Source organism: Rhodanobacter sp. GW835-FHT13D09 (genome assembly GCF_058793995.1).
In genome coordinates this window covers 207,966-437,079 of the sequence record NZ_JBXAGL010000002.1, presented here as the reverse complement: position 1 = coordinate 437,079, position 229,114 = coordinate 207,966, and the positions used below count along the sequence as shown (strand labels likewise).

Below are 229,114 nucleotides of genomic sequence, written 5' to 3'. Positions count from 1 at the left end.
CTGCCTGCGCTCACCGCCGAGGAGAACGTGATGCTGCCACTGGAACTGGAAGGCAGCAGCGCGGCGCGCACGCGCGCACGCGAAGCGCTCGAAGCGGTGGGGCTGGGCGCGCGCCGGCGGCACTACCCCGCCCAGCTCTCCGGCGGCGAGCAGCAGCGCGTGGCAATCGCCCGCGCGTTCGTGCACGGCCCGCGTGTGCTGTTCGCCGACGAACCCACCGGCAACCTCGACCAGCGTACCGGCCACCACATCTGCGACCTGCTGTTCGCGCTGAACCGCGACCACCGCACCACCCTGGTGCTGGTCACCCACGACGCGACCCTGGCCGCGCGCTGCGATCGCCGGATCGAGCTGGAAGAGGGCCGCGTGGTGGCCGCGTCCGGGGATCCCGCATGAGCATCCCTGCGTCACGCGCCGCCCTTGCTCCCTCCCATGCCTACCTTGCTCCCTCCCCTGCTTGCCCCAAAGGGACTTCCTTCGGTCGCAGGGGAGGGCTGGGGTGGGGTGCTCTTGATCTGCCCGCCACCCTGAGCCACCCCCTCCCAGCCTCCCCCTGCTGCGCAGGGGGAGGAGCAAAGCCATGAACCTTCTACGCCTGTCCCTGCGCAGCCTGCGCCGCGAATGGCACCTGCCGGAATTGCGCACGCTGGCCGCCTCGCTGGTGCTTGCCGTGGTGGCGCTGGGCGTGGTCGCCACGCTGGCGACGCGGATCGAACGCGGCATGCTGGCCAGCGCCGCCGAACTGATCGGCGGCGACATCGGCGTGTCGTCGCCGCAGGCGGTGCCGGAGACGTTCGCCGACCGCGCCCGCCGCGACGGTCTGCAGCTCAGCCGCACCGCCGGCTTCCCCAGCGTGGCGTTCGCCCACGAGGAGGCCCAACTGCTCGACGTGCAGGCCGTCGATGCGCACTATCCGCTACGCGGCAAGCTGGAGCTGCGCGACGCCGCCGGGCGCACGCGCAACAGCCACGCCCCGGCCGCGGGCGAGGTCTATCTCGACCATCGTGCGCTGGTGGCGCTGGGCCTCAAGGTCGGCCAGCCGCTGCAACTGGGCGGGCGCGAGCTGACCATCGCCGCCGAACTGCTGCGCCAGCCCGATGGCGGCGAACTGCTGGCGCTGGCGCCGCGTGCGCTGATGAGCCTGGCCGATGCCGAACAGGCCGGCCTGCTCGGCACCGGCAGCCGCGCCCGCCACCGCCTGCTGCTGGCCGGCACACCGGCTGCGGTGCAGGCCTGGCGCGACTGGGCGCAGGCGACCGTGCTGCCGCAGGGCGCCGAGCTGATCACGCCGGAGCAGACCCAGGAGCGCATGCGCACGGCATTCGACCGCGCCGGCGCGTTCCTGCGCCTCACCGCCCTGCTCTCGGCGTTGCTGGCCGGCATCGCGATCGCGCTGTCCGCGCAGCGCTACGCACGACGCAAGACTGCCGAAGTGGCGTTGCTGCGTGCGCTGGGTACGTCGCGACGGCGCGTGCTGGGCCTGTTGCTGGGCACGCTGGCCGCGCTCGCCGTGCCGGCCGCCGCACTCGGCGTGCTGATCGCGCTGGGGCTGGCGCAACTGGCCTGGCTGCTGGCCAGCCAGCTGTTCGGCAGCATGCCGACCGCGCTGCCGCTGGCGCCGTCGTTCGCCGCGGCCGCGATGGGCATTGCGGTGCTGGTCGGCTTTGCGCTGCCGCCAGTGGCGCGGCTGGCCGAAGTCGCTCCCGTTGCCGTATTCCGCCAGAGCATGCAGCGGCGGGTGCGCCGCTTCGATGCGCTGTACCTGATCCCGGCGCTGGTGGCGCTCGGCCTGATCTGGAGCCAGAGCCGCTCGCTCACCCTGGCCGGCATCCTCGCCGCCAGCCTGCTCGGCGTGGCGCTGATTGCGGCGCTCTTGGCCGGAGCGCTGCTGTGGCTGGCCCGGCGCATCGCACCGGGCGCGCATCCGGCGCTGCGGCTGGGCCTGGCCGCGCTGGCGCGGCGACCGGCGCTGAGCGTGATCCAGGCCACCGCGCTCAGCCTGGGCCTGTGCGCGCTGCTGTTGCTGGCGGTGGTGGCACCGGCGTTGCTGCAGGGTTGGCGCCAGGAGCTGCCGGCAAACACGCCAAACTGGTTCGCGCTGAACCTGCAGGATGACCAGCGTGCCGGCTTCACCCAGGCGCTGGACCATATCGGCGGCGACCAGCTCAACATGCTGCCACTGGCGGTGGGCAAGCTCACCGCGATCAACGGCCAGCCGATCGACCGGCTGCACTTCGCGGACGAGCGCGCCAAGGACTGGGCCGACCGCCAGTTGCGGCTGTCCTGGTCCGCCGCCCTGCCGCCCGCCAACGAGGTGATCGCAGGTCGCTGGCACGGTGCGCAGCCGGCCCGCGCCGAGGTGTCGACCGACACCATGTGGCGCGACATGTTCGCGCTGAAGGTCGGCGACACGCTGCGCTTCGACGTCGGTGAAAGCAGCATCGAGGCGAAGGTCGGCAGCGTGCGCAGGGTGGACTGGAGTTCGTTCCGGGTCAACTTCTTCCTGCTGCTCGACCCGGCCCACGCCGGCGGATTGCCGCATACCTGGCTGGCCAGCTTCCACCTGCCGCGCGGACACGCCGCGGAGCTGGCGCAGCTGTCGCGCGACTACCCCAACCTCAGCCTGGTCGATGTCGACGCGCTGCTCGACCGCGTGCGCGAGATCGTCGACCGGGTCGGCAGCGCGGTGCGCTGGATCCTCGGCTTCAGCCTGCTCGCCGGCGCGCTGGTGCTGGCCGCCGCGCTCGCCGCCAGCGCCGCCGAGCGTCGCCACGAAGCCGCGCTGCTGCGCACGCTGGGCGCGCGCCGCGCACAACTGCGCGTGGCCGCCGCCTGCGAATTCGCCCTGCTCGGGCTGGTCGCCGGCCTCACCGCCGCGCTCGGCGCCGCCGGTGCCGGGCTGTGGCTGGGACAGGCGGTGTTCCATATCGAGAACTTCGTGCCGCCGATGTGGCCGCTGCTCGGCGGTGCCGCCGGCGCGGCGCTGGTGGTGATGCTGCTGGGCCTGGCCGGCACCCGCAAGGTCAGCCGCACGCCGCCTATGCGCTTGTTGCGCGAGGGCTGAGCTGTTGCCGGAGATCCCGCTGATAAAGTACGCGGGCACCCCCTCCGCCGGATGTCCCGATGACAGCGAACCGCCTGCGACAGCGCCTCAGGGAGGAGTGGCTGCTGTGGCTGTTCGCGGCGCTGGCGATCGCGCTGGCGGTGTTCGATCCGCAGCCTCTGGCCAGTTATCGCCGATGGCTGCAGCTGCCCACGCTGGCCGGCCTGACGGGTCTGCTGATCGCGATCCAGGGTATCAGCGACAGCGGACTGGTGCAGCACGCGGCGGCGGCCGTGGTGGCGCGTGCGCGTTCGCTGCGCAGCCTGGGCCTGCTGCTGGTGGCGGCGACGGCGCTGCTGTCGATGGTGCTGACCAACGACGTGAGCCTGTTCCTGATCGTGCCGCTGACCCTGGCGATCGGCGGCGTGTCGAACCTGCCGGTGCTGCGCATGGTGGTGCTGGAGGCGCTGGCGGTAAACGCGGGCTCCACCCTGAGTCCGATCGGCAACCCGCAGAACCTGCTGCTGTGGCAGCACTCGCAACTGGCCTTCCTGCATTTCACCGCGGCGATGCTGCCGGCCGCGGCGGTGATGTTCGTGCTGCTGGCGGCGTTCACCCTGCTGTGGCTGCCGCGCGACCGGGTGGCCCTGGTGCCCGAGCGGATCGACGGCCAGGTAGTGTCCGCACGGCTCGGCGCGTGGTCGATGATCGCCCTGGTCGGCATGGTGCTGCTGATGGAATATGGCCACGCACCGCTGGGCGCCGCGCTGCTGCTGGTACTGTTCGCCCTGCTGGCGCGATCGAGCCTGGCACGGATCGACTGGCTGTTGCTGCTCACCTTCGCCGCGATCTTCCTGAGCCTGGGCCATTTCGCCGAGCTGCCGCTGGTGCAGCGGATGCTGGACCGGTTCGACTTCAGCCAGCCGCTGACCCTGTACGCCGGTGGCATCGTCGCCTCGCAGCTGATCAGCAACGTGCCGGCGACGGTGCTTCTGCTCGAACGCGCGCCCGATCCGATCGCACTCGCGGTGGCGGTGAACGTGGGCGGCTTCGGCAGCGCGATCGGTTCGCTGGCGAACCTGATCGCGCTGCGCCTGGCGAAGCAGCCGCATGGCCTGCGGCTGCTGCACCTGGCGTCGATCCCGTTCCTGCTGGCATGCGCACCGCTGGCGTACCTGGCCTGGCGTTGGATCCACGCGTAGGAGCCCGCTCGCGGGCGATGCTGTTGCTTTAAATCTTTTCAACCATCGGAGCAACAGCTTTGTAGGGCGGGCACTGCCCGCCGCTCTTGATTGTGTGCATCGCCGAAAAGCACGGCGGGCAGTGCCCGCCCCACAAGGTCGCCGGCCGGGGTCGCGATCAATCGTCGTCGTGCGGCACGCTGACCTTGCCCTTCACGCCGGAGTGGCCGACATCGCCACTGCCCTTGGCGCCGAGGCTGAAATCACCGGCCACGTCGTGCACGTTCAGATCGCCCGAGCCCAGCGTATCGGCACGCACGCTGCCGCCGACGCTGCGCAGGGTGACGTCGCCCGAGCCGATGCTGCCGATCCGGGCGTCGCCCCTGACGCCCGTGGCCTTGAAGTCGCCGGAGCCCACCGAGCCCAGCTCCAGGCTGCCGACATTGGCCGCATCGACATCGCCCGAGCCCACGCTGGTAGCGAACTTGCCGGACACCTGGCGCACGTGCAGGGCGCCCGAGCCGACTGAGGTCTGCAGCTGCTGCACGCCGCTGACGTCGGCGTCGCCGGAACCCACGCGCACGGTGACCGGCAGGTTCGCCGGCAGTTGCACGGTGACGTCGAGACTGGTGTAGGAACTGCCGCCGAACAGGCTGAAACCGAAGCCGCCGCTGCCACCGATATCGATCAGCAGCTGGTCGCCTTCGCGCCGCTGGGTGACCTGCAGCTGGTCCAGCGCCGCCTGCCCGGAAGCACAGGCGCGGCCGTGCAGGGTGAGGCCCCTGGCATTGCCGCTGCCGGTCAGGTGAAGATCATGGCTGTTCACCTCGATCTGCACGCCGTGCACGCCGGCCAGGTCGAGTTGCAGGTTGCGCGGTGCTTCGTACTTGCACGGCGTGGCGGCTAAGGCGGCGATCGGCGCGAGCAGCAGCGCGGCGGTGAGAAGGCGGCGCATGGGAATTCTCCTTGGATGGTCGACCCGCCTGGGATGCAGCCGAGGGGAGAAAGGTTGCAGGCATGAAGCATGGGTGCCGCACTCAACGCAGCCGGGCCGGTCACGTTTCCCTGGTCTTCCTGAGAGGAGACCCGTCATGGCTGGCCGTGCTGATCACCGGATCGGCCTCGTTCGTGATGGCTCAGAATACGCCTCCCCCTGCAGCGGCGGGCAAGGGCTCCCGCGGGATTCGCTGCTATCGCGACCATGACACGCGCATGCACGGCATCGACCACCAGGGCAGCGGCGTGATCGGCGACCTGGCGCCATCGCGCCGGCTCTAGGACAGGTGTTCCGTCTGCTTGGCGCGCAGCCAGAGCTGTTCCTGTTCGGCCAGCGTGCGCTCGCCGAACGCGGCGCCCTCGACCGCGGCCAGCCGTTCCATCCGGCGGAAACGCCGCTCGAACTTGGCATTGGCGTGACGCAGCGCCTGCGAGAAATCCACGCCGGCGTGGCGCGCCAGGTTCACCGCCACGAACAGCACGTCGCCGACCTCGTCCTGCAGCCGCGCCGGATCGGCGCCGTTGGCGAATTCGGCGCGCACCTCGTCCACTTCCTCGGCCAGCTTGTCCAGCACCGGTTCGGGGCCGGGCCAGGCGAAACCGGTGGCGGCCGCGCGCTGCTGCAGCTTCTGCGCGCGCTTCCACTCCGGCAGGCCGCCGGAGATGCCGGCCAGCGCACTGTCGTCCGCCGGCGCGCCCTTGTCCGCGCGCTCGGCCGTCTTGATCGCTTCCCACGCCTGCATCTGCTCGTCGAGGTCGGCGTAGCGCGTGTCGCCGAATACATGCGGGTGGCGCCGCAGCATCTTGGCGCTGATCGCGTGGGCGACATCGGCGAAATCGAACAGACCCCGTTCGGCCGCCATCTGCGCATGGAACACCACCTGCAGCAGCAGGTCGCCCAGCTCGTCGCGCAGATCGTGCCAGTCGCGGCGGTCGATCGCGTCGGCCACTTCGTACGCTTCCTCGATCGTGTACGCCGCGATCGAGGCGAAATCCTGCCGTACGTCCCACGGGCAGCCGCGCTCGGGGTCGCGCAGGCGCGCCATGATCGCGAGCAGGTCGTCGAGGCTGTGCCGGGTCGGGTCGCTCATGGCGCCTGCAGCCGTGCCGCCCAGTCGATCGTGCCGTCGCCCACCGCGACGAATTCAGGGTTCAGCAGCGACTCGCCGCGGTTGTAGCGGAATGGCCGGCCGGCCAGATCGAGCACCGCTCCGCCGGCCTCCTCCAGCACGCACTGCGCGGCGGCGGTATCCCACTCGCTGGTGAGGCCGAGGCGCAGGTAGAGGTCCGCCGCGCCGCGCGCGATCAGGCAGAACTTCAGCGACGAGCCCAGCGGCACCAGCCGGTAGTCGCTGCCGACCAGCGACTGCAGCCGTTCGCCCTGCACGCCGCCGTGCGAACGGCTGCCGGCCACCAGCGGCGGGTGCGCCAGGGTGCGCGTGCGGATGCGTTGCCAGGGGCCACCGGCCTCGGCCTGCAGCCACGCCCCCTGGCCGCGTTCGGCGACGTAAAGCTCGCCAGTCACCGGCGCCAGCACCACGCCGAGCGCGCTGCAGCGATCGTCGATCAGCGCGATGTTGACGGTGAACTCGCCGTTGCGCTTGATGAACTCGCGGGTGCCGTCGAGCGGATCGACCAGCCAATAACGCGACCAGTGCCGGCGCTCGGACCATGGCAAGGCCTTCGCCTCCTCCGACAGCACCGGCAGCACCGGGTCGAGTGCGGCCAAACCGGCCGTGATGACCCGCTGGGCGGCCAGGTCGGCAGCGGTCAGCGGCGAGGCGTCGTCCTTGGTCTGCACCGCGAAGTCGCCGTGGTAGACCTCGAGGATGGCGGCTCCGGCGGCGCGGGCGATCTCGCCGACCTGGCGGGCAAAAAGGGGCGCCGTGCTCATGTGCGCGGGAAGCGCCCGGCGAGGTACTCGCGGGCCATGAACAGCGCGGCGATCGAGCGCCCTTCGGTCACGTCGCCGCGACCCAGCAGCGTGTGCAGCTCGGACAGCTTCCACGGCACCACCTCGAGTTCCTCCGGTTCGTCGCCGGCCAGCTTCTCGGGGTAAAGATCCTGCGCCAGCACCACATGCGCCATGTGCGTCATGTACGAGGGCGACAGCGACAGGTTGTGCAGGATCTTCAGCCGGCGCGCGCCGTAGCCGACCTCCTCCTTCAGTTCCCGCTCGGCGCCCTGCTCGGCGGTCTCGTCCTGGTCCAGCCGCCCTTTCGGCAGGCCCAGCTCGTAGCGGCCGAGTCCGCCGGCGTACTCGCGCACCAGCAACACCGTGTCGTCGTCCAGCATCGGTACGATGATCACCGCGCCCAGGCCGCTGCCCTTCAGTCGCTCGTAGGTGCGCCGTTCGCCGTTGGAGAACTCCAGGTCGAGCTGCTCGACGTGCAGGAAATGGCTGTCGCTGACATCGCGCGTGGCATGGATGATCGGTAGTTTGCGCATCGGGGCATTCTAGCTCGCGTGGTTCAACACCGCAGGCGCTGCAGGGCCTGCGCGTGGATCGCCGGCGTACCGGCCAGCACGCTGCGCGTGTCCAGCGTGAGCGGTACGCCGTCGAGGTCGGTGAACACGCCGCCGGCCTCGCGCACGATCACCGCCAGCGCGGCGATGTCGAGGATGTTCACGTCCGACTCGATCACCAGGTCCAGGCTGCCGCGTGCCAGCAGGTGGTAGTGGCAGAAATCGCCGTAGCCGCGGATCCGGTTGCTCTCGCGGATCAGCGCGCCCAGCGCCTCCCAGCGCGCGTCGCCGGTGAGCGTCCTGACGTTGCCGGTGGAAAGCGAGGCCTGCGCCATCTCCGCCGTATCCGCCGTCCGCACGCACTCGCCGTCGAGCCACGCGCCCTGGCCTGCAACCGCCCACATCGTCTCGCCGTAGACCGGCGCGCTGGATACGCCCAGCACCAGTTCGCTGCGCTCCATCAGTGCGATCTGGGTGGAGAAGAACGGCGTGCGGCGCACGAAGCTCTTGGTGCCGTCGAGCGGATCGACCAGCCACAGCAGGCCGCCGCGCTCGCCGTCCAGGCCGAACTCCTCGCCGTAGATCGACGCCTGCGGCAGCGCGGCCTGCAGGATCCGGCGGATCGCCTGCTCGGCCTCGCGGTCGGCGACCGTCACCGGGGTCGCGTCGGACTTCAGCTCCACTTCGACGCCGCGCCGCCAGTAGTGCCGGATTACCTCGGCCGCGGCCGTCGCCGCTTCGCGTGCGGCCGCCAGTGCGATGGCGGCAGTATCGGAATTCATATTCGTCTCGCGTCCTCAGTGGGTGGATGATGCGGGCGTGCTGCCGGCCAGGCCGCTGCTGCGCCGGACATGCACGCTGCCGTCGGCCGCCACCGGTCCCAGCGTGGCCAGCCAGCGGCGCATGGTCGGGTCAGTGTGTCGGGCGCGCAGCGTCGCGTCCAGTCGCCAGCCCAGCGGGCTCAGTTGCAGCTCGCCGGCGACCTGCAGCGGACCGTGGCCATCGTCCCGCCACTGCGCATGGATCACGCCGCTGGTCGCCTGCGCCTGGCCCTGCAGCGTGCCCAGCGCCAGGTTGCCTTCGCGGGTACGCACGACCGCCTCCGGCCACAATGCATGTGCCTGCAACTTTACGGGCCAGCCCCCCTGCAGCAGCGCGTGCGCGATGGCGAGTCGCAGTTCGCCGCGCGGCTGGCCCAGCGGCAACCTCGTGTAGGCATCCAGCGCGGCCAGTTGCACGCGCGCGTCGACATCGTCGACAGCGACGCGTGCATCGGCGAGGCGCCGCAGCTTGCCGGAAAACGACAACGGCGCGCCCGCGAACCGCAACTGCAATGGTGAATGCCCGAGCAGGCTGCGCCGCGACAGTTGCCATTGCAGCTGCCCCAGCACGCGCCCGTCGGCGGCCACGACGGCGCCGGCGCGGCCCTCCCACAGGCTGCCCTGCACCTGCTGCAGTTGCAGCCCGTGCAGTCGCGGCGCGAGCCACGGCAACGCCCAGCGCGCCGGCAGGAACCACAGCAGCAGGGCCGCGGCCAGCACCAGCACGCCGAGACCGACCAGGCATGTTCGCAGGGGCTTCAAGGATCACTTCCCGGGAATATCCATGCGCGGGCTTGAGCGCCCGTCGCGCAAGGCCGATCATAGCCGGATGAACAACCCCGCAAGCGGCAACGCCGCCCTCGCCGCGCGCGACCTGCGACACATCTGGCACCCCTGCACGCAGATGCACGATCACGAGAGCGTGCCGATGCTGCCGATCGTGCGCGGCGAAGGCGCCTGGCTGCTCGATGCCGACGGCCATCGCTACCTGGACGGCATCAGTTCGTGGTGGACCAACCTGTTCGGCCACGCCAACCCGCGCATCGCTGCCGCCCTCGCCGACCAGGCGCAGCGGCTGGAGCACGTGATCTTCGCCGGTTTCACGCATGAGCCGGCGATCGAACTGGCCGAGGAGCTGGTGCGGATCACCCCACCCGGGCTCGACCGGGTGTTCTACGCCGACAACGGTTCGGCGGCGATCGAGGTGGCGCTGAAGATGAGCTTCCACTACTGGCTCAACCAGGGCCATGGCGAGAAGACCCGCTTCATCGCGCTGACCGGCAGCTACCACGGCGAGACACTGGGCGCGCTGTCGGTCAGCGACGTGGCGCTGTACCGCAAGACCTATGCGCCGCTGCTGCTGACGCCGTTCCTGGCGCCGTCGCCGGATGCGTACGAAGGCGAGCCGGGCGAGTCCGCCGAACAGACCGCCATGCGCCGCCTCGGCGAACTGCGCGCACTGCTGGAACGCCACGCCCACGAGACCTGCGCGGTGATCGTCGAGCCGCTGGTGCAGTGCGCCGGCGGCATGCGCATGTATCACCCGGCCTATCTCGCCGGCCTGCGCCGGTTATGCGACGAGTTCGCGGTGCATTTCATCGCCGACGAGATCGCGGTCGGCTTCGGCCGCACCGGCACCCTGTTCGCCTGCGAGCAGGCGTCGGTATCGCCGGATTTCATGTGCCTGTCGAAGGGACTCACCGGCGGCTTCCTGCCGTTGTCGGCCGTGCTGACCCGCGACGCGGTCTATCAGGCGTTCTACGCCGAATACGGCGCCGGCAAGGCGTTCCTGCACTCGCACAGCTATACCGGCAACCCGCTGGCCTGCCGGGTGGCGCTGGAGACCCTGGCGATCTTCCGCGACGAGCCGGTGCTCGCGCGCAACCGCGCACTGGCCGCGCACATGGCGCGGCGGCTGGAGCCGCTGCGCGGGCACCTCCACGTTGCCGACGTGCGCCAGACCGGCATGATCGCCGCCGTCGAGCTGGTCGCCGACAAGGCCAGCCGCCGGCCTTATCCCGCGGCGGAACGGCGCGGTCTGCGCGTCTACCTGCACGGCCTGCAGCACGGCGCGCTGCTGCGCCCGCTCGGCGACGTGGTGTATTTCATGCCGCCGTTCGTGATCACCGAACCGGAGATCGACCGGCTGGTGGAGATCGCCGCGGCAGGCATCGCCAGGGCCGTGGCCGGTCCGTAAGCGGCCTGCCGGTCAGTGGCTGACGCTGATGCTCGGATCGAGCATCTGCAGGGAGCGCGCCGTGTCGTTGACGCCGGTACGGCGCAGCTCGTCGCCGCTGTAGCTGCGCCCCGCCACCGGCAGGCATTGACCTTGCTTGGCCGGAATCAGGCTGCCGGTGCTGCGCAGGCAGTTGCGGTCGCCGGGTTTGAGCGGCGACCTGCCAGCCGTGGCGGCGGCCGCGGGGCGGCCGGCCTGGCTGGCAGGTGCCGGGCTGGCCGGCGACGCGTCCTGGGCGAATGCCGCCGCGCCGACGGTCATGCCGGCGCACAGGATGAACGAAACGAGAGTCTGTCTGAACATGGCGGGGACCTCCGATGGCCACCGGGAGAGGCATCTCCATGCTGCGCCGATCCCGTGCCGCGGGCAACCGCATCCACGGCGGAAATCCCGCTGCACATCGCCGGCGCCACGCCGCCGCCGGCGGGCTCGGCTATGCTGGGATTTTGCCGCCCATCGTTCCATGCGAAACATCCGCATCCACGTCGACCTGCCGCTTGCCGCCGGCGCCGAACGCATCTTGCCGGCACAGGCCGGCGAACATGTCGCACGCGTGCTGCGCATGGCCCCCGGCGACCCGCTGACGCTGTTCAACGGCGACGGCAACGACTACCCCGCCACGATCCTCGCCGTCGGCAAGCGCGAAGTCGTCGTGCGGGTGGACGGCTGCCACGCGCTGACCAACGAGTCGCCGCTGCGGCTGACCCTGGCCCAGGGCGTCGCCCGCGGCGAAAAGATGGACCTGATCGTGCAGAAGGCCACCGAGCTTGGCGTGATCCGCATCGTGCCGCTGCTGACCGAGCGCGCCGAGGTGAAGCTGGATGCGGCGCGCGCGGAGAAGCGGCTCGCGCACTGGCGCGCGGTGGCGGCCAGCGCCTGCGAGCAGAGCGGTCGTGCGCGCCTCCCGGAAATAGTCCAGGCGCTACCCTTGCCGGCGTGGCTGGAGGGCCTGGCCGCGGAGGGCGCGCTGCGCCTGGCGCTGCTGCCGGAAGCCGGCCGCTCGTCCCGGGAACTGCGCTTCGGCGCGGCCGGCGGCCTGCTGGTGGTCGGCCCGGAAGGCGGCCTGGGCGAACGCGATGTCGGTGCGCTGACGGCCGCCGGTTTCGAAGGCCTGCGGCTGGGTCCGCGCATCCTGCGCACGGAAACGGCCGGACTGGCTGCGCTGGCTGCGCTGCAGGCCCTGCACGGCGACAGCTAGGCTGCCGTCACCGCCGTCCGGCTCAGTCTTCCGTGGCGGACGATGCCGCAGCGTGCACTGGCTCGGCGTCGCCGAACAGATCGAGCAGGGTGGCTTCGATCCACTCCAGGTCCGGGATCATCGCCACGTCGTCGCGCACCAGCACGTGGGCGCGCACGCCCGGCGGCAGCTGCCTGCCGTCGTGGGTGGGGATGATCAGCTCGGCATTGAGCGTGGTCAGGCGCGGGAAGCCCTGGGTCTGCACCGCGATGAACGGCATCGCCGGGTTGCCGCCGAGCGCCTTCAGTACAGCCACGCGTACGACCAGCTCGGCGTCGCCCTCTTCGGTGCCGGCCAGTCCGGTGAACGACACCAGCGGCACGCGCCAGCCGCGCCAGGCGATCCGGCCGAGCAGCCAGGCAGGGCCGCCGGGCACCGGCTCGGGCCGGCTCTGGGTGATCACTTCGGCGATGGTGGCATTGGGCAGCAGCAGGCGCAGGTTGCCTACCGGCACCAGGACACAGCGGATTTCACGCGGCAGCGGATCACTCATGGGGATACCTCGATCAGGCGCGCCGCCAGTTCGGGCGGCGTACCGGAGAAACTGACCAGCCGTTCGGCGACGATTCCGCTGACCATGTCGGCAAAATGCTCACCGGACGACGACTCTACCCAGACCTGGCCACCGCGGTCATGGATCGCCTGCGCACCGGCCACGGCGTCGTTGCCGCGCCCGGCGAACACGATCGCCAGCGCATCGCAGCCGAACGCGATGGCGGCCATGGTGAGGCTGGCGTCGATCGACGGCTCCTGCGCGATGTCAGCCTGAAGGTCGACACTGCCGTCGCGGCGCAGGCGCACCTGCTGACCGGCAGGTACGACCAGCACCTCGCCGCAGCCGACCCGGCGACCCCGGCTGGCCAGCCGCACCGGCAGCGCGCAATGCGCAGCCAATTTCTCCACCAGGCCCGCGTCCGGTCGCCCACCCAGATGCTGGGTATGCAGGAAGGTGAGCCGGGTGGTCGCCGGCAACGCCGACAGGAAATCACACACGGAGTCGACGCCGTCGGTCGCGGCGCCCAGCAACACGATCCGGTTCAGCGCACCGTCGAGCCCGTCGAGCGCCATCGCCTGATCGTGCTCGTAGACCTGCATCTGTGGCGCGATCGCCTCCTCCATCGACACCAGCTCGAGGCTCATGGTCGGCTCGAGGTCGGGCGCGACCACCTCGACGTCGGGCGCGAGGAAATCGGCGGCGCTCAGTTTCTCGACGCCAAACGCCGCGGCGTGGGGCTTCTCGGCGGCAGGCGCAGCCACCGGAGGATCGTCGTCCAGCAGCGCCCAACTGTCCGGCGCACGCACCGCCGGACCGGCGGCGGCAAGCGCCGGAGCCACCGGCGCGGCAGCTTCCGTGGCGTCCGCCGGATCGGCCAGCGGCGACAGCTGCAGGTGGTCGAGCTGGAACGCCGGCGGCCGCGCGCCTGTCGTGGGCTTCGCGGTCGCGACGGGCGTCGGCTCGGCAGCCAGCCCCGCCGCGGGCGGTGGCGCGCCGAAATGGCCGTCATGCAGCGGCGGCAGCTCGTCGTCGTCACGGTAACGCAGGCCGGGACCGGCCTCGTCGACGGCGTCATCCGGCAGCTCGCCGGAGGCCAGCAGGGCCTCCAGTTCCGCCGCCAGGTTCTCCGATTCGGCCGCGGCGACCTGCTCGTGCCGGCCATCGGGATCGTGGTGGAGCGGAAGGTCGGTCCCGGGCTCCGTGGCGGGAGCGGCAATGGCCGACTCCGCCGCCGCTCCGGTGGCCACGGCGGCGGCCGGCGGCGCAACCGGCGCCTCGACGCCACGGGCGTCCCCCGGACGCGGCGGATCGATGTCGCCCATCGCCATCACCTTGACCGCGAGATGGCGCGCCCAGCGCGCACGATCCCAGCCGGTCAGCTCGCGACTGGCCTGGGCGTCATTGAAGACCACCCGCGGCCGGTCATCGTCGATCACCTCGTACAGGCGATCGAGCGCGTCGTCGGCGCTGTCGTCCAGGTTGACCACCAGCACGTCCGCACCGACCCGCTGCAGCAATTCGCGGCTGAGGCTGGAGACCTCGCCTTCGTGGACGATCCGGGCGCCGCGCTCGTGCAACGCCTCGCGCAACTGGCCGCCCAGGTCGGTGTCGTCGAAAAGCAGGGCCACCGCCGGAACGGTATCAGTCATGTATCGGCTCCACCGCACGTTGCTCCAGCACCTCGGCGATCTGCGCCAGCAACTCGGCCTCCTGGTACGGCTTGCCGAGATAGCGATCCACGCCGATGTCGAACGCCCGCTGGCGATGCTTGTCGCCGCTGCGCGAGGTGATCATGATGATCGGCACGTCGCGCAGCCGCGGATCCGCCTTCATGTGGGTGGCCAGCTCGTAGCCGTCCATGCGCGGCATCTCGATGTCCAGCAGCATCAGGTCGGGCACGCGCTCGTGCAGCTTCTCCAGCGCGTCGATGCCGTCCTTCGCGGTGCTGACCTCGTACTCGTGACGCTCCAGCACGCGGCCGGTGACCTTGCGCATGGTGATCGAGTCGTCCACCACCATCACCAGCGGCCGCACCTGCGCCTCCTCGACCACCGGCGCCCGCACGGCGCTGAGGCCTTCGGCCAGGCGTTGCTCGCGACGGATGATGCCATGGCGAACCAGCGGCGCCAGATCCAGAATGATCAGTACCGAGCCGTCGCCCATGATGGTCGCGCCGAGCAGGCCTGGCACCGAGCTGATCTGCGGGCCGACCGACTTGACCACGATCTCGCGCGACCCGAGCACCGCGTCGATGCGGATCGCCGCGCGCAGGTCGCCGGCACGGGTCAGCAACAGCGGTTGCTGCTCATCCTCGGCCGGCAGCCCCGGCGGCAGACCCAGCAGCTCGGCCAGGTCGTGAATGCCGTACGCCTCGCCGCCGTAGCGGAACGACGGCTCGTCCTCGGCCATCAGCGCGGCCAGGTCGGCCGGGTTGACCCGCGCCACGCCCTGTACCGAGGTCATCGGGATCGCGAACGTCGCCTCGCCGATGCGCACCAGGATCGCCTGGGTCACCGCGAGGGTGAACGGCAGGCGCAGCACGAAGGTGGCGCCCTTGCCCTCTTCCGACTCGATCGACAGCGAACCGCCGAGCTGCTTGATTTCGTTCGCCACCACGTCCATGCCGACGCCGCGGCCGGCCAGCTGGGTGACCTGGCTGGCGGTGGAGAAGCCCGGCTGGGCGATCAGTGAGAGCAGCTGGTTGTCGGTCGGCCGGGTCTCCGGGCGCAGCAGGCCGCGCTCGACGCCGCGCTTGCGGATCGCCTCGCGGTTCAGGCCGCGGCCGTCGTCGCTGACGCGTACCACCACCTCGGTGGCCTCGCGCGCCACCGTGATGTGCACCGCGCCCTCGGCCGGCTTGCCGAGCTTGCGGCGTTCGGCAGGAGCTTCGATGCCGTGCGCGATCGCGTTGCGCAACATGTGCTCGAACGGCGCCTTGATGCGGTCGAGCAGGTTGCGGTCCATTTCGCCGTGGGCACCGTCCACGTAGAGCTGGGCATGCTTGCCTTCCTCCTGCGCGGCCTGGCGCAACGTGCGGCGCAGGTTCGGCACCATGGTGTCGAACGGCAGCATGCGCGTGCGCAGCAAGCCGTCCTGCAGCTCGGTACTGACCCGCGACTGCTGGATCAGCAGCGTCTCGGCCTGGCGGGTCAGCTCGTCCAGCATGTTCTGGATCGACACCAGGTCGGATACCGACTCGGCCAGCGCACGCGAGTACTGCTGCAACTGCGAATAGCGGTCGAGCTCGAGTGGATCGAATGCCGCCATGCCCGCTTCGCGATGCTCGCGCTGGAAGCGCGCGATGATCTGCGCCTCGGTCTCGATCTCCAGCATGCGCAGCTGGCTGCGCAGGCGCGAGACGGTCTGTTCCAGCTCGACCAGATTGAAGCGGTAACCGGCAACCTGCTGCTCCAGTCGCGACCGGTAGATCGCCACTTCGCCGGCATGGTTGACCAGGTTGTCGAGCAGATCGGCGCGGACGCGGATCTGCTCCTGCGAGGAACGCACCTCCTCTTCCGCCTCCGGCATCAGCTCGGGCAGCTGATCGATGCCATCCATCGCGGCAGCCGCCGGCGATGGTACCGCCGGCGCCGGTGTCGCGACCGTCGTTGCGGCCACGTGTGGCTCCACGTCGTCGGCCAGCGTCGTTTCGCCCGCCAGCGTCAGCAGGCGGTTGATCATGGCCTGCGGGTAATCGGGCGTGCGACCCTGCGACACCTGCTGCACCAGGGCATGCAGCTGATCGAAGCTCGCCTCCAGTGCGGCGATCAGCGGACCGGTTCCCGACGGGTCGCGGACCGACTTTTCGAGCAGGGTCTCGATCGCATGACTGAGGTCGCCCACCGACACCAGGCCGGCGATGCGCGCACCACCCTTAAGCGTGTGCAGGTCGCGCTGCAACTCGGGCACGTGCACCAGGTTGCCCGGTTCGGCATGCCATTGCGCCAGCACGCTATCCGCGTGGTCGAGGATCTCGCGCGCCTCGTCGATGAATACTTCCATTAAATCGGCGTCGATCTGGCCGGACCCCGCCAGGGCGTAAACCGGATCCTGCGCGACGGTTTCGGCGTGCGCTGTCTTGTCCGCAGCGGCGGCCCGTGCGGCTTCCGCACGCTCGGCCGCCTGCTGCTCGGCGGCGATCCGCTCGGCTTCCGCGCGTTCGGCGGCCAGTTTTCCGGCCACGGCCTGCTCGGGGTCGAAGGCGCCCAGGGCCGCCATCAACTCCGCCGTCACCTCGTCGTGGTAGGCCTGGTCCGGATGGACATCGGACGCCTGTACGACGGCGGGCGCCGGCGACGCGACAGGCGTCTCGCCCGCCGTCATGTCAGTGGCTTCAAGCATGTCGGCCTCGAGTGAGGCGGTCATGACCGTTTCATCAACGCCGGCATGATCCGTAGCGCCGACGGGCTCCTCGGGCTCCATCTCGTCGGCCCGCGGCTCGTACACGACGTGCGCGACCTTGGATTCGGGATAGCGGTCGCGCAGGTTGACGATCCGCGCGGTCAGCAGGTCGGCGTCGGGCAGCTGCGGCTCGGCGGCGTCGAACTGGCCCATGACGCGGTCAACCACATCGACCGCCTGTTCGAGCAGGTGCACGCCCTCGGAGGTCAGCGGCAGATTGGCCGCGCGCAGGCGCTTGAACAGGCCTTCCAGCGGTGACAGCAGTTGCGTGAGCGACGGGATGTCGACCATCGCGATCGCACCATGCAGCGTGTGCACGGCACGCAGCAGTTCCTCGCCGATCGGCAACTCGATGTCGCTGCGCTGGACCGTAGCGCGGATGGTCTGCAGGTATTGCGCCACTTCGCTGCGCAGAATCTCCAGCAGCACCGGATCCACCGGCGGCATCACCGGCTCCGCCATGACAGGCTCGGCCGGGGCCTGCGCGGCGGCGGTTTCCGGATCGGTCACGCCTGCCGCCGGCACGGCTCCCGCGGCCGCCTCGAAGCGCGGCACGCGCCGGCGCACGATCCGACGAACCGTTTCAGTGGCCCGCGGTGCATGATCCTCCACGCGCGCCGGCTTGCCGGCGGCCAGTTGCCCGGCAGCATGCATGATCGCGCTGAGCGGCACCACCGGCACGCCCTCGCCCCTGAGCGCAGCAAGCAGTTGCGGCAACGCGTCGATCGCGTGCTGCACCAGCGCCTGCACGTCCGCGTTCGGCTCGATGGTGTCGTCGAGCACGCGGTTGAGCATGTCCTCCACCTTCCACGCGAACTCGCCCAGCACGCCGGCGCCCACCAGCCGGCCCGAGCCCTTCAGCGTGTGGAACGAACGGCGGATGCCGATCAGGGACGCGGTCTGGGCCGGATCGGCCAGCCACGCCTGCTCGGCGGTGCGCAGGTTGTCGATCTCCTCCTGCATTTCCTCCAGGAAGATCTCGCGGATGTCGTCGTCGATGCCTTCGGCGTCGACGTTGAAGTGGGTACTCGCGGCCAGCGCGTCGCGCACCGGCACCTGCTCGACGACCTCCTCCTCGACCTCGACCCAGTCGTCCTGGTCGGCTGCGGCATGGCCCTCCCACCCGGCTGCCGCGGTCGCCTCGGTCGGTGCCAGGCGCAAGCCGTCCAGATCATGGACGGGGACGGCAGGCGACGCGCTGTCGCCGACGAACAGGTGCCCAAGATTCTGACCCGGCAGCAGGCTGACGGATTCGGACAGCTCCGGGTGCTCTTCGTCATCGATCCGCTGGCTGGCCGGCATGACCGCTTCGGCTTCGGCTTCGGCTTCGGCGGCGGCGGGCGCAACGCGCGCCGACGGCACCGGCCAATAGCCGAGCAGGCCTAGGCTGTGTTCCGCCACGTCGAGGATGTGCTCCAGGCCGCCGCGGTGCTCGCGCGCAGCCTCGAGGTAGTACTCCAGCGCCGCCAGCGCATCGGCCAGCTGATCCATCTGGGCGCCGCTCGGCACGCGCCGGTCGTCCAGCAACTCATGGCTGATGAACCGGCCGATGCCCCGCGCCAACTCGGCCGGACGCGGCGACGACAGCATATTCATGGCGCCGGCGACTTCGTCCATCAACGCCGGTGCACCGGCAAGGCGATCGTGCTCCCAGCCGGATTCGACGAACGCCACGATCGCGTCCTTGACCCTGCCAGTATTGCCGATCGCTTCCTGCATCAGGGTGGTGACCACCCCCAGCGCCTCGCTGCGCGGCAGCCCCTGCATGGCTTCGGGACCGACCGACTCGTCCTCGGAACCGAGGCTCTCGATGTGGTCGTCCAGCGAAGCTTCGACATACAGCAACGCGCCGGCGACATCGAGCAGGGCTTCCTCGTCGGCCGGACGCATGCGGTTGGCGATCTCGTCGAGCACCCGGCGCTGTTCGGTGACCACCCGGCGCGGCACCGCCAGTGCCAGCATGCCGAGCGTGTCGCCTACGCGTTCGAGCACTTCGCCCTGCGCGGCGAGTTGTGCCGGATCACCGTTCTGCTGGCGCAGGAACAGATCCAGCGCCTCCTTGACCCGCAGCAGGTCGTCCTTCAGCGCGCGCGACACGGAATCGAGCAGCGCGCGGTTGTGCCCGGCCATCGAACCGCGGGCATGTTCCAGCTCGCCGGCGTCGGGCAGCAGGCTGTCCAGCGCATAAGTGCTGCGCAGCAGTTCCATCTGCGGACTGTGCTGCTTGGCCTGGGCCACGATGTAGAGCAGCTTGCAGGCCACCTCGTCGGCTTCGCCGCCACGCAGGCTGTCCTCGCCGTGCTCGATCAGCTGACGGATGTTGCGGTCGACCTTGCCGACCAGCTGGCGTATCTCGCCGGCAAAGCCCTTGAGCTGACCCTGCTCCAGGCCTTCCAGCACGCCGGAGGCGATCCACCACAGGCGCCGCCCGTGCGCGTAATGGCAGCGGGCGGTGATCGCCAGCAGGGTCTTGCGCATGTTGGCCAGCTGCAGCGCCGGGTTCTGCCCGCGGAACCAGCCCAGCAACTGCTGCTGGAAGCGCAGGCGCAGGTCCACCAGCTCGCCGCGATGCGCCTCGGCGTAGGCCTCGCTCATCGCCGCGGGCGCCTGCTCCGGCAGGAACGCGTCGAGGTCGGGGTGGAACATCGCCGATTCGGGCAGCGGCTCCAGCCCGCGGCTGGTGCGCAGGTCGTTCAGCAGCGGCAGCAGCACCACCGGCACGTCGCGGTGGCCGCCGGACAGGCGTTCGAGATAGTCGGGCAGTTGCATCAGGCCGCGCATCAGCGCGGCATAGGCTTCCTCGCGCTGGGCGACGCGGTCCCCCAGAAGCGCGAGCGCCAGTTCCTCCATCTCCGCGGCCACCATCGCCGCGCCGTACAGCTCGACCATCTGCAAGGTGCCGCGCACCTGGTGCAGGTGATCGGCGCAGGTGCGCATGTAGTCGCGCTTGCCCGGGTTGTCGACGTAGGACTCCAGCGCCTCGCGGGCGATCGACAGGGTGTCGTCGAGCTCCGGCTTGACCCACTGCAGCGTGGTGAAATCGATGTGGTCTTGAAGTCTCATGCGCCTCTCTCAGCGGTTGCGCCATGCATGCATCACGCAACCAACGAGACTACTCCCCGTCAAAATGCCCATACCAGCCAGGCCCGTTGTCAGCCCGGCAGCTTGAAGTGCGCCACCGAGCGCCGCAGGTCGCTCGCCAGTTGCGCCAGCGTGCCGATCGAGTCGGCCGTCTGGCTCGCGCCCTGCGAGGTCTGCGAGGTGATTTCCTGGATCGCGTTCATCGAATGCGAAATGTCGGTCGCCGCCGCGGACTGCTCGCGCGCCGCGGTGGAGATGTTCTGAATCAGCGAGGACAGATCGTGCGAGACGCGCTCGATGTCGCCCAGCGCGCTGCCGGCGTCCTCCGCCTTGCGCGCGCCGGCCACCACCTCGGCGGTGGTCTGTTCCATCGAGTTCACCGCCTCGTTGGTATCGGACTGAATGGTCTGCACCAGCGCCTCGATGCGCTTGGTGGCGCTGGTGGAGCGTTCCGCCAGCCGCTGCACTTCGTCCGCGACCACGGCGAAACCGCGGCCCGCCTCGCCGGCCGAGGCCGCCTGGATCGCCGCGTTCAACGCCAGGATGTTGGTTTGCTCGGCGATGTCGTTGATCAGTTCCACGATCGAGCCGATCTCCTGCGAGGATTCGCCCAGCCGCTTGATGCGCTTGGAGGTCTCCTGGATCTGGTCGCGGATCGAATCCATGCCGGAGATCGTCTCGCGCACCACCTCGGCGCCGTGCGAGGCGATCTTCACCGAGCGTTCCGCCACGTCGGCCGACTCGGCGGAGTTCTTCGACACGTCGTCCATCGAGCTGGCGATCTGGTTGATCGCCGAGGTCGCGGTGCTGATCTGCTGCGCCTGCTGCTCGGCTGCGTTGGCCAGGTGGCGGGCGGTGGTCTGGGTTTCCTGCGCCGAGGACGACACCTGCTCGGAGGTCTCGTTGATGGTGGTCACCAGGGATCGCAACTCGTCGATGGCGTAGTTCACCGAGTCGGCGATGGCGCCGGTGATGTCCTCCGACACCGTGGTCTTCACCGTCAGGTCGCCTTCGGCGAGCGAACCCATCTCGTCCAGCAGGCGCATGATCGCCTCCTGGTTGCGCTGGTTCAGCTCGGTACTCTGCGCGAACCGGCGGCGCTGATCGCGCACCAGGGCGATGACCAGCAACAGGGCGAACGCCACCGCAGCGATCGCGCCGAGCAGGCCCCACCACACGTTGGGGAACAGTCGGCGCAGCGGCAGCTTGCCGATCTGCTCGGACAGATCGTTCGCGCGCAACAGCACGGTCTGCGAATCCAGCGAGGCCTGGTTGCCCGCGCGCTTCACGTCGGCGATGTTGCTGGCGGCGGTGATCAGCCTGGCCACCGGGTCGGCCAACTGGGCCCAACCGGCATCCATTTCGGTGAGGATCTTGTGCGCGTTCGCGTCGTTGATCGGCCGCACGCCGCTGTCGGGGTTGCCCTCGAGCAGCCCCTTCAGCACGCTGCCGTACAGCTGCGCGTCGCGGGACAGGCCGTCAGCCGCCGACTGGGCATTGTCACCACCCTGCAGCACTTCCTGCACGCGGCGGATGATACGGTCGGCGGACAGCATCTGGCGGGACGTGCCCAGCATCTGTTCGGCGCTGCCGTTGCGCTGCTGCAGGATGTTGACGACCTGCTCCATGCTCGAGTTGAGCAGCGGCATCTGCTGCGACAGCGTGGCGGCGCGCTGTCCGGAATCGAGCACGACGGCCTTGTTGGAGAGGATCTTGCCAATGTCGGCGTCGAGCTGCCTCCACGAGGCGTCGAGCGCGCTCACGGCGCGGCCGGCCGGCGTGGCGTTGTTGTCCGCATAGGGCTTCATGCTGCCACCGGGATCGCCCTTGCCCAGCTTCTGCACCGCCGAATCGATCGAGTTGCGGGTGGATTCGAGTTCCCTGAACGAGTCGGTGTTGCCGTCTGCCGACTCCAGTGCGAACTTCGCCGTCTGCTGCGACAGCACCTGGATCTGCGTGGTCAGCGCAATCGCCTGGCGGTCCTCGCCGTTCTTCTGGTTGAGCATGAAGAAATCCAGCGCGGCAAAACCCATCGCGATCAGCAGCAGGACAATGAGTACGGTGTAACCGCGCTCCCGGCTGACGCCCCCTGTAGTGCTCATGTTCACCTCGTCCGTCTAACTGATTACGTCACCGGCTCCGCAGAGCACGCACCGCCAGGGAATGCCCGTCCCGAGATTGCCGGCCCTGCAGGCGCCAGCCCTTCATGCCACTGCGGCAAGCCGCGGCTTCAGGCCGCGGCTTGCCGGAAATCCGGTGCGCGCACCAGCCGGTTCATGCTGAACATCGCCAGCTGCTGCTCGCCCACGCGGCTGTCGACGAAACGGGCGAGCCGCGGATCATCCTCGGCTCCGGCCTCACGCCGCTGTTCCTCGTCCACGGTGCGCTGGCCGAACACCTCGTCCACCAGCAGCGCCACGCTGCCGCCGCCCTGGCGCACCACCAGCAGGCGGGTGCGGTCGGTGTACTGCGTGCGTTCGCCGAACAGGAAGCGGCCGAAATCGACCACCGGCACCAGGTTGCCGCGCACGTTGGCCACGCCGAGCAGCCACGGTTGCGTGCCCGGCACCGGGGTGAGCGCCGGCACCGCGAGCAATTCGTTGATCTCGTCGATGCCGCTGACCAGCAGGCGCGAGCCGACGCGGAAGCCGATCCCACGCCACAGGCCGGGCGCCTCGAACTTCTCCTGCGTATCCGATGCGTGCGCCAGCGACAGCCGCTCGTACCGCGCCAGGATCTCGAACGGAGTGCGGTTGACGGGCTCGTTCACGTCGCGCTCGGCAGCAATTCGTTGATGCAGGCGAGCAGTTCCTTTTCGTTCACCGGCTTGGTGATGAACGCACGGGCGCCCTGGCGCAGGCCCCATACGCGATCGGTTTCCATCGACTTGGTGGTGATCATCACGATCGGCACCGCCGAGGTGACTGGATCGCGGGTCAGCGTGCGAGTGGCCTGGAAGCCATTCATGCCGGGCATGATGACGTCCATGATGACCAGCGACGGAAGATCGGCGCGCACGCGCTCGATGCCTTCCTCGGCGGTGCTGACGGCGACGACTTGGTGCCCGGCCCGTTCAAGCAGCGTGGTGAACACCCGCACGTCGGTCGGCGAGTCGTCGATGATGAGAATATTGGCCACAAGCCCCCCTCAGAATCTGCAGTCAGTGGCTCGAGACCGTGCCGACATGGCGGTGGATGGCACCCAGCAGCTCGTCACGCGTGAACGGCTTGGTCAGGTATTGTTGGGCGCCCACGATGCGGCCGCGCGCCTTGTCGAACAGGCCGTCCTTCGAACTCAGCATGATCACCGGCGTGGCGCGGAACTGCGGATTGTTCTTGATCAGCGCGCAGGTCTGGTAGCCGTCCAGTCGCGGCATCATGATGTCGACGAAGATGATCGCGGGTTTCTGGTCGGAGATCTTGGCCAATGCCTCGAAGCCGTCGACGGCGGTCAGTACCTCACAACCCTCTTTCTTGAGCAGGGTCTCCGCGGTGCGGCGGATGGTCTTGGAGTCATCGATCACCATGACCTTGAGACCAGCCAAGTCATTAGCACTCATGTTCAAATTCACCTACTCCCCCCCTGCGGCTCATTCGAGCTCAGGATAGGCACCATGGCAAGCAATGGCCATGCCGGACGGTGCGCAGCAAAAAAGTCGAAACGAACCATCGATAAGACCGCGCTGTAGCGGGATATCCAAGGCTTTGCTGTTTACTGCCTGCCCGCTGAGACTGTCAAGCAATAATCATCCCTGCTGCCTGCCACCCCCACAACGTGACCCATATTGGCACCATCCGGCCGCCGGCAACAGCGACGTGGCACGGGATTTCCCGCATCCGCCTTAGTATAGCGGCCTGACGATCCCGACCCGCCTCACGGGTCACCACCCACGGAGAATCATGATGACCCTTTCGGTCGGCGTGCTGATGGATCCCATCAGCGCGATCAAGATAGCCAAGGACACCAGCTTCGCGATGCTGTTGGAGGCCTGTCGCCGCGGCCATTCGCTGCATTACTTCGAGCAGGGCGACCTGGCCCTGCGCGACGGCGAGCCCTGGGCGCGGACTGCCCCGCTCGAGGTGCGCGAGGACCCGCAGCACTGGTTCACGCTGGGCCCGGCGCAGTGGCGCGACCTGCGCGAGCTCGACGTGGTGCTGATGCGCAAGGATCCGCCGGTCGACGCCCAGTTCATCTACGACACGATGGTGCTGGAAGCAGCCCAGCGCGGCGGCGTGGCGGTGATCAACGACCCGCGCTCGCTGCGCGACTGCAACGAGAAACTGTTCTCGCTGGAATTCCCGCAGTGCATCGCGCCGACCCTGGTCTCGCGCGATCCGGGCGAGCTGCGCCGGTTCGCCGCCGAACACGGCGAGGTGGTGCTGAAGCCGCTGGACGGCATGGGCGGGCGCGGCATCTTCCGGGCCAGGACCGGCGACGGCAACCTCAATTCGATGCTGGAGACCCTGCTCGGCGGCGACGCCCACGGCGAAGGGCGGCAATTCACGATCGCGCAGAAATTCATTCCCGCAATCAGCGCCGGTGACAAGCGCATCCTGGTGATCGACGGCGAGCCGGTGCCCTACGCGCTGGCGCGCATTCCGCAAGGCGACGAATTCCGCGGCAACCTCGCCGCCGGCGGCCGCGGCGTCGGCGTGCCACTGTCCGGGCGCGACCGCTGGATCGTGGACCAGGTGGCGCCGGAGCTGCACCGGCGCGGCCTGCTGTTCGTCGGACTGGACGTGATCGGCGACTACCTGACCGAGATCAACGTCACATCCCCGACCTGCGTGCGTGAACTGGACGCGCAGTTCGGGCTTAACATTGCCGGCCAGCTGTTCGATGTCATCGACCGGCACGTCACCGGAAACCGCAACGCGTGAGCGCCACCGCAACCGTCAACCCGTCGCCCGATCCGATCGGCGCCACCCTGCTGTTCTCGCTGTTGCTGCACGGCGTGCTGCTGCTGGGCATCACCTTCCACTTCGTGAAGCCCGCGCCCAGCCTGCCCACGCTGGACGTGACCCTGGTCAACGTGGCCAACCAGCAGGCGCCGGACAAGGCGGACTTCCTGGCCCAGGCCAACAACACCGGCGGCGGCCGCAGCGACCGCGCCGCGCGGCCGTCGGAGCTGTTCTCGGGCGCCATCCCCAAACCCGACCCCGGCATCGCGGCACAACCGGTCGAAGCCACCACGCCGCAGCCGCGCGAAGCCACCCCGACGCGCATGGTCACCACCAGCGGCGCCACCGATTTCCGCGTGACCAGCGATACCGCGCAGACCGAGGTCGATCCGCACGAACCGACCCCCAGCGCCGACGAACTGAAGCGTCAGCAGGCGATCGCCCAGCTGGCCGCCGAGCTGAGCAGGAAGAAGGCGGACTACGCCAAGCGGCCGAAGGTGAAGTACCTCACCGCCAGCACTCGCGAATACGCCTATGCCGCCTACATGCGCGGCTGGTCCGACCGGGTCGAGCGGGTCGGCAATCTCAACTACCCGGAAGAAGCCCGCAGCCGCGGCCTCCACGGCGACGTGCTGCTCACCGTGGTGCTCGACCTCGACGGCAGCATCAAGAACATCGAGGTGATCCAGAGCTCAGGCCAGAAGGTGCTGGACGCGGCCGCCGAGCGCATCGTGCGGCTGGCCGCGCCGTTCCCGCCCGCGCCACGGAGCAACGAGCGCATCGACGAGCTCAATATCACCCGCACCTGGCGCTTCCAACCCAACAACGTGCTGCAGACTCGCTGAACGGCCCTCCCGGCCTGCAGCGCACGCCGCGCCGTGCGCTTACAATGTGCGCATGACCGCCGTGCAGTCCTCGACCCTCACCGGGCACTTCCTGATCGCCATGCCGGGCCTGGCCGATCCGCCGTTCTCGCACGGCGTGGCGCTGCTGTGCCAGCACGACGAAGACGGCGCGGTGGGCCTGCTGGTGAACCAGCTGTCCGAATACCGTTTCGGCGACGTGCTGGCGCAGATGAAACTCGAATGCGCGGACAGCGAACTGGCCGACGCGCCAGTGCTGATCGGCGGCCCGGTGCAGCAGGAGCGCGGCTTCGTGCTGCACCGCGAGCCCGGCGACTGGGATTCCAGCTACCGCATCAACACCGAATGGTCGGTCACCACCTCGCGCGACATCCTTGTCGCGATGGCCGCCGGCGAAGGCCCGCGTCAGGCCATCATGGTGCTCGGCTACGCCGGCTGGGACGCCGGCCAGCTGGAACAGGAACTGATGGCGAACGCCTGGCTCACCGCCGAGGCGTGCGGCCGCGTGGTGTTCGACACCCCGCTGGAGGAACGCTGGAGCGCCGCCGCCGGACTGGTCGGGGTCGACCCGCGCCAGCTGTCCGGCTATGCAGGCCACGCATGAGCTGCCTGTTCGGCTTCGACGTGGGCAGCCGGCTCACCGGCGTGGCCATCGGCAATACCTTCACGGCCAGCGCGCGGGCGCTGGCCGTGCTGGCGGTGCACGACGACGAACCGGACTGGAACCGGCTCGACGCGCTCCATCGGGAATGGCGGCCCGACACCCTGGTGGTCGGCCTGCCGTTGACCCTGGACGGCGCCGAGCAGGCCGCCAGCCGCCGCGCCCGCCGGTTCGCCGCCACCCTGCAGCAGCGCTACGGCCTGCCGGTGGTGCTCGTCGACGAGCGGCACAGCTCGCAGGAAGCCGCGCGGCGCTTCGCCGCCTCCCGCGCGGCGGGCCTCAGGCGCCGCCGCGATGCCGCCACCATCGACGCCGAGGCGGCGGCGGTCATCCTCGAACGCTGGCTCGCCGGTGCCGAGGCGCCGGTGGCCGGGAACCGCGGCCACTGAACGGACTTCCCCCTTTCCACCTCCAGACCCTGCCGCCATGAGCCCTCGCCTGCGTCACCTGACCACCCTGGAAAATCTCCCGCGCGAGACGATCGAGCGCCTGCTCGACCGCGCCGAGTCCCTGCGCGACGCCTGCGCGCACGGCACCCGCAAGCTCGACGTGCTGGCCGGGCGCACCGTGCTGAACCTGTTCTTCGAACCGTCCACGCGCACGCGCACCTCGTTCGAGCTAGCGGCACGGCGGCTCGGCGCCGACGTGGTCAACTTCGACATCGGGCTGTCCTCCACCAGCAAGGGCGAGGAACTGTTCGACACCCTGCACACACTGGAAGCGATGCACCTCGACGCGATCGTGGTGCGCCACAAGCGCTCGGGCACCCCGGAAGAGCTGGTGCGCCACGCCATGAGCGGGGTGTCGGTGATCAACGCCGGCGACGGCAACCGCGCGCATCCCACCCAGGGCCTGCTGGACGCGCTGACGATCCGCCAGCACCGGCCGGACTTCGGCAACCTCACCGTGGTCATCTGCGGCGACATCCGGCATTCGCGGGTGGCCCGCTCGGACATCCATGCCTTCACCGCCCTCGGCGTGAAGGAGGTCCGCCTGTGCGGCCCGGCCGAACTGATGCCGGCGGCGGACGACATGCCGCAGGGCCGCCGTTACGATGACTTCGACCAGGCCATCGACGGCGCCGACGCGGTGATCATGCTGCGCCTGCAGAAGGAGCGCATGGCCGGCATCGAACTGCCGGACGAGGTCGCCTATTTCGCCCGTTACGGACTCGACCGGCGGCGCCTGGCGCTGGCCGCCCCGGGCTGCCTGGTGATGCATCCGGGGCCGATCAACCGCGGCATCGAGATCGCCTCGGAGGTGGCCGACGGCGCGCAGTCGCGCATCCTCGAACAGGTCGGCAACGGCGTGTTCGTGCGCATGGCGGTGCTGAACGAGGTGCTGGCCCGCTGAACCGCCTCCGCCCGACGCAAGCGGGCATAATGGCGAATGCAGTACCCACCACCTCTCTGGGGATCAACATGCGATCGATGACGCGATGCATCGCGCTGGGCCTGGCCGGCGCCATGCTGGCCGCCTGCGGGCACAAGGACAAGGATGCGCCGCTGGCTTTCGTGCCGGCGGACACGCCGTACGTGGTGGCCAATCTGGAGGTGCTCGACGACGGTACCCGCACCGCCCTGCTCGCCCAGGCGGACGCGCAACTGCCATCCCAGCTGGCCCAGCTGGAGGCGACCGCCGACCGGGTGGCGGTGAAGGATCCCGATGGCGCCCAGCTGCTGCGCGCGCTGCGCGCCGAGTTCGACGGCAAGACGGTCGAGAGCTTCGCCCAGGGCGCAGGCCTGAACCTCAAGGGCCACTCCGCGCTGTACGGCCTGGGCCTGGCGCCGGTGCTGCGCTTCGAGCTGAGCGACCCGGCCGCCTTCGACGGCTTCGTCGGCCGGCTGGAAACCGCCTACGGCAAGAAGCTCGACGTCGCCAAGATAGGCCAGCAGGGCTACCGCAAATACTCGTTCCCGGCCTCGGGCACCGAAATGATCCTCGCCACGGTCGGCAAGCAGGCGGTGGCCGCGCTGCTGCCCGCCGACGCCGCGCCGCCCTTGCTGCGCCAGGCGCTGGGCCTGGACCGGCCGCAGAAAAACCTGCAGGACGACGGCCGCCTGGCCACGCTGGCCAAGGCCAGGGGCTACCAGAAGTGGCTGGTCGGCGAACTGGACCTGACCCGCGCGTTGCCGCTGGCGATCAGCGGCAAGGATGCGCTGATCGGCGCGATCCAGAAGGCCCATGCCGAAGCCATCGCGGCCAAGACCGGCGAGCCCGTGGCCACCCAGTTGCAGACTTCGCCCAGTTGCACCACCGATGCCGCCCGGATCGCCGCCCGCGTCCCGGCGATGAGCTTCGGCTACACCCGGCTCGACGCCAAGCACCAGGACGTACGCTTCGACGTGGCGCTGGCTGACGACATCGGCAAGGCATTCGCCGGCCTCAAGGTTGAGCTGCCCGGCCTGGGCCACGCCGGCACTGCGCCGTTCGACCTGAGCCTGGCCCTGCCGGTCGCCAGCCTGCGCACGTTCTGGCTGGCCCAGGCCGAGGCGGTGGCCGCCAAGCCGTTCAGCTGCCCCTCGCTGACCGACCTCAACGACAGCTTCGCCAAGCTCGGCCCGGTCATGCAGAAGGCGGCGATCCCGCCGTTCGGCGACATGCTCGGCCTGCGCGTCGCGCTGGACTCGCTGGTGCCGCCGGCCGCGAACGCCGCCATGCCCACGTTCAGCGGACGCCTCGTGCTGGGCACCAACAACCCCGACGGCCTGTTCGCGATGGGCCAGATGATGGTGCCTGCACTGGCCCAGCTGAAGCCGGGCCACGACGGCAAGCCGCTGCCGTTGCCGAAGGACATGGTCGGTATACTGGGCCAGTCCGCCTGGATCGCGATGAGCGACAAGGCGCTCGCACTCGGCGTCGGCGCCGGCGAGGATGCGCGCCTCGGCGACACCCTGAAGGATCCGCCCGGCGATGCCGGGCAGCTCGGCCGCATGCACATCAGCGGCGCGATGTACCTGAGTTGGCTGCAGCTGATGGAAGACAAGATCGACAACCTGGCCGCGGTCACCGCCACGCTCGGTAAGAACGACCAGCCCTCGGTCGACGAGACCGAGGATGCCGCCAGCGCGGCCTTGGAGCTGAAGCGCTCCAAGGCGCAGTTCGCCGCGATGAAATTCCAGGCCGAACGCGTCGACCGCATCGACGCGGAAATGCACGTGGAGAACGGCAGCATGGTGATCACCAGCCAGACCACGCTGAAGTAGGTGACCGGCACACGTGTCCAGACTCGCGCTCAGCCAAACAAGCTGTTGAAGCTCGACAGCTAGGCTCCGACGGTATCTGCACGTCTGGCATCCGACGGAAGGGTCTTACCTAAAAAAACGCCGCCGAAACGTCCGGCGGCGAATCTCTGGGAGACAGGCTCCGCCCCCACATGCGGAGCGGAGCCGATTTCTCTACGAGTGAGGCGTCGTCAGAAGTCGTAACGCACGGTGAAGCGTACCGTCCTCGGATCGGTGTAGTTCAACACGCGACCGTAGAGCGGGTTCACCGTGCTGCGATTGCTCGCGTAGCGCATGTTGTAGTACTGCGGCGTCTGGCGGTTCAGCACGTTGAGCACATCGACCTGCAGCGTCAGCTTGCTGTCCGCCCACGCCGGCGCGTACGCCGCGTTGAGGTCCAGCCTGTAGGTCCAGGGTGTGGTCCCGCTGGTGCCGCGCGGGGCATACACGACCTGCGAACCAGGGATGGCCAGGCCGCAGTAGTGGTAGCTCGAGGAGTTGTAGATACCCTTGGTGGTCGCATCCGGCCAGAAGCTGAGGCAGCTCTTGGGGCGGCCGGATGCCACCTGCACGGTGGAGCCGACGCGCCACTCCTTGCTGAACTGGTAGTAGCCGAACGCGCGGATCTGGTGCTTGCGGTTGTTCGGCAGCGAACCGTTGGAGCCCACCATCAGCTGCGGCTTGTCCCAGTCCTGGGTTACCGACACGTCGGCCTGGCCACCGGCACCGGTATCAAGGTCGGACAGCAGCTGGCCTTCGGTATTGCCGTAGTTGTGCGAGAAGGTGTAGCCGATCTTGCCGTACCAGTTGTCGGCGAACGGATGCTCCACGAACAGGTCGAGCGCGGCGTACTTGCGCTTCAGCTTGGGGAAACCGAGCTGGGCATTGGTGTAGTGCACCTCGGTGAAGCTGCCGTCGGGCTGCTCCAGCAGGAAGGTGTTGGCCTGGCCGGGGTTGAACAGGAAGCAGCGGCCACCCAGCGTCTGGGTGCAGGTGTCGTCGATCGCGCTGCGCAGTTTGCGCATGGTGACCTTGGCGCCCGTCACGAAGGTCGGGCTGACCTGGTATTCCGCACCGAGGATGTACTCGTCCTGGAAGTGCGACTTCATGCCCTTGGCTGCCACGGTGCGCGGGTCGGGCGCCTGGCCGCATTCGAGATTGGTCGAGATCAGGTTGGTGTTGCCGCAGGTGGCGCCCTTGCTCCGGTCCACGCTGATCGGGCTGAGGCCGGTCGGCGCACCGGTGCGCGGATCGACGCCGGTGTAGGTGAAGTACTCGCTGGTGATCAGCGAGCCGGAGGCGCCACGCACCGCCACGTTGTTCGGCATCGCCAGGTGGTAGCGGCCGGCGTTGGCGAACACCTTGAGGCTGGAGTCACCGAACACGTCCCACGACACGCCCAGCCGCGGCGCCAGCTGATGGCGCTGGCGCGCGTAGGGCTGGTTGTTGCTGTTGTAGTTGGTGAACTGCTCGTTGCGCAGGCCGAGCGACAGCAGCAGATTGCTGTTCACCTGCCAGCGGTCCTCGATGTACTGGGCTTCCTGCTCGGTCTTCACGCGGGCCAGCTGGGTGTTGTAATAGCGATAGACGTAGTAACCCTGCGTGCCGAGACCGCCAGCCGCGGACGGTGAGCCCACGCCGTTGCCGGCGTCGATTGCAGCCGTCGGACTCTTCTGCCAACCGTACATCCAGCCGTAGCCGCCGGGATAACTCCTGCCAGTCAGCGAATCGGCGATCTGCTTGTCGAAGCCCACGCGGATGTCGTGGTCGCCGATGCGGTATTCGATGTCCAGCCGGCCGCCACGGGTCTTGTCGTTGGCACCGGGCACCAGAATGTAAGGGGTGGCCTTCTGGCAGGTGTTGTAGGTCAGGCCAGGGACGGCAGTCTGGGCATTCACCGAAACGTACGGACAGGCCGGATCGTAGTTCAAGGGCGTGCTGACGTGATCGATCTTCTGCGTGCCGTACAGCGCCGATACGGTCAGGTTGTCGGTGATGTAGCTGGTGTACTTGCCGACGTAGAGCTCACCGCCGTCCTTGGTGTACACGCCGCCGGTCTGCGTGCTGCCGTGGCTGTCGGTGGCATAGCTGTACGGCGAATACTTGGCGTCGTACTGGGTCTTGTCGGAGATGCCGGTCAGTTCGACGATGTTGCTGTCGTTGATGTTCCAGTCGATCTTCGCCGTCCAGCGCGGCTTCTTGTAGGCGTAATCGTTCCAGCCTTGCTTGAGGTTCAACGCAGAGGAGTTGGTGTAGTAGCGGACGCTGTCGCCTTCCTGCCGGCTCACCTCGGCATTCGCGTAGAAAAACAGCTTGTCCTGGATCAGCGGGCCGCCGACGTAGGCGCCCACGGTGGATGTCCAGTACTGCGCGCGATTGCGGTTCAGGTACAGCGTGCCGTCGGTCGGCGTCCGGCTGCCCGAGCCGTAGAACCCGGTGTTGGCGAAGTAGATGTTGCGCGGGTCGGAACGCAGCGTCTGCGGTGCCCATATGCTGTAGACGCCGGCCTTCCATTCGTTGCTGCCGCGCTTGGTCACGATGTTGATCACGCCGCCGGTGGAACGGCCGAATTCGGCACCGTAGCCGCCGGTCAGCACCTGTTCCTGGTCGATGGCATCGAACGGCAAGGTCGAAAGGCCGATCGAGGTCAGCGGGTTGGTGACCGCGTAGCCGTTGATGTAGTAGGCGTTCTCGGAAGCCGCCGAACCGCCGAAGCTCGGGGCGTTGTAGCTCGAACCCTGGATGACGCCGGGGGCCAGCAGGGCCGCCGCCAGCACGTCACGCGACAGCGGCAGCTTCTGCAGCTGCTCGGCCGTCAGCACGGTGCGGGTGTCCACCGACGACACGTCGATGGACGGCAGCGAGGAGGCCGTGACTGAAACCGCTCCCAACTCGGTGGTCTGTTCCGGCGAGGCGAACGATACTTCCGAACCGCCCGAGATCACCACGGTGATGTTGTCACGACTACTGACCGTGGTTCCGTGGTTCTGCAGCGTGACCTTGTAGTTGCCAACCGGCAGGGACGAAAAGCGGTAGCGGCCGCTGGCGTCCACCGTGGTCGAGCGGGTAAAGCCGGTATCCGCGTTCTGGATCAGCACCGTATCGCCCTGCTTCGCGCCGACCTGGCCGAAGATCGAGCCGGTGATGTTGGACTGCGCCAGCGCGGTGCCGGCCAGGGACATGCCCAGCGCTACCGACAGCGCGGAAAGACGCAGCAGGGGCCGCGCGTTACTCGGAAACTTGTTCATCGTTTTCCCCATGAAGAATTGCGAATGGCGATCGATAACACGCAAAATTTTGCGGATCACGAACAACGAAGGCCCTGCCGGACGCGGCGAACTTACGGACAAAGCCCGGGAAACGGTCCGCCACACTCCCCAATCAGCTGGACCGGCAAAGAAAATCCTCCCAAGAATCAATTTCTTGACCCTTGGATTTGATAACAAGAAAATACGAAAGTGTCAACAATTTCGTAACAAAATGCGCAACCATATCCCTCGAAGGACGAGGGACTCCGACGCACCACCTTTCCATCGCCCTTTCAGCCACGCCCAAACAAAAAGGCGCCCGCAGGCGCCTCTTCTGGTGCCGCGGTTGCGGCGTTCAGCGGTTCAGGAAATTGCTGCTGAAGTTCTGCGAGTCGCGGGTTTCCTCCAGCTCCACGCCGTCCAGGCCCTGCGACAGGGTATGCGCGTCGCCGCCCTGCGCCAGCTTGATGCGCAGGCGCACCTCGTTGGAGCTGTCGGCGTAACGCAGCGCGTCCTCGTAGCTGATCTCGCCGGCGTGGTACAGCTCGACCAGGCTCTGGTCGAAGGTCTTCATGCCGAGCAGGGTGGATTCCTTCATCACTTCCTTCAGCTTGTGGATCTCGCCCTGGCGGATGTAGTCCTGCACCAGTGGCGTGCCCAGCAGGATCTCCACCGCCACCCGGCGCGCCTTGCCGTCCGGGGTGGGGATCAGCATCTGCGCCACGATGCCCTTCAGGTTCAGCGACAGGTCCATCAGCAACTGCTGGCGACGGTCTTCCGGGAAGAAATGCAGGATGCGGTCCATCGCCTGGTTCGCGTTGTTCGCGTGCAGCGTGCACAGCACCAGATGGCCGGTTTCGGCGAACGCGATCGCGTGGTCCATGCCTTCGCGCGTGCGCACCTCGCCGATCATGATCACGTCCGGCGCCTGGCGCAGGGTGTTCTTCAGCGCGTTGTCCCAGCTGTCGGTGTCGATGCCGACCTCGCGCTGGGTGATGATGCAGCCTTCGTGCTTGTGCACGTACTCGATCGGATCCTCGATCGTGATGATGTGACCGGTGGAATTGGCGTTGCGGTAGCCGATCATCGCGGCCAGCGAGGTCGACTTGCCCGAACCGGTGGCACCGACGAAAACGATGATGCCGCGCTTGGTCATCGCCAGCTGCTTGAGCACTGGCGGCAGCGTCAGCTCCTCGATCGTGGGGATCTTCGACTCGATCCGGCGCAGCACCATGCCGACGCAATTGCGCTGGTAGAAGCACGACACGCGGAAGCGGCCCACGCCTTGCGCGGAGATGGCGAACTGGCACTCGTGGGTCTTCTCGAACTCCTCGCGCTGGCCTGGCGTCATCACGTTGAGCACCATGTCGCGCGCCTGCTGGATGCTGAGCGGGCTCTGCGTGATCGGCACGATCCGGCCCTGCACCTTCATCGACGGCGCCACGCCGGCGGTAATGAACAGGTCGGACGCCTTCTTGTGCACCATCAGTTTCAGGAAAGAGGTGAAATCGAAGTCGCTCATGGCTTTAGCCCCCGGGAATTGGGAATGGGGAACAGGGAGTGGGAAGCAAGGCACGCCGCGAACCGGCGGCAGGATCCGGGAAATTCATGCAGGAGCGCTGCTGCGCGCTTTTCAACGATTCCCGATTCCCGATTCCCCGCTTCACTTGAAGCTATCCTTGTTCTTGGCGTAGCTGGAAGCCTCCTGCCGGGTTACCAGGCCACGCTTGACCAGGTCCTGCAGGCACTGGTCAAGCGTCTGCATGCCGAACTGCTGCCCGGTCTGGATCGACGAATACATCTGCGCCACCTTGTCCTCGCGGATCAGGTTGCGGATGGCCGGGATGCCGACCATGATCTCGTGCGCCGCAACGCGCCCGCCGCCCACCTTCTTCAGCAGCGACTGCGAGATCACCGCGCGCAGCGACTCGGACAGCATCGAGCGCACCATCGGCTTCTCGCCGGCGGGGAACACGTCGATGATGCGGTCGATGGTCTTCGCCGCCGAGCTGGTGTGCACGGTGGCGAAGACCAGGTGGCCGGTTTCCGCGGCGGTCAGCGCCAGGCGGATGGTCTCCAGGTCGCGCAACTCGCCGACCAGGATGAAGTCCGGGTCCTCGCGCAACGCCGAGCGCAGCGCCTCGTTGAAGCCGTGCGTGTCGCGGTGCACCTCGCGCTGGTTGACCAGGCACTTCTGCGAGGTGTGCACGAACTCGATCGGGTCCTCGATCGTGAGCATGTGGCCGTATTCGCTCTTGTTGATGTGGTCGACCATCGCCGCCAGCGTGGTCGACTTGCCCGAGCCGGTCGGCCCGGTCACCAGGATCAGGCCCTGCGGCTGCTCGATCAGTTCCTTGAACACGCGCGGCGCGCCGAGGTCCTCCAGGGTCAGCACCTCGGAGGGAATGGTGCGGAACACCGCGCCGGCGCCACGGTTCTGGGTGAATGCGTTGACGCGGAAACGTGCCAGGCCGGGGATCTCGAACGAGAAGTCGGTCTCGAGGAACTCCTCGTAGTCGCGCCGCTGCTTGTCCGACATGATGTCGTAGACCAGCGAGTGCACCTGCTTGTGCTCGAGCGCGGGAATGTTGATGCGGCGCACGTCGCCGTCAACACGGATCATCGGGGGCAGACCGGCAGAGAGGTGCAGGTCCGAGGCCTTGTTCTTCACCGAGAAAGCAAGCAGTTCGGCAATATCCATCTATCGTTTCCCTCAATCCGATCGTCTGGATGGCGTGAATTCGCGCACCACACCGGGGTTTCGATGGCATCCGCGGGCCTGGTATGCCGCAGCGCATGGCGCAGGCGCCAGCGAACCACCTGGACGAACGGCCCGAATCCCCCCGTAGCCGCGCCGATACTACTCGCGCGAGCGGTCGTGCGACCAGTCTTGACCGGGGCGATGACGGAAACTGTCGACCCGGTTTGCAGAGCGGGTCGTGAAAACATCATCCGGCGACCTGCCGAAGCGCACCCACTGGCAAAAACCCTCACCGAGACGCCGGCTCCGGTAAGGTAAGCGGCCTGGACGGACGAGGAGCCCCTGCATGACACGACTAGCCTTCATCGGCGGCGGCAACATGGCGCGCAGCCTGATCGGTGGCCTGCTGAAAACCGGTGTGGCGCCGGCCACCCTCAGCGTGGCCGAGCCGCTGGCCGAGGCACGCCAGGCGCTGGGCCGCGAATTCGGCATCGCCTGCTACGCCGAAAACCGGCTGGCCGTGGCAGAGGCCGAGGTCATCCTGCTGGCGGTGAAGCCGCAGGTGATGCCGGCGATCCACGCCGACCTGCGCGACATCCTGCAGCGCAATCGGCCGCTGCTGATCTCGATCGCCGCCGGCGTGCGCCTGAACCAGCTGGAGCGCTGGTTCGGCAGCGGTCTGCCGATCGTGCGCTGCATGCCGAACACGCCCGCGCTGATCGGCGCCGGCGCCACCGGCCTGTGCGCGAACAGCCGGGTCAGCCCCGCGCAGAAGGCGCAGGCGCAGCACATTCTCGATGCCGCCGGGATCACCCGCTGGATCGACGACGAGACACTGATGGATACGGTCACCGCGCTGTCCGGCTCCGGCCCGGCCTACTTCTTCGCCCTGGTCGAAGCTCTTGAAGCCGCCGCGGTGGCGCAGGGTCTGCCGCGCGACACCGCCCGCGCACTTGCCGCGCAGACCTGTTTCGGCGCAGGCCGCATGCTGGTCGAAGGCGGCGAGGATCCGGCGGTGTTGCGCCGGCGCGTCACCTCGCCCAACGGCACCACCCAGGCCGCGCTGGAGAGCTTCGGCGCCGACAGCCTGCCGCACATCGTCGCCCGCGCCGTCGCCGCCGCCACCCGACGTGGCGCGGAACTCGCCGCCGAACTGGACAAACTGCCGTGAGCTACCTGCTGAATGCGCTGTCCATGCTGATCGACCTGGCGTTCGACACGGTGGTCACCCTGCTGCTGCTGCGCGTGGCTGCCGAGGCCTGCCGCGCCGATTTCCACAACCCGCTGAGCCAGTTCGTCTACCGCACCACCAACCCGGTGCTGGCGCCGATCCGCCGTGTGCTGCCGAACTGGCGCCGGATCAACCTGGCCGCCCTGCTGCTGGCATGGCTGGCGATGCTGCTCAAGCGCCTGCTGCTGTTCGCCCTGCTCGGCGCGATGCCGCACCCGCTCGGCCTGATCGTGCTGGCGCTGGCCGAGCTGCTCGACTTCGTGCTGCTGTTCTACCTGGTGCTGATCTTCGGCTGGTCGCTGCTGAGCATGTTCGCGGTGGACCGCCGCCACCCGCTGCTGCAGCTCGCCGGCAGCATCGTCGCCCCACTGCTGCGCCCGCTGCACGGCAGGCTGATCGTCGGCCAGATGGACTTCGCGCCGATGGCGGTGATGATCGCGCTGCTGCTTGCCCGCTTGCTGGTGGCGGCGCCGTTGCTGGATCTGGGGGCGCGGTTGGCGCTCGGCGTCTGAGTTATCTCGTGTAGAGAACGCTTGATTCATCCGCGAGGCGAGGTCTTTGGAGCAAAAGCTTTCGTCCTCCTTCGGAGGGCGAGTCACTTTTCTCTGGGTGGCCAGAGAAAAGTAACCAAAAGAGAGGCCACCCCGATGGCGCGCCCTGCGGGCATCCTGCCCTCCGGGTGCGCGGGTGGGCTGCGGGGTTTGTCGACAGGGCATCCTGCCCTGACGACAAACTGGCCGGCATCCGTGCCGGCCACCCTGCGGGCTTTCCTTCGCCCACCCGCCGCGCCATAGGGGCCCCGGGTAGAGCAGCGCGCATCCTGCGCGCACTCCTCAGAAGAGCCAGATCAAGAACAGGAGCAGGAGCAGGAGCAGGAGCGAAGCCACGGCAAAGCGATGCTTTGCCGCGGCTTCTGCTCTTCAGCTTCATCACCGAGTGCGGGCCAGGATGGCCCGCTGCTTTACCCGGGGCCCCTGTGCGGCGGTGAGACGGGGTCGACAGGCCGCGCAGCGGGCATCGACAGGGATGTCGATGCCTTTTCGCACGGGCAGGATGCCCGTTCGAAAAGCCCGGCCCCGGCTCACGGACTTGCCGCCCATGGATGGGCGGCAAGCGCCAAGCGGGGTGGCCTTTCTCTTTGGTTACTTTCTCTTTGGCCACTCAAAGAGAAAGTAACTCGGGCGCCGCAGGCGCACGAAAGCTCTTGCCTCTGAATTCCCAGCAGAGCAAAAGCATCGCGACAGAAATCGTTCCCACGACAGCTGAAAAAGCTCAGCGCAGCGCCCACTCCACGATGATCCGATGGATCTCGTCCAGCCCGTCGAACAACGCCGCCGGCCCCGGCTGCAGGATGATCGGTGACTTGATCTCGTGCAGCTCACCATCGCGCACTGCCGGAATCGCGGCCCAGCCGGGCCGGGCCGCCACCTTCTCCGGGCAGAACCGCTTGCCGCACCAGGAGCCGAGGATGATGTCCGGCGCGCGCCGCACCACTTCATCGCCGTTGGGCAGGATGCGCTGCTTCGCCAGCGGCTCGCGCGCGAGTTCGGGGAAGCAGTCGTCGCCGCCTGCGATGCCTATGATCTCGGCGACCCAGCGGATGCCGGTGATGATCGGCTCGTCCCATTCCTCGAAGTACACCTTGGGCCGCCGCGGCAACTGCGCGGCGGCGGCACGCACCGCCGCGAGGTGCTGCTCCGCGCGCTGCGCATACGCCTCGGCCTGCTCGTGCGCGCCGACCATCGCGCCGAGCCGGCGGACGTAGGCGAGGATGCCGTCGACGCTGCGGTGGTTGCTGATCCACACCTCGACGCCGGCCTTGACCAGCTCGCGCGCGATGTCGGCCTGGATGTCGGAGAAGCCGATCGCCAGGTCCGGTTCCAGCTTCAGGATTTCGCCGATCTTCGCGCTGGTAAAAGCGGAGACCTTCGGCTTCTCCCTGCGCGCGCGCGGCGGCCGCACGGTGAAGCCGGAGATGCCGACGATGCGCCGCTCCTCGCCGAGCGCGTACAGCACTTCGGTCGGCTCCTCGGTGAGGCAGACGATGCGTTGCGGGAAATGGTCAGGCCGGGCGGAGGACGGCCGGTCGCGATCGGTCACCCGTTCAACTCCCCAGCACGGTCACCACCACCTTGCGCTGATGCGCGTCGAGGCGGTGTTCCCACAGATAGATGCCCTGCCAGGCGCCCAGCATCGGCTTGCCCCCATGCACCGGCACGGTGAGGCTGACCCCGGTGAGGATCGAACGGACGTGCGCCGGCATGTCGTCCGGGCCTTCCGCGTCGTGCTGGAAGATCGCGTCGCCGTCCGGCACGGCACGGGCGAACCAGCGTTCGAGATCGTTGCGCACGGCGGGGTCCGCATTCTCGCTGATCAGCAGCGAGCAACTGGTGTGCGCGGTGAACACCTGCGCGATACCGGTCTGCACGTGGCTGGCCGCCACCGCGTCGCCGACCTGCGTGGTGATCTCGCTGAAACCGCGCCCGCGCGTGTGCACGGTGAAGCCGCCCTGCGCCACATGCTCCGCGGGCAGCGCCCTGGTCACGGGTAGAGCAACCGGCTGGTCCAGGTCTGGCCGTGCCGGTCCCAGCGCACGCGCTCGTGCAGGCGATACTCGGCGCCATACCAGAATTCGACCATGTCCGGCTCGACCACGTAGCCACCCCAATGCGGCGGCCGGGCCACCTCGCGGCCCTCGAACTGCTGCTCGTAGCGCGCCACGCGCTGCTCGAAGGTGGTGCGGTCCGGCAGGGTCTGCGACTGCAGCGAGGCCCAGGCGCCGATCTGGCTCGGGCGCGGGCGGCTGGCGAAGTAGGCATCCGACTCTTCCACCAGCAGCTTGCGCGCCACGCCCTCGGCGCGCACCTGCACGCCCTCGCGCAGCTGCTTCCAGTGGAAGCACAACGCCACCTGCGGATGCGCCTCGAGCTGGCCGCCCTTGTCGCTCTCGTAATTGGTGTAGAAGCGGAAACCACGCTCATCGGCTTCCTTCAGCAGCACGATGCGCGAGGCGACCCGGCCGGAACCGTCCACCGTGGCCAGGTTCATCGCCGTTGGCTCGCGGTCACCGCTGGCCCTGGCCTCGTCCAGCAGCTTGAGGAAAGTATCGAGGATCTCGGATTTGAGCATGGTGTCTGAAACTTTCCTTTTGCATCGCGGCTGACACGCGCGATCATGGTGCGGATGAATCTGCCCAATGATAGTGCAATGCACCACCGATCCAGTACCGCCAAGGCGCGGACGACGACGCCATCTTCCACCATCACGCGTGAAGGCGGCCGTGACGCCCCGGTTTGCGGGATACTCCCCCGCCACGGTCTGCCGATGGCCGACGCCCCTTCCGGAACCATGGTGTCTTGCGGATGACGTCCCATGCCGACATGCAGAACGAGGCCCTCGCCGGCCACCTGCTCGACCAGTACGCCGGGCGCATCGCCCGTTCGCGCCGCCCCTACATCCTCGGCCTGTCCGGCCTGCAGGGCAGCGGCAAGAGCACCCTGGCGCGAGTGATGAAGGCCGCGGCCGAGACCCGCGGCTGGCCCACCGAAGTGCTTTCGCTGGACGACTTCTACTACGCCCGCAGCGACCGCGAGGCGCTGGCCCGCGACGTGCATCCGCTGCTGCGCAGCCGCGGCGTGCCCGGCACCCACGAGATCGAGCTGCTGATGTCGGTGCTGGCCGCGTTGCCGCAGGCTTCCGACAAGCTGCCGGTGTCGCATCCGCGCTTCGACAAGGGCCGCGACACCCGCCTCCCGCCGTCGCGCTGGCCACGCACCACGCGGCCGCCAAAGCTGGTGATCGTGGAGGGCTGGGCGCTGGGCATCCGCCCGCAGCTGCAATCCGCGCTGACGCGGCCGATCAACGAGCTGGAGCGCGCCGAGGACCCCGACGGCAGCTGGCGACACTGGGTCAACAAGCAGTTGCGCGGTTACCAGCCGCTGTGGCGCAAATTCGATGCGCTGATCGTGCTGCAGGCGCCGGGCTGGGAGATCGTGCGCCGCTGGCGTGGCGAGCAGGAACAGGAGCTGCAGGCCCGGCACGCGCCACTGGTGATGGACGAAGCCGCGCTGCAGCGCTTCCTGGCGCACTTCGAGCGGCTCAGCCGGCATGCGCTGGCCACCCTGCCGGCGCTGGCCGATACCGTGGTGGAATACGACGAAGAACGCCACGTGACCGGGCTCAGCCACGGTTGAACCGGGAGCCGGGAAGCATCGCGCTGCCCCAACCCGGATCCCGACACGGGCCGCTCAATCGACCACGAAGTTGACCTTCATGTTGACGCGCCACTCGGCGACCGTGCCGTCGTCCTTCGTCAGCACCTTGATCTCGTTGACCCAGGCGCCCTTGATGTTCTTCACCGACTCGGCCGCCTTCTTCAGGCCGTGCTTCACGGCATCCTCCATGCCCTTGCTGGACGAGGCGTTGATTTCGATGACCTTGGCTACCGACATGGCGTCAATCTCCCGTGGAATCGTGCGTGCGGCACGCTGCGCTCCCCCGCCTGAAGCCCAAGTCTGGTCCGTGGCAGCCGCCCCGGACAAGCCGCACTGCAAAATCACCTCACGTTGACGTTTCCACCTGCACCGCCGTGCCATAGGCCAGCACTTCGGTAACGCCCTGGGCCACCTCGTTCGCGTCGTAGCGCATCGCCACCACGCCATTCGCGCCCATCGCGGCGGCATGCTGCAGCATCAGCTCGAACGCCTCCTCGCGCGCCTTCTCGCACAGCTCGGTGTAGATCGAGATGTTGCCGCCGACGATGGTCTGCAGCGCCGCGCCGAGATTGCCGACCACGCTGCGCGAACGCACCGTGATGCCGCGCACGATGCCGAACGAGCGCACGATGCGACAGCCGGGGATGTCGTTGCCGGTGCTCACCTGGTGATGCGGAATGGTGCGGGCCATGGCGGTTCTCCGTGAGGGGCGATTCAGTTGTCGAGCAGGGCGGCGTAGCTCTCGCGCGCATCGGGCCACTGCGGTGCCCAGCCGCTGGCGCGCAAGCGGGCATTGCTGAGCCGCTTGCTGCCCACGCCGGCTGGCGCGGCGCCTTCCGCCGGCAGCGGCGCGTCGACCAGTCCGGCGAGAAAATCGTACAACTCGTCGAGCGGCATCGGCGTGTCGTCGACGCCGAGGTACAGCGGCTGCGGCGACTTCAGCCCCAGCAGGTGCACGACCGCCGCGGCGGCGTCGTCGACGTGGATACGGTTGGCCCAGTGCGGCGCCTCGCGGGGCACCCGCAGCTGCCCCGCGCGCAGGCGCTCGACCAGCTGCAGCCGCCCCGGTCCGTACAGCCCGGCCAGCCGCAGCACGGTCGACGGCAACGGTTGCTGCGCCAGCCACTGCTCGGCCTCGAGCAGCACGGCGCCATTGAAGCCCGGCGGATCGGCAGGAGTGTCCTCATCGACCCAGTCGCCATCGTGCTCGCCGTATACGGCACTGGAGGAGACGAACAGCAGCCGCGCCAGCGTGCGGGTATCCAGCGCGTCGAGCAGGTGGCGCAGGCCATCGACGAAGATCGCGCGGTACGCCGCCTTGTCGCGCGTCGCCGGCGCCGGCAGGTAAGCCAGCCGGGTGATGCCCGCCGGCAGCGCGTGCAGGCTGGCCGGATCGGTCAGGTCGCCGCGCAGCCAGTGGATGCCATGGCTGCCGCGCGCCGGTGGCTGGCGCCGCAGTGCCCACACCTCGTCGCCGCGCGCGCGCAGGCGCTGCGCCACGCGTTCGCCCAGGTCGCCGCATCCGGCCAGCAGGATACGTTCGCTCACGACTGCCCTCCCGTTGCTCTGCCCGGGCCGATCCGCCCTGATAGCATTTGCCCATGAACCCATCGCCCAACCTGTTCCTCATCGGCCCCACCGGCGCCGGCAAGACCTCGATCGGGCGGCGACTTGCCGCACATTATGGCTTGAGCTTCGTCGATCTCGACCAGGAGATCGAACACCATTGCGGGGTGGATGTGAACACGGTGTTCGCGATCGAGGGCGAGGCCGGTTTCCGTCAGCGCGAAAGCGCGCTGCTGGAGGAATGCAGTCGTCGTCCCGGCGTACTGCTGGCCACCGGCGCCGGGGCGGTGCTGGCCGAGCCCAACCGCCGGCACCTGGCCGGCCGCGGCTACGTGGTGTGGCTGCAGACTACCATCGAGCAGCAACTGGAACGACTGGAGCGCGACCACCAACGTCCGCTGCTGGCGGGAGCCGACCGCCATGAGCGACTGCAGGCGATGGCGCAGGTACGGGAACCGCTCTACCGCGAACTCGCCGACCTCGCGGTGCCCAGCGAACACGGCAGCGTCGTCGCCGCCAGCGAGCGGTGCATCGCGCTGATCGACCATCATTGGCAGCGCCCCGACGCATGACCCAGGCAGACCGCATGAACGACCCCGCATTCCAGACGATCACCATTGCCCTCGGCCCACGCAGCTATCCGGTCTGGATCGGCGCCGGCCTGCTCGGCGAGCAGGCACGCTGGCGCGCCATGCTGCGCGGCCGCCACGCGCTGGTGGTCAGCAACACCACGGTGGCACCGCTGTACCTGCCGCGCATCGAGGCGGGCCTGGACGGGCTGCACTGGTCGACGTTCCTGCTCGACGATGGCGAGGCGCACAAGAGCTTCGCCAACGTGGGCCGCGCGCTGGAAGCGCTGGGCGAACTCGGCGCCACCCGCGACGCCTGCGTGATCGCGCTGGGCGGCGGCGTGGTCGGCGACCTGGCCGGCTTCAGCGCGGCGTGCTGGATGCGCGGCATCGACTTCATCCAGATGCCGACCACCCTGCTGGCGATGGTCGACTCCTCGGTCGGCGGCAAGACCGGCGTCAACCTGCCGGTCGGCAAGAACCTCGCCGGCGCGTTCCACCAGCCGCGCGCGGTGGTTGCCGACATCGACACCCTGGCCACCCTGCCCGGGCGCGAATTCCGCGCCGGCCTGGCCGAGGTGGTCAAGGGCGCCGCGATCGGCGACGAACCGTTCTTCGCCTGGCTGGAGCGGCACGCCGACGCGCTGGCCGCACGCGAGCCCGCCACGGTGCAGCAGGCGATCGCGCGCAAGGTGGCCTACAAGGCGGGCGTGGTCGCCCGCGACGAGACCGAACAGGGCGAACGCGCCCTGCTCAACCTCGGCCACACCTTCGGCCACGCGCTGGAAACCGCCGGCCACTACACCACCCTGCTGCATGGCGAGGGCGTGGCGATCGGCATGCTGCTGGCCGCCCGGCTGTCCGAGCGGCTGGGCATGGGCGATGCGGCCGCCACCACCCGCCTGCAGCGCCTGCTGGAAACCCTCGGCCTGCCGGTGGCGATCCCCTCCGGGATGGACCCGCAGCAGTTGCTGGCGCTGATGCGGCTGGACAAGAAGAACACCGCCGGCACGCTGCGGCTGATCCTGTGGCGCGGCATCGGCCGCGCGGAAATAGTCGCCGGCGTGAACGAGGCCGACGTGCTGGCCGTGCTGACCGAAGCCACCTCGGCGCCGTAGGGCGGGCACCGCCCGCCGCACTTGCCGGAACATGGCGGCGAATCGAAACCCGGCGGACAGTGTCCGCCCTACAAAAGCTGTTCATAGCGCGCACCGCCGTGGCGTGTGACGACGTGCCCAGCCCGTGCAACGGGTGCAACCGCGCAAATCCTATAAACTGTGGCGTCCGGCTACGCGCCTGTTCGTGCGGCACCCCTGGAACCCATGCGCCTCTACCTGCAAACCGTGCCCGGCGCCGCCGAAGCACCCCGCTACGTCCAGATCACGCTGGAGCAGGACCTGCTCGGCGGCTGGACGCTGTACCGCGAATCCGGCATCCAGGGCAGCCGCGCCACCATGAAGCGCGAACAGTTCCTGGAGCGCGACGAGGCGGTCGCCGCCTTCGAGAAAGCCCGCGATGCCCAGCTCAAGCGCGGCTTCCGCCTGATGTTTGCCCAGGGGCTGGAAGGCCCGTACGGACGCTGATCGAAATGACCGATGTGTTGAAGAACGACCGCTTCCTCCGTGCACTGCGTCGCGAACCCACCGACACCACGCCGATCTGGGTGATGCGCCAGGCCGGCCGCTATCTGCCGGAGTACCGCGCCACCCGCGAGCGCGCCGGCAGCTTCATGGGCCTGGCGCAGAACCCCGAGTTCGCCTGCGAGGTGACCCTGCAGCCGCTGCGGCGATTCGATCTCGACGCGGCGATCCTGTTCTCCGACATCCTCACCATCCCCGACGCCATGGGCCTGGGCCTGTCGTTCGCCAACGGCGAGGGCCCGCAGTTCGCCCGCCCGGTGCGCAGCGCCGCCGACATTGCCAGGCTCGCCGTGCCCGACATGGACAGCGAACTGCGCTACGTGATGGACGCGGTGCGCCTGATCCGCCGCGAACTGCATGGCCGCGTGCCGCTGATCGGCTTCTCCGGCAGCCCGTGGACGCTGGCCTGCTACATGGTCGAGGGCGCCGGCTCACGCGACTTCGCCACGCTGAAGGCGATGTGCTGGAACGAGCCGAAGCTCGCCCACCAGCTGCTCGACACGCTGGCCCGCGCCGTCGCCGCCTACCTGGTCGCCCAGGCCGAAGCCGGCGCGCAGGCGCTGATGGTCTTCGACACCTGGGGCGGCCTGCTCGGCCCCGCGCCGTTCCGCGAGTTCTCGCTGCGCTACATGACGCAAATCGTGGCCGCACTGAAGGCCGATGCCCATGCGCGCGAACTGCCGGTGATCCTGTTCTCCAAGGGCGCCGGCATGCACCTGGCCGAGATGGCCGACGGCGGCTGCGCCGCGCTCGGCGTCGACTGGACCATCGACCTCGCCGACGCCCGCCGCGCCGTCGCCGGCAAGGTCGCCCTGCAGGGCAACCTCGACCCCGCCGTGATGCGCGCCAGCCCGGAAGTGATCCGCCGCGAAGCCCGCGCCGTGCTGGACAGCTACGGCAACCACCCCGGCCACGTGTTCAACCTCGGCCACGGCATCACGCCGGAAGTGGATCCGGAGCATGTGAAGGTGCTGGTCGACGAGGTGCATGCGTACGGTCGTACCCTGCGCAAAGGCTGACCGCTTCGCTCCATATCCTGCTTGCCCCTCAAGGGCCTTCCTCCAGTAGCAGAGAATGGCGGGGGCGGGGTTGTTCCTGACCTCTCCCGCCGGCACAAGTACGCCTCTCCAACTTCTCCCCGCATCGCAGGGGAGGAGGCGTACGCCCGGCTGCCTCCGGCACTTTTTGGCAGCCCAGCCCGCGCCCCGTACAATTGCTGCCTTCCCCACGACCAAGACGCACGCTCCGCGCGCGCCACCGAGCCCATCCATGGAAAAGAGTTTCGAACCCGCCCAGATCGAGTCGACGTGGTACGCGCGCTGGGAGGCCAGCGGCGCGTTCAGGCCGTCGGGCAAGGGCGAGCCGTATTGCATCCTGCTGCCGCCGCCGAACGTCACCGGCACGCTGCACATGGGGCATGCGTTCCAGCAGACGGTGATGGACATGCTGGTGCGCTACCACCGCATGCGCGGCTTCAACACGCTGTGGCAGGTCGGCACCGACCATGCCGGCATCGCCACCCAGAAGATCGTCGAGAACCAGCTGGCGGTCGAGGAGAAGACCCGGCACGACCTGGGCCGCGATGCCTTCGTCGAACGCGTGTGGAAGTGGAAGGAGGAATCCGGCTCCACCATCACCCACCAGATGCGCCGCATCGGCGCCGCGGCGGACTGGTCGCGCGAGCGCTTTACCATGGACGAAGGCCTGTCGGCCGCGGTGCGCAAGGTGTTCATCGACTGGTACCGCGCGGGCCTGATCTATCGCGGCAACCGGCTGGTGAACTGGGATCCGTTGCTGGGCACCGCCGTCTCCGATCTCGAGGTGAACAACGTCGAGCGCGACGGCCATATGTGGTCGATCCGCTACTACACCGTCGACGGCAAGGACAGCGTGGTGGTGGCTACCACGCGTCCGGAAACCATGCTGGGCGATGCAGCTGTGGCGGTTCATCCAGAGGACGATCGGTACAAGCATCTCCATGGCAAACATTTGCGCTTGCCAATTACCGGTCGAGAAATCCCTGTCATTCTCGATGAATATGTCGACCGTGAATTCGGCACGGGTGCGGTAAAGATCACCCCCGCGCACGACTTCAACGACTACGCTATCGGGCAACGCCACAGCCTGCCGCAATTCAATGTCTTCACGTTGGATGCGAAGGTTGTAAGTGATTCCACATGGGCTGGCCCGGCGAGCAAGGCTGGTGGCGCGGGCAAGGTGCGCACCAACTACGTCGACATTGCCAGCGACATTCGCATTCCCGCCAAATACCAAGGACTGGACCGCTACGAAGCACGCAAGGCCGTGCTCGCGGACCTGGAAGCCGAAGACCTGCTGGTGGAAACCAAGCCGCACAAGCTGCAAGTGCCAGTGAGCCAGCGTTCGGACGCGGTGATCGAGCCGATGCTGACCGACCAGTGGTTCGTCGACCTGACTTCCGACGTGCAGACGGATGGCCGGCCCGGCGGCCGCAAGGCAATCACCGAGCCGGCGCTGGACGCGGTGCGCAACGGCGAAATCAGGTTCGTGCCGGAGAACTGGAGCACCACCTACACGCAATGGCTGGACAATATCCAGGACTGGTGCATCAGCCGCCAGCTGTGGTGGGGCCACCGCATCCCGGCCTGGTATGACGAGGCCGGCAACATCTTCGTGGGCGAAGACGAGGCCGATGCGCGCGCCAGCGCCAGCGTCGCCCCGGTCGGCACGCTGCGCCAGGACGACGATGTGCTGGACACCTGGTTCAGTTCGGCGCTGTGGCCGTTCTCCACGCTGGGCTGGCCGGCCGATGGCCCGGTGAAGAACGAGCGCGGCGAGGTCGTGGCGAACTGGGAGCAGGACAAGGTCTTCCTGCCCAGCGCGGTGCTGGTCACCGGCTTCGACATCATCTTTTTCTGGGTCGCGCGGATGGTGATGGCGACCAGATACTTCACCGGCCGGATTCCGTTCCGCGAGGTCTACATCAACGCCATCGTGCGCGATGCGGAAGGCCAGAAGATGTCCAAGTCCAAGGGCAACACGCTGGACCCGCTGGACCTGATCGACGGCATCGCGCTGGAACCGCTGGTGGAGAAATCCACCCGCTCGCTGCTGATCCCGCAGGTGCGCGCCAAGGTCGAGAAGCGCATCCGCAAGGATTACCCCGACGGCATCCCCGCGATCGGCACCGACGCATTGCGCTTCACCTTCGCCGCGCTGGCCAGCTACAGCCGCACCATCAACTTCGACATCAAGCGCGCCGAGGGCTACAAGGCGTTCTGCAACAAGCTGTGGAATGCGGCGCGGTTCGTGCTGATGAACGTCGAACCCCCTCTCCCTCCGGGAGAGGGCCGGGGTGAGGGTACGGACGGAGCGCCATCTTCCGGCTCGCCCGAACCCTCATCCGTCGCTTCGCGCCACCTTCTCCCGATGGGAGAAGGAAAACAGCCGGTTACCGAGGCGGAAAGGTGGATTCTCACCCGCCTGAAGCAGACGCTGTGCGAAGTCGAGCAGCACTTCGTCTCGTACCGCTTCGACCTGCTGGCGCAGGCGCTGTACGAGTTCGTGTGGAACGAATACTGCGACTGGTTCCTGGAGCTGGCCAAGCCGGCCCTGAACGGCGACGACGCCGTCGCTGCCGCCTCGACCCGTCACACCTTGCTGGTCGTGCTGGAAAGCGTGCTGCGCGCGTTACACCCGGTGATTCCGTTCATCACCGAGGAAATCTGGCAAGGGGTGGCACCGAAGCTCGGCATGACCGAAAACAGCCTGATGCAGCGACCGTGGCCGCGCGCCGACCAGATCAGCGCCGATGAGGCGGCGACGGCCGAAATCGAGTGGTTCAAGAACGTGCTCTCCGGCATCCGCCGGATCCGCTCGGAAATGAACATCTCCCCCGGCAAGACGATTCCGCTGCTGCTCGCCGACGGCGACAGCGGCGACCGCACGCGGGTGGCGAAGTTCGCCACGCAGATCGCCTTCCTCGCCCGCACGGAAGCGCCGCAGTGGATCGACGCCGGCAGCGCGGAACCCGCCGCGGCCGCCGCCGTGGTCGGCACGCTGCGCGTGCTGATCCCGCTGGCCGGGTTGATCGACCTCGCCGCCGAGAAGGCGCGCCTGGCCAAGGAAATCGGCCGCATCGAAGTCGAGATCAAAAAGTGCGAAGGCAAGCTCGGCAACGCCAGCTTCGTCGCCAACGCACCGGCCGAGGTGGTGGCGCAGGAACGTCAGCGCATCGCCGACTGGAACACCACGCTGAGCGCGCTGCGCGAGCAGGCGCAGAAGCTGGGCTGAGCAGGCAGCGGCCCCGTTGCTACCGCTCGCTGACGCGCGGGCGGCTGCGACGGATTGTTTCCAGCCGCCCGTCCGGACCTCAAGTGTCGTGGCCGACCTGCCCCGGCGAGAAGTCGCGCGTCTTGCGCACGGCCAGCTGGTTGCTGATGCCCAGCAATTCGTAATAGCCGTCGAGCGTGGCCAGCAACCCGTCCACGCCGAGCTTGGGCGTCTCGGTCTTCACGCTTTCGATCTGCTTCTTCAGTCCCTCGGCCCGCCACTGGCGACCCGACCAGCGCAGCCACTTGCGCGCCAACCAGCCTGGACGCGGTGGCGGCCCCAGCTTCGGCGGCACCCACAGGTAATCGTCGAAGATCATCACGCCACCAAGCTTCAGCAGCGGCCACGCCATGACGCCGTCAGCCAGTGCGCCGAAGGCAGAATGCCAGCCGTCGATGTAGACGATGTCGTAGGGCCCTTCGACTCGCCGCAGTGAATCGAAGCTCGATCCCGGAAACTCCCGGATCCGCTCGCGCCAGGCCGCCGTGTTGGCACGAAAGCGCGCGTGGTAGTCGCTATAGACCGGATCAACCTGGAAGAAATCCACGCAATCGATCGAGCTGTCCGCGGCAGTCAGAATGTTCTCGCACAGCCAGACGGTCGAACGCCCCTCGAAGCTGCCGATCTCCAGGGCACGCAAACCGGACCTGCCGCGCAGCGAAGCGAGCCATTGCTCCCAATGCGGAATGTTGTGGTGAAACCAATCGGTCGAAAACTGCCCTTGCACTGGCCGGAACCCTTCGCTTGAACGAAGGCGGCATGCTAACACCCGTCGAAAGCCCCATCCGCGCGAACGGCGTGACAGCATCCGACCCATACCCGGGTCAGCTGGCTGGCGGCTCCAGTGCCATGACGATCGCATCCTCGCGACCATGGCGCGCGGGGTAATACCGCGGCCGGCGGCCGATCTCGTGGAAACCCACCGACTCGTACAGCGCTTTCGCCAACGGGTTCGACGGGCGCACCTCGAGGAAGATCCGCTCGGCGCCGTTCCAGCGCGCGATATCCAGCAGCCGGCCCAGCAGATGCCGACCGAGGCCGCGACCGCGCCAATCCGGCCCGACGCAGAGGTTCAGCACGTGCGCCTCGCCGGCGCCCATCGAGAGGATGCCGTAGCCGGCAACCGCCCCGTCCACGCACAGCACCCAGCATGGATGCCCGGCCTTCACGCAATCGCCGAAGATGCCCGGCGACCATGGAAATTCGTAGGAGGCTTTCTCCAGCGCGCTGACCGTATCCAGGTCTTCCGAGCGCATGGCGCGCACCTGGATCACCGGCTTGATCACCGCCACCACGGCTCAGTTCCCCGCTGCGGCCAACGCGCGACGCAGGCTGCGCAGCGCGTTCCACAACCGCCGCTTGGCCTCGGCGCGGGCCAGCACCAGGGCCGGTTCGTCGGCCAGCACGATCTGCGCGTCGCGCATCACCTCCGCCGGCAATGCTCGCCCCAGCGCATGCGCCTGCGTTTCGCCGAACACCAGGTAGGCACGCGCCATCGGCACCTCGCCCGCGAGTTGGCCGCCGCTCACCGTGATCCGCGCGGCGCGCGCCAGGACGGCGCCGCATGCACCGAGGGCACGACCGACCAGATCGAGTTCGCGCGTGCTGCAGCCCTGCGGCAACACCACCACGCAGGCTACGACTCCCGCCGCCGCGACCGGCTCGTCATGTCCGGAGGCCACCGCCGGCGGTGGCGCACGCCGCACCCATGGCATCACGCCCAGCGCGCGCAGCACGCGGGCACGGTGGCCGGTGCCGGCATGCCGGGGCGCCGGCGTGCTCATGTCGCGCTGCGCCGCGCCCGGCGCCGGTGCGTGGCCAGGCGCCAGATCGTCCATACCGGGCCGGACAGCAGGTAGATCGTGAACCCGGCGAACAAGACCCGCGGCGTGTCCAGGATCAGCAGCGCCAGCAGCAGCACCGCGGCCACCATCCACACGAAGGGCACGCGCTGGCGGTCGCCCAGCGGCAGCGACTTGAAGCTGAAATAGCGGAAGCGGCTGACCATCAGCAGGCCGACCACGATGGCGAGCGCCGGCGTGATGAAACAGAAGTCGGCGCCGGTCAAGCCGAACTTCTCCACGCTCCATACGAACGACATGCACACCGCTGCCGCCGCAGGGCTGGCCAGGCCCTGGAAATAGCGCTTGTCGGCCACGCCGACCTGGGTGTTGAAGCGCGCCAGCCGCAAGGCGGCGCAGGCGGTGTAGATGAAGGCCGCCGCCCAGCCCAGCTTGCCCCACAGCGGGCCGAAGTCGCGCAGCGTCGACAGCGACCAGGTGTACATCACCAGCGACGGCGCCAACCCGAAGCTGACCAGGTCCGACAGGGAGTCGTACTGCACGCCGAACTCGCTCTGGGTCCCGGTCATCCGCGCCACCCGCCCGTCCATGCCGTCCAGCACCGCGGCAATGAACACCGCCACCGCTGCCTCGGCGTAGCGCCCGCCGATGCTGGCGATGATCGCGAAGAAGCCGGCGAACATCGCCCCGGTGGTGAACAGGTTCGGCAACAGGTAGATACCCCGGTGCCGGGGCGGCCGAACGGGCATGGTTTCGCTCATGAATCAGGACCGTGACAGGATGCGCGCAGTGTAAACCATCGGCCGCTTGAGTCCGGGTCGGCGGAGTGTTAACAAGGTAGCCAGAATTTTCCCGCGAAATGGAGAATGCCATGCACCGCTCGCTGATCGTCCTGGCACTGTTGCTGCTGGCACCGCTGGCCACCGCCCAGGTCTTCAAATGGACCGACGCCAGCGGCACCGTGCACTACTCGGAAACCCCGCCGGCGCAGGGCACGAAGTTTTCCAGGGTGACCACCACCGGCACCGTGGAGCCGCTGGCGCCTGCCGCAACCGGCCAGCCCGCGGATCACCCTGAAACCCAGGCCGGCCCGGCCAAGTCGGTGGCCGACACGCCGGAAAACCGCGGCAAACTGTGCGCGTCGCTGAAAACCAACCTCGCCGCGCTGCAGGGCGGCGGCCCGGTGATGATGCAGCAGGACGGCAAATCCGTGGCCCTGGACGGCGATGAGCGCAAGCAGAAGACCGTTTCGACCCAGGCGCAATACGACCAGTACTGCAGGAACTGATCGCCCCCACGCCATGGCGCGGCGGCGGCCTGGCCGGTGCCGGCGACGCCCGTCCGGCGACGGCTGGCCGCTACAATAGGCGTCTTTAATCCGCCGGAACCGCCCGCATGCGCCTCAGCCAATTCCATCTGGCCACCGTCAAGGAAGTCCCCGCCGACGCCGAAATCGCCAGCCACCGGCTGATGCTGCGCGCCGGCATGATCCGCAAGCTCGCCTCCGGCCTGTACACCTGGAGCCCGCTGGGCCTGCGCGTGCTGCGCAAGGTGGAAAACATCGTGCGCGAGGAAATGGATCGCGCCGGCGCCGTCGAGATGCTGATGCCCACGATCCAGCCGCGGGAGCTCTGGGAGGAAACCGGCCGCTGGCAGAAATTCGGCCCGCAGCTGCTGAAGATCAAGGATCGCAAGGAGCAGGAATTCTGCTATGCGCCCACCGCCGAGGAAGTGGTTACCGACTACGCCCGCAACGAGCTGAAAAGCTACAAGCAGCTGCCGGTCAACTTCTACCAGATCCAGACCAAGTTCCGCGACGAGATCCGCCCGCGTTTCGGCGTGATGCGCGCGCGCGAATTCCTGATGAAGGATGCTTATTCGTTTCACCTGGGCCAGGAGTCGCTGGCCGAAACCTACGCCGCGATGTACCAGGCTTATGTGCGCATTTTCACCCGCCTGGGGTTGACCTTCCGCGCGGTGCAGGCCGATACCGGCGCGATCGGCGGCAATGCCAGCCACGAATTCCAGGTGCTGGCCGATTCCGGCGAGGATGCCATCGCGTTTTCCGACGGCTCCGATTACGCCGCGAATCTCGAAAAGGCCGAGGCGCTGGCGCCGACCGCCAAACGCCCCGCCCCCGCTGCGGCCCTGCAACGGGTCGACACGCCCACCCAGAAAACCATCGGCGACATCGCCGGTTTCCTCAAAGTCGGCCCGCAGCAATGCGTGAAGACCCTGCTGGTACGCGGCCACGAAGGCCTGGTCGCGCTGTGCCTGCGCGGCGACCACGAGGTCAACGAGGTCAAGGCCGGCAAGCTGGCCGAACTGCCGGGCGAGTCGGTACTCGCCAGCGAGGAGGAGATCCTCGCCGCCACCGGCACGCGCCCCGGTTTCATCGGCCCGGTCGGCCTGCCGGCGTCGATCCCGGTGATCGTCGACCGCGACGCTGCCGTGCTCGCCGACTTCGTCTGCGGCGGCAATGCCGACCGCACGCACTGCACCGGCGCGAACTGGGAGCGCGACGCGCGCATCACCCGCGTCGCCGACCTGCGCAACGTGGTCGAGGGCGACCTCTCGCCCGACGGCAGCGGGGTGCTGCGCATCGCCCGCGGCATCGAGGTCGGCCACGTGTTCCAGCTGGGCACCAAGTACGCCGAGGCGCTCGGCGCCACCGTGGTGGACGAAACCGGCACGCCGCAGGTAATGACCATGGGCTGCTACGGCATCGGCGTCAGCCGCATCGTCGCCGCCGCGATCGAGCAGCGCCACGACGAGGCCGGCATCGTCTGGCCGGAAGCGATGGCACCCTGGCGCGTGGCGGTGTGCGTGATCAACCCGAAGAACTCGCCTGCCGTCAGTGCAGCCGCCGAAGCGCTCTACCAGACGCTGCTGCAGCGCGGCGTCGCGGCCGTGCTGGACGACCGTGGCCTGCGCGCGGGCAGCATGTTCGCCGACATGGAGCTGATCGGCATACCGCATCGCGTGGTGGTCAGCGAGCGCGGCCTGGCCGCCGGCACGCTGGAATATCGCGCCCGCGAGGAAAGCGAAAACCGCCCGCTCAGCCAGGACGAGCTGTTCGCCCTGCTCGGCTGAATCGGCGCCGTGGGTGATCAACGAAAGCGGCTGCCTGGTGCGGCCGTTTTCCCATTCGATACGGCCCGGCCGGCCGCCAGCCAATTCAAAAGCACGTCACATTATTAATCACCTTAATGTGAAACGTTTTTCACATGATGCGTCACGCTTTACAAATATTCGGCAAATCGGCGAGAATCCCCGGCACTGCGATTTTCTGCTCGCCTGGCATTGGCCCACATAATGGCCGGATTTAATGCCGATACTTACCGGGAGTCCATCATGGCCGTCGATATCAAGAACCTCAATCACAACCAGCTCAATGACCTGATCAGCAAAGCCCAGGTCCGCCAGAATGAATTGCGCAAGGAAAAAGTCGCCAAGCTGCGCGAGAAGGTGCATGCCCTGATCAAGGCCGAGGGTTATGCCTTCGAGGACATCTTCGGCAGCGCGCGCGGTAAGGCCAAACGCAGCACCGGGACGGTTGCGCCAAAGTACCGCAATCCGGCCAATCCCGCACAGACCTGGTCCGGCCGCGGCAAGCGCCCGCACTGGTTCAATGACGCGCTGAAGGCCGGTAAGAAGGAAAAGGACCTGGCGATCTGATCGCCTGCCGTCCGAACAAAAAGCGCCGGCCTCGCGCCGGCGTTTTTATTGGTTTGAGGCAATGCCACATCCGTTTGATGCAGGCCGGCACATACTCGGTCCCTCCCCCTGCAAAGCAGGGGGAGGCCAGGAGGGGGTAGCTTTTGATCTTGGCCTTGGCCAGGAGCAACCCCTCCCCAACCCTCCCCTGCTTTGCAGGGGAGGGGGCGAACGTGCCGTGCAGTTTCATCGTCTTGACGGATAGAGCTTAACGAATGGGGACGCGTCTTCGGCCGCTTTTGTTTATTATAAAGAGCGGCGCGGCGAAACCAGCAGATCGCCAAACATCAGCCCGGCCACCAGCGACACCAGCAGGGTGATCAGCAGTAGGCCGGTGTCCATGCTAAGGGTGGTATCCCGCTCGAGCAGGAACGACACGCTGCGGAAACCGACGCTGCCCGGCACCAGCAGCAGGATGCCCGGTTCGCGGACCACCGCGCTCGGCCGGTGCACGAAGCGCGCGAAGACGTTCGCCAGCGCAGCCAGCAGCAGGCCGCCCAGAAAGACGCCCACCGGCGCGGCGGGCAACGCACCGGCGATCGCGCCGCCCCAGCGGGTGGCGAGGTAGCCGACCACGACCGCCACGATCACCACCGGCCAGTCGCGACGGGCCGCGCGGAACAGGATCGCGAACGCGATCGCGGCGACCAGCAGCGCCGGATAATCCATCCAGGCCGGCAGCGCCGGCAGCGCGAAGTCGCGCGCGGTGATGCCCATCGCCGCGCACAGCTGGGTTGCGGCGATCGTGCCGAAGGTGAGCTTGAGCAGGGTCGACATCGCCCCGGCCATGCGCGCCATGCCGGAGACCAGGTGCTGGCTGGAAATCTCGCGTACCGCGGTGGTCAGCGACATGCCGGGCACCAGGATGATCAGGCTGGCCAGCACCACCGACCTGATCGCCAGCGGCACCACGAACGCGCTGACCACGATCGCCACCGTGGTGGCGACCAGCGCGCTGATCGCGTCGCTGGCCGCCGCCAGTTGCGGCCGACTGGCCGCCAGCAGGGTAATGCCGCCGATGACCATGCCGATGACGCCTGCCACCAGCAGGTCCACCCACGAGCTATGCAGGAACAACGCCGCGATACTGGCCGCGGAAAGGCCGTAACTGGCGATCGAGCCGAGCTTGTCGCGACGCGTGTCGGGCCGGCCCAGTTCGCGCAGCAGGTGGAACCCCTCGCGCAGGCCCAGTTCGCCGGCGATCGCGCGATCGGCGATGTCGTCGGCCTGGCACAACCGCCCCAGGTTCACCTCGCCCGGCGCCAGCCGCATCACCTGGGTGGTCTGCGCCACGCCCTCCTCGCCCTGGGCCATGTCGGCGAAGGAGATGATGATTGCGGTGGGGCTGGACCACACGTCGGCGGTCAGCCCCAGCCGCTGCGCCACGCCGGCAATCGCCATCTCCAGCCGCGGCGCGGACGTGCCGTACTGGTGCAGCCGTCGCGCCAGTTCCAGCACGAACGCGATGCGCGTGGTCAGCGCCGTGGTGGCGAACTGCTGCTGGCTGATGGCGTTGCCGGCGCTCATGCCGCGGCGCGCACCTGCAGCGTGGTGCCTTCCACCGCGACCACCTCCACCGTGGTGCCCAGCGGCAGGTCCGGCCCGCTGACCAGCCACTGGCCATCGCCCACGCGGGCCTTGCCGCGACCGTTGACGATCGGTTCGATCAGCTCATAGCGCTGCCCGATCAACTGCTCGGCGCGGCGGTTCAACCGCTCGCCGCCTGGCACGCGCCGCTCCAGCCGCGGCCGCAGCCAGCGCGCATAGCCCACGCAAGAAGCGAACGCGAGCAGGCCGAACAGGATCGCCTGCGCCAGCAGGCCCAGCGCCGGATCGGCCCACAGCACCGCGCCCATCGCCGCGGCGGCCAGGCCGATCCACAGCAGGAAGTAACCAGGCAGCAACAGCTCGCCGGCGATCAGCAGCAACGCCAGGATCCACCACAGGTAATGCATCGCAAGCTCGCCCATGGCCGTGCCTCAGCGCAGCGACGGCGGGACGGCCGCGGCCTTCTGCTGCTGGCCGAGCGACTCCTTCGCCAGCTCGCCGATGCCGGCCAGCGCGCCGATCACGCCAGTGGCCTCGATCGGCAGCAGCAGCATCTTCTGGTTCGGCGAGGTGGCCATCACCTTCAGCGCCTCGACGTAGTTGTTGGCGACGAAGTAGTTCAGCGCGTTGACGTTGCCGCCGGCGATCGCGTCGGACACCATCGTGGTCGCCTTTGCCTCGGCCTCGGCCGAACGCTCGCGCGCCTCGGCGGCGCGGAACGCGGCTTCCTTCTCGCCTTCGGCGGCCAGGATCACCGACCGCTTCTCGCCCTCCGCCTTGAGGATCGCCGCCTGGCGGAAGCCCTCGGCGTCGAGGATGTTGGCGCGCTTCTCGCACTCGGCCTTCATCTGCCGCGCCATCGCATCGACCAGGTCGCGCGGCGGCGCGATGTCCTTGATCTCGATGCGGTTGACCTTGACGCCCCACGGGTGGGTCGCCTCGTCCACCACCTTGAGCAGCTTCGCGTTGATCGCATCACGCTGGCTCAGCGACTCGTCCAGGTCCATCGAGCCGAGCACGGTGCGGATATTGGTCATGATCAGCGCCAGCGACGCCTGTTCCAGGTTGGACACCTCGTAGGCCGCCTTGGAGGCGTCGAGCACCTGGTAGAACACCACGCCGTCGACGCGCACGACGGCATTGTCCTTAGTGATCACGTCCTGCGACGGCACGTCGAGCACCTGTTCCATCATGTTGATCTTGCGCCCGACCGCCTGGTAGATCGGAATCAGGAAATGCAGGCCGGGGCTGAGCGTGCGGGTGTACTTGCCGAAGGTCTCCACCGTCCACTCGAAACCCTGCGGCACGATGCGCACCAGCTTGGCCAGACCGACCACGACGACGAACACGATTACCAACGCGAGAAGCTGTCCCATTGCCTACCCCCATTCCTTGAAGAGGGCTTGAGTATAGGCGAGTCGATGGTTATCTCGGTGCCGACTGCGGCAAGCGCAGACTCACCCGCAAACCGCCGCCTTCGCGGTTGGCCAGCAGCACGCGGCCGCCATGCGCCTCGGTGATCTCGCGCGCCAGCGCCAGGCCCAGGCCGGTGCCGGAGCGCTTGGTCGAATAAAACGGCAGCAACGCCTGCGCCAGCACCGTCTCGCTCATGCCGGGGCCGCGATCGGCCACCTCGATGCGCAGCTCGTTGCCGACGTCCTGGATCGACAGCGTGACCTCGTCGTCCGGGCCGCCCGATTCGTGCGCGTTCTTGATCAGGTTGATCAGCACCTGCTCGATCTGCACTGCGTCGAAATGTCCCGGCCGCTCCGGCACCGGCGTCGCCAGCCGGTACTGGCAGTGCAGCGCCAGCCCGTCGAGGAATGGCTTCCACGCGATGTCCGCCGGCTGCGGCGTGGGCAGCTTGGCGAAGCTGGCGTAGCCGGCAATGAAACGATGCAGGTGCAGCGCGCGCTCGCCGATGGTGGCGAACACGCCGGGCAACCGATCCAGCTGCCCGCGCCGGGCCAGTTCGGCGCCGGAGTGCGCCAGCGAGGTGATCGGCGCCAGCGAGTTGTTGAGCTCGTGGCTGATCACCCGGATCACCCGCTTCCAGGTCGCCACCTCCTGCCGCGACAGCTCGCGCGTCATGCGCCGGAACAGGTGCAGCCGGTGCGGCCGGCCCTGCAGCCGGAACGCGCGCTGCGACAGGTGGAAGGTTTCCTCGCTGCCGTCCATCTCCACGCTGAGCAAGGCGTCCTCGCCGCTCTCCACCGCCTTGCGCAGCGCTTCGGGCGCTTCGGCCAGCCGTTCGGCGAAGTCCAGCCCGACCAGGCTGCGACCTTCATTGAACAGGTGCCGCGAGGCGATGTTCGCGTAGGCCACCTTGCCGATCGCATCGGTCAGCACCAGCGCCACCGGGGTGTTCTGCACCACCGTGTCGAGCAGCAGCTCGCGCTGCACCAGGTGCTGGCGCTGCTCGCGCAGGGTCTGGCCCAGCGCGTTGTGCATGCGGATCAGCTCGCCGAGCTCGTCGCCCCGGTTCACCGCGATCGAGAAGCTGAAATCGCCGTCGCGGTAACTGGCCACCGCGCCTTCCAGCGCACGCAGCAGCCGGCTCACCGGCGCCATCACCCGGCCGGCCAGCCAGAACGACAGCGGCAGCAGCACGACCACGCTGGCCAGCAGGCCGCCGTAGATGCCCAGCTGCATCGGTGCGCGTATCGACAGCGCCAGGTCCTGGCGCAACCAGAGCAGCAACTGCGGCAGCGGCCACTGGGTGACGCCGGCATAGACCAGTGCGCCGGCCACACCGGCCACAGCCAGCAGAAGGGTCAGGCGTCCCTGCAGCGAATTCAGGCGACGCCACATCGGCCGCTCTCCTCGAAGGGGGAAAGCCGGCTCAACGACACTCGTCCAGCGAAGCCACCGCGCGGTCCGGCAGCAGCCAACCGCCCGGCCAGGCCGAAACGGGCATGATCCGGCGATATCGCACGACGCCTCTCCTGCTGGATGCGGACAGCCATCTTTCTACGCCTTGCGGTCAGGGGCAAGCATCGCGGCCACCGGTCACTCAAGCCGGGGTCGCCAGGCCGTAGCGCTCCATCCGCCGGTACAGTGCCTGGCGCGACAGGCCCAGGCTTTGCGCGGCGCGGCTGACCACGCCATCGGCCTTGTGCAATGCGTTCTCCACCGCCTCGCGGCTGGGCTCGTCCAGGTTGCGTGCCGCCGGTGCGGTCGCCGCGTGCTGCGGCAGGTTCAGCAGCTCGGGCGTGATCGGGTGACCGCCGGCAAGCAGCGCGGCGCGCTCGATCGCGTTCTTCAGCTCGCGCACGTTGCCCGGCCACGGATAAGCCAGCAAGGCCTCGCGCGCGGCGTCACCGAGTTCGGCGCGGCCGTCCAGGAAGAATTCGGCCAGCGGCAGGATGTCGTCGTTGCGCTCGGCCAGCGGCGGCAGGTTCACTTCGATCACGTTGAGCCGGTAATACAGATCCTCGCGGAACGTGCCGGCCTGGATCATCGCCTTGAGGTCGGCATTCGTCGCGCTCAATACGCGCACCTTGGCCTGCCGCGTCTTGCCGGAGCCGAGCCGCTCGAACTGGCCGGTCTCCAGCACCCGCAGCAGCTTCATCTGGCCCGGCAGCGGCAGGTTGCCGATCTCGTCCAGGAACAGCGTGCCGCCGTCGGCCAGCTCGAAACGCCCTTCGCGCGCCTTGTTCGCGCCGGTGTACGCGCCGGCCTCGGCGCCGAACAGCTCGGCCTCGATCAGCTCGCCCGGCAGCGCGCCGCAGTTCACCGCCACGAACGGGCCGCGCTTCACCGCCGAGTTCGCGTGCACGATCGCCGCGATGCGCTCCTTGCCGGTGCCGTTCGGGCCGGTGATCAGCACCGGCACGTCGGAGCGGGCGATCTGGCAGGCCAGGTCCAAGGTGCGCGCCATCGCCTCGGAGGCGAACACCAGGCCATCCAGTTCGTACTTGCGCTGTAGTTGTTCGCGCCGCTGACGGCGTTCGCGGCGGCTGCGGTTCACTTCGCGGGTGGACTCGGACAGCTCCAGCAGGTTCTCCACCGTGGCCAGCAGCTTGTTGTCGTCCCACGGCTTCGCCAGGTAGTCGGCCGCGCCGGCCTTGACCAGCTCCACCGCGGTTTCCAGGTGCGTCCACGCGGTCAGCAGGATGAGCGGCAAGTCCGGGTGGCGCTCGCGGATCGCCCGGAACAATGCCACGCCTTCCTCGCCCGAGGTGGTGTCGGCGGTGAAGTTCATGTCCTGGATCACCACGTCGACCGCCTCGCGCTGCAGCAGCGCCAGGCCCTCGTCCGGGGTCAGCGCGACCAGCGCGCGGATCTCGTGCAGCGAAAGCGCCAGCGACAGCGCCTCGCCCACGGCCGGGTTGTCGTCGATGATCAGGACGGTACGGGTCATCTTCTTTCTGCACATGCGGCAATGGATGCCGCTCCGACCGGAAAGGTTGCCATGACTATGGTCATGCGTATACCCGCAGAGCCGTCTTTCATACCGACCTCGTCGCCACCACCGGCGGCATGTTGGACGCCCGCCTGGCCGGCACGAACACGGATGCCTGCCCCATGGCCAGCATCACCAGCACGCCGGTCATCACATGGGTGAACGGGAGGCGCGGCACCTCATAGTGCGCCATCAGCCACAGGTTGAGTCCGACTGCGAGCAGACTGCCCAGCAGCACGCCGAGACCGGCGATGAACAGGTTTTCGACCTGGAAATAGCGCACGATGTCGATCTTGCGTGCGCCCAGCGCGCGACGCACGCCGATCTGCTTGCGCCGCTGGCCGACCCAGAAGCTGGTCAGGCCGACGATGCCGGCAGCGGTGACGCAAAGCAGGATCAGGCAGACCGCCGCCATCACCAGCACCATGCCGCGATCGGCGCGATAGATCTTGCCGCGGATCTGGGACAGCGACTGGATGCCCCAGGTATCCGGCATCACCCGCATCGGGTTGAGCGCGAGCAATGCCTTGCGTGCCTCGCGCATCACGGCCTGCTCGCGCCCCGGCCGTGCCCGCACCGCGTAGCTGGCGGATGGCCCCACCAGCCGTACCGGCTCAAGCACTGAGTTGTAGTCCCAGCTGCTCCCCCATTTGGCGGTGGTCGGCGTCTGCAGGCGCTCGACGATGCCGACGACGGTCGCCGGCTTGCCATCCTGGTACACCGTCTTGCCCAATGCATCGCCACGCGGGAACAGCCGATCGGCCACCGGCCTGCTGACGATGATCACCGGCGACACCACGGAACTGCGCATGCCGTGGTGCAGGATCTCGTCGGCCTTGAAATCGCGGCCGGCGATCAGCTGCAGCCCGAGGGTCGAGCGCAGATGCTCGTCGCCGTAATAGTAGGCGGCCGTGACGGCCACGCCGCCCTGCTCCGGCGTGCGCGTGAGCGTGCCACTCCAGATGCTACCCTGCAGCGGCATGCTTTCCGAAGCCGCCACCTCCTGCACATCCGGCAAGCTGCGCAATGTGTCCAGATCGGCTCGCTGCATGGCGTCGAGTTGCTCGATCGATGCGGCATCGTCGCCCTTGGGCGCCCGGTACCACGCCTGCGAAACGCGGATCAAGCCCGGTTCGACCGCACCGGTCGGGCGATTGACCCGTTCGATGCGCTGGCCGATGAGGAAGACCGCATTGCAGACGATCGCCAGCGTCAGCGCGACCTGCAACACGATAAGCAACACACCGGCCTTGTGCCGCCGCAACGCCGCAAGAACGGGATGCATGGTCATAAGAAGTTTCCTTTCACTGCCTATGAAACCGGCTTTTATTGAGGAGTGCGGCCATGGATGGCCGCTTTCTTGCGCAGGGACAGCGCGCTAATTGGACTTCAACTGCCACGCAGGTTGCACCTGCGCGGCACGAAAGGCGGGATACAGGCCGGCCAGCACGGTGGCGATCGCCGCCACCAGCAAGGCGAGCAGCAGCAGTGTCGGATCGATCCGCGCCAGGTCGGCAAGCCGCGGCGGCAGCATCCGGTTGACGCCAAGCACGCCCACCCCGGTAAGCAGCAGGCCGAGCAGGCCGCCGCCCACGCCGATCACGCCAGCTTCGACAAGGAACTGGGCATGGATCGCCCGGCGCGACGCCCCCAGCGCGCGCCGCACGCCGATCTCGCCGCTGCGGCGCAGGAATTTGGCTAGCAGCAAACCCACGGTATTGATCAGGCACACGACCAGCAGGCTCAACGCGATCAGCAGCGACATCCGGGTGTCGTTCGGCACCACGTGCTGATAGTCGAGGAACGCCCGCATGTCGCGCAGACGGTTGTTCGGCGCCCAGCTGAAACGGCCGATCGCCTGCTGCTCGCGGGCATAATCGTCGAGATACTGCCGATAGCGCTGCACGGCGGCCGCATCGTCCAGCTCGGCCATATAGGCCAGCCAGGCGCAGTTCGAATGCCGCAGGCCGGTCAAGCCGGGTTCGCCCGGCTGCACGCCTTTCGGGCAATTGACCACGCCGGTGTTCTCCATGCCGTCGGCGATCGCCTGCTGCAACGGCAGGAACAAGTCGGGGCCATGGCCGCCGAAACCACCGGTATCCACCACATCGAAGAAGATCGGTTGCGGGTTCCATTCGCCAAGCACGCCGATCACGCGGTAGTCCTTGCCGTCGATATCGACGGTCTTGCCGACGCCGTTTCCGCCGCCGAACAACTGCCGGTTGAGCTGGTCGCCGATCACGACCACCGGGTTGCCACCGGCGTCATCGCCAGCGCCCCAGGCGCTGCCGTAGCGAAACGGCACATCCAGCATCGGGAAGAACTCGCGATAGACGGCAAAGCCGGAGACGGGAATCACGCCGCGCCCGGCGCCCGTCGGCAGCACGCTCGGCGCCACCTGGTAGATGGCGGATTGCCGGGTGGCACGATGGTCGCGCACCAGGGCCATGGCATCGGCGTAATCCAGCGCATCCGGCGGTTCGCTGCTGCCGCCGTGCGCGCCAGGCCCCGCCGTGCCGGCGGGTCCCCACACGTCGATCTGCGGCACGAACAGGCGCGAGGACTTCCACGGGATCGGGTCACCCGACACGCCGCGGAAAACCGCATACGTCGTCATCGAGGCCGCCACGCCGAAGCCGATGGACAGCACCATCAACACGGTCAGTCCGGGACTTCGCCGCAAGCTGCGTACCGCCAGCTCCAGGTAATAACGAAACATTCCACCCCCTGCAAACCCGCTTCCTGCAGAAACCCGCCGTTGGGCTCCTGCACACTCCGCCCATCACACCGATCTCGTCGCCACCACCGGCGGCACCGCCGCCGCGCGCAGCGCCGGACCGAGCACCGCCAGCTGCCCCAGCCCCCACAGCAGCAGCGCGCCGATCGGCAGGTAATACAGCGGCAATCGCGGCAACTCGTAGTGCTGCATCAGCACCAGGTTCAGCGCGAAGGCGAGCAGCATGCCCAGCACGATGCCGCCCGTGACGATCAGGAAGTTCTCGGTCTGGAAGTAGCGCAGGATGTCGCCGCGGGTGGCGCCCAGCGCGCGGCGCACGCCGATCTGCCGGCGGCGCTGCTGCACCCAGAAGCTGGCCAGGCCGACGATGCCCAGCGCGGTGACCAGTAGCATCGCGGCGATCACTCCGACAAGGATGTGGACCATGGTGCGGTCCTGCTGAAAGAAGCTCTCGCGCAGGCTGACCATGCTCTGGCTGGCGGTGGTATCCAGCACCGCGTCGGGTGCGATTTGGGCGATAGCCGCGCGCGCGTCGCGAAGCGCGCGCGGTAGTTGCTCGGGTGACGCGCGTAAAAGGTAAGTGCCGGCGAAATGTGCACCGGGCTGGGACGGCACGAAAACCGACCATTCGATGGTGGAAGGACCGCCCTCACCCGGAGATGGTCGTGCCAGATTCGCCACCACTCCAGCCACCCTGAAGTGAGGTCTGCCCACCCAGAACTCTTTGCCGATTGGATCGATACCCGGCCACGCGTGTTCAGCCAGCGACTGCGTGACCCACACCAGCGCATCGTCGGGCACGAAGTGGACGACGGGCTGATAGTCGTCATCGTGCGGCGCGCGTCCTGCAATCAACCGCAGTCCCAGCGCCTTGAAGCTACCCGGTCCGCCCGTGTAGAAATTCACTACGCCAGCGAACTGTTTGCCCGCCGCATCCGTGGTGATGCCCGCATTGTTCGGAGAGCCGCCAAACGGCACGGCGTTGATCACGCTTACCGACCGCATGCCGGGAATCGTGACCAGGCCGCCGAGCACGCGGGCGTTAAGGTCCAGACCGTTCTTTTCATCGAAACCGGTGAGCTTGATGGCGGCCAGCGCGCGCTCATCGACGCCGCTGTGAATCTGGATCTGCTGCACGCGGTTGGCTATCAGGAAACAGGCATTGCACAGCACTGCACAGGCCAGCGCGATTTCCATCGCGATCAGCAAGGTTGCGACGCGATGTTTACGCAGCGCGGAGAGAATGGGGCGGATCTGCATGTCGTCGTCCTCAAGCCGTCTTCAGTTGCAGGCCCGGCACCATCCGGCTGGCGCGTATCGCCGGCAGCAGGCCCGCCAGCAGGCTGGCGGCAATGGCTAATGCAAACGTAACCAGGAACATTGCCGTATCCAGATGCACCAGATCGGCATAGGCCACCGGCTGGCGACGCACCAGCCACAGTCCCAACAAGGTCAGCAGCAGACCACCGATGCCGCCCAGCAAACCGATCAATCCGGCCTCGAACAAACACTGCGCCATGATCGCCGCACGACTGGCACCCAGCGCACGCCGTACCCCGATCTCGCTGCTGCGGCGCAGAAACTTCGCCAGCAGCAGACCCACGGTATTGAACAGGCAGATCAACAGAAACGCGAAAGCCACCCACATCTGCAGGCGCACGTCACTCGGCACCACGCGATTGAAGTCCAGCCACTCCATCAGGCTACGTAGCTGAGTGTTGTCGGCGTGCACGAAACGCCCGGCAGCCTTCTGCTGAGCAGCATAGTCGGCCACGAATTGTCGATAGCTGCGGACCTTGGCCGCGCTGTTCAATTGTACCCACAGCGTCATCCACACGCAGGGTGATGTCTGCAAGGTCGCGTCGCTTTTGGGCATGCTCCAGCAGGTGAAAAAATCGAAACCAACAGGATTGATGTCCGACGAACTGCTGAGCGGCAGGAAAACATCCTCCGGACGACTGTAGAAATCGCCGGTCTGGCCACCATCGAAGCGCCCGCCCGCCACGTCATAGAATTGCGGCGAGGGGCGCCACGCACCCAGCACGCCGACGATGCGTACGTCGGAGTTTTTCAGCCGAAGCGTACGCCCCACGCTGTCGGCACCGTTGAACAGCTTGTTGTTCAGATCCGAGGAGATCACCGCGACCCGCGCGCGGGTCGCATCATCCTGTGCCGACCAACCGTGGCCATAGCGGAAGGGTACGTCGAACATCGGAAAGAAATCGCTGGTGGTCGACAGCACCTGCGCCATCAGCGGCGGCAGGTTCACCTGCGGAGCGATCAGCTTCAGCTTGCCGTGTGCTATCAGCGCCTGACGATCGGCGCGATGCGCACTCCACAGATCCATCGCCGAACGGTAATCCATCATGTCATAGGGCAGCGACGGCCCATCTGAATAGGGGTTCGGATCGACCTGCGGAAAGAACAACATACCGCTGCGCGTGGGCACCGGATCGCCCGACAACAGGTGCATCACCGTCAGCGTGGTCATGCTGGCGCCGATGCCGACAGCAATCGCGATCACCATCAGCGCGGTGAGCACCTTGTTGCGCTTGAGGCTGCGCAGCGCGAGGTCGAGGTAATAGCCGAACATTGCGTCACTCCATCTCAGGCCATGTCTGCTCCCCCTGCTCGCCCCAAGGGACTTCCTTCGGTCGCAGGGGGATGGAGCAAAAAGCGTCACACCGATCGTGTCGCCACCACCGGCGGCACCGCCGCCGCGCGCAGCGCCGGACCGAGCACCGCCGCCTGCCCGACCAGCCACAGCACAATCGCGCCCACCGGAAAATAGACGGCCGGCAATCGCGGCAATTCGTAATGCAGCATCAGGAACAGGTTGATGCCGTAGGCCAGCGCCATGCCAAGCACGATGCCGATCGTGGCGAGCAGGAAGTTCTCGGCCTGGAAGTAGTTGAGGATGTTGCGGCGCGTGGCACCCAGCGCGCGGCGCACGCCGATGGTGCGGCGGCGCTGCGCCACCCAGAAACTGGCCAGGCCCGCGATGCCCAGCGCGGTGACGATGAGCAGCGCCACGATCACGCCCACCAGGATGCCGGCCATCGCCCGGTCGTTGGCGAAAAACTTCTCGCGCAGCTCGTCATAGGTGCGCTGCTGGGTCACCACCCGTTCCGGATCGGCCTTCTTCAGCGCGGCCACGGCGGCCTTGAGAACGGCTTCGCGATCCTGCGGCCGGGTGCGGATGACATAGCTCTGGTTCCTGCCCACGCCCATGAACAGCGGCAGGACGACCGAGTAATGCGCGGTGGCGTCGTTGTAGGCGTTGGCACGCGCCAGGTCGGCCAGCACGCCGACCACCCGCACGCCCACCTGGTCGGTAAGGTAGATCGTCTTGCCCAGCGGGTTCTGCCCCGGCCAAAGGCGGCCGGCCAGCGCCTGGGTGATCACCGTGACCGCGGCAGGCAGGCCCTTGGTGTTGCCGCTGGCCAGTGCCTTGACCACCACATCCGCATTGACGATCTCGTCCGGCTGCAGGTTGCGCCCGGCCACCAGCCGCGCGCCCATGGTCTGCGGCAGGTCCTCGCCGAAGTAGGTGCCGGCGCTGAGCGAGGGCTCGCGCTGCGCCGGATCCAGCTTGAGGCTGGCGTTCGACGAGGAGCCCTCCATCGGCAACTGGTTGGTCAGCGCCGCCGCCTGCACGCCAGGCACCTGTCGCAACACGGCAAGGTCTTCCCTCGCCCGGACGAAGATGTCGGGCGTGGGTGCGATCTGGGCCAGCTGGATCTGTACCAGCGCATGCTCGTCGATGCCGCTGGACATGTGCATGTGCTGCAGGCGGTGGCCGATCATGAACACCGCGTTGCACACGATCGCGCAGGTCAGCGCGATCTCCAGGATCAGCAACCACGAGGTGATCTTGTGCCGTCGCAGCGTGGAAAGTATCGGTCGCAGTTCCATCATGCTGCCCTCAATTGCTCTTGAGTTGGAGCGCGGGCGCCACCTGGCAGGCGCGCCAGGCCGGCAGCAGGCCGGCCAGCAGGCTCGCGCCCAGCGCCAGCAGGAAGGTGGTCAGCAGCATGGCGGGATCGAGGTGCGCCAGTGCGGCGTAGTCGGAAGGCCGCTGCCGCACCACCCACAGGCCGAGCAGGGCCAGCAGCAGGCCGCCCATGCCGCCCGTCAGCCCCACCACGCCCGACTCGATCAGCAGCTGCGCGAACAGCGCGCGCCGCGAGGCGCCCAGCGCGCGCCGCACACTGAGTTCGTTGGCGCGACGCAGGAACTTCGCCAGCATCAGGCCCACCGTGTTGACCAGGCACACCAGCAGGAAGCCGAACGCCATCCCGGCCTGCAGGCGTACGTCGTCGGGCACCACTTGTTGGTAGGCCAGCCACTGCATCAGATTGCGCAGGCGCACGTTCGGCGCCTTCACGAAACGTCCCAGCGCCTTCTGCTGCCCGGAGTAATGGACCAGGAACTCCTTGTAGTCGGCCGCCCTGGCCGGCGTGTCCAGCTGCACCCAGAACTGCATCCACACGCAGCTCGGCGCGGGATAGATGGTCCCCACGCCGCCGGTACCGTTGCCCCAGCAGTCGGTGGAGCCGTTGTGATCCAGGTGCATGTCCAGCATCGTCTGCAGCGGGATGAACACCTGTTCGGCGTAACCGAAGGAGCCGGTGTTGAGGTCGTAGAAGTGCGGGCTGGGCGTCCAGTGGTCGAGCACGCCCACGATGCGCAACAGGCTGCCGGCCACGAGCAAGGTGCGGCCCACACTGCTGGTGCCGCCGAACAGGCGCTCGTTCAACTCGCTGCTGATCACCACCTCGCGCGCCTTGGCCTCGTCGTCGGCCGCGCTCCAGCCGCGGCCGTAGCGGAACGGCGCCCCGAACATCGCGAAGAAATCCGCCGTGGTGTAGCGCGCCTCCACGTAGAACGGATCGATCGCGGCGGAATCCGGCTGGATCGGCACCGCACCGCCCGTCATCAAGGCCTGGCGATCCGCCCGCCTCGCATGCAGCAGGTTGAAGCCGTCGATCTCCGTGAGCTGCATGGGCGGCTCCTTGCCCGGCATGATGCCGCTGTTGTCGCGCGGATCGACCTGCGGGTAGTACAGCGCGCCGCTGCGCCCCGGCAGCGGATCGCCCGACAGCACGTGCAGCACGGTGAGCGTGGTCATCGACGCGCCGATGCCCAGCGCGATCGCCAGCACCATCAGCGCGGTGAGCGCCCTGTTGCGCTTCAGGCTGCGCAGGGCAAGGTCGAGGTAGTAACCGAACATTCCACATCTCCTTGGAGCATCTCCTCCCCCTGCTTGCCCCAAGGGACTTCCTTTGGTCGCAGGGGGAGGTCGTGAGGGGGTGCTCTTGCCTCAAAGATCAAAGGCACCCCTCCCCAACCCTCCCCTGCGCTGCAGGGGAGGGAGTAAAAGCGTCACGCCGCCCGCGTCGCTTCCACCGGCGGCACGTTGGACGCGCGCCGCGCCGGTACGAACACCGCGGCCTGCCCGATCGCCAGCATCGCCAGCACGCCGGCCAGCACGTACAGCACGGGGATGCGCGCCATCTCGTAATGGCTCATCAGCCACAGGTTCAGACCCACCGCCAGCAGCACGCCGATCACCACGCCGGCGCCAGCGATCAGCAGGTTCTCGATCTGGAAGTAATGCAGGATGTCCATCTTGCGCGCGCCGAGCGCACGGCGCACGCCGATCTGCCGATGCCGCTGGCCGACCCAGAAGCTGGTCAGGCCGACGATGCCGGCAGCGGTGACGCAAAGCAGGATCAGTGCGACCACGCCCATCAGGATCGCCATGCCACGGTCGGCGCGGTAGGCCTTGGCGCGGATCTCGGCGAACGGTTTGACGCTGTCGTCGTCGAGCACGCGCAGCGGGTTCACCTTGTACAGCAGCGGCGCCACCGCGCGCATCGCCGCGTCCAGCCGGCCCGGCTTGGTGCGCACCACGTAGCGCGCGAAGTTCCCGTCCAGCCGGGTCGGCACCAGCGTCGAATGCCACACGAACTCGTTGCCCCAGCTGCCGCTGGCGGGGATCTGCAGCCGCGCCACCACCCCGACGATGGTGGTGGGCGAGCTGCTGCCATCGGTGTACATCACCTTGCCGACCGCACTGCCCTGCGGGAACAGCTTGTCCGCCAGTTGCTGGGTGATGATGGCGACCGGGCGATCGCGCTGGTCGCGGAAACCCTGGTGCTGCACGTCGCCGGCATTGAACGCGCGGCCGGCCACCAGGCGCAGCCCCAGCGTGGAGAGCGCCTGTTCGTCGGTGAAGTAGTACGCGGTGCGGGTATTGCCCTTGCCGCCCAGCTTGGCGTCCGGCTTGAGCGACACCGAACCGGTCCAGGAGGAGTTGAGCAGCGGTATCGAGTTGATCGGCGCCACCGAAACCACGTCCGGCAGCTGGCGCAGCGCGGCGAGATCCTCGCGCTGCATCGCGTCCAGTTTCTCCACGCCTTCGGGCGTATCGGCGCTGGGCGCGCCCACCCACTGCTGGCTGATCAGGAACAGGTTGCCCTCGTCCAGCCCGGTGGACCGGTTCACCCGTTCGATCCGCTGGCCGATGATGAACACGGCGTTGCAGACGATCGCCAGGGTCAGCGCGATCTGCAACGCGATCAGTACGGTACCGGCCTTGTGCTTGCGCAGGGCGGCGAGAATGGGGTGCAGTTTCATGAGCCTTGTTCCTTGCGTAGATCTGACGATTGAGCCGGCTTTGTCTGAGGAGTGCGGCCACGGATGGCCGCTTTCACGCGCAGGGACAGCGCACTAATTGCTCTTCAATTGCCAGGCGGGCTGCACGCGCGAAGCGCGGAAGGTGGGATACAGGCCGGCCAGCATCGTGGCGATCACGGCCACCAGCAGGGTCAGCAGCAACAGCGACACGTCCAGCCGCGCCAGCGCGGCGATGTCCCTGGGCAGCACCCAGCCCACGCTGGCCACGCCCGCGCCGGTGAGCAGCAGGCCCAGCACGCCGCCGGCCAGGCCGACGATGCCGGCCTCGGTGAGGAATTGCGCGTAGATCGCGGCGCGCGGCGCACCCAGGGCGCGGCGCACGCCGATCTCGCTGCTGCGGCGCAGGAACTTCGCCAGCAGCAGGCCCACCGTGTTCACCAGGCACACCAGCAGCAGGCCCAGCGCCACCAGCAGCGAGACCCTGGTGTCGCTGGGCACCACGTGCTGGTTGTCCAGCCACGCCGGCAGGTCGCGCAAGCGGCCGTTCGGCGGCCAGGCGAAGCGCCCGGCGCGCTGCTGGTCGCGCGCGTAGCCGTCGAGATAATCGCGGTAGGCGGCCACCGCCCCGGCGTCCAGCTCGGCCATGTAGGCGATCCACACGCACTCGGAACGCTGCAGGCCGACGAAGCCCGACTCCTTGGGCACCGCGTTGCAATTGGTGTTGCCGTCGTTCGGCATGGCCGCCTGGATGGCGGTGAGGAACGGCAGGAACACGTCGTCGCCGTTGACCGAGAAGCCGCCGCTGTTGACCACGTCGTAGAAGCGCGGCTGCGGGTTCCAGTCGCCGAGCACGCCGACCACCCGGTAGTCCCTGCCCTCAATGTTGACGGAGCGGCCCACGCTGCTGGCCCCGCCGAACAGCTTCTGGTTGAGCTTGCTGCTGATCACCACTACCTGCGCGTGGCTCTCGTCGTCGCCCGCGCTCCAGCCGCCGCCGTACCTGAACGGCACGTCCAGCATCGGGAAGAACTCACCGTAGACGGCATGGCCACTGACGTTCAGCGGATGCTTGTCGACCTCCGCCGGCACCACCGACGGCGAGATCTGGTACATCGCCGACTGCCGCTTGGCGCGATGGTCGCGCATCAAGGCCAGCGCGTCCGCATAGTCCATCGCGTTCGGTGGCTCGCCGTCGCTGCTGCGGCCGTTCGGCCCCCAGTTGTCGATCTGCGGCACGAACAGCTGCGCGGACTTCCATGGGATCGGATCGCCCGACACGGCGCGGAACACCGACCAGGTGGTCATCGACGCGGCCACGCCGAAGCCGATCGCCAGCACCATCAGCAAGGTGAGGCCGGGGCTTCGCTTCAGGCTGCGCAAGGCCAGTTCGAGGTAGTAGGAAAACATTCCGGTCACTCCGTTGTTGGTCTCCTCCCCCTGCCTTGGCAGGGGGAGGTCGGGAGGGGGTGAAGCTTTTGATGTCAGGATCAAGAGCACCCCACCCCAGCCCTCCCCTGCTACGTCCCGAAGAGGGATTCCCTTCGGTCACAGGGGAGGGAGTAAAGAGCGTCACACCGAGCGCGTCGCCTCCACCGGCGACACGCGCGAGGCGCGCAACGCCGGCGCGAATGTCGCGCCTTGTCCAAGCAGCAACAGCACGAGCACGCCGATGCCTACGTAGGCCATCGACATGCGGTCCATCTCGAAACGGGTCACCGTCCACAGGTTGAAGGCAATCGCCAGCACGGCGCCCAGCACCACGCCCGTCGCACTGATCAGGAAGTTCTCGGTGAGGAAATACGTGAGGATGTCGCGCTGCCTGGCACCCAGCGCGCGGCGCACGCCGATCTGCTTGCGGCGCTGGCCCACCCAGAAGCTGGTGAGGCCCACAATGCCCGCGGCGGTGATCGCCAGCAGCACCACGCTGATGATGCCCATCAAAATCGCCAGGCCGCGGTCGCGGTCATACACCTTGTGACGGATGGTGGCGTAATCCTGGACGCCGTCCTTCGAATCGATAATGCGCAGGCGGCTTTGCGCATACAGCGCCTTGGGCGCCTCGCGCATGGCGTCGGCAAGCTGGCCGGGCCTGGCGCGCACGATGTAGTGGATGCCGCGCGAATCATCCGCCCGCAGCGGCCAGATCAGCGCCTGCCCGGCATAGCCGTTGCTCCATCGATCCACGCCCTGCCGATGCAGCGGATCGACGATGCCGACGATGGTGCTTGGCGTGGTGCCCATCGCGTAGAAGCTCCTGCCCAGCGCATGGCCATCCGGGAACAAACGATCGGCCAGCGCCTTGCTCACGATTACCGTCGATGGAGTGATCGCCTGCTGGGTGCCCATCACCATCACCTCGTCAGGACGGAAATTTCGCCCCGCAACGAGCCTCAGGCCCAGCGTGCCGATGAAATGCTCGTCGCCGGTGTACACCGCTGCGTCCGTGGTCGGTTTCGTCTGGTCAGGCGTCATGGTGACGAAGTTGTCCCAGCCGCCGCCCCTCAGCGGATAACCGCTGGCTGGCGTAGCATCGAGCACCGCAGGCAGTTGCCGCAGCGCAAGCAGATCGGCGCGGACCTGCGCATCGATCTGTGCCGTCGATTGACCGACATCGCCCCACATGTTGGCGATGACGAACACATGGGCCTCGTCCACGCCGCTGGTTGCGGACAGGTTGGCCAGTCGCTGGTGGATGATGAACAGCGCGTTGCACACGATGGCCAGCGTCAACGCGATCTGCAGCGCGATCAGCAAGGTGCCTGCCTTGTGCCGGCGCAGCGCGGTGAGGATGGGCCTGATCTGGATATTCATGGCGCTCTCCTCAGCTCGACTTCAACTGCCAGGCGGGTTGCACATGCGCCGCGCGCCACGCCGGGTAGAACGCCGCCAGCACGGTGGCGACGATCGCAACGATAAAAGTCAGGCCCACCAGCGAGAAATCGAGCTGCGCCAGCTTGGCGATCTCCGGCTGGAACAGGATGCCCACGCCGGACACGCCCGTCGCGGTGAGCAGCAGGCCCAGCGCCCCGCCCGCAAGCCCCACCGTGCCAGCCTCGATCAGGTACTGCGTGTAGATCTCGCCCCGCGTTGCACCCAGGGCACGACGCACGCCGATCTCGCCGGCACGACGCATGAATTTCGCCAGCAGCAGGCCGATGGTGTTGACCAGGCAGATCAGGAAAAAACCCAGCGCCACCGCCAACGAGATGCGGCTTTCCGGCGGCACCACGTGCTCGTAATCGAGCCACTGCATCACGTCACGCAGGCGCACGTTGGCGGCCCAGTCGAAGCGGCCCGCGCGCTGCTGATCCGCGGCGTAATGGGTGAGGAAGCTGCGGTAGCTGGCGACTTCGGCGGGGCTGTCCAGTTCCACCCAGGGCGTGATCCATACGCAGTTGCTTTGCAGATAGCCTTGCCAGGTAGTGTAGGCGAGCGAACCGCGGCAACTGTTGCGGCCGCCCGTGCGCATCTGCAAATCCAGCGCACGGTTGAACACCATGTAGATGTCCGGCTCGTCGGCAAAGCCGCTGGTGGTGAACAAATCGTAGAAACGTGGACGCGGGTTCCAGTGGCTGGCGACGCCCACGACGCGGTAATCATGGCCGCCGAGATTGAGCGCGCGCCCCACGCTGTTGGCGCCACCGAACAGCTTCTGATTGAGCTCGCTGCTGATGACCACATCGCTGGCTCGCGTGTCATCGTCCTGCGCAGCCCAGCCGCTGCCGTAGCGGAATGGCACCTCGAACATGGTGAAGAAATCGGCGGTGACGGCGTAGCCGTTGGCGTTCAAGGGAAGATCGCGATTGCCGCTCGGCATCACCGAGAATTGCACCGGATACAACAAGGTCTGGCGCTTCGCCTCGTGCGCACGGATCAGCGCCATCGCATCGATGTAACCCAGCGCTTCCGCCGGCTCGCCCTTCAGGTTCTGCTGCGGCCCCCAGCCATCGATCTGCGGAGTGAAAAGCTGCGTCGACTTGCCGGGAATCGGGTTGCCCGACACCGCGCGGAACACGGAGTACGTGGTCATCGACGCGGCCACACCGAAGCCGATCGCCATCACCATCAGTGCGGTGAGGGCGGGGTTGCGGCGCAGGCTGCGCAGACCGAGTTGGAAGTAGTAGGCGAGCATCACTATCCGGAGTCAGGGATGGCAAGCGGCCCGCGCCAGCTGCCGATGCAGGCGGCAGTGGCGGGACTGCAGGGACGAGGCGCGCGTCAGCCGTGCGCCTCACCAGCGGCGGCCGCGTGCACGGCGTGGAAACGCGGGTCCTCCGACAGATCCACCACCTGGCCGTCGATGATGTGCACGTTGCGCTGGGCGCGCGCGGCCAGTTCCGGGTCGTGCGTGACCATCACGATGGTGGCGCCCTCGCGGTGGATGTCCTCCAGCAGTTCCAGCACGCCGCGCGCCATCTGGGTGTCAAGGTTGCCGGTCGGCTCGTCCGCCAGCAGCAGCCGCGGCGAGCCGGCCAGTGCGCGGGCGATCGCCACGCGCTGCTGCTGGCCGCCGGAGAGTTCGGCCGGGTAGTGCTTGGCCCGCGAGGCCAGGCCGACGCGCTCCAGCGAATCCATGATGCGCTGCTTGCGTTCCGCCGCCTTCATGCCGCGGTAGCGCAACGGCACCTCGATGTTGTCGAACACGTTGAGGTCGGGGATCAGGTTGAACGCCTGGAAGATGAAGCCGATCTTCTCGTTGCGGATCTTCGAGCGGGCGTTGTCGTTGAGGTTGCTCACCTCGATGCCGTCCAGGTGGTACTCGCCGCCGGAGAACGTCTCCAGCAGACCGGCGATGGTCAGGAAGGTGGTCTTGCCGGAGCCGGACGGGCCGGTGACGGCGACGAACTCGCCCTCCTTCACGTCGATGTTGAAGTCGCGCAGCGCATAGGTCTCCACCACTTCGGTGCGGTAGACCTTGGACAGGTGGGTCATCTTCAGCATGGTTGTTCCTCGGTGGTGGTGATGTTTTGCCCCTCCCCCTGCTTCGCAGGGGGAGGTCGGGAGGGGGTGATGCTTTTAATCTTGCGTGACGAAGAGCTACCCCACCCCTGCCCTCCCCTGCAGGCAGGGGAGGGAGTGAATCTGCGTCAGTTGCTGATCGCGACCGTGGTCGCGCCCTTGAAGCTGTCGGTGCCGGAGATCACGATGCGGTCGCCGGCCTTGAGGCCGTCGAGGATCTCCACCTTGTCGATGCTGGAGGCGCCGACGCGGATCGGGGTCTTCTTGGCCAGGCCGTCGCGCACCAGGTAGGCGTAGCTGCCGCCGGATTCGTCGACGAACGAGCCGCGCTGCACGGTCAGCACGTCGTCGCGCTTGTCCAGCAGCACGCGCACCGACAGGCGCTGGTTCTGCCGCAGCTGCTTCGGCGTGTCGCCGTCGAAGCGCAGCCGCGCGGCGACCTGGCCGTTGACCACTTCCGGCGAGATCGCGCTGACCAGGCCCTTCCAGGTATGGCCGTTGCCGCTGATCTCGCCAGCCATGCCGATGCCGAGATCGCGCGCGAAGCTTTCCGGGACCTGCATCTCCACCTGCAGCGCGGACAGGTCGATCACGCTGAGCAGCTGCGCGTCCTTGGCCACGGTGGCGCGTTCGGCGATGAACAGCTGGCCGACCTGGCCGTCGACCGGCGATTTCACGTTGAGGTCGTCGACCTGGCGCTGCAGATCCTTCACCAGCAGCAGTTGCCGCTCGTGCGCGAGCTTCTTCGCCTGGATGTCGAAGCTGAGGCTGGCGTTGTCCATGCCCAGGTCGGCCTTGGTGTGCTGCAGCGCGATCCTGGTCTTCTGCAGCTCGTCCCTGGCGCGGTCCACCGCCATGCTGGACACCGCGCCCTTGTCGAACGCCTTCTGATTGCGCTCGAGGTCGCGTTCGGCGGCGGTCGCATCGATCTGCGCGTTGTCGTAGGCCTTCTGCAGTTCGCCGCGCTTCTTGCGCGCATCGATCTGCGCACGCTGGTATTCCACTTCCATCGCGTCGGCGTTGCTCTGCTCCTGCGCCAGCTTGTTGGTCAGCTCGGGACTCACGATGGTGGCCAGCACCTGGTCCTTCTTCACCGTGTCGCCGGCATGCACCTTCAGCGTCACCGCGCCGCCGGAAGTGGCGTACAGGGTGGGGCTGACCGCGGCGACCACCTTGCCCTCGGCGGCGATGTCGCGCATGAACGGGCCACGCTCCACGGTGGCGAAGGCCAGCCGCGAACTGCTGACCGATTCGGAAGCGGAGAACAGCCGGCCGGCACGTGGCGCCAGCCACGCCAGCAGGGCCAGCACGAACACGCCGGCGCCAACCAGGATCAGCCGGCGCCTGGGATTGGGTTTCACCTCGACCAGGCGGTCTTGTGCGGAAGTGTCGCGAATCATCGGTGCCGTTCCTGACCGCGGACAGCGCGGTTGCACGGAGATGTCTGCAATCCGCATGCCATGCAGAAATGGCAAGATAAAAATTATGATTTCAATGACTTGCGCTGCGCGCATATTGTTAGTGCAGTGTCCGCGGACACTGCACGGACAACCGGACGAACGCGGTCCGGCCAGCCGCCGCAGCGGTCCCGGAAACGCGAAAGGCCCCGGTTTGCACCGGGGCCTTTCTTTCACGCGGACCAGCCTCGCCCGCCTAGAAGTCCTGCTTGAAACGGATACCGAACGTGCGCGGCTGGCTGAAGCCGGTGTAGACCTGCCCGTTCGGGTACTGCGCGACGACGTTGTGGGCGCCGCATATCGTCACGCCGCACTCGGTGAACTTGTACAGCGCGGCCCGCTTGTCGAACGCATTGTCGACATACGCGTTCAGCGACCAGCTGCCCTTCTGGATGCCGGCGGAGAAATCGACCGAGTTGTACGCCGGCAGGTTGCCGAGCAGGCTCCGCTCGAGCAGGCGCAGGTCGGTCGTCCGCCGCCCCACGTGCACGAACGCGGCCTGGACGAACGCATCGTTCTCGCCCAGGCTGAAGGTGTAGCGCGCCACCAGGTTGGCCTTGAAGCGGGGCGTGATCGGCAGCTGCGTACCCTTCGGGGCCAGCGGCCCGGCCACCACCGCGCCGGTGGACGGGTTGATCGTGCCGGCAGGGCAATGGGTGACCGTGTTGCCGTTGGCGTCGGTGAAGCCGCAGTAGTTCGCGGTCAGCTTGGCGTCGTACAGCGCGATGCCCGTGCTGAGATTCAGGTTGTAGGTGGCCTGCCAGACCAGTTGCGACTCCAGTCCGTCGATGCGGGCCGAGTTGGCGTTCTTGATCTGGGTGAGGCCGTTGGCGCCGAGGATGTTGAACTGGAAGTCGTTCCACTTCTCGCGGAACACCGCACCGTTGAACGACAGCCGGTTGTCGAACCAGGAGGTTTTCCAGCCCAGCTCCAGGTTGGTCAGGAAGTCCGCCTGGTAGGGCGGCAGCTGGCCGGCACGGTTGACGCCGCCCGGGCGGAAGCCCTCGGAGCGGGTGGCGTAGATCATCTTGGTGGGCGAGATGTTCCAGGTGACATTGACCTTGCTGAGCGAGCCGCTTTCCTTCACGTGCTTGTTGAAGTCCAGGCACGGCGCATTAATGAACGGCTGCGGCGAGATGCAGCCGGCCTCGCCGTAGCTCGAATTCGGCGAGAAGCCCTTGCTGAAGCCGTAGAAGCCGTACAGGTCGTTGCTGGTGCGGAAATAGCGCTCGCCCACCGTGGCGGTGAGCACCTCGGGAATGAGGTCGTAGGACAGCTCGCCGAACAGCGCCTTGTCGTAGTCGTAGCGCATCTGCCGGGTCAGCCAGATCGTGTTGGGCCAGCCGGCGACCGACAGCGAGGTGGCCAGGTTGCTGATCTGGTAGTCCTGCATGATGTCGTGCTTCTGCTTCTGCCAGAACGCGCCGGCGGTGAGCCGCAGCCGGTCCTCGCTCGGCGAGACGATGCGCAGTTCGTGGCTGCTGTTGGTGTAGTGGTCCCGGTCGCTGATGAACTCGGACGGATTGATCAGCGCGCCGCTGTTGTCGTGGATGTAGGCACCGTAGGAAAGCAGGGTGTCGTACCAGAACGAGTAGTCGTTGTAGTCGGTCTGCTCCTCCTGGTCGCGCTTGAGGTGCGCATAGGCATAGGTCAGGTCGAAGTTGCCGATCTTGCCCTGCACGGTCAACGCGCCCTGCCACCAGCGGTCGTTGACGCGCTCGGGGTAGAAGTGGGTGACCGCCAGCTTGCCGATGGCGGGATCGCTGGCGAAGGTGCCGTGCGAGATCGTCTGCTGCCCCATCAGGGTCGGGCTGACCGACCAGTTGTCGTTGAGGTCGACTTTCAGCGCGGCGCGGGCACCGTTGGTGTTGGCGTCGTTGTAGTGCTTGCGGGCATGCCCGAAGCACTCCAGCATCGGGCCCGGCTTGCAGTTGTCGGCGTTGCTGACGGTGATGCCGGAAACCGGGAACGTGCGCGAGCCGGCCTGGTTGTCGATGTAGCCGGCGTCGTGCTCGCGCCAGCCGACGATGCGCACCGCCGCACTCTTGCTGATCGGGATGTTGAGCATCCCCTCGGCGGTGAAGCCGACGCCGCCATGCCCCACCTTGTCGACGCCGAGGGAGTAGTTCGCCGCGAAGCCGCGGGTATCGGGCTTGTTGGTGATGATGCGCAGCGCGCCTGCCTCGGCACTGGCGCCGTACAGCGTGCCCTGCGGCCCTGCCAGCACCTCGATGCGGGCGATGTCGTACATGTGGATGTCGAGCGGGCCCTGGATCGTGGTGACCGGCTGGTCATCGAGGTACACGCCGACGCTCGGCTGCGATCCGGAGTGGTTGGTGTTGCCGCCGCTGGCCACGCCGCGCATGTAGATGCTGGCGAAGCCGGGGCCGGTGGCGATGCCGCCGCCGCCCTGCTGGAAGGTGACGCTGGGCAGGTACTTCACGTAGTCGTTGAAGTTCTGCACGTGCAGCGCCTCGAGCTGGTCGGTCTCCAGCACGTTGATGCTGATCGGCACCTTCTGCAGGTTCTCGACGCGCTTCTGCGCGGTCACGTTGACCACGCTCAGCGTCGTCGTCTTCGGTTTCGCCGCCGGCGTCGCCGTCGGCGCCTGGGCCTGCCCCGCGTCCTGCGCGAAAGCCGGCGCGGCCATGGCAAGACAGATCGCCGCCGCCAGCGGCAGCCGGGTCAGGCCGACCCGTCGCATCCCCGTGATCTGTTTCGATCTTATCGCGTACATACACTCTCCCCTCGCATGTCAAGGACTAATCCGTCGAATCCAGCCATTACTCCAATACCGGTACGTCGGGGTAATTCTCCAGCACCGGCCCCAACGCCGATGCCAGCGGCCCCAACCATGGTGCGTAGTGGCGCCAGTGATCCACCCCCTCGCGATAGATCGGCTGGCGCACCTGTTCCGAACTGGCCGTGCGCACCGGCCGCGGGTTCTGGAAGAACCGCAGGCACGACGCCTCGAACGGCAGGCCGCAATAATCGAGCAGACGACGCACCTCTCCCTCGGTGTCCTCGACCATGCGCTCGTACAGGACGCGATGGATGCGCCCGGGCAGCACGGCGTCGAAATGCGCCATCAGCGCCACGTAGTCGCGATAGTAGCGCCCCACGTCCTCAAGGTCGTAGCTGAAGTTCTGTCCGCGCGCGAAGTGCTGCTTGAAGGCCGAGAAGCAGCACGCCAGCGGGTGCCTGCGCGCGTCGATGACCTTCGCGTTCGGCAGCATCAGGTGGATCAGCCCGATGTGCATGAAGTTGTTCGGCATCTTGTCGATGAACAGCGGTGCCGCGGTCTTGCGCTGGATCCGGGTATGCGCGAGGTAGCGCTCGCCGAGCGCACGCAGGGCATCGGCATCGAGCGTCGCCAGCGCGCCGTGGTACGGCATCGCACTGTCGGCATCGCCCTGCAGACGCAGCAGTCGCGTGATCGAGGTGACTTCGGGCAGCTCCATCGTGCCCTCCACCTGGCTGTGGCTGGACAGGATCTGCTCGATCAGGGTGGAGCCGGCACGCGGCAGGCCGACGACGAAGATCGGATCGTGCGCCGCGCTGCCGGCGCCGGCGCGCGCGGCGAAGAAGTCGCGCGTGTAGTGCTCGCGGATGTAGCGCACCCGCGCGCTGGTGTCGTCGGCGCTGTAGTGCAGCTGCGTGCGGCGGATCGCATTGCCCTGCGCGTAATGCCGGAACGACGGTTCGTATTCGCCGGCATCCTCCAGCGCCTTGCCCACGGCAAACTCCAGGTGCAGGCGGTCGTCCCCGGCGAGATCCGTGCGCGCCAGCTGCCGGCGCATCGCGGCCAGCTCGTCGGCGCCGAAGCGGAAGGTCTTCAGGTTGGCCAGGCTCCACCAGACCTCGCCGAACGACGGCTCGAGTTCCAGGCTGCGGCGGTACGCGGCGATGGCGCGTTCGAAATGCCCGGCGGTCTTCAGCGCATGGCCGTAGCTCACCCATATCTTCGCGTTGCCGGGGTAATGCTCCAGCAGGTCGGCATAGATGCGGATGGCCGGTTCGTAGTCGCCGATCCGGCACAGCACCACCGCCTTCAGGTTGCGGCAGCCGAGATGGCCCGGATCGGCCGCCAGCAGGTGTTCGATCTGGACCAGCGCCTGCTCCGGCTGGTTGCTGCGATGCAGGACCAGCGCATAGTTCCGGCGTGCTTCCTGGAAGCTGGGAGCCAGCTCAAGGCAGCGCTCGAGCAGGTGCAGGGCGTCCTCGTTGCGGCCCAGCCGGGCGGCGACTTCGGCGAACATGCGGATCGCCGCCACGTCGGTCGGCGCCTGCTTCAGGTGCTCGCGCAGCAGGGCCTCGGCCTCGGGAATGCGGTTTTCGACCAGCGCGACGGCGGCGGCCAGCAGGCGCGGGTCGCGGGTGGAATAACGCACGTGGCTGGCATACGCCACGTCCGCCTGCGCCTGTTCGCCGGCCGCCATCAGGCAGTCGCCGAGCGAGCGCCAGGCTTGCGGCAGGTCGGGCTTCAGCGCCACCGTCCGACGCAGCGCGTCGATCGCCTCCTGCCCGCGCCCGCAGCGATCCAGGGCCAGCCCCAGTTCAAGATGGATCACCGCCCAGTTCGGCTGGGATCGTGCCAGGGGCATGAGGATGGCGAGCGCGCCCTGCTCATCCCCCTGCAACGAGCGCGCCGCCGCCAGCAGCTGCAGCGCAGCCGGGTGACCCGGGGCGACCTGGAGGATTTCGTCGAGCTGCTCGACTGCCATGGCTGGATCGCGATCCAGCAGGCGGCCGGCATGGGCCAGCGCCTGTTCCAGCGTCCCGGCGGCGGCCGCCCCCGTCACGACGGCTCCCGCCGCGACAATGCGCCTCGCCCGTGCGGGTCGAATCGCGGACGGCACAGCCAAGGCACAGCGCGTTGCATGGACGGCAGCAGCTCCCCGATGGGTATCGTCGCAATCTACAACCGAATCCGGCCGGTAGATAGTAGTTGCGGGCAAATGCGCCATGCGTTGGCGTCCGGCCCCGCCGGCAGGAGCCTGTTGCCCGCGCTCCGGCGGAGGCGCTAGGCTGGATCGCAGACACTGCTGCGGGCGCAGGACGGTGCGCGGGACATGGAAGCTCCGGAAGACGGCTGCCCGTCGCGCCCATCCACCCGGGGACCGAACCTGCTCATGCCTGACGACACCTTGGTCGAGGAACTCAACCGCGCGCACGCCCTGCCCGCCCGCTACTACGCCGGCGACGCGATGCTGGCGATGGAACAGCGTGCGGTGTTCGCGCGCAGCTGGCAGCTGGTGGCCCACCAGGGGCAACTGGCCGAGCCGGGCGACCATGCCGTCGAGCAGATCGCCGGGGTGCCCATCCTGCTGGTGCGCGGAGCGGACCGCATGCTGCGCGCCTTCCCCAACGTGTGCCGCCACCGCGCCGGGCCGCTGGCGCTGTGCGACGGCAAGGGCGCGCGCGCCCTGCACTGCAAGTACCACGGCTGGACCTACACGCTGGAAGGCCAGCTGCGCAGCGCGCCGGAGATGCAGGACGCCTGCGATTTCAGGGTCGAGGACATCCGCCTGCCGCCGCTGCGCGTGCACGAATGGCAGGGCCTGGTGTTCGTGGCGCTCGATCCGGAGGTGCCGGCATTCGACGAGGTCTACGGCGGCATCGCCGAGCGCATCGCGCCGATCGACCTGTCGGCGATGCGTTACCTGCGCCGCGACGTCTACGACATCGACTGCAACTGGAAGGTCTACATCGACAATTTCCTCGAGGGCTACCACCTGCCGCACGTGCACCCGGGCCTGTCGCGGGTGCTCGACTACCGCGCCTACGACACCGAGCTGTTCCCGTGGCATTCGCTGCAATCCTCGCCGCTGCGCAACAGCAGCGAGCTCTATGGCGACGGCCAGGCGTTCTACTACTTCATCTACCCCAACGTGATGCTCAACATCATGCCGGGGCGGCTGCAGACCAACCGCATCCTGCCGCTGGGGCCGGACCGCTGCCGCATCGTGTTCGACTACTACTACGCGCAGGACGCCGGCGCCCAGGCCCGCATCGCCGCCGACCAGGCGTTCAGCGACGAAGTGCAGCAGGAGGACATCGCGATCTGCGAAGCGGTGCAGCGGGGACTGGCCTCCGGCCACTACGTCCCGGGTCGGCTGTGCCCCAAGCGCGAGGGCGGCGTCTGGCATTTCCAGAACCTGCTGCGCGCGGCATACGCCGGCCCCGCCGGGGAGTCCGCGTGAGCGAGCCCCGATCTGGCCGCTCCCCCAGCGAACCGAAACCCGCGGAAGCCGGCATGCACGAGGGCAACACGATCGGCTTCTGGACCTGCACCGCGCTGGTGGTGGGCAACGTCATCGGCATGGGCATCTTCGTGCTGCCGGCGTCGCTGGCGCCGTTCGGATTCAACGCATTGATCGGCTGGGTCATCGTGCTGGCCGGCTGCCTGGTGCTGGCCCGCGTGTTCTCGCACCTGGCCCGCGCCCTGCCCGACGCCGAAGGCCCCTACGGCTACATTCGCCGCACCCTGGGCGAGTTGCCGGCGTACCTGGCGCTGTGGGCGTACTGGGTGTCGCTGTGGCTCACCAATGCCGCTCTCGCCACCGGCGTGGTCGGCTACATGGCGGTGGTGTTCCCGCCGCTGGGCGCGATCCAGCCGGCGCTGTTCGCGCTATGCCTGCTATGGGCCGTGGTGGCGATCAATCTGTTCGGCGTGCGCACCGGCGGCGGCGTGCAGATCGTCACCACCGCGCTGAAGCTGCTGCCGATGCTGGCGATCGCTCTGCTCGGCGGCTGGTTGCTGCTGACCTCGCCGGCGAGCTACACCGCGCACCCGCCGACCACGCCGGTCACCCTTGGCGGCGTGATGGCGGCCTCGACCATCGCCCTGTTCGCGATGCTCGGCATCGAGTCGGCCAGCGTGCCGGCGGCGCGGGTGGACGACCCGGGGCGCACGATCCCGCGCTCGACCATGACCGGCACCGTGCTGGCCGCGGTCATCTACATCATCGTCTCCAGCGTGCCGCTGCTGCTGCTCCGGCAGCACGAACTGGCCGCGGCGAACGCCCCGTTCGCGCTGCTCATGGACCGCTTTGCCGCCGCCGGCTCCGGGCGCTGGCTGGCGCTGTTCGTGGTGATCAGCGGGCTGGGCGCGCTCAACGGCTGGACCCTGCTGGGTGGCGAACTCACCCGCACGATGGCCGGCAGCGGCGTGCTGCCGGCGGTGCTCGCGCGCAACAACCGCCACGGCGCACCGGCGGTGGCGCTGCTGGTGACCGGCGCGCTCGCCTCGGTGATGATCGGGATGAGCTACAGCAAGTCGCTGGTGTCGGCGTTCACCTTCCTCACCCGCGTGGTGACCGCCGCCAACCTGCCGCTCTATCTGTGCTGCGCGCTCGCGCTGATCGTGCTGTGGCGGCGGCGCAGCATGACCTGCGCCTCGCCGCGGGTGTTGCTTACCGCCGTCACCTGCGTGGCGTTCGTGGTCTTCGCCTTCGTCGGCATCGGCCACGAGCCGTTCCTGTACGCGTTGGGACTGATCGCGGCGGGCCTGCCGCTGTATGCGTTCATGCGCCTGCGGCGCAGGGCCGCGCCGTCCACCGGGGCCATTGCGGAATGAGAGACCCGCGCTATGACATCCTGTTCACCCCGCTGAAGATCGGCCCGGTCACGGCGAAGAACCGCTTCTTCCAGGTGCCACACTGCAACGGCATGGGCCATGCGATGCCGCTGGCGCACGCGGCGATGCGCGAGACCAAGGCCGAGGGCGGCTGGGCGGTGGTCTCCACCGAGGAATGCGAGATCCACCCCAGCGGCGACCTCACGCCCTACGTCGAGGCGCGGCTGTGGGACGACCGCGACATCCCCGCGCTGGCGCTGATGTGCGACAAGGTGCACGCGCACGGCGCGCTGGCCGCACTGGAACTCACACACAACGGTCCCACCGCGTCGAACCTGTACTCCCGCGAGGTGCTGATCGCGCCTTCGGCGCAGCCGACCAAGTACGGCTATCCGCACCAGGCGCGCGCGATGACCCTGCACGACATCCGCGAGTACCGGCGCTGGCACCGCGAGGCGGCGATCCGCGGCAAGCGCGCAGGGATGGACATCATCTACGTCTACGCGGCGCACGACCTGTCGCTGGCGATGCACTTCCTGCAGCGCCGGCGCAACCAGCGCAGCGACGCCTACGGCGGTTCGCTGGAGAACCGCGTGCGCCTGCTGCGGGAGGTGCTGGAGGACACGAGGGAGGCGGTCGGCGACCGCTGCGCGGTGGCGCTGCGCTTCGCCACCGAGGAACTGCTCGGCCCCGGCGGCGTGGAGCTGGCCGAGGCGCAGGAGATCGTGGGCATGCTGGCCGAGCTGCCCGACCTGTGGGACGTGAACCTCGCCGCCTGGTACAACGACTCGGTGCCCTCGCGCTTCGCTGCCGAGGGCGCGCAGGAGCCGTTCATCGACTTCGTGAAGAAGACCACCAGCAAGCCGGTGGTGGGCGTGGGCCGCTTCACCTCGCCGGACACCATGGTGTCGCAGCTCAAGCGGGGCGTGCTGGACATGATCGGCTGCGCGCGCCCCTCGATCGCCGACCCGTTCCTGCCGCGCAAGATCGAGGAAGGCCGCGTCGACGACATCCGTGAATGCATCGGCTGCAACATCTGCGTCTCCGGCGACATGACCATCTCGCCGATCCGCTGCACGCAGAACCCGACCATGGGCGAGGAATGGCGCAAGGGCTGGCACCCGGAACGCATCGCGCCGGCACGCTCGGCCAGCCGCGTGCTGGTGGTCGGCGCCGGACCGGCCGGGCTGGAAGCGGCGCGTGCGCTGGGCCAGCGCGGCTACGAGGTGAGCGTGGCCGAAGCACGCAAGGAGCTCGGCGGCCGCGTCACCCGCGAGGCGCGCCTGCCCGGCCTCGCCGAATGGGCGCGCGTGCGCGACTGGCGCATCGGGCAGATCAACAAGCTGTCCAATACAGCCGTCTATCTCGATTCGGCCTTGACCGCGCAGGACGTGCTCGACTTCGGCGCCGAACACGTGGTGCTGGCAACCGGCTGCCACTGGCGCCGCGACGGCTACGGCCGCAGCAACGGCTTCGCCATTCCCGGCCTCGTCGACAACCCGCGCGTATTCACCCCCGACGACCTGATGGACGGCCGTCTGCCGGAAGGCAAGGTGGTGGTGTACGACGACGACGGCTACTACCACGCCAGCGTCGCCGCCGAGCTGCTGCGCCGGCGCGGCTGCGAGGTGATCCACCTCACGCCCGAGGACAGCCTCGCGCCATGGACGCTGAACACGCTGGACTACCGGCATGTGCGCAAGCGCATGGCCGAACTCGGCATCGAGGCGCTGGTCTCGCACGATGTCGTCGGCTACGCCGGCAGCACGCTCACCGTCGAGGACGTGTGGACCCACCGCCGGCGCGAACTGGTCTGCGACGCCGTGCTCACTGTCACCGCGCGCCTGCCCGACGATGCGCTGTACCAGGAACTCTGCCGCCGCGAAGCAGAGTGGGCGGATGCCGGCATACGCAGCCTGCGCTGCATCGGCGACGCCGAGGCGCCGGGGCTGATCGCGCACGCGGTGTATGCCGGCCACCGCTACGCCCGCGAGCTGGAGGAACCGGTTTCCGGCGAGGTCGCGTTCAAGCGGCATTTCCACACCGCGCACGCCGACGACCTGCGCCGCCCGCGCGAGCAGCCGCCCGCCGGCCATTTCTAGGGAAGCCCTTATTTTGCTCGTCATTCCTGCGAGGCGCTTTTCAACAGCCGGAGGCTGGTCAAGCAGGAATCCAGCGCCTTTACGCTCAAAAGTTTGGAGGCACTGGATCCCAGCTTTCGCTGGGATGACGAGCAAGAAGTCGGTTGATCAGAACTTCCCTAGCGGAACTGCCGGTCGCCCTGCCCGGCGTGCGCGCGGGCGATCCGTGCGGCCAGCTGCCGGCCTAACGGAGACAGCCCGGTGACCGCCTCGCCGCGAAGCACGTCGAAGCCGCCCAGCTGGTGTCGACGAAAGCGCAGCGGACACGTTTCGAGTGCCTGCAGGTGCGGCACATGCGGCATCACTGGTGCCGGTTCGCCGCGGGCCAGCAGGCGGTCCCAGCCCAGGTAGTCGGTGTCCGGCAGCAGGTGCAGGCGCACGCACGGATGGCCGTCGCGGTCGATGCCGTCGATCCATTCGCGAGGCCCGTCCACCGCGACCTCGCTGACCGCCAGCAGCCAGTGCACCCGCAGCAGCAGCGCCAGCTGCGGCGTTTCCACCAGCATTTTGCACGGCCGCTGCGGCAAGCCAGATCCGCACGCCGCCAGCGGCATGTACAGCACGCTGCCGAGCATCGGCAACGACTCGACCAGGGTCGTCGTCGCCATCCGCAACCGGCGCCGGCAGACATCCGCGCCGGTTGCCCGCGGGCACCCCTCCAGCAATTGCCTCCACCACGGACTGAACATCGCCTGCCTCCAGCGACACGGATAAGGGCCATCGGCCCGACGAAGACGCATGGGCTGTTGCCCGCCGCGCCGGGACGACCGACGTCGCCGCTACTTGGTCAGGATCAGCTTGTCGTTGCGGGTCAGGCGCAGGTGGTACTCGCTGCCCTGATGCTGGATCACCAGTTCGCGTTCACCTTCCAGCAGCGCCTGGCTGGAGACGCGTCGGGCGATCGTCGCGACTGGAGCCGGCAATGCCGGCCGCGGGATCGGGCGGGACGATGGCGGTTGGCGCAGGGACAGGACAGGCATCGGGTTATCCAACGGAAGCGGCGGCATCTTTGATGATAATGATTCTCATTCGACTGTCAACCACCTTCCTCCATCACCCTGCCTCGGCGACCCGCCGGATCCGCTGCGCCATCGCCGCATCGAGCCGCGGCAGCAGTTCCAGCGCGCCCAGGTTCTGTTCCAGCTGCTCGCGCTTGCTGGCGCCCAGCACCACAGTGGAGACGTGCGGATTGAGCAGGCACCAGGCGATCGCCAGCTGCGCCAGGCTGGTGCCCAGCTCGGTGGCGATCGGCTGCAAGGCGCGCACCTTGCCGAGGCGCTCGTCGCCTTGGCCCAGCACGCTTTCGCGCAGCCATTCGTAGCCGGGCTGGGCCAGCCGCGAGTCGGCCGGCACGCCGTCGTTGTACTTGCCGCTCAGCAGTCCGGACGCCAGCGGCGACCAGATCGTGGTGCCCATGCCGTAGGCCTCGTACAGCGGCGCGTATTCCACTTCGACCCGCTCGCGGTGCAGCAGGTTGTACTGCGGCTGCTCCATCACCGGCGCGTAGAGATGGTTCTCGCGGGCGATCCGGTGCGCCTCGTGGATCGCTTCGGCCGGCCATTCGCTGGTGCCCCAGTACAGCACCTTGCCCTGGCGCACCAGAGTGTCCATCGCCGCCACGGTTTCCGCGATCGGCGTATCCGGGTCGGGGCGATGGCAGAAATACAGGTCGAGATAGTCCACGCGCAGGCGCTGCAAGGCCTGGTGGCAGGCTTCCATCACGTGCTTGCGCGACAGCCCGCGCTGGGTCGGCAGCGGCTTGTCATGCGCGCCGAAGAACACCTTGCTGGACACGCACCAGCTGTCGCGCGGGAAGCGCAGGTCGGCCAGCACGTCGCCCATCACCTGCTCGGCCACGCCGTTGTTGTAGGTCTCGGCATTGTCGAAGAAATTCACCCCGCGCTCGTGCGCCAGCGCCAGCAGCTCCCGCGCCTGCGTGCGCCCCACCTGCCGGCCGAAGGTGACCCAGGCGCCGAACGACAGCGCGGAAAGCTGCAGGCCGGAGGTACCGAGTCGACGGTAAAGCATGGGGATGCTCCTGTGGCGGGGAAGGCCGCCAGCATGTCCAATCCACGGGCGCGATACAACGGCGTAATCTTGTGGTCCCGCCACCACCGGAGTTTGTCATGTCCTCGATCACAGGCTGGGCCGCCAGCGCGGCCGGCCAACCGCTGAAGCTGGCCACGTTCGACGTGGGCGACCTGGGCGCCGAGGAAGTCGAGGTGGCGGTCGACTACTGCGGCATCTGCCATTCCGACCTCTCGATGATCGGCAATGAATGGCGCGGCTCGCGCTATCCGTTCATCCCCGGGCACGAGGTGATCGGCCGGGTCGTCACGCTGGGCACGCAGGCCAAGGGCTTGTCGGTCGGCCAGCGCGTCGGCATCGGCTGGACCGCCGGGAGCTGCATGCATTGCCGCCAGTGCCTGTCCGGCGACCAGCACCTGTGCGCGCAATCGGTGGCGACCATCGGCGGCCACCACGGCGGCTTCGCGGACAGGTTGCGCGCGCACTGGGCGTGGACGATTCCGTTGCCCGAAGGCATCGACCTGGCCAGCGCCGGCCCGCTGCTGTGCGGCGGCATCACCGTGCTGAAGCCGTTCCTCGCCTACGACATCAAGCCCACCGCGCGGGTCGGCGTGGTCGGCATCGGCGGCCTCGGCCACATGGCGGTGAAGTTCGCCGCGGCGTGGGGCTGCGAGGTCACCGCGTTCACCTCCACCATGGCCAAGGCCGATGAGGCGCGCGGCTTCGGCGCGCACCGCGTGGTCGCCAGCCGCGACAGCGCCGCGATCAAGGCGATCGCCGGCTCGCTCGACCTTCTACTGGTCACCGTCAACGTGCCGATGGACTGGAACGCACTGCTCGGCACGCTCGCCCCGAAGGGCCGCATGCACGTGGTCGGCGCGGTGCTGGAGCCGATCCCGGTACCGGCGTTCAGCCTGATCGGCAAGCAGCGCGAGGTCTCCGGCTCGCCCACCGGCTCGCCGGTCGACATCGCCCGCATGCTGGACTTCGCCGCCCGCCACGACATCCGCCCGCAGGTGGAAATGTTCCCGATGAGCAAGGTCAACGAAGCGCTGCAGCATCTCGCCGACGGCAAGGCGCGCTATCGCGTGGTGCTGGAAGCCCCAGCGACGTAGGGCGGGCACCGCCCGCCGCTTTCGCATCGGAGCGTGCGCGAAGACCAGGCAAACAGAAAGCCGGCGGGCGGTGCCCGCCCTACAACAGCGTGCGCAGCCCCAGCGCCAGCACGATGGCGGCGAACGCGCCGGCGACCACGTCGTCGATCATCACGCCCATGCCGCCTTTCACGCGCCGATCGAGCCAGCGGATCGGCCACGGCTTCCACACGTCGAACAGGCGAAACAGCACGAAGCCGCATGCGATCGCCCACCGCGGTGCGGGCAGCACCAGCAGCGGCAACAGCGCGATCCACTGGCCGATGAATTCGTCCCACACCAGGCTGCGGTGGTCGTCGACGCCAAGCGCACGGCCGGCCACGTTGCAGGCCCACACGCCCACGCCAAAACCGGCCAGCAGCACGACCAGATAGATCGACAACGGCAGCTCGCGCAGCAGCAGCCATGGCAGCAGTGCGGCCAGCGAGCCGAACGTGCCCTGCGCCACCGGCGCCAGGCCCGAGCCGAAGCCGCAGGCCAGCCAGCCGGCCGGGGTGGCCAGCAGGGCGCGCCGCTGCTCTGCGCTGAGGGTCTTCTTCGCGCTCACGCGAAGTGCTCCCAGCCCGGCCGGTCCGTGGCCAGCCATGAGCCGTCCGCGGCACGCACGCGCACGCCTTTGCCTTCAACGATGCGGCCGATCTTCGTGGCGCCGCAGCCGAGCCGGGCCAGGCCGGCCTGCAGTTCGGCGACGCGGGCGGCCGGCGCGGTGAAGCACAATTCGTAGTCGTCGCCGCCGCTCAGGGCGAAGTGCAGCGCGGTGGTTTCGTCGTACAGCTCCAGCAGCGCCGACGAGCGCGGCAGCCAGGCGGCCTCGATCTCCGCGCCGACGCCGCTCGCCGTGCAGATGTGGCCGAGGTCGGCGAGCAGTCCGTCGGAGATGTCGATGCACGCCGTGGCCTGCCCCCGCAGCGCGGCGCCAGCCGCCAGCCGCGGCGTCGGGCGGTTCAGCCGCTCGCTCAGGAACGCGCGCAGCCCGGCGCGGTTGTCCTCGTCGCGCGGTGGATGCTGCACGGCATGCAGGCCGGCGGCCGCGTCGCCCAGCGTGCCGGTGACCAGCACCGCGTCGCCGGCACGCGCGCCGGCGCGGGTGAGCGCCTGTCCCAGCGGCACGAAGCCGTGCACGGCCACGCTGATCGTCAACGGCCCGCGGGTGGTGTCGCCGCCGACCAGGGCCAAACGCTGCGGTTGCGCCAGCCGGGCGAAACCTTCGGCAAAACCCTCGACGAAGGCCGTGTCCGCGCTGGGCATGGTCAGCGCCAGCAACGCCCAGGCCGGGCTGGCGCCCATCGCGGCGAGGTCGGACAAATTCACCGCCAGCGCCTTCCAGCCGATGTCGGCCGGCGCGGTGCCGCGCGGAAAGTGCACGCCCTCGACCAGGGTGTCGATCGCCACCGCGAGCTCCTGCCCGGCCGGTACCGCCAGCACGGCGGCGTCGTCGCCGATGCCGACGCGCACGTCATCCCGCGCTTGGGCGGCGTGCCGGCGGATCAGTTCGATCAGGTCGAATTCCATCGGGGAAACCCCCATGCAAGGTCAGCGGCTGAACACGAGGGTGGGACTGTCGTGATAGGTCGACGGCTGCCACAGGCGGAAACCGGCTTTTTCCGCGACGCGGATCGACGCCTGGTTCTCCGGCGCGATGATGCATACCACGCGCCGTTCGGGAAACTGCCCGTCGGCCCAGGCCGCGATCGCCGCCACCGCCTCGCTCGCATAGCCCTTGCCGTGCGCGTGCGGCGCCAGCACCCAGCCGCACTCCAGCATGCCGCGCAACGAGGGTTGCAGTTCGCGCGCGAAGTCGGCGAAACCGACGTCGCCGACATGGCGGCCGCTGGCTTTCTCCTCGATGGCCCAGTAGCCGTAGCCGAGCAGGCTCCACAACCCGCGATACTGCAGCAACCGCTTCCACACTTCCTCGGCGGTGAACGGGCGCCCACCGATGTGGCGGGTGACCGCGGGATCCGACCAGATCGCCGTGCAGCTGGCGTGATCGCCGGCCTGGTGCGCGCGCAGGCGCAACCGCGCGGTCTCGATTTCCGGCACCTGCCCGCCCGGCGACCCCGCGGCGCCCGGCATCAGCCGCGCTTCTCCACCGCGCGCAATTCGCCGGCCAGCTTGTCCAGCACGCCGTTGACGTAGCTGTGGCCATGATCGGCGCCGAAGCGCTTGGTGACCTCGATCGCCTCGTTGATCACCACGCGATACGGCACGTCGGGGCGGAACTTCAGCTCGTAGGCGGCCAGCCGCAGTGCGGCGCGTTCGATCGGGTCGATCTGCGCCACCTCGCGATCGAGGTGCGGGCGCAGGCTGGCGTCCAGTGCGTCGACGTTTTTCTCCACGCCGTGCAGCAGGTCTTCGAAGTAGTCGAGGTCGGCCACTTCCATGTCCTGCTCGTGGCGGAACTGCTCGATCACCGCATTCATGTGGCTGCCGGACAGCTGCCACGCATACAACGCCTGCAAGGCGCGGCGACGGGCGCGCGAGCGCGCCTGCATGTCGATGCCTTCCGGACGTATGTGCATCACAGCTTTCCGTACAGGTTGGCCATTTCCAGCGCGGCGACCGCGGCATCGGCGCCCTTGTTGCCGGCCTTGGTACCCGCACGCTCGATCGCCTGCTCGATGCTGTCGGTGGTCAGCACGCCGAACGCCACCGGCACGCCGGAGCTGTAGGCGGCCTGGGCCAGGCCCTTGGCGCATTCGCCGGCGACGAAGTCGAAATGCGGGGTGGCGCCGCGGATCACCGCGCCCAGCGCGATCACTGCGGCGTACTTGCCGGAGTTCGCCAGCTTGTGCGCGGCCAGCGCGATCTCCCACGCGCCCGGCACGCGGACCAGCTCGATCGCGTCGTCCTTCACGCCGTGGCGCACCAGCGCATCGCGCGCGCCGGCCACCAGGGGTTCCACGACGAAGCCGTTGAAACGGCCGGCGACGATGGCGAAACGGCCTTTCGGGGTGGCGAAATCGCCTTCGATGGTCTTCATTGCGGATTTCCTTGGGTGGATGCGCGGCCCATGCAGAGCGGGCATTTTACGGGTTTGCCCGCCCGCCTGCTCGCGCAGGCTCCCTCCCCTGCCTGCAGGGGAGGGCTGGGGTGGGGTCGCTCTTGATCTTCAGGAAGAGCTTTACCCCCTCCCAACCTCCCCCTGCACGCAGGGGGAGGAGCGCGCTCAAACGCCGGGCGGCAAATGCGGATAGCCGCCGAAATCGAGTCGTGCTTTGCCGCCCGAAACGCGCAGCCGCGCCGGCGCACCGAACGGCAGGGTGCACTTGTCCGGCTCGTGGCCGACCGGCAGGCCGCCGAGCACCGGCAGGCCACTCGCCCGGCGGATCTGCGCGAAGCTGTCGGCCAGGTCGTAGCCGTTGTCGTAGCTGCTGGGCCGGCACTGGCTGAAATGGCCCAGCAGCAGCGCGCGCTGGCGCCCCAGCACACCGGACAGGTGCAGCTGGTACAACATCCGCTCGATCCGGAACGGCGGCTCGCCGACGTCCTCGACGAACAGGATGCCGCCGTCGATCCCGCGGCCATCGATGCCCGGGAAATACGGCGTGCCGACCAGGCTGCACAGCACGGCCAGATTGCCGCCCCACAGCGGCCCCTCGACGTCGAGTTCGGCGTCGGGCGCGGTGGTCCACTCGACCTGCGCCGAGGGGGAGCACACGGTATCCCAGAAGTGCCGCCAGGTGAATTCGCTGAGCGTTTCGGCGCCGAAGTCGGCGCCCAGCATCGGACCGCTGAACGTGCACAGGCCGCTCTTCGCATGCAGCGCCAGCTGCAGGGCGGTGAAATCGCTGTGGCCGACCAGCACGGCGTTGCCGCCGCCCAGCCGCTCGCGCAAGGCGTCGTAATGCAGTTGCGCCAGCAGACGCGTGGCGCCGTAGCCGCCGCGGATCGCCAGCGCGATGTCCGGCAGTTCGTCCAGCGTGGCCAGCGCATTGAGGTCGCCGGCCCGCTGCGCGTCGCTGCCGGCGTAGCGCTGCTCGCTGCGCTCGAGCACCTCCAGGCCGCTCAATGCGCAACCAGCCCCGCGCAACCGTGCCACGCCGCGCGCCATCGCGGCGCGGTCGTGCGGGTAACCGGACGGGGCGATCAGGCGGATGCGGGTTCCGGACATGAGTCGATCATACGGTGCCGAAGCGATGGCTGCAGGGCGGCGCCATGGTGAATCGGAGCCGCGGCGTAGGGCGGGCACCGCCCGCCGCTCTGTGTCATCAAGCACGTGACAAATGCAAAGGCTGGCGGGCAGTGCCCGCCCTACGCAGCGGGAGTGGTTTCACACGTATTCGACCACTTCCAGCCCGAAGCCACCCAGGCCGACCATCTTGCGCGGCGTGCCGAGTACGCGCAGGCGGCGCACGCCGAGGTCGGCCAGGATCTGCGCGCCGAGGCCGAGCTGGCGCCACTCCTGCTGCTGCGCCTCTTCCGGCGCCTGGGTACCGGGCTGGCGGTTGAGCCGGGCCAGCAGCGCCTCCGGAGTGTCCTCGCCGGACAGCACCAGCAGCACGCCGCGATCCTCGTCGGCGATGCGGCGCAAGGCCGAGGTGACGGTGAGGCCGAGATCGTCGCGCTTCAGGTGCAGCACGTCGGACAAGGTGTTGCGCACGTGCACGCGGGTCAGCACCGGCGTGCCGTCGTTGACCCTGCCGCGCACCAGCGCGTAGTGCAGGCCGCGGCGGATCGCGTCACGGTAAGCCACCAGCCGGAACGGGCCGAACTCGGTGTCCACGTCTTCCTCGTGCACGCGCTGTACGGTCTTCTCGGTTTCCAGGCGGTAGCGGATCAGGTCGGCGATGCTGCCGATCTTCAGGCCGTGCTTCTGCGCAAAGACCTCCAGTTCCGGCCGGCGCGCCATCGAGCCGTCCTCGTGCAGGATCTCGATCAGCACCGCCGACGGCTCCAGCCCGGCCAGCGCAGCCAGGTCGCAGCCCGCCTCGGTGTGCCCGGCGCGGGTCAGCACGCCGCCCGGCTGTGCGGTGAGCGGGAAGATGTGGCCGGGCTGCGACAGGTCCTGCGGCTTCGCATCGGACTTCACCGCCACCTGGATCGTGCGCGCGCGGTCGTGCGCCGAGATACCGGTGGTGACGCCCTCGGCCGCCTCGATCGAGACGGTGAAGTTGGTGTGGTAGACCGAGGTGTTGTCGCTGACCATCGGGCGCAGGCCGAGCTGCCGCGTGCGCTGCTCGGTGAGCGTGAGGCAGAGCAGGCCGCGCGCCTCGCGCACCATGAAGTTCACGTCCTCCGGCCGCACCATCTGCGCGGCCATGATCAGGTCGCCTTCGTTCTCGCGGTCCTCGTCGTCGAGGAACACGACCATGCGGCCGGCGCGGATGTCTTCGAGGATTTCGGGGATGGTGTTGAAGGCCATGGCGTGTATCCGTGTGATGGTTCCCTTCTCCCCTTGGGAGAAGGTGCCCCGAAGGGGCGGATGAGGGTACGGGCGAAGCGAGGTATCGTGGCTTCGCACGGACCCTCACCCCAACCCCTCTCCCGGCGGGAGAGGGGCTTCAGATCAGGCGAAGCCGTGCTGCTTGAGGAAGGCCTCGTCCAGCTTGGGCGTTCCGCCACCGGACAGCAGCCGTTCGATGTAGCGCGCCACCACGTCCACCTCGATGTTCACCGCGTCACCCACGCGGCGCGCGTGGAACGCGGTGTGCTCGACGGTGTGCGGAATCAGGTTGACGCCGAATCGCGACCCGGCGACCTCGTTGACGGTGAGGCTGGTGCCGTCGATGCAGACCGAGCCTTTCGCCGCGATGTAGCGCGACAGCGCCGCCGGCACTTCGAACGTCCAGCGCTGCGAGCGGCCATCGGGCGCGATCGAAACCACCTTGCCGAGGCCGTCGACGTGGCCGGAGACCATGTGCCCGCCAAGGCGATCGGCCAGGCGCAGCGCCTTTTCCAGATTCACCGGGTCGCCGGCCTTCAGCTGGCCCAGCGAAGTCAGCGACAAGGTCTCGTTGGAGACGTCCGCGCTGAAACCGCGCGGCTCCAGCGTGATCGCGGTGAGGCACACGCCGGAGACGGCGATCGAGTCGCCCAGCTGCACGTCGGCGAGGTCGAGGCCGGCCGTATCGACATGCAGCCGCACGTCGCCGCCGCGCGGTTCGAGCCGCGCCACGCGGCCCACGGACTGGATGATGCCGGTGAACATCAGCGCAGCTCCGGCGGGAGGGCGATGGACCGCATGGATGCGATGGCTTTCATGAAACGTATCCCGCATGTTGTGAGCGAGTACGCCTCAAGGCATGAGGCCGGGCACGCGCCGTGAGGCGCCCGCCTTGCCGTCTTCTCTTTATCCGGACTGTGAGGAAGCAGTCGCCCGCTGCCAACCGTCGGCTCCGGCATTGGACCGGATCTGCTGACCTCACGGCGGTTGCCGTGAGCGCTCGCGGGCTCGCCCCCAAACCGTAAAAACCGGGGCCTACCGCCGGTGGGGAATTTCGCCCCGCCCTGAAGACGCTATGTAATGTCTGCCGACATCGCCGGCTGGCGAAGTCTAGCACCGCCGCCACGCCGGCTCGCGTGCCGCCGTGGCGAATGCAGCGTTCGCCGGTGCGCACACCCGGACGGGTCACGCCGGGCGCAACTGCAGCCGCCAGTCGGCACCGAGCATGCGCTGGTCGACCACCCGCAACTGCCAGCGCCGCGCCATCTCGTCAAGTGTGGGCAGCTGCAGCAACGGGCGCGCGCCGTCGCCCAGCAGCAGCGGGGCGACGTAGAGCAGCAGCTCGTCGACCAGACCGGCGGCGAACAGCTCGCCGCACAGGGTCGGGCCGGCCTCCACCTGAACCTCGTTGCAGCCGCGCCCGGCCAGCAGGACCAGCGCTTCGCGCAGGTCGAGCGCGTCGCCCGGCGTGGCCAGCGCCACCCGCTTGACCCGCGCGAAGCGGTCGTCCTTGCAGGAAGCCGGCGCCCCGTGCAGCAGCAGGGTTGGCGCCGAACCGTCCAGCACATGGCTGCCGGCCGGCGTACGCAACCGGCGGTCCAGCACGACGCGCAGCGGCGGCATGAACTCCGCGTCGTCGGGCAAGCGCACGGTGAGCCGCGGATCGTCGGCCAGCACGGTGCCGCTGCCGGTGAGGATCGCCGAGCTGCGTGCGCGCCAGCGCTGCACGTCGGCACGCGCGGCCGCGCCGGTGATCCATTTCGATTCGCCGCTGGCCAGCGCGGTGCGCCCGTCCAGGCTCATCGCCAGCTTCACCCGCACGAACGGACGCCCACGCTCGATCCGGCTGAAGAAGCCGCAGTTCAGCTCGCGCGCGGCTTCGCGCATCAGGCACGGCTCGACCACGATGCCGGCGGCGCGCAGCTTGCCGATGCCGTGGCCGTTGACCTGCGGGAACGGGTCCTCGGCCGCAATCACCACCCGCCCGACGCCGGCAGCCACCAGCGCATCGGCGCACGGCGGCGTGCGGCCGTGGTGCGCGCACGGCTCCAGTGTCACGTAGGCGGTGGCGCCGCGCGCCCGTCCGCCAGCTTCGCGCAGTGCGTACACCTCGGCATGCGGCTCGCCGGCGCGTTGATGAAAGCCGGTGCCGACCACCTCGTCGCCGCGCGCGATCACGCAACCCACGCGCGGGTTGGGCTGGGTGGTGTACAGGCCGCGTTCGGCCAGGCGCAGGGCATGCGCCATGTGGGTGTGATCAGCCGCTGAAAAAGAGTCGGTCACGATGCCGCGCCTTGTTTGATGGGAGCGCACCCCGGTGCGCGAAAAGCTTGCGATACGGCGACATTTTTCGCGCACGACCGAAGGAAGTCCCTTGCGGACAGGGTGCGCTCCTGCAAGGAAGCCAAAGCCCCCTGCGGGTATCACGTCATTTGCCTTCCCGCTTGCCGCCGCCGAGCAGGGGCAGCTGCAGATCGGACAGCCCAGGCAGGTCGCGCTCGAGCTTCTCGATCTCCTCGCGGAACGCATGCACGTCTTCGAACTTGCGGTAGACCGAGGCGAAGCGCACGTAGGCGACCTGGTCGAGGTTCTTCAGCTCGCGCATCACCAGCTCGCCGACCTGGCGCGACGGCACCTCACGCTCGCTGCTGCGGCGCAGGTCGTTGATGATCGCCCGCACCGCGGCGTCCACCGCGTCGCTGGCCACCGGGCGCTTCTGCAGCGCCCGCTCGAAACTCACCCGCAGCTTGCGTTCGTCGAATGCCTCGCGCCGCTCGCCGCTCTTCACGATCGCCGGCAGCTTCAGCTCGGCCGTCTCGAACGTGTTGAAGCGCTCGCCGCACTGCTCGCACTCGCGCCGACGACGCACGCTGCTGCCGTCCTCGGTCAGCCGCGAGTCGATCACGCGGGTGTCTTCGTGCTGGCAGAAGGGGCAATGCATAGGTCAGAAGTGAGAGTAGAGAAGCGAGAGACGGGACGGCTTCCTCTCGCTCCTCTTCACCCGCCGTTCGCTCTCAACCGTACACCGGGAACTTCCGGCACTGTGCCGTCACCGCCTCGCGCACGCGGGCGATCACCGCCGCGTCGTTCGGCGCGTCCAGCACGTCGCAGATCCAGTTGGCCAGTTCGATGCAGTCGGCCTCCTTGTAGCCGCGGGTGGTGACGGCGGGGGTGCCCACGCGCAGGCCGGAGGTGACGAACGGCTTCTGCGGGTCGTTCGGCACGGCGTTCTTGTTCACCGTGATGTGCGCCTTGCCCAGCGCGGCCTCGGCGTCCTTGCCGGTGATCGGCTTGCCGATCATGTCGACCAGCATCAGGTGGTTTTCGGTGCCGCCGGAGACGATCTTGTAGCCGCGCGCGATGATGGTCTGCGCCATCGCCTTGGCGTTCTTCACCACCTGCGCCTGGTATTCCTTGAAGGCCGGCTCCAGCGCTTCCTTGAAGGCCACCGCCTTGGCCGCGATCACGTGCATCAGCGGGCCGCCCTGGATGCCGGGGAACACGATCGACTGCAGCTTCTTCTCGATCTCCTCGCCGGCCGGCCCCATTCCAGCATGACTCGCCACGATGATGCCGCCGCGCGGGCCGCGCAGGGTCTTGTGGGTGGTCGAGGTGACCACGTGCGCATGCGGCAGCGGGCTGGGGTACACGCCGGCGGCGACCAGGCCGGCGACGTGCGCCATGTCCACGAACAGGTACGCGCCCACCTTGTCGGCGATGGCGCGGAAGCGTGCCCAGTCCATCACCTGCGAGTAGGCGCTGAAGCCGGCCACGATCATCTTCGGCTGGTGTTCCACGGCGAGGCGCTCGACCTCGTCGTAATCGACCAGACCCTGATCGTTCACGCCGTACTGCACGGCATGGAGGATCTTGCCCGACAGGTTCACCTTGGCGCCGTGGGTGAGGTGGCCGCCGTGCGCCAGCGACATGCCGAGGATGGTGTCGCCGGGCGAAAGCAGCGCGAAATACACCGCCTGGTTCGCCTGCGAGCCCGAGTGCGGCTGCACGTTGGCGTAGTCGCAGTCGAACAGCTGCTTGAGCCGCTCGATCGCCAGCTTCTCGGCGATGTCCACGTACTCGCAGCCGCCGTAGTAGCGCTTGCCGGGGTAGCCCTCGGCGTACTTGTTGGTGAGCTTGGAACCCTGCGCTTCCATCACCCGCGGGCTGGCGTAGTTTTCCGAGGCGATCAGCTCGACGTGGTCTTCCTGGCGCCGGCCCTCGTCCGCGATGGCCTTGGCCAGTTCGTCGTCATAACCGGCGATCGTGCAGTTCTTCGGAAACATTCTGGCCTCGGCAGGTGGGGAGCGGGTTTAGCCGGAAAGTGTAGCGCTGCCGCACGGTTGCGACCACCGTCCGGCCGGGCCACCAGTCGGCCCCGGTAGCGGGCCGCAAACCGCTATAATGCACGGTTTGACGAATTCCCTTTGCCGTGGCCGCCTTGCCGGCAGCACGGTGCCCGCTTTCGGAGGTTGCATGAGTTCGCAGTACATCTACACCATGAACGGGGTCAGCAAGATCGTCCCGCCGAAGCGGCAGATCATCAAGGACATCTCGCTCAGCTTCTTCCCCGGCGCCAAGATCGGCCTGCTCGGCGTCAACGGCGCGGGCAAGTCCACCGTGCTGAAGATCATGGCCGGCGTGGATACCGACTTCCAGGGCGAGGCGCGCGCGCAGCCGGGCACCAAGATCGGCTACCTGGCGCAGGAGCCGGACCTGAATCCGGAGAAGACCGTGCGCGAGGTGGTGGAAGAAGGCGTGTCCGTGGTCCTCGATGCGCAGAAGCGGCTGGAAGAGGTCTATGCCGCCTACGCCGAGGACGGCGCGGATTTCGACAAGCTGGCCAAGGAACAGGAACAGCTGGAAAACCTGCTGGCCGCGAACGACGCGCACGCGCTGGAGCGCCAGCTGGAAGTGGCCGCCGACGCGCTGCGCCTGCCGGCGTGGGAGGCCAAGGTGGGCCCGTTGTCCGGCGGCGAGAAGCGCCGCGTGGCGCTGTGCCGCCTGCTGCTGTCCAAGCCGGACATGCTGCTGCTGGACGAACCGACCAACCACCTGGACGCCGAGTCGGTGGACTGGCTGGAGCAGTTCCTGCACGACTACCCCGGCACCGTGGTGGCGGTCACCCATGACCGCTACTTCCTCGACAACGCCGCCGAGTGGATCCTCGAGCTCGACCGCGGCCGCGGCATTCCGTGGAAGGGCAACTACACCGAGTGGCTGGAGCAGAAGGACGCCCGCCTGAAGCAGGAAGCGAACCAGGAGAAGTCGCGCCAGAAGGCGATCGCGAAGGAGCTGGAGTGGGTGCGTTCGGCCGCCAAGGGCCGCCAGTCCAAGGGCAAGGCCCGCCTGGCCCGCTTCGAGGAACTGAACTCGGTCGACTACCAGCGCCGCAACGAGACCAACGAGATCTTCATCCCGCCGGGCGAGCGCCTGGGCCAGGAAGTGATCGAATTCAAGAACGTCACCAAGTCGTTCGGCGACCGCGTGCTGATCGAGGACCTGTCGTTCAAGGTGCCGCCGGGCGCGATCATCGGCGTGATCGGCCCGAACGGCGCCGGCAAGTCCACCCTGATGAAGATGATCATGGGCAAGGAGACGCCGGACTCGGGCGAGGTGAAGCTGGGCCACACCACCAAGCTGGCCTATGTCGACCAGTCGCGCGACGCGCTCGACCCGAAGAACAACGTGTGGCAGGAAGTCTCCGGCGGCTCGGACATCCTCACCATCGGTACCTTCGAGATCCAGTCGCGCGCCTACATCGGCCGCTTCAACTTCAAGGGCACCGACCAGCAGAAGATCGTCGGCAGCCTCTCCGGCGGCGAGCGCGGCCGCCTGCACATGGCCAAGACCCTGCTGCAGGGCGGCAACGTGCTGCTGCTCGACGAGCCGTCCAACGACCTCGACGTGGAGACCCTGCGCGCGCTGGAAGACGCCCTGCTGGAATTCCCCGGCTGCGCGATGGTGATCTCGCATGACCGCTGGTTCCTCGACCGCATCGCCACCCACATCATCGCGTTCGAGGGCGACTCGCACGTGGAGTTCTTCCCCGGCAACTACAACGAGTACGAGGCCGACAAGAAGCGCCGCCTGGGCGATGAAGGTGCGCGGCCGCACCGGGTGAAGTACAAGAAGCTGGCGTGACGCCCTGCTCCCTCCCCTGCAGCGCAGGGGAGGGTTGGGGTGGGGTCGCTCTTCGTCACGCAAGATCAAAAGCTTCACCCCCTCCCGACCTCCCCCTGCGCGCAGGGGGAGGAGCAAAAGCACGGAGATTCCGATGCACTTCATGCAGTCCCTGCAGCAAGTTTGGAAAGACCACGACTCGCTGGTCTGCGTCGGCCTCGACCCGGAGCCGGCGAAGTTCCCCGCACATCTGCGTGATGCGCCGGACGCCGTGTTCGAGTTCTGCCGTGACATCGTCGACGCCACCGCCGACCTGGTCTGTGCGTTCAAGCCGCAGATCGCGCACTTCGCCGCGCTGCGCGCCGAGGACGCGCTGGAGCGGCTGATCGCGCACATCCATGCGAAACATCCCGGCGTGCCGGTGATCCTCGACGCCAAGCGCGGCGACATCGGCTCCACCGCGCAGCACTACGCCACCGAGGCATTCGAGCGCTACCGCGCCGATGCGGTGACGCTGAACCCCTACCTCGGCCGCGACTCGATCCAGCCGTTCCTCGACCGCGCCGACAAGGGCGTGATCCTGCTCTGCCGTACCTCCAACCCCGGCGGCGCGGATTTCCAGGCGCTCGATTGCGGCGGGCTGCCGCTGTACCTGCGCGTGGCCGAGACCGTGGCCCGCGACTGGAACGCCAACGACAACTGCGCCCTGGTCACCGGCGCCACCTGGCCGGAGGAACTGGGCAAGGTGCGCGCGGTGGTCGGCGAGATGCCGCTGCTGGTGCCCGGCATCGGCGCCCAGGGCGGCGACGTGGAGGCGGTGCTCCGGCACGGTTGCACGGCGGACGGCAACGGCCTGCTGATCAGTTCGTCCCGCGCGATCCTCTATGCCGGCCGCGGCGAGGATTTCGCGGCGGCCGCGCGTGCCGCCACCAGCGAACTGCGCGACACCATCAATCGCTGCCGGCGCGGCTGAGCGAGTCGCGCGCCGGCGCCACGATCAACCCGTCGCCATCTTCGCCACCTGCAACGCCTTCGTCTTCAGGTCCAGCGCATCGGCCGCATCCAGCAACGCACGCGCAAAGCTGCGCACCTCGGCCGGACGCAAGGCATACCAGTTGCCGCCCTTGCCGGCTTCGTCCAGCTTGCGGCCCGCACGGGACACGCAATGCGGCCGGAAGATCACCATGCCGGTGAGCGACTCCGAGCTGATGTCCGCCGCGACGATCTGCATGTGTGTTTCATCTTCTTTCTTCACCGAACTTCTCCCGGGCGGACATCCGCCCTTCCGCAGCTTACGCCACGAGGAGTTCGACGGTTGTCGGACTCGCGTCGCCGACTAGGCCCATGGCGATCGCCGCCATGCATCGTAACGCCCAAGCGCCGTGTCAGCGCACGCGCACCCAGTACACGCGAATGCCGTGGGCGCGGTTTCCGCACGATGCCCGTCGCGCCCGTCCATCACGATGCCCCAGGCCGAGCGCAACACGCCCGCCTGCACGCGGTCGATGCGGACCTGTTCGCCATTGGGGATGATGAAGGCCGTCTCGACCACCATCACCCCGTCGCGCTCGAACACCAGGCTTGCCAGCCTGCCCGCGCCGGCGCCCCAGCCGACGTGCAGCTCGCAGGCCACCGGCGTGAACACGCCGCGGTTGTCCAGGCTCCACCCTTCCGTCTTGGTGAGCAGCGATTGCAGGCTGGGGTCGGTCCAGTCGACGCTGTTGCCCACGGCGCCCCACGGGGACGGCTTGCCGCGGGTCATGTCCATGGCGATTCCTCGTCGCGCGCCTGCGGCCAGGGGCGGCCGGCGCGGACGCACACCGCGCCATGGCAGGCGCCGCGTCCGGACCCACCGGGATCGACATGAAGACGAACTTCGCGTGGCAGCATGGACAAGGTATCGGCAGCACCGGCCGGCGCTTGAGCCGGTATTCCGCGCCCGGCGGCCGACCGGACCGGCGCGCGCTTACTCGTCTGCCGGTTCCTGCCCCGGAAACAGCACCTCGGTGTAGCCGAACTTGCTGAAGTCGGTGATCCGCGAGGGGTACAGCCGGCCGATCAGGTGGTCGCACTCGTGCTGCACCACGCGGGCATGGAAGCCCTCGGCGGTGCGTTCGATGCGCGCGCCCCTGGGGTCGACGCCTTCGTAGCGGATCAGCGTCCAGCGGTTCACCGCGCCGCGCAGGCCGGGTACCGACAGGCAGCCTTCCCAGCCCTCCTCCATGTCCTGCGACAGCGGCGTGACCACCGGGTTGAGCAGGATCGTGCGCGGCACCGCCGGCGCCTCGGGGTAGCGCTCGCTGGTGTCGAAGCCGAAGATCACCAGCTGCAGGTCGGCGCCGATCTGCGGCGCGGCCAGGCCCACGCCGCCGGCGTCGTGCATGGTCTCGAACATGTCGGCGATCAGCGCGTCGAGCTCCACGCTGCCCAGCATCGCATCGGGCACCGGCGGCGCGATGCGCAGCAGGCGCGGGTCGCCCATCTTGAGGATTTCACGGATCATGAGGGCCTCGCCTTGAACACTGTTACCGGATGATCTGTGGTCGATGCGATGCCGGTACAAGCGGCGATGCCCATGCCTCAACAGCCAAAAGCCGGGCAAAGCCCCGTACCGATCTTGTTGAAGCCGCAAGCGGCTTCAACCGCCGAACACCTTCTTCAACAAGTCGGTGGTGCGCGCGCCCGGATTGTGGCGGATCGACTGTTCCTGCTCGCCGATGGTGGTGAACAGGCCGTCCAGAGTCTTCGCCGTCACATAGTCGTCCAGGTTCAGCGGGCTGCCGCCCCTGTTCGACTTGCCGCCGCCGAGCGCGCCCAGCGATCCCAGGGCGCCGCCGAGCGCGCCGCCGCTGCCGGAGGTGAATGCCTTGTACTTCTGGGTCACGCCGACGCTGTCGGTGGCCCTGGCCACGATCGGATGGATGCGCGCGGTCAGCGCGTCGCCGGCGACGCGGCGGAAGAAGTCGGTGGCCGCGTGGTCGCCGCCGGTAAGGATGCCGCGCGCGTCGTCCAGGGTCATCTTGCGGATCGCGTCGCCGAAGATCTCGGCCACCTGCGGCACCGCCTTCTCCGCCGCCCGGTTCATGCTCAGCTCGAACGCGTCGACCCTGGCCCCCTGGCCCAGCTCGCGCGCCAGCTTGCCGGCCTGTTCGAGTTTCCCCGGCAGCGGGATGCGCACCTTGCTGTTGTTCCAGAAACCGCCGTCGCGGCCGAGGCTGTTGATCGCATTGGTGGTGCCCTTGGCCAGCGCCTCCTTGAGGCCGGCGGCGATGTCGCTGGACGGCAGGTTGCCGCCGGGTTGCGACGGACTGGAGGCATGCGCCGACTGCTTGACCCTGTTCAGCAGGTCCTTGAACTGGCCGGAGCCGACCGCCGCGACCGGCAGGGTGGCGACAACGAGAGCGAGGCCCAACAGGCCGTGGCGAACCGGGATACGCATAACGGGTCCAGGATGGTCGGCGGGGCGGCCAGTGTAGCGCCGCGGCCTCACCGCGGCGTGACGGCGCGCAGGGGGGCTATTCGACCAAAGGCTAATACCGATCGGCCCTTTCCGGCATTGACCGCCGCCGCCGCCAGGACGACTCTTGCAGCCATCGCCGAGGAGAGCCACCCATGCAAGCTGCTGTCATACCCAAGCCCAGTCCGGCCAGCAAGATTCTCTGGGTCGCCATCGCCATCGTCGGTGCGTTCTGCCTGGGCGTGGTCGCCCTGCGCCGGGGCGAGCCGATCAATGCGATCTGGCTGGTCGCCGCTTCGATCGCGATCTTCGTGATCGGCTACCGCTTCTACGGCAAGTTCATCGAGCACTCGGTGCTGCAGCTCGACCCCACCCGCGCGCCACCTTCGGTGCTGCGCAACGACGGCCTTGACTACGTGCCCACCGACAAGTGGGTGGTATTCGGCCACCACTTCGCCGCGATCGCCGGCGCCGGCCCGCTGGTCGGCCCGGTGCTGGCCGCGCAGATGGGCTACCTGCCCGGCACGTTGTGGATCCTGTTCGGCGTGGTGTTCGCCGGCGCGGTGCAGGACTTCATGATCCTCGGGCTCTCGCTGCGCCGCGACGCCCGCTCGCTCGGCCACATGCTGCGCGAGGAGCTGGGGCCGTTCCCCGGCATCGTGGCGATGATCGGCGTGCTGGTGCTGATGATGATCGTGCTGGCGGTGCTGGCGCTGGTGGTGGTCAAGGCGCTCACGCACAGCCCGTGGGGCACCTTCACCGTGGCCGCCACGATTCCGATCGCGCTGCTGATGGGCGCCTACCTGCGCTGGTTCCGTCCGGGGCGGATCCTCGAGGTGTCGCTGATCGGGCTGGTGCTGCTGCTCGCCTCGATCTGGTTCGGCAAGATCGTGTACGACACGCCGGCGCTCGCCACGCTGTTCGACTTCGACGCGAAGACGCTGGCCTGGCTGTTGATCGCCTACGGCTTCTGCGCCTCGGTGCTGCCGGTGTGGCTGCTGCTGGCGCCGCGCGACTACCTCTCCACCTTCCTCAAGATCGGCACCATCGCGCTGCTGGCGCTGGCGATCTTCCTGGCCGCGCCGACGCTGCAGTTGCCGGCGGTGACCAAGTTCATCGACGGCACCGGCCCGGTGTTCGCCGGCAACCTGTTCCCGTTCCTGTTCATCACCATCGCCTGCGGTGCGGTCTCCGGCTGGCACTCGATCATCGCCTCCGGCACCACACCCAAGCTGCTCGCCAACGAAGGCCAGGCGCGCATGGTCGGCTACGGCGGTATGCTGATGGAGGCGTTCGTGGCGATCATGGCGCTGGTCGCCGCGGCCTCGCTGCACCCGGGCGTGTACTTCGCGATGAACTCGCCGGGGGCGATCGTCGGCACCACCGTGCAGGATGCCGCCACCGCGATCAGCCAATGGGGCTTCGTGGTGACGCCGGACGAGTTGCTGCAGACGGCCAGGGACATCGGCGAGAGCAGCATCCTCGGCCGTGCCGGCGGTGCGCCGACGCTGGCGGTGGGCATGGCCCAGCTGCTGCACAACATCATCCCCGGTGGCGGCATGATGGCGTTCTGGTACCACTACGCGATCCTGTTCGAGGCGCTGTTCATCCTCACCACGGTGGACGCCGGCACCCGCGTAGGCCGCTTCATGATCCAGGAGATCGCCGGCCTGATCCACAAGCCGCTGCAGGAAACCGAATCGTGGACCGGCAACCTGCTGGCCACCGCTATCTGCGTGGCGCTGTGGGGCTACTTCCTGTATCAGGGCGCGGTCGACCCACTCGGCGGCATCAACACCCTGTGGCCGCTGTTCGGCATCGCCAACCAGATGCTGGCCGCGATCGCGCTGATGCTGGCCACCGTGGTGGTGGTCAAGCTCAAGCGCGAGCGCTACGTGTGGGTGCCGGGCATCCCCGCGCTGTGGCTGATCATCTGCACGCTCACCGCCGGCTACGAAAAGCTGGTCGGCCCGATCAGCTTCACCGCCGCGGCGAACAAGTACGCGGCCGCCATGCAGCAGGGCAAGCTGCTGGCCCCGGCCAAGACCCAGGCCGCGATGCAGCAGATCGTCACCAACAACTACGTCGACATGCTGATGACCGGCCTGTTCATGCTGCTGGTCGTGGCGATGGTGCTGTTCTGCCTGAATGCGGTGGTCAAGGCCTGGAACATCAACCACCCGACCGCGCACGAAGAGCCCTACGTGGCGCTGAGCAGCGTGGCTGGCTGAGCGGGGGACGCCATGATGAACGCGACCTTCCAGTCCGTGCGCAAGTGGGCGGTGCAGACCGCCCGCCTGTGCTGCGGCGTGCCCGACTACGACGTGTATGTGAAGCACCTGCGCGAGCACCATCCCGAGCGCCAGGTGCCCAGCTACAGAGAGTTCTTCCGCGAGCGCCAGGAGGCCCGCTACAAGGGCACCGGCGGCCGCTGCTGCTGACCCCACCCCGCGTCGTGCAGAGGAGCCCCCCGCGGGCTCCTCTGCACGCGTGTCTTCGACAGCCCTGCCGATCCGCACTGGTCAATCGCGCGCAAGCGCGGACAATGGGCGCGGCTTACCCGTCCAGCTTCCCGCCATGCCAGAAACCAAGCCTGCCACGCTCCCGCCCACGGCTGTTCCGGCGCAGCAGCATGCCGGCCTGCGCGTCATCGCGGTCTACGAGATCATCAAGACCGCGTGCCTGGTGCTGGTGGCGATGGCGGCGTTCCATCTCGACCGCCAGCAGAACTTCGAGCAGCTGGTGCACTGGCTGGAACATCTCTCGCTGGCCGACAGCAACGGCCTGCGCTGGAAGCTGGTCGGCCTGCTGCAGGATTTCGGGCCCAGCCGCTTCGTCGCGGTCGGGGCGGTCGCGTTGGGCTACGCCGTGCTGTTCGGCGTCGAAGGCGTGGGCTTGTGGCTGGGCAAGTACTGGGCGGAATGGTTCACCGTGATCGCCACCGGCTCGCTGATCCCGCTGGAACTGTACGAAACGCTGCACCGCTTCGGCTGGCTGAAGCTGGCCACCCTGGTCGGCAACGTGGCGATCATCGTCTACCTGGTGCGCATCGCGTTGCAGCCGCGTCCGCGGCACTGACCGTCACACCTCGTGGTGCACCGCCTCGGCCGGCGGCTCGTTGCGCCGCGGCATCAGCTCGACCAGATACATCGCGGCCAGGATCAGGCCGCCGCCGAACAGCATGCGCCAGCTCACCACGTCGCTGCCGAGCAGCACCGCGAACGCGGCGGCGAACACCGGCTCGGTGGTCATCACGATCGCGGCGCGGGTGGCCGGCAGGTGCGACTGCGCCCAGGTCTGCACCAGCATCGCGCCGGCGCCGGCGATCAGCGCCATGTACAGCACGGCGAGCCAGGCGCTGCGGTCGGGCGGCAGCACCGGACCGTGCGGCGCGGTGGCAAGCAGGCAGACCGCCGCGATCGCCACCATCTGCACCGCCGACAGGCCGAACGCCTCGCCCTGCCGCGACCACTGGCCCAGCAGCACGATGTGCAGGGCGTACAACGCGGCCGATGCCAGCGTGAGCCACACGCCCAGGTCGACCGACACGCCGTTCAGCGACAGCAACGCCAGCCCCACGGTGGCGAGCGCCACCGCCAGCCACACCACGCCGGCCATGCGCTGGCCCAGCAGCAGCATCGCCAGGATCGGCGTGAACACCACATACATGCCGGTGGCGAAACCGCTGACGCTGGGCGCGATCAGCGACAGCCCCCAGGTCTGCAGCAACTGGCCGGCGCCGTAGATCGCGCCGAGCAGCAGACCACGCAGCAGGAGTCCGCGGCCGAGCCGCAGCACGGCCCGCGGGAACAGCAGCAGCATCGCCAGCGCGGCGACCACGAAGCGGACGGCCAGGAAATCCGCCACCGGCATGCGCCCGACCACGTCCTTGATCAGCACGAAGGTCGAACCCCACACGGCGGTCAGCGCCAGCAGGCCGAGCGTAGCGAGGGTGGTCGTGGCGCGCGGCGTGCTCAAGGGATCGATCGCGAGTGGAGAAGAACCATGGGGAGAGAGAGTCGCGGCTTTGCCGCCGGCAGGCAAGGGCGCGGCACCCGCTTCGCGCCCGGCCTTCCCTCCGCGCCCCCCGTCACCCGCTGCGCACCCTGCGCCACAACTGCCCGGGAATCTTCAGCAGGAAATGCGTCCAGATGCCCAGCCACACCACGGCGGCCACCAGCGGATTGCCTGCGGCCGGGTCGTGCTTGCGGAACCAGCGCCACATGCCGCGGTGCTTGTGGCGGCTGACGAACACCGGCCGGTGCCGGCTCGAGCTGCCCTTGCCGTGCTGCACGCGGACGTCGCCGGCCAGCAGCACCTGGTAGCCGAGGTTGCGCACGCGGCGGCACAGGTCCAGATCCTCGCAATGCAGGAAGTATTCCTCGTCGAAGCCGCCGAGGCGCTGGAATATCTCGCGCGGCAGCAGCATCGCCGCACCCGACACCGCCTCGGTCTCGATCACCTCGGCCGGAATGTCCCGCGCCATGTTGATCCGCTCGCCGGGGCGGCCGAGCAGGCTGTTGAGCGCGCGCCGCAGCAGCGGGTCGCGACGCCACGAGGCGGGATCGGGGCGACCGTCGGCATCGCAGACCACCGCACCGACCAGCCCCACCTTCGGCCGCTCCTCCAGCACGGTCAGCAGCCGCTGCAGTTCGTCATCGCGCACCAGGCAGTCGGGATTGAGGATCAGCAGCGCCCGCCCGTGCGCCTGCTTCGCGGCGAGGTTCACCGCCGGGCCGAACCCCAGGTTGCGGTAGTTGTAGATCGCCCTGAGGCGCGCGTCGTGCGCATGGGCGCGCTCGATCGCCTCAGGCACGCCGTCGCGCGAATCGTTGTCGACCAGGATCAGTTCCAGCGACAGCGTGCTGGCCAGCACGCCGCGCACGCACTCGCGCAGGGTCTGCCCGCTGTCGGCGGAGACCACGATCACGCTGAGCGCCACCGCGAATGGCGAACGATGTGGGGAAGCGGAGTTCACGATGCAAGTATGCGCGGAGATGCGCGACGGGAGAACCGTTTGCGGCGATGCCCGCAAAGAAAAGGCGGCTCACGCCGCGGCTTCACGCACCGTCCACATCGTCTTCGCCCAGCACCGCCGACAAGGCCAGCGGCATGTCGCCTTCGCGACGGGCCAGCCACGGCTGCCCGCGGTGCCAGCCGACGAGTTGCCAACCGCGCAGCCAGTGTTGCCGCTCGCGTCGGCGATCCCACAACAGCACGCCGCGGTCGCGACGCAGGCGCGCCACGAACCAGCGGCCGCACGGACTGAAGGCCGCCTGCGGGCCGACATCGTCGATGCGGGTGCCCGCCGCGAATCGATAGCAGTTCGCGCGATAAACCACGCGGCCGCCCAGCGGATCGAGCAGCTCGCCGGCTCCCGCCAGCCACCGCACCGGTTGCAGTTCGATGATTTCCGCGGGGGGGCCGATCGGCGCCATCGCCAGTTCGGGCCAGTCGGCGGAGGAAGCCGCCGCCGGCGCACGGCGCACGTCGCGATCGAGCCATGCCTCCAGCCCGGCCAGCAGGGTGTAGCCGGCCAGCGCACCCAGCAGGGCCGCACCCCAGGCGAACGCATCGCCGCCCAATGCACGCTGCAGCGCGAACAGCACGCCGGGCAGTCCCCAGCCCAGGCCGCGGCGGATCAGTGCGGCATGTGCGTCCGCCAGCCGGTACTGCAGCAATACGACGCTCGCCGCCAGCGCCAGCAGTCCCGGCAGGCCGAGCCACCACGGCATTGCGGCCAGCACGACCAGCCAGGCCGCCCGCGACAGCACGGCGCGCCATGGCGGTGCGCGGCGCCGGGCCATCGCTCAGCGCCCGGCGCCGCGATGGCCGGTCAGCCGCACCATACGCGGGCGTTGCGGAACATGCGCATCCACGGCGAATCCTCGCCCCACTGCTGCGGATGCCAGCTCAGCTGCACGCTGCGGAATACCCGCTCCGGATGCGGCATCAGGATCGTCACGCGGCCATCGGCGGCGGTGAAGCCGGCCAGGCCGCCCGGCGAGCCGTTGGGGTTGAGCGGAAAGTTCTCGGTCGGCTTGCCGCGGTTGTCGACGAAGCGCACCGCGCCGTTCGACTTCGACGGGCTGCACGCATGCGGGAAGCTGACCCGGCCCTCGCCATGCGCCACCGCCACCGGAATGCGCGAACCGGCCATGCCCTTGAAGAAGATGCTCGGCGATTCGAGCACCTCCAGCGTGGCCAGGCGCGACTCGTACTGCTCCGACGCGTTGCGCAGGAACTTCGGCCAGTGCTGCGCGCCGGGGATGATCTCCTTCAGCTGCGACATCATCTGGCAGCCGTTGCACACGCCCAGCGCGAACTTCGCCTCGTCGGCGAAGAACGCCGCGAACTGCTCGCGCAGCATGTCGTTGTAGAGGATCGAGGTGGCCCAGCCGCGGCCGGCGCCCAGCACGTCGCCGTAGGAGAAGCCGCCGCAGGCCGCGAAGCCGCGGAAGTCGGCCAGCTTCACGCGCCCGCTGGCCAGATCGGACATGTGCACGTCGACCGCCTCGAAGCCGGCGCGGGTGAACGCAGCCGACATCTCGACCTGGCCGTTGACGCCCTGCTCGCGCAGCACCGCGACGCGCGGCCGCGCACCCGTGCCGATGAACGGCGCGGCGACGTCCTGCGCCGGATCGAAGCTGAGCTTCGGGCTGATTCCCGGATCGGCGTCGTCCAGCCGCCACTCCAGTTCGGCGTCGGCGCTCTGCGGGTTGTCGCGCAGGCGCTGCATCGCGTGGCTGGTTTCGTTCCACGCCTTGAACAGCGTGCTCCAGTTCCACTTGAACAGGGTCTCGTCGCCAAGGAACAGCTTGATGCCCAGCTTCTCCTTGGGCCGGCCGATGCGGTGGCAGATGCCGGCCAGGCCGTGCTTGACCACCAGCGCCTCGAACGCCTCGCGGTTCGCTTCGGCCACCTGCACCACCGCACCGAGTTCCTCGTTGAACAGCGCGCGCAGGGTCGCTTCGGCCCAGCCGTCCAGATGGATCTCCAGGCCGCAGTGGCCGGCGAACGCCATCTCCAGCAGGGTGATCAGCACGCCGCCGTCGGAACGGTCGTGGTAGGCCAGCAGCAGGCCGTTCGCATTCGCCTCCTGGATCAGCTCGAACAGCGCGCGCAATCGCTTCGCGTCGTCCAGGTTCGGCGGCACGCCGCCCGAACGGCCGAACACCTGGGTCAGCGCGGAGCCGCCGAGGCGGCTGCGTCCGGCGCCCAGGTCGATCAGCCACAGCGCGGAGTCGCCGCGGTGGAGCCGCAGTTGCGGGGTGAGCGTGCGGCGCACGTCGTCGATGCGGGCGAAGCCGGTGATCACCAGCGACACCGGCGACACCGTGCGCTGCGCGCTGTCGCCGTCCTGCCACACGGTCTGCATCGACAGCGAGTCCTTGCCGACCGGAATCGAGATGTCCAGCGCGGGGCACAGCTCCATGCCGACCGCGTGCACCGCGTCGAACAGCGCGGCGTCCTCGCCGGGATGGTTGACCGCGGCCATCCAGTTCGCCGACAGGCGGACCTCGCCGAGACTGGCGATCGGCGCGGCGGCCAGGTTGGTGATCGCCTCGCCCACCGCGAGCCGCGCCGCGTCGGCGCTGGAGAGCAGGGCCACCGGTGCGCGCTCGGCCATCGCCATCGCCTCGCCGGCGTAGCCGTCGAAGTCGACCATGGTCACCGCGCAATCGGCCACCGGCACCTGCCACGGGCCGACCATCGGGTCGCGGTGGTTGAGGCCACCGACAGTGCGGTCGCCGATGGTGATCAGGAAGCTCTTGCTGCCCACCGTCGGCAGCCGCAGCACGCGCAGCAGCGCCTCGTCCATGCCGATGCCGGTGAGGTCGGGCAGCAGGTCCACGCGCGGCTTGTGCCGGCTGGCGTCGCGATGCATCCGCGGCGGCTTGCCGAACAGCACGTCCATCGGCAGGTCGATCACGGTCAGCTCGCGGCGCGGGTCGGTCACCAGCAGCCGGCGCTCGGCGGTGGCGTCTCCGACCACGGCATGCGGGCAGCGCTCGCGTCGGCACATCGCCTCGAACGCCGGCAGGTCCGCCGGCGCGATCGCCAGCACGTAGCGCTCCTGCGATTCGTTGCTCCACACCTGCATCGGCGACAGCGAGGGGTCGTCGCAGGGAACCTTCGACAGGTCGATCACGCCGCCGACGCCGGCGTCGTTGAGCAACTCGGGGATCGCGTTGGACAGGCCGCCGGCGCCGACGTCGTGGACACTGACGATCGGGTTGGCGTCGCCGCAACGCCAGCAGGCGTCGATCACTTCCTGGCAGCGCCGCTCCATCTCGGCGTTGTCGCGCTGCACCGAGGCGAAATCCAGCTCCTCGCTCGACGCACCGGACGCCACCGACGAGGCCGCGCCGCCGCCCAGCCCGATCAGCATCGCCGGGCCGCCCAGCACGATCACCTTGTTGCCCGGTTGCACCGCGCGCTTGAGCACGTGGCCCGGGCGCAGGTTGGCCAGCCCGCCGGCCAGCATGATCGGCTTGTCGTAGCCGCGGCGCAGGCCGGCTTCGCCGGTCTCGTGCTCGTAGCTGCGGAAATAACCGCCCAGGCAGGGCCGGCCGAATTCGTTGTTGAACGCGGCCGCGCCGAGCGGGCCGTCGCGCATGATTTCGAACGCGCTGGCCATCCGCGGCGGCAGCGGGCGGTCCACTTCCCACGGCCGCGGCAGGCCGGGGATGCGCAGGTCGGAGACCGAGAAGCCGGTGAGCCCGGCCTTCGGCTTGCCGCCGCGGCCGGTCGCGCCCTCGTCGCGGATCTCGCCGCCGGCGCCGGTGGCGGCGCCCGGCCACGGCGCGATCGCGGTGGGATGATTGTGCGTCTCCACCTTGATCGCGTAATCGATGCGCTCTTCGTGTTCGCGCCACACGCCATCGGCCGGGTCGGCGAAGAAGCGCCGGCCGGCGCTGCCCTCGATCACCGCCGCGTTGTCCGAATAGGCGGACAGCGTATGCGCGGGCGCCTGCTGGTGGGTGTGCTTGATCATGCCGAACAGGCTCTTATCCTGTTCCACGCCGTCCACCGTCCAGCTGGCGTTGAACACCTTGTGCCGGCAATGCTCGGAATTCGCCTGGGCGAACATGAACAGCTCGGCGTCGGTGGGGTCGCGGCCGAGTTCGGCGTAGCGGTCGGCCAGGTACTCGATCTCGTCGTCGGCCAGCGCCAGGCCCAGCCGCGCGTTCGCCGCCGCCAGCGCGGCCCGCGGGTCGGCGCCTAGCGCCACGTGCACCAGTTCGCCGGGCGAGCCGGCCAGGAACAGGCCTTGCGCGTCGTCGATGCGGATCAGCACCGACTGCGTCATCGCGTCGTGCAGCACCGCCATGACCGCCGCATGGTCCGGCGCATCGGCCGGCGGCAGGCCGACCACCAGCCAGGCCAGGCCACGCTCGACCCGGCGCACGTCGAAACCGGCGCCATGCAGGATGTCGGTGGCCTTGCTCGACCACGGCGAGATCGTGCCCAGCCGCGGCACCACCCACAGCGTGGCCGGCTCCGGCGCGACGACGTCCTTCGCCTCCAGCACGGCCAGCAGGCGCTGACGCAGCGCGCCCTCGGGCGCCGTCTCGGCATCGATGAAGTAGACGAACCACGAAGCCTGCACGCGAACGCCCCGATGCAGGGCATCGAGGCGGGCATTGAGGCGTTCGAGGCGGAACGGCGAGAGGGCGTTCTGCCCGTCGAGTACGATCATGCGGGGAACGAAACTGTGCGGAGGAAACGCCCATTCTACCCTATGCTGCAATACGGCATTGGCGATCCGGCGCGCACACCCCCGGACCGGGCGCAAGCGGGCCTCAGCCGCCCTGCTTCAGCGCCTGCAGCAGCTGCTCCGGAGTCACGTAGCCGCCCAGCATGCGGCCGTCCGGGCCGTAGATCGACGGGGTGCCGCTGACGCCCAGCTTCACGCCCAGCTCGAACTGGTCCTTGACCGGGTTGGCACAGGTCGCCGGCGCCGGCGCACGGCCCTCCTTCGCGGCGCTGAACGCGGCCTTGCGGTCCTTGGCGCACCACACCGAGACCATCTCGGTGTAGGTCGGCGTGGGCCGCCCGGCGGTGGTCACCACGCCTTCGCGCGGCCACGCCAGGTATTCCACCGCGATGCCGGCCTTGTTGAACGCGGCGACGTGCTCGTGCAGCGCGCGGCAGAAGCCGCAGTTGACGTCGGTGAACACGGTCACCGTGTACTTCGGGTTCGGCGGTGCGAACACGATGCGCTCGGACGCCGGCACCTTGGCCAGTTCGACCTTGCGGAAACGCGCCCAGGCGTCGTCGCTGACGTTCTGCTTGCGGCTGAGGTCGATCACGTCGCCGTGCATCGCGTACTTGCCGTCGGTGCTGACGTAGAGCAACTGGCCGGCGGCGATCACCTGGTAGAAGCCCGGCATCGGCGCCGGCTCGATCGAATCGACCTGCACGTTCGCCGCCAGGCTGTGGATCGCCTGGCGCACCATCCGCTGCGCCGCCGGCGTCACCGCCGGGGCGGCGACCGGCGCCGCATCGTTCTCGGCGGCGCATGCGCTCAGCGAAAGCCCGCCGATGCACAGCGCCAGCAACAGTTTTTTCAGCATCACCAACCTCGTTCGATCCGTGGCCGGCGCATTCACCGGCGGCAGACGCGCATTCTCGCACAGGCGGCTGAACGCCATTCGGCGCACGATGCCGCAGAAGCCGATGATCGCCGCCCGCTTCGACGGTAGATTTTCGCCACACAGCTGCCTGCAACGGCCCGGCGGAACCGCCCGGCCCCTCCCTACAGCCTGAACCGCCCGGCGGAATCCTCGCGATCATCTGCGCTCCCAACGTGCTGACCCCCGAAGAACTCGGCGTGATACGCGGCGAACTCCAGGGCGCCTCGTTCGTCGACGGCACCAGCACGGCCGGCTGGTCGGCGCGCGAGGTCAGGAAGAACCTGCAGGCCGCCATCAACACCGAAGGCCAGGCCCGGCTGCAGGACATCGTGCGCGGTGCCTTCCTGCGCAATGCGATGCTGCAGACCTCGATCCTGCCGGCCGCCACCACGCAGGTGCTGTTCAACCGCTACGACGTCGGCATGCAATACGGCCCGCACGTCGACGCCCCGGTGATGGGCGGCCTCGGCAGCGCGGTGCGCACCGACGTGGCGATCACGCTCTTCCTGTCCGACGCCAAAAAGCTACGCCGGCGGCGACCTGGTGGTGGAGAACAACCGCGTGGAATACGGCTTCAAGCTGGAAGCCGGCTCCGCCATCGCCTACCCGGCCAACTCCCTGCACCACGTCACCCCGGTCACCCAGGGCGCGCGTCATGCCGCGATCATCCGGGTGCAGAGCCAGGTACGCGACACCGCCAGGCGCGAGCTGCTATGGGACCTGGACAACGCCAAGCGACAGATCTTCGGCCGCGAAGGCAAAAGCGCCACGTTCGACGTCATCAGCAAGTCGCGTGCGAACCTGCTGCGGAAGTGGGCGGAGGTGTAAATCACCAGGTCGTTGCAAGCCGGGTTCGATGCCTGCAACCTGCCGGCTCGGTCAGCGGACGAACGGGGCCGCTTCGGAAACTCGCACCGGGACAACCGGCAACGGCAATTCATCCAGGCTGGCGGCCAGTTCGATGCTGCGGCGGGTGGCCGCCGCCACGGCATGGGCGGCGATGCGTGGCAGGTTGTCGGCGGTGAAGCTTTCCAACGCCGCCTGCGTGGTGCCATGGGGCGAAGTCACTCGCTGGCGCAACACGGCAGCCGCCTCATTGCTCCCTACCAGCATGCGGCCAGCGCCGAGACAGGTCTGCGCCGTCAGCGCTTCGGCGATATCGTGCGGCAGCCCCTGCGCCACCGCGGCATCCACCAAGGCTTCAACCAGCGCAAAAAAATAGGCCGGGCCGGAGCCGGACAATGCGGTAACCGTGTCCATCTTCGCCTCGTCCTCGATCCATCGGGTCATGCCTACCGCATCCAGAAGGCCCTGCGCCTGTAACCGCTGCGTGGCACTTACCTGGCGATTGGCGCACAGACCGGTGGCGCCGGCGTTGATCAGGGCTGGCGTGTTCGACATGCAACGCACGATCGGCAGGTCGCTCCCAAACCAGCGCTCCAGTTGGTCGATGCGCACACCGGCGGCTATCGAGATCAGCAATGGGCGGTTGCGCTGCAAGGTGTCGTGAAGCCCCGCATGAATGGACGGCATGATCTGTGGCTTCACGGCCAGCAGCAACACATCAGCGTGCTCGGCAGCCAACCGGTTTTCAGCGTAACTGGCTACGCCGAATTCGCGCTGCAGCTCCTGCCGCGCCTCTTCGCGTGGCTCGGCGACGCTGATGGCAGAGGCGTGCATGCCGGTGTGCAGCAGGCCGCCGATCAGGCTGCGTGCCATGTTGCCGCCGCCGATGAAGGCGATATGAGTCATGCCGATCTTCTCCTGCATGCTGAGCAAATGATGGTCGCCCGGGCTGGCTGCAGTGAACTCCCGAACGCCGCGAACAACGTGCACGCGCACCCTGCGCCCCCACCTCCGGGGGCAGCGCGGCGAAGGCGAATCAATGCACTGGCATGGTGCCGGATCCAGCGCGCTCGCCCGAAAACCATTGGGGTGCGAGCGGCCTGACCTGCGGATAGATCTCGTCCAGCGTGTTCGCATCGTACAGACGGCCATTCTTCATGACCTGCGCGATGGCAAGCGTGTTGCGGATGTCGTCGAGCGGGTTCTTGTCGAGGATCACCAGATCGGCATATTTGCCTGGCGCAAGGCTGCCAATCTCATCCTGCCGCCCGATCGTTTCGGCCGAGCCCATGGTGACCGCCTGCAGCACTTCGTGCGGCGTCATGCCGCCAGCGGCGTAAGCCTGCATTTCCCAGTGAATGCCGAAACCCGGCACTTCGCCATGCGACCCCACGCCCAGCAAGCCACCCGCGCGCTGCACCTTGGCCGCGCCCTGCGCGATCGCGCCAAAGAAATATTCATCCGGGGCGTACCAGTGCCGCCGCGAGAATTTCTTCTCGGCGAGCTGTGGCGGGGAGAAATGCGCCAGCTTCGGCACGTCCTGCGGCAAGTCGCGCTCGATGAAATAGTTCTGCGCTGGCGGGCCACCATGCGAAATCTGCAAGGTCAGCGTGTAGCTCACGCGCGTGCGCGCCAGCAGTTCGATGACGTCCTTGTACAACGGCGCCGCGGTCAGCGAGTGCTCGTTGCCGGCGAACCCATCCATGATCTGGGTCAGGTCCAGCTTCATGTCGAGCGCGCCTTCGGTGGTCGGCTGTATCCCCAGCTCATGCGCGGCCATGGCCACCCATTGCCGCGTGCGACGGTTGCCGGTGCGGTACTCCTTGAGGTTGCGCGTACGGAAGTGGTCGACGTAGCGCGACAGCACGTCCCTCACCTGCTGCAGGCTGGTGAACTCGTTGTAGGAAAAAATCGCCGGGCCGGTGGAATACACCCGCGGCCCGAGCGACAGGCCCGCATCGAGCAGATCCTGGTAGGCCAGCATGTCGATACTCAGCGGCGAGGGGTCGAGCCCCGCTGTCTTGCCGTAGGCAAGGTCGGTGAGGAAACTCCAGTTCTGCAGGTCGAGCACGCCACGACGCACCTCGGCCCAGTGATCGTGGGTATCGATGAAGCCGGGCACGATGAATTTGCCGTCCACCTCGCGAATGGTCGCGCCGGCGGGAATCTGCACCTGGCCACGCTGGCCGATCGCGGCAATGCGATTGCCGGCGACCACGATGTCGGCGTTGGCGATGACTTCGTCGCCGCGCATGGTGACGGCCGTCGCGCCACGCAATACCAGCGTGCCATGCGGTACATCGCGCGGCACTTCCACCCTGACGGGAAAGGCTTCGACGCCATCCTTGCCGGGCTGCGGCCGCGCGCCGCTGCCGACGGCACCGGCACGATCGAGTGCGACAGCCGCCAACGGCTGGCGATAGAAAGTCGAGCCGACCGCCCAGGTAATCGTCTTGCCGCCGTCGGCCCAGCCGAGGAAGTCGGCACCCACGCTGGTGAGCTTGCGATGCTCGACGGGTGGCGTGTCGACGTCGAGCGTCCGCGCGCCGCCTTCGGGCATGCGCAGCAGATAAAGCTGTTCGGCGATTTGCGCCAGCAGCCATTTCCCGTCGGGGCTGACACGCAGGTCATCGACCGGTACGCGACCTTCCTGAAAATAGAACCCCGGCCCGGTGACAGAGACCAGACGGTGCCGACCGGTGCCATCGAGCTTGACGGCATTCAGGCCATCGTCCATCAGCACGGCTACCGTCGAGCGATCGGGGGTGAAATGCGGCACGCCACCCATGCGGTCGCTGGCGAGCAGTTTCACCGGGTCACCCGCCAGCGGAAGCAGGATCAGGTCGGCCTGGCGCAGCGGCCCATATTCCATGTAGGTGTGCATGCGCTCGTAGTTGCTGGAGCGCTGCGCCACGATGGATTTTCCGTCCGGGGTGAACACCGGGTTGGTGTAATAGGCCGCCGCGTGCGTAAGCGCCCGGGGTGCGCCACCGTTGGCGTCGACCTGCCAGATCTGTCCGGCCTCCTGCGCGGTCCAGCTGATGTACACCACGGATTTCCCGTCCGGCGACCACGACGGCTGGAACGCCGCGACGCCCGCCGGAGAAAGCGCATGCGGCCGGGCCTGCGCCGTCAGCTCCATCGTGTACACGCGACCCAGCGCGGAGAACGCGATGCGCTTGCCGTCCGGCGCGGCTACTGGCGCCTGGATCAGGCGCGCCGACACGGGGCCGGTACCATCCCTGAACGAGTGCCGCAGCGACGGCCCGATGTCCAGGTCGACCTGCGCCTGGAACGGGATCACCGTGGCCTGGCCGCTGGCCAGGTCGATACGATGGATCTTCCCCAGGTAGGCCGCGATCAGCGCACGCCCGTCCGGCGTGAACGCATAACCGGGCACCGTGTCGCGCGTGGCCATGCCTTCCTGCACATCGTGCTGGATCGGATAAACCAGCAGGCGATCGCTGCCACTGGTCAGGTCACGCACACGCAGACCCGTCTTGCCGTCGTGGCGCGCGGCGTATACTAGCGTGTTGCCGTCCGGTGACAGGGCCGGCCGCATCGCGCTGCCCTGCGCGGTGACGATCGTGTCGTCCTGGCCGGTCTGGCGATCCAGCCGATGGATGCTCCACATCGGCAGGACCATGTCCTCGTCGAAGGTACCGTAGCGACCGGCAAAATAAAGCGAGCGGCCATCGCGCGAGGCGACCGCCCCGAGCGCACTGAAGCGCTGGTCCTTGGGCTGCGCCGCATAGGTCTTGGCGTGGGTGACCTGCTCGCCATGGCCATCGCCATCGACGGCGTAACGCCATAGCTGAAACGCGGTCAGGTCGGCGCGAAACTCGGATACATAGATCGAGCGGCCATCCGCCGACCAGGTCGGCGAGGTGAACACGGTGTTGTCGTCGCGCGCGGAAATCCGCCGCACGTGCGTACCGTCGGCATCGGCGATCCAGACGTTTTCGTTACCGGACCGGTCGCTCACGAACACGAGGTGCCTGCCGTCCGGCGCGAAGCGGGGCTGCGAATCAAACGGCAGCCCGTGCGTGATCGCCTGCGCCTTGCCACCACGGATGTCCATCCGGTACAGGTCGCCGAGCAACTCGAACACGATGCTGCGGCCGTCCGGCGACACGTCGAGCGATATCCAGGTGCCCTCGTCCGTACCGAAGCGGATGTGCCGGGCTGGCACCAGCGGCAAGCCAACCGTGCTGGCAGCCGCTTGCGCGGGGCCACTCGCAGGCGGGGCTGCCGCGACAGGACAGGCCACGACGGCAACCGCAGCCAGCAACAGGATCCCTTTCCAGTTCATGTGTCACCGCCTCGACAACCAGCACGCGTTCAGTGATAGGCCGGTGGCCATGGGTTCGACCAGGCCTTTGGCGCGTAGCGGTCGCGCAGCAGGGTCTGCCGCGTGACGAGCGACGCGGGTTCGCCCCTGACCAGGACCAGGCTGGGCGCGCTGGTCGGCTCGAGCGGGTCGCCATCCCAGATGACCAGGTCCGCGTCGAGTCCACGGGCCATGCTGCCGTAGTGATCGGCAATGCCGAAGACGCGCGCGGGATTGACCGTGAGCGCCTTCAGCGCGGCCTGCCAGGGCAGGCCGTTGGCTACCGCGATGCCGGCCGCCTCGCGCACGGCGACGCCCGCGTTGTGGCTGAGGTAGATCGTATTGCCCGACACGTTGAATGCGATCACCACGCCGGCGCGCTGCAGGATCGCCGCGCTGTCGGCACGCGAACCCAGTTCGTCGAAGGTCCACGGCAGATCGGCTTCCGGATCGATCACCACCGCCACCCGGTGTTTCGCCAGCAGGTCGGCGCAACGCCACGCCTCGGCGCCGCCGAGGACGACCAGCGGGATATCGTAGTCAACCGCCACGCTCACCGCCTGGCGGATATCCGACTCACGCGACACCTGCATCACCAGCGGCGTCCGCGCGGCGAGCATCGCATGCAACGCGGCGACATTCAGACGGCTCTGCAACCTGTCGCGCGGGTCGGCATCGCCCGACTTCGACGGGTACGCCTTCGCCTCGTCGAACGCAGTGCGCAGCAACTGCCACTGCGCGCTGCGCGAGCCACCCGCACGCTTGGAGACATCGCCGCCAATGCGGGCGTACATCGCCGCTTTCGCGCGATCGAGAATGTCGCCACCCGGCACGATGCGCAGCACCGCGCCCATGCCAATGAACACCGGGTCGCCCGCACTGCCGGGGCTGGTCACCGCCCGCGTCAGCCCATCAGCCACCACGTTGGGCAGCAGGGTGGATTCGGGATTCAAGCCGTATTGAACATCGAACGCCGCGCCCAGCGGGCCGTCGGCCACGCTGTAGTCACGGGTTTCCTGCAGCGAGGAGACTTCGGTCAGACCCAGGTGGGTGTTTGCATTCATCAGGCCGGGGGTAACGATTTTTCCGACCGCATCGATCACGCGCGCGCCCACCGGTGGCGCCGCGCCGGCCGTGACCGATTCGTAGCGACCGTCGCGGATCACGATGGTGGCGTGGTCGATGCGGCCCTGCGCGCCAGCGGCATCGGTCATCGGCCAGGCCTGTGCGTTCACGATCGCCAGGGTTTCGCCATGCACGGCGGCGGCGCCAAGCAGGCAAAACAGAGCGATCGCGCTGCGCGGGTGACGACATTGCATGCGCTTACGGGCCATCGGCACGCTCCACGGCGGGGCCGACCATGCTGGGCTGGCCAACCTCGAAATCGGTGGCTGGCCGACGTTCGGCATCCGCGCGGTCGTAGATCAGTGCACCATCGATGAAAACCTGCTCGGCACGGCTGTAGACGCTGAAGGGATCGCCCGACCAGATCACCACGTCGGCATTCTTGCCCGGCTCGAGCGAACCGACCTGTGTCTCCAGACCCAGTACCCGGGCGCTGTTGAGCGTCACCCACTGGATCGCATGCGCGGCCGTGAGCTGCAGCCCCGCACGCTGGCCCGCCGCCATGGCCTTGGCCGCCTCGAGATTCAGGCGCTGGCCCAGCCAGGGCGAATCCGAATGCAGCGCCACGCAGGCACCAGCCGCATCGACAAACGCCGCGTTCGCGCGAATGCCGTCCAGAGCCTCCATCTTGTAACCCCACCAGTCCGACCAGACCACGGCGCAGGTGCGGTTTTTCACGAACAGGGCGGGAATCTTGTATGCCTCGACGGCATGATGAAACGCCGTGATGTGGAAGCCGGCTTCCCGCGCGGTATCGAACAAGGTCGCCATGTCGTCGGCACGGTAGCAGTGCCAGTGCACGCGAATGCTGCCGTCCAGCACGCCGGCGAGCGTGTCGAGTTTCAGATCCTGATCGGGCTTTTTGGGCTGCTTGCCGGATTCGTAATCGAGCCACTTCTGACGATAGGCCGCCGCCTCGATCCAGGCCGCACGCGTTCCCGCCACGTTACCCATGCGGCTGGACGGGAAACTGCCCTTGCTGCCGAAACTGTATTTTGGATTCTCGCCGCAGGCCATTTTCAGCCCGTACGGCGCACCGGGAAATTTCATCGCCTGGACGGTCGTCGCCGGCACGTTTTTCAACACCACGGTACGGCCGCCGAACAGGCTGCTGGAACCGGGCAGGATCTGCAGGGTGGTGACGCCGGCGGCGAGCGCATGGGCGAACGAGGGGTCCTGCACCGCAATCGAATGCTCGGCCCATACATTCGCCACATTTGGTGAGGTCGACTCACTCACGTCCGATGCCTCGGCATCAAGGCTGGTATACGGCGCGGGGAAATCGCCGTCGTGCGAATGCACGTCGATGATGCCTGGCGTAACCCAGCGGCCGCTCGCGTCGATGGTGCGGGTGCCGGCCGGGGCGGTCGGCGTTGCCGTGTCGATCCCGACAACCTTGCCGCCACGCAGCAGCACGCTGGCCCTGTCGAAGCGGTGACCGGCACCGTCGAGGATGGTGGCGTTGACGATCAACGTGTCCTGCCGCGGCAGCGGCCGATAAGTACTCGGATACGAATCGAGTTTCCAGGGCAACGGTGCCCTGGTGCTGCCTGCTCCGCGGGCGGGCGATGCGCCGACCGCCATCGAGAATGTCAGCCCGAAACCGACCATGCCCGCACAGGCCAGTCCCGCGATGAACCGCCATGAGCCCAGGCGATTCATCGGGGCGACGCCGATCATGATGTTTCCCGCAGCGGAGTCGGTACGTTCAGAACCTGCGTGTAACCGATGCATTGATGGCACGGCGCAATCCATAGAAACACTGGGCATCGCTCGCGCATCGTGACAGGTACTCCTTGTCGAACATGTTGGAGAGGTTGAGCTGCATCACCCAGTTGCCCACGTTGTAGTGAACCGTGGCATCCCACAGTACGACCGAAGGTGCCTTGAACGCGTTTGCCGGATCACCATAGCTCGATCCCACATAACGTGCGCCCAGGCTCGCACCCAAACCCGCCAACGAGCCCGTCTGCTGGGTGAAGTCGACCAGCGCCGAGGCCATCTGCCGCGGTGTCTGCACCAGCTGCTTGCCCAGGTTCGCACCATTGCTGCGGGTGACTTCCGAATCCATGTAAGTGTAAGCGGCGTTGAAGCTCCAGCGGTCGTTGAAGCGCGCCACGCCCTCGAGCTCGAGTCCCTTCACCCGCACTTCGCCGGCCTGCACGCTGAAGAACGCATGGCTGGGGTCCGGATCCGCCGTCAGCACGTTCTTCTGGGTCAGATCGTAGGCGGCCAACGTCAACAGCACATTGGTGCCGGCCGGCAGCGAGCCCGGCTGGAACTTGACGCCGACTTCCGTCTGCTCGCCCCGGGTCGGCACGAATGCCTTGCCCGAAAAATCGGCGCCCGGCGTGGGTTGGAACGAAGTGGCGTAGGAAACGTACGGCGCAAATCCGCTGTCGAACAGGTAATTCAGGCCGGCGCGGTAGGTGAACTTGTTGTCGGTGGATCGCTTGCCAGCGTTGCTGGACTTGACGTTGTCCCGGCGGCCGCCGAGGGTGAGTACCCAGCGATCGAGCTTGATCTGATCCTGCGCGTACAGGCCCGTCTGCTTCTGCACCTCTTGCAGATAGGGAAACAGCGAGGTCGGCGTGGTGATCGGCATGCCATACACCGGTTTGAACAAATCGATCGGCGGCGCAAGACCGAAACCGAATTCAGCGTTGTCGGTGTAACGGCGGTAATCGACACCGACCAGAAGCTTCTGCTTCACCGCGCCACTGTCGAAGGCCCCCTCGACGCGCGAATCGACATTGAACGACTTGACCTTCTCGTTGAACGGAAAATTGTAGCGATTGACCGTGCGGTAATCATCCGGAACGCCATCGAAATCCGCATCGGCGAGGCCGGCGCCGTAAACCTGCAGGATCTTGACGTCGCTGGAGAAGTATTTGAGGTTCTGCGTGAAGCGCCAGGTGTCGTTGAACTTGTGGCTGAACTCGTAGCCGACACCGTACTGGTCGCGCTTGAAGTGGTTGTACTTGGTGTCGCCCAGATTGCGGCTGGTGGACACCTTGCCAAGCGGGTTGAAGCGCGCGACACCGTAGATCGGCAGGAAGCCGCCGCCGTCGCCGTAGACATCGTCGTGCTGGAAATAACTGAGCAAGGTGAGGTTGGTGTCCGGCGAGGCGACCCAGGTGAATGCCGGCGCCACATAATAGCGATTGGTGTCCACGCCGTCGGTCTGCGTGCCGCGATCGAAGTACAGCGCCGTCAGCCGCCCCAGGAAATGGCCATCCTTGTCGAGCGGCCCGGTGACGTCGACCGCCACTTGCGCGTTGGCGTAACTGCCGTACTGCAACTGCGCTTCGCCGCTGAATTGCGCTTCGGGGCGACGGCTGGTCAGGTTCACGATGCCGCCGGGAGGCGCCAGGCCATACAGCGTCGATGAGGGCCCCTTCAGCACCTCGACGCTCTGGAAGCCGTACAGGTCGACACCGACGTTGCTCACCGAGCCGACCGGGGCCTGCAGGCCGTCGATGTACTGGATGGGATAGAAGCCGCGCATGGTCAGCCAGTCATACCGCGGATCGGGGCCGTAGTTCTCGCCGATGACACCGGCCGTGTAGCGCACCACCTGGCTCAGGTTCTGCCAGTCGAGCAGGTCGATCTGGTCGCGCGGGATCACCGTGACCGCCTGCGGCGTCTCGATCAGCGGTATCGCCAGCTTGGCGGCGTCGTTGGTTTCGCGCGGCACGTAATTCGGGGCGGACACCACGATGTCCGGCAAGTTGACCGCGCTTTTCTTGCTGTTGTCCTGCTGGCTGTTGTCGGCCTGCCCCGTACCGGCTGCCGCCACCATACCGGCGTAGGCGAACAACGCACCCAGCACGCTGGCACACAGGAAGCGACGCTTGCCCAACTTGTTTGCGAGCCAAGATGCACTGGTAACCATGATTTCCCCTCCCCTGACAACAATCTGCACAGCATGTGCTGTCGGATCAACCACGTCCCGCTCCATCCACCGGACGCGACCTTGTCTCACTCGAGGCGATGCAATTCGCCCTCAGCTAGATCAATACGGATCCAGTGTGCCCAGCCTCCGGCTGTAATGCATTCGTCACGGGGTCTCAAATCATCGCATTAAGGCCACCGGCGGCCGCCATCCCATTTCCCCGCGGGCGCCGCTCAAACGGACGGCCGAAGACACGTGCGCAACCATGCCGCACTGTCGTCAAGGGCGCGCCCCGCCACCTTCGCGACGGCAACCGCCTCGATGAAACTGTGGGTCGCGCCAGCGTATTCACGCTCGACGGCGGCAACGCCCGCCTCACGCAAACGTGCGGCAAACGCCGCACCCTGCTCGGCCAACACATCGCATTGCGCGGTGACCTGGAACGTCGGCGGCAGGCCCTCGAGGCGCGCACGCAGCGGCGAAGCCAGCGGGTCGAGCACATCGGCAGGCTCGGCCAGATAGTTTCGCCAGAATTCGGCCATCTCGCTGGCGGAAAGCAGATTTCCCTCGGCGCCGTAGCCGCTTGTCGACCATGTCGACAACTCGCTGGTAAAGCAGCCGTAGATCAGCAGCATCCCTTGCAGCAGCTGTGCGGCACCCGAGTCCCGCAGCAGCAGGGAGGTACCCACCGCAAGGTTCGCGCCCGCCGAGTCGCCGCCAATGGCCAGCTTCCCCGGGTCCACGCCCAGGCCGGCGCCATTGACGTGGAGCCAGCGCACCACGCTCTCGACCTGGCGCAGGGCCAGCGGAAATTTCGCCTCCGGCGACAACGCATAATCGACCCCCGCCACCACGACGCCGGCACGCGCGGCCAACTCGCGCATCACTCGGTCGTGCGTGTCGATACTGAACAGCGTCCAGCCACCGCCATGCAGGTAAACCAGTGCGGGCTGCAACCCGCTCCGGACGGTAGGCCGATAAAGACGCACGCGCACCACATCGTGTGCGGTCGGCACCTGGATTTCCTCGGTCTCCGCCATTGATGGGCCGCCACTGCGCCAGGGCGCGCGCACCACCTCGGCGATACGTCGCGCTTCCTCGATGGAGAGCCCGTCCGCGGCGGGGAAACGCGCCTGCGCTTGCTTCAGCGCATTCACGAAATACTGGATCTGCGGATCAATTGCAGCAAGTTGCATCTGCGTGGCTGCGGCCGCGGCGGCAGCCCCCGGCGCAGGCTTCAACAAGCCACTGCTCTTCGCTTCATCCGTCATGCGGACCGAACTCCTGCGTGTGTCATCGACCGCTCCTTCCCCTGCTGATATCAATTCGTTGGTTGCCGGTGGCAATTGCACGACTTTCGGTTCTGTGCCTAGAATCGAGTCACTGTCATCGTGTCCGCGGGCGCGCATGCGCGCTGTCGTGAGGGGACCGTTCATCGTCTAGCGTGGGCCACATGGGTCGCAGCAAGAAAGGTATCGATTACCAACTCGTAGCTCGTCCGATCGCCGTATTGATAGACGACTACCCGCCGGGCTTCTTCGACCCCGCGCACAGCCACCTTCGCGCCCAATTGGTCTACGCGACCAGCGGCATCACCATCCTCAGCACTGCCGATGCGAGCTACGTGGCTCCGCCCCAACGTGCCATCTGGGTTCCGGCAGGCGTGAGGCATGAGGTGCGCTGCCGCGGGCGCGTGCAGATCCGCACCTTGTACATCGCCAGCGACGCAACGCCGGACCTGCCGACCACGTGCCAGGTGATCGAGATTTCCAACCTGCTGCGCGAACTGATCATCGAGGCAGGCAACCTGCCCATCGAGTACGAACTCGAAGGCCGCGACCAGCGCATCATGTTGCTGATCCTCGACGAGATACGCCGCGCCCCGCGCATTCCCCTCAGCGTGCCGATGCCGGCAAACGAACGATTGGCGCGCATCTGCAAGGCGATCCTCGCCGACTCCGCCCAACACGATGCACTGAATGACTGGGCCAACGCCGCGGCCATGGGCCGGCGCACGTTCACCCGCACCTTCCGACGCGAGACCGGCATGAGTTTCGCCACCTGGCGACAAAACGTGCGCCTGATGGATGCGCTCTCGCGCCTGGCAACGGGCAGGTCGGTCACCGCCACCGCACTCGACGTCGGCTACAGCAGCCCCAGTGCATTTACCGCCCTGTTCCGTCGCACCTTCGGCGTGCCCCCCACGCATTACCTGATGGATGCGCCGTCCATCCCGCCGGAAGGCGCAGGCGACGGTTCGGCGAGCCCGCCCTGATCCGCGCAGATTGGCCCGGCTACGACAGCGATAGACCCCTCGGCAAATGCTTGTCTCCACGTTAGGGGCGAGATTGGTCGACAGGTTCACGCGTCGTTTCGGTAGGAGTCCCTGCATGCGGTCGATGCTGCGCGCCATCCACAAATATCTCGGTCTGGCGTTCCTCCTGCTGTGGGTCCTGCAGGCAGCCAGCGGGGCGGTGCTGGTGTTCCATGGCGAACTCGACGACGCGCTACTGAGCGGTCCGTCACAGCCGCTCGTCGCATCGTCGTTCGGTACCGCGGTGACCAAGCTGTCTGCCGCGCGCCCGCAATCGAAACTGACTTACATCATGGCCAGCGAAGGATCGCGCCACCGCTTCGACCTGCTGTTCACCGACTCGGCCGAACGCACACAGACGGTACGCGTCGACGGCGCCGGCAGCGTGCTGCGCGAGCGCCCGCGCGATTACGACTACCCCGCACCCGGCCTGTTCCAGATGGCGCTGGATTTCCACGAAACCCTGTTCGCCGGCGATCGCGGCGCCTGGCTCCTGGGCCTGAGCGGAGCGTTGCTGCTTTCCAACCTGCTGGTTGGCGTGGTACTCGCCTGGCGCACGCGCGGCCAGACGTGGCGGCGTGTGCTGTTGCCTGGCATGGCCGGCAAGTTCGCCACCAAGATCTATCAATGGCATCGCGCACTCGGTTTGCTGCTGGTGCTGCCGGCGATGCTGCTGGTCGCGCTGGGCGTGCTGCAGGAATGGCCGACCGACCGCTGGCTGGGCGTCGACCCGCCAACGCCCACCTCGCAAAACAGGGTGCAAACGCAGCTTGCGCCGCTGGGCAAGGTGCTCGATGCCGCCCTCGCCCGCTACCCGGGCGCGGCCCTCTCGCTGGTCACCATGCCGGCCGCCGACCAGCCGTGGTATCGGATCCGCCTGCTCCAGTCCGGCGAACTCGCGCGCGTGTACGGCGCAACGACGGTGTTCGTCGATGCCCACGACGGCACCGTGCTGCTCGACCGTAACGCCTTCCAGCTGCCGTTGAACGAGAAAGTCTACAACGCGATCTATCCGCTTCACACCGGCGAGTTCGCCGGGCCGGTGGGTCGCACGGTCGTGCTCATCATCGGTCTCTGGCTCATCGTGATGGCCCCGCTCGGCGCAAGCTTGTGGTGGACACGGCGCGCCCGGTCACGACTCAACTTATCCCAAGCAAAACAAAAGGCAGCGTGATGACCATTTCGAAATTCGCGGCACGCGATGACACCCAGATCACCCGGTTGATCACCGACAACCAGCTCGCCTGGATCATCTCACGCGACAACCCGAACACCGCCACACCATTGCCGCTGCGACCGGAACGCGTCGAGAACGGCCGCCTGGTGAGCTTGATCGGTCACTACGCGCGATCCAACCCACAGGTTGCACAACTGCAAAACGAGCCGCACGCCACGCTGCTGTTCATGGGGCCGAATGGTTACGTGTCGCCATCGTGGTTTGCCGATCGTACCCAAGCGCCCACCTGGAACTACGCCTGCGCCAACTTCGATGCCCGCATTGAATTTCTCGACAACCATGACGACCTCGACCGCATCGTCCGCGACCTCGTCGACGCAATGGAAGCCAACCGCGAGAATCGCTGGCGCATCGAGGAAATGCACGCACGCTACGAGCAACTGCTGCTGCGGATCATCCCGTTCCGCGCCCATGTGCTCGACATCCACGCCAAATTCAAACTGGGCCAGGACGAACGCGACGACGTGTATCCCGAGATCATTCACGGTCTCTCAGCCAGCGGCAATAAAGCCCTCATCGAACTGATGAACGAAGCCAACCCGGGCCGCGCGACGCAGAACACGCCCGCATGAGCGCCTCGCGCATCTTCGCCCGCAAGTCCGCCGAGGCGGTACTTGCAGAGACGCAAAACAACGGTTTGCGAAAAGTACTGACGCCCATGAGCCTGGTGTTGCTTGGCATCGGCTGCATCGTCGGCGCCGGCATTTACGTGATGATCGGACCGGCCGCTGCGTTCTACGCCGGCCCGGGCGTCATGCTGTCGTTCCTGATCGCCGGCAGCGGCTGTGCGCTCACCGGATTGTGCTACGCGGAACTCGCCTCCGCGCTGCCCGCGGCCGGATCCTCCTACACCTATTGCTACACCGCGATGGGCGAAGTCTACGCGTGGGTCCTGGGCTGGCTGCTGATGCTCGAATACGGCCTGGCCGGCTCCGCGCTGGCGGTGGGGTTTTCCGGTTATCTCTCCAGCGTGCTCACCAGTTTCGGCCTGCACCTTTCCACCGCGATATCGACCTCGCTGCTGCAGGTCACGATTGTCGACGGACACGCCACCTTCGCCATCGGCGGCGGCCTCAACCTGATCGCCGCGCTGGCGCTGGCACCCGTCGCTGCCGTGCTGGTGGTCGGCGTATCCAAATCCTCCCTGGTCAACACGATTCTCGTCGCCATCAAACTGTCCGTCCTTGCGGCCTTTGTCGCGGTCGGCGCGGGCGCCGTAGACGTGACCAACTGGGTTCCACTGATCCCGCCGAACGAAGGCGGTTTCACCTACGGCTGGGAAGGCGTGATGCGGGCGTCTTCAATACTGTTCTTCGCCTACCTCGGTTTTGAAACCGTGTCCACCGCGGCTGGCGAAGCAAAGAATCCGCAGCGCGCGATGCCGATCGGAATCCTCGGCGCACTCGCCGCCAGCACGGCCATCTACATCCTCGTCGCCGCCGTGCTCACCGGCATCGTGCCATTCCGCGAACTCGGCTTACCCGATCCGCTGGCGATCGCCGTCGACCGGATGGGCAAGCCGGGCTTTGCACTGTTGATAAAAATCGGGGCACTGACCGGGCTGGCTTCGGTCTTGCTGGTGAACGGTTTCGGCCACTCGCGCATCTGCTTCGCGATGGCCAGCGATGGCCTGCTGCCCCCGGTCTTCGGTCGGCTGCATGCGCGCTACCGCACTCCCTGGATTGGCTGCATCCTGGTCTGCTCGATCTCGGCCCTGCTCGCCGCGGTCTTCCCTATCTCGGTGTTGGGCGACCTGGTGAGCATCGGCACGGCGCTCGCGTTCGTGGTCGTCTGCCTGAGCCTGATGTGGCTGCGTACGGCACGCCCCGACCTGCCGCGCCCGTTCCGCGTCCCGCTGGGCGGCTTCAGGATCGGCAAGGTGTGGATCGGCTACGTGCCGGTCGCAGCCATCATCATGTGCCTGACGATGGTGCTGCCGGTCGCGCTCGACATCATCAATCAGGCACGCCGCGGCGAGATCATCCCGGCCATCATCCTCGGCGGCTATGCCGTGCTTGGCGCGGCCATCTACATCGGCTACGGCCTGCGCCATTCCAACATCGGCAAGGGGCAGCCATGACGGCGGATCTTGCCGGTATCCGTGCGTCCGGCACGGTCTGGGAACGGTCGACCGCTGCCACCAGACACCGCAGCTTGCTCAATGCCAATGCAGGTTTCACAGCTCGAGAAAAATCGCCAGCCAAGCGGCTCCGGACAAGCTTGCACGCCCCTTCGGGCCCGTGCCGCTATCACCCCCGCGGATGATGCTGCGCATGCAGCCGCTTCAAGCCTTCCTTCGCCACCAGCGTGTAGATCTGGGTGGTGCTGAGCGAGCTGTGACCGAGCAGCATCTGCAGGGCGCGCAGGTCGGCGCCGTGGTTGAGCAGGTGGGTGGCGAACGAATGGCGCAGCACGTGCGGCGAGATGCGTTTCGGGTTGATGCCGACTTTCAGCGCGTAGCGTTTGACCAGGGTCCAGAACATCTGCCGGGTCATGCCTTCGCCGCGCTGGCTGAGGAACAGTGCCGCCGGCTGGCGGCCTTTCGCCAATGCCGGCCGCGCGTCGGCCAGGTAGGCGTTGATGCGCGCCAGCGCTTCCTCACCGACCGGCACCAGCCGGTCCTTGCCGCCCTTGCCGGTGACCCGCAGCACGCCCTGGCGCGGGTTCAACGCGGCCAGCGGCAATTCCACCAGTTCGGACACACGCAGGCCGGAGGCGTACATCAGCTCCAGCATGGCGCGATCGCGCAGGCCCAGCGTGGTGGTGGCATCGGGTGCGGTCAGCAGGCTCTCGATCTCGCGCTCGGCCAGCGCCTTGGGCAGGCTGCGCGGCAACTGCGGACGCTCGATCAGCAGGGTCGGGTCGGCGAAGCCCGGCTCGCTGCGGGCGAGGAACGCGTAGTAGCGGCGGAACGCCGACTGCCGCCGCGCGATCGAGCGCACCGCCGCCGGCTGCGTGCCGTGGTACGCGGAGATGTCCTCGCGCCGCGCGGTGTGCAGGGTGCGCCCGCGCGCCGCGAGCCAGCCGGCCAGCGCCTCCAGGTCGCGGCGATAGGCCTCCAGCGTGCGGTCGGCCAGGCCATCCTCCGACCAGATCCGCTCCACGAACGCGCTGATGCCCAGCCGGTCGGCTTCGGCGATACTGGCGCGGTTTTCTTCCTTCCTCATGCGCACGATGCTGGCCATTGCGCGCGCACTACGCAAGCAACCGAGCCACGATGCCCGCCAACCCCGCCACCACCGACATGCCCTGCCCGCCGTGGCGGCGCCTGCTGGCCCTGGTCTACGACCTGCTGATCGTGCTGGCGATCGTGATGGTGGTGGGCCTGCTGTGCCAGCTCGCCACCGGCGGCAACCTGATCCGCACCGGCGCGCGGGCGGTCGTGCCGCTCTGGTACCAGATGCTGCAGGGCGCAGTGGTGGCGGCGTACTTCATCAGCTCGTGGCGGCGCGGGGGGCAGACGCTGGGCATGCGGCCGTGGCGCATCCGGGTGACCCGCGACGACGGCGGCACGCCGACGCTGCAGCAGGCACTGATCCGCGTGCTGGTGGCGGCCGCACCGCTGGTGCTGTTGCTGCTCGCGCCGGTAGCCGGGCTGCGCGCGACGCTGTGGACGCTGCTGGCGGTGTGGGCCGGCTGGTTCGCCGTGGCCTTGTTCGACTCGCGCCGGCGCGCGCTGCACGACATCGCCGCCGGCACTGAAATTCGCCTGCTGGGCTGAGCTTCACACTCCGCTCAGCGCATCCACGCTTCAATTCGCCGATGCCCGCACCGCGCCCTGCCGAAAGCCGCAGCAACGCCGAACTGATCCGCGCCAACCGCGGCTTCTACGAATCGCTGTGGTCCGAGGCGCAACTGATCGGACCGGAGCGCTTCAACACCTGGCCGCTGCTGCGCGAGCTGGCCGACGCCGCGCCGCGCCGGCTGGAGGTGGCGCCGGGCCTGCGCCCACGGCTGCCGTTGCACGGCACCTGCTTCGTCGATCTGAGCCATGCCGCGCTGCGTCGCCTGCAGGCGAGCGGCGCCGATGCGGTACACGGCATGATCGGCGCCCTGCCATACGGCGACGACAGCTTCGACCTGGTCTGCGCGCTCGACATCCTCGAACACGTCGCCGACGACGATGGCGCCCTGGCCGAACTGGCGCGCGTGGCGGCACCGGGTGCCAACGTGCTGCTGTCGGTGCCGCTGCACCCGGCGGCATGGACCGCGTTCGACGATTTCGTCGGCCACTGCCGCCGCTACGAACCGGAGCGGATCGTGGCGTTGCTCGCGCGGCACGGTTTCACCATCGAACGCAGCGCGGTGTACGGCATGCAGCCGAAGTCCTCGCGGCTGCTCGACCTCGGCCAGTGGTATCTGACCCATCGGCGCGAGCGCGCGATGTGGTGGTACAATCGGGTGTTCATGCCGCTGGGCCTGCACTTCCAGAAACCCTTGCAGTGGCGCGCCGGGCTCGGCGATACCGCGGAGGTCGACGAGCTGCTGCTGCGCTGCAGCTACCAGCCGGTTTCAGCGGCAAGTCACTGATCAGGTTGGCAAGCCGCGATTGTGGCATCGCAACACACGGCGGGAAAACGGCGCTAAGATGCCTCCTTTCGCCTGCGGCCAGCCCACTCCGATGCTCTATCAGATCCACGAATGGCAACGTGCGTTCCTCGGCCCACTGAGCCATTTCGCGCAAGCCGGCGCGCGCATGCTCAACGACGCCAGCAGCCCGTTCGCGCAGATGCCCGGCGCCCAGCGGATGGCCGCCGGCTACGAGCTGGTCCATCGCCTCGGCAAGGACTACGAGAAACCCGCCTTCGGCATCCACACCGCCACCGCGCACGAGCACGAGATCGCGGTGATCGAGCGGGTCGCGCTGGACAAGCCGTTCTGCCAGCTGAAACGCTTCAAGCGCTTCAGCGACGACCCTGGCACCATCGAGAAGATGAAGAACGACCCGGTGGTGCTGGTGGTGGCGCCGCTGTCCGGCCATCACGCCACCTTGCTGCGCGACACCGTGCGCACGCTGCTGCGCGACCACAAGGTGTACATCACCGACTGGGTCGACGCGCGCATGGTGCCGGCCGCGGCCGGTCCGTTCGGGCTGGACGACTACATCGCCTGCGTCGAGGAATTCATCCGCCACATCGGCGCATCCACCCTGCACGTGATCTCGGTATGCCAGCCGACCGTGCCGGTGCTGGCGGCGGTGTCGCTGATGGCCGTGCGCGGCGAAGCCACCCCGCGCAGCATGACCATGATGGGCGGCCCGATCGACCCGCGCCGCAACCCCACCAGCGTCAACAACCTGGCCACCACCCAGCCGCTGTCCTGGTTCAGGGGCAACGTGATCCACACGGTGCCGCCGAACTATCCCGGCCGCGGCCGCGAGGTCTATCCGGGCTTCCTGCAGCATGCCGGCTTCATCGCGATGAACCCAGGGCGCCACCTCAACTCGCACTGGGATTTCTACCAGGATCTGGTGCGCGGCGACCTCGACGACGCCGAATCGCACCGCAAGTTCTACGACGAGTACAACGCCGTGCTCGACATGCCGGCCGAGTTCTACCTCGACACGATCGACAAGGTGTTCCAGCAGTTCCTGCTGCCGCGCGGCCTGTGGGACGTGGCCGGCGAACGGGTGAACCCCGCCGCCATCGAACGCACCGCCCTGCTCACCATCGAGGGCGAGCTGGACGACATCTCCGGCCTCGGCCAGACCGAAGCCGCGCATGAGCTGTGCAGCAGCATTCCGACCACGCGTCGCGCGCACAAGGTGATCGAAGGCGCCGGCCACTACGGTATCTTCAGCGGCCGCCGCTGGCGCGAAACCGTCTACCCGCAGGTGCGCGACTTCATCCGCAGATTCGACGAAAGCGCGAAGTAGTCGCGGCGTCTCGTAGCTTTAGAAGCGAAGAGCTTTCGTGCGCCTTCGGCGCCCGAGTCACTTTCTCTTTGCGTGCTCAAAGAGAAAGTAACCAAAGAGAAAGAGCACCCCGCTTGGCGCTTGCCGGGCATCCTGCCCGGCAAGTCCGTGAGTCGGGGCCGGGCTTTTCGAGCGGGCATCCTGCCCGCGCGAAAAGGCGTTGCCATCCTTGGCAACGCCCGCTGCGCGGCCTGTCGTCCCCGACTCACCGCCGCGCAAGGGGCCCCGGGTAAAGCAGCGGGCCCTCGTGGCCCGCACTCGGTGGTAAAGCTGGGAGCGAAAGCCAGAGCCAGGGCGAAGCCTCGCTCTGGCTGTTGATTTGGCTCTTCTGAAAAGTGCGCGCAGGATGCGCGCCGCTCTACCGGGGTCCCCTCTGCAGCGGCGGGCGGGCGAAGGAAAGCCCGCAGGGTGGCCGGCAGGGATGCCGGCCAGTTTTTCGCCAGCACAGGATGTGCTGTCGAAAAACCCCGTAGCCCGCCCGCGAACTTTCCGGGCAGGAGCCCGGAAAGCGCGTAAGCGGGGTGGCCTTTCTCTTTGGTTACTTTCTCTTTGGCCACGCAAAGAGAAAGTAACTCGGGCGCCGCAGGCGCACGAAAGCTCTTGCTCTTGAAGTGCCCACCAGCATCCGCCCCCAACTCACCCCCGCCCAAAAAATTCCGCAAACGCCGCAGCCGTGCGCTCGACACCGTCGTCGTCCACGTCCAGGTGCGTCACCAGGCGCAGCGTGGGCAGATAGCCGATGCTGATGCGGATACCGGCTTCGCGCAGATGGACGTCCAGTTCGCGCAGGCGGCCGGCGGGCACGTCGACGAACACCATGTTGGTGTACTGGCCGAGCAGGTCGATGCCGGCGATCTCGCGCAGGCGGCCGGCCAGGTAGGCGGCGCGGCGGTGGTCGTCGGCCAGCCGCGCCACGTGGTGATCCAGCGCGTACTGACCCGCCGCGGCCAGCATGCCGGCCTGGCGCCAGCCACCACCCGTAACCTTGCGCCAGCGACGCGCCTTGTCGATCAGCGCGTGCGAACCGAGCAGCACCGAACCGACCGGCGCGCCAAGCCCCTTGGACAGGCACACCGAGACGGTATCGAAGTGCCGCGCGATCGCGCGCGCCGGCACGCCGCCGGCAACCGCGGCGTTGAACAGGCGCGCGCCATCCAGGTGCAGGCCGAGCCCGTGCGCGCGGGCGACGTCGTGCGCCGCCTGCAGATAGTCCAGCGGCAGCGTGCGGCCGTGCCAGGTGTCCTCCAGCGCCAGCATGCGGGTGCGCGCGAAATGCGGATCGACCGGCTTGATCGCCGCCTCGATGCATTCCAGCGGCAGCGAGCCGTCGGCCGCCTGCATGATCGGCTGCGGCTGGATCGAACCCAGCACCGCGGCGCCGCCGCCCTCGAACTTGTAGGTATGCGCGTCCGCGCCGACCAGGTATTCGTCGCCCCGCTCGCAATGGCTCATCAGCGCCAGCAGGTTGGACTGGGTGCCGCTGGGCACGAACAGGCCGGCGTCGAAACCGAGCTCGTCGGCCAGCCGCTGCTGCAGTGCGTTGACCGTGGGGTCCTCGCCGTAGACGTCGTCGCCGACGTCGGCCGCCAGCATCGCCGTGCGCATCGCGGCGGTCGGACGCGTCACCGTATCGCTGCGCAGATCAACCCATTCCACGGCTCACCCCATGCTGTCGGCAAAGGAGGTCAGCTTGGCCGCATCGGGCGTTCCGGGCAAGGCCGGAAAGGCGCGGCGCGCGGAAAACCGTGTTACGACAACAGCCCGAAATGCACCATCAACCAGCCGGCTGAAGCGCTGATGTAGATACAAACTCCCAACCAGAATCCAAAGGAATCCTTGTGCCAGATCGGCTTGGTCATGCTTCCTCCGAGAAACGCGGGCAGTAGCCACACGGTACGCGCGGCTCACCTCCTAGGAGACAAGCCGGCCTCGCACCATGACAGGCCTTGGCAATGTTTGATCGGAACGGGGCGTCGTGTTGTGATCGTTCTCACACTAACGGCGTGGCTGCTCGCACCGTTGAGCTCGTTGCAGTCGCCGAAGAGGCCGGCGAAGGGTCAGCGCATGCGCGGATCGGCGCCTGGGGCGCGCGCCGCATTGACACAAATGGCCAATCTCGGCCCTGCCTGGTCAGACGCCCCGGCGGAAGTACAGCCATGCGGCGAGCGCCAGCACCATCGCCGGCAGCAGGTTCGCCAGCAGCGGCGGCATGCCGTACACGGTGCCGAAATTCACCATCGCCTGCTGCAGGAAATACCAGCCGAGCGCCAGCAGGATGCCGATGAACATGCGCTTGCCCAGGCCGCCCGAACGCAGCGCGCCGAATGCGAACGGCATCGCGCACAGCACCAGCACCAGCACGTTGAGCGGATACAGCGCACGCCGCCAGAACGCCACTGCGTAGCTGCTGGAACTCTGGCCGTTGCCTTCCAGGTAGTCCATGTTGCGGCGCAGGTCGCGCATCGAGAGGTATTGCGGCTGGATCACCGACTGCGCCAGCACCTGCGGATTGAGGCTGGACCGCCACGGCAGGCTGGCATCGGTGCTGGCATGCGTGCCCTGCGCATCGAGCGTGGTAGTGCGCGCGTCGTGCAATGCCCATTGCCGGCCGTCGTGCTCCGCGGTCCTGGCCTGGCGGAAGCGGCTGACCTGGCCGTCGGCGGTGAAGGTGAAGATGCGCACGTCGCTCAGCTGCACCGTGCCCACGCCGTCGCGCTGCTTCAGCGAGGTGCCGCGGGCGTTGATGATGTCGTCGCCGTCGCGCGCCCACAGCCCGCTGCTGGTGCCCATGCCGAGGCTGCCGGTCTTCGCGCGCAGTTGCATCACCTGCGCCTGCTGGTCGCCCCACGGCGCCAGCGTCTCGCCCATCACCACCACGGCGACGATCAGCACCGCGACCACGCCCACCGCGGAACCGGCGATGCGCAGCCGCGACATGCCGGCCGCACGCAGGGCGGTGAGCTCCCCGGTGCCGGCCAGCCCGCCCAGGCCGAGCAGGCCGCCGATCAGCGCCGAGTTGCCGAACATCTCGTAGGCGCGGCGCGGGAACGTCACCAGCACGTAGACCACCGCGTTGCTCAACGTGTAGCCATGCCTGCCGACGTTGCCGAGCTGGCGCAGCAGCTGGGTGACCGCGTCGAAGCCGGTCAGCACCAGCCACACCATCAGCAGCGAGCCGAGCACGCTCATCGCCACCAGCCGGTCGACCCGCTTGATGCTGAACACCGTCATGCCGGCATACCCGCCTGCGACCGCACGGACCGGCGCGGGGCGTACTGCTGCCACAGCATCCAGCCGGCCAGCGCCAGCACCAGCGCATGCAGCAGCCACAGCGGCGCCTCGCCGTGCCAGTGGCCCTTGCCGATCTGGGCGCGCCCCAGCGCCAGCAGGGTGTAGTAGAGATAGAACGCGACCACCGCCAGCAGCAGGCGGCCGTACTTCGGCTCGCGCGGGCTCTGCCGCGCCAGCGGCAGCGCCAGCAGCAGCAGCACCAGGGTCAGCGGCGGCGCGTTGGCGCGCCAGGCGAATTCGGCGCGGTCGCCCGGGTCGGCCGACTTGAACAGGGTCCAGCTGCCCTTCGAATGCGACGGATCGTCGTCCTCGTCGCCCTTCACGCTGGACAGCGAGGTGTCGTTGCGCTGGTAGCGCATCTGCCGCCAGTTGTTCGCACCGAGCGGGATGTCGTATTGCCAGCCGTCCTTGAACGCGATGAAGCGGTTGTCGCCGTTGCTTTCCTGGTACAGCTCGCCGTTGGCGGCGCTGACCACCTTCACATGCAGCGTGCCGTCCTTGCTGCTGCTCTGGGTGGCCACGAAGGTACGCCCCAGCCTGCTGCCGTCGCGGCTGAGGCTGTCGACGAAGATGATGCCGCCCTTGCCCGGCAGCTCGGTGAAGCGCCCCGCATCCAGGCCGGCGGCGATCACCGAGCGGTTCGCCTCGGTCACCAGCGCGTCGCTGGTGCGCACCGCCCACGGCCCCAGCCACAGCGAAACCAGCGCGGTGATCGCCACGAGCACCGCGCCGAGGATCAGCACCGGGCGCAGCAGCCCGCCCGGCCCCATGCCGGAAGACGACAGCACGTGCATCTCGCTCTCGCGGTACATCCGGCCCAGCCCCATCAGCACGCCGACGAAACTGGCCAGCGGCATCATGTTGGTCAGCCCGTCGAGCGTGCGCAGCCCCAGCACCTGGAACATCACGCTGGCCGGGAAGCTGCCGTTGGCGACCTGCTGCAGCACCTTGGCGAAGGCGCTGCCGGCGACGATCACCAGCAGCACGACCACGGTGGCGGCCACGGTCTGCGCCAGCTCGCGCAGGAAATAGCGGTCGAGGATGCTCAGCATGCGATAAACTTGTCTGCTTATCCGGCCCGGCGGCGATCGCCGGCAAGCCGCCAGTCTAGCCTGTCCGGCCACTGCCGGGCCCACGCAGGAAAGCCCGATGACCCTCCAGTTCAGCCTCGGCACCGCCGCCCCCGCCACCGTCGACAGCGCCTGCGTGCTGGTCGGGGTCTACGAGCAAGGCGTGCTGACCAGCGCCGCAGCCCAGTTGGACAGCGCCGCCGCCGGGGCGATCAAGCGCCAGGTGGAGAGCGGCGACATCAGCGGCAAGGCGGGCTCCACCACCGTGCTCTTCGCGCCGGCCGGCATTGCCGCCCAGCGCGTGCTGGTGGTCGGCCTGGGCGCGCAGAAGTCGTTCGACGCGGCGCGCTTCCAGAAGGTGAACATCGAGGCCACGCGGGCGCTGGCCCGGCTTCCGGTGGCGAACGCGGTGTCCTACCTCACCGAGGTGGACGTGCCCGGCCGCGACGGCGCCTGGCGCGTGCGCACCGCCGCGCTGGCCTGCGACCATGCCGCCTACCGCTATACCGCCACCTTCAAGCCGCGCGACAAGAACAGGCAGCCGGAACTGGCGGCGCTCACCTTCGCCGCGGGCACCGAGGCACAGGGCGGTCTCGACCAGGCCGTGGCGATCGCCGAGGGCGTGCGCTTCGCCCGCGAGCTGGCCAACCTGCCGCCGAACATCTGCAACCCGGCCTACATCGCGGCCCAGGCCCAGGCCTTCGCCGACGCGCAGGACAAGGTCGGCTGCAACGTGCTCGACCACGCCGAAATGGAGAAGCTCGGCTTCGGCTCGCTGCTGGCGGTGGCGCGCGGCTCGGTCAACAAGCCGCGCCTGATCGCGCTGGAATACAAGGGCGGCAACGACGGCGACAAGCCGTACGCGTTCGTCGGCAAGGGCGTCACCTTCGACTCCGGCGGCATCAGCCTGAAGCCTGGCGCCGGCATGGAAGAGATGAAGTTCGACATGGGCGGAGCCGCCGGCGTGCTCGGCGCGTTCGTGGCCGCGGTGAAGATGGGCCTGAAGCTCAACCTGGTGTGCGTGGTGCCGGCCGTTGAGAACATGCCCGACGGCGACAGCTACCGTCCCAGCGACGTGCTGACCAGCCTGTCCGGCCTCACCATCGAGGTGCTCAACACCGACGCGGAGGGCCGCCTGATCCTGTGCGATGCGCTTACCTATGCCGCGCAGACGTACCAGCCGCAGGCGCTGATCGACGCCGCTACCCTCACCGGCGCCTGCGTGATCGCGCTGGGCAAGCACGCCAGCGGCCTGATGAGCAAGCACGACGACCTCGCCGCCGAGCTGCTTGCCGCCGGCGAGGAAACGCTGGACCGCGCCTGGCGCCTGCCGCTGTGGGACGACTACCAGGTGCAGCTCGACTCCGGCTTCGCCGACGTCGCCAACATCGGCGGCAAGAGCGCCGGCGCGATCACCGCCGGCTGCTTCCTGTCGCGCTTCACCGACGGCCAGCGCTGGGCCCACCTGGACATCGCCGGCACCGCCTGGGAGGAAGGCCGCAAGGGCCTCGCCACCGGCCGCCCGGTCGCGCTGCTGGCGCAGTGGCTGCTGGACCGCGCCGGCTGAGTCCACCACGGAGCCGACCTGCCATGCCACGCGCCGACTTCTACCTGATCGACAAGCCGCGCTTCCGTGAGCAGCCGCTGCTGCTGGCGTGCGAGCTGGCGAAGAAGGCATTCGAGTCGCAGCAGCCGGCCCTGGTGCTGACCCGCGACTTCGCCCAGGCCGAGGCCCTCGACGAACTGCTGTGGGCGTTCGACGACGACGCGATGATCCCGCATCAGCTGGCCGGCGACGACGATGACGACGACACTGCCGTGCTGATCGTGCCGCCGGGCATCGACACCGCCGACCGCGCGCTGGTGATCAACCTGCGCGAGACCTGTCCCGCCGGCCGCTACCAGCGCGTGCTGGAGGTGGTCGCCGCCGACCCGGCCGAGCGCGACGGCTCGCGCACGCGCTGGCGCGAATACCAGCGGCTCGGTTTCGAGCTGCACAAGTTCGACATGTAGCAGAGCCTGTTCAACAGGCTCTCATGCCGGCATCGGCGCATCCACGCCGCCCAGCGCCCGCGCCAACGCATCGGCGAGGCGTTCGCCGCTGACCGGCTTGCGCAGGAAGCCGTCCATCCCCGCCGCCCGCGCCTTCGCCTCGTCCTCGCTGCCCGAGCGCGCCGTCACCGCCACGATCGGCAGGTGCCGCCCCGCGCGCTCGCGCTGGCGGATCAGCCGCGCCACCTGGAACCCGTCCACCCCCGGCAGGTCCAGGTCCAGCAGCACCGCATCGACGTCCGCATGCGCCAGCTCGGCCAGCGCCGCCAGCCCGTTCACCACGTGCACCACCGTGTGTCCCTCCCGCTCCAGCAGGCCGCGGATCACCGTGGCCACGATGGTGTCGTCCTCCACCAGCAGCAGATGGCAGGGACGGCCCGGCGCCCACGCCACCGGCGCGGACGACGCCGGCACCGCCAGCGGCAGCCGTACCCGGAACGTGCTGCCGTGCGCCAGCCGTGACTCCAGCTCGATGCTGCCGCCCATCATCTCCACCAGCTCGCGGCAGATCGCCAGGCCCAGCCCGCTGCCGACCCGCCGCTGCGGCCCCTCCGCCTGCTCGAAGCGCTGGAACAGCCGCGCCTGGCTCGCCTCCGGGATGCCCGGCCCGGTGTCGCTCACGCTCAGCAGCAGGCCCTCTTCCGTGCGCTGCGCCCGCAGCGTCACCTTGCCGTGCTCGGTGAACTTCAGCGCGTTGCTGGCCAGGTTCAGCAGGATCTGCTTGATCCGCAGCGCGTCGCCGAGCAGCTGGGCCGGCAGGTCCTCGGCCACTTCCAGCACGAAGCGGATGCCCTTGGCGTGCGCCAGCCCCTGCTCCAGCTGCACCACGTCCTCCAGCAACTGGCGCGGCTCGAACGGCGCCGGCTCCAGTTCCAGCCTGCCCGCCTCGATCCGCGCCAGGTCCAGCGCGTCGTTGAGCAGCTTCAGCAGCATCCCGCCGGAGCGCTGCATCGCCTTGGTGTAGTCGTGCTGCTGCGGGTCCAGCGGCGTGCTCAGCAGCAGCTCGGCCATCCCCATCACCCCGGTCATCGGCGTGCGGATCTCGTGGCTCAGCGTGGCCAGGAACTGCGTCTTCGCCGCGCTCGCCGCCTCCGCCAGCTGCCGCTGCTGCTCGACCAGCTGCACGTGGTGACGCTGCGCCAGGCGTCGCCGCCAGCTGCGCAGCACCAGGCCGACCAGCGCCGCCAGCAGCAGCACGTAGATCGCCCACGCCCACCAGCGCAGCCACGGCGGCGAGTCCACCTGGATCGACAGCGGCCGCGCCAGCTTCACCCACAGCCCGTCCGCGCCCGCCGCCATCACCTCCAGCGTGTAGCTGCCCGCGCCCAGGCCGGTGAAATCCCGCTCTCCCCGATGACCCGTGTCCACCCAGTCGCTGTCGAACCCGTTCAACCGGAAGCGGTAGCGGTTGGCCGACGGAGCGATATAGGAAAATACCCGCGCCTCGACCGCGAGCTGGCCGTCGCGCCAGCCGACCTGCAGCGGTTGCGTGCCGATCGGCAGCACGTGGGTGGCGCCGTGGCGGCGCACCTTGGCCTGGGTCAGCGCCATCTGCGGCACGCTGGTCTGCCGGTTGCTGCGGTTCGGATTGAACGCCACCACGCCGCCCAGCGTGGCGGCGTAGATGTAGCCGTTCGGCATCCGCGCATAGCCGCGGAAGAATTCGCCGTTGGTCAGGCCGTCCTGCAGGCCGAACGAGCGGAACGCCCCGCTGTGCGGATCGAAACGCCACAAGCCGTCGTGGCCGAACACCCAGACGCGGCCCGTGGCATCGACGTGCAGGTCGGTAACGTTGACCGACGGCCAGCCGTGCGCCGCGTCGACCCGGCGATCCGCCACGATGCCATCGCCGCGACGGCGGTAATGGGTCAGTCCGTCGGCGTTGGCCATCCACAGCCCGTCGCCGGTGAAGTCGAAGGCGTCGACGGTTTGTCCGGACGGGCCGCCCGGCACCATCACGAAGCGGTCGCGCGCCGTGTCCAGCCACATCATGCCGCCATCGCTGGCGTACCAGAAAATGCCGTCGCGCAGCGTCATCTGGCTGCCCCAACGCACCTTGTCGCTGACGCCGTCCATCGGCACCGGGTGTACCGCCAACGTCTCCGGGTCGATGCGGAACAGGCCCTGGCCGAAGGTGCGCGCGTACATCTGCCCGTCCGGTCCGGGCTCCACCTCCAGCGGGCGCTGCATCAGCTTGCCGTCCGCATCAACCCGGTCGAGCCGCCCCTCGGTGTTGCGATACAGCGCGCCCTGCACCACGACCCACAGGCGATGCTTGGCGTCCTCGGTCATGCCGATCACGTCGCCGCGCAGCCCCGACAGCACGTGTTCGACCTTGCCGGTCACCGGATCGAGCCGGTCGATCCGGCCGCCACGCTGGCCGACCCACACATGGCGGCCGTCCTTGCCGCGCGCCATCGTGGTCGCGATCGCGTCGCGCAGGCTGGACGGGTCGTCCGGCACGTGGGTGAAGCGGCTGAAGCGGTTCCAGCCCGGCGCCAGGTAGGCCACGCCGCCGTCGTACAGCACCGCCCACAGGCCGCCTTCGCGGTCCACCATCAGCTGCCACACCCAGGTGCCCGGCAGGTTGCCGTAGAGCACCGGCTGGTCGGTCACCGCGGTCACCGGATCGCCTGCGCGCTCCTGCAGGAACAGCCCTTTCTGCGTGCCGGTCCATAACCGGCCGGCGGTATCCCGCACGCTGGTCATCACGTTGGTGTCGGGAATCACGCCGGTGCCGTAGCGACGCGCCACCCCATCCTTGCCGATGATCCACAGGCCGTTCGCAGCGGCCACGCGCACCTCGTCGCCATCGCCTTCGATCCGCCAGGCGTCGATGGTCCGCTGCGGATCGGCCGACGGCACGCGGCGGATCGCGCCATCCTCCGCGCGCACGAACACGCCATGGTTGCTGCCGATCCACATCCGCCCCTGCGCATCCACGTACAGGGCGGCAACGATGCCGACCTCGGCCGGCGTCGCGCCGAGCACCGGATCGACCACGTGCTCGAACCCCCGCTCGTCCGGGCGCATCCTGTCGAGGCCGCCCGCGCTGCCCACCCACAGCGCGCCGTCGGGAGTCTGCGCCACTGCCCAGACCCGGTCGCTGGCCAGGCTGGCTGGATCGGCAGGGTCGTGCCCCCAGTGCCGGAAGGTGCCGCTGGCGTCGTCGTAGCGGTTCAACCCCGCATTCAGGCCGGCGGCCCACAGGCGCCCCTGCCGGTCGATCCGCAGCGTGGCGATGCCGTTGTTGTACAGCGAGCCCGGGTCGTTCTCGGCATGCCGGAACACCTCGAAGCCGACACCGTCGAAACGCGCCAGGCCGCCCTTGGTGCCGAACCACATCGCGCCGTCGCGGTCCTGCACCACGGCATACACATTCGTGCTGGGCAATCCGTCCGAGGTGTCGTAACGACGGAACTGCGGGGTCGGCAGCGGATCGGTCCGGGGTGCGTCGGACGGAGCCGCCGCAGGCGGCCCCACCACGGGAGCAGCCAGCCCGAGGACCATGGTCAGCAAGACTGCCGAAAACATCAGGTTGTCCCCTTCGGGCCTGCCCACCGACCCGCGCCATCCCGCACGCGAACCGGCTGTCCGCGAGCGAGGCGCCGTGGCGGCTGCCGTCCCGTGCCGACCATGATGCCAAAAGCCCCATGTCGGCGCGAGCCGACACGCCTGTCAGAGATCATGCCGGGGTGCAGGTCGCCGGCGTTGCCGCGGTACGCGCAGCGCATCGGCGAGGCGTTCGCCGCTGACCGGCTTGCGCAGGAAGCCGTCCATCCGCGCCGCCTGCGCCCTCGCCTCGTCCTCGCTGCCCGAGCGCGCCGTCACCGCCACGATCGGCAGGTGCTGCCCCGCGCGCGCGCTGGCGGATCAGCCGCGCGATCTGGAATCCGTCCGCGTCCGGCGACGCGTGCGCCGGATGCCACCGGCGCGGCGAGGGCGCCACCGGGCGCGGACACCAGCACGCCCAGGGCCCCGCCCAGCAGCCAAGCGGACAACCTCGATCCGTCCCCCGCGAAACGGTACCGCGGAATCCATGCCGGCTTCAGCCGCCGCCGTGCTTCCAGCGCACGATAGCGCCAAAACCATACCCGGGGCGCGAGCCGGGCCGGCCGCGCGAAGCTGGCTAGAATGCGCGGATGTCCCGACGCCTGCGATTGCTGTTCACCGCACTGGCCATGGCCGCATTGCTATGGCTGTTGTTCGCGGCCGCCGAACGCGCGCTGGCGCTGGCGCAGCGTTTCCTGGATCTGCCGACGTGGCTGCAATGGACGCTGGGCGGAATGCTGGCGATCTTTGCCGCCGCCGGCCTGAGCGTGCTGTGGTGGCTGCTGCGTCCGCGCCACAAACGCCGCCCGCTGCCGGCACCCGACCGCGGCAGCCTGGAGCAGCGTATCGCCCAGTTGCGCGAACGCGGCGCCGACACCGGCGCGCTGGCGGCTGAACTCGGCGAACTCGACCGCCGCCGCGCCAGCGCGCGCGTCTACGTGGCGCTGTTCGGCGAAATCTCCACCGGCAAGTCCAGCCTGATCCGCGCGCTGGCGCCGCACGCGCAGGTCGCCAGCGACGTGCGCGGCGGCACCACCCGCGCCGTCGGCCACTACGACGGCCAGCTGCCGGACGGCCGCACGCTGGTGCTGGCCGACGTGCCCGGCAGCCGCGAGGCCGGCGGCGAAGCGCACGAAACGCTGGCGCGCGAGGAGGCGCTGCGCGCGCACGCCGTGGTCTACCTCTGCGCCGGCGACCTCAACCGCAGCCAGGCCGATGAACTGCGCTGGCTCGCCGACTTCGGCAAGCCGCTGCTGCTGGTGCTGAACAAGGCCGACCAGTGGAGCGATGCCGAACGCGATCAATTGCTCGCACGCCTGCGCCGGCATGCACAAGGCGTCGCCAGCGCGGTGCTGGCGATCAGCGCCGGCGGCAGCGAACGCTACCGGCGCCAGCTCGCCGACGGCAGCACCGAGTCGGTCGAGCGCCAGCGCAAGCCCGCGATCGAACCGTTGCTGCAGGCGCTCGAACGGCTTGCCGCGCCCGGCGCCGAAGGCCTGGAGGATCTACGCGAGAACGCCGTGCTGGCCGGCCTGCATCGGCGCACCGGCACGCTGGAAGCGCAGACCCGCACCGAGGAAGCCGAGCGCATCGTGCGCAAGTACGCCCGCCGCGCCATCGTCGGCGCACTCGCCGCGGTGGCGCCGGGCAGCGACCTGGTGATCCAGGGCGTGCTGGCCACCGGCCTCACCCGCGCGCTGGCCGAGCTGTATGGCGTGAAAGTCAGCGAGGTGCAGATCGAGGATTTCGTGCAGCAGGCCCGGCTCACCCTGCGCACCGGCAGCTCGATCGTGCTGGCTGTCGCCGGCAATGCGATGAAAGCCTTTCCCGGCCTCGGCACGCTGGGTGGCGGCGTGCTGCACGCCTTCGCCTACGCGCTGATCTTCGACTCGATGGGCCGCGCCCTCGCCGCCTCGCTGGCCGAACGCCAAAGCCTCGACCAGCATGACGCCGGCGAACGCCTCAAGGAACTGCTCGCCGACGCCGGCGGCACGCGCTTGCGCCAGCTGGCCGCGCTGACCATGGAAGCGGTGCGCGAGCGCCCGGATTGAGGGGTGGCGGCTGGTGTGCGCGACAGTCGCCTTTCAGCATCCGGAGAAAAAGCCCAAGAGCTTTCGTCCTCCTGCGGAGGCCGAGGTACTTCTCTTTTGCTTGTCCAAAAGAGAAAGTAACTCGCGCGCCGAAGGCGCACGAAAGCTCTTGCTTCTGGAGCTTTCCGCTCTGAACGAAGCAAGAGCATCGCGCACGACCGCAGGAAGTCCCTCGCGGACAGAGTGCGCTTCTACATAGCACGCAAGAGAAAAGAAGTGACTCGACCACCGCTGGCAGATGAAGGCCCCTGCTCCCGAACCAACAGCGTCATCGCGACCAACAGGAACCTATGGCGTGCCCGCAAACGCCGCGCGCAGCCAGTCATGCATCAGCCGGTAGCTGCGGGTGGCGGCACGCTCGTCGTAGCGGCAGCCGGGCGAGTTCTCGCCGGTCTCGGTGAAGCAGTGCACGGCGTGGCCGAGCACCACGAACTGCCAGTCGGCGGGGCTCATGCGCATCTCATCCATGAACTTGTCCGCGTCCGGCATGGTGCCCTTGTCGTCGGCGCCGTTCATCGCCAGCACGCGCGCCCTGATGTTCTTCGCCAGCGCCGGGTTGTCGGTGTCGAGGCCTCCGTGGAACGACACCACCGCGGCGACGTTCGCGCCGCTGCGCGCCAGGTCGAGCACGGCCGAGCCGCCGAAACAGAAGCCCACTGCGGCGAGCTTCGACGCGTCAAGCGGCGCGTTCGCGGCCTGCGCCTTCAGCTGGTCCAGCGCCAGATTGATCCGCTTTCGCATCAGCGTGCGGTCGCCGTACAGCGGCTTCACCGCCGCCTGCGCCTGATCGGCGTTGCCCGGCCGCGGGCGCACGCTGGCGCCGTACATGTCGGCGAGCAGGATTACGTAATCCTTGCCGGCGATCGTCTCGGCCTTCTTTACGGCCACGTCGTTGATGCCGTACCAGTTCGGCACCATCACCAGGCCCGGCCGCTTCGCACTCGAAGCGTCGTCGTAGACCAGAACGCTGTGGAAGCGGGTGCCGTCCTGCGTCCATTCGACCGGGCGATGCACCATCTTCGCCTGGGCGGCAAGGCTTGAACCGGCGAACAACAGCAGACAGCAGAGTCGGGCGATGCGCATGATCGATCCTCCGGTGATGTGGACTCCCTCCCCTGCATGTCCCAAAGGGACTTCCTTCGGTCGCAGGGGAGGATTGGGTTGGGGCGGGGTCGCTCTTGATCGTCAAGCCAAAAGCTCCACCCCCTCCCGACCTCCCCCTGCGAGCAGGGGGAGGAGCAAGAGTCAAAGTCCGGCAGCGTGCTTGGACAGCCGCCGCTTCAGCGGCGCCAGCCGGTCCAGCAGGCGCACGCCGACGCCGCGTGCGGCGACCAGCGCCGGCGACTGCCACGCGTAGATGCGGGCCAGGGCGTCGAAGCCCAACGCATCCAGCGTGTCGGCGCTGCGTCGGCGACGCGCGTAGCGGCGCAGCACATGAGCGGCGCCGATGTCGCGGCCGGCCGCGCGGGCGTCGACCAGCGTATCGCGCAACTCGGCCACGTCGCGCAGGCCCAGGTTGACGCCCTGCCCCGCCAGCGGATGCACCGCGTGTGCGGCGTCACCCAGCAACACGAATCGGTCGGCCTGGTAGCGCTCGGCCAGTTGCAGCTTCAGCGGAAACGCCGCGCGCGGCGTGGTGGCGACGATCCGGCCCAGCCGGAAATCGCTGGCGACGCCGAGTTCGTCGAGGAAAGCCTTGCCATCCAGCGCGAGCACGCGCTGCGCCTCAGCCTCGGGCAGCGACCACACGATCGAGCTGCGCCCGTCGGCCAGCGGCAGCAGCGCCAGCGGGCCGCCCGGCAGGAAGCGTTGCCACGCGGTGTCTTCGTGTGGGCGCTCGGTGACGACGTGCGCCACCACCGCGCGCTGCGCGTAGTCGCGGCCGTGCGTGCCGATGCCGGCCAGCGCGCGCAGCGGCGAGCCGGCGCCGTCGGCCGCCACCAGCAGGCTCGCAGCCAGCGTCTCGCCGCCGGCCAGTTCCAGCCGGATGCAATCCTCGCGCGCATCAAACGCTTTCACCTCGGCGGGACAAAGCACGCGTACATTGGATGCTTGCAGCGCCTGCCACAGCGTCCATTGCACCAGGCTGTTCTCGACGATGTAGCCCAACCGGTCGCGGCCCTCGCTGGCCGCGTCGAAGTCGATCGCCGCGCCGCTTTCGGCGTCCCACACGTGCATGTGCGTGTAGGGGCCTGCCCGGGCCTCACGGATGGACGTCCAGACGTCCAGTTCGTCGAGCAGCGCCAGCGACGACGGCGCCAGCCCGACCACGCGCAGGTCAACCTCGGCGTGCGCGTCCCATGCCGGCGGTGCGCACGCCTCCAGCATGGCGGTGCTGAAGCCGGCCCGTGCCAGCGCCAGCGCGGCGGCGGCGCCGACCATGCCGCCGCCGACCACGGCCACGTCCAGCGCGGGCGGGCGACGACGCGAAGGCATCTCCTGTGCCGGTGCATTCATGGCAGCCGCTCCAGCACCGCCAGCGGCGGCTCGCCGCGGAAGCCCATGCCGCGCCGCGCCAGTGCGCGCTGCAGCGGCGGCAGCCGGTCGCAGGCGAGCAGGGCCAGCGAGCGCAGCGGCGCCAGCAACGGCTGCGGCAGGCAGGCCAGCCGCACCAGGCCGTGGCTCATCGCCATGGTGCCTTCGCGGTCCGGCGCGCGCCTTGTGCTGTAACGCGCCAGCAGGTCGGCGGCGCCTGGATCGGATGCTGCGGCGACCAGTTCGGCCAGGGTCAGCGCGTCGCGCAGGCCTAGGTTGAACCCCTGCGCACCGATCGGGTGCACGGTCTGCGCGGCATTACCCACCAGCACCGCGCGCGGCGCGGTCAGCTGCGTGGCGGCGACCCGCTGGATCGCGTAGGGATGACGCCGGCCCGGTCGGCTGAGCCGGCCCAGCCGCCAGCCGAAGCGGCGCTGCGCCAGCGCAATGAAGCCGGCGTCGTCCAGCGCAGCCACCGCCCCGGCTTCGGCAGCGGCCACCGTGAGCACCAGGCCGCAACGGCGCTCGGCCAGCGGCAACAACGCGACCGGGCCTTCGTCGGCGAAGCGTTCCCACGCGCGGTTCGCGTGGTCGCGTTCCGGGGTGACCGTGCAGACGAACAGCGTCTGCCGGTAGTCGTGCCGTTCGGCGTCGATGCCCAGTTGCGTGCGCACGAACGAATGCGTGCCGTCGGCACCGACCAGCAACGGCGTGTCGAGGCAGCGCGTACCGTCGGCGGTTTCGACCTGCGCGCGCCAGCCGTCGGCCAGCGGCTGCAGCGCAGACAGCGTGGCCGGCGCCAGGCGGGTCAGCCGGGTGCATTCATCCAGCCGGCGCAGCAGCGCGGCGCCGAGCTCGCGCGCCGGCAGGGTCCAGCCCAGCGCATCGACGCCCTGCTTGTCCGCGTCGATACGCGTGCTGCCGAACTCGCCGGCACGGCTGACGTGGATGTGCCGGATCGGCGTGGCACGGGCGGCGGCGTGCCGCCACACGCCGATCGCCGCCAGTCCGTTGACGGTGGCACGGGCCAGCGCCAGGTTGCGCTCGTCGTAGCTGGGCTGGGCGTCGACGCGCGGCGCGGCGGCTTCGACCAGGGTGGCGGCGACGCCGGCGGCATCCAGTGCGATCGCCAGGCTCGCGCCGACCAGGCCTCCGCCGACAACCAGCACGCCGCCCCCGACAGGGGTGGTGGAGGGATTCATGCCCGGATGATACGCGCGGGAGCGGCGCCTCCGCACCGGGCGGCGTGACATCGGCGCATCGGCCCGGCCGCGTTGGGCTAAACTTCGAACTTCGACATCTGTATCCAGCCGAGCAGCACGGAGTCCACATGGCAATCGCAACGACCCGACGCCTGGCCATCTTCCTGGGCCTGGCCCTGGTGATGGGCGTCACCCGCTTCCACCCCTCGTTGCTGCACCACGCGCTGTGGGATGCCTCGTGGGGCGTGTTCTTCCTCGCCGGCTTCTGGCTGCGCGGCCAGGGCCGCTGGGCCGGCTGGACGACATTTCCGCTGCTGATGGCCGAGGCGGTGCTGGTGGACTACCTCGTCATCACCGGCCAGGGCATCGACTTCTGGAGCCACTACTGCGTGTCGCCGGCCTACTGGTTCCTGCTGCCGTCCTACGCTGCGCTGTGGCTGGGCGGCAGCTGGCTGGCGAAACACCAGCAAGGCCTGAACCTGCGTACGCTGGGCCTCGCGGTGGCCACACTGCTGGTCGCCGAGGGCGTCTGCTACCTGGTCTCCAACGGCAGCTTCTACTGGATCAGCGCTAGCGTGCCGGCGCCGCGCAGCTTCGGCGCGTGGCTCGGCAACCTCGGCGACTGGTACCTGCCGTTCCTCGCCGGCACCTCGGTCTACGTGGCGCTGGGCGCCGTGCTGCACGTGCTGGCGACCCAGCTGGCGCACGCATCGCAGCGCAGCGGCCATATCCGGCACTGACTCCGGCATCGACATGGGCAACCGTCTCTCGAAGATCTACACCCGCACCGGCGACGACGGCAGCACCGGCCTCGGCGACGGCTCGCGGGTGGGCAAGGACTCGCTGCGGGTCAACGCCTACGGCACGGTGGACGAACTCAACAGCACGGTCGGCATGCTGCTGGCCGCCGACGGCGTGGGCGACGAAGTGCGCGAGGCGCTGATCCAGGTGCAGCACGACCTGTTCGACCTCGGCGGCGAGTTGTGCATCCCCGGCATGGCGATGGTCGAGGACGGCGACATCGAGCGGCTGGAGCGCATCCTCGACGAACTCAACGAACCGCTGCCACCGCTGAAGGAATTCATCCTGCCCGGCGGCGGCATGGCCGCCGCCTGCGGCCACCTGGCGCGCACCGTGTGCCGCCGCGCCGAGCGCGAGGTGATCGCGCTGTCGCGGGTGGAGCAGATTCGCAGCCAGCCGCAGCGCTATCTGAACCGGCTCTCCGACCTGCTGTTCGTGATCTCGCGCGTGCTGGCCCGCGCCAGCGGCCACGGTGAGGTGCTGTGGCAGCATGAGCGCCGCCGCAAGCCCAAGCCTGTCGGGTAAGCCGCTGCATGCTGCGGCTGTATACCCACCCCGCCTGCCTGCAACACGACCCCGGCCCGGGGCACGTCGAACGTCCGGCGCGGCTGCGCGCCGTGCTGCAGGCGCTGGACCACGACCGTTTCGCCGCGCTCGACCGCATCGAGGCGCCGCAGGCGACCCGCGAACAGCTCTGGCGCGTGCACGGCGCGGCCCACGTCGGGGAAATCCTGCTCGGTGCGCCGCCGGGCGACATGCTGGCGCTGGACCAAGACACCGTGATGGGACCCGGCTCGACCGAGGCGGCGCTGCATGCGGCCGGCGCCGTGGTGGCCGCAGTCGATGCAGTGCTCGGCGGCGAAGTGCGGCGTGCGTTCTGCGCGGTGCGCCCGCCCGGCCACCACGCCACGCGCGAGCGGGCGATGGGCTTCTGCCTGTTCAACAACATCGCGGTGGGCGCTGCCCATGCGCTGGCCGCGCACGGCCTGAAGCGGGTCGCCATCGCCGACTTCGACGTACACCACGGCAACGGCACCCAGGACATTTTCGAGCGCGAGCCGCGCGTGCTGTTCGTCTCCAGCCACCAGTCGCCGCTGTACCCGGACAGCGGCGGTGAGGACGAGCGCGGCGTGGGCAATATCGTCAACGGCACGCTGTCGCCCGGCGCCGGCTCGTACGAATTCCGCGAACTGTGGGACGGTGTGCTGCTGCCCCGGCTGCATGCCTTCAAGCCGCAGCTGGTGCTGGTCTCGGCCGGTTTCGACGCCCACCGCGACGACCCGCTGGCCGACCTCCGGCTGGGGCCGGAAGACTACGCCTGGATCACCGAGCGGCTGGTGGCGCTGGCCCATGCGCACGCCGGCGGCCGGCTGGTTTCCAGCCTGGAAGGCGGCTACAACCTCGCCGCGCTGGCCGCCAGCGCCGGCGCCCACGTCGCCGCCCTCCTGGAATGAAGTTCCCCGTCAGGCCCCTCCAGGCTGAATCCCGCCCCCGCCCGGGCCAACGTTTACCTGCCGCCGAGGGGGTCTTTCTGCTAGCTTAACGAGCCTTCGAAGCCGGCAGATTTCCCGCGATGCCCAAGCTACCCCCACGCCGCCTGCTCGCGGTTGCTGCCGCGCTTGCCCTGATCGGCGGCCAGGCCGACGCCAGCCCCGCCAAAACCGCGGCCCACAGCGGCACGGACCAGGGCGCCGACCAGGCTTGCCCGCTGGGCTCGTTCCATTGCGCACGGCGCCCACTCAATTACGCGATGTGCCGGCCCAACGCGCTGCTCGAGTTCTACGACCCCACCCTGAGCAAGGACAGCAGCCTGCGCGAGACCAGCCAGACCCAGGTGCAGGCGCAGCACGTGGACAGCGCGGACCAGTCGGTCTACCACCTGTCCGGCGAGGTACGGCTGCAGCGCGCCGACCAGCTGTTGCAGGCCGACCGCGTCGACTACAACGACAGCAGCACCGACTACGACGCCCGCGGCAACGTGCGCTACCAGGAAGCCAGCCAGCTGCTGGCGGCTTCGCACCTGCGCGGCAACACGGAGGCCAGCCGCGGCATCGCCGACGACGTGCGCTACCAGTTGCTCGAGGCGCGCGGCAACGGCTCGGCCAAGCAGGGCCACATGCTGGACGCGCTGCACACCCGTTACTCGATGGCCACGTATTCCACCTGCGACGTCGGCCACCACCTGTGGGAATTCCGCGCCAAGTCGATCACCATCAACAAGGACACCGGCGTCGGCGTGGCGCGCAACGCCACCATGCGGATCGGCAACGTGCCGTTCCTGTACCTGCCGTATTTCAGCTTTCCGGTCGACGACCGGCGCAAGAGCGGCTTCCTGTACCCGACCATCGGCCACAGCAGCCGCTCGGGCTACGAGATCAGCACGCCGTACTACCTGAACCTGGCGCCGAACTACGACGCCACGCTGGACCCACGCTACTACAGCGACCGCGGCGTGATGCTGGCCGGCGAGTTCCGCTACCTGCTGCCCGGCAGCAGCGGCCAGCTCAACGCGGAATACGTGCCCAGGGACCACGGCAAGAACGATGGCCTGGCCGACACCCAGGGCGACTCGCGCTATCTGGTCCGGTTCTCCGACCGCACGCAGCTGTGGAGCGGCTGGCAGTTCGTCGGCTCGTACAACCACGCCTCGGACAGCAGCTACCTGTACGACTTCGGCAACAACCTGTCGCACACCGCGGTCTACATGCTGGATTCCAACGCCGCGATCATGGGCGGCGGCAAGTGGTGGAACGCCTCCTTCGGCGGCACCATCTACCAGAACCTGAACCCGTTCGTGACCGACAGCGTGCTGCCCTACAAGCAGCTGCCCTACGCGCGATTCGGCATGGACGTGCCGCTGTCGCGCTGGCTGGAAGTCGGCATGGACAGCTCGGCGGTGGCGTTCCGCAAGAACGGCTTCATCGGCGGCCAGCGCGAGGACCTCTACCCCTACCTCGCCGCTACCTTCGGCACCTCCGCCTGGTTCGTGCGGCCGCGGCTGGCCTATCGCTACACCGCCTACCAGCTGGACAGCGACTATCGCGACTACGGCTATGGCGGGCGGCTCGGCGGCGGCGCCACCTCGCCGTTCGACCAGAAGTCGCCCAGCCGCGCGCTGCCGATCGTCAGCCTCGACAGCGGACTGGTGTTCGACCGCAGCACCACGCTGTTCGGCAGCAGCTACACGCAGACACTGGAGCCGCGGCTGTACTACCTGTACGTGCCTTACCGCAACCAGAACAACCTGCCGCTGTTCGACACCAACGTGATGTCGTTCGACTACTGGCAGCTGTTCTCGACCAACCAGTTCTCCGGCGCCGACCGCCAGATGGACGCCAATAACCTCACGGCGGCGCTCAGCACCCGCCTGCTCGACGACGGCGGTGTCGAGCGGGTGTCGGCCAGCATCGGCCAGATCCACTATTTCAGCCCGCAGAAGGTGCTGGGTACCGACTGGGTCCACTCGGCTTACGTGGCCCAGCTCGACGTGCAGCTCAACGATCGCTGGCGCCTGAATACGACCTACCAGTGGAACCCGAACACCCGTCTCACCGACATGGCGGCGGTCGAACTGCAGCGGCGGGTGCGCACCGACGGCATCTTCAACTTCTCCTACCGCTACCGCCGCGGCTTGCTGGAACAATACAGTGCATCGATGGTCTACCCGGTATCCGAACGCTGGCGACTGGTGGGCGCATGGACTTACTCGGTGAAGGATCGCGAGAGCGTCGATGCGCTGGCCGGCGTGGAATACGACAGCTGCTGCGTGTCGCTGCGGCTGGTCGATCGCAGCTACGTCAACCAGTACTACTACGGCTTCGGTCCGGCCCCCACCAACCTCAACCATCGCGACAATGCGGTGATGTTCGAGGTGGTTTTCAAGGGGCTGGGCTCCACCGGCGGCCAGATCGATCCACTTCTGCGCCGTGATATTCTCGGCTATCAATAAACGCATTCGCCCCGGCGATCCAGGCTGTCCACCGATGAAGCAACCCATTGCATCCCTGCTGCTCGCGCTCGCGATCGTGCTCCCCGCCCGTGCCCAGTTGCTGACACCCGCCGCGTCGGCCGGCCAGTCGCTGGACCGCATCGTGGCCGTGGTCAACGACGACGTGATCCTGCAGAGCGAGCTGAACGACGCGGTGGCCTCGGTACGGCAGCAGTACGCCGGCCACGCCGAACAGCTGCCGCCGATGAACGTGCTGCAGCAGCAGGTACTCAACCGGCTGGTGCTGATGCGGCTGCAGGTGCAGAAGGCGCGGGACCAGGGCATCCACATCTCCAGCGCCGACGTCGACCAGGCGGTCCAGGGCGTGGCGCAGCAGAACCAGCTCACTCCCGAGCAGTTGCGCGCCGAAGTGGAGCACAGCGGCGGCAGCTATGCCGCATTCCGCGATCAGATCGCCGACCAGATCACCGTGCAGCGGCTGCACCAGAGCGTGGTGCAGGATTCGGTCTCGGTCACCGACAGCGAGATCGACAACCTGCTGCACAGCCCGACCTACAAGTCGGGCGAGGTGCACCTGGCGCACATCCAGATCAGCATTCCGGGCGGCGCCAACGCCGCCGCGATCCAGGCCAGCCAGGCCAAGGCCGAGCAGACGCTGGCCGCGATCAAGGGCGGCATGGATTTCAACGCCGCCGCGATCCGCTACTCCGATGCACAGGATGCGCTGGAAGGCGGCGACCTCGGCTGGCGCCGGATGGACGAGATCCCGCCGGCCTTCGCCGACACCATCGCCACGATGAAACCCGGCGACGTCAGCCCGGCGCTGCGCGGCCCCACCGGCTTCCACATCCTCAAGCTGATCGACCAGCGGCAGAACAGCCGCAAGATGGTCACCGAACTGCACGCGCGGCAGATCCTGATCAAGCCCAGCGAGCTGGTGTCGCCGGCGCAGGCCGAGCAGAAGGCACAGGACCTGTACCACCGCGTCGTCGACAAGCACGAGGATTTCGCCACCCTGGCGAAGGAAAATTCCAAGGACGACACCACCGCCAACCTTGGCGGCGACATGGGCTGGTTCCCGCCGCAGTCGTGGGGCGAGGCGATCGCCGCCCAGCTGGCCCAGCTGAAGGACAACGAGGTGTCGAAGCCGTTCCAGAGTTCCGCCGGCTGGCACATCGTGCAGCGGCTCGGCGAACGCCAGAGCGACCAGACCGTGCAGATCGCGCGCGACCAGGCACGCCAGGCGATCGGCACGCGCAAGTCCGACCAGGTCTACGACGACTTCCTGCGCGACCTGCGCTCCGGCGCCTATATCAGCATCCTGGTACCCGAGTTGCGCGCCGCGGACACCCAGGCCGGCGCCGGCGCACCGTAAGCGATTGGACGACATGCCTCTGCCGCGACTCGCACTGACCGCGGGCGAACCGGCGGGGGTCGGCCCGGAACTGCTGGTCATGCTGGCCGCCACACCGCTGGCGGCCAGCCTCGTCGCCGTGACCGACCGTACCCTGCTGCAACGTGCCGCGTCGCGCTGCGGCATAGCCATCGAACTGGTCGACGACGACGGCAGCACGCAGTCCGCGCGCCGTGCCGGCACCTTGCGCCTGCGGCACATCCCGCTGGCGGTCGACGAAGTCCCCGGGCAGCCCGACCCGCGCAACGCCCACCACGTGCTCGCCACGCTGGCCGAGGCCGCCGACGGCTGCATGGCCGGCCGCTACGATGCGGTGGTCACCGCGCCGCTGCAGAAGGCCTCGATCAACGACGCCGGCATCCGCTTCAGCGGACACACCGAGTTCTTCGCCGAACGCATGCAGGCCGAGGTGGTGATGATGCTGGCCAGTCCGGAATTGCGGGTGGCCCTGGCGACCACCCACCTGCCGCTGGCGGCGGTCCCGGCGTCGATCACGCGGGCATCGCTGACCCGCACGCTGCGCATCGTGCACGCCGAGCTGCGTGCGAAGTTCGGCCTGGCCGAGCCGCGCATCGCGGTACTCGGCCTGAATCCGCACGCCGGCGAAGGCGGCCACCTCGGCCACGAGGAGATCGACACGCTGATCCCGGCGCTCGACGCCTTGCGCCGCGAGGGCATGCACCTGCTCGGCCCGCTGCCCGCCGACACCGCCTTCGTGCCGGCCCAGCGCGCGCGCTACGACGCGGTGCTGGCGATGTACCACGACCAGGCACTGCCGGTGCTGAAGAGCGAGGCCTTCGACCGCACCGTGAACCTCACCCTCGGCCTGCCGTTCATCCGCACCTCGGTCGACCACGGCACTGCACTGGACCTGGCTGGCCGCGGCAGCGCCGATCCGGCCAGTCTGATTGCCGCTGCGAACATGGCACTGGAACTCGTGGCGCGGCGCGGCACTCATCCATCCTCTCCGCTTCGGGGCACGCAGGGAAGCGCCAGCGATGGCGCCAGCTTTGAGGAGCGAGGAGAGGAACGAGGTGAGGGGCCAATCTTGCGAAAGACCCCATGAACCACGCCCCCGCCCGCCCCAAGAAAAGCTTCGGCCAGCACTTCCTGCACGACCAGCGCTATATCGAGCGCATCGTCGCCGCGATGGCGCCGCGACCCGACGATTTCGTGGTCGAGATCGGTCCCGGCGAGGGCGCGTTGACCTTGCCGTTGCTGGCAGCGGCGGGCTCGCTCACCGCGATCGAACTGGACACCGACCTGATCCCCGGCCTGCAGGCACGCGCCGCCGGCGTGGGCGAACTGCACGTCATCCACGCCGACGTACTGAAGGTGGATCTCGGCGCGCTGGCGCACCGCCATGGCGTGCCGCGGCTGCGGCTTGCCGGCAACCTGCCGTACTACATCTCCAGCCCGATTCTGTTCCACTGCGTCGAACATGCCACGGCGATCCAGGACATGCACTTCATGCTGCAGAAGGAAGTGGTCGAGCGCATGGCCGCCGAGCCGGGCAGCAAGGTATACGGCCGGCTGTCGGTGATGCTGCAGCTGGCGTGCCGGGTCGAGCCGCTGTTCGACGTGCCGCCGGAAGCGTTCCGGCCGCCGCCGAAGGTGGACTCCGCGGTGGTGCGGCTCGTGCCGCTGCCGGCGCACGAACTCCACGACGCGCCGCCCGCGCAGGTCCACGCCGTGGTCAAGGCCGCGTTCGGGCAGCGCCGCAAAACCCTGGCCAACGCGCTCAGGCAGGTGCTCGACGCCGACGCGATCCGAGGTGCCGACATCGATCCGAAAGCGCGCGCCGAAACCCTTGCCCCGGCCGACTTCGTGCGGCTGGCCAAGGCTTGCCGTGGCCTCCCGCCGTGAGGGCACATACGGGCGGCGGCTATCGCCCCCCAATCGCGGCGGCAGGCCTTACAATCCGGGCATGACTGAAAAATCCTCCTACACGATCGATGTGCAGGTCGAAACCCGCTTCGTCCCCGACCAATCGAAGCCCGGCGACAATCGCTACGTTTTCGCCTACACCGTGACCCTGCGCAATGCCGGCAAGCTGCCCGCGCGCCTGCTCGGCCGCCACTGGATGATCACCGACGCCAACGGCAAGGTGGAGGAAGTCACCGGCGACGGCGTGGTCGGCGAACAGCCGTGGATGCGCCCCGGCGACGATTTCGAGTACACCTCCGGCGCGGTGCTGGAGACGCCGGTGGGCACCATGGGCGGCAGCTACCGCATGCTGGCCGACGACGGCACGGAGTTCGAGGCGCCCATCCCGACCTTCACCCTGTCCATTCCGCGTACGCTGCATTGATGGTCCCGCGCTGACATGGCTACGTACGCGATCGGCGACGTGCAGGGCTGCTACCCCGAACTGCAACGCCTGCTCGACAAGCTGCGCTTCGACCCGGCGCAGGACCGGCTGTGGTTCTGCGGCGACCTGGTCAACCGCGGCGGCCAGTCGCTGGACACGCTGCGGCTGATCCACGGCCTGCGCGGACACAGCGTGGTCACCCTGGGCAACCACGACCTCAGCCTGCTGGCGATCGCCGAGCGCCGGCCCGATGCGCAGGCGCGGGTGAACCCCGAACTGCGCGAGGTGCTGTTCGCCGACGACGCACCCGTGCTGTTCGAGTGGCTGCGTTCGCAGAAGCTGCTGCACCACGATGAACAGCTGAACTGGACCATGGTGCATGCCGGCCTGGCGCCGATGTGGACGTTGCGGCAGGCGCAGCGCGCCGCGCAGGATGTCGAGCATGAGCTGGCCAGCCCGCGCCATCCGCGGCTGCTGCGCAACCTGTTCGGCAACCGGCCGGCGCTGTGGTCGAGCCGGCTGCAGGGGCTCGACCGCCAGCGCGCCACCATCAACACGATGACGCGGATGCGCTACTGCGACGTCAACGGCCGCATCGACTTCGAGGCCAAGGGCATGCCCGGCACGCAGAAGCCCGGGTTGTATCCGTGGTTCGAGGTGCCCGGCATGCGCCGCCGCGACACCCGCATCGTCTGCGGCCACTGGTCCACGCTGGGCCGCTTCGCCGGTTGTGGCGTGTACTCGATCGACACCGGCTGCGTGTGGGGAGGACAGCTCACCGCCTTGCAGCTGGACGGGGAGGAACCTCGGTACTTCACCGTCAATGCCGAACCGCACCGCAAGCGGCCGCCAGGCGGCGAGGACTGAGCGCCCGGAGTGAGTGCGACGAAGGGTGCGCAGCAAGGGGCGAAGATAGCCCCGCTGACCACTGACCGACATAAAAAAACGAGAGGCATGGCCTCTCGTTTTTTTATGGGCGGGGGAGTGAACGGAAGCGTGGAGTGCGGGGCATCCGCACCCGTTTCTCACTCCTCGCCACCATCCTCGTCCCTAGGCCAGTTGGCCGTGGCAATGCTTGTACTTCTTGCCGGAGCCGCAAGGGCACGGATCGTTGCGGCCGATCTTGGGGCCGTCGTGCTGTGCCGGCTGCTGCGCCAGGCGCATGCCGGCGCCGACCGCCGCCTCGCCGCCGAACGCGCCGGCCGTCGGGGCTCCACCGCCGGTCGCCTGCATCTGTTTCTGCAGCCGGTCGGCCAGACGCCGCTGCTCGGCCTCCATCGCGGCGACTTCTTCCTCGCTGCGGATCCGGATGCGCGCCAACATCTGGGTCACTTCGGCCTTGATCCGGTCCAGCATCGCCGAGAACAGCTTGAACGACTCGCGCTTGAACGCCTGCTTCGGGTCCTGCTGCGCGTAGCCGACCAGGTAGATGCCCTGGCGCAGGTAATCCATGCTGGCCAGATGATCCTTCCAGGCGTTGTCGACCACGGTCAGCATGATGTGCTTTTCCAGCTGGCGCATGGTCTCGGCGCCGATCTGCGCCTCCTTCGCCTGGAACAGCCCGTTCACCCCGTCGCGGACGTGCTCGAGGATCATTCCGGCGTCGATCTCGTGCTGCTGCTCGATCCAGTGCTTGAGGTCGAGCGACAGGCCCAGCTCGCTTTCCAGCTCGCGGTCGAGGCCGGCCAGGTCCCACTGCTCGTCGATGCTGTCTTCCGGCACGTAGGCACGCACCATCGACTGCACCACGTCGTCGCGGATGTCGGCCACGGTGGCCGAGACGTCGTCGCCGTCGAGCAGTTCGTCGCGCTGGCGGTAGATCACCTTGCGCTGGTCGTTGGCGACGTCGTCGAACTCCAGCAGATGCTTGCGGATGTCGAAGTTGTGTTGCTCGACCTTGCGCTGCGCCTTCTCGATCTGGCGGCTGATCATGCGGTCTTCCAGCGCGTCGTCGTCCTTCATGCCGAAGCGCTTCATCCAGCGCACCAGGCCTTCGCCGCCGAAGATGCGCAACAGGTTGTCTTCCAGCGACAGGTAGAAGCGCGAGGAACCCGGATCGCCCTGGCGGCCGGAACGGCCGCGCAGCTGGTTGTCGATGCGCCGCGATTCGTGCCGCTCGGTGCCGATGATGTGCAGGCCGCCGGCGGCCAGCACCTGTTCGTGCAGCTTCTTCCACTCCGCCTTGCCGCGGGCGCGGTCGACCTCGCTGGCGTCCGCCGGCAAGGCCGCCAGCGCCGCGTCCAGGCTGCCGCCGAGCACGATGTCGGTGCCGCGGCCAGCCATGTTGGTGGCGATGGTGACCTGCCCGGGCGCACCGGCCTGGGCCACGATGTGCGCCTCGCGCTCGTGCTGCTTGGCATTCAGCACCTCGTGGACCACGCCGGCCTTCTTCAGCATCCCCGACAGCAGTTCGGAGACCTCGATCGAAGTAGTGCCGACCAGCACCGGTTGGCCGCGCTTGTGGCAGTCCTTGATGTCCTCGATCACCGAGTTGTACTTCGGCGTCTGCGACAGGAAGATCATGTCCGAGTTGTCCTTGCGGATCATCGGCTTGTGGGTGGGGATCACCACCACCTCCAGGCCGTAGATGCTCTGGAACTCGAACGCCTCGGTGTCGGCCGTGCCGGTCATGCCAGCCAGCTTCTTGTACATGCGGAACAGGTTCTGGAACGTCACCGTGGCCAGCGTCTGGTTCTCGCGCTGGATCGGCACGCCTTCCTTCGCCTCCACCGCCTGGTGCAGGCCGTCGGACCAGCGCCGGCCAGGCAGGGTGCGGCCGGTGAATTCGTCGACGATGATGACCTCGCCGTCGCGCACGATGTAGTCCACGTCGCGCTGGTAGATGCCGTTGGCGCGCAGCGCGGCGTTGAGGTGATGCACCACAGCCAGGTTCTTCGAGTCGTACAGGCCACTGTCCTGCTCGATCACGCCGGCCGCGCGCAGCAACTCGTCGGCGTGCTGCATGCCTTCCTCGGACAGGTGCACCTGCTTCTGCTTCTCGTCGACCCAGTAGTCGCCGGCGCCGTCTTCCTCGGTCTGGCGGATCATGTGAGGCACGATCCTGTTCACCGCGATGTACAGCTGCGGGGAGTCCTCGGCCGGGCCGGAGATGATCAGCGGGGTGCGCGCCTCGTCGATCAGGATCGAATCGACCTCGTCGACGATGGCGTAGTGCAGGCCGCGCTGGTAGCGCTGCTCCTTGCTGAGCGCCATGTTGTCGCGCAGATAGTCGAAACCGAATTCGTTGTTGGTGCCGTAGGTGATGTCGGCGGCATAGGCCGCGTGCTTGTCGGCATGGTCCATGCCCGGGTACACCACGCCCACGCTCAGCCCGAGAAAGCCGTACAGCTTGCCCATCTGGGCCGAGTCGCGCCGGGCCAGGTAATCGTTCACGGTGACCACGTGCACGCCCTTGCCGGCCAGTGCATTGAGGTAGACCGGCAGCGTGCCGACCAGGGTCTTGCCCTCGCCGGTGCGCATCTCGGCGATCTTGCCCTGGTGCAGCACCATGCCGCCGATCATCTGCACGTCGTAGTGGCGCATGCCGAGGGTGCGCTTGGCCGCTTCGCGGACCACCGCGAAAGCCTCGGGAAGCAGCTTGTCCAGCGCCTCGCCGGCGGCGACGCGCTGCTTGAATTCGTCGGTCTTGCCGCGCAGCGCGGCATCGTCCAGCTTCTCGAACTCGGCCTCCAGCGCGTTGATGCGGTTGACGCTTCTGGAAAGCTGGCGCAAAACGCGCTCGTTGCGGCTACCAAACAGGCTCGTCAGGGCACGATTGAACATCGATCTTCCGGATTGGGGAACTAAGGTGCCCGCCATGAGCACGGGCCAATCGGGCATGTTACTACATGCCATCGGGACGCCGCCCGCGGGGGAACCCTGCGGGAACGGGCAGATGCCGACCCGCCCTGCATGGTACCGGCCGCGGCCGGATTCAAGGGATAACGCGGCTGGGGAGCGACGTCAGCGGCGGTTGCGCACGAACGCCAGCGGATTGACCACGCGGCCGTCGTACCAGACCTCGAAATGCACGTGCGAGCCGGTGGAACGGCCGGTGGACCCGGCCCTGGCGACCACGTCGCCCACCTGCACATGCTGGCCCGGGCGCACATCCAGTGCGCTGTTGTGCGCATAGCGGGTCATGTAGCCGTTGCCGTGGTCGATCTCGACCACGTTGCCGTAGCCGCTGCGCTGGCCGGCGAATGTCACCATGCCCTCGGCCACGGCGTGCACCGGCGTGCCGAACGGGGTGGCGATGTCGATGCCGGTGTGCCGCGCCGACCGGCCGTCGAAGGGATCCGGACGCACGCCGAAATAGGAGGAGATGTAGCCCGGCACCGGCATCCCGGTCGGCTTCAGGTTCGATTCGATCCTGGCGTCCAGCAACAGGCTCTGCAGTGCCGACAGCTGCGCCTGCTGGGTGTCGAACTGGCCGGCCAGCTGGTTGATGCTGCTTTCCAGGGTCGGCGGCAGCGCATAGGCGACACCGGCGGTGTCCTCGACGCCGCCGACCGCCGGCTGCTGGTCGAAGTTGAACTCGCCGTCATCGAGCTTGCCGACCTCGGCCAGCCTCTCGCCGAGCGCGTTCAGCCGGGTCGACTGGGCCTGCAGTTGTCCGAGCTTCACGGCCAGCGCGTCGAGATCGCGATGGGCGTCCTGGCGCACGCCGGCCAGCTGGGTGTTCTGTTGCCGGATCTGCCGCTGCATGTCGCGGATGTCCGCCAGCGCGCGGTCGCGCGGACTGGCCAGCAGCAATGCCAGCGCCACCCCGGTACTCATGCAGCCGAGCACCGCCGCCGAGACCATCGCCAACAGCTTCCAGCGCAGGCGCCGGTCGGCCAGGTCGAGGGTTTTCGGCAATTTCCCGGCACGTGAGACGAGTATGATTTGCATGACTTTCCAAGATCGAATTCCGGCACCATGCAACGCGCCACCCCGGCCACTTCCCGCCGCGCCGGCAACGGGCCGAAGCCCCTCGCCGAATGCGGCTCCTTCGCGACACTGGCCCGAAAGGCCGGCGCGCTGGAAGCGCTGGACCGCGCACTGCGCCAGACGTTGCCCTCGCCGTTGCGCGAGCAGGCCAGATTCGCCGACCTGCGCAACGACCGCCTCGTCTTCCTGGTGTCTTCACCGGGCTGGGCATCGCGCCTGCGCTTGATGCAGACGCAGATCCTTGCCGCCGCGCATGCCATCGGCATACGCGCCAGTTCAGTCACCGTGAAAGTGGCCCCCCAACCACCGGTTGCAACGCCGCCGGATCGGTCGAAACCGCTTTCGCCTGCTGCGGCCACCCACCTCAGGGCAGCCGCCGCATCATTCACAGACCCCGAATTGCGGGCGCTGTTCCTCGAACTGGCGTCCTTCGCCGAAACTGCTGATTCCCCCTTGCCCGATCCGGACTGACTCGCCCCATCCGGATGCCGGCGACGGGTTTTATAGCACGGAGTTTGTTAAGACATAACCTGCCTCGTCATGGAGGCGTGAAGCCGAACGCGCTGAAAATGTCATGCGCATCACGAAAACGGCCGTGTCATGCGACACGGCCGTTTTCGTGGAGCCCTCCTGGTCAGGACAGGGGAGGCGCTTGCCCGGTTCAGCTTGCCTGGGCTGGGTGCGCGTAGGAGATCGGCGAGGTGGCCGGGTCGTCCTGATAGCTGACTTCTTCCCACGCCGTGGCATCGGCCATCAGCGTGCGCAGCAGCTTGTTGTTGAGTTCGTGGCCCGACTTGTGCGCGTGGTAGGCGCCGATCAGGCTGTGGCCGAGCAGGTACAGGTCGCCGATCGCGTCGAGGATCTTGTGCTTGACGAACTCGTCCTCGTAACGCAGGCCATCCTCGTTCAGCACGCGGTAGTCGTCCAGCACCACGGCGTTGTCCATCGAGCCGCCCAGCGCCAGATTGTGTTCGCGCAGCATCTCGATGTCGCGCATGAAGCCGAAGGTGCGCGCACGGCTCACTTCCTTGACGAAGGAGGTGGTGGAGAAGTCGATCTCGGCGCGCGAGGTGCGCTGGCTGATGATCGGGTGGTCGAAGTCGATCGAGAAGCCGACCTTGAAGCCCTCGAACGGCTCGAAGGCGGCCCACTTGTCGCCCTCCTGCACCTTCACCGGCTTCTTGATGCGGATGAAGCGCTTGGCCACGTTCTGCTCTTCGATGCCGGCGGACTGCAGCAGGAACACAAACGGACCGGCGCTGCCGTCCATGATCGGCACTTCCGGCGCGGACAGGTCGACATAGGCGTTGTCGATGCCCAGGCCGGCCATCGCCGAGAGCAGATGCTCGACCGTGGAGACACGCACCTCGCCGTTGACCAGCGTGGTCGACAGCCGGGTATCGCCGACATTGTCCTGGCGGGCGCGAAGATCGACCGGCGGAGTGAGGTCGGTGCGGCGGAACACGATGCCCGTATTCGGCGCCGCGGGACGCAAGGTCATATACACCTTGTCGCCCGTATGCAGGCCTACACCAGTCGCGCGGATGATGTTCTTGAGCGTACGCTGCTTGATCATTGTTGTTGGTACCTGTGTAGGCAGCAGCCAATCAGGGGCGGATGCTAACACAGTTTTAACCTGTGATGAAAGCAAACCGTACCGTACAGTCTGATTAAGCCTTCATGTTTCTTTCATCCTTGAAGGCTTCGTGCGTCCACCCTCATCTGATCCGATCAAACCACTGAATCGACACGACGCCCCGCGCCTGGGACGGGAATCCGGCACGGGACATCGAGCCGCCGGCGCGGACGGATCCGCCGCAGACGGCCATGCGTCATCCCGACGCACAGTCTTGTTGCTTGCCACAATGAACCAGCCCGGCCGCGGCCACTCGCTGCATCTCAAAATTACTGAGATTTTACCGGCGAGGCCGACCCGGCTGCAGGCAGCCAATCCGGCACGCTGGAAAGAGTGACCAGCCCGACGAGCATTTGTTCAATACTTTCGCAACTCTTTAACCAGTGCAAGTTGTTTGGAAGCCGGCCTCCGTCAGTCGGCCTGGCGACGCAGGAACGCCGGGATGTCCAGGTAGTCGAAGCCCGGTTCGGCATGCTTCGCCGGCGTGGCGGGTTCCGCACGGCCCTGGCTGGCTGCCATCTCGGGCTGGGCGTAGTCGACCACTTCGTTGCCGGTGCCGGTACGCAGCACCACCGGACGCGGCCGCATCTGCACCTGCTGGGTCTCGACCATGCGGATCGGCGGGTGCTGGCGCGAGGCCATCGCCCGGTTGAGGCCGGTGGCGACCACGGTGACGCGCACGTCGTCCTTCATCTCCGGATCGAGCGAGGTGCCCATCACCACGGTGGCGTCCTCGCTGGCGAAGTCGTGGATGATCCGGCCGATCTCGTCGAACTCGCGCATGGTCAGGTTCGGACCGGCGGTGACGTTGACCAGGATGCCACAGGCGCCGTTGAGGTTGACGTCCTCCAGCAGCGGGTTCTTGATCGCCGCCTCGGCCGCCGCCTGGGCGCGGTCGTCGCCGCGGGCGGTGCCCGAGCCCATCATGGCCAGGCCCATCTCCGACATCACGGTGCGCACGTCGGCGAAGTCGACGTTGATCAGGCCCGGGGCGGTGATCAGGTCGGCGATGCCCTGCACGGCGCCCTGCAGCACGTCGTTGGCGGCCTTGAACGCGTTGAGCAGGGTGACTTCACGGCCGAGCACGCTGAGCAGCTTCTCGTTTGGCACGGTGATCAGCGAGTCGACGTGCTGCGACAGGTCCTCGATGCCCTTCAGCGCGACCTGCATGCGCCGACGGCCCTCGAACGGGAAGGGCTTGGTCACCACCGCCACGGTGAGGATGCCCTTCTCCTTGGCCAGCTGCGCCACCACCGGCGCGGCGCCGGTGCCGGTGCCGCCGCCCATGCCGGCGGTGATGAACACCATGTCGGCACCTTCGAGCATCGCCTCGATCCGCTCACGGTCCTCCAGCGCGGCCTGCCGGCCGACCTCGGGGTTCGCGCCGGCGCCGAGGCCCTTGGTCACGTTGCCACCGAGCTGCAGGTGGGTCCGCGAGCCGCAGCTGCTCATCGCCTGCGCGTCGGTGTTGGCGACGACGAATTCCACGCCTTCGATGTTGGCATTGAGCATGTGCGCCACGGCATTGCCGCCGCCGCCGCCCACGCCGATCACCTTGATGACTGCATTGGGTGCGAGTTTATCGATCAGTTCAAACATTTCCCGTCCTCCGTAGAGTTGTTGTCGTTGTAACCATGGGTGGCGACTCCTGTCGGTCCATGGTGGTGGGCGGATGTCCCTCCACCCGGGGCGACGCCTCCTGCGCCACCCTGAAACCTGTCACTCAGAAATTCCTGGTAAGCCAGCTGCGCAGCTTGCCGACCACGCCGCCGACACTGCCGCCGATCGGCCCGCTGGCCCGCGTGCCGCCGGCGCGCGCGCCATGCAGCAGCAGGCCCACGCCGGTGGCATGCAGCGGACTGGAGATCACCTCGCCGAGGCCGTCGATCTGCTGCGGCACGCCGATGCGCACCATCTTGTGAAAGATCTCCTCGGCCAGCTCCAGCGCGCCTTCCATCTTCGAGGCGCCGCCGGTCAGCACCACGCCGGCGGCGACCAGGCTCTCGTAGCCGGAGCGACGCAACTGGTCCTGCACCATCTCGAAGATTTCCTCGTAGCGCGCCTGCACGCTCTGCGCCAGCGACTGCCGCGCCAGCCGGCGCGGCGGCCGATCGCCCACGCTGGGCACCTGGATGGTTTCCTCGGCATGCGCCAGCCCGGTCTGCGCGCAGGCGTACTTGATCTTGATCTCCTCCGCGTGCGCGGTCGGCGTGTGCACGCCGTAGGCGATGTCGCTGGTGACCTGGTCGCCGCCCACCGGCAGCGAGGCGGTGTAGCGGATCGAGCCCTGGGTATAGATCGCGATGTCGGTGGTGCCTGCGCCGATGTCGACCAGGCACACGCCCAGCTCGCGCTCGTCGTCGGTCAGCACCGCCTTCGCGCTGGCCACCGCCGACGGCACCAGTTCGTCCACGGTGAGGCCGCAGCGCTGGATGCACTTGGTGACGTTCTGCACCGCCGCCGCGGCGCCGGTGACCAGATGCACGTTCGCCTCCAGCCGCACGCCGCTCATGCCGATCGGCGCACGGATGCCGTCCTGGCCGTCGATGCGGTATTCCTGCGACTCCTTGTAGAGCACCTTGCGGTCGGCCGGGATCGCCACCGCACTGGCCGCTTCCAGCACCTGCTCCAGGTCGCTGGCGGTCACCTCGCGGTCGCGGATCGCCGCGTTGCCGTGCGAGTTGCGGGTTTCCAGGTGGCTGCCGGAGATCGAGGCATAGACCGAACGGATGTCGCAGCCGGCCATCAGCTCGGCCTCCTCCACCGCACGCTGGATCGAGTGCACGGTCGATTCGATGTCCACCACCGAGCCGCGCTTCATGCCGCGCGAGACGTGGGTGCCGATGCCGATCACGGTGATCGGCTCGCCCGGCTCGTACTCGCCGACGATCGCCACCACCTTCGAGGTGCCGATATCGAGTCCCACCACCAGTTGCTTGTCGTTGCGCGGCTTCATAGGGAAATGCTCATGAGCGGGGCGAACCTCCCTCGTTGGCGGCGGCCGCCTGCGGCCAGCGCACGGCGAATCCATTGGTGTAGCGAAGGTCGGCGTAGGCGAAGCCGTCGGCATGGCCGGCGATCAGCTGCGGGTAGACGTCGAGGAAGCGGCGCAACCGGCGCCCGGCCTGCTCGCGATCGCCGATCACGATCTGCGCGCCGTTCGCGGTGCCCACGCTCCAGCTGCCACGTTCGGTCAGCGCCACACCGGTGATCTGCAGGTGGGTGCCGGCGAACGCCTTGCTGGTTTCCGCGTAGAAGCTGACCACCTCGGCCAGCCGCGCGTCCGGCCCGCGCAGATCCGGCAGCGCGCCGATGCCGGTCATGCCGGGCGCCTCGAACACCAGCCCCTGTCGGCTGATCAGCTGCTTGTCGTTCCAGCGGGCGAACGGCTGGCGCTCGTAGATGCGCAGCTGCAGGGTATCCGGCCAGCGCTTGCGTGCCTCCACCGATTCCACCCACGGCAGCGCGGCCACCGCCTTCTGCACCGCATCGAGATCCAGCGCAAAGAAGCCCTTGCCCAGCCGCGGCCGCACCGCGGCGCGGATGTCGTCCGCGCTGACGTGCCGGAACTCGGCCTGCACGGTCAGCTGGGTCACCGGCCAGCGTCCGGCCGCAAACCAGCCGCGCAGAACGCCGACGATCGGCAGCACGACCAGCGCGATGGCGAGGCACCAGGCGACGAGGCGGACGGCTCCTTTCACATGCCCTCCCGGAAACTGGTTTCCAGCACGCGCCAGCACAGCTCCTGGTAGTCGATGCCGGCCGCCTTGGCCGCTTTCGGCACCAGCGAGTGCGAGGTCATGCCCGGTGCGGTGTTCACCTCCAGCAGCCAGTTGTGGCCTTGGCGGTCGCGCATCAAGTCGACCCGGCCCCAGCCGGCGCAGCCCAGCGCGTCGAACGCGGCCAGCGCCAGTGCGCGCAGCTCCGTCTCGGCAGCGCCTTCCAGGCCGGGGCACAAGTACAGCGTGTCCTCGGCGATGTACTTCGCGTTGTAGTCGTAGAACGCGCCCTTCGGCACGATGTGGATGCTGGGCAGCACCTGGCGACCGAGGATGCCCACGGTGAGCTCGTCGCCCTCGATCAGGGTTTCCATCAGCAGGTCGCCTGGATACTTCGCGGCCAGCTCGACCGCCTGGTCCAGCTGGGATTCCTCGAACACGCGGGTGACGCCCACGCTGGAACCCTCGCAGGCCGGCTTCACGATCAGCGGGAAGCCGATCTGTTTCGCCGCCGCATGCACAACCTGCCCCGGACCCGATCCGGGGGCCGCGCCGCGCGGCAGCGCCACGAACTTCGGCGTCGGCAGGCCCAGCGACTGCCACACGCGCTTCGAACGCGTCTTGTCCATCGACAACGCCGAACCAAGCACGCCCGAGCCGGTGTACGGCACCTTGAGCGCCTCCAGTGCACCCTGCAGCACGCCATCCTCGCCACCGCCATGCTGGCCGTGCAGGATGTTGAACACCCGCGCGAAGCCACCGGTGCGCAGCGCGTCGAGCAGCGCGGGGATGCCGTCGACCGGCTGCGCGTCCACGCCGCGCGCCTTGAGCGCTTCCAGCACGTTGCGGCCGGAATCCAGCGACACCTCGCGCTCGGCCGAGCTGCCGCCCATCGCCACGGCGACGCGGCCGAATCGGGTGGGATCCTTGATCATAGTGCTCACTTGCTTGCCCTCAAATGGCCGGTCTGCGCCAGTTCGACCGCTGCCGCGCCGATGTCGCCGGCGCCGAGCAGCAGCAGCAGATCGCCGTCGCGCAGCAGGGTCGGCAAGGTGTCCTTCAGGTCGCGCGGATGCTCGACCAGTACCGGATCGACCTTGCCGCGGGCGCGCACCGCCCGCGCCAGCGCGCGGCCGTCGGCACCGGCGATCGGCGCCTCGCCGGCCGGGTAGACGTCGGTCAGCACCAGCACGTCGACCTCGGCCAGCACGTTGGCGAAGTCGTCCAGCAGGTCGCGCGTGCGGCTGTAGCGGTGCGGCTGGAAACCGACCACCAGGCGGCGCCCGGGCCAGCCGCCGCGGGCGGCGGCGAACACTGCGGCCAGCTCGCGCGGGTGGTGGCCGTAGTCGTCGACCAGCAGCACGCTGCCCTGCTCCAGTGCGATCTCGCCGCGCCGGTGGAAGCGCCGGCCGACGCCCTGGAAGTTTTCCAGCGCACGCGCCAGCGCCTCGGCCTCGACGCCCAGCTGCCAGCCGATCGCGGCGGCGGCCAGCGCGTTCAGCACGTTGTGCCGGCCCGGCAGGTTGAGCTTCACCGGCAGCGCCTCGGCCCGGCCCGGCAGCAGCAGCTCGAAATGCATCTCGAAGCCGTGCTGGCTCACGTTCTGCGCGCGCACGTCGGCGTCGGCGGTGTCGATGCCGTAGGTCATCACGCGGCGTGTGGTGGATTTCGCCAGCACGGCCACTTCGGGGTCGTCCACGCACAGCACGGCCAGGCCGTAGAACGGCAGCCGGTGCAGGAAGTCGGCGAACGCCTTCTTCACCTCGGCGAAGTCGCCGTGATAGTTCTCCAGGTGGTCGGCGTCGATGTTGGTGACCGCCGCGATCACCGGCGACAACAGCAGGAACGAGCCGTCGGACTCGTCGGCCTCGGCGACCAGGTACTGCCCGGTGCCCAGCCGCGCGTTGGCGCCGGCCGCGTTGAGCTGGCCGCCGATCACGAAGGTCGGGTCGTAGCCCGCCTCGGCCAGCACGCTGGCGGTAAGGCTGGTGGTGGTGGTCTTGCCATGCGTGCCGGCGATCGCCACGCCGCGGCGGAAGCGCATCAGCTCGCCCAGCATCTCCGCGCGCGGGATCACCGGGATGCGCGCCTCGCGGGCGGCGACCAGCTCCGGGTTGTCCTGCCTGATCGCGCTGGAAGTCACCACCACGTCGGCATCGCCGATGTTTTCCACGGCGTGGCCTACGTGCACGTCGATGCCCAGTTGCCGTAGCCGCTGCGCGGTGGGCGAGTTGGCGCGGTCGGAACCGGACACCGCGTAGCCGAGGTTGTGCAGCACCTCGGCGATGCCGCTCATGCCGACACCGCCGATACCGATGAAGTGCACCCGGCGGAACGTACTCATCGGGTCCTCGTGCGCATGCAATCGACGCGGCGTCATGCGGCGACCTCCAGGCAAGCGCGCGCGATCACCTGCGCCGCATCGGGTTTCGCCAGCGCGCGCGCGGCTTCGGCCATCGCCAGCAGGCGGTGGCGATCGCCCAGCAGCGAGGCCAGCCGCTGCGCCAGAATCTGTACGTCCAGCTCGTTCTCCTGCATCAGTTCGGCGGCGCCGGCCGCCATCAGTACTTCGGCGTTGCATGTCTGGTGGTCGTCCACCGCATGCGGGAACGGCACCAGCAGCGCACCCAGCCCGGCCGCCGCGAGCTCGGCCAGGGTCAGTGCGCCGGCGCGGCACACGGCCAGGTCGGCCCAGCCGTAGCTGCCGGCCATGTCGTCGATGAAGGCCACCACCTGTGCCTCGACCCCGGCCTGCGCATACGCTTCGCGTGCTTCGTCGAGGCCGCGGCTGCCGCACTGGTGCAGCACCTCGGGACGCTGCGCCGGCGCCAGCCGGGCCAGTGCCCGCGGCAGCGCCAGGTTCAGCGCGCGCGCACCGAGGCTGCCGCCCAGCACCAGCAGGCGCGGCTTGTCGCTGCGCCCCGCCATGCGCGCGGCGGGCGGCGGCAGGGCGGCGATCGCTTCGCGTACCGGGTTGCCGACCCATTCGGCGCGCGGCAAGGCATCGGCGAAACCGGCCAGCACGCGCTTCGCCAGCCCGGCCAGCTTGCGGTTGGTGAAGCCGGCCACGCGGTTCTGCTCGTGCACCAGCAGCGGGCGGCGCAGCAGCCACGCGGCGAGGCCGCCGGGACCGGCCACATAGCCGCCCATCGACAGCACGCTGCGCGGCCGCACCTGGCGCAGCACCGCCAGCGAGGCGAACAGCGCGCGCAGCAGCATCAGCGGCGCCAGCAGCCGGGTGCGGATGCCCTTGCCGCGCAGGCCGCCGACCGCCACGGTGTGCAGCTCGATCCGCTGTGCCGGCACCACCTTCGTTTCCATCCCGCCGACCGCACCCAACCACACCACCGGAACGCCCTGCGCACGCAGGCATTCGGCTACCGCCAGGCCGGGGAAGATGTGGCCGCCGGTGCCGCCGGCCATGATCAGCACGGGTGCCTGTGTATTCATGCGGGCACCGCCTCGCGCGGCTTCACCGCGACATTCGCGTCAAGCGCGGCCACGGCCGCCGGCATCCGCGTGGCCATCTGCCGCGCGTCCAGCGCGCGGTTGATCTCCCAGGTGGCGCGCAGCAGCACGCCGGCCATCGCGCAGGTCAGCACCATCGACGAGCCGCCGTAGCTGATCAGCGGCAGGGTCAGTCCCTTGGTCGGCAGCGCGCCCAGGTTCACGCCGACCGACACGAACGCCTGCATCGCCAGCATCAGCGAGACGCCGAACGCGACGTAGCCGGCGAAGCGCTGGCCCACCTCGACGCCCTTCAGGCCCAGGTACAGGCCGCGCCCCACGGCCAGGCCGAACAGGCCGACCACCAGCGCTACGCCCGCCAGGCCCAGCTCCTCGCCGATCACCGCGAAGATGAAGTCGGTGTGCGCCTCAGGCAGGTAGGACAGCTTCAGAACGCTGGAGCCCAGGCCTACGCCGGTCCACTCGCCGCGGCCGATCGCCATCAGCGACTGGGTCAGCTGGAAGCCGTCGTTGAACGGGTCCTTCCACGGGTCCATGAACGAGGTCAGCCGCTTCATGCGGTAGCTCTCGCCGGTCGCCGCGATATACAGCAGCGGCATCAGCGGCAGGCCCATCAGGAACAGGAAGACCGGCCGCGCGCCGCCCAGCCAGACCATCGCGATGGTCACCGCGATCACCAGCGTGGCCGAGCCGAAATCCGGCTGCGCCAGCAGCAGCAGCACGATGATGCCGGCGACCAGCAGGGGCTTGAACAGGCCCAGGAAGCGCGTTTCCACGTTCTCGCGGTGGCGCACCAGGTAACTGGCGACGTAGATCACCAGAATGAGTTTTACCGCCTCCACCGGCTGGAACGTGGTGACCAGCAGGTTCAGCCAGCGCCGCGCGCCGTTGATGCGCATGCCGAAGTGCGGCACGAACACCGCCAGCAGCATCAGGAACGCCAGCGCCAGCAGCGGGAACGCGAACTTCTCCAGCAGCTTCAGCTCGGTGCGCATCGCCAGGCCGGCGGCGACCATGCCCAGGCCGAGGAACAGCAGGTGCTTCTTCAGGAAGTAGAACGCACCGATGTGCTGGCTGTCGGCCACCGCGATCGAGCTCGACGTCACCATCACCACGCCCACGCTGGCCAGCCCGACCAGCGCGACCAGCAGCCACGTGTCGAAGCTGCCGCGCGGTCCGCTGCGGCGTTTGGCCTGGGTGGCGGCGTCGAAAATCGGCATCAGCGCACCTTCAACGTAGCCAGACCGATCAGCACCAGCACCACGCTGATGATCCAGAAACGCACGATCACCCGCGGCTCCGGCCAGCCCTTCAGCTCGAAGTGGTGGTGGATCGGCGCCATCCGGAACACTCGCTTGCCGGTGAGCTTGAAGCTCGCCACCTGGATCATCACCGACGCGGTTTCCATCACGAACACGCCGCCCATCACCAGCAGCACGATCTCCTGGCGCACGATCACCGCCACGCAACCCAGCGCCGCGCCCATCGCCAGCGCGCCGACGTCGCCCATGAACACCTGCGCCGGATAGGTGTTGAACCACAGGAAGCCCAGCCCCGCGCCAGCCAGCGCGCCGGTGAAGATCGCCAGCTCGCCCGCGCCGGGAATCGACGGGATACCCAGGTATTCGGAGAACACCTTGTTGCCGGCCAGGTAGGCGAACACGCCGAGCGCGCCGGAGACCAGCACGGTGGGCATGATCGCCAGGCCATCCAGCCCGTCGGTGAGGTTCACCGCGTTGGAGAAGCCCACGATCATGAAATAGGTGATCACCACGAAGAACAGGCCCAGCGGCAGCACCACGTGCTTGAACAGCGGCACGTACAGCGCAGTCTCTGCCACCGGCAGGCCGGCGGCCGCCGCATGCGGCGCGCCGTAGTAAAGGAACAGTGCCGCGCCGAGGCCGAACACCGACTGCCAGAAATACTTCCAGCGGCTGGCCAGGCCGCGGCTGTCCTTCAACACCAGCTTGCGGTAGTCGTCGTAGAAGCCGATCACGCCGAAGCTCAGCAGCACCGCCAGCACCACCCACACGTAGCGGTTGTGCAGGTCGGCCCACAGCAAGGTGGCGACGGTGACCGAGAGCAGGATCATCACGCCGCCCATGGTCGGCGTGCCGGCCTTGACCAGGTGCGTCTGCGGGCCGTCGCTGCGCACCACCTGGCCGGCCTTCAACGCGGCCAGCCGGTTGATCAGCCACGGACCGCACAGCAGCGACAGCGACAGTGCGGTGAGCGCGGCCATGATCGTGCGGAAGGTGATGTACTGGAACAGATGCAGCGCAGTGAAATGCCGCGCCATCCAGTCAGCCAGTTCAAGCAGCATCGGATGCGTCCCCCTTGTTCTTGCCGGCATGACCGCCGAGCGCCGCCACCACCTGTTCCATGCCGGCCGAGCGCGAACCCTTCACCAGGCAGGTGACGCCCTCGTGCAGTTGCGCCCGCAGCGCGGCGATCAGCGCGGCCTTGTCGTCGAAATGCTCGCCACCCGCGCCGAACACCTCGACCGTGGCCGCGCCCAGCGGACCCACCGCGAACAGCCGGTCGACCCCGCGCTCGCGCGCCCGCGCGCCGATGCCGGCATGCAGCGCACGCGCATCCGGGCCCAGCTCGGCCATGTCGCCCAGCACCAGCCAGCGTTCGCCGCCGGCCAGCAGCAGGGTGTCGATCGCCGCCGCCATCGAACTGGGGTTCGCGTTGTAGCTGTCGTCGATCACGGTCCAGCCGCCGGCCATCGCCTCGCGGCGCAGCCGGCCGGCCACCCCGGGCACCTGCTCCAGCCCGGTCACGATGGTGTCCAGCGGCACCGCCAGCGCCAGCGCCACCGCGGTCGCGGCCAGCGCGTTGGCGATGTTGTGGCGGCCGGGCAGCGGCAGTGCCACTTCGGCATCGCCCTGCGGCGTGCTCAGCACGAAACGCGAACCGTCCACGCGCTGCTCGACGATGTCGGCGCCGACGTCGGCCGGCTGATCGAGGCCGAAGCGCAACACCTTGCGCGCGCCGGCCAGGCCGGTGAAGAAGCTGGCGAACGCGTCGTCGGCGTTGATGATCGCGATGCCGTCGGCCGGCAAGGCCTGGTACAGCGCGCCCTTGGTCTCGGCCACGCCTTCGATGCTGCCCATGCGCGCAAGATGCGCCGGCGCGATGAGCGTGACGAGGCCGATATCTGGCCGTGCGATGGCGGCCAGGTAGGCGATGTCGCCCGGCTTGCCGGCGCCCATCTCGAACACCGCATATTCGGTGTCCTGCGGCATCGCCAGCAGGCTCAGCGGCAGGCCCAGCTCGTTGTTGAAGTTGCCGGCGCTGACGTGGGTGCGGCCATGCCGCGCCAGGATCGAGGCGACCAGCGTCTTCACCGTGGTCTTGCCGTTGGACCCGGTAATGCCGACCACCTGCACGTTGCGCTGCGCGCGTACCGCGCTGGCCAGGTCGCCGAGGGCCAGTTCCGTGTTGCCCACCAGCACCTGCGGCAGATCGCTGTCGACCTTGCGCGTGACCAGCGCGGCGACCGCGCCGCGCGCGGCCGCCTCGGCCAGGTAGTCGTGGCCGTCCACCCGCTCGCCCCTGATCGCCACGAACAGGTCGCCGGGCTGCAGTTTGCGCGTATCGATGGCGACGCCGGTCACCTCGACGTCGCTGCCGAGCAGGCGGCCGTGGGTCCACAGCGCGATGGCGGCGAGCTGCATCATGGGCGTGCCTCCCCGCCGATCCGTTCCAGCACGGCGCGCGCCACCGCCAGGTCGTCGAACGGATGCTTGCCGGCGGCGCCTTCCTGGTAGGTTTCGTGCCCCTTGCCGGCGATCAGCACCGCGTCGCCAGCACGCGCCAGCTGCAGCGCATCGGCGATCGCCGTCGCCCGGTCGCGCTCGACCACCATCGCGCGCGCCGCCTGCATGCCGGCGACGATCTGCGCCACGATCGCGTCGCCGTCCTCGCCGCGCGGGTTGTCGTCAGTGACGATCGCCACATCGGCCAGCCGCGCCGCGATCGCGCCCATCAGCGGACGCTTGCCGGCGTCGCGCTCGCCGCCGCAGCCGAACACGCAGATCAGCTTGCCGGCGCAATGCGCGCGCACCGCGCCCAACGCCTGTTCCAGCGCGTCCGGCGTGTGCGCGTAGTCGACCACCACCAGCGGCTGGCCGTGCAGGCCGCCGAGCCGGCTCATACGGCCGTTCACCGGCTGCAGTTGTGCGACCACCTCGACGATGCGCGCGAACGGTTCGCCCAGCGCGCCGAGGCAGGCCACCACCGCCAGCAGGTTCGCCACGTTGAAGCGGCCGATCAGGTGGCTGCGCACCGCCCGCGTGCCCCACGGCGTGCGCAGCATGAACGACAGTCCCTCGGCCGAGGTGGTGATCGCGCTGGCGACGACTTCCGCCTCGCCGTCGCCGGCCATGCTGAAGCGCAGCCGCTGCACGCCGGGCGGCAGCTGCCCGGCCAGCTCGCGGCCGAACGCGTCGTCGACGTTGACCGCCGCACTGCGCAAGCCCGGCCACGCGAACAGCTTCGCCTTCGCCGCGCCGTAGGCCTCCATGCTGCCGTGGTAGTCCAGATGGTCGCGAGTGAGGTTGGTGAACGCCGCCACCTCGAAATCCACCGCCGCCACGCGGCCCTGTTCCAGCGCGTGCGAAGAGACCTCCATCGCCACGTGGCTGACGCCGGCGTCGCGGAACTCCGCCAGCAATTCCTGGACCGTCACGGCGTCGGGCGTAGTGCGCTCGCCCTCGCGCAACCGGCCGTGCACGCCGGCACCCAGCGTGCCGATCGAGGCGGCGCGATGGCCGAGCAGGGTCAGCGCCTGCGCCAGCAGCTGCACGCAGGAGGTCTTGCCGTTGGTGCCGGTGACGCCGACCATCCGCAGCGACTCGCTGGGGCGTTCGTAGAAGCGCGCGGCGATCTCGCCGACCTGGCCGTGCAGGCCCTCGATCCACAGCACCGGCACGTCCAGCGCGGCGGCGGCGTCGACCACCGGCGCCTCCGCCAGCACCACCTGCGCGCCGCGCTGCACCGCACCCGGGGCGAACGTGATGCCATGCCCCCGGGTGCCGCGCAGGGCAAAGAATGCATCGCCACGCCGCACCCGGCGCGAATCCAGCGCCAACCCGGAAACCACGATGCGGCCGGCGCCCGGCACCGCGGCGACCTGCGCGTCGGCGATGCCGAGCAGCAACTGATCGAGATGGCCGGTGCTCATGGGGTGCCCCCGTCGATCGGCGCGTCGTCGAGCGGTGCATCCACCGGCGCCTTGCTGCCGACCAGCCCGTCGACATTCTGCAGCGGGCCGCCCACGTACCAGCGGCCGATGTTGTCCGGCGGCACGTCGAGCAGGCGCAGCGCGCCCTCCATCACCTTGGAGAACACCGGGCCGGACACCGTGCCGCCGTAGTAGCTGCCCTTCTGCGGGTCGTCGATCACCACCACGCCGACCAGGCGCGGATTCGATGCCGGCACGATGCCGGCGAAAGCCGAGGTGTAATTGCTCTTGGCGTAGCCGCCGGCGCTGGCCTTGTGCGCCGTACCGGTCTTGCCGGCCACGCTGTAGTTGGCGATGCGCGCCAGCGTGCCGGTGCTGCCGGGTCCGGTCACCGTCTCCATCATGCGGATCAGCTGGTTCGCCACTTCCGCCGAGATGATCTGCTTGGCCTCGCTCTCGCCACCCTTGATGAAGGTGGGGTTGTGCATCACGCCGCCGTCGGCGATGGTGGCGTAGGCGTTGGCCAGCTGCAGTACGGTCACGTTGAGGCCGTAGCCATAGCCGAGGATGGCCTTCTCCAGCGGCCGCCAGTCGCGGCCGATCCGCAGATGGCCGGACGCCTCGCCGGGAAAGCCGCTCTCGGTGCTGTTGCCCAGGCCGAACGCGCGATAGGTGTCGTACATCAGCGAGGTGTCGAGCTGCATGGCGATGCGCGCGGCGCCCACGTTGCTGGACTTGGTGATCACCCCGGTCGGCGTCAGCAGGCCATAGTTGTGCGTGTCGTGGATGTCATGGCCCTGGAAGTACCAGTGGCCGCCGGTGGTGTCGATGATCGGACCGGTCGGCGTGAACCTGCCGCTGGACAGCGCCGCCGCCATCAGGATCGGCTTCACCGTGGAGCCCGGCTCGAGCACGTCGGTCATCGCCCGGTTGCGGCGCTGGTCCGGGCGGCTGCCGCCGAGCGCGTTCGGGTTGTAGGTGGGCAGGTTGGCCATCGCCAGCACCTCGCCGGTCCTGACGTCGAGCACCACCATCGAACCGGAGCTGGCCTGCGATTTTTCCAGCGCGGTCTTCAGTTCGCTGTAGGCCAGGAACTGGATGCGGCGGTCGATGCTGAGCGTGAGGTTCTGCCCCGGCTTCGGCGCGCGCACCTGCTCGATGTCCTCCACCACGTGGCCCATGCGGTCGCGGATCACGCGCTTCGCGCCGGGCTTGCCGGCCAGCCAGTCGTCGTAGGCCAGCTCCAGGCCTTCCTGGCCGCGGTCGTCGATGTTGGTGAAGCCGAGCACGTGCGCGGTCACTTCGCCGGACGGGTAGTAGCGCTTGAACTCGCGCTGGCCGTTGATGCCGGGAATGCCCAGGTCCAGCACCGCCTGTGCCGCGGCCGGCGCCATCTGCCGGCGCAGGTAGACGAACTCGCGGTCGGAACGCTGCGCCAGCTGCGCCTTCAGGCCTTCCGCATCCACGCCCAGTGCCTGCGCCAGTGCCGGGATGTGCTCGTCGCTGTCCAGCACCTCGGCCGGATTCGCCCAGATCGACATCATCGGGGTCGACACCGCCAGCGGCTCGCCGTTGCGGTCGAAGATGGTGCCGCGTGACACCGGGATCGGCACTTCGCGCAGGAAGCGTGCATCGCCCTGCTTCTGGTAGAACTGCTTGCGCACCACCTGCAGATCGAACGCCCGCGCAATCAGCGCCACCGAGACCAGGCCGAGCAGGCCGACCACCACCACCATGCGCCGCCGCGCGCTGGGACCGGCGCCGCGGCGGCGGCCGGGCTGGGCGGGGGCGATGTGGTTGCGCCAGCTCATCAGCGCAGCAACCGGATGTCTTGCGGACGCGGATCGACCATGCCCAGCTTCTGCCGGGCCTCGTCGTCGATGCGCCGCGGCTCGGCATAGGTGGCCTGCTCCAGTTCGAGCTTGCCGTATTCGATGTTCAGCTCGTCGCGCTGGTTCTGCAGCGCGGTCAGGTTGACGAACAGCACGCGGCTCTCGTGGCGCGTCCACACCACGCCGAGCGCACTGGCCAGCACTGCGACCAGCAGCAGCATCAGGCACAGGGCGCCGATCGCCTTCACGACAATTTCTCCGCCACGCGCAGCACGGCCGAGCGCGAGCGCGGGTTCGCCGCCTGCTCGGTATCGGACGGGAACTGCGCCTTGCCGACCGCCGCCAGCCGCGCCGGCGCGGCCTGCACCGGCGGGCCGCGGCGGCTGTTCTGCACGCGGCCGGAGTGGTCGCGGAAGAACAGCTTCACCGCGCGGTCCTCCAGCGAATGGAAGCTGATCACCGCCAGCCGGCCGCCCGGCCGGAGCCGCTCCAGCGCCGCATCCAGCCCCTGCTGCAGGGCATCCAGCTCGCCGTTCACGCGGATGCGCAGCGCCTGGAAGCTGCGCGTGGCCGGGTGCTTGCCCGGCTCGCGCCGGCCGGCCACGCGCTCGATCAGCGCGGCGAGCTGGCCGGTGCGGGTGAACGGGCTGGCATCGCGATCGGCCACGATGGCGCGGGCGATGCGCCGGCTGTGGCGCTCCTCGCCGTAGTGCCAGAGCACGTCGGCGATCTCGCGTTCGCTGGCGCGGGCCAGGAAATCCGCGGCGCTCTCGCCCTGGCTGGGGTCCATGCGCATGTCCAGCGGCGCATCGGCCATGAAGCTGAAGCCGCGCGCGGCTTCGTCCAGCTGGGGTGAGGACACGCCCAGGTCGAGCAGCACGCCGTCGAGACCAGTCGCGGTCTCGTCCCACTCGGCCAGGCTGGAGAAATTCGCGTGGCGGATCGTCACGCGCGGATCGGCGGCGAACTCGGCCCGCGCGGCGGCGATCGCCGTCGGATCGCGGTCCATCAGCAGCAGCCGGCCGTCGGGGCCGAGGCGCGACAGCACCGCGCGGGCGTGACCGCCGCGACCGAAGGTTCCATCGAGATAGCGCCCGCCAGCCTGCACGGCGAGTCCCTCCACTGCTTCACCCAGCATCACCGGGATGTGCCGCAAAACTTGCTCGGCCATGCCGCACTCCCGCTCCCGTCCCGCCCACATGCCGATCGCGCCTTACAGGCGCAATTCCGCCATTGCCTGTGTGATCTCGCTTTCGCCGATGGTCTGGCGGATCTTCTTCAGGTGCTCCTGTTCGCTCCACAACTCGAACTTGTCGCCCATGCCCAGCAGCACCGCCCTCTTCTCGATGCCGGTGGTGGCGCGCTGGCTGGCCGGCAGCAGAATGCGCGCCGCACTGTCGGGCTCGACCACCGCGGCCGCGCCGACCAGCTTCATCTGCATGTCGCGATGTGCCTTGACCACCTTGGAAAGCACGTTGACCTGATCGCGCACCAGTTCCCACGCCGCGTACGGGAACAGCCACAGGCAGCCCGACTCGAACGGGTTGTAGGTGATCACCAGACGATTGGCGCACTCGCCCGCGACCTGCTCCCGGTAGACGGTCGGGATGGTCAGGCGGCCCTTGTCGTCGATGGTGATGGCGGTTTCGCCCTGGAACACGGTCAGTAGACTCCACTAAAACCCACGATTTCACACTGGAACCCACGATAATCTCGCCCCATGAGACTGTCAAGGGAATTTCGCTTGTGAATCAAGGAGTAAAGGCGGAATACTGACCATATATGCAGCATATTCTGAGGAACACCGGCAAGGTATTTGAAAGCAAGGAATTTTTTTCAAACCGCACCATGCCGATTCGAGCCCGGATCGGGCGAAATCCGGCCGGATCGGGCCGTACCGCCCGGGCCGGGATGAATCGCCGTTCACGCAAACGCCTTCACCACCACCGCAACACGGACGTTGCGGTGGTGGTGAAGGCGGGAAGAGGTGGAGTCGGCCTGTAAGCCGGGTTCTGTACGCCTTGCGGCGCGACAGTCATTCCTCTCGGCCAGGCGTCGCCGCCTGGCTCCAGCAACCTACCCGGGAACAACGCGGGCCGCGTTATCGTTCCCCTATTTGGTCTTGCTCCGAGTGGGGTTTACCGTGCCGTACGGCGTTGGCCCCGTACGCGGTGCGCTCTTACCGCACCCTTTCACCCTTGCCTGATCCTCTTGCGAGGCCATCGGCGGTCTGCTCTCTGTTGCACTGGCCGTCAGCTCACGCTGCCCAGGAGTTACCTGGCACTCTGCCCTGCGGAGCCCGGACTTTCCTCGATGCACTTGCGTGCGACGCGACTGTCCGGCCGACTCCGTGGACAAGAATACAGGAGCGGGTGGAGGGGAGTGAGAAACGAGAGAGAACAGGAGCCGATACAGCGGCTTTTCTCCACCGTCACTCCTCTTCACTCGCTTCTGTAAAGCTCCTTGCGCGGCGCGCCGCTGATCGCGGCAGCGAGCTTCGCCGCCTTCGCCGGCGGCAATTCCTCGCGCAGGATCGCGAACACGCGCTGGCCCTCGGCCAGCTTCGCATCGGCCTCCTCGCCCCGGCCGGCGACCAGGACCACGCATTCGCCGCGTTGCTGGTCGGGGTCGGCGGCGACGCGCTGGGCGAGCTCGCCCAGCGGCTCGCCCAGCACGGTCTCGAACAGCTTGGTCAGCTCGCGCGCCAGCACCGCCTCGCGCCCGGCGCCGAACACGTCGCACATGTCGGCCAGGCTTTCGGCGACGCGGTGCGACGATTCGTAGAAGATGATCGTGCGCGCGTCGCCCGCCAGTTCCTGCAGGCGGCTGCGCCGCGCGGCCGTCTTCGGCGGCAGGAAGCCCTCGAACACGAAACGGTCGCTGGGCAGGCCGGCCACCGACAGCGCGGCGATCGCCGCGCAGGCGCCCGGCACCGGAATGCAGCGGATGCCCGCCGCGCGCGCGGCGCGCACCAGCCGGAAACCCGGATCGCTGATCAGCGGCGTCCCCGCGTCGGAGATCAGCGCCACCGCATCGCCATCCTGCATCCGGCGCACGATCGCCTCCACCGCGTCGCGCTCGTTGTGCTCGTGCAGCGCGATCAGCGGCGTATCGATGTTGTGATGCACCAGCAGCGGCCGGCTGTGGCGGGTGTCCTCGGCGGCGATCACCGCCGCCGCACGCAGGGTCTCGATCGCGCGGGCGGACAGGTCGTCGCGGTGGCCGATCGGCGTGGCGACCACCCACAGGCAGCCTGGCTCTAATGACATCTGCGAACTCCTGCGCCGTAAGCCGGCAAACCGATCCGCTATGATCGCGCATTGACGACCATGACGAACAAGGGATTTCCCATGCGCTTCATGCGCCACTCGCGCGCCGTCGCGACCGGACTGCTGTTTTCGCTGGCACTGGCCGCCTGCGTGCCGGCGAACGCGCCGCGCTCGCCGGCCGAGATGGCCGCCGCACAAGGTGCCGAATCGCTGGCGCGGCAGGGGCAGTACGACCAGGCCGCGCAGGCCTACCTCAACCTGGCCACGCAATCGAGCGGTCACGCCGACAGCTACCGCCTGCTGGCCGCCGAGGCATGGCGCGAGGAAGGCCAGCTTGCCCGCGCCGCGCCGGTACTGGACGGCATCAAGCGCCAGCGTCTCAGCGGCGACGAACCGGTGCGACTGGACCTGCTGCGCGCCGAGCTGGCGCTCGACCGGAACGATGCAGCCACCGCGCTGCGGCTCACCACCCAGCCGACGGTGGCGGTGCCCGCGCCGCTGCAGCTGCGGTTGCTGGAGTGGCGCGCCCGTGCGATGGCAGCCAGCGGCGACCACTGGGGCGCCGCCCGCACCCGTGTACAGATGGACGACCAGCTGAGCGGCTTCGACCATACGCAGAACCGCCAGCAGATCCTCGACCTGCTCGGCCAGGTCGGCGTCGATTCGCTCAAGCAGCGCGCCGCCGCGATGCGTCGCGGCGACCGCATGCTGCCGTGGGTCAACGAGGCGCTGAGCCGGCTCGGTGTCGCCGTGGCCCAGCCGCCGCCGGAACTGCAGCAGCCGGTCGGCACCCTGCTGCCCGGCGCCGACGCGAACGTGCGCGAAGGCTACAAGGTGCCAGCCCAGATCGCCCTGCTGCTGCCCAATGACGGCAACTATGCGGCCGCCAGCACGGCGATCCGCCAAGGCTTCTTTGCGGCCTACATCGACGCCGGGCGCAACCGCGCGCCACGCCCGTCGGTGCGCGTCTACGACAGCCAGGGCACCGCCGACGGCGCGGTCAAGGCCTACCGCCAGGCGGCCAGCGACGGCGCCAGGCTGGTGATCGGCCCGCTGACCCGCGGCGAGGTCGCGGCCACCTTCGGCCAGCCGACCCTGCCGGTGCCGCTGCTCGCACTGAACCACCCGGACGACAAGCAGCTGCCCAGCGGCGAGGCCAGCGAATTCGGCCTGCTGCCGGAAAGCGAAGGCGCCCAGGCCGCCGACCACATGGTGGAGCGCGGTCTGCGCCGGGTCTACGTGGTGATCTCCACCGACGATTTCGCGCAGCGTGCGGCCAGCGCCTTCAAGGCCGAACTGGCCGCCCGTGGCGGGGAACTCGCCGGCACGATCACCCTGCCGCCGGGCGCCACCAGCTACGCCAGCCTGATCGCCGACCTGCACCTGCCTGCCGGCGCATCCGCAACGGCCGCTCCCGCCGGGCCCGCGGCGGCCGGCGCCCCGGCCACCGGCAGCACGGCGGGCGACAGCGGCATTTTCATCAGCATGCGCCCGAACCAGGCGCGGCTGCTGCTGCCGCAGTTGCGCATCGCACGGGTCGAGCTGCCGGTAATCGCCACCTCGCACGTCTACGAAGGCAGCGACGACGCCTCGTCCAACCGCGACCTGGACGGCGTGGAATTCTGCGATGCGCCGTGGCTGTTCAACGCCCAGCCGGGGCTGCCGAACCACGACGAGATCGCCGCCCGCCTGCCCGCCGCCCGCGGCGGCGCGGCGCGGCTGTTCGCCTTCGGCATGGACGCCTGGAACCTGGTGCCGTACCTGGAATGGCTGCGCGCCCATCCGGGCAGCTACGTGCCCGGCGCCAGCGGCCAGCTCACCGCCGACCAGTTCGGCCGGGTACGCCGCGTGCTGATCTGGGCCCAATTCCAGAACGGCCTGGCCCGTCCGCTGGGCGGCAGCCTGCAGATGGACGACGTGCCGTCGAACGCACCGCCGGCCGCCTCGCCCGCACCGGCCAGCCCGTCATCCAGCGGCGGCAGCTTCCAGTCCGTCCCGGGCTGTGATGCACGCCGCCGGCGACGATTTCGAACAGCGCGCCTGCACCGAGCTGGAACGCGCCGGCCTGAAGCTGCTGGCGCGCAATTACACCACCCGCCACGGCGAGCTTGACCTGGTGATGCGCGATGCCGACGCCGTGGTATTCGTCGAGGTGCGCTACCGCAAGAGCGCCAGCCACGGCGATGCCGCCAGCTCGGTCACCGCGGCCAAGCAGGCGAAACTGATCCTCGCCGCGCAGCACTGGCTGGCCGCGCATCCGCAGCACGCGCGGCGCAGCTGCCGCTTCGACGTGGTCAGCTATGACGGGCCGCCCGACGCGATCCGACACGAATGGCGGCGTGGTGCATTCGAGGCCGGCTGACCTGGCCCGGCTGATCTGAGGCAGCAAATTCTTTCCACGAGTGGACTACGCTTCGCCGATGCCCCTGTCTACCGCATTGCTCGCCCGCCTGCGCGAAATCTTTCCCGACGACGCGCTCGCCACGGCCACCGACGAACGGCGCGACGCCGCCCGCGACAATTCCCGCCACGAACACCTGCCCGACGTGGTGGTGTTTCCCGCCTCGCACGCGCAGGTCGAAGCACTGGTGCGCGCCTGCCGCGCGCACGGCGTGCCGCTCACCGCGCGCGGCGGCGGCACCAGTTCCACCGGCGCCTCGGTGCCGGTGGCGGGCGGCGTGGTGGCCAACTTGATGCGCATGGACCGCATCCTGCGCATCGCCCCGGACGACCGCCTCGCGGTAGTGGAACCTGGCGTCACCAACGAGGCGCTGCAGCAGGCGCTGGCGCCGCACGGCTTCTTCTGGGCACCGGACCCGGGCTCGGCACCCTGGTGCACGGTGGGCGGCAATCTCGCCTGCAACGCCGCCGGGCCGCATGCGGTGAAATACGGCGCCACCCGCGACAACGTGCTGGGCCTGGCCGCCGTGGCCGGTACCGGCGAGAGCTTCCGCTGCGGCACGCAGACCAGCAAGAGCGCGATCGGCTACGACCTCACCCGCCTGCTGATCGGTTCGGAAGGCACGCTGGCGGTGATTACCGAGGCCACGCTGAAACTCACGCCCAGGCCCGCCGCGCTGCGCAGCCTGCGCGCCAGCTACCGCGACGCCGCCAGCGCCGCGCTGGCGGTGGCGCGCATCATGGCGCAGCCGGCCACGCCCTGCGCACTGGAGTTCATGGACGCGCTGGCGCTGAAGCTGGCGCGCGAACACCAGCCCGAGGCCGGTGTGCCCGAGACCGAGGCGCTGCTGCTGATCGAACTGGACGGCGCACCCGATGCGCTGGAGGAGGCCTGCGCCGCGGTCGAGGCCGCCGCCCGCGTGGACGGCCTGGTGCAGCTGGAGGTGGCGCGCGACGAAGCGCAGACCCGCGCGCTGTGGGCCGCGCGCAAGTCGCTGTCGTTCGCCCAGCGCGCGGTCACCCAGCACAAGATCAACGAGGACGTGGTGGTCCCCGTGTCGCGCCTGCCCGCGCTGGTGGACAGCGTGCGCGCGCTTTCGGAAAAGCATGCCGTGCCGATCGTGAGCTTCGGCCACGCCGGCAACGGCAACCTGCATGTGAACTTCCTGCCGCGCGACGTGGACGAGATCGAGCGCGCGTACGCCGCCCTGCCCGAGTTGTTCGAACGGGTGATCGCGCTGGGCGGCACGATATCCGGCGAGCACGGCATCGGCGTGGTGAAACGCGAGTTCATGCCGCTGGCGCTGTCGGGCGCGACGCTGGGCCTGATGCGCGGCATCAAGGCCGCGTTCGACCCGGACGGCATCTTGAACCCCGGCAAGCTGCTGCCATGAGCCGGGACGAATCCTTCGAGCACCTGATGGCGCGCATCCGCGCCTGCCGCCTCTGCGAGAAGCACCTGCCGCTGGGACCGCGTCCGGTGCTGCAGGCGTCGCTGCAATCGCGCCTCTTGATCGTGAGCCAGGCGCCGGGGCGCAAGGTGCACGAGAGCGGCATCCCGTTCAACGACGTGAGCGGCGACCGCCTGCGCGACTGGCTGGGCGTGGACAAGCCCACCTTCTACGACGCGGGGAAAATCGCCATCGTGCCGATGGGCTTCTGCTTCCCCGGCAGCGGCAAGGGCGGCGACCTGCCGCCGCGGCCCGAATGCGCGCCCGCCTGGCATCCGCTGCTGCTGCCGCGGCTGACGCAGGTGCGGCTGACCCTGGCGATCGGCCAGTACGCGCAGGCCGGCATGCTCGGCGGGCGCCGCGGCCGCACGCTCACCGATACCGTGCTGGCCTGGCGCGAACACCTAGCGCACGGCGTGCTGCCGCTGCCGCATCCCAGCCCACGCAACCGGCTGTGGCTGGCGCGCAATGCGTGGTTCGAAACGGACCTGCTGCCGGTGCTGCGCGAACGCGTGGCCGCGGCGCTGCACGCACCGGGCTGAGCCGCGCCGCGGCGCGCCTTGCCGCCCGCCCGCCGATTCCTCTACCCTGCCCGGGCTTCATGGCCACGGGGCCGTTCCCTCGGCCTTTCCCCGGGGAATCCGACATGCTGGACAGCGGCCGATGAGCATCAAGCTCCGCCTCGTGGCGATGAACTTCCTGCAGTTTTTCGTGTGGGGCGCGTGGCTGATCACGATCGGCGCGTACTGGTTCCAGTACCGCCACTGGTCCGGCGCGCAGTTCGGCGCGATCTTCTCGACCATGGGCATCGCCTCGCTGTTCATGCCCTCGCTGATGGGCGTGATCGCGGACAAATGGCTCAACGCGGAGAAGCTCTACGGCCTGCTGCACATCGGCGGCGCGATCGTGCTGTTCATCGTGCCCTCGATCGACAACCCGAACGCGCTGTTCTGGGTGATGCTGCTCAACATGATGTGCTACATGCCGACGATCTCGCTGGCGATCGCGGTGGCGTACAACGCGTTGAAGAGCGACGGCGCCGACGTAGTGCTGGTATTCCCGCCGATCCGCGTGTGGGGCACGGTGGGCTTCATCGCCGCGATGTGGACGGTGAGCCTGCTGCACCTGGAAACCTCCGGCGGCCAGTTCTACGTGGCTTCCGCCGCGGCACTGGTGCTGGGCCTGTACGCGTTCACCCTGCCGAAGTGCCCGCCGCGACTGCGCGGCCAGGGCCATACCTCGTGGCTGGATACGCTGGGGCTGACCTCGTTCGCGCTGTTCCGCAACGCCAAGATGGCGATCTTCTTCCTGTTCGCGATGATGCTCGGGGCGGCGCTGCAGCTCACCAACGCCTACGGTGACACCTTCCTGCACGACTTCGCCAAGGTCGACGCGTACAAGGGGATGCTCGCGGTGCGCTACCCGGCGATCATCATGTCGATCTCGCAGGTTTCCGAAACCCTGTTCATCCTGGCCATCCCGTTCTTCTTCAAGCGCTTCGGCATCAAGACGGTGATGCTGATCAGCATGCTCGCCTGGGTGCTGCGCTTCGGCCTGTTCGCCTACGGCGACCCGGGCCCGGGGCTGTGGATGATCGTGCTGTCGTGCATCGTGTACGGCATGGCGTTCGACTTCTTCAACATCTCCGGCTCGCTGTTCGTCGAGGAGCAGAGCGACCCGGCGATCCGCGCCAGCGCACAGGGCCTGTTCATGCTGATGACGAACGGCATCGGCGCGATCCTGGGCAGTTCGATCAGCGGCGTGATCATCGACGCCTGGTTCACCCATGCCGACGGCAGCAAGGACTGGCACGGCATCTGGATCAGCTTCGCGGGGTACTCGCTGGTGGTGGCGGTGCTGTTCGCGATCCTGTTCCGGCACAGGCACGTGCGCGGCGAGACGAGGGTGCCGTTGCACGTGTGAGCCGCGACGATCCGGCCGCATCGGCCGATTGTTATTGCAAATCATTTTCATTTAACATGCGCCTCCACCAACCGGAGGCCGCATGCCGTTCCCTGTCTGCCCGCTCGTTCGCGCGATCGTCCGATACATCAACCACGTCGTGCAGACCATGGGCGACAACGATACGTACTTCGCCCGCCGCGGCCGCATGGCCCCGCTGACCTGGCGGCACGTGTTTTGAGCAGGCCCGCCGCCGGACCGACACCCTGGCGACTGCACGGACGCGTGCGGCAGTGGCTGCAGCGGCTGCACCTGTGGCTCGGCCTCAGCGTCGGCGTGGCGTATGCGCTGATCACGCTCAGCGGCAGCCTGCTCGCCTGGCAGCAGCCATGGCTGCGCGCGGCTTACCCGCAGCTCGCCGGACACGCCCTGCCCAACGAGGCGCAACGCGCGGCGGTGCTCGCACGCATCGCCGCGGAATGGCAGCCGCAGGACCTGCGCGCGGCCGACCTGCCGCTGCCCGGCCTGCCCGTCTGGCAGCTTTATTTCGGCGACGGCGCGCGCCGCTACCTCGACCCGGCCAGCGGCGAGCTGCTGCTGACGCGCGCGCCGCGCGGCGACGCGCTGCAGGTGCTGCGCGAGTGGCACACCCACCTGCTGGGTGGCGAAACCGGCAAGGAACTGCTGGGCATGCTCGGCTGGCTGGTGCTGTGTCTGCTCGTGTCCGGGCCGCTGCTGTGGTGGCCGGGCCGACGCCACGTCGCCGCCAGTCTGCGCCCGCACGCGCAGCCGCCCACGCGGCGCTGGCTGAGTTGGCACCGCAGTACCGGCGTGCTCACCCTGCCGCTGATCCTGCTGCTCAGCCTCACCGGCACGCTGATGGTCTACGGCGCCGGCACCGGCCGGGTGCTGCGCGCGATGTTCGCCGAGGCGGCGCCACCGCCACCGCCCGCGGCGATCACGTGGCGCGACGCCCCGATCGACTGGGCCGCCGCGCTGGCCGCCGCCGAGCGCGCCCTGCCCGGCGCCGCCCCGCACCGCGTGACGCTGCCGACAGCCGGCAACGGCCAGTTGGCAGTCCGCGCGCAGGCCCCCGGCGAGTGGCACCCGGTGGGGCGCAGCACGATCTGGCTCGACCCCTGGAACGCCACCGTGCTGGGCAGCCACGACGCCACCGCCGACGGCCCCGGCACGCGCATCAACAACGCGGTCTACCCACTGCACTCGGCCAGCGTAGGCGGCCGGGCGTGGCGGCTCGCCGTGACCGTGGCCGGCGTGCTGCCGCCGTTCTTCCTGGTGACCGGCTTCCTGTTCTGGCGCGCACGGACGCGGCGGCGCGGCTGAACGGCGCGGCTCATCGCGTTCGAACCGGCGCAGTTACAATGGCGGGATGCAGATCGGCCCTTACCGCATCGACCCGCCGCTGGTGCTCGCCCCGATGGCGGGCGTCACCGACAAGCCGTTCCGCCTGCTGTGCAAGCGGCTGGGCGCGGGGCTGGCCGTGTCGGAGATGACCAACGCCGACCCGAAGCTGTGGCACACGCGCAAGTCGCTGCACCGGATGGACCACGCCGGCGAGCCCGAGCCGGTCAGCGTGCAGATTGCCGGCTACGACCCGGCGATGCTGGCCGAGGCGGCGCGCTTCAACGTCGCCAACGGCGCGCAGCTGATCGACATCAACATGGGTTGTCCGGCGAAGAAGGTGTGCAACGTGTGGTCGGGCTCCGCGCTGCTGCAGGACGAGCCGCTGGTGGCGCGCATCGTGAAGGCGGTGGTGGATGCGGTGGACGTGCCGGTGACGCTGAAGATCCGCACCGGCTGGGATCGGCAGAACCGCAACGCGTTGAACATCGCGCACATCGCCGAGGACGCCGGCATCGCCGCGCTGGCCGTGCACGGCCGCACCCGCGCCGACAAGTACGAGGGCGAGGCCGAGTACGCGACCATCGCCGCGGTGAAGGCCGCGGTGCGCATCCCGGTGCTGGCCAACGGCGACGTCGGTACCCCGCAGCAGGCGAAGCACGTGCTCGAGCTCACCGGCGCCGACGCGGTGATGATCGGCCGCGGCGCGCAGGGGCGGCCGTGGATCTTCCGCGAGATCGCCCACTACCTGGCCACCGGCGAACTGCTGCCCGAACCGGAGCCGGCCGAGGTCGCCGTGATCCTGCTCGGCCACCTCGAACACCTGCACGCGTTCTACGGCGAGCAAGCCGGCGTGCGCATCGCGCGCAAGCACCTGGGCTGGTACTTGAAGTCTATTGAACAGTGCGGCCCGGATAGCCGCCTTGTGTCCGCGCAGGGAAGCGCGTCCAGGCTCGAGCTCCGGCCGGAGAACGCGGCATTCCGCCAGGTGGTCAACCGCGCCGAAACGGCCGGCGAACAGCTGCGCCTGACTCGCGACTATTTCGCCGCATTGGCCGACGACCTGGCACGGGCGGCCTGAGCGGCGGGAAAAAAACGCGCATCGGGCCGCTCAGACGGCATCCGTGTGGATCCAGTAGCGATGCAGCCGCTGCGCGCATCCATCCAGCAGGAAACCCAGCGCGCCGATCAGCACGATCGCCGCCATCAGTTCCGAGTATGCCAGCCGGTCACGCGTATCCAGGATGAAATAGCCCAGCCCGGAGCTGACCCCGAGCATCTCGCACGGGATCAGCAGGATCCAGATCATGCCGATCGCGATGCGCACGCCGGTCAGCACATGGCCGAGGATGCCGGGCACCACGATGCGTCGCAGCAGCTCGCCACGGCTGGCACTGAGGCTGCGCGCCAATAGCAGCCAGCGCGGGTCGAGCTGGCGCACGCCGGCCGAGGTGTTGAGGATGATCGGCCACACCGCGGTGATGGTCAGCAGGAAGTAGATCGGCGCATCGCCGATACCGAACACCATCACCGCGATCGGCATCCACGACAGCGGCGAGATCATGCGCAGGAACTGGAACGCACCACTGGTACTGCTGTCCAGTACGCGCGAGCTGCCCACTGCCACGCCGATCGGCACGCCCAGCAGCAACGCCGCCAGCAGGCTCACCAGCACGCGTTTCAGGCTGGTCAACGCATGCCCGGTCAACTGATTCTGCGCCAGCAGTTCATACAGGCTGCGGAAGGTGTCGCGCGGGCCCAATGCGCTGGCCAGCGGCATGCTGCGACCAAGCCAGTGACTCCCGGCCGACCACAGCACGAGCAGCACGAACAGGCCGAACAGGCCCAGTCCGACACGGGTGCTGGAACGTGGAAAAGAGCGGCTTGCGTTCATGGTGTCCGTAGTCTGTGCAACGTCTTTCGGAATGCCCCGGGCGGCCGTCGTTGCCTTCAGGGCGCGGCCGCTCAGGCGCTGACCTGCTCGCGGCGGGTATAGCCCTCGGGCAAACCGAATGCGGTCATGCCACCCGAACCCGCGATCGCCTTGCGCACGAAGCGGTCATCGACCAGGTCGCGCGCCACGAAGGCCGGGTCCAGCCCGGCGAGGAAACCGTTGCTGCCTTCGACGTAGGTGTTCTTCAGCATCGACACCAGCGTCTCGGTGTAACTGGGGTACGGGTACGGCTGGAAATCGATGCGGTGCTGCTTCCACTCGGGATGCCGGATCGCGCCCGCGGCGACGTAGGCCGCCTCGTCGGACGGTGGCGGCGCCAGCACCTTGGCCAGGGTCTCGCAGGCGTGGGGGGTGTAGCGGCCGTCCCCATCCTTGGCCAGCAGGCGCGCGGTTTCCTGGCGGTGGCCACGCGCCCATGCCTGCGCCTGGACGATGCCATTGACCACTTTCTGCGACCACTCGGGACGCTCGCCCAGGTCACGCTCGTGCATCTGCACCACGCAGCAGGCGTGGTCCTTCCACACGTCGCCGGTGAAACGCAGCACCTTGCCGACCCTGAGGGTCTCGGCCAGCGCCACGAACGGCTCGGCCACGATATAGCCGGCAATCCGGCCGCTGGCCAGCGCCGGCAGCATGTCCGAGGGCGCCATCACCACCAGCTTGACCTGCTTCGGGCCCGGCGTGCCGCTGCCGATCGGCGCGAGGCCCTGACCCTTCAGCAGGTGCTGCAGCACCACGTTGTGCACCGAATACCAGAACGGGATCGCCACCGTGGCGCCGGCCAGGTCGCCCAGCCGGTTGACGCCCTTGCTCACGGTGATCGCCAGCGCCGAGCCGCACACGTGGTTCCATGCCACCACCTTCGATGGCGACTTGCTGCCATAGCGCGCCCAGATCGTCATGGGCGAGAGCATGTGCACCACGTTGACCTGGCCGCTGAGGAAGGCCTCGACGAGCTGCGCCCAGCTGCGGAACAGGCGCGGCCTCTCCACCGCCAGCCCCTGCCGCTGGAACAGCCCGCGCTGATGCGCCACCAGCAGCGGGGTGGCGTCGGTGATCGGCAGATAGCCGATGCGCACCGGCGCATCCGGCTCGGCCGCCACCGCGCGTTCGAAGCCCTGCAGCAGCGGCAGCGCCCCGGCCGCGGTGAACAGCGCCGACAGCTTCAGGAAGCGGCGGCGTGAAGCCTGGGTGTCGGCGGTCTCGTTGCTCACGTTCGGGTCTGCTCGAAAGTCGGAAAGGGGCGCTCAGGCCACGGCACGCCGGGCGGCGGCACTGGCCGCGTCGCCATGGCGGGCGCTGCGCAGGGCCTGCACGATCTCCACCCTTGTCCGGGCCAACTCGGTCGGCACCGCATCGCGCGGACGCGGCTGTTCGATGCGCCATTCGCCGATCAGCCCGGCCGGCAGGCCACCGAGCAGCAGGATGCGATCGGCCAGGATCAGCGCCTCGTCGATGTCGTGGGTAACCAGCACCGCCGCGGTGCGATGCCGCGCCGTGATCTGCTGCAGCAGGGCCTGCATGTCGCCGCGGGTGATCTCGTCCAGTGCGCTGAACGGCTCGTCCAGCAGCAGCAGCTCCGGCTGGCGCGCCAGGCAGCGCGCCAGGGCCACCCGCTGGGCCATGCCGCCGGAAAGCTCGCCGGGGTAGCGCCGCAACGCATGCAGCAGATCGACCTCGGCGATCGCGGCACGCACGCGCGCACGCCGCGCCTGTGCCTCCAGCGCCGGCTGGTGCTTGAAGTCGAGGCCGAAGCCCACGTTCTCCTCCAGCGTCAGCCACGGCAGCAGGCAGGGATCCTGGAACACCAGGCCTACCCGCGGATGCGGCCCGCGCAGCGGCTCGCCGAGCACCCGTACGACGCCGCTGTCCGGCGCCTGCAGCCCGGCCAGCACGCGCAGCAGCGACGACTTGCCGACCCCGCTCGGCCCCAGCACGGCCACCACCTCGCCCGCTTTCAGCTGCATCGAGAAGTCGCGCAGCACGGCGTGGTCGGCATGGCCGTAGCTCAGGGCGATGCGGCTGGCATCCAGTATGCCGGCATGCAGAGGTGTCGTGGTGGTGGCCATGTCTGCCTTCAATCAGGTATCCGGAAAAAATCGTCCTTGCTCACGCCACAATCGGGACAGCCCCAGTCCGCGGGAATCGATTCGAACGGCGTGCCGGGGGCGATACCGTCTTCCGGCAGCCCGGCGGCCTCGTCGTAGATGAAGCCGCACGGCCCGCACATCCACTTCGCCATCACGCCGCCTCGGCGCGCTGCCGACCCTGCTCGAGATCATGGATCTCCTTGCGCAGGTGCTTCAGCGCCGGCGTCACGATCGCCACGAACACCGCCTCGCGCAGCTGGCGCTGCGCCGGATGGCGCATCAGGTAGCCGCGTGCGCCGGCATGCAGCACCGCCGAATTCGCCGCGCGCAAGGCCAGCTCGGATGCCGCGGCACGCAGCTTCAGCACCGGCAGGATCGGGCTCGGACCGGCCTGCGCCTGCCGCGCCAGCGCGACGGCCTGCCCCCGCAGCGCATCCAGCGCGTCCTGCAGCTCGCCTTCCTGATCGTCGAGGAAACCATTCACGTGGGCGTGGCTGGCATTGCTCTCGCGCAACGTCTTCAGGCAGCCCTCGACCACGCCGAAACCCATGCCCGCCTGGCCCAGCACGAAACCGGCCTTGATCCGCTGCAGATGGGCCGCGAACTGCGCCGGATGCGCCAGCACGCTGTCGGCACCGACGACCACGTCCCTGAAGCGCAGGTTCAGCGTACGGGTACCCTCCATGCCGGCGAAATCCGGGCACGGGTGCAGCTCCAGTCCCTCGGCGCGGCCATCCACCGCGAACATGAGATAACCGCCGCCCTCGACCGACGCAGCCACGAACGCCAGATGGTCCGGCCCCATGTTCGACACCCAGGGCAGCACGCCGTTGACCACGTAGCCGTCGCCACGGCGGCTCGCGGCAAGGCGGATCTTCTCGATCCCGGCCAGGTGCTTCACCGCATTGGACATGCCGGTGCCGGCCAGCAGTTCGCCGCGCGCGACCCGGTCCAGGTAGCGCGTGCGCACCGCTTCCATCGGCGCATGCTGCAGGTACCACGCGCAGGTGGACTGGCACCACACCAGGAACGCGGTCGCGCCACAGACACTGCCGACCCGGGTGGTGATGTCGATCTGCCGCGCCAGGTCGAGCGCATGCGCGCCAGGCGCATCCTCGACATGCGCGCCGAAGCCGCCCAGGCTGCCCAGTTCGCGCAGGAACGCCTGCGGGTAGAAACCCTCGCTATCGATGATTCCGGCGAGTGGCAGCAGTTGTGCCTGGATTTGATCGGCAATCGCCTGCAATGGCGCGTCGATGGCGCTGGATGAACTCACGTCGTCTGCTCCGCGGCCGCTTCAGGCAAACGCCTGCAGTTCTGGATTGATCGGTGTCCGGGCCAGGTTGTTGGCGTAGTTGCACAGGGTGGCCAGACTGACGCCCAGCACCACCTCCAGCGCGTTGCCCTGGCTGTAGCCGGCGTCCAGGAAGTGCTGCAGCTCGTCGTCGGAGACGCCACCCCTCGCCTCGATCACCGCCAGCGTGAACAGCGCCAGCGCGTTGAGCTTCGGGTCGGCCAGCGCGTTGGCGCCGCGCAGCGCTTCCAGCAGCGGCTCGGGCATCTGCAGCTTCTTGCGCGCGACGGCGGTGTGCCCGGCCACGCAGAAACCGCAGCCGTTGCGGGTGGCGGCGGTGATCTGGATCACCTCGCGCTCGGTATCGGTCAGGCCGTTGCGCGCGTTGATCGCGCTGACCGTCTGGTAGGTCTCGATGGCGGTGGGCGCATTGGCCAGCACACCGAGCAGGTTCGGCACGAAGCCACTGTTTTTCTTCGCAGCAGCCAGGCGCGAACGAGCCTCATCGGGCGCACTTTCGGGGGTTTGTATGGTGATGCGGCTCATGCCTCTACCTTGCATATGGATGTCTGGACGGCTACCACCATGCCTATGCGGGTCGTCCGGTGGCAAAGGACCATATGCCATGTGCTTATAACCACGGAGCGTGACGAGGCTGGCCACCGCCCTCGCGATCGCGCCATTGACGGCACCCGCCGGCACGTCTATCGTTGGCCCCGCTGGTTTAAATATCCTTTTATCCGTATAAAAAGATATATAGCAGGGAATCCGGTACAGACGCCGGAGCTGCCCCGCAGCGGTAGGCGGGCAGGCCTCACCAGGCCTGCCCGCGAGCCCGAATACCTGCGCCAGCCGAAAGCGTCCGCGCTTTCGTCCGACTTGGCGTGCCCGCGCGGAAACCCCCGCCCGGACACGCCGATTCGCCCGCGGGGGCGAAGGTCGAAGGCGGGCTCCGGCCTGCCGACTCCTTCGTTTCTCTTTGCTCACTTCTGCAAGAGGAATCAACACCATGTCACTGGTCACTCATGCGGGTTTCCCGCGCATCGGCGTGAAACGCGAACTCAAGCGCGCGCTCGAATCCCACTGGCGCGGCGACACCAGCGCCGACAGCCTGCAAGACACCGCCCGCGCGCTGCGCCGGCGCCACTGGCAACTGGCACGCGACGCCGGCGCCGACGTCGTGCCGTGCAACGACTTCAGCCTGTACGACCACGTGCTCGACACGGCCGTGCTGTTCGATGCGATCCCGGAGCGCTACCGCCCTGTATTCGCCGAAAACCGTCTGGATGGTTATTTCGCGATGGCCCGCGGCCACAAGCGCGGCGGCCACGACCTGCACGCGCTGGAAATGACCAAGTGGTTCGACACCAACTACCACTATCTGGTGCCGGAACTCCACGCCGGCCAGCGTTTCGCCCTCGCCGGCGACAAGCCGCTGGCCGAGCTGCGCGAGGCGCAGGCGCTGGGCCATCGCGCGCGGCCGGTGCTGCTGGGGCCGGTGTCCTTCCTGCTGCTGTCCAAGACCGTGGACGGCAGCGACCGGCTGGCCCTGCTCGATGCCCTGTTGCCTGCCTACGCCGAACTGCTGCGCCGGCTGGCCGAGGCCGGCGCGGACTGGGTGCAGCTGGACGAACCGTGCCTGGTGCTCGACCAGGACGCCGACGACCACGCCGCCTATCGCTGCGCCTATGCGGCGCTGGCCGCGGCCGGCGGCCCGAAGATCGTGCTCGCCAGCTACTTCGGCGCGCTGGGCGACAACCTCGCGCTCGCCGCCGGGCTGCCGGTGGACGGGCTGCACGTGGACCTCGTGCGCGCGCCGGAACAGCTCGACGCGGTGCTCGACGCGCTGCCGCCGGATCGAGTGCTCAGCGCCGGCGTGATCGACGGCCGCAACGTGTGGCGCAGCCGCCCCGAACGCGTGCTGCCGCTGCTGCGCAGGGCGCATGCGCGCCTCGGCGGACGGCTGTGGCTGGCGCCGTCCTGCTCGCTGCTGCACGTGCCGATCGACCTCGACGCCGAGACCGCGCTCGACCCGGCGCGCCGCGCCGGCATGGCGTTCGCGCGACAGAAGCTGGAAGAGCTGCGCGTCTACGCCGATGCGCTGGCCGGCGATGCGGAAGCCGAGGCCGCGCTGCAGGCGCAGCAAACCCTGCTCGACCGGCAGGCGCAGCAACCGGGCGTGTGCAATCCCGCCGTGCGTGCCCGCCTGCACAAGCTGAGCCCGCAGATGACGCTGCGCCGCTCGGCCTACGCCACGCGCCGCGTCACGCAGGAGGCGGTCCTGGCACTGCCGGCGCTGCCCACCACCACCATCGGCTCGTTCCCGCAGACCGACGAGTTGCGCAAGGCGCGCGCCGCGCACCGCGCCGGCAGGCTGGACGATGCGGCCTACGAGCAGTTGCTGCGGGCCGAAGTCGGGCGCGTGGTGCGCTTCCAGGAGGAAATCGGGCTGGACGTGCTGGTACACGGCGAGCCCGAGCGCAACGACATGGTGGAGTACTTCGGCGAGCAGCTGGACGGCTACCTGTTCACCAGGCTCGGCTGGGTGCAGAGCTATGGCTCGCGCTGCGTGAAGCCGCCAGTGATCTGGGGCGATGTGGCACGCCCCGCGCCGATGACGGTGCGCTGGTCGACGTATGCGCAATCGCTCACCGGGCGGCCGATGAAGGGCATGCTCACCGGGCCGGTCACCATGCTGCAGTGGTCGTTCGTGCGCGACGACCTGCCGCGCGAAACCGTGTGTCGGCAGATCGCGCTGGCATTGCGCGACGAGGTGCATGACCTGGAAACAGCCGGCATCAAGGTCATCCAGATTGACGAGCCCGCGCTGCGCGAAGGCCTGCCGCTGCGCCGCGCCGACTGGCCGGGCTACCTCGCCTGGGCGGTGGAAAGCTTCCGCATCGCCGCCGGCGGCGTGCGCGACGCCACCCAGATCCATACCCACATGTGCTACTCGGAGTTCAACGACATCATCGAGGCGGTGGCCGCGATGGATGCCGACGTGATCTCGATCGAGACCAGCCGCTCGCGGATGGAACTGCTGGACGCCTTCGTGCGCTTCCGCTATCCCAACGGCATCGGTCCCGGCGTGTACGACATCCACTCGCCGCGCGTGCCCGCCCAGGCCGAGATGGGCGAGCTCGTGCACAAGGCACTCGGGGTGTTGCGCCCGGACCAGTTGTGGATCAACCCCGACTGCGGCCTGAAGACCCGCGGCTGGCCCGAGGTGGAGGCGGCGCTGCGCGGCATGCTGGCCTGTGCCCGCCAGCTGCGTGCCGAACTGGCCACGGCCGCCTGAACCGGCCATGTGCCGGGGCCGCAGCCCGGCGGCCATCCAGACGTCTGAACACCGTGCTAACCCCGTGGTCACCAGAATCGCCGCGGGCTGCAAAACCGGGGGCAGCGATGTATCATGACCGACCTCTTTTATCTTTCTATCCGTACAAAGGGATATAAACCGCGATGTCCAACTACCTGTTCACCTCCGAATCGGTCTCCGAAGGCCATCCGGACAAGGTCGCCGACCAGATCTCCGACGCCGTGCTCGACGCGATCATCGCGCAGGACCCGCGTGCCCGCGTGGCCTGCGAAACCATGGTCAAGACCGGCGTGGCGATCGTCGCCGGCGAAATCACCACCGGCGCGTGGATCGACCTGGAGGCGCTGACCCGCAAGGTGATCGTCGACATCGGCTACGACTCCAGCGACGTCGGCTTCGACGGCGCCACCTGCGGCGTGATCAACCTGATCGGCAAGCAGTCGCCGGACATCAACCAGGGCGTGGACCGCAAGAACCCGGAAGACCAGGGCGCCGGCGACCAGGGTCTGATGTTCGGCTACGCCACCAACGAAACCAAGGACTTCATGCCGGCGGCGATCTACTACTCGCACCGCCTGGTCGAGCAGCAGGCAAAAGTCCGCAAGCGGAAGAACTCGCCGCTGCCGTGGCTGCGCCCGGACGCGAAGAGCCAGGTCACCCTGCGCTACGAGCACGGCGTGGCCACCGCGATCGACGCCGTGGTGCTGTCGACCCAGCATGACCCGTCGGTCAAACAGAAGGACCTGATCGAGGCGGTGCGCGAGTACATCCTGAAGCCCGTGCTGCCGGCCAAGCTGCTGCACAAGGGCACCAAGATCCACATCAACCCGACCGGCAAGTTCGTCATCGGCGGGCCGGTGGGCGACTGCGGCCTGACCGGCCGTAAGATCATCGTCGACACCTACGGCGGCTGGGCCCGTCACGGCGGCGGCGCGTTCTCGGGCAAGGATCCGTCCAAGGTCGACCGTTCGGCCGCCTACGCCGCGCGTTACGTGGCCAAGAACATCGTGGCCGCCGGCATCGCCGACCGCTGCGAGGTGCAGGTCAGCTACGCGATCGGCGTGGCGCACCCGACCTCGATCTCGGTCACCACCTTCGGCACCGGCAAGATCAGCGACGAGAAGATCGAGAAGCTGATCCGCAAGCACTTCGACCTGCGCCCGTACGGCATCCTGCAGATGCTCGACCTGATCCATCCGATGTACCAGCAGACCGCCAGCTACGGCCATTTCGGCCGCACCCCGCAGCTGGTCAAGGACGCCAACGGCAAGTCCTACACCACGTTCTCGTGGGAAAAGATCGACCGCGCCGAGGCGCTGCGCAAGGATGCGAAGCTGAAGTAAGCCGCATTTGCTTTGCGCGTGAAGAGAAGGCCGCCTCCGGGGCGGCCTTCTCTTGTTCGCTCAATGCAGCAACATTCCCGGCGGCAAATACGCGGCCAACCGGCGACGGTGATCGATCGGTGGCAGGCCGAAAGCCGCGCGCACGCGGTCGGCGGGTCGGTCACCCGATCTTTGTCGTCGGCGAAGCGGTAGCAAGAACGCGTGATATGGCAGCCCTTGTGGAAATATCAGGAGCGAGAGTGCGGCAGCGATCTCGTCAAAGCGGCGCGGCGCCTTCGCTCAGCAGCCCGTAGTAACTCTGGTAGATCCAGATGCGATTGCGCTGCTGACCGGTAATTTCATTGAGCAGGCCCAACCCCTGAAGGGCACCGATAGCCGAGCGTACGGTGGGCGGGGCTACGGTCAGCGTCTTGTGGATGGTCGGCGCATCGAGAATCGGGCGTCGGATGAACTGCTCGAACACCTGCAATGCGTTGCCGGCACGACGACCTAGTCCGCGCACTTTTTCACGATCTTCCGCAAACAGTGCCAGGATGCGCTGTGCGGTATCCACGGCCTGTTGCGAGGTGGATTCCACGCCTTCAAGGAAGAACAGCAACCAGGCCTCCCAGTTGCCGGTTTTGCGCACGGCGTCCAGTTGCGCGTAGTACTGCCGGCGTCGCGTCTTGAAATACAGGCTGAGGTAAAGCGAGGGCTCGCGCAGCACACCCTCGGCGCAAAGAATCAGCGCGATCAACAGACGCCCGACGCGGCCGTTGCCATCGTTGAACGGATGAATCGTCTCGAACTGCACATGAACCAGCGCCGCCTTGATCAGGGCCGGCATCTCGTTCCGGCCGGTGTGCAGGAAGGCTTCCAGCTCGCTCAGGCAATCCGCCAGACGCTCGGGCGGTGGCGGCACAAAGCCGGCCAGCGCGGGCGACTTGCCACCGATCCAGTTCTGGCCGATACGAAACTCACCGGGATGCTTGGTCGCGCCACGACCTCCACGCAACAGCACGCCGTGAATCTCGCGGATCAGCCGCAATGACAGTGGAAAGTCATCTTCGCGCAGGCGCTTGAGGCCATGCTGGAGCGCAGCCACGTAGTTGGACACCTCCTCCACATCGTCGATCGGCACCCCCGGCATCTCGGCCAGTTCGTACAGCAACAAGTCGGACAGCGAGGATTGGGTGCCCTCGATCTGGGAAGACAGCAAGGCTTCCTTGCGCACGTACTGATACAGGAACAACGCCGGGTCGGGCAGCATCAGGGTGATGCCATCCAAGCGACCAAGCGCCTGGTTGGCGCGCTCGAGCTGCGCAACCAGAGCAGGACCAAACACCAACGGTGGTTTTGGCGGCAGCGGCTTCGGTACGAAAGCCTTGTAATGACTGCCAGCGAGGCTGCCAGCCACGTAGTCACCGGTTCTTCGTTCCATGGCGCTGCCCCCGTTTTCCCAATCCAGGCACTGTAGATTTTTGAGAAAATTATGGCAATCAATTTTTCCTAAAATAAAACAGCCGCTGCCATGGGAAAGATTCGCGTTGCGCCTGCCTCAAGGGCAGATGGCCAACACGCTCCAGCTACAATGGCCGGATGTCCCTTATCCAACTGCAATGCGTCGACTTCAGCATCGGCGGCCCACTCCTGCTCGAACACGTCGATCTGTCGATCGAGGCGAACGAGCGGGTGTGCATCGTCGGCCGCAACGGCGAAGGCAAATCCACCCTGATGAAGCTGATCGCCGGCGAGCTGCATGCCGACGACGGCGAGGTGCGGATACAGAACGGCGTGGTGATCGCGCGGATGGCGCAGGAGGTGCCGCACGGCACCGAAGGCAGTGTATTCGACGTGGTCGCCGACGGCCTGGGCGATCTCGGCCATCTGCTGGCGCGCTATCACCACCTGCTCGACGAGGGCGACTTCGACGCGCTGGGCGACGTGCAGCACCAGATCGAGGCGCAGCATGGCTGGGACCTGGACCGCCGGGTCAGCGACGTGCTGACCCAGCTGGAACTGCCCGGCGAGACCGACTTCGCCGCGCTGTCCGGCGGCATGAAGCGCCGCGTGCTGCTGGCGCAGGCGCTGGTGCGCAAGCCCGACGTGCTGCTGCTGGACGAACCGACCAACCACCTCGACATCGAGGCGATCGGCTGGCTGGAAACCTTCCTCAAGCAGTTCGCCGGCAGCATCATCTTCGTCACCCACGACCGCAGCTTCCTGCGCGCGCTGGCCACGCGCATCGTCGAGATCGACCGCGGCGCGCTGACCGACTGGCCCGGCGACTACGACAACTACCTGCGCCGGCGCGAGGAACGCCTGCACGCCGAAGCCCAGGCCAACGCGCTGTTCGACAAGAAGCTGGCGCAGGAAGAAGTCTGGATCCGCCAGGGCATCAAGGCCCGGCGCACGCGCAACGAGGGCCGCGTGCGTGCGCTGAAGGCGCTGCGCGTGGAACGCGCGCAACGGCGCGAACTCGGCGGCAACGTGAAGATGACCGCGGCCAACGCGCAGGCCTCGGGCAAGAAGGTGATCGACCTCGAGCACGTGCACCAGGCCTACGGCGGTCGCGTGCTGATCGACGACCTCACCACCACCGTGATGCGCGGCGACCGCATCGGCATCATCGGACCGAACGGCGCCGGCAAGAGCACCTTGCTGAAGATCATGCTGGGCGAACTGCAGCCGCAGCGCGGCAGCGCGGAGCTGGGCACCGGCATCCAGATCGCCTACTTCGACCAGCACCGGCTGCAGCTCAACGACCAGCTCAACGCACTGGACAACGTGGCCGAGGGCCGCGAGTACATCGAGCTCAACGGCCAACGCAAGCACATCATCGGCTATCTGCAGGATTTCCTGTTCTCGCCCGAGCGCGCACGCGCGCCGATCACCCGCCTGTCCGGCGGCGAGCGCAACCGCCTGCTGCTGGCCAAGCTGTTCGCGCAGCCGTCCAACCTGCTGGTGATGGACGAGCCCACCAACGACCTCGACGTCGAGACGCTCGAACTGCTGGAAGAACTGCTGACCGACTACCAGGGCACCCTGCTGCTGGTTTCGCACGACCGCGCCTTCCTCGACAACGTGGTCTCCAGCACCCTGGTGCTGGAAGGCGAAGGCCGGATCGGCGAATACGTGGGCGGCTACAGCGACTGGCTGCGCCAGAAGCCCGGCCCGCGCAGCAGCACCAGCACGGGCAAGTCCACTGCAACGACACCGGCACCGAGTGCGCCTGCCGCACCGAAGCGCAAGCGCAGCTTCAAGGAACAGCACGAGCTGGAGCAGTTGCCCAAGCGCATCGAGCAACTGGAAGGCGACATCGCCGCACGCACCGCCACCATGGCCGAGCCGGCGTTCTTCCAGCAGGACAGCGCCGCCATCGTCAAGGCGAACGAGGCGCTGGTAGCGCTGCAGGCGGAGCTGGATGCGGCCTACGCGCGCTGGGCGGAACTGGACGCCTGACACCAGCCCTGCACGTCATCGTGCAGGCCGGCAGCGGCGTATCATCGGTGGATTATTCTTGCGGACAACCACCATGTACACGCTCTACTACGCTCCCGGCTCGGCCAACCTGCTGGTGCACCTGGCGCTGCTGGAAATCGGCGCGCCGCACGAGCTCAAGCACATCGACATCGAGAAGGGCGAGCAGCGCAGCGCGGCGTACCTGGCGATCAACCCGAACGGCGTGGTGCCGACCCTGGTGGTCGACGGCGTACCGCACGGCGAAGCCGCGGCACTGGCGATACTGCTGGCCGAACGCCACCCCGAAGCCGCGCTGGCGCCGGTCCCCGGCAGTGCCGGACGCGCGGATTACCTGCAATGGATGCTGTACCTCGCCAACACCCTGCAGCCGCTGTTCCGCCAGTGGTTCTACCCCGGCGACCATCTGCCGGAGAGCGCCGACGCGATCAAGCAGGCCGCCCGTGCCGGCATCGAGAAATGCTGGTCCCATATCGACGCGCACCTCGCCACGCATGGCCCGCATATGCTGGGCGGGCGTTTCAGCGTCGTCGATCTTTACGCGTTGATGCTGATGCGCTGGTCACGCAACATGCCGAAGCCGGCAACGGCGTGGCCACAACTGGCGGCACTGGCCACGCGCCTGAAGGCGCGCCCGTCGTGGAAGCGCGTCTGCGATGCCGAAAGCCTGATCGAATGGGCCTGAGCGGATGAGCGACGCGGATGCGCCCGGCGACGACGCCTGGGCCGTCTACCTGCTCGAATGCGCCGACGGTCGTGTCTACACCGGCATCGCCCGCGACCCCGAGCAGCGCTACGCGAAGCACCTCGGCGGCAAGGGCGCCCGCTTCACCCGCGCCAACCCGCCGAAACGGCTGCTCGGCTGGGTCTGGGTCGCCAGCCGCAGCGAGGCGCTCAGGCTGGAGATCGCGTGGAAGCGCCTGCCGCGCGAGGCCCGCATCGCTGCCCTGCTCGAAAGCATGCGCTTCACGACACCTCCGTAGGGCGGGCACCGCCCGCCGCTCTCCACCACGCAAGAGCAACGAGCCGGCGGGCGGTGCCCGCCCTACGCGGTGGATCAGCCAGTGTTCTGCAACCCCTGCGAAACGCCATTGACGCAGGCCACCAGCGCCTGCAGCACGGCATCGTCCGCGCGATCGCCTGCGCGCCAGCGCTGCAGCAGGTCGACCTGCAGCAGGCTCATCGGATCGACGTAGGGGTTGCGCAGTCGGATCGAGGCGGCCAGGCGCGGCTCGCCGCGCAAGAGCACCTCACTGCCCTTCAACCGCAACAGCCAGTGGCGGGTGCGCGCGAACTCATCGCGGATCAGGCCGAAGAACTCGTCGTGCAGCGGGCCGGACAATTTGGAGAACGCCTCGGCGATGTCCAGGTCGCACTTGGCCAGCACCATCTCCACGTCGTCCAGCAGGTTGCAGAAGAACGGCCAGTCACGCGCCATCTCCGCCAGCACGGCTTCGCCGAACTGCTGCATGCCCTGCTCCAGCGCGCTGCCCAGGCCGTACCAGCCAGGCAGGATCGAGCGGCACTGGGTCCAGGCGAATACCCACGGGATCGCGCGCAGGTCCTGCACGCCGCGCATGCTGCGGCGGCTGGCCGGGCGCGAGCCCAGGGTCATCTGCTCGATCACGTCGACCGGCGTGGCGCTGCGGAAATAGTCGACGAATCCGTCGCGCTCGACGAAGGCGCGATAGCTCTGCCGGCTGGTCGCCGACAGCGTGTTCATCACTTCACGCCAGCGCTCCTCGCGCGGCTCGTCTTCGCGCGGGCGCAGCGACGCACGCAGTACCGCACCCACGGTCTGCTCCAGGTTGCGCAGTGCCAGCGCGCGGATGCCGTACTTGCGATGGATCACCTCGCCCTGTTCGGTCACCCGCAGCACGCCGGCCACCGCGCCGCGCGGCGCGGACATCAGCGCCGGTGTGATGCGCGCGCCGCCGCGACTGGCCGAGCCGCCGCGGCCGTGGAAGAAGGCCAGCTGGATGCCGGCCGCGTTCGCCACCTCCAGCAGTTCCACCTGGGCGCGCTGCAGGCCCCAGCGCGAGGCCAGCGTGCCACCGTCCTTGCCGCTGTCGGAGTAGCCCAGCATCACCCACTGCTGGTCGCCGCGCGCGGCGAGGTGGCGGCGGTAGACCGGGTCGTCGAGCAGCGCGCGCAGCGTGGCCGGCGCGTTCTTCAGGTCGTCGACGGTCTCGAACAGCGGCGCGATGTTGAGCGGCACGTCGCCTGTTGTATCGACCAGGCCGCCGCGGCGCGCCAGTGCCAATACCGCCAGTACGTCGGCGGCCGAACGCGCCATGCTGATGATGTACAGGCCGGTGGCGTCGCGGCCATGGCTGCGACGGCTGTCGCGCAAGGTGGCGAACACCGCCTGCAGCGACGTGGCGCTGGCGTCGTCGCTGTCTGGAAAAACCGCTTCACCGTTGGCGTACGGACGCAGGCGCCCGGCCCGCTCGGCGCCGCCGCGGGCGGGCCAGCCCGGATCCGCCAGCAGGGCCGAAAGCGCGTCATCGTGCACGCGCGAATCCTGCCGCACGTCGAGCCGCGCCAGGTGGAAGCCGAAGCTGCGCACGCGGCACAGCAGGCGTTCCACCGCGTAAGCGCCGGCGTGCACGCCGCGATGCCGGAACAGGCTGTCGGCGATCAGCTGCAGGTCGTCAAGCAATTCGTCACTGGACGGATAGCCGTCCGAAGATTCGTCACCGGTCAGCGCCAGCCGCGCGCCGACCAGCTGCAGCAGGCAGCGGTACGGCATGTCGGCGTGGCGCGGACGGATCTGCGCCGCGGCGGCGGGAAAGCGTGCACGATAGTCCGCCAGCCGCGCGTGCAGCGCCGCCGAGGCGGCGACCCGTCCCTCGGTCTGGCTGAGCGACCGCGCCAGCGTGGCAACGTCCTCGCGGTAGCGCTCCAGCACCAGCGCGCGCTGCGAGTCGAGGCAGTCGGCGATGGTGCCGGCGCCCACGTTCGGGTTGCCGTCCATGTCGCCGCCGACCCAACTGGCGAAACGCAGCAGCCGCGGCAACTTGATCGCCACACCGTAGGTTTGTTGCAGCGCCTGCGCCAGCGATTCGTACAGCGCCGGCACGATCCGGTACAGCGGGTTGGCCAGGTAGAAATCCACGTGCTCGCGCTCGTCCTGCACGCTGGGCCGCACCGGCGAGGCCTCGGCGGTCTGCCAGCCCGCGGACAGCGCCGTGTAGATCCGGTCGTCGTCCTCCTGCCGCTCCTGCGGCGTCCGCTGTGGATCGAAGCCGTCGATCAGCGAAGCGACGATCGCCTGTTCCTTCTCCAGCAGCGAGCGGCGCACCGCCTCGGTCGGGTGCGCGGTGAACACCGGCTCGATCCACAGCCGTTCGAGCCAGTCGACCAGTTCGTCGGCGCCCACGCCTTCGGCCTTCAGCCGACCCAGCACGTCGAGCAGCGATTCCGGCTGCGGCGCGCTGCCCTCGCGCTGATAGTCGCGGCGGCGGCGGATGCGGTGCACCCGTTCGGCCGTGTTCACTGCCTGGAAATAGGTGGCGAACGCACGCGCCAGCGCCTCGGCATCGGCGGCGTCGAGGCCGGCCAGCGAGTCGGCCAAGTCGTCGACCGAAGCTCCTTCGCGGCGGCGGCAGATCGCTGCGGTGCGCACCTGTTCGACCCGCTCGTAAAACGCGTCGCCACCTTGCTCGGCCAGCATCCGCCCGACCATCGCCCCGAGCCGGCTGACGTCCTCACGCAACGGGCCGTCCGGCGGCAGGAATTCGGGTTCGCGACTTTGTTCCACGCAGCTGCTCCATGACGGGCCAAGCCACCAGCGTAACCAATCCCGGCGCGTGGGGCACCCAACCATGCGGCATAAGCTCATGTCTGCCGTTACAATGCCCGCTCCGTACTGCCCGCCGAGGGGCGCTGCGACCGCTGCCGTGAACGAACTTCGCGGGAACCGGCCAGGCTCGGCGCGGCACGTTCCACAACGGCGCCCGGTTGTTTGCACGCGAGTCCCTTCGCAGCAGACCGGCCATCCATGGCCGGACTCTTCACAAGAGCCTCGCACTAACCGGAGATTACGATGAACGCCGCACTCAAAGAAAACACCCACGACTACAAGATCCGCGACCTCTCGCTGGCCGACTTCGGCCGCAAGGAGCTGGACATCGCCGAGCACGAGATGCCGGGCCTGATGTCGATCCGCAAGAAATACGCCGCCACCCGGCCGCTGAAGGGCGTGCGCGTGACCGGCTCGCTGCACATGACGATCCAGACCGCGGTGCTGATCGAGACGCTGAAGGACATCGGCGCCGACGTGCGCTGGGCCTCGTGCAACATCTTCTCCACCCAGGACCACGCCGCCGCCGCGATCGCCGCCACCGGCACGCCGGTGTTTGCCTGGAAGGGCGAGACGCTGGAGGAATACTGGGACTGCACGCTGGACGCGCTGTCCTTCCCCGACGGCAAGGGCGGTTTCCTCGGCCCGCAGCTGGTGGTCGACGACGGTGGCGACGTCACATTGCTGATCCACAAGGGCTACGAGCTGGAGAACGGTTCGAAGTGGGTCGACGAGAAGGCGTCCTCGCACGAGGAGCAGGTGATCAAGAACCTGCTGAAGCGCGTGCATGCCGAGCGTCCGGGCTACTGGCACACCGTGGTCAAGGACTGGAAGGGCGTCTCCGAGGAGACCACCACCGGCGTGCACCGCCTGTACCAGCTGGCCGAGGCGAAGTCGCTGCTGGTGCCGGCGATCAACGTCAACGACTCGGTCACCAAGAGCAAGTTCGACAACCTGTACGGCTGCCGCGAGTCGCTGGCCGACGGCCTGAAGCGGGCGATGGACGTGATGCTGGCCGGCAAGGTCGCGGTGGTCTGCGGCTACGGCGACGTCGGCAAGGGCTGCGCGCATTCGCTGCGTGCCTACGGCGCGCGCGTGGTGGTCACCGAGATCGACCCGATCAACGCGCTGCAGGCGGCGATGGAAGGCTTCGAGGTCAACACGGTCGAGAGCACGCTGGGCCGCGGCGACATCTACGTCACCACCACCGGCAACAAGGACGTGCTGACGCTGGATCACTTGAAGTCGATGAAGGACCAGGCCATCGTCTGCAACATCGGCCACTTCGACAACGAGATCCAGGTCGACGCGCTGAACGCGATGGCCGGCGTGAGCAAGCTCAACATCAAGCCGCAGGTGGACAGGTACACCTTCAAGGATGGCCGCGCGATCTTCCTGCTCGCCGAAGGCCGCCTGGTCAACCTCGGCTGCGCCACCGGCCACCCGAGCTTCGTGATGTCCAACTCGTTCTCCAACCAGACGCTGGCGCAGATCGACCTGTGGGCGAACAAGGACCGCTACGAGGCCAAGGTCTACATCCTGCCGAAGAAGCTCGACGAGGAAGTCGCGCGCCTGCACCTGGAGAAGATCGGCGTGAAGCTGACCACGCTCAGCGCCGAACAGGCCGCCTACCTCGGCGTGCCGGTGGAAGGCCCGTACAAGCCGGAGCACTACCGCTACTGATCCGAGCGGGATCGAGACTGGAACGGGGTGCAGCAATGCGCCCCGTTTTTTGTTTGATGGCAAAGATCAAAAGCAGACCCCCTCCTGACCTCCCCCTGCGTCGCAGGGGGAGGGACCGAACCGGAACTGCGCGCCCTGCTCCCTCCCCTGCGACGCAGGGGGAGGATCCGAACCGAAACTGCGCGCCCTGCTCCCTCCCCTGCGTCGCAGGGGGAGGATCCGAACCGGAACTGCGCGCCCTGCTCCCTCCCCTGCCTAGCAGGGGGAGGGACCGAACCGAAACTGCGCGCCCTGCTCCCTCCCCTGCCTAGCAGGGGAGGGCCGGGGTGGGGTCGCTTTTATCTATCGCTTCATCGCGACATAAAGATATATACTCCCCGGCACCGCAACCAGGAACCCGTGCGATGCCTTCGATCAGCTTCGAATTCTTCCCGCCCAAGACCGACGAGCAGCGCGCACAACTGGACCGGGCGGCACAGGCGCTGAAGGCGCACCAGCCGGAATACGCCTCGGTCACCTTCGGCGCCGGCGGCTCCACCCTCAGTTACACCGGCGATACGGTGGCACACCTGCACACACGGCATGGCCTCGATGTGGCCCCGCACCTGTCGTGCATGGGCGGCACCCGGGCCGAGATCGCCGCGCTGCTGGACAATTACCGCGCCGCGGGCTACCGGCGCCTCGTCGCGCTGCGCGGCGACATGCCCTCCGGCATGGCCAGCGCGGGCGACTTCCGCTACGCCGCCGAACTGGTGGGCTTCATCCGCGAGCACTGCGGCGACCACTTCCACATCGAGGTGGCGGCGTACCCGGAAACCCATCCGCAAGCCGACGACGCGCTGCGCGACCTGCAGCACTTCAAGGCGAAGATCGACGCCGGCGCGAACGGCGCGATCACCCAGTACTTCTTCAACCCCGACGCGTATTTCCGCTTCGTCGACGACGTGCGCAAGCTCGGCGTGAACGTGCCGATCGTGCCGGGCATCATGCCGATCGCGAACTACAGCCAGCTGAAGCGCTTCTCCGACCTGTGCGGCGCCGAAATCCCGCGCTGGATCGCCAAGCGCATGCAGGCCCACGGCGACGACGCCGATTCGGTCCGCGCGCTCGGTGCCGAGGTGGTGGCGCAGCTGTGCCGGCGCCTGCTCGACGAAGGTGCGCCCGGCCTGCACTTCTATACCCTCAACCGTGCCAGGGCGACGCAGGCGGTACTGCAGCAACTTTCCTGATCCGCGGCAGGGCTATGCTGGCGCGATGCGCCGGTCAGCCATCCTTTCCTGCCAGATCCTGCTCGCCTGCGCCGCACCCGCCGCGGCGCAGGCGCCGATCCATCGCTGCATCGGCGCGAACGGCGACGCGGTGTTCACCGACCAACCCTGCGCGGCGCTGCAGGCTACCCCGGCTGCCCCCGCCGCCAAACCCGGCAACATGGCACCGCCGGCCGCCACACCGCCGCCGATCCTGTGCGCGGCCAGCCGCCACGAACTGCGCCAGAGCGTGATCGCCGCGTTCGCCAGCCGCGACCCGAATCGCCTGGCTGGCCTGATGCTGTGGAACGGCTACGGCCGCGGCACGGCGGTCGCGAACATCCACTCGCTGGCCGAACTGATGAAACAGCCGCTGCTGGACGTGGACATTCCGGGCGCCGCTGCACCGGCACCGGCCGCCAGCGCCAGCGATCCATTCGCCAGCGACCGGCCATCCGTGCCATCGCCTGCCGACGACCGGCTGGTGCTGCACACCGCCGGCAACGACGGCAGCGGCGACTCGCGCCAACTGCGCTTCGACATCGTGCGCCAGGCCGGCTGCCTGTGGTTGCGCGACGCGAATTGACGCCGGCCCGACGCCCGGCAGTTATCATGGGCGGTCACCATTGGAGAATCGACATGGCGCAGCAATACCCCGAATGGATCTGGCAGAACGGCAGCATCAAGCCCTGGGCCGAGGCGACCACGCATGTGATGTCGCATGCGCTGCACTACGGCTCGTCAGTGTTCGAGGGCATCCGCAGCTACGCCACGCCCGACGGCGCGGCGATCTTCCGCCTCACCGACCACCTGAACCGGCTGTACCAGTCGGCCAAGATCTACGACATGGCGCTGCCGTACACGGCCGACGAGCTGGCTGCGGCCTGCCGCGAGGTGATCAAGAGGAACGGCCTTGGCGCCGCCTACCTGCGCCCGGTTGCCTGGCGCGGCCTGGGCGGTTTCGGCCTGTCCGCCGAAACCCCGATCGACATGGCCGTGGCCGCCTGGCCGATGGGCCCATACCTCGGCGCCGAGGCGCTGCAGAACGGCATCGACGCCTGCGTGTCGAGCTGGCAGCGCTTCGCGCCGAACACCATCCCGGCCGGCGCCAAGGCCGGCGGCAACTACCTCTCGGGCCAGCTGATCGCGCGCGAGGCGCGCCGCCTCGGCTTCGGCGAAGGCATTGCGCTGGCCTCGACCGGCCTGCTCAGCGAAGGCGCCGGCGAGAACCTGTTCCTGGTCTTCGACGGCGTGCTGCACACTCCGCCGGCCAGTGCCTCGCTGCTCACCGGCATCACCCGCAACACGCTGATGACGCTGGCCCGCGAAGACGGCATCGCGGTGGTCGAGCGCGACATTCCGCGCGAATACCTCTACCTCGCCGAGGAAGTGCTGATGTGTGGCACCGCCGCCGAGATCACCCCGATCCGCTCGGTCGACGGCAAGCAGGTCGGCACCGGCAAGGCCGGCCGCGTCACCCTGCGCCTGCAGGAGCTGTTCTTCGGCCTGTTCGACGGCCGCACCCACGACAAGTGGGGCTGGCTGGAGCAGGTCTGAGAGCAGAAATGCGTGTGGTGCGAAGGGTGGGAAACGAGAGCATAGAGCCTTCGTTCCCCACTCTCCCTCACACGTTCCCAGGCCACGCTCCGTAGGGCGGGCACCGCCCGCCGGCTTTTCGATCAATTTTTCGATCAGTGGTCGAGTGACAAAACGGCGGGCGGTGCCCGCCCTACGCGCTAATTCTCGTTTCTCACTCTTCGCTCCACCATTCACTCCTCGCGCTCAGCCGAACCTGATGCTGGCGATCGCGCCGTTGGCGTCGGCACGCGGGCGCATCGAGACATCCCAGCCGTAGAGCTCGCACAACCGGCGCACGATGGCCAGGCCGAGGCCGGCGCCGCTGCCGCCGGCACCTTCGCCGCGCACGCCGCGCTGGAACAGGCGTTCGGCATCCTCGGGCTTGATCCCGGGGCCGGTATCGATCACCTCGATGGAGCCGTTTTCCACCACCACCTGCACATTGCCCTCGAGGGTGTACTTGATGGCGTTGCCGATCAGGTTGGTCAGCGCCACCGAGAGTACCGAAGCCGGCGCGTTGACGCTGACCGACTCGTTCACCGCCAGCCCGATCTCCAGCGGCTTGCCGCGCACCTGCGGGCGCTGGCTCTCGATCACGTCGGCGGCGACCTTGCCGACGTCGGTGGTTTCGCCGCGGGTGGGGCCGCGCCGCTCGGCGCGTGAAAGCAGCAGCAGCGCCTCGATCAGCTCAGTGGCCTGGCGCGAGGCGCGCTCGATGCGCTTCAGCCGCTCGCTGAGCTTCTCGGTGAGGTCGGGCGAACCCTGCAGCAGTTCGGTGGTGCTGGCGATCACCGCCAGCGGCGTGCGCAACTCGTGGCTGACATCGGAGTTGAACTCGCGGTCGCGCTCGACCATCGCGGTGAGCCGCGCCGAGTACTCGTCCAGCGCGTGCGCCAGCTCGCCCACCTCGTCGTCGGCGAAATGCGGCGCCAGCGGCTCGGCCTTGCCGGCCTTGCGAAAATCGCGCAGGCGCCTGGCCAGTTCGCTGACCGGCTTGAGCACCTTGCGCGACAGCCACAGACCCAGCACCAGCGACAACAGGCCGAACAGGAACACCGCGCCGATCACGCTGATCAGCAGCTGCCGCTTGCCGAGGTCGTCGCGGCTGACGTCGTACTTGACGAAGGCGATCAGGCCGTACTTCCGGCTTACCGCCAGCTTGTAATGCCGCTGGCGGCCGTCCGCGTCGGTCTCGTGGATGTCGTGCACGCCGCTGGGCAACGGCTGCCAAGCCAGCGGCGCCTTGTAGAGGGTGCGGTCGCTCCAGCCCCAGCCGGTCATCAGCTTCGAATAGAACGGCTGACCCGGCGACTGGTGCATCTGCTGCACGTAGCTGTCGGCATCCTGCTGCAGCGCCGAGGCCACCAGCTGCTCCTCCACCTTGGCGCGGACGTACAACGCGGCCACGGCGAACAGCGCGCTGAGGCCGAAGCCGAACAGCGCGAACGAGACGATGAGCCGGAACCGCAGCTTACGCCTGGACTGCATCCGGCTCGACCATCCGATAGCCAATGCCGTGCCGCGTGTGGATCAACGGCTTGTCGAACGGTTTGTCGATCGCCGCACGCAGACCGTGGATGTGCACGCGCAACGAATCGCTGTCCGGCAGCTCCTCGCCCCACACGCGCTGCTCCAGGTCCTGCCGGGTAACCACCGACGGACTCGCTTCCATCAGCGCCTGCAGCAGCTTCAGGCCGATCGGGTTGAGCTGGATCGACTTGCCCTCGCGGTTCACCGTGAGCGTGTCGAGGTTGAAGGTGAGGTCGGCCACCTTCAGCACGCGACTCTGCGGACCCTTGCCGCGACGCGCCAGCACTTCCAGCCGCGCCGCCAGTTCCTGCAGCGCGAACGGCTTGGTCATGTAGTCGTCGGCGCCGGACTCGAAGCCGGTCAGCTTCTGCTCCAGCGCATCGCGCGCGGTCAGCATCAGGATCGGCGTCTGCTTGTGCGCCTCGTGGCGCAGCTTGCGAGCGACCTCCAGGCCGTCCATCCCGGGCAAGGTGAGATCGAGCACGATCACGTCGAAGTCGTGCACTACCGCCAGGTGCAGGCCGGTCACGCCGTCGCCCGCGAAATCCACTACGTGGCCGCGATCTTCCAGATAGTCGCCGATGTTGGTCGCGATATCGCTGTTGTCTTCGATCACCAGAACACGCATGTGTCACTCCTGCACAGCCGGCGCACGGGCCGGCTGAGATACAAGCTTAACAAGCTTGCGTGAACGAAACGCACTGGCGTGTGCAGAAACTTCAACGCACCGCCTCGCAGGCAAGAAAAAGCCCAGATGCGCGACTCGCCGTCGCCGCACCTGGGCTCAAATTACTGCCCCGATACCATCGTTTGCCGTCACCGAGCCTGGCGGCCTGCATGCCATGCAAATAACAGTGGCTGCTTTATAGGGGGTTGCTGGTTACGGTGGAGTTAACCCGCTCTCACTTCACGGTTAAACACACGTTCTTGTGACATCGCTCAATGCCACAAGGAGAGGTCGGCAGTTCCGCCTGCGCGCGGCCCCGCATCGTCGGGCCAGCGGCAGATATGCGTCCCGGTAACGATCTGGCAACCTGCCACCGCCTGAATCTCGCCACTGCCCGCATGCGCCTCGGTGGCGCCGCCCCTGCCAGCAGCGTGCAGCACGAAAGCCATGGTCTGGCGATAGCGTCGCTGAACGGTCCCGTCTGCAGGCAGTGCATATTTCCAGCTGCGCATCGCATGAATGGCTGCCTGGTCGAACAGCCCCGCGGGTTCGGCACGAACTACACGCAGATCTTCCACGCTGCCGTCAGTGGCGAGACCGAACTCGACCACGACCTGCCCTTCGATGCCGCGCATCAGCGCGCTCTGGGGATAGATCGGCTGGCGTATACGGATGGGTGTCGGCGCGACCGCCGGCATGGTGGATGACGATGCCTGTTCGACAATGCGAACCGGTGCCTCGTCGCGAATCAGAGGCAGGTCGGAAGTCCGCAGCGATACAGGCAACATCGCCATGTCAACTTTGGCACCCGGCGCTATCAGCGGTGCAGCCCTGTCAGCTTCCGGCGTTGCCTCCGTCAGTGGCCGCAATGCCGCCGCATGCGTCAACGCGAGATCCGGCATATGCCACTCGAGCTTCGACCGTGCAGGCAACAGCCAGGACGGCGTCAGCAGCGGCCGTATCTGCATGATGGCCTCGGTCAGGTTTCGCTGCAGCTCTGCCTGCTTCCATTCGATCCGCAAGGTGAGCACCACCAGGGCAGCACCGAGCAACATCCCGACGAAGCGGGCCGGCGCGCGCGCCGCAGCCGTCTGCATCGGTACAACCATGTGCTGGACACGATCCAGCAACACTCCCCCGGCGGCCGCCAGCAGCAGCGAACCATGCTGCTCGCGCAGCTCGCCCAGTTCGGCCAGCGCCGCCACGAACTCACGCCGGCTGCCGCCACTCACCGCAAGTGCCAGTTCATCACAACAAATTTCGCGTTCGTTGCGCACATCACGCGAAACCCAGTGCACTGCCGGATGATAGAAATAGAGCGTCTCCAGAACGACCTGGAACAGGTTGGCGATGGGATCCCAGCGACGCAGATGCGCCAGCTCATGGGCGAGTATCAATTCGATCTGGGTGGCCGGAAAATTGCACACCACCGCCATCGGCAACAGGATTACCGGCCGCAGCCAGCCCACCAGGACCGGCGTGGCAACGACCTTGCTGCACAACACGGTAATGCGCCGATGCAAGCCAAAGCGCCTGGCCAGGCCGGTTACGCGCCCTTGCCAACCAGGCATCGACTCGGCCATGCGCACCAGCACCTTCAGACCCTGCCACTGGCGCCATGCCCGCAACGACAACAGCAATACGCCGAATGACCATGCCAGCACCAGCCACGGCAGAACGATATCGATCGAGGCATCCCACGCCCATGCCCCGTCGATGGCGGGGCCATGGCTGATGGCGGTCGGCGTCGCTATTGCTGCAACCGCCTGGAGGGTCGACGGCGCCGCGTCCAGCAACCGCCATATCGTCAACAATGGGCAAACGGCGAGCGCGATCAGCATGATCATGCCGAAGCGATAGCGTGCCTCACCCCGCGGCAACGCCAGCCGTACCACCGTATGGACCAGGCCCAGCAAGGCACCCTGCCAGAAGAAGTGCAGCAGCGCCCAGCCGATCACGCGCGCGCCGACAAGCATCAGCGGCAGCGCATCCATCACGACGCGTCCTTGTCGAGCTTGTTCAACAGGCTGCGAATGGCCTTCAGCTCCGCGCGACTGGTACGCTGGCTGCCCAAGGCGTGCAGAACCAGTTGCGAGGACGATCCGTCGAACACGCGCTGCACCAGGTCATGCAGGAACCATTTCTGGGTGCGCTCCTTGCTGACTGCTGCACGGTAAACGTGGGCCCGCTGCGAATCGTCGCGCTCGACCAATCCCTTGGCGTGCATCACCTGCAGCAGCTTCAAGGCCGTGGTGTAGCCCGCGCCATCGCCGAGATGGAGTACATCGTGCACCTCACGCACCGTGCACGCCTCGCGCGACCACAGCACGTGCAGGATCTGCAGCTCGGCTTCGGTGGGCCTCGGTACGCGAGGCTGCGGCGCTTTCATATCAATGCCTCTCGCGGTGGGCGGCGGTCCGGTTTCGCCGGAGGCAACCACGGACCACCCGATCTTCAGCCGCCATTTCTGTTCTGGGGTACCGCCATGGCGTCATGCATGAATTTCTGGCTGTCGCGCCGCGACCTTTCGATATCGCCATAAGTGCGGCAGACCGATTGTGGCAGCAACGAGCCGGTGGGCGGCCTGGACTCGCATACCTTCCGGTTGCTGTCGCGCCTGGTCAGGATCGCATTGACCTCTTCCTGATCGTTCATCAGCTTGATCTTCGCGTCCGGATTCATTTGCGCGACGCTGCCGTACTTGTCGAGCAGTGCCTGCATCTCGGTCAGCCGCGCATCGATGATGCTCCGTTCGGAACCGTTGACGAATTCATAGCGCCCACCTGCCGCCATTTCCTGGCGCACGGCTGCGGCCACCCCCGAAAAATCATCCTTGTTGTCCGCGTTGACCGCCTTGCCTGCAAGCGCACCTTCCAACGGCAGCAGCACCAGGGCCATCGCCATGCCGAGCATCCAGATCTTCCGCTTCATACCTCTCCCTCCGATGTTCATGCCGCACCCCGTTGCAGGGCACAGGACGCAGAACCCCTCCGCGGGCGATGGTAGAACCGCCTCCTCGGCAGTGTCAACGAAAGTTTTCGTACTATGCGCTTCGTACCTTTTTCTTCGGGCCCCGTTCGTCCATGGGAGCAGCGCCAGCCTGCGCCTGCAGCAGATCCACGACCGCGCCGGCCACATCCACGCCGGTGGCGGCCTCGATGCCTTCCAGGCCGGGCGATGCGTTGACTTCCAGCAGCAGCGGGCCGCGGTTGGAGCGCAGCAGGTCGACGCCGGCGATGCCCAGCCCCAGCGCGCCGGCCGCGCGCACGGCGATGCGTTTCTCCTCCACGCTCAGCGTGGCCGCCATCGCAGTGCCGCCGCGGTGCAGGTTCGCGCGGAACTCGCCCGGGGTGGCGTCGCGCTGCATCGCCGCCACCACCTTCTTGCCGACCACGAAACAGCGCAGGTCGCTGCCCTTCGCCTCGGCCACGAACTCCTGCACCAGGAAATTCGCGTACAGGCCGCGGAACGCCTCGATCACGCTCTGCGACGCGGCGTGTTTCTCGGCCAGCACCACGCCGGTGCCCTGGCTGCCTTCGTTGAGCTTGATCACGTGCGGCGGATCGCCGAGCAGGGCCAGCACGTCGTCGGCATCGTCCGGGTTGTCGCCGAACACGGTCACCGGCATGTCGATGCCCTGCGCAGCCAGGATCTGCAGACAGCGCAGCTTGTCGCGCGCGCGCAGCACCGCGTCGGATGGGTTCGGCGTGTACACGCCCATCATTTCCAGCTGGCGCAGCACGGCGGTGCCGTAGAACGTGCTGGCGGTGCCGATGCGCGGGATCACCGCGTCGATATCGCGCACCTCCCGGCCCTTGTAACGGATCGACGAGGCGCCGGGCGCGATGCGCACGTAGCAGCGCAGCGGGTCGAGCACGCGCACCACGTGGCCGCGCACGCGGGCGGCCTCGACCAGCCGCTTGGTCGAATAGAGGCGGGTATTGCGCGACAGGATCGCAATCTTCATGCGGAAAGGTCCGTGGCCACCCGGGGCGGCCGTGGCTGGGTATAGGAGCACGCCGGATCCACCGCAAAGCGCCCGCTCAGCGCGCTGCGGCCCAGCAGCATCGGAAACAGCATATGCCGGCGATCGGTCAGGTTGATGTCGACGCCGAACCGCTGTCCGGCCAGTTGCACTTCGCTGCGGATGAACCAGCGCTCGGTGCGCCGGCCGCCCGTGTCGGTCACCGCGCGGCGGTCGAGTGCCGGCGCCTCGCAGCGGATCTCCAGCGGCTGGCGGCGGCCGGCATGGATGGTGAAACGCAGCCAGGTCACGCCGTCGCACAGGAAGGTTTCCAAGGTGTCCACATGCAGCGAACTGCTGCGCGCGCCGGTGTCGAGCTTGGCCTTGAGCACGCCGATGCCCAGCTGCGGCAACGCCAGCCGCTCCCGCCAGCCGAGTGTGATCAGATCCGCCATGTCGGTTCGGGGAGTCGCTCGGGGATCGGGGAGTGGAGCGGGTGAAGGGAATCGAACCCTCGTCAGTAGCTTGGGAAGCTACAGCTCTACCATTGAGCTACACCCGCCTTGGCCGGCGGATGGTAACCCGGGATTCGCGTGGTTGAAAAGCTCGCAAAAACTGAAGAGCACCCCTCCCCGGCCCTCCCCTGCCGTGCAGGGGAGGGAGCGGAGCATGCAGCTTCAGGTTCGGTCCCAACGAAGAGCACCCCTCCCCGGCCCTCCCCTGCCGTGCAGGGGAGGGAGCGGAGCGTGCAGCTTCAGGTTCGGTCCCAACCAAGAGCACCCCTCCCGGCCCTCCCCTGCCGTGCAGGGGAGGGAGCGGAGCGTGCAGCTTCACGTTCGGTCCCAACGAAGAGCACCCCTCCCCGGCCCTCCCCTGCCCTGCAGGGGAGGGAGCGGAGCATGCAGCTTCAGGTTCGGTCCCAACCAAGAGCACCCCTCCCCGGCCCTCCCTGCCGTGCAGGGGAGGGGGCGGAGCGTGCAGCTTCACGTTCGGTCCCTCCCCCTGCGCAGCAGGGGGAGGTCAGGAGGGGGTGGGCTTTTGATCCTGGCCTGGCGAAGTGCGCCCCGCGCGCAGGAGCGGGCACCGGGCTGCGGCGCGGCGCCCAACGCGTGCTGAACAGCCATCTGCGCAGGCTCGGGCGATGGTCATCGCCGGCCTGACAATGCACGTTGACAACAGCACGACGAATACCCGTCCCGCTCCAGCTTCACACGCACGCCCGAAGGAGAGCCGCATGCCCAGGTTTGCCGAGTCCCCTGTTTCGTGGCGCCGTCACTGGCGAGCACTGGCGATCGTGCTGCTGTGCGTGGCGGCGGGGCTGGCCCAGGCGCAATCACGTTCGGGCGACGGCGTCGATCCGCCCAGCCGGGTGGCGCGGCTGTCATACATCGCCGGCGACCTCGGCTTCCTGCCGGCCGGCGCGAGGGACTGGAGCAACGCCAACATCAACCGTCCGCTGACCACCGGCGACAAGCTGTCCAGCGCACGGGATGCCCGTGCCGAACTGGAATTCGGCGGCGGCACGCTGCGCATCGACGACCGCACCGACGTCGGCCTGCTCGACCTGAATGACAAGCTGGCCCAGCTCGAACTGACCCGCGGCACGCTCAGCCTCACCGTGCGCCGGCTGGGCGGCGGCCAGAGCTACGAGATCGACACGTCGACGGTGGCGCTGGTGGTCGACCGGCCCGGCATCTTCCGCGTCGATGTCGACGACCGCGACGGCGGCACCCAGGTCACCGCATTCGACGGCGACGCGACCGTGTTCGGCGAGAACAACGCCCAGCGCACGATCAACCCCGGCCGCAGCTACCGCTTCACCGACGCCAGCCTGGCGACGGTGACGATCACCGACATCGAGGGCGGCGATGCGTTCGACGACTGGGTCAACCGGCGCGACCGGCGCTACGCGCGGTCGGAAAGCCGCCGCTACGTATCGGAAGACGTGGTGGGCTACCAGGATCTCGACCAGTACGGCAGCTGGCGGGACACCAGCGAATATGGCGCGGTGTGGTTCCCGAGCCAGGTCGACTCCGACTGGGCCCCGTACCGCACCGGCCATTGGGCGTACATCGCGCCGTGGGGCTGGACCTGGGTGGACGACGCACCGTGGGGCTTCGCGCCCTACCACTACGGACGCTGGGCCTACGTGGGCGGCGGCTGGGGCTGGATCCCGGGCCCGGTCGACGTGCGCCCGATCTACGCGCCGGCACTGGTCGCCTTCGTCGGCGGCGGCAGCTGGTCGATCGGCATCGGCAGCGCGCCGGTGGGCTGGTTCCCGCTCGGCCCGGGCGAGGTCTACAACCCCTGGTACCACTGCGACCGCAGCTACTACACGCGCGTCAACGTCACCAACATCTACGTGAACAACACCACCATCAACCGCACCACCGTCATCAACAACATCGATAACCAGTACAACGATTACCGCGCCGGCCGCCCGCTGCGCGAAGCCGCCTATGCCAACCGCATGGCGCCACGCGGCTTCACCGCCGTGCCCGGCCAAGCCTTCGCCGACGGCAGCGGCGTGCAGCGTGACCGGATACGTGTCGACCCGCGCAAGCTGGCCGACGCCCCGGTGCTGGTGCGCGGCGCCAACCGGTCGCCACCCGTTGCCGACAGCGCGATGCCACCGCGCAGCGCACACCTGCGCGACCTGCCGGCCGGCGGTTTCGAGCGGGCGGTAGTGGCGCACCATGCGCCACCCGGCGTGACGCCGGAAGCCGTCGGCCGCGGCCGGGCCGCCCAGCCGGCCGGCGCCATGCGCGACGAGGCCTTTCGCCCGAACGTGCGCATGCTGGACGCGCGCGGCAATGCCGATCGTGCGCCGCGCCCGGCACCCGGCGGACGCGACGGCAACGGATTCCGGCAGCCGGCTCCGGTCGCCACGCTCCCCGAGGTCAACCGGATCACCCCAGCCACGGCGCAGGGCAACCCGCCCGCGCCGCGCGAGGATGGCGAACCGCGCTCCGCCCGCTTCGCCCACCCGCATGGCGGCGATGCCGCCGATCGGCCGCGGCCGGGCGTCAGCTACATCGCGCCCGCGGGCCGCGCCGGTCCGTCGCCCTTCGACGGCCGCGCGCTCCCCCCGGTGCCGCAGATCCGGCGCGCCACTCCGGCCGACCGTGAGCCGATGCCGGCGGCCGCCGAACGCACCCCACGCTACGAACCGGCGAATCGCATGATGCAACGCGAAGCCCCGCCTGCGCGCACTGCCGACGAGTCACGCTTCCAGCGCCCCGATCCGGCACCGCGCTTCCAGCGCCAGGAACCGATGCCTCGCGGCTACGTTCGCGAGCAGGCGCCGCCTGTGGCTGCGCCTCCGCCGCGTGAAATGATGCAGCCGCCGCGTCCGCAACCATCCTACCAGCCGCCGCCGCGCATCCAGCAGGCGCCGCAGCAGCCGCGCGAAGAGCCGCGCCAACCGCCACGCAAATCCGCGCCGGGCGAGGACCGGGATCGCCAGCAGAACTGAAACCGCCCTGCCCGCCAGCCGTCGCCCCGGTGACGGCCGGAAGGCGGCAGCGGGCGGGGGCCTTCGAGGTTCCCGCCGGTAGCTCGCGACGCCAGCCGCTACAATGTCCGCATGCAGATCATCCTCAACGGCCAGCCGCGCGACTGCGCCGCCGCCACCACCATCGCCCGGCTGCTGGAACAGGCCGGCTACGCCGGCCGCCGCGTGGCGGTGGAACTGAACCAGGAAATCGTGCCGCGCAGCCGGCACGACAGCCAGTTGCTGGCCGACGGCGACCGGCTGGAAATCGTCCACGCCATCGGCGGCGGCTGAGCCCGCCCCGTTTCGAGCACCCCAGAGCCTTCCATGAATCTCAAGACCACCGCCCCGACCGACCCACTGATCATCGCCGGAAAAAGCTACGGCTCGCGCCTGCTTACCGGCACCGGCAAATACCGCGACTTCGACGAGACGCGCGCCGCCTCGCTGGCGGCCGGCGCGGAGATCGTCACGGTGGCGATCCGCCGCGTGAACATCGGCCAGGATCCTTCCGCGCCCAGCCTGATCGACGCGCTGCCGCCAGACGAATTCACCCTGCTGCCGAACACCGCCGGCTGCTACAACGCGGCCGACGCGGTGCGCACGTGCAAGCTGGCGCGCGAGCTGCTGGACGGCCATCGGCTGGTGAAGCTGGAAGTGCTCGGTGACCAGAAAACGCTGTTCCCCGACGTGGTGGAGACGCTGAAGGCCGCCGAGGCACTCGTCGCCGACGGTTTCGAGGTGATGGTCTACACCAGCGACGACCCGATCCTCGCCAGGCGGCTGGAAGAGATCGGCTGCGTCGCGGTGATGCCGCTGGCCGCGCCGATCGGCTCGGGCCTGGGCATCCAGAACCGCTACAACCTGCTGGAGATCATCGAGAACGCGAAAGTGCCGATCATCGTCGATGCCGGCGTGGGCACCGCCTCCGATGCGGCGATCGCGATGGAACTTGGCTGCGACGGCGTGCTGATGAACACCGCGATCGCCGGTGCGCGCGACCCGGTGCTGATGGCGCATGCGATGAAGCTGGCGATCCAGGCCGGCCGCGCCGCGTTCAAGGCCGGGCGCATCCCGCGCAAGCGCTACGCCTCGGCCTCCAGTCCGGTCGACGGCACCATCGGCTGACGGTGCTGCGCCTCCCCCCCTTGCAGGGACAGCCCCTTTTCTTCGGACCCGCATGACCGACACGCCCCGCCACGACGCCCCCGGACACCTGCGCCGCATCCGCAGTTTCGTGTTGCGTGAGGGGCGCATGACGCCGGCGCAGCAGCGTGCGTTCGACACGCTGTGGTCGCGCTACGGCATCGACTACCAGGGCGCCCCGCGCGACTTCACCACGAACTTCGGCCGCACGGCGGCGCTGGTGCTGGAGATCGGCTTCGGCAACGGCGAAGCGCTGGCCTGGGCCAGCGAGCACGACCTGGCGCGCGACTTCATCGGCGTCGAGGTACACGGCCCCGGCGTGGGCCGGCTGATGAACGCGCTGGCCGCGCGCGACGCCACCAACGTGCGGCTGTACAAGCATGACGCGGTCGAAGTGCTGGAACACGAAATCGCCGCCGGCAGCCTGGCCGAGGCGCGCATCTGGTTCCCCGATCCGTGGCACAAGAAGCGGCACAACAAGCGCCGCATCATCCAGCCCGGGTTCGTCGCCCTGCTCGCCTCGCGCATGGCCCCCGGCGGCCTGCTGCACCTGGCCACCGACTGGGAGCCCTACGCCGAGCACATGCTCGAGGTGATGGAAGCCGCTGCGGACTGGCGCAACGCCACCGGCCCCGGCCAATACGCCGAGAAGCCTGCATGGCGCATCGAAACCCACTTCGAACGGCGCGGGCTGAAACTGGGGCATGGGGTGTGGGATCTGCTTTACCGCAGAGCTTGACCCCCTCCCGACCTCCCCCTGCTGCGCAGGGGGAGGAGCAGAGCGTCAGCGCTCCCTCCCCTGCTGTGCAGGGGGGAGGAGCAGAGCATCAGCGCTCCCTCCCCTGCTGTGCAGAGGGAGAAGCAGAGCGTCAGCGCTCCCTCCCCTGCTGCGCAGGGGGAGGAGCAGAGCGTCAGCGCTCCCTCCCCTGCTGCGCAGGGGGAGGAGCAGAGCATCAGCGCTCCCTCCCTGCTGCGCAGAGGGAGGAGCAGAGCGCCAGCGCTCCCTCCCTGCTACGCAGAGGGAGGAGCGAGCGCCAGCGCTCCCTCCCCTGCTTGCAGGGGAGGGCTGGGGTGGGGTCAAGCTTTTGACCTTCCCTCCAGCACCCGGAAGATCTCCGCCAACACGTCCTGCGTGCGCAGCAGTACATCGTCGTTCCAGAAGCGCAACACCCGATAGCCCTCGCGCTGCAGCGCTTCGGTGCGACGCCGGTCGTACTCGAGCGCATCGAGATGCTGCCCGCCATCCAGTTCGATCACCAGCCGCGCGGGCACACAGACGAAGTCCGCGATGTAGCCAGCCAGCGGATACTGGCGGCGGAATTTGTGCCCGCCCAGCTGCTGCCGGCGCAGGAAATACCACAGGCGATGCTCGGCGTCGGTGCTGCCGTTGCGGAGCTGGCGGGCGCGGATCCATTTGAGGTGCATGGCGAGTCCTTCGCTGGGCTGGGGCGAAAAGCGTAACCCCCTCCCAACCTCCCCCTGCAAGCAGGGGGAGGAGCAAGGCGCTGTGCGTCTTTGCCCTGCAAGCCGGGGAGGAGCAAGGCGCTGTGCGTCTTTACCCTGCAAGCTGGGGAGGAGCAAGGCGCTGTGCGTCTTTGCCCTGCAAGCTGGGGAGGAGCAAGGCGCTGTGCGTCTTTACCCTGCAGGCTGGGAGGAGCAAGGCGCTGTGCGTCTTTGCCCTGCAGGCAAAAAACCGGTGCTCCCATGCCGCCGCGCCGCGCTCCCTCCCCTGCTGGCAGGGGAGGGTTGGGGGTGGGGTCCGCTTTTCGCCCTCGATTCATCGAGCCCGCTTATACTCATCACCTTCCGCCCAGGGACGAATCGACAGCAGCGTGAAGCTTCCACTATCCCGCCGTATCCACCGTAATCCGCTGCCCCGCAGGGACGTCAGCTAGTGGCACTCTCGCTCACCCCCGAAATGGTCCTGGTACTCGGGCTGGTGGGCTTCACCATGCTGATGCTGGTGCTCGAGTGGATCCGCGCCGACATGGTGGCGCTGCTGGTGGTGGTGGTGATCGGGTTGACCGGGCTGATCCCGTCCGACCGTGTGTTCAACGGCTTCGCCGGCAACGCGGTGATCGCGATCATCGCGATCATGATCATGGGCGAGGGACTCGATCGCGCCGGCGTGCTCGGCCTCACTGCGAACTTCGTGATGCGCATGGCGCGCGGCGTGGAATCGCGCCTGGGCGTGGTGATCAACCTGGTCGCCAGCCTGTTCAGCGCGGTGATCCCGAGCCAGGCGCTGGCCGCGCTGATGATCCCGGTCAGCAGCCGGCTGGCCGCGCGTACCGGCGTGCCGTTGTCGCGGCTGCTGCTGCCGATGGCGTTCTGCATCCTCACCGCCACCAACACCACGCTGATCGCGAACTCGCCGCTGATCGTGCTGAACGACCTGATCGCCAGCGCCAACGTGAACCTGCCGCCAGGCGCGCACACCATTCCGAAGTTCGGCCTGTTCAGCGTCACCCCGGTCGGCCTGACCCTGGCGCTGCTGGGCGTGGGCTATTTCTACTTCTTCGGCCACAGGCTGCTGCCCGGACACGAGGACGAGCGGCTGAAGGTCACGCCCGGGCGCACCGAGAGCTACTTCGCCGAGACCTACGGCATCGTCGGCGAAACCGCCGAGCTCACCGTCACCGCGGAGAGCCCGCTGGTCGGCATGAGCATCGGCGAGGTCGAGCAGCTGCACGGCGCGCCGCTGATCCTGGCGATCAAGAGCGGCAACGACGCGCGCATGGCGCCGCCGGCCGACCACGTGATCTGGGTCGGCTCGGTGCTCGGCGTGCTCGGCCCGCGCGAGCAGCTGAACCAGTTCGCCAACAACCAGCTGTGCCGGCTGTCCACCCGCATGCGCCAGCTGGGCGAGCTGTTCAACCCCACCCGCGCCGGCATTTCCGAGGTGGTGATTCCGCCGGTGTCGCGCTTCATCCGGCAAACCGTGGGCGAACTGCGCCTGCGCAAGCGCTTCGGCATCTCGGTGCTGGCGGTGAACCGCGGCGACCAGGTGTTCCGCGACGACGTGCGCTCGGTCAGCCTGCGCGCCGGCGACACCGTGGTGCTGCACAGCAACTGGCGCGACCTCTCGCTGGCCGCGGAAGACCGCGACCTGGTCGTCGTCACCGACATCCCGAAGGAGCAGCAGCGGCCGGGCAAGATCTGGCAGGCGGTGGGCTTCTTCGTGCTGGCGAAGTGCCTGGCGCTGTTCACCAATCTCGACCTGTCGGTGGCGATGATGACCGGCGCGATCGGCATGCTGCTGACCGGCGTGCTGAACATGGACGAGGCGTACAAGGCGGTCAACTGGAAGACGATCTTCGTCACCGCCTGCCTGATCCCGCTGGGCTGGTCGATGGACGCCACCGGCACCGCCGCGTGGATCGCCCAGGTGGTGCTGGACCACCTGGGCAGCGCGTCGCCGTGGCTGCTGCAGCTGTGCCTGGCCGTGCTCACCCTGCTGTTCTCGCAGGTGATGTCCAACGTCGGCGCCACCGTGATGATGGTGCCGATCGCGATCAGCGTGGCGGTGGCCACCGGCGGCAACCCCTCGGCGTACGCGCTGATCGTGGCGGTGTCCTCCTCCAACACCTTCCTGCTCAGCTCCGGCCACCCCGCGCTGATGATGGTCACCGGCCCCGGTGGCTACAAGGGCAGGGACTTCCTGCGCGTGGGCCTGCCGCTGACGTTCCTGGTTCTCGTCGTCACCCTGCTGGCGATCAACCTGCTGTTCCACTGAACCGAAAAGTCATCCCCCGGTTTCCTGCCCTGCACGGGGTTTCAGGGCGGACCGACCATCCCTGCCCGCCCGCAGGCAGGAGGCGCCGCATGATCGCCCCTGATACACAATGCGTCACTTGCCGCCGCAACAGGTCACCCCGCATCGCATCACGCATGCAGCCCTTGCCGGCCCGATATCCGGCAATCATGCGACAGATCTGCTGCCACGGCGTGATAAGATCGCGTTTTCACCGGTATTCCGTCCCGGGCCGGCACGGCCTGGCGCATCACTGGAGGGGGGGTGGTTATCCGGCACGATCCATGCGTCCGGCTACGCTGCACCAGGCATCGGTCCAGCGCGGCCCAAGCCATGAACCGGTCATGCTGTAATCACCGATTCACAAGGGGCAACCATTCTTGACGGCAACCAGCTCGGCTGCCAGTTACTGCTGGCGGATGTTCGCCAGTACGGGTTACGCCTACTGGAATAGGCTCGAAAGGATACACAGGGGAGTCTACAGCCGATGCAGGTTACAAGAACGATTCTTGCTTGCCTGGCCACAGGCATCACCACAAGCGTAGCGATCATCGTGTTGCGTCGATTCGCCGACCTGCTGGGCCTGGTGGATCACCCCAGCGAACGCAAGCACCACGTCGGCAACGTGCCGCTGGTCGGTGGCCTCGCCATCTTCATCGGCGTGCTGGTGGGTGCCTGCATCTGGGGCCAGTTCCAGATCTTCGACCAGGTGTTGCTGGGTACCTCATGCGTGCTGGTCATGCTGGGCACACTGGATGACCGCTTCGACCTCAGCGTGCGCACGCGACTGCTGGTGCAGCTCAGCATGATCCTCACCGTCATCGGCAGCACCGGCGTCCACATCCACAGCCTGGGGCATATCTTCGGCTATGAGCTCACTCTCGGCTGGGTCGGCATTCCGCTCACCGTGATCGCCGTGATCGGCCTGCTCAACGCGTTCAACATGATGGACGGCATCGACGGGCTTGCCGGCAGCCTGGCCCTGGTCAGCGTTGCCGCGATCATGCTGTTCAGCGGTCCCAACGCGCTGAGCGGGTCAGTCATCATGATGGTCCTGCTGGTCGTTGCGGTGCTGCCCTACCTCGCCACCAACCTCGGCTTCATGGGCCGCAAGATCTTCATGGGCGACGCCGGCAGCATGGTCGTCGGCTACCTGTTGGCGTGGACCCTGATCCGCCTCAGCCAGGACCCCGGCAGCCACCTGTCTCCGGTCGACGTACTGTGGTGCGTGGCCCTGCCCGTGCTCGACACTCTGGCTGTGATGTACCGCCGCCTGCGCCAGGGCAAATCGCCGTTCAAGCCGGATCGGGGGCACATCCACCATATCGTGATGGGCTTCGGTATTGGCCCGCGCGCTACCCTCGTCGCCCTGATCGCGCTGGCCGCGTCGATCGTCTTCCTCGGCAGCGTGATACGTTCGCTGCATCTGGGCTCCGGCTCCAATCTGGCGGCGTTCTGTGCATTCACGGTCATCTACATCGCGATCGTGGAACGTGCCTGGACACGCCAGCAGGCCCGCCGCACCCGCCTCGCCCAGCATCCGGCGGCGAACGATGACCATGTCATCCGTCATCCACCCATCGCTTCGGAAGCCACCGGCAGACAACAGCCGGCCGTCCGCCAGGAAGCATTGTCGAAGTAAGGCGTAGAACCACCAGAGCAACTACCTGACGTGGATCTGTTCGACCGATTGGCCAGTCTCAGCCAGCCCATGCCTCAAGCGACAGGTCTTGCCATCGTCGGGTTGGCTTGGTTGTGTTTTCGACGCTATCGCATCGCCGCCGCCTTCTTTGCGACAAGCGCACTCTGGCTGACGCTGTGCGCCACGCCAGCTTTTGCCGCATGGCTGCAGCGCGGGCTGGAGAGCGAGTATCCACAACGCGCGGCAAGCGCCTACCCCGTGGCCGACGCCATCGTGATCCTGGGTGGCGCACCCTTTCCGCGTGCCGAATCAGACTGGAACACCGAAACAGTCAACTTGCTGAAGTCGCGACTCGGTTTTGGCTACGCTCTGTTCAAGTCCGCACGTGCACCCGTGATTCTCCTTTCCGGTGACGGCGGAGACGCCATCACCATGGCCGACGAACTGGTGAGGCATGGCGTGTCGCCATCAGCCCTCCTGTTTGAAACCACGAGCCGTGACACACACGAGAACGCCGCCTTCTCTTCGCGCCTGCTGAAACAGCAAGGTCGACTCCGTATCCTGATGGTGACATCCTCCATGCATATGCCCCGCGCGGCGGCGAGCTTCAGACGCGAGGGGCTGGAGGTCACGCCAGCGCCTGCGCTGGATCGAGCTGACGTGTACCCGGCCTTGCGCCCGCCATGGCAACCACGCGAGGCACTGCAGCGTAGCGGGCTCAGCCTGCGCGAATATCTCGGGCTGCTGTACTACCTGTTGCGTGGCTGGGCATAAAACCACCGCACTCGGACTGTTCAGGCTTGCAGACGCCTCAAGACCTGCGCGAGGCCGAGGCCGAGGTTAGGGCCGGCCGCTCGCCGTGATGGCCGTGACAGTGATCGTGAGATCACGGCCCGTACTGATGGCGAGGTTGGCACCGGCCATTACGTCCCATCGCGTCGATAGACGAGGAAAAATTTCCGCAACGGGTGGTGCTGATTCGAAGACCAATGTCTACCAGCCTTCTATACAAATCAAAATCTTTTGATCAGCCGCCTGCGATAGGGTCTTAGAACCGCCTGCCATGAACATTCACCTTTGGCGCAGATCTCAACCTGTCTTCGACAAAGGGTTTATTACGGATAAACAGAGTATTTCCGGAACTTGATATCTTATCGGCACAGCCAATAAGCGTACGACTGAAAGGGTCGTATGAGCATGCCTCAAATCCGTTACTAAGCATCAAATCAACAATATGCGATTCACTGAACCCGTAGC

General features: G+C 68.2%; 196 protein-coding genes, 1 tRNA gene, 1 other RNA gene, 1 pseudogene and 3 riboswitches (2 of these 202 only partly in view). Of the genes and pseudogenes, 77 read left to right on the top strand and 122 right to left on the bottom strand.

Going from position 1 to position 229,114, the window contains the following annotated elements:
- From AC1Q5A_RS04765 to AC1Q5A_RS04755, 3 genes are all read left to right on the top strand, one after another.
- On the top strand, positions 1-396 hold the 3' portion of the coding sequence (locus tag AC1Q5A_RS04765) for an ABC transporter ATP-binding protein (protein ID WP_492698845.1). 303 nt of this gene lie to the left of the window's left edge; the window shows 396 of its 699 coding nt (coding positions 304-699); the start codon falls outside the window, past its left edge; its stop codon occupies positions 394-396.
- 184 nt (positions 397-580) lie between these two features.
- Complete coding sequence (locus AC1Q5A_RS04760) at positions 581-3,064, top strand: ABC transporter permease (RefSeq protein ID WP_492698843.1); 2,484 nt, start codon at positions 581-583, stop codon at positions 3,062-3,064.
- A gap of 59 nt (positions 3,065-3,123) precedes the next feature.
- On the top strand, positions 3,124-4,245 hold the full coding sequence (locus AC1Q5A_RS04755) for an SLC13 family permease (RefSeq protein WP_492698841.1): 1,122 nt from the start codon (positions 3,124-3,126) through the stop codon (positions 4,243-4,245).
- Positions 4,246-4,402: 157 nt separating this feature from the next.
- Here AC1Q5A_RS04755 and AC1Q5A_RS04750 read toward each other — a convergent pair whose 3' ends face one another.
- Complete coding sequence (locus tag AC1Q5A_RS04750) at positions 4,403-5,179, bottom strand: DUF4097 family beta strand repeat-containing protein (RefSeq protein WP_492698840.1); 777 nt, start codon at positions 5,177-5,179, stop codon at positions 4,403-4,405.
- Between the two features lie 62 nt (positions 5,180-5,241).
- Here AC1Q5A_RS04750 and AC1Q5A_RS04745 point away from each other — a divergent pair, with 62 nt between their 5' ends.
- Positions 5,242-5,502 carry a hypothetical protein gene (locus AC1Q5A_RS04745; protein ID WP_492698838.1) on the top strand — a complete coding sequence of 87 codons (261 nt, stop codon included), beginning with the start codon at positions 5,242-5,244 and terminating at the stop codon, positions 5,500-5,502.
- On the opposite strand, the gene mazG is transcribed toward AC1Q5A_RS04745, so the two are convergent.
- The 5 genes from mazG to AC1Q5A_RS04720 are packed head-to-tail and all read right to left on the bottom strand — an operon-like array spanning position 5,499 to position 9,269.
- Complete coding sequence (mazG, locus tag AC1Q5A_RS04740) at positions 5,499-6,311, bottom strand: nucleoside triphosphate pyrophosphohydrolase (protein ID WP_492698836.1); 813 nt, start codon at positions 6,309-6,311, stop codon at positions 5,499-5,501. The genes AC1Q5A_RS04745 and mazG overlap by 4 nt on opposite strands.
- Positions 6,308-7,114: a 3'(2'),5'-bisphosphate nucleotidase CysQ gene (cysQ, locus tag AC1Q5A_RS04735; RefSeq protein WP_492698834.1), complete on the bottom strand. Its 807-nt coding sequence runs from the start codon at positions 7,112-7,114 to the stop codon at positions 6,308-6,310. The genes mazG and cysQ overlap by 4 nt, the downstream gene beginning before the upstream one ends.
- Positions 7,111-7,668 (bottom strand): ADP compounds hydrolase NudE, encoded by a 558-nt coding sequence (gene nudE / locus AC1Q5A_RS04730; protein ID WP_492698833.1) that lies wholly within the window; start codon positions 7,666-7,668, stop codon positions 7,111-7,113. Before nudE ends, cysQ begins: the two co-directional genes overlap by 4 nt.
- 23 nt (positions 7,669-7,691) lie before the next feature.
- Complete coding sequence (locus AC1Q5A_RS04725; protein ID WP_492698831.1) at positions 7,692-8,468, bottom strand: inositol monophosphatase family protein; 777 nt, start codon at positions 8,466-8,468, stop codon at positions 7,692-7,694.
- 15 nt (positions 8,469-8,483) lie between these two features.
- Positions 8,484-9,269, bottom strand: a complete 786-nt coding sequence (locus tag AC1Q5A_RS04720; RefSeq protein ID WP_492698829.1) for a type II secretion system protein N — start codon at positions 9,267-9,269, stop codon at positions 8,484-8,486.
- A 67-nt stretch (positions 9,270-9,336) separates the two neighbouring features.
- On the opposite strand from AC1Q5A_RS04720, the gene AC1Q5A_RS04715 reads away from it, so the two are divergent.
- Positions 9,337-10,704, top strand: a complete 1,368-nt coding sequence (locus tag AC1Q5A_RS04715) for an adenosylmethionine--8-amino-7-oxononanoate transaminase (RefSeq protein ID WP_492698827.1) — start codon at positions 9,337-9,339, stop codon at positions 10,702-10,704.
- A gap of 12 nt (positions 10,705-10,716) precedes the next feature.
- Here the strand turns inward: AC1Q5A_RS04715 and AC1Q5A_RS04710 are convergent, their stop codons facing one another.
- Positions 10,717-11,046, bottom strand: coding sequence for a hypothetical protein (locus tag AC1Q5A_RS04710; protein ID WP_492698825.1), 330 nt, complete (start codon positions 11,044-11,046; stop codon positions 10,717-10,719).
- A 160-nt stretch (positions 11,047-11,206) separates the two neighbouring features.
- Between AC1Q5A_RS04710 and AC1Q5A_RS04705 the strand changes: the two genes are divergently transcribed.
- On the top strand, positions 11,207-11,941 hold the full coding sequence (locus AC1Q5A_RS04705; RefSeq protein ID WP_492698823.1) for a 16S rRNA (uracil(1498)-N(3))-methyltransferase: 735 nt from the start codon (positions 11,207-11,209) through the stop codon (positions 11,939-11,941).
- Between the two features lie 22 nt (positions 11,942-11,963).
- On the opposite strand, the gene AC1Q5A_RS04700 is transcribed toward AC1Q5A_RS04705, so the two are convergent.
- The 7 genes from AC1Q5A_RS04700 to pilG form a co-directional block, all read right to left on the bottom strand.
- Positions 11,964-12,473 (bottom strand): chemotaxis protein CheW, encoded by a 510-nt coding sequence (locus AC1Q5A_RS04700; protein WP_492698821.1) that lies wholly within the window; start codon positions 12,471-12,473, stop codon positions 11,964-11,966.
- On the bottom strand, positions 12,470-14,125 hold the full coding sequence (locus AC1Q5A_RS04695; protein WP_492698818.1) for a chemotaxis protein CheB: 1,656 nt from the start codon (positions 14,123-14,125) through the stop codon (positions 12,470-12,472). The genes AC1Q5A_RS04700 and AC1Q5A_RS04695 overlap by 4 nt, the downstream gene beginning before the upstream one ends.
- Entirely contained in the window at positions 14,118-19,940 is a 5,823-nt protein-coding gene (locus AC1Q5A_RS04690) for an Hpt domain-containing protein (RefSeq protein ID WP_492698816.1), read from the bottom strand. Before AC1Q5A_RS04690 ends, AC1Q5A_RS04695 begins: the two co-directional genes overlap by 8 nt.
- Before the next feature lie 89 nt (positions 19,941-20,029).
- On the bottom strand, positions 20,030-22,060 hold the full coding sequence (locus AC1Q5A_RS04685; protein ID WP_492698813.1) for a methyl-accepting chemotaxis protein: 2,031 nt from the start codon (positions 22,058-22,060) through the stop codon (positions 20,030-20,032).
- 128 nt (positions 22,061-22,188) lie between these two features.
- Complete coding sequence (locus AC1Q5A_RS04680; RefSeq protein ID WP_492698811.1) at positions 22,189-22,728, bottom strand: chemotaxis protein CheW; 540 nt, start codon at positions 22,726-22,728, stop codon at positions 22,189-22,191.
- On the bottom strand, positions 22,725-23,096 hold the full coding sequence (locus tag AC1Q5A_RS04675; protein ID WP_492698808.1) for a response regulator: 372 nt from the start codon (positions 23,094-23,096) through the stop codon (positions 22,725-22,727). The genes AC1Q5A_RS04680 and AC1Q5A_RS04675 overlap by 4 nt, the downstream gene beginning before the upstream one ends.
- A 22-nt stretch (positions 23,097-23,118) precedes the next feature.
- A complete protein-coding gene (pilG, locus tag AC1Q5A_RS04670; RefSeq protein ID WP_492698806.1) occupies positions 23,119-23,517 on the bottom strand; it encodes a twitching motility response regulator PilG in 399 nt (132 codons plus the stop codon).
- Positions 23,518-23,860: 343 nt separating this feature from the next.
- On the opposite strand from pilG, the gene gshB reads away from it, so the two are divergent.
- From gshB to AC1Q5A_RS04640, 6 genes are all read left to right on the top strand, one after another.
- The gene (gene gshB, locus AC1Q5A_RS04665; RefSeq protein ID WP_492698804.1) at positions 23,861-24,838 is read left to right on the top strand and encodes a glutathione synthase; all 978 of its coding nucleotides are present in this window, start codon (positions 23,861-23,863) and stop codon (positions 24,836-24,838) included.
- Positions 24,835-25,704, top strand: coding sequence for an energy transducer TonB (locus AC1Q5A_RS04660; RefSeq protein ID WP_492698801.1), 870 nt, complete (start codon positions 24,835-24,837; stop codon positions 25,702-25,704). Before gshB ends, AC1Q5A_RS04660 begins: the two co-directional genes overlap by 4 nt.
- Positions 25,705-25,756: 52 nt before the next feature.
- Positions 25,757-26,326 carry a YqgE/AlgH family protein gene (locus AC1Q5A_RS04655; protein ID WP_492698799.1) on the top strand — a complete coding sequence of 190 codons (570 nt, stop codon included), beginning with the start codon at positions 25,757-25,759 and terminating at the stop codon, positions 26,324-26,326.
- Positions 26,323-26,772, top strand: a complete 450-nt coding sequence (gene ruvX / locus AC1Q5A_RS04650) for a Holliday junction resolvase RuvX (protein WP_492698797.1) — start codon at positions 26,323-26,325, stop codon at positions 26,770-26,772. Before AC1Q5A_RS04655 ends, ruvX begins: the two co-directional genes overlap by 4 nt.
- A gap of 37 nt (positions 26,773-26,809) precedes the next feature.
- Complete coding sequence (locus AC1Q5A_RS04645; protein ID WP_492698795.1) at positions 26,810-27,736, top strand: aspartate carbamoyltransferase catalytic subunit; 927 nt, start codon at positions 26,810-26,812, stop codon at positions 27,734-27,736.
- Positions 27,737-27,804: 68 nt separating this feature from the next.
- Positions 27,805-29,589 (top strand): hypothetical protein, encoded by a 1,785-nt coding sequence (locus AC1Q5A_RS04640; RefSeq protein ID WP_492698792.1) that lies wholly within the window; start codon positions 27,805-27,807, stop codon positions 29,587-29,589.
- A gap of 209 nt (positions 29,590-29,798) precedes the next feature.
- Here AC1Q5A_RS04640 and AC1Q5A_RS04635 read toward each other — a convergent pair whose 3' ends face one another.
- The 3 genes from AC1Q5A_RS04635 to AC1Q5A_RS04625 form a co-directional block, all read right to left on the bottom strand.
- On the bottom strand, positions 29,799-32,855 hold the full coding sequence (locus AC1Q5A_RS04635) for a TonB-dependent receptor (RefSeq protein ID WP_492698789.1): 3,057 nt from the start codon (positions 32,853-32,855) through the stop codon (positions 29,799-29,801).
- 355 nt (positions 32,856-33,210) lie between these two features.
- Positions 33,211-34,377, bottom strand: coding sequence for a PilT/PilU family type 4a pilus ATPase (locus tag AC1Q5A_RS04630; protein WP_492698787.1), 1,167 nt, complete (start codon positions 34,375-34,377; stop codon positions 33,211-33,213).
- Between the two features lie 141 nt (positions 34,378-34,518).
- Entirely contained in the window at positions 34,519-35,556 is a 1,038-nt protein-coding gene (locus AC1Q5A_RS04625; protein WP_492698785.1) for a type IV pilus twitching motility protein PilT, read from the bottom strand.
- Positions 35,557-35,902: 346 nt separating this feature from the next.
- On the opposite strand from AC1Q5A_RS04625, the gene proC (AC1Q5A_RS04620) reads away from it, so the two are divergent.
- Complete coding sequence (proC, locus tag AC1Q5A_RS04620) at positions 35,903-36,727, top strand: pyrroline-5-carboxylate reductase (protein WP_492698783.1); 825 nt, start codon at positions 35,903-35,905, stop codon at positions 36,725-36,727.
- Positions 36,724-37,299, top strand: a complete 576-nt coding sequence (locus AC1Q5A_RS04615) for a YggT family protein (RefSeq protein ID WP_492698781.1) — start codon at positions 36,724-36,726, stop codon at positions 37,297-37,299. The genes proC (AC1Q5A_RS04620) and AC1Q5A_RS04615 overlap by 4 nt, the downstream gene beginning before the upstream one ends.
- 760 nt (positions 37,300-38,059) lie before the next feature.
- Here the strand turns inward: AC1Q5A_RS04615 and AC1Q5A_RS04610 are convergent.
- The 3 genes from AC1Q5A_RS04610 to pdxH are packed head-to-tail and all read right to left on the bottom strand — an operon-like array spanning position 38,060 to position 39,916.
- Entirely contained in the window at positions 38,060-38,887 is an 828-nt protein-coding gene (locus AC1Q5A_RS04610) for an ABC transporter substrate-binding protein (RefSeq protein WP_492698779.1), read from the bottom strand.
- A gap of 4 nt (positions 38,888-38,891) precedes the next feature.
- The gene (locus tag AC1Q5A_RS04605; RefSeq protein WP_492698775.1) at positions 38,892-39,332 is read right to left on the bottom strand and encodes a secondary thiamine-phosphate synthase enzyme YjbQ; all 441 of its coding nucleotides are present in this window, start codon (positions 39,330-39,332) and stop codon (positions 38,892-38,894) included.
- Positions 39,329-39,916: a pyridoxamine 5'-phosphate oxidase gene (gene pdxH / locus AC1Q5A_RS04600; protein WP_492698772.1), complete on the bottom strand. Its 588-nt coding sequence runs from the start codon at positions 39,914-39,916 to the stop codon at positions 39,329-39,331. The genes AC1Q5A_RS04605 and pdxH overlap by 4 nt, the downstream gene beginning before the upstream one ends.
- A gap of 233 nt (positions 39,917-40,149) precedes the next feature.
- Between pdxH and AC1Q5A_RS04595 the strand changes: the two genes are divergently transcribed.
- Complete coding sequence (locus tag AC1Q5A_RS04595; protein WP_492698769.1) at positions 40,150-40,980, top strand: kinase; 831 nt, start codon at positions 40,150-40,152, stop codon at positions 40,978-40,980.
- Between the two features lie 54 nt (positions 40,981-41,034).
- Here the strand turns inward: AC1Q5A_RS04595 and AC1Q5A_RS04590 are convergent, their stop codons facing one another.
- The 3 genes from AC1Q5A_RS04590 to AC1Q5A_RS04580 all read right to left on the bottom strand — a co-directional run bounded on the left by AC1Q5A_RS04590 (position 41,035) and on the right by AC1Q5A_RS04580 (position 42,549).
- The gene (locus tag AC1Q5A_RS04590; protein WP_492698766.1) at positions 41,035-41,238 is read right to left on the bottom strand and encodes a dodecin family protein; all 204 of its coding nucleotides are present in this window, start codon (positions 41,236-41,238) and stop codon (positions 41,035-41,037) included.
- 109 nt (positions 41,239-41,347) lie between these two features.
- Positions 41,348-41,692, bottom strand: a complete 345-nt coding sequence (locus AC1Q5A_RS04585; RefSeq protein ID WP_492698764.1) for a YbjQ family protein — start codon at positions 41,690-41,692, stop codon at positions 41,348-41,350.
- 23 nt (positions 41,693-41,715) lie between these two features.
- Positions 41,716-42,549 carry an NAD-dependent epimerase/dehydratase family protein gene (locus AC1Q5A_RS04580; RefSeq protein ID WP_492698762.1) on the bottom strand — a complete coding sequence of 278 codons (834 nt, stop codon included), beginning with the start codon at positions 42,547-42,549 and terminating at the stop codon, positions 41,716-41,718.
- A 53-nt stretch (positions 42,550-42,602) separates the two neighbouring features.
- Here AC1Q5A_RS04580 and AC1Q5A_RS04575 point away from each other — a divergent pair, with 53 nt between their 5' ends.
- The 5 genes from AC1Q5A_RS04575 to AC1Q5A_RS04555 all read left to right on the top strand — a co-directional run bounded on the left by AC1Q5A_RS04575 (position 42,603) and on the right by AC1Q5A_RS04555 (position 49,048).
- Complete coding sequence (locus tag AC1Q5A_RS04575) at positions 42,603-43,139, top strand: shikimate kinase (RefSeq protein WP_492698760.1); 537 nt, start codon at positions 42,603-42,605, stop codon at positions 43,137-43,139.
- A gap of 14 nt (positions 43,140-43,153) precedes the next feature.
- Positions 43,154-44,254 (top strand): 3-dehydroquinate synthase, encoded by a 1,101-nt coding sequence (gene aroB / locus AC1Q5A_RS04570; protein ID WP_492698758.1) that lies wholly within the window; start codon positions 43,154-43,156, stop codon positions 44,252-44,254.
- Between the two features lie 204 nt (positions 44,255-44,458).
- Complete coding sequence (locus AC1Q5A_RS04565) at positions 44,459-44,719, top strand: WGR domain-containing protein (protein WP_492698756.1); 261 nt, start codon at positions 44,459-44,461, stop codon at positions 44,717-44,719.
- 5 nt (positions 44,720-44,724) lie between these two features.
- Entirely contained in the window at positions 44,725-45,795 is a 1,071-nt protein-coding gene (hemE, locus tag AC1Q5A_RS04560; protein WP_492698754.1) for a uroporphyrinogen decarboxylase, read from the top strand.
- Between the two features lie 250 nt (positions 45,796-46,045).
- Positions 46,046-49,048 (top strand): valine--tRNA ligase, encoded by a 3,003-nt coding sequence (locus AC1Q5A_RS04555; protein ID WP_492698752.1) that lies wholly within the window; start codon positions 46,046-46,048, stop codon positions 49,046-49,048.
- A gap of 79 nt (positions 49,049-49,127) precedes the next feature.
- Here the strand turns inward: AC1Q5A_RS04555 and AC1Q5A_RS04550 are convergent, their stop codons facing one another.
- The 4 genes from AC1Q5A_RS04550 to AC1Q5A_RS04535 form a co-directional block, all read right to left on the bottom strand.
- Entirely contained in the window at positions 49,128-49,814 is a 687-nt protein-coding gene (locus AC1Q5A_RS04550) for a class I SAM-dependent methyltransferase (protein ID WP_492698750.1), read from the bottom strand.
- Positions 49,815-49,911: 97 nt separating this feature from the next.
- Positions 49,912-50,382, bottom strand: a complete 471-nt coding sequence (gene rimI / locus AC1Q5A_RS04545; protein WP_492698748.1) for a ribosomal protein S18-alanine N-acetyltransferase — start codon at positions 50,380-50,382, stop codon at positions 49,912-49,914.
- A gap of 3 nt (positions 50,383-50,385) precedes the next feature.
- The gene (locus AC1Q5A_RS04540; RefSeq protein ID WP_492698746.1) at positions 50,386-50,871 is read right to left on the bottom strand and encodes a hypothetical protein; all 486 of its coding nucleotides are present in this window, start codon (positions 50,869-50,871) and stop codon (positions 50,386-50,388) included.
- On the bottom strand, positions 50,868-51,650 hold the full coding sequence (locus AC1Q5A_RS04535; protein ID WP_114344671.1) for a CDP-alcohol phosphatidyltransferase family protein: 783 nt from the start codon (positions 51,648-51,650) through the stop codon (positions 50,868-50,870). Before AC1Q5A_RS04535 ends, AC1Q5A_RS04540 begins: the two co-directional genes overlap by 4 nt.
- 110 nt (positions 51,651-51,760) lie before the next feature.
- On the opposite strand from AC1Q5A_RS04535, the gene AC1Q5A_RS04530 reads away from it, so the two are divergent.
- From AC1Q5A_RS04530 to AC1Q5A_RS04520, 3 genes are all read left to right on the top strand, one after another.
- Positions 51,761-52,177 carry a DUF4124 domain-containing protein gene (locus tag AC1Q5A_RS04530; RefSeq protein WP_492698743.1) on the top strand — a complete coding sequence of 139 codons (417 nt, stop codon included), beginning with the start codon at positions 51,761-51,763 and terminating at the stop codon, positions 52,175-52,177.
- Between the two features lie 107 nt (positions 52,178-52,284).
- Positions 52,285-53,982: a proline--tRNA ligase gene (locus AC1Q5A_RS04525; protein ID WP_492698741.1), complete on the top strand. Its 1,698-nt coding sequence runs from the start codon at positions 52,285-52,287 to the stop codon at positions 53,980-53,982.
- 261 nt (positions 53,983-54,243) lie between these two features.
- Positions 54,244-54,567 (top strand): H-NS histone family protein, encoded by a 324-nt coding sequence (locus tag AC1Q5A_RS04520; protein WP_114344678.1) that lies wholly within the window; start codon positions 54,244-54,246, stop codon positions 54,565-54,567.
- Between the two features lie 285 nt (positions 54,568-54,852).
- Here the strand turns inward: AC1Q5A_RS04520 and AC1Q5A_RS04515 are convergent, their stop codons facing one another.
- The 19 genes from AC1Q5A_RS04515 to AC1Q5A_RS04425 form a co-directional block, all read right to left on the bottom strand.
- The gene (locus AC1Q5A_RS04515) at positions 54,853-56,133 is read right to left on the bottom strand and encodes a threonine/serine exporter family protein (RefSeq protein ID WP_492698739.1); all 1,281 of its coding nucleotides are present in this window, start codon (positions 56,131-56,133) and stop codon (positions 54,853-54,855) included.
- A complete protein-coding gene (locus AC1Q5A_RS04510; RefSeq protein ID WP_492698737.1) occupies positions 56,130-56,576 on the bottom strand; it encodes an NfeD family protein in 447 nt (148 codons plus the stop codon). Before AC1Q5A_RS04510 ends, AC1Q5A_RS04515 begins: the two co-directional genes overlap by 4 nt.
- A 9-nt stretch (positions 56,577-56,585) precedes the next feature.
- Complete coding sequence (locus AC1Q5A_RS04505) at positions 56,586-57,530, bottom strand: SPFH domain-containing protein (protein WP_492698735.1); 945 nt, start codon at positions 57,528-57,530, stop codon at positions 56,586-56,588.
- 49 nt (positions 57,531-57,579) lie between these two features.
- The gene (locus tag AC1Q5A_RS04500) at positions 57,580-58,965 is read right to left on the bottom strand and encodes a sensor histidine kinase (RefSeq protein WP_492698733.1); all 1,386 of its coding nucleotides are present in this window, start codon (positions 58,963-58,965) and stop codon (positions 57,580-57,582) included.
- Positions 58,966-59,167: 202 nt separating this feature from the next.
- Entirely contained in the window at positions 59,168-60,517 is a 1,350-nt protein-coding gene (locus AC1Q5A_RS04495; RefSeq protein ID WP_492698731.1) for a sigma-54-dependent transcriptional regulator, read from the bottom strand.
- Positions 60,518-60,605: 88 nt separating this feature from the next.
- A complete protein-coding gene (locus AC1Q5A_RS04490) occupies positions 60,606-61,850 on the bottom strand; it encodes an ABC transporter permease (protein ID WP_492698729.1) in 1,245 nt (414 codons plus the stop codon).
- A gap of 87 nt (positions 61,851-61,937) precedes the next feature.
- Positions 61,938-63,278 carry an ABC transporter permease gene (locus AC1Q5A_RS04485; protein WP_492698727.1) on the bottom strand — a complete coding sequence of 447 codons (1,341 nt, stop codon included), beginning with the start codon at positions 63,276-63,278 and terminating at the stop codon, positions 61,938-61,940.
- A gap of 63 nt (positions 63,279-63,341) precedes the next feature.
- A complete protein-coding gene (locus tag AC1Q5A_RS04480; RefSeq protein WP_492698725.1) occupies positions 63,342-64,556 on the bottom strand; it encodes an ABC transporter permease in 1,215 nt (404 codons plus the stop codon).
- Between the two features lie 10 nt (positions 64,557-64,566).
- Positions 64,567-65,889, bottom strand: coding sequence for an ABC transporter permease (locus AC1Q5A_RS04475; protein WP_492698723.1), 1,323 nt, complete (start codon positions 65,887-65,889; stop codon positions 64,567-64,569).
- Positions 65,890-65,975: 86 nt separating this feature from the next.
- Positions 65,976-67,211, bottom strand: coding sequence for an ABC transporter permease (locus AC1Q5A_RS04470; RefSeq protein ID WP_492699061.1), 1,236 nt, complete (start codon positions 67,209-67,211; stop codon positions 65,976-65,978).
- Between the two features lie 10 nt (positions 67,212-67,221).
- The gene (locus AC1Q5A_RS04465) at positions 67,222-68,529 is read right to left on the bottom strand and encodes an ABC transporter permease (protein WP_492698721.1); all 1,308 of its coding nucleotides are present in this window, start codon (positions 68,527-68,529) and stop codon (positions 67,222-67,224) included.
- 152 nt (positions 68,530-68,681) lie between these two features.
- Positions 68,682-69,938, bottom strand: a complete 1,257-nt coding sequence (locus AC1Q5A_RS04460; RefSeq protein ID WP_492698719.1) for an ABC transporter permease — start codon at positions 69,936-69,938, stop codon at positions 68,682-68,684.
- Positions 69,939-70,031: 93 nt separating this feature from the next.
- A complete protein-coding gene (locus tag AC1Q5A_RS04455) occupies positions 70,032-71,345 on the bottom strand; it encodes an ABC transporter permease (RefSeq protein WP_492698717.1) in 1,314 nt (437 codons plus the stop codon).
- A gap of 162 nt (positions 71,346-71,507) precedes the next feature.
- Positions 71,508-72,749: an ABC transporter permease gene (locus AC1Q5A_RS04450; RefSeq protein ID WP_492698715.1), complete on the bottom strand. Its 1,242-nt coding sequence runs from the start codon at positions 72,747-72,749 to the stop codon at positions 71,508-71,510.
- 10 nt (positions 72,750-72,759) lie between these two features.
- On the bottom strand, positions 72,760-74,070 hold the full coding sequence (locus tag AC1Q5A_RS04445) for an ABC transporter permease (RefSeq protein WP_492698713.1): 1,311 nt from the start codon (positions 74,068-74,070) through the stop codon (positions 72,760-72,762).
- Positions 74,071-74,156: 86 nt separating this feature from the next.
- Positions 74,157-74,879 carry an ABC transporter ATP-binding protein gene (locus AC1Q5A_RS04440; RefSeq protein ID WP_492698711.1) on the bottom strand — a complete coding sequence of 241 codons (723 nt, stop codon included), beginning with the start codon at positions 74,877-74,879 and terminating at the stop codon, positions 74,157-74,159.
- 146 nt (positions 74,880-75,025) lie between these two features.
- Positions 75,026-76,297, bottom strand: coding sequence for an efflux RND transporter periplasmic adaptor subunit (locus AC1Q5A_RS04435; protein WP_492698709.1), 1,272 nt, complete (start codon positions 76,295-76,297; stop codon positions 75,026-75,028).
- 253 nt (positions 76,298-76,550) lie between these two features.
- The gene (locus tag AC1Q5A_RS04430; protein ID WP_492698708.1) at positions 76,551-79,058 is read right to left on the bottom strand and encodes a TonB-dependent receptor; all 2,508 of its coding nucleotides are present in this window, start codon (positions 79,056-79,058) and stop codon (positions 76,551-76,553) included.
- Positions 79,059-79,137: 79 nt separating this feature from the next.
- Complete coding sequence (locus tag AC1Q5A_RS04425) at positions 79,138-81,156, bottom strand: tetratricopeptide repeat-containing sulfotransferase family protein (protein ID WP_492698705.1); 2,019 nt, start codon at positions 81,154-81,156, stop codon at positions 79,138-79,140.
- 330 nt (positions 81,157-81,486) lie between these two features.
- Between AC1Q5A_RS04425 and AC1Q5A_RS04420 the strand changes: the two genes are divergently transcribed.
- From AC1Q5A_RS04420 to AC1Q5A_RS04410, 3 genes are read left to right on the top strand one after another with little or no spacing between them, the layout of a single operon-like run.
- Complete coding sequence (locus AC1Q5A_RS04420) at positions 81,487-82,557, top strand: aromatic ring-hydroxylating oxygenase subunit alpha (protein ID WP_492698703.1); 1,071 nt, start codon at positions 81,487-81,489, stop codon at positions 82,555-82,557.
- Positions 82,558-82,610: 53 nt separating this feature from the next.
- Positions 82,611-83,933 (top strand): amino acid permease, encoded by a 1,323-nt coding sequence (locus AC1Q5A_RS04415; RefSeq protein ID WP_492698701.1) that lies wholly within the window; start codon positions 82,611-82,613, stop codon positions 83,931-83,933.
- Positions 83,930-86,035: an oxidoreductase gene (locus tag AC1Q5A_RS04410; protein WP_492698699.1), complete on the top strand. Its 2,106-nt coding sequence runs from the start codon at positions 83,930-83,932 to the stop codon at positions 86,033-86,035. The genes AC1Q5A_RS04415 and AC1Q5A_RS04410 overlap by 4 nt, the downstream gene beginning before the upstream one ends.
- Positions 86,036-86,193: 158 nt before the next feature.
- On the opposite strand, the gene AC1Q5A_RS04405 is transcribed toward AC1Q5A_RS04410, so the two are convergent.
- The 3 genes from AC1Q5A_RS04405 to AC1Q5A_RS04395 all read right to left on the bottom strand — a co-directional run bounded on the left by AC1Q5A_RS04405 (position 86,194) and on the right by AC1Q5A_RS04395 (position 88,102).
- A complete protein-coding gene (locus AC1Q5A_RS04405) occupies positions 86,194-86,682 on the bottom strand; it encodes a hypothetical protein (protein WP_492698695.1) in 489 nt (162 codons plus the stop codon).
- Between the two features lie 171 nt (positions 86,683-86,853).
- A complete protein-coding gene (gene hemP, locus AC1Q5A_RS04400) occupies positions 86,854-87,054 on the bottom strand; it encodes a hemin uptake protein HemP (protein WP_492698693.1) in 201 nt (66 codons plus the stop codon).
- 73 nt (positions 87,055-87,127) lie between these two features.
- Positions 87,128-88,102 carry a potassium channel beta subunit family protein gene (locus tag AC1Q5A_RS04395; RefSeq protein ID WP_492698691.1) on the bottom strand — a complete coding sequence of 325 codons (975 nt, stop codon included), beginning with the start codon at positions 88,100-88,102 and terminating at the stop codon, positions 87,128-87,130.
- A gap of 98 nt (positions 88,103-88,200) precedes the next feature.
- On the opposite strand from AC1Q5A_RS04395, the gene ahr reads away from it, so the two are divergent.
- On the top strand, positions 88,201-89,217 hold the full coding sequence (gene ahr / locus AC1Q5A_RS04390; protein ID WP_492698689.1) for an NADPH-dependent aldehyde reductase Ahr: 1,017 nt from the start codon (positions 88,201-88,203) through the stop codon (positions 89,215-89,217).
- A gap of 79 nt (positions 89,218-89,296) precedes the next feature.
- On the opposite strand, the gene AC1Q5A_RS04385 is transcribed toward ahr, so the two are convergent.
- The 11 genes from AC1Q5A_RS04385 to glyA all read right to left on the bottom strand — a co-directional run bounded on the left by AC1Q5A_RS04385 (position 89,297) and on the right by glyA (position 98,925).
- The gene (locus tag AC1Q5A_RS04385; RefSeq protein ID WP_492698687.1) at positions 89,297-89,803 is read right to left on the bottom strand and encodes a phosphatidylglycerophosphatase A family protein; all 507 of its coding nucleotides are present in this window, start codon (positions 89,801-89,803) and stop codon (positions 89,297-89,299) included.
- Positions 89,800-90,768, bottom strand: coding sequence for a thiamine-phosphate kinase (gene thiL, locus AC1Q5A_RS04380; RefSeq protein ID WP_492698684.1), 969 nt, complete (start codon positions 90,766-90,768; stop codon positions 89,800-89,802). The genes AC1Q5A_RS04385 and thiL overlap by 4 nt, the downstream gene beginning before the upstream one ends.
- Before the next feature lie 21 nt (positions 90,769-90,789).
- Positions 90,790-91,332, bottom strand: a complete 543-nt coding sequence (locus AC1Q5A_RS04375) for a GNAT family N-acetyltransferase (RefSeq protein ID WP_492698682.1) — start codon at positions 91,330-91,332, stop codon at positions 90,790-90,792.
- A complete protein-coding gene (nusB, locus tag AC1Q5A_RS04370) occupies positions 91,332-91,778 on the bottom strand; it encodes a transcription antitermination factor NusB (protein WP_492698680.1) in 447 nt (148 codons plus the stop codon). The genes AC1Q5A_RS04375 and nusB overlap by 1 nt, the downstream gene beginning before the upstream one ends.
- Positions 91,778-92,239: a 6,7-dimethyl-8-ribityllumazine synthase gene (gene ribH / locus AC1Q5A_RS04365; RefSeq protein WP_492698678.1), complete on the bottom strand. Its 462-nt coding sequence runs from the start codon at positions 92,237-92,239 to the stop codon at positions 91,778-91,780. The genes nusB and ribH overlap by 1 nt, the downstream gene beginning before the upstream one ends.
- 186 nt (positions 92,240-92,425) lie before the next feature.
- The gene (ldcA, locus tag AC1Q5A_RS04360) at positions 92,426-93,370 is read right to left on the bottom strand and encodes a muramoyltetrapeptide carboxypeptidase (RefSeq protein WP_492698676.1); all 945 of its coding nucleotides are present in this window, start codon (positions 93,368-93,370) and stop codon (positions 92,426-92,428) included.
- A gap of 159 nt (positions 93,371-93,529) precedes the next feature.
- Positions 93,530-94,621 carry a bifunctional 3,4-dihydroxy-2-butanone-4-phosphate synthase/GTP cyclohydrolase II gene (ribBA, locus tag AC1Q5A_RS04355; RefSeq protein ID WP_492698674.1) on the bottom strand — a complete coding sequence of 364 codons (1,092 nt, stop codon included), beginning with the start codon at positions 94,619-94,621 and terminating at the stop codon, positions 93,530-93,532.
- A gap of 144 nt (positions 94,622-94,765) precedes the next feature.
- Entirely contained in the window at positions 94,766-95,407 is a 642-nt protein-coding gene (locus AC1Q5A_RS04350; RefSeq protein ID WP_492698672.1) for a riboflavin synthase, read from the bottom strand.
- Positions 95,408-95,535: 128 nt separating this feature from the next.
- Positions 95,536-95,718: riboswitch (FMN riboswitch) on the bottom strand.
- Between the two features lie 109 nt (positions 95,719-95,827).
- Positions 95,828-96,889 carry a bifunctional diaminohydroxyphosphoribosylaminopyrimidine deaminase/5-amino-6-(5-phosphoribosylamino)uracil reductase RibD gene (gene ribD, locus AC1Q5A_RS04345; RefSeq protein ID WP_492698670.1) on the bottom strand — a complete coding sequence of 354 codons (1,062 nt, stop codon included), beginning with the start codon at positions 96,887-96,889 and terminating at the stop codon, positions 95,828-95,830.
- A gap of 181 nt (positions 96,890-97,070) precedes the next feature.
- Entirely contained in the window at positions 97,071-97,583 is a 513-nt protein-coding gene (gene nrdR / locus AC1Q5A_RS04340; protein ID WP_492698668.1) for a transcriptional regulator NrdR, read from the bottom strand.
- 73 nt (positions 97,584-97,656) lie between these two features.
- Positions 97,657-98,925: a serine hydroxymethyltransferase gene (glyA, locus tag AC1Q5A_RS04335; RefSeq protein WP_492698667.1), complete on the bottom strand. Its 1,269-nt coding sequence runs from the start codon at positions 98,923-98,925 to the stop codon at positions 97,657-97,659.
- 190 nt (positions 98,926-99,115) lie between these two features.
- Here glyA and ettA point away from each other — a divergent pair, with 190 nt between their 5' ends.
- A complete protein-coding gene (ettA, locus tag AC1Q5A_RS04330) occupies positions 99,116-100,783 on the top strand; it encodes an energy-dependent translational throttle protein EttA (RefSeq protein WP_492698665.1) in 1,668 nt (555 codons plus the stop codon).
- A gap of 133 nt (positions 100,784-100,916) precedes the next feature.
- Positions 100,917-101,735 (top strand): orotidine-5'-phosphate decarboxylase, encoded by an 819-nt coding sequence (gene pyrF, locus AC1Q5A_RS04325; protein ID WP_492698660.1) that lies wholly within the window; start codon positions 100,917-100,919, stop codon positions 101,733-101,735.
- A 24-nt stretch (positions 101,736-101,759) separates the two neighbouring features.
- On the opposite strand, the gene AC1Q5A_RS04320 is transcribed toward pyrF, so the two are convergent.
- The 4 genes from AC1Q5A_RS04320 to AC1Q5A_RS04305 form a co-directional block, all read right to left on the bottom strand.
- Positions 101,760-101,993 (bottom strand): hypothetical protein, encoded by a 234-nt coding sequence (locus tag AC1Q5A_RS04320; RefSeq protein ID WP_492698658.1) that lies wholly within the window; start codon positions 101,991-101,993, stop codon positions 101,760-101,762.
- 105 nt (positions 101,994-102,098) lie between these two features.
- Positions 102,099-102,530, bottom strand: a complete 432-nt coding sequence (locus tag AC1Q5A_RS04315) for a hypothetical protein (protein WP_492698656.1) — start codon at positions 102,528-102,530, stop codon at positions 102,099-102,101.
- Positions 102,531-102,728: 198 nt separating this feature from the next.
- Positions 102,729-103,265 carry a peptide deformylase gene (def, locus tag AC1Q5A_RS04310; protein WP_492698654.1) on the bottom strand — a complete coding sequence of 179 codons (537 nt, stop codon included), beginning with the start codon at positions 103,263-103,265 and terminating at the stop codon, positions 102,729-102,731.
- Positions 103,266-103,400: 135 nt separating this feature from the next.
- The gene (locus AC1Q5A_RS04305; RefSeq protein ID WP_492698652.1) at positions 103,401-104,201 is read right to left on the bottom strand and encodes a DUF4197 domain-containing protein; all 801 of its coding nucleotides are present in this window, start codon (positions 104,199-104,201) and stop codon (positions 103,401-103,403) included.
- A gap of 173 nt (positions 104,202-104,374) precedes the next feature.
- Here AC1Q5A_RS04305 and AC1Q5A_RS04300 point away from each other — a divergent pair, with 173 nt between their 5' ends.
- From AC1Q5A_RS04300 to AC1Q5A_RS04290, 3 genes are all read left to right on the top strand, one after another.
- Positions 104,375-106,450, top strand: a complete 2,076-nt coding sequence (locus tag AC1Q5A_RS04300) for a carbon starvation CstA family protein (RefSeq protein ID WP_492698650.1) — start codon at positions 104,375-104,377, stop codon at positions 106,448-106,450.
- Positions 106,451-106,465: 15 nt separating this feature from the next.
- On the top strand, positions 106,466-106,660 hold the full coding sequence (locus AC1Q5A_RS04295; protein WP_114344853.1) for a YbdD/YjiX family protein: 195 nt from the start codon (positions 106,466-106,468) through the stop codon (positions 106,658-106,660).
- A gap of 136 nt (positions 106,661-106,796) precedes the next feature.
- Positions 106,797-107,297 carry a DUF2127 domain-containing protein gene (locus tag AC1Q5A_RS04290; RefSeq protein ID WP_492698647.1) on the top strand — a complete coding sequence of 167 codons (501 nt, stop codon included), beginning with the start codon at positions 106,797-106,799 and terminating at the stop codon, positions 107,295-107,297.
- Between the two features lie 3 nt (positions 107,298-107,300).
- Here AC1Q5A_RS04290 and AC1Q5A_RS04285 read toward each other — a convergent pair whose 3' ends face one another.
- The 6 genes from AC1Q5A_RS04285 to AC1Q5A_RS04260 form a co-directional block, all read right to left on the bottom strand.
- On the bottom strand, positions 107,301-108,197 hold the full coding sequence (locus AC1Q5A_RS04285; RefSeq protein WP_492698645.1) for a DMT family transporter: 897 nt from the start codon (positions 108,195-108,197) through the stop codon (positions 107,301-107,303).
- Between the two features lie 112 nt (positions 108,198-108,309).
- A complete protein-coding gene (locus tag AC1Q5A_RS04280) occupies positions 108,310-109,197 on the bottom strand; it encodes a glycosyltransferase family 2 protein (protein ID WP_492698642.1) in 888 nt (295 codons plus the stop codon).
- An 82-nt stretch (positions 109,198-109,279) separates the two neighbouring features.
- Positions 109,280-110,026 carry a hypothetical protein gene (locus tag AC1Q5A_RS04275; RefSeq protein ID WP_492698640.1) on the bottom strand — a complete coding sequence of 249 codons (747 nt, stop codon included), beginning with the start codon at positions 110,024-110,026 and terminating at the stop codon, positions 109,280-109,282.
- Positions 110,027-110,055: 29 nt separating this feature from the next.
- Positions 110,056-113,922, bottom strand: a complete 3,867-nt coding sequence (purL, locus tag AC1Q5A_RS04270; protein WP_492698638.1) for a phosphoribosylformylglycinamidine synthase — start codon at positions 113,920-113,922, stop codon at positions 110,056-110,058.
- Positions 113,923-114,025: 103 nt separating this feature from the next.
- A complete protein-coding gene (locus AC1Q5A_RS04265) occupies positions 114,026-114,799 on the bottom strand; it encodes a DsbC family protein (protein ID WP_492698636.1) in 774 nt (257 codons plus the stop codon).
- A gap of 182 nt (positions 114,800-114,981) precedes the next feature.
- A complete protein-coding gene (locus AC1Q5A_RS04260) occupies positions 114,982-115,287 on the bottom strand; it encodes a hypothetical protein (protein WP_492698634.1) in 306 nt (101 codons plus the stop codon).
- A gap of 118 nt (positions 115,288-115,405) precedes the next feature.
- On the opposite strand from AC1Q5A_RS04260, the gene AC1Q5A_RS04255 reads away from it, so the two are divergent.
- Complete coding sequence (locus AC1Q5A_RS04255) at positions 115,406-115,687, top strand: hypothetical protein (RefSeq protein WP_492698632.1); 282 nt, start codon at positions 115,406-115,408, stop codon at positions 115,685-115,687.
- A gap of 51 nt (positions 115,688-115,738) precedes the next feature.
- Here the strand turns inward: AC1Q5A_RS04255 and proC (AC1Q5A_RS04250) are convergent, their stop codons facing one another.
- From proC (AC1Q5A_RS04250) to AC1Q5A_RS04225, 6 genes are all read right to left on the bottom strand, one after another.
- The gene (gene proC, locus AC1Q5A_RS04250) at positions 115,739-116,611 is read right to left on the bottom strand and encodes a pyrroline-5-carboxylate reductase (protein WP_492699059.1); all 873 of its coding nucleotides are present in this window, start codon (positions 116,609-116,611) and stop codon (positions 115,739-115,741) included.
- A gap of 130 nt (positions 116,612-116,741) precedes the next feature.
- Entirely contained in the window at positions 116,742-120,017 is a 3,276-nt protein-coding gene (locus tag AC1Q5A_RS04245; protein WP_492698630.1) for an amidohydrolase family protein, read from the bottom strand.
- A 29-nt stretch (positions 120,018-120,046) separates the two neighbouring features.
- Positions 120,047-121,369: an amidohydrolase family protein gene (locus tag AC1Q5A_RS04240; protein WP_492698628.1), complete on the bottom strand. Its 1,323-nt coding sequence runs from the start codon at positions 121,367-121,369 to the stop codon at positions 120,047-120,049.
- Positions 121,359-122,744, bottom strand: a complete 1,386-nt coding sequence (locus AC1Q5A_RS04235) for an amidohydrolase (protein WP_492699056.1) — start codon at positions 122,742-122,744, stop codon at positions 121,359-121,361. The genes AC1Q5A_RS04240 and AC1Q5A_RS04235 overlap by 11 nt, the downstream gene beginning before the upstream one ends.
- Before the next feature lie 124 nt (positions 122,745-122,868).
- Positions 122,869-125,022 carry a TonB-dependent siderophore receptor gene (locus tag AC1Q5A_RS04230; RefSeq protein WP_492698627.1) on the bottom strand — a complete coding sequence of 718 codons (2,154 nt, stop codon included), beginning with the start codon at positions 125,020-125,022 and terminating at the stop codon, positions 122,869-122,871.
- 266 nt (positions 125,023-125,288) lie between these two features.
- Positions 125,289-126,326: an alpha/beta hydrolase fold domain-containing protein gene (locus AC1Q5A_RS04225; RefSeq protein ID WP_492698626.1), complete on the bottom strand. Its 1,038-nt coding sequence runs from the start codon at positions 126,324-126,326 to the stop codon at positions 125,289-125,291.
- A 182-nt stretch (positions 126,327-126,508) separates the two neighbouring features.
- Between AC1Q5A_RS04225 and AC1Q5A_RS04220 the strand changes: the two genes are divergently transcribed.
- The 4 genes from AC1Q5A_RS04220 (at position 126,509) to AC1Q5A_RS04205 (ending at position 130,686) form a co-directional block, all read left to right on the top strand.
- Positions 126,509-127,330 carry an AraC family transcriptional regulator gene (locus AC1Q5A_RS04220; protein ID WP_492698625.1) on the top strand — a complete coding sequence of 274 codons (822 nt, stop codon included), beginning with the start codon at positions 126,509-126,511 and terminating at the stop codon, positions 127,328-127,330.
- Between the two features lie 115 nt (positions 127,331-127,445).
- Positions 127,446-128,543, top strand: a complete 1,098-nt coding sequence (locus AC1Q5A_RS04215; protein ID WP_492698624.1) for a PepSY-associated TM helix domain-containing protein — start codon at positions 127,446-127,448, stop codon at positions 128,541-128,543.
- A complete protein-coding gene (locus AC1Q5A_RS04210; protein ID WP_492698623.1) occupies positions 128,543-129,178 on the top strand; it encodes an FMN-binding negative transcriptional regulator in 636 nt (211 codons plus the stop codon). The genes AC1Q5A_RS04215 and AC1Q5A_RS04210 overlap by 1 nt, the downstream gene beginning before the upstream one ends.
- On the top strand, positions 129,175-130,686 hold the full coding sequence (locus AC1Q5A_RS04205) for an APC family permease (protein ID WP_492698621.1): 1,512 nt from the start codon (positions 129,175-129,177) through the stop codon (positions 130,684-130,686). Before AC1Q5A_RS04210 ends, AC1Q5A_RS04205 begins: the two co-directional genes overlap by 4 nt.
- 169 nt (positions 130,687-130,855) lie before the next feature.
- Here AC1Q5A_RS04205 and xerD read toward each other — a convergent pair whose 3' ends face one another.
- Positions 130,856-131,773: a site-specific tyrosine recombinase XerD gene (gene xerD, locus AC1Q5A_RS04200; RefSeq protein ID WP_492698619.1), complete on the bottom strand. Its 918-nt coding sequence runs from the start codon at positions 131,771-131,773 to the stop codon at positions 130,856-130,858.
- Positions 131,774-131,823: 50 nt separating this feature from the next.
- Here xerD and AC1Q5A_RS04195 point away from each other — a divergent pair, with 50 nt between their 5' ends.
- The 3 genes from AC1Q5A_RS04195 to AC1Q5A_RS04185 all read left to right on the top strand — a co-directional run bounded on the left by AC1Q5A_RS04195 (position 131,824) and on the right by AC1Q5A_RS04185 (position 134,481).
- The gene (locus tag AC1Q5A_RS04195) at positions 131,824-132,327 is read left to right on the top strand and encodes an RDD family protein (RefSeq protein ID WP_492698617.1); all 504 of its coding nucleotides are present in this window, start codon (positions 131,824-131,826) and stop codon (positions 132,325-132,327) included.
- Positions 132,328-132,368: 41 nt separating this feature from the next.
- The gene (locus AC1Q5A_RS04190) at positions 132,369-133,136 is read left to right on the top strand and encodes a class I SAM-dependent methyltransferase (protein WP_492698615.1); all 768 of its coding nucleotides are present in this window, start codon (positions 132,369-132,371) and stop codon (positions 133,134-133,136) included.
- A gap of 91 nt (positions 133,137-133,227) precedes the next feature.
- On the top strand, positions 133,228-134,481 hold the full coding sequence (locus AC1Q5A_RS04185; protein ID WP_492699054.1) for a polyhydroxyalkanoate depolymerase: 1,254 nt from the start codon (positions 133,228-133,230) through the stop codon (positions 134,479-134,481).
- A 675-nt stretch (positions 134,482-135,156) separates the two neighbouring features.
- On the opposite strand, the gene ltaE is transcribed toward AC1Q5A_RS04185, so the two are convergent.
- The 3 genes from ltaE to lptF form a co-directional block, all read right to left on the bottom strand.
- The gene (ltaE, locus tag AC1Q5A_RS04180) at positions 135,157-136,176 is read right to left on the bottom strand and encodes a low-specificity L-threonine aldolase (RefSeq protein WP_492698613.1); all 1,020 of its coding nucleotides are present in this window, start codon (positions 136,174-136,176) and stop codon (positions 135,157-135,159) included.
- Between the two features lie 474 nt (positions 136,177-136,650).
- Positions 136,651-137,751, bottom strand: a complete 1,101-nt coding sequence (gene lptG / locus AC1Q5A_RS04175) for an LPS export ABC transporter permease LptG (protein WP_492698611.1) — start codon at positions 137,749-137,751, stop codon at positions 136,651-136,653.
- A complete protein-coding gene (lptF, locus tag AC1Q5A_RS04170; RefSeq protein ID WP_492698609.1) occupies positions 137,748-138,863 on the bottom strand; it encodes an LPS export ABC transporter permease LptF in 1,116 nt (371 codons plus the stop codon). Before lptF ends, lptG begins: the two co-directional genes overlap by 4 nt.
- Before the next feature lie 97 nt (positions 138,864-138,960).
- On the opposite strand from lptF, the gene AC1Q5A_RS04165 reads away from it, so the two are divergent.
- Positions 138,961-140,448: a leucyl aminopeptidase gene (locus AC1Q5A_RS04165; protein WP_492698607.1), complete on the top strand. Its 1,488-nt coding sequence runs from the start codon at positions 138,961-138,963 to the stop codon at positions 140,446-140,448.
- Positions 140,449-140,471: 23 nt separating this feature from the next.
- On the top strand, positions 140,472-140,894 hold the full coding sequence (locus AC1Q5A_RS04160; RefSeq protein ID WP_492698605.1) for a DNA polymerase III subunit chi: 423 nt from the start codon (positions 140,472-140,474) through the stop codon (positions 140,892-140,894).
- Positions 140,895-140,915: 21 nt separating this feature from the next.
- Here AC1Q5A_RS04160 and AC1Q5A_RS04155 read toward each other — a convergent pair whose 3' ends face one another.
- Positions 140,916-144,467, bottom strand: coding sequence for a hybrid sensor histidine kinase/response regulator (locus AC1Q5A_RS04155; RefSeq protein WP_492698603.1), 3,552 nt, complete (start codon positions 144,465-144,467; stop codon positions 140,916-140,918).
- A 144-nt stretch (positions 144,468-144,611) separates the two neighbouring features.
- Positions 144,612-144,840, bottom strand: a pseudogene (locus tag AC1Q5A_RS04150) (response regulator); the annotation flags it as partial.
- Between the two features lie 235 nt (positions 144,841-145,075).
- On the opposite strand from AC1Q5A_RS04150, the gene AC1Q5A_RS04145 reads away from it, so the two are divergent.
- Positions 145,076-146,536, top strand: coding sequence for a GTPase (locus tag AC1Q5A_RS04145; RefSeq protein WP_492698601.1), 1,461 nt, complete (start codon positions 145,076-145,078; stop codon positions 146,534-146,536).
- Between the two features lie 327 nt (positions 146,537-146,863).
- On the opposite strand, the gene AC1Q5A_RS04140 is transcribed toward AC1Q5A_RS04145, so the two are convergent.
- The 3 genes from AC1Q5A_RS04140 to ubiH all read right to left on the bottom strand — a co-directional run bounded on the left by AC1Q5A_RS04140 (position 146,864) and on the right by ubiH (position 150,252).
- Positions 146,864-147,658 (bottom strand): dienelactone hydrolase family protein, encoded by a 795-nt coding sequence (locus tag AC1Q5A_RS04140; RefSeq protein WP_492698599.1) that lies wholly within the window; start codon positions 147,656-147,658, stop codon positions 146,864-146,866.
- Positions 147,659-147,820: 162 nt separating this feature from the next.
- A complete protein-coding gene (locus AC1Q5A_RS04135) occupies positions 147,821-149,032 on the bottom strand; it encodes a UbiH/UbiF/VisC/COQ6 family ubiquinone biosynthesis hydroxylase (RefSeq protein ID WP_492698597.1) in 1,212 nt (403 codons plus the stop codon).
- A complete protein-coding gene (gene ubiH, locus AC1Q5A_RS04130; RefSeq protein WP_492698595.1) occupies positions 149,029-150,252 on the bottom strand; it encodes a 2-octaprenyl-6-methoxyphenyl hydroxylase in 1,224 nt (407 codons plus the stop codon). Before ubiH ends, AC1Q5A_RS04135 begins: the two co-directional genes overlap by 4 nt.
- Positions 150,253-150,380: 128 nt before the next feature.
- Between ubiH and AC1Q5A_RS04125 the strand changes: the two genes are divergently transcribed.
- The 9 genes from AC1Q5A_RS04125 to AC1Q5A_RS04085 all read left to right on the top strand — a co-directional run bounded on the left by AC1Q5A_RS04125 (position 150,381) and on the right by AC1Q5A_RS04085 (position 159,594).
- Positions 150,381-150,992 carry a hypothetical protein gene (locus AC1Q5A_RS04125; protein ID WP_492698593.1) on the top strand — a complete coding sequence of 204 codons (612 nt, stop codon included), beginning with the start codon at positions 150,381-150,383 and terminating at the stop codon, positions 150,990-150,992.
- A gap of 13 nt (positions 150,993-151,005) precedes the next feature.
- A complete protein-coding gene (locus AC1Q5A_RS04120; RefSeq protein ID WP_492698591.1) occupies positions 151,006-151,578 on the top strand; it encodes a cob(I)yrinic acid a,c-diamide adenosyltransferase in 573 nt (190 codons plus the stop codon).
- Positions 151,579-151,586: 8 nt separating this feature from the next.
- Positions 151,587-152,507 (top strand): histone deacetylase family protein, encoded by a 921-nt coding sequence (locus AC1Q5A_RS04115; protein WP_492698589.1) that lies wholly within the window; start codon positions 151,587-151,589, stop codon positions 152,505-152,507.
- Positions 152,508-152,626: 119 nt separating this feature from the next.
- Positions 152,627-155,002 carry an LPS-assembly protein LptD gene (locus AC1Q5A_RS04110; RefSeq protein ID WP_492698587.1) on the top strand — a complete coding sequence of 792 codons (2,376 nt, stop codon included), beginning with the start codon at positions 152,627-152,629 and terminating at the stop codon, positions 155,000-155,002.
- A 34-nt stretch (positions 155,003-155,036) separates the two neighbouring features.
- The gene (locus tag AC1Q5A_RS04105; RefSeq protein ID WP_492698585.1) at positions 155,037-156,377 is read left to right on the top strand and encodes a peptidylprolyl isomerase; all 1,341 of its coding nucleotides are present in this window, start codon (positions 155,037-155,039) and stop codon (positions 156,375-156,377) included.
- A 13-nt stretch (positions 156,378-156,390) separates the two neighbouring features.
- Complete coding sequence (gene pdxA, locus AC1Q5A_RS04100) at positions 156,391-157,482, top strand: 4-hydroxythreonine-4-phosphate dehydrogenase PdxA (protein WP_492698583.1); 1,092 nt, start codon at positions 156,391-156,393, stop codon at positions 157,480-157,482.
- Entirely contained in the window at positions 157,479-158,282 is an 804-nt protein-coding gene (gene rsmA, locus AC1Q5A_RS04095; protein ID WP_492698578.1) for a 16S rRNA (adenine(1518)-N(6)/adenine(1519)-N(6))-dimethyltransferase RsmA, read from the top strand. Before pdxA ends, rsmA begins: the two co-directional genes overlap by 4 nt.
- Before the next feature lie 61 nt (positions 158,283-158,343).
- On the top strand, positions 158,344-158,727 hold the full coding sequence (apaG, locus tag AC1Q5A_RS04090; protein ID WP_492698576.1) for a Co2+/Mg2+ efflux protein ApaG: 384 nt from the start codon (positions 158,344-158,346) through the stop codon (positions 158,725-158,727).
- A gap of 15 nt (positions 158,728-158,742) precedes the next feature.
- Entirely contained in the window at positions 158,743-159,594 is an 852-nt protein-coding gene (locus AC1Q5A_RS04085; protein ID WP_492698574.1) for a symmetrical bis(5'-nucleosyl)-tetraphosphatase, read from the top strand.
- 183 nt (positions 159,595-159,777) lie between these two features.
- Here the strand turns inward: AC1Q5A_RS04085 and secA are convergent, their stop codons facing one another.
- Entirely contained in the window at positions 159,778-162,510 is a 2,733-nt protein-coding gene (gene secA, locus AC1Q5A_RS04080) for a preprotein translocase subunit SecA (RefSeq protein ID WP_492698572.1), read from the bottom strand.
- A gap of 180 nt (positions 162,511-162,690) precedes the next feature.
- Positions 162,691-163,620, bottom strand: a complete 930-nt coding sequence (locus AC1Q5A_RS04075; RefSeq protein ID WP_492698570.1) for a M23 family metallopeptidase — start codon at positions 163,618-163,620, stop codon at positions 162,691-162,693.
- A gap of 27 nt (positions 163,621-163,647) precedes the next feature.
- Here AC1Q5A_RS04075 and AC1Q5A_RS04070 point away from each other — a divergent pair, with 27 nt between their 5' ends.
- Positions 163,648-164,130 carry a DciA family protein gene (locus tag AC1Q5A_RS04070; RefSeq protein ID WP_492698568.1) on the top strand — a complete coding sequence of 161 codons (483 nt, stop codon included), beginning with the start codon at positions 163,648-163,650 and terminating at the stop codon, positions 164,128-164,130.
- Between the two features lie 190 nt (positions 164,131-164,320).
- Here the strand turns inward: AC1Q5A_RS04070 and lpxC are convergent, their stop codons facing one another.
- From lpxC to rsmI, 17 genes are all read right to left on the bottom strand, one after another.
- A complete protein-coding gene (gene lpxC / locus AC1Q5A_RS04065; protein WP_492698566.1) occupies positions 164,321-165,235 on the bottom strand; it encodes a UDP-3-O-acyl-N-acetylglucosamine deacetylase in 915 nt (304 codons plus the stop codon).
- A gap of 471 nt (positions 165,236-165,706) precedes the next feature.
- The gene (gene ftsZ / locus AC1Q5A_RS04060; RefSeq protein ID WP_492698565.1) at positions 165,707-166,894 is read right to left on the bottom strand and encodes a cell division protein FtsZ; all 1,188 of its coding nucleotides are present in this window, start codon (positions 166,892-166,894) and stop codon (positions 165,707-165,709) included.
- 124 nt (positions 166,895-167,018) lie between these two features.
- Positions 167,019-168,251 carry a cell division protein FtsA gene (gene ftsA / locus AC1Q5A_RS04055; protein WP_492698563.1) on the bottom strand — a complete coding sequence of 411 codons (1,233 nt, stop codon included), beginning with the start codon at positions 168,249-168,251 and terminating at the stop codon, positions 167,019-167,021.
- 10 nt (positions 168,252-168,261) lie between these two features.
- Entirely contained in the window at positions 168,262-168,996 is a 735-nt protein-coding gene (locus AC1Q5A_RS04050; RefSeq protein ID WP_492698561.1) for a cell division protein FtsQ/DivIB, read from the bottom strand.
- Positions 168,993-169,949 carry a D-alanine--D-alanine ligase gene (locus AC1Q5A_RS04045; RefSeq protein ID WP_492699052.1) on the bottom strand — a complete coding sequence of 319 codons (957 nt, stop codon included), beginning with the start codon at positions 169,947-169,949 and terminating at the stop codon, positions 168,993-168,995. Before AC1Q5A_RS04045 ends, AC1Q5A_RS04050 begins: the two co-directional genes overlap by 4 nt.
- Before the next feature lie 5 nt (positions 169,950-169,954).
- The gene (murC, locus tag AC1Q5A_RS04040; RefSeq protein WP_492698559.1) at positions 169,955-171,394 is read right to left on the bottom strand and encodes a UDP-N-acetylmuramate--L-alanine ligase; all 1,440 of its coding nucleotides are present in this window, start codon (positions 171,392-171,394) and stop codon (positions 169,955-169,957) included.
- Positions 171,391-172,464 (bottom strand): undecaprenyldiphospho-muramoylpentapeptide beta-N-acetylglucosaminyltransferase, encoded by a 1,074-nt coding sequence (gene murG / locus AC1Q5A_RS04035; protein ID WP_492698557.1) that lies wholly within the window; start codon positions 172,462-172,464, stop codon positions 171,391-171,393. Before murG ends, murC begins: the two co-directional genes overlap by 4 nt.
- Positions 172,461-173,702: a putative lipid II flippase FtsW gene (gene ftsW, locus AC1Q5A_RS04030; RefSeq protein ID WP_492698555.1), complete on the bottom strand. Its 1,242-nt coding sequence runs from the start codon at positions 173,700-173,702 to the stop codon at positions 172,461-172,463. The genes murG and ftsW overlap by 4 nt, the downstream gene beginning before the upstream one ends.
- A complete protein-coding gene (gene mraY, locus AC1Q5A_RS04025; protein ID WP_492698554.1) occupies positions 173,702-174,805 on the bottom strand; it encodes a phospho-N-acetylmuramoyl-pentapeptide-transferase in 1,104 nt (367 codons plus the stop codon). The genes ftsW and mraY overlap by 1 nt, the downstream gene beginning before the upstream one ends.
- A complete protein-coding gene (locus tag AC1Q5A_RS04020) occupies positions 174,795-176,168 on the bottom strand; it encodes a UDP-N-acetylmuramoyl-tripeptide--D-alanyl-D-alanine ligase (protein ID WP_492698553.1) in 1,374 nt (457 codons plus the stop codon). Before AC1Q5A_RS04020 ends, mraY begins: the two co-directional genes overlap by 11 nt.
- Positions 176,165-177,673 carry a UDP-N-acetylmuramoyl-L-alanyl-D-glutamate--2,6-diaminopimelate ligase gene (locus AC1Q5A_RS04015; RefSeq protein ID WP_492698551.1) on the bottom strand — a complete coding sequence of 503 codons (1,509 nt, stop codon included), beginning with the start codon at positions 177,671-177,673 and terminating at the stop codon, positions 176,165-176,167. The genes AC1Q5A_RS04020 and AC1Q5A_RS04015 overlap by 4 nt, the downstream gene beginning before the upstream one ends.
- Entirely contained in the window at positions 177,670-179,484 is a 1,815-nt protein-coding gene (locus AC1Q5A_RS04010; RefSeq protein ID WP_492698549.1) for a peptidoglycan D,D-transpeptidase FtsI family protein, read from the bottom strand. Before AC1Q5A_RS04010 ends, AC1Q5A_RS04015 begins: the two co-directional genes overlap by 4 nt.
- Positions 179,484-179,744 (bottom strand): cell division protein FtsL, encoded by a 261-nt coding sequence (ftsL, locus tag AC1Q5A_RS04005; RefSeq protein WP_492699050.1) that lies wholly within the window; start codon positions 179,742-179,744, stop codon positions 179,484-179,486. Before ftsL ends, AC1Q5A_RS04010 begins: the two co-directional genes overlap by 1 nt.
- Before the next feature lie 5 nt (positions 179,745-179,749).
- On the bottom strand, positions 179,750-180,676 hold the full coding sequence (rsmH, locus tag AC1Q5A_RS04000; protein ID WP_492698547.1) for a 16S rRNA (cytosine(1402)-N(4))-methyltransferase RsmH: 927 nt from the start codon (positions 180,674-180,676) through the stop codon (positions 179,750-179,752).
- Between the two features lie 42 nt (positions 180,677-180,718).
- Positions 180,719-181,165: a division/cell wall cluster transcriptional repressor MraZ gene (mraZ, locus tag AC1Q5A_RS03995; RefSeq protein ID WP_492698545.1), complete on the bottom strand. Its 447-nt coding sequence runs from the start codon at positions 181,163-181,165 to the stop codon at positions 180,719-180,721.
- A 325-nt stretch (positions 181,166-181,490) separates the two neighbouring features.
- An RNA gene (gene rnpB, locus AC1Q5A_RS03990) (RNase P RNA component class A) lies at positions 181,491-181,855 on the bottom strand.
- 91 nt (positions 181,856-181,946) lie between these two features.
- Positions 181,947-182,774, bottom strand: coding sequence for a 16S rRNA (cytidine(1402)-2'-O)-methyltransferase (gene rsmI, locus AC1Q5A_RS03985; protein WP_492698543.1), 828 nt, complete (start codon positions 182,772-182,774; stop codon positions 181,947-181,949).
- A gap of 81 nt (positions 182,775-182,855) precedes the next feature.
- Here rsmI and AC1Q5A_RS03980 point away from each other — a divergent pair, with 81 nt between their 5' ends.
- From AC1Q5A_RS03980 to dusB, 8 genes are all read left to right on the top strand, one after another.
- Entirely contained in the window at positions 182,856-184,886 is a 2,031-nt protein-coding gene (locus tag AC1Q5A_RS03980) for a penicillin-binding protein activator (RefSeq protein ID WP_492698541.1), read from the top strand.
- The gene (locus tag AC1Q5A_RS03975; RefSeq protein WP_492698539.1) at positions 184,780-185,136 is read left to right on the top strand and encodes a YraN family protein; all 357 of its coding nucleotides are present in this window, start codon (positions 184,780-184,782) and stop codon (positions 185,134-185,136) included. The genes AC1Q5A_RS03980 and AC1Q5A_RS03975 overlap by 107 nt, the downstream gene beginning before the upstream one ends.
- 58 nt (positions 185,137-185,194) lie before the next feature.
- Positions 185,195-186,568 (top strand): FAD-binding oxidoreductase, encoded by a 1,374-nt coding sequence (locus AC1Q5A_RS03970; protein WP_492698538.1) that lies wholly within the window; start codon positions 185,195-185,197, stop codon positions 186,566-186,568.
- Positions 186,565-187,167, top strand: coding sequence for a uracil-DNA glycosylase family protein (locus tag AC1Q5A_RS03965; protein WP_492698536.1), 603 nt, complete (start codon positions 186,565-186,567; stop codon positions 187,165-187,167). Before AC1Q5A_RS03970 ends, AC1Q5A_RS03965 begins: the two co-directional genes overlap by 4 nt.
- Before the next feature lie 121 nt (positions 187,168-187,288).
- Positions 187,289-188,548: a nucleoside permease gene (locus AC1Q5A_RS03960; protein ID WP_492698534.1), complete on the top strand. Its 1,260-nt coding sequence runs from the start codon at positions 187,289-187,291 to the stop codon at positions 188,546-188,548.
- 82 nt (positions 188,549-188,630) lie between these two features.
- Positions 188,631-188,768 carry a hypothetical protein gene (locus AC1Q5A_RS03955; protein ID WP_492698532.1) on the top strand — a complete coding sequence of 46 codons (138 nt, stop codon included), beginning with the start codon at positions 188,631-188,633 and terminating at the stop codon, positions 188,766-188,768.
- Positions 188,765-189,871, top strand: coding sequence for a PepSY-associated TM helix domain-containing protein (locus AC1Q5A_RS03950; RefSeq protein WP_492698530.1), 1,107 nt, complete (start codon positions 188,765-188,767; stop codon positions 189,869-189,871). Before AC1Q5A_RS03955 ends, AC1Q5A_RS03950 begins: the two co-directional genes overlap by 4 nt.
- 46 nt (positions 189,872-189,917) lie before the next feature.
- Entirely contained in the window at positions 189,918-190,970 is a 1,053-nt protein-coding gene (dusB, locus tag AC1Q5A_RS03945; RefSeq protein ID WP_492698528.1) for a tRNA dihydrouridine synthase DusB, read from the top strand.
- A 30-nt stretch (positions 190,971-191,000) separates the two neighbouring features.
- Here the strand turns inward: dusB and AC1Q5A_RS03940 are convergent, their stop codons facing one another.
- The 6 genes from AC1Q5A_RS03940 to AC1Q5A_RS03915 form a co-directional block, all read right to left on the bottom strand.
- Positions 191,001-191,783 (bottom strand): ABC transporter permease, encoded by a 783-nt coding sequence (locus AC1Q5A_RS03940; RefSeq protein ID WP_492698526.1) that lies wholly within the window; start codon positions 191,781-191,783, stop codon positions 191,001-191,003.
- 71 nt (positions 191,784-191,854) lie between these two features.
- The gene (locus AC1Q5A_RS03935) at positions 191,855-193,057 is read right to left on the bottom strand and encodes an ABC transporter substrate-binding protein (protein ID WP_492698524.1); all 1,203 of its coding nucleotides are present in this window, start codon (positions 193,055-193,057) and stop codon (positions 191,855-191,857) included.
- A gap of 33 nt (positions 193,058-193,090) precedes the next feature.
- The gene (locus AC1Q5A_RS03930) at positions 193,091-193,912 is read right to left on the bottom strand and encodes an ABC transporter ATP-binding protein (RefSeq protein WP_492698521.1); all 822 of its coding nucleotides are present in this window, start codon (positions 193,910-193,912) and stop codon (positions 193,091-193,093) included.
- Between the two features lie 8 nt (positions 193,913-193,920).
- A complete protein-coding gene (locus AC1Q5A_RS03925; protein WP_492698519.1) occupies positions 193,921-194,085 on the bottom strand; it encodes a rubredoxin in 165 nt (54 codons plus the stop codon).
- Positions 194,085-195,209, bottom strand: a complete 1,125-nt coding sequence (locus tag AC1Q5A_RS03920) for an acyl-CoA dehydrogenase family protein (RefSeq protein ID WP_492698515.1) — start codon at positions 195,207-195,209, stop codon at positions 194,085-194,087. The genes AC1Q5A_RS03925 and AC1Q5A_RS03920 overlap by 1 nt, the downstream gene beginning before the upstream one ends.
- Before the next feature lie 21 nt (positions 195,210-195,230).
- Positions 195,231-195,773: a carboxymuconolactone decarboxylase family protein gene (locus AC1Q5A_RS03915; RefSeq protein ID WP_492698511.1), complete on the bottom strand. Its 543-nt coding sequence runs from the start codon at positions 195,771-195,773 to the stop codon at positions 195,231-195,233.
- 177 nt (positions 195,774-195,950) lie between these two features.
- Positions 195,951-196,092: riboswitch (cobalamin riboswitch) on the top strand.
- Between the two features lie 144 nt (positions 196,093-196,236).
- On the opposite strand from AC1Q5A_RS03915, the gene metE reads away from it, so the two are divergent.
- Together metE and metK are read left to right on the top strand one after the other, a co-directional pair.
- Entirely contained in the window at positions 196,237-198,525 is a 2,289-nt protein-coding gene (gene metE / locus AC1Q5A_RS03910; protein ID WP_492698507.1) for a 5-methyltetrahydropteroyltriglutamate--homocysteine S-methyltransferase, read from the top strand.
- 164 nt (positions 198,526-198,689) lie between these two features.
- Positions 198,690-199,889 (top strand): methionine adenosyltransferase, encoded by a 1,200-nt coding sequence (gene metK / locus AC1Q5A_RS03905; protein WP_492698505.1) that lies wholly within the window; start codon positions 198,690-198,692, stop codon positions 199,887-199,889.
- 256 nt (positions 199,890-200,145) lie between these two features.
- On the opposite strand, the gene AC1Q5A_RS03900 is transcribed toward metK, so the two are convergent.
- On the bottom strand, positions 200,146-201,309 hold the full coding sequence (locus AC1Q5A_RS03900; protein WP_492698503.1) for a Fic family protein: 1,164 nt from the start codon (positions 201,307-201,309) through the stop codon (positions 200,146-200,148).
- Between the two features lie 158 nt (positions 201,310-201,467).
- Here AC1Q5A_RS03900 and AC1Q5A_RS03895 point away from each other — a divergent pair, with 158 nt between their 5' ends.
- The 3 genes from AC1Q5A_RS03895 (at position 201,468) to AC1Q5A_RS03885 (ending at position 204,331) form a co-directional block, all read left to right on the top strand.
- On the top strand, positions 201,468-203,330 hold the full coding sequence (locus AC1Q5A_RS03895) for an ATP-binding cassette domain-containing protein (RefSeq protein ID WP_492698501.1): 1,863 nt from the start codon (positions 201,468-201,470) through the stop codon (positions 203,328-203,330).
- A 73-nt stretch (positions 203,331-203,403) separates the two neighbouring features.
- Complete coding sequence (locus AC1Q5A_RS03890) at positions 203,404-204,033, top strand: glutathione S-transferase family protein (RefSeq protein WP_492698499.1); 630 nt, start codon at positions 203,404-203,406, stop codon at positions 204,031-204,033.
- Positions 204,034-204,037: 4 nt separating this feature from the next.
- Positions 204,038-204,331, top strand: coding sequence for a GIY-YIG nuclease family protein (locus tag AC1Q5A_RS03885; RefSeq protein WP_492698497.1), 294 nt, complete (start codon positions 204,038-204,040; stop codon positions 204,329-204,331).
- A gap of 74 nt (positions 204,332-204,405) precedes the next feature.
- Here the strand turns inward: AC1Q5A_RS03885 and ppc are convergent, their stop codons facing one another.
- On the bottom strand, positions 204,406-207,111 hold the full coding sequence (gene ppc, locus AC1Q5A_RS03880; protein ID WP_492698495.1) for a phosphoenolpyruvate carboxylase: 2,706 nt from the start codon (positions 207,109-207,111) through the stop codon (positions 204,406-204,408).
- 111 nt (positions 207,112-207,222) lie between these two features.
- A riboswitch (S-adenosyl-L-homocysteine riboswitch) is annotated at positions 207,223-207,316 on the top strand.
- Between the two features lie 80 nt (positions 207,317-207,396).
- Between ppc and ahcY the strand changes: the two genes are divergently transcribed.
- The 4 genes from ahcY to AC1Q5A_RS03860 all read left to right on the top strand — a co-directional run bounded on the left by ahcY (position 207,397) and on the right by AC1Q5A_RS03860 (position 211,640).
- The gene (ahcY, locus tag AC1Q5A_RS03875) at positions 207,397-208,836 is read left to right on the top strand and encodes an adenosylhomocysteinase (protein WP_492698493.1); all 1,440 of its coding nucleotides are present in this window, start codon (positions 207,397-207,399) and stop codon (positions 208,834-208,836) included.
- 404 nt (positions 208,837-209,240) lie between these two features.
- The gene (gene metF / locus AC1Q5A_RS03870; protein WP_492698491.1) at positions 209,241-210,065 is read left to right on the top strand and encodes a methylenetetrahydrofolate reductase [NAD(P)H]; all 825 of its coding nucleotides are present in this window, start codon (positions 209,241-209,243) and stop codon (positions 210,063-210,065) included.
- Positions 210,066-210,090: 25 nt separating this feature from the next.
- A complete protein-coding gene (locus AC1Q5A_RS03865; protein ID WP_492698489.1) occupies positions 210,091-210,669 on the top strand; it encodes a DUF4124 domain-containing protein in 579 nt (192 codons plus the stop codon).
- Between the two features lie 53 nt (positions 210,670-210,722).
- Positions 210,723-211,640: a branched-chain amino acid transaminase gene (locus AC1Q5A_RS03860; protein ID WP_492698487.1), complete on the top strand. Its 918-nt coding sequence runs from the start codon at positions 210,723-210,725 to the stop codon at positions 211,638-211,640.
- A gap of 225 nt (positions 211,641-211,865) precedes the next feature.
- On the opposite strand, the gene AC1Q5A_RS03855 is transcribed toward AC1Q5A_RS03860, so the two are convergent.
- The 8 genes from AC1Q5A_RS03855 to AC1Q5A_RS03820 form a co-directional block, all read right to left on the bottom strand.
- Positions 211,866-213,149: a sensor histidine kinase gene (locus AC1Q5A_RS03855; RefSeq protein WP_492698485.1), complete on the bottom strand. Its 1,284-nt coding sequence runs from the start codon at positions 213,147-213,149 to the stop codon at positions 211,866-211,868.
- The gene (locus tag AC1Q5A_RS03850) at positions 213,133-213,819 is read right to left on the bottom strand and encodes a response regulator transcription factor (RefSeq protein ID WP_068090153.1); all 687 of its coding nucleotides are present in this window, start codon (positions 213,817-213,819) and stop codon (positions 213,133-213,135) included. Before AC1Q5A_RS03850 ends, AC1Q5A_RS03855 begins: the two co-directional genes overlap by 17 nt.
- Before the next feature lie 311 nt (positions 213,820-214,130).
- Positions 214,131-215,852, bottom strand: a complete 1,722-nt coding sequence (locus AC1Q5A_RS03845; RefSeq protein ID WP_492698483.1) for a TonB family protein — start codon at positions 215,850-215,852, stop codon at positions 214,131-214,133.
- A complete protein-coding gene (locus tag AC1Q5A_RS03840; RefSeq protein WP_492698481.1) occupies positions 215,852-216,247 on the bottom strand; it encodes a BlaI/MecI/CopY family transcriptional regulator in 396 nt (131 codons plus the stop codon). The genes AC1Q5A_RS03845 and AC1Q5A_RS03840 overlap by 1 nt, the downstream gene beginning before the upstream one ends.
- A gap of 65 nt (positions 216,248-216,312) precedes the next feature.
- Positions 216,313-216,789 carry a hypothetical protein gene (locus AC1Q5A_RS03835; RefSeq protein ID WP_492698479.1) on the bottom strand — a complete coding sequence of 159 codons (477 nt, stop codon included), beginning with the start codon at positions 216,787-216,789 and terminating at the stop codon, positions 216,313-216,315.
- A 112-nt stretch (positions 216,790-216,901) separates the two neighbouring features.
- On the bottom strand, positions 216,902-217,825 hold the full coding sequence (gene rimK, locus AC1Q5A_RS03830) for a 30S ribosomal protein S6--L-glutamate ligase (protein ID WP_492698477.1): 924 nt from the start codon (positions 217,823-217,825) through the stop codon (positions 216,902-216,904).
- A complete protein-coding gene (locus tag AC1Q5A_RS03825; protein ID WP_492698475.1) occupies positions 217,822-218,277 on the bottom strand; it encodes an ATP-dependent zinc protease family protein in 456 nt (151 codons plus the stop codon). Before AC1Q5A_RS03825 ends, rimK begins: the two co-directional genes overlap by 4 nt.
- Positions 218,278-218,310: 33 nt before the next feature.
- Positions 218,311-218,384: transfer RNA gene (locus AC1Q5A_RS03820), tRNA-Gly, on the bottom strand.
- A gap of 672 nt (positions 218,385-219,056) precedes the next feature.
- Here AC1Q5A_RS03820 and AC1Q5A_RS03815 point away from each other — a divergent pair.
- The 4 genes from AC1Q5A_RS03815 to trmB all read left to right on the top strand — a co-directional run bounded on the left by AC1Q5A_RS03815 (position 219,057) and on the right by trmB (position 223,200).
- Entirely contained in the window at positions 219,057-221,297 is a 2,241-nt protein-coding gene (locus AC1Q5A_RS03815) for a DUF6600 domain-containing protein (protein ID WP_492698473.1), read from the top strand.
- Between the two features lie 111 nt (positions 221,298-221,408).
- Positions 221,409-221,609, top strand: coding sequence for a sulfur carrier protein ThiS (gene thiS, locus AC1Q5A_RS03810; protein WP_492698470.1), 201 nt, complete (start codon positions 221,409-221,411; stop codon positions 221,607-221,609).
- A 33-nt stretch (positions 221,610-221,642) separates the two neighbouring features.
- A complete protein-coding gene (locus AC1Q5A_RS03805; protein WP_492698467.1) occupies positions 221,643-222,443 on the top strand; it encodes a thiazole synthase in 801 nt (266 codons plus the stop codon).
- 52 nt (positions 222,444-222,495) lie between these two features.
- Positions 222,496-223,200, top strand: coding sequence for a tRNA (guanosine(46)-N7)-methyltransferase TrmB (trmB, locus tag AC1Q5A_RS03800; protein WP_492698464.1), 705 nt, complete (start codon positions 222,496-222,498; stop codon positions 223,198-223,200).
- Positions 223,201-223,538: 338 nt separating this feature from the next.
- Here trmB and AC1Q5A_RS03795 read toward each other — a convergent pair whose 3' ends face one another.
- The gene (locus AC1Q5A_RS03795) at positions 223,539-223,886 is read right to left on the bottom strand and encodes an endonuclease domain-containing protein (protein WP_492698462.1); all 348 of its coding nucleotides are present in this window, start codon (positions 223,884-223,886) and stop codon (positions 223,539-223,541) included.
- 493 nt (positions 223,887-224,379) lie between these two features.
- On the opposite strand from AC1Q5A_RS03795, the gene AC1Q5A_RS03790 reads away from it, so the two are divergent.
- The 3 genes from AC1Q5A_RS03790 (at position 224,380) to AC1Q5A_RS03780 (ending at position 228,631) form a co-directional block, all read left to right on the top strand.
- Positions 224,380-226,197, top strand: a complete 1,818-nt coding sequence (locus tag AC1Q5A_RS03790) for an SLC13 family permease (RefSeq protein WP_492699048.1) — start codon at positions 224,380-224,382, stop codon at positions 226,195-226,197.
- A gap of 571 nt (positions 226,198-226,768) precedes the next feature.
- A complete protein-coding gene (locus tag AC1Q5A_RS03785) occupies positions 226,769-227,857 on the top strand; it encodes an undecaprenyl/decaprenyl-phosphate alpha-N-acetylglucosaminyl 1-phosphate transferase (RefSeq protein WP_492698460.1) in 1,089 nt (362 codons plus the stop codon).
- A 30-nt stretch (positions 227,858-227,887) separates the two neighbouring features.
- Entirely contained in the window at positions 227,888-228,631 is a 744-nt protein-coding gene (locus AC1Q5A_RS03780) for a YdcF family protein (protein WP_492698458.1), read from the top strand.
- A 274-nt stretch (positions 228,632-228,905) separates the two neighbouring features.
- On the opposite strand, the gene AC1Q5A_RS03775 is transcribed toward AC1Q5A_RS03780, so the two are convergent.
- Positions 228,906-229,114: the end of an FkbM family methyltransferase gene (locus tag AC1Q5A_RS03775; protein ID WP_492698456.1), read on the bottom strand. The gene runs 685 nt beyond the window's last position; the window shows 209 of its 894 coding nt (coding positions 686-894); the start codon falls outside the window, past its right edge — the gene reads right to left on this strand; its stop codon occupies positions 228,906-228,908.

Bases quoted from the DNA above. Each gene is read 5' to 3' on its own strand.
- AC1Q5A_RS04760 (WP_492698843.1), top strand. From the start codon at position 581: ATGAACCTTCTACGCCTGTCCCTGCGCAGCCTGCGCCGCGAATGGCAC.
- AC1Q5A_RS04755 (WP_492698841.1), top strand. From the start codon at position 3,124: ATGACAGCGAACCGCCTGCGACAGCGCCTCAGGGAGGAGTGGCTGCTG.
- AC1Q5A_RS04750 (WP_492698840.1), bottom strand. From the start codon at position 5,179: ATGCGCCGCCTTCTCACCGCCGCGCTGCTGCTCGCGCCGATCGCCGCC.
- AC1Q5A_RS04745 (WP_492698838.1), top strand. From the start codon at position 5,242: ATGAAGCATGGGTGCCGCACTCAACGCAGCCGGGCCGGTCACGTTTCC.
- mazG (WP_492698836.1), bottom strand. From the start codon at position 6,311: ATGAGCGACCCGACCCGGCACAGCCTCGACGACCTGCTCGCGATCATG.
- cysQ (WP_492698834.1), bottom strand. From the start codon at position 7,114: ATGAGCACGGCGCCCCTTTTTGCCCGCCAGGTCGGCGAGATCGCCCGC.
- nudE (WP_492698833.1), bottom strand. From the start codon at position 7,668: ATGCGCAAACTACCGATCATCCATGCCACGCGCGATGTCAGCGACAGC.
- AC1Q5A_RS04725 (WP_492698831.1), bottom strand. From the start codon at position 8,468: ATGAATTCCGATACTGCCGCCATCGCACTGGCGGCCGCACGCGAAGCG.
- AC1Q5A_RS04715 (WP_492698827.1), top strand. From the start codon at position 9,337: ATGAACAACCCCGCAAGCGGCAACGCCGCCCTCGCCGCGCGCGACCTG.
- AC1Q5A_RS04710 (WP_492698825.1), bottom strand. From the start codon at position 11,046: ATGTTCAGACAGACTCTCGTTTCGTTCATCCTGTGCGCCGGCATGACC.
- AC1Q5A_RS04705 (WP_492698823.1), top strand. From the start codon at position 11,207: ATGCGAAACATCCGCATCCACGTCGACCTGCCGCTTGCCGCCGGCGCC.
- AC1Q5A_RS04700 (WP_492698821.1), bottom strand. From the start codon at position 12,473: ATGAGTGATCCGCTGCCGCGTGAAATCCGCTGTGTCCTGGTGCCGGTA.
- AC1Q5A_RS04695 (WP_492698818.1), bottom strand. From the start codon at position 14,125: ATGACTGATACCGTTCCGGCGGTGGCCCTGCTTTTCGACGACACCGAC.
- AC1Q5A_RS04690 (WP_492698816.1), bottom strand. From the start codon at position 19,940: ATGAGACTTCAAGACCACATCGATTTCACCACGCTGCAGTGGGTCAAG.
- AC1Q5A_RS04685 (WP_492698813.1), bottom strand. From the start codon at position 22,060: ATGAGCACTACAGGGGGCGTCAGCCGGGAGCGCGGTTACACCGTACTC.
- pilG (WP_492698806.1), bottom strand. From the start codon at position 23,517: ATGAGTGCTAATGACTTGGCTGGTCTCAAGGTCATGGTGATCGATGAC.
- gshB (WP_492698804.1), top strand. From the start codon at position 23,861: ATGACCCTTTCGGTCGGCGTGCTGATGGATCCCATCAGCGCGATCAAG.
- AC1Q5A_RS04655 (WP_492698799.1), top strand. From the start codon at position 25,757: ATGACCGCCGTGCAGTCCTCGACCCTCACCGGGCACTTCCTGATCGCC.
- ruvX (WP_492698797.1), top strand. From the start codon at position 26,323: ATGAGCTGCCTGTTCGGCTTCGACGTGGGCAGCCGGCTCACCGGCGTG.
- AC1Q5A_RS04645 (WP_492698795.1), top strand. From the start codon at position 26,810: ATGAGCCCTCGCCTGCGTCACCTGACCACCCTGGAAAATCTCCCGCGC.
- AC1Q5A_RS04640 (WP_492698792.1), top strand. From the start codon at position 27,805: ATGCGATCGATGACGCGATGCATCGCGCTGGGCCTGGCCGGCGCCATG.
- AC1Q5A_RS04635 (WP_492698789.1), bottom strand. From the start codon at position 32,855: ATGAACAAGTTTCCGAGTAACGCGCGGCCCCTGCTGCGTCTTTCCGCG.
- AC1Q5A_RS04630 (WP_492698787.1), bottom strand. From the start codon at position 34,377: ATGAGCGACTTCGATTTCACCTCTTTCCTGAAACTGATGGTGCACAAG.
- AC1Q5A_RS04625 (WP_492698785.1), bottom strand. From the start codon at position 35,556: ATGGATATTGCCGAACTGCTTGCTTTCTCGGTGAAGAACAAGGCCTCG.
- proC (WP_492698783.1), top strand. From the start codon at position 35,903: ATGACACGACTAGCCTTCATCGGCGGCGGCAACATGGCGCGCAGCCTG.
- pdxH (WP_492698772.1), bottom strand. From the start codon at position 39,916: ATGCTCAAATCCGAGATCCTCGATACTTTCCTCAAGCTGCTGGACGAG.
- AC1Q5A_RS04595 (WP_492698769.1), top strand. From the start codon at position 40,150: ATGACGTCCCATGCCGACATGCAGAACGAGGCCCTCGCCGGCCACCTG.
- AC1Q5A_RS04590 (WP_492698766.1), bottom strand. From the start codon at position 41,238: ATGTCGGTAGCCAAGGTCATCGAAATCAACGCCTCGTCCAGCAAGGGC.
- AC1Q5A_RS04585 (WP_492698764.1), bottom strand. From the start codon at position 41,692: ATGGCCCGCACCATTCCGCATCACCAGGTGAGCACCGGCAACGACATC.
- AC1Q5A_RS04575 (WP_492698760.1), top strand. From the start codon at position 42,603: ATGAACCCATCGCCCAACCTGTTCCTCATCGGCCCCACCGGCGCCGGC.
- aroB (WP_492698758.1), top strand. From the start codon at position 43,154: ATGAACGACCCCGCATTCCAGACGATCACCATTGCCCTCGGCCCACGC.
- AC1Q5A_RS04565 (WP_492698756.1), top strand. From the start codon at position 44,459: ATGCGCCTCTACCTGCAAACCGTGCCCGGCGCCGCCGAAGCACCCCGC.
- hemE (WP_492698754.1), top strand. From the start codon at position 44,725: ATGACCGATGTGTTGAAGAACGACCGCTTCCTCCGTGCACTGCGTCGC.
- AC1Q5A_RS04555 (WP_492698752.1), top strand. From the start codon at position 46,046: ATGGAAAAGAGTTTCGAACCCGCCCAGATCGAGTCGACGTGGTACGCG.
- AC1Q5A_RS04540 (WP_492698746.1), bottom strand. From the start codon at position 50,871: ATGAGCACGCCGGCGCCCCGGCATGCCGGCACCGGCCACCGTGCCCGC.
- AC1Q5A_RS04535 (WP_114344671.1), bottom strand. From the start codon at position 51,650: ATGAGCGAAACCATGCCCGTTCGGCCGCCCCGGCACCGGGGTATCTAC.
- AC1Q5A_RS04530 (WP_492698743.1), top strand. From the start codon at position 51,761: ATGCACCGCTCGCTGATCGTCCTGGCACTGTTGCTGCTGGCACCGCTG.
- AC1Q5A_RS04525 (WP_492698741.1), top strand. From the start codon at position 52,285: ATGCGCCTCAGCCAATTCCATCTGGCCACCGTCAAGGAAGTCCCCGCC.
- AC1Q5A_RS04520 (WP_114344678.1), top strand. From the start codon at position 54,244: ATGGCCGTCGATATCAAGAACCTCAATCACAACCAGCTCAATGACCTG.
- AC1Q5A_RS04515 (WP_492698739.1), bottom strand. From the start codon at position 56,133: ATGAGCGCCGGCAACGCCATCAGCCAGCAGCAGTTCGCCACCACGGCG.
- AC1Q5A_RS04510 (WP_492698737.1), bottom strand. From the start codon at position 56,576: ATGGGCGAGCTTGCGATGCATTACCTGTGGTGGATCCTGGCGTTGCTG.
- AC1Q5A_RS04505 (WP_492698735.1), bottom strand. From the start codon at position 57,530: ATGGGACAGCTTCTCGCGTTGGTAATCGTGTTCGTCGTCGTGGTCGGT.
- AC1Q5A_RS04500 (WP_492698733.1), bottom strand. From the start codon at position 58,965: ATGTGGCGTCGCCTGAATTCGCTGCAGGGACGCCTGACCCTTCTGCTG.
- AC1Q5A_RS04495 (WP_492698731.1), bottom strand. From the start codon at position 60,517: ATGACCCGTACCGTCCTGATCATCGACGACAACCCGGCCGTGGGCGAG.
- AC1Q5A_RS04490 (WP_492698729.1), bottom strand. From the start codon at position 61,850: ATGACCATGCATCCCGTTCTTGCGGCGTTGCGGCGGCACAAGGCCGGT.
- AC1Q5A_RS04485 (WP_492698727.1), bottom strand. From the start codon at position 63,278: ATGTTTCGTTATTACCTGGAGCTGGCGGTACGCAGCTTGCGGCGAAGT.
- AC1Q5A_RS04480 (WP_492698725.1), bottom strand. From the start codon at position 64,556: ATGCAGATCCGCCCCATTCTCTCCGCGCTGCGTAAACATCGCGTCGCA.
- AC1Q5A_RS04475 (WP_492698723.1), bottom strand. From the start codon at position 65,889: ATGTTCGGCTATTACCTCGACCTCGCGCTGCGCAGCCTCAAGCGCAAC.
- AC1Q5A_RS04470 (WP_492699061.1), bottom strand. From the start codon at position 67,211: ATGGAACTGCGACCGATACTTTCCACGCTGCGACGGCACAAGATCACC.
- AC1Q5A_RS04465 (WP_492698721.1), bottom strand. From the start codon at position 68,529: ATGTTCGGTTACTACCTCGACCTTGCCCTGCGCAGCCTGAAGCGCAAC.
- AC1Q5A_RS04460 (WP_492698719.1), bottom strand. From the start codon at position 69,938: ATGAAACTGCACCCCATTCTCGCCGCCCTGCGCAAGCACAAGGCCGGT.
- AC1Q5A_RS04455 (WP_492698717.1), bottom strand. From the start codon at position 71,345: ATGTTTTCCTACTACCTCGAACTGGCCTTGCGCAGCCTGAAGCGAAGC.
- AC1Q5A_RS04450 (WP_492698715.1), bottom strand. From the start codon at position 72,749: ATGAATATCCAGATCAGGCCCATCCTCACCGCGCTGCGCCGGCACAAG.
- AC1Q5A_RS04445 (WP_492698713.1), bottom strand. From the start codon at position 74,070: ATGCTCGCCTACTACTTCCAACTCGGTCTGCGCAGCCTGCGCCGCAAC.
- AC1Q5A_RS04440 (WP_492698711.1), bottom strand. From the start codon at position 74,879: ATGCTGAAGATGACCCACCTGTCCAAGGTCTACCGCACCGAAGTGGTG.
- AC1Q5A_RS04435 (WP_492698709.1), bottom strand. From the start codon at position 76,297: ATGATTCGCGACACTTCCGCACAAGACCGCCTGGTCGAGGTGAAACCC.
- AC1Q5A_RS04430 (WP_492698708.1), bottom strand. From the start codon at position 79,058: ATGCGACGGGTCGGCCTGACCCGGCTGCCGCTGGCGGCGGCGATCTGT.
- AC1Q5A_RS04420 (WP_492698703.1), top strand. From the start codon at position 81,487: ATGCCTGACGACACCTTGGTCGAGGAACTCAACCGCGCGCACGCCCTG.
- AC1Q5A_RS04415 (WP_492698701.1), top strand. From the start codon at position 82,611: ATGCACGAGGGCAACACGATCGGCTTCTGGACCTGCACCGCGCTGGTG.
- AC1Q5A_RS04410 (WP_492698699.1), top strand. From the start codon at position 83,930: ATGAGAGACCCGCGCTATGACATCCTGTTCACCCCGCTGAAGATCGGC.
- AC1Q5A_RS04405 (WP_492698695.1), bottom strand. From the start codon at position 86,682: ATGGCGACGACGACCCTGGTCGAGTCGTTGCCGATGCTCGGCAGCGTG.
- hemP (WP_492698693.1), bottom strand. From the start codon at position 87,054: ATGCCTGTCCTGTCCCTGCGCCAACCGCCATCGTCCCGCCCGATCCCG.
- AC1Q5A_RS04395 (WP_492698691.1), bottom strand. From the start codon at position 88,102: ATGCTTTACCGTCGACTCGGTACCTCCGGCCTGCAGCTTTCCGCGCTG.
- ahr (WP_492698689.1), top strand. From the start codon at position 88,201: ATGTCCTCGATCACAGGCTGGGCCGCCAGCGCGGCCGGCCAACCGCTG.
- thiL (WP_492698684.1), bottom strand. From the start codon at position 90,768: ATGGAATTCGACCTGATCGAACTGATCCGCCGGCACGCCGCCCAAGCG.
- AC1Q5A_RS04375 (WP_492698682.1), bottom strand. From the start codon at position 91,332: ATGCCGGGCGCCGCGGGGTCGCCGGGCGGGCAGGTGCCGGAAATCGAG.
- nusB (WP_492698680.1), bottom strand. From the start codon at position 91,778: ATGCACATACGTCCGGAAGGCATCGACATGCAGGCGCGCTCGCGCGCC.
- ribH (WP_492698678.1), bottom strand. From the start codon at position 92,239: ATGAAGACCATCGAAGGCGATTTCGCCACCCCGAAAGGCCGTTTCGCC.
- ldcA (WP_492698676.1), bottom strand. From the start codon at position 93,370: ATGTCCGGAACCCGCATCCGCCTGATCGCCCCGTCCGGTTACCCGCAC.
- ribBA (WP_492698674.1), bottom strand. From the start codon at position 94,621: ATGGCCTTCAACACCATCCCCGAAATCCTCGAAGACATCCGCGCCGGC.
- AC1Q5A_RS04350 (WP_492698672.1), bottom strand. From the start codon at position 95,407: ATGTTCACCGGCATCATCCAGTCCGTGGGCCGCGTGGCGCGGCTCGAA.
- ribD (WP_492698670.1), bottom strand. From the start codon at position 96,889: ATGGCGCATGCCCTGCGCCTGGCCGAACGCGGCCTGTACACCACCCAG.
- nrdR (WP_492698668.1), bottom strand. From the start codon at position 97,583: ATGCATTGCCCCTTCTGCCAGCACGAAGACACCCGCGTGATCGACTCG.
- glyA (WP_492698667.1), bottom strand. From the start codon at position 98,925: ATGTTTCCGAAGAACTGCACGATCGCCGGTTATGACGACGAACTGGCC.
- ettA (WP_492698665.1), top strand. From the start codon at position 99,116: ATGAGTTCGCAGTACATCTACACCATGAACGGGGTCAGCAAGATCGTC.
- pyrF (WP_492698660.1), top strand. From the start codon at position 100,917: ATGCACTTCATGCAGTCCCTGCAGCAAGTTTGGAAAGACCACGACTCG.
- AC1Q5A_RS04320 (WP_492698658.1), bottom strand. From the start codon at position 101,993: ATGCAGATCGTCGCGGCGGACATCAGCTCGGAGTCGCTCACCGGCATG.
- AC1Q5A_RS04315 (WP_492698656.1), bottom strand. From the start codon at position 102,530: ATGGACATGACCCGCGGCAAGCCGTCCCCGTGGGGCGCCGTGGGCAAC.
- def (WP_492698654.1), bottom strand. From the start codon at position 103,265: ATGATCCGTGAAATCCTCAAGATGGGCGACCCGCGCCTGCTGCGCATC.
- AC1Q5A_RS04305 (WP_492698652.1), bottom strand. From the start codon at position 104,201: ATGCGTATCCCGGTTCGCCACGGCCTGTTGGGCCTCGCTCTCGTTGTC.
- AC1Q5A_RS04300 (WP_492698650.1), top strand. From the start codon at position 104,375: ATGCAAGCTGCTGTCATACCCAAGCCCAGTCCGGCCAGCAAGATTCTC.
- AC1Q5A_RS04295 (WP_114344853.1), top strand. From the start codon at position 106,466: ATGAACGCGACCTTCCAGTCCGTGCGCAAGTGGGCGGTGCAGACCGCC.
- AC1Q5A_RS04290 (WP_492698647.1), top strand. From the start codon at position 106,797: ATGCCAGAAACCAAGCCTGCCACGCTCCCGCCCACGGCTGTTCCGGCG.
- AC1Q5A_RS04275 (WP_492698640.1), bottom strand. From the start codon at position 110,026: ATGGCCCGGCGCCGCGCACCGCCATGGCGCGCCGTGCTGTCGCGGGCG.
- purL (WP_492698638.1), bottom strand. From the start codon at position 113,922: ATGATCGTACTCGACGGGCAGAACGCCCTCTCGCCGTTCCGCCTCGAA.
- AC1Q5A_RS04265 (WP_492698636.1), bottom strand. From the start codon at position 114,799: ATGCTGAAAAAACTGTTGCTGGCGCTGTGCATCGGCGGGCTTTCGCTG.
- proC (WP_492699059.1), bottom strand. From the start codon at position 116,611: ATGACTCATATCGCCTTCATCGGCGGCGGCAACATGGCACGCAGCCTG.
- AC1Q5A_RS04245 (WP_492698630.1), bottom strand. From the start codon at position 120,017: ATGAACTGGAAAGGGATCCTGTTGCTGGCTGCGGTTGCCGTCGTGGCC.
- AC1Q5A_RS04240 (WP_492698628.1), bottom strand. From the start codon at position 121,369: ATGGCCCGTAAGCGCATGCAATGTCGTCACCCGCGCAGCGCGATCGCT.
- AC1Q5A_RS04235 (WP_492699056.1), bottom strand. From the start codon at position 122,744: ATGGCGGTCGGCGCATCGCCCGCCCGCGGAGCAGGCAGCACCAGGGCA.
- AC1Q5A_RS04225 (WP_492698626.1), bottom strand. From the start codon at position 126,326: ATGACGGATGAAGCGAAGAGCAGTGGCTTGTTGAAGCCTGCGCCGGGG.
- AC1Q5A_RS04220 (WP_492698625.1), top strand. From the start codon at position 126,509: ATGGGTCGCAGCAAGAAAGGTATCGATTACCAACTCGTAGCTCGTCCG.
- AC1Q5A_RS04215 (WP_492698624.1), top strand. From the start codon at position 127,446: ATGCGGTCGATGCTGCGCGCCATCCACAAATATCTCGGTCTGGCGTTC.
- AC1Q5A_RS04210 (WP_492698623.1), top strand. From the start codon at position 128,543: ATGACCATTTCGAAATTCGCGGCACGCGATGACACCCAGATCACCCGG.
- AC1Q5A_RS04205 (WP_492698621.1), top strand. From the start codon at position 129,175: ATGAGCGCCTCGCGCATCTTCGCCCGCAAGTCCGCCGAGGCGGTACTT.
- xerD (WP_492698619.1), bottom strand. From the start codon at position 131,773: ATGAGGAAGGAAGAAAACCGCGCCAGTATCGCCGAAGCCGACCGGCTG.
- AC1Q5A_RS04195 (WP_492698617.1), top strand. From the start codon at position 131,824: ATGCCCGCCAACCCCGCCACCACCGACATGCCCTGCCCGCCGTGGCGG.
- AC1Q5A_RS04190 (WP_492698615.1), top strand. From the start codon at position 132,369: ATGCCCGCACCGCGCCCTGCCGAAAGCCGCAGCAACGCCGAACTGATC.
- AC1Q5A_RS04185 (WP_492699054.1), top strand. From the start codon at position 133,228: ATGCTCTATCAGATCCACGAATGGCAACGTGCGTTCCTCGGCCCACTG.
- lptG (WP_492698611.1), bottom strand. From the start codon at position 137,751: ATGACGGTGTTCAGCATCAAGCGGGTCGACCGGCTGGTGGCGATGAGC.
- lptF (WP_492698609.1), bottom strand. From the start codon at position 138,863: ATGCTGAGCATCCTCGACCGCTATTTCCTGCGCGAGCTGGCGCAGACC.
- AC1Q5A_RS04165 (WP_492698607.1), top strand. From the start codon at position 138,961: ATGACCCTCCAGTTCAGCCTCGGCACCGCCGCCCCCGCCACCGTCGAC.
- AC1Q5A_RS04160 (WP_492698605.1), top strand. From the start codon at position 140,472: ATGCCACGCGCCGACTTCTACCTGATCGACAAGCCGCGCTTCCGTGAG.
- AC1Q5A_RS04155 (WP_492698603.1), bottom strand. From the start codon at position 144,467: ATGTTTTCGGCAGTCTTGCTGACCATGGTCCTCGGGCTGGCTGCTCCC.
- AC1Q5A_RS04145 (WP_492698601.1), top strand. From the start codon at position 145,076: ATGTCCCGACGCCTGCGATTGCTGTTCACCGCACTGGCCATGGCCGCA.
- AC1Q5A_RS04140 (WP_492698599.1), bottom strand. From the start codon at position 147,658: ATGCGCATCGCCCGACTCTGCTGTCTGCTGTTGTTCGCCGGTTCAAGC.
- AC1Q5A_RS04135 (WP_492698597.1), bottom strand. From the start codon at position 149,032: ATGAATGCACCGGCACAGGAGATGCCTTCGCGTCGTCGCCCGCCCGCG.
- ubiH (WP_492698595.1), bottom strand. From the start codon at position 150,252: ATGAATCCCTCCACCACCCCTGTCGGGGGCGGCGTGCTGGTTGTCGGC.
- AC1Q5A_RS04125 (WP_492698593.1), top strand. From the start codon at position 150,381: ATGGCAATCGCAACGACCCGACGCCTGGCCATCTTCCTGGGCCTGGCC.
- AC1Q5A_RS04120 (WP_492698591.1), top strand. From the start codon at position 151,006: ATGGGCAACCGTCTCTCGAAGATCTACACCCGCACCGGCGACGACGGC.
- AC1Q5A_RS04115 (WP_492698589.1), top strand. From the start codon at position 151,587: ATGCTGCGGCTGTATACCCACCCCGCCTGCCTGCAACACGACCCCGGC.
- AC1Q5A_RS04110 (WP_492698587.1), top strand. From the start codon at position 152,627: ATGCCCAAGCTACCCCCACGCCGCCTGCTCGCGGTTGCTGCCGCGCTT.
- AC1Q5A_RS04105 (WP_492698585.1), top strand. From the start codon at position 155,037: ATGAAGCAACCCATTGCATCCCTGCTGCTCGCGCTCGCGATCGTGCTC.
- pdxA (WP_492698583.1), top strand. From the start codon at position 156,391: ATGCCTCTGCCGCGACTCGCACTGACCGCGGGCGAACCGGCGGGGGTC.
- rsmA (WP_492698578.1), top strand. From the start codon at position 157,479: ATGAACCACGCCCCCGCCCGCCCCAAGAAAAGCTTCGGCCAGCACTTC.
- apaG (WP_492698576.1), top strand. From the start codon at position 158,344: ATGACTGAAAAATCCTCCTACACGATCGATGTGCAGGTCGAAACCCGC.
- AC1Q5A_RS04085 (WP_492698574.1), top strand. From the start codon at position 158,743: ATGGCTACGTACGCGATCGGCGACGTGCAGGGCTGCTACCCCGAACTG.
- secA (WP_492698572.1), bottom strand. From the start codon at position 162,510: ATGTTCAATCGTGCCCTGACGAGCCTGTTTGGTAGCCGCAACGAGCGC.
- AC1Q5A_RS04075 (WP_492698570.1), bottom strand. From the start codon at position 163,620: ATGCAAATCATACTCGTCTCACGTGCCGGGAAATTGCCGAAAACCCTC.
- AC1Q5A_RS04070 (WP_492698568.1), top strand. From the start codon at position 163,648: ATGCAACGCGCCACCCCGGCCACTTCCCGCCGCGCCGGCAACGGGCCG.
- lpxC (WP_492698566.1), bottom strand. From the start codon at position 165,235: ATGATCAAGCAGCGTACGCTCAAGAACATCATCCGCGCGACTGGTGTA.
- ftsZ (WP_492698565.1), bottom strand. From the start codon at position 166,894: ATGTTTGAACTGATCGATAAACTCGCACCCAATGCAGTCATCAAGGTG.
- ftsA (WP_492698563.1), bottom strand. From the start codon at position 168,251: ATGAAGCCGCGCAACGACAAGCAACTGGTGGTGGGACTCGATATCGGC.
- AC1Q5A_RS04045 (WP_492699052.1), bottom strand. From the start codon at position 169,949: ATGATCAAGGATCCCACCCGATTCGGCCGCGTCGCCGTGGCGATGGGC.
- murC (WP_492698559.1), bottom strand. From the start codon at position 171,394: ATGACGCCGCGTCGATTGCATGCGCACGAGGACCCGATGAGTACGTTC.
- murG (WP_492698557.1), bottom strand. From the start codon at position 172,464: ATGAATACACAGGCACCCGTGCTGATCATGGCCGGCGGCACCGGCGGC.
- ftsW (WP_492698555.1), bottom strand. From the start codon at position 173,702: ATGCCGATTTTCGACGCCGCCACCCAGGCCAAACGCCGCAGCGGACCG.
- mraY (WP_492698554.1), bottom strand. From the start codon at position 174,805: ATGCTGCTTGAACTGGCTGACTGGATGGCGCGGCATTTCACTGCGCTG.
- AC1Q5A_RS04020 (WP_492698553.1), bottom strand. From the start codon at position 176,168: ATGATGCAGCTCGCCGCCATCGCGCTGTGGACCCACGGCCGCCTGCTC.
- AC1Q5A_RS04015 (WP_492698551.1), bottom strand. From the start codon at position 177,673: ATGAGCACCGGCCATCTCGATCAGTTGCTGCTCGGCATCGCCGACGCG.
- AC1Q5A_RS04010 (WP_492698549.1), bottom strand. From the start codon at position 179,484: ATGAGCTGGCGCAACCACATCGCCCCCGCCCAGCCCGGCCGCCGCCGC.
- rsmH (WP_492698547.1), bottom strand. From the start codon at position 180,676: ATGGCCGAGCAAGTTTTGCGGCACATCCCGGTGATGCTGGGTGAAGCA.
- rsmI (WP_492698543.1), bottom strand. From the start codon at position 182,774: ATGTCATTAGAGCCAGGCTGCCTGTGGGTGGTCGCCACGCCGATCGGC.
- AC1Q5A_RS03980 (WP_492698541.1), top strand. From the start codon at position 182,856: ATGCGCTTCATGCGCCACTCGCGCGCCGTCGCGACCGGACTGCTGTTT.
- AC1Q5A_RS03975 (WP_492698539.1), top strand. From the start codon at position 184,780: ATGCACGCCGCCGGCGACGATTTCGAACAGCGCGCCTGCACCGAGCTG.
- AC1Q5A_RS03970 (WP_492698538.1), top strand. From the start codon at position 185,195: ATGCCCCTGTCTACCGCATTGCTCGCCCGCCTGCGCGAAATCTTTCCC.
- AC1Q5A_RS03965 (WP_492698536.1), top strand. From the start codon at position 186,565: ATGAGCCGGGACGAATCCTTCGAGCACCTGATGGCGCGCATCCGCGCC.
- AC1Q5A_RS03960 (WP_492698534.1), top strand. From the start codon at position 187,289: ATGAGCATCAAGCTCCGCCTCGTGGCGATGAACTTCCTGCAGTTTTTC.
- AC1Q5A_RS03955 (WP_492698532.1), top strand. From the start codon at position 188,631: ATGCCGTTCCCTGTCTGCCCGCTCGTTCGCGCGATCGTCCGATACATC.
- dusB (WP_492698528.1), top strand. From the start codon at position 189,918: ATGCAGATCGGCCCTTACCGCATCGACCCGCCGCTGGTGCTCGCCCCG.
- AC1Q5A_RS03940 (WP_492698526.1), bottom strand. From the start codon at position 191,783: ATGAACGCAAGCCGCTCTTTTCCACGTTCCAGCACCCGTGTCGGACTG.
- AC1Q5A_RS03930 (WP_492698521.1), bottom strand. From the start codon at position 193,912: ATGGCCACCACCACGACACCTCTGCATGCCGGCATACTGGATGCCAGC.
- AC1Q5A_RS03925 (WP_492698519.1), bottom strand. From the start codon at position 194,085: ATGGCGAAGTGGATGTGCGGGCCGTGCGGCTTCATCTACGACGAGGCC.
- AC1Q5A_RS03915 (WP_492698511.1), bottom strand. From the start codon at position 195,773: ATGAGCCGCATCACCATACAAACCCCCGAAAGTGCGCCCGATGAGGCT.
- metE (WP_492698507.1), top strand. From the start codon at position 196,237: ATGTCACTGGTCACTCATGCGGGTTTCCCGCGCATCGGCGTGAAACGC.
- metK (WP_492698505.1), top strand. From the start codon at position 198,690: ATGTCCAACTACCTGTTCACCTCCGAATCGGTCTCCGAAGGCCATCCG.
- AC1Q5A_RS03900 (WP_492698503.1), bottom strand. From the start codon at position 201,309: ATGGAACGAAGAACCGGTGACTACGTGGCTGGCAGCCTCGCTGGCAGT.
- AC1Q5A_RS03895 (WP_492698501.1), top strand. From the start codon at position 201,468: ATGTCCCTTATCCAACTGCAATGCGTCGACTTCAGCATCGGCGGCCCA.
- AC1Q5A_RS03890 (WP_492698499.1), top strand. From the start codon at position 203,404: ATGTACACGCTCTACTACGCTCCCGGCTCGGCCAACCTGCTGGTGCAC.
- AC1Q5A_RS03885 (WP_492698497.1), top strand. From the start codon at position 204,038: ATGAGCGACGCGGATGCGCCCGGCGACGACGCCTGGGCCGTCTACCTG.
- ahcY (WP_492698493.1), top strand. From the start codon at position 207,397: ATGAACGCCGCACTCAAAGAAAACACCCACGACTACAAGATCCGCGAC.
- metF (WP_492698491.1), top strand. From the start codon at position 209,241: ATGCCTTCGATCAGCTTCGAATTCTTCCCGCCCAAGACCGACGAGCAG.
- AC1Q5A_RS03865 (WP_492698489.1), top strand. From the start codon at position 210,091: ATGCGCCGGTCAGCCATCCTTTCCTGCCAGATCCTGCTCGCCTGCGCC.
- AC1Q5A_RS03860 (WP_492698487.1), top strand. From the start codon at position 210,723: ATGGCGCAGCAATACCCCGAATGGATCTGGCAGAACGGCAGCATCAAG.
- AC1Q5A_RS03855 (WP_492698485.1), bottom strand. From the start codon at position 213,149: ATGCAGTCCAGGCGTAAGCTGCGGTTCCGGCTCATCGTCTCGTTCGCG.
- AC1Q5A_RS03850 (WP_068090153.1), bottom strand. From the start codon at position 213,819: ATGCGTGTTCTGGTGATCGAAGACAACAGCGATATCGCGACCAACATC.
- AC1Q5A_RS03845 (WP_492698483.1), bottom strand. From the start codon at position 215,852: ATGGATGCGCTGCCGCTGATGCTTGTCGGCGCGCGCGTGATCGGCTGG.
- AC1Q5A_RS03840 (WP_492698481.1), bottom strand. From the start codon at position 216,247: ATGAAAGCGCCGCAGCCTCGCGTACCGAGGCCCACCGAAGCCGAGCTG.
- AC1Q5A_RS03835 (WP_492698479.1), bottom strand. From the start codon at position 216,789: ATGAAGCGGAAGATCTGGATGCTCGGCATGGCGATGGCCCTGGTGCTG.
- rimK (WP_492698477.1), bottom strand. From the start codon at position 217,825: ATGAAGATTGCGATCCTGTCGCGCAATACCCGCCTCTATTCGACCAAG.
- AC1Q5A_RS03825 (WP_492698475.1), bottom strand. From the start codon at position 218,277: ATGGCGGATCTGATCACACTCGGCTGGCGGGAGCGGCTGGCGTTGCCG.
- AC1Q5A_RS03815 (WP_492698473.1), top strand. From the start codon at position 219,057: ATGCCCAGGTTTGCCGAGTCCCCTGTTTCGTGGCGCCGTCACTGGCGA.
- thiS (WP_492698470.1), top strand. From the start codon at position 221,409: ATGCAGATCATCCTCAACGGCCAGCCGCGCGACTGCGCCGCCGCCACC.
- AC1Q5A_RS03805 (WP_492698467.1), top strand. From the start codon at position 221,643: ATGAATCTCAAGACCACCGCCCCGACCGACCCACTGATCATCGCCGGA.
- trmB (WP_492698464.1), top strand. From the start codon at position 222,496: ATGACCGACACGCCCCGCCACGACGCCCCCGGACACCTGCGCCGCATC.
- AC1Q5A_RS03795 (WP_492698462.1), bottom strand. From the start codon at position 223,886: ATGCACCTCAAATGGATCCGCGCCCGCCAGCTCCGCAACGGCAGCACC.
- AC1Q5A_RS03790 (WP_492699048.1), top strand. From the start codon at position 224,380: ATGGTCCTGGTACTCGGGCTGGTGGGCTTCACCATGCTGATGCTGGTG.